The organism is Streptomyces capillispiralis, from assembly GCF_007829875.1.
Taxonomy (GTDB): Bacteria; Actinomycetota; Actinomycetes; order Streptomycetales; family Streptomycetaceae; genus Streptomyces; species Streptomyces capillispiralis.
Genome location: NZ_VIWV01000001.1, coordinates 7,511,533 through 7,738,190 on the forward strand (window position 1 = coordinate 7,511,533; position 226,658 = coordinate 7,738,190).

General features: G+C 74.1%; 208 protein-coding genes, 1 tRNA gene and 5 pseudogenes (2 of these 214 only partly in view). 96 read left to right on the forward strand and 118 right to left on the reverse strand.

Annotated elements, in window-relative coordinates:
* From FHX78_RS36945 to FHX78_RS32800, 3 genes are all read left to right on the forward strand, one after another.
* A protein-coding gene (locus FHX78_RS36945) for an SDR family NAD(P)-dependent oxidoreductase (RefSeq protein ID WP_167531917.1) crosses the window boundary here: on the forward strand, window positions 1–5,154 show its 3' end. Its footprint begins 9,141 nt before the window's first position; 5,154 of the gene's 14,295 nt are visible here — the last part of the coding sequence; its start codon lies beyond the left edge, outside the window; its stop codon occupies window positions 5,152–5,154.
* 8 nt (window positions 5,155–5,162) lie between these two features.
* Window positions 5,163–6,281 carry a MupA/Atu3671 family FMN-dependent luciferase-like monooxygenase gene (locus tag FHX78_RS32795; protein WP_145870966.1) on the forward strand — a complete coding sequence of 373 codons (1,119 nt, stop codon included), beginning with the start codon at window positions 5,163–5,165 and terminating at the stop codon, window positions 6,279–6,281.
* Window positions 6,282–6,357: 76 nt separating this feature from the next.
* Entirely contained in the window at window positions 6,358–7,170 is an 813-nt protein-coding gene (locus FHX78_RS32800) for a class I SAM-dependent methyltransferase (protein ID WP_145870967.1), read from the forward strand.
* 13 nt (window positions 7,171–7,183) lie between these two features.
* Here the strand turns inward: FHX78_RS32800 and FHX78_RS32805 are convergent, their stop codons facing one another.
* The 3 genes from FHX78_RS32805 to FHX78_RS32815 are packed head-to-tail and all read right to left on the reverse strand — an operon-like array spanning window position 7,184 to window position 9,737.
* Window positions 7,184–7,996 carry a thioesterase II family protein gene (locus tag FHX78_RS32805; protein WP_145870968.1) on the reverse strand — a complete coding sequence of 271 codons (813 nt, stop codon included), beginning with the start codon at window positions 7,994–7,996 and terminating at the stop codon, window positions 7,184–7,186.
* Window positions 7,993–9,048, reverse strand: a complete 1,056-nt coding sequence (locus FHX78_RS32810; RefSeq protein ID WP_145870969.1) for a ketoacyl-ACP synthase III family protein — start codon at window positions 9,046–9,048, stop codon at window positions 7,993–7,995. Before FHX78_RS32810 ends, FHX78_RS32805 begins: the two co-directional genes overlap by 4 nt.
* Before the next feature lie 5 nt (window positions 9,049–9,053).
* A complete protein-coding gene (locus tag FHX78_RS32815) occupies window positions 9,054–9,737 on the reverse strand; it encodes a YczE/YyaS/YitT family protein (RefSeq protein ID WP_208766196.1) in 684 nt (227 codons plus the stop codon).
* Window positions 9,738–9,936: 199 nt separating this feature from the next.
* On the opposite strand from FHX78_RS32815, the gene FHX78_RS32820 reads away from it, so the two are divergent.
* The 4 genes and pseudogenes from FHX78_RS32820 to FHX78_RS32835 form a co-directional block, all read left to right on the forward strand.
* On the forward strand, window positions 9,937–10,161 hold the full coding sequence (locus FHX78_RS32820) for an acyl-CoA carboxylase subunit epsilon (RefSeq protein ID WP_145870971.1): 225 nt from the start codon (window positions 9,937–9,939) through the stop codon (window positions 10,159–10,161).
* Between the two features lie 140 nt (window positions 10,162–10,301).
* The gene (locus FHX78_RS32825; RefSeq protein ID WP_145870972.1) at window positions 10,302–12,140 is read left to right on the forward strand and encodes a thiamine pyrophosphate-requiring protein; all 1,839 of its coding nucleotides are present in this window, start codon (window positions 10,302–10,304) and stop codon (window positions 12,138–12,140) included.
* 120 nt (window positions 12,141–12,260) lie between these two features.
* Window positions 12,261–13,628: an L-seryl-tRNA(Sec) selenium transferase gene (gene selA / locus FHX78_RS32830; RefSeq protein ID WP_145870973.1), complete on the forward strand. Its 1,368-nt coding sequence runs from the start codon at window positions 12,261–12,263 to the stop codon at window positions 13,626–13,628.
* Window positions 13,629–13,634: 6 nt separating this feature from the next.
* Window positions 13,635–15,389, forward strand: a pseudogene (locus FHX78_RS32835) (SelB domain-containing protein); the annotation flags it as partial.
* 35 nt (window positions 15,390–15,424) lie between these two features.
* Here FHX78_RS32835 and FHX78_RS36950 read toward each other — a convergent pair.
* A tRNA-Sec gene (locus FHX78_RS36950) sits at window positions 15,425–15,517 on the reverse strand.
* A 69-nt stretch (window positions 15,518–15,586) separates the two neighbouring features.
* Here FHX78_RS36950 and selD point away from each other — a divergent pair.
* A complete protein-coding gene (selD, locus tag FHX78_RS32840) occupies window positions 15,587–16,606 on the forward strand; it encodes a selenide, water dikinase SelD (protein ID WP_145870975.1) in 1,020 nt (339 codons plus the stop codon).
* Window positions 16,607–16,625: 19 nt separating this feature from the next.
* Here the strand turns inward: selD and fdh are convergent, their stop codons facing one another.
* The 4 genes from fdh to FHX78_RS32865 form a co-directional block, all read right to left on the reverse strand.
* Window positions 16,626–19,871, reverse strand: a complete 3,246-nt coding sequence (gene fdh / locus FHX78_RS32845; protein WP_208766197.1) for a formate dehydrogenase — start codon at window positions 19,869–19,871, stop codon at window positions 16,626–16,628.
* Window positions 19,872–19,947: 76 nt separating this feature from the next.
* Entirely contained in the window at window positions 19,948–20,871 is a 924-nt protein-coding gene (gene nrfD / locus FHX78_RS32855; protein WP_145872269.1) for an NrfD/PsrC family molybdoenzyme membrane anchor subunit, read from the reverse strand.
* A gap of 71 nt (window positions 20,872–20,942) precedes the next feature.
* Window positions 20,943–21,821 carry a 4Fe-4S dicluster domain-containing protein gene (locus FHX78_RS32860; RefSeq protein ID WP_145870978.1) on the reverse strand — a complete coding sequence of 293 codons (879 nt, stop codon included), beginning with the start codon at window positions 21,819–21,821 and terminating at the stop codon, window positions 20,943–20,945.
* Window positions 21,822–21,879: 58 nt separating this feature from the next.
* Window positions 21,880–22,992, reverse strand: coding sequence for a CapA family protein (locus FHX78_RS32865; RefSeq protein ID WP_145870979.1), 1,113 nt, complete (start codon window positions 22,990–22,992; stop codon window positions 21,880–21,882).
* Between the two features lie 222 nt (window positions 22,993–23,214).
* Here FHX78_RS32865 and FHX78_RS32870 point away from each other — a divergent pair, with 222 nt between their 5' ends.
* The gene (locus tag FHX78_RS32870; protein WP_229924033.1) at window positions 23,215–23,730 is read left to right on the forward strand and encodes an AAA family ATPase; all 516 of its coding nucleotides are present in this window, start codon (window positions 23,215–23,217) and stop codon (window positions 23,728–23,730) included.
* A 4-nt stretch (window positions 23,731–23,734) separates the two neighbouring features.
* Here FHX78_RS32870 and FHX78_RS32875 read toward each other — a convergent pair whose 3' ends face one another.
* The 8 genes from FHX78_RS32875 to FHX78_RS32910 form a co-directional block, all read right to left on the reverse strand.
* The gene (locus FHX78_RS32875; RefSeq protein ID WP_145870980.1) at window positions 23,735–25,168 is read right to left on the reverse strand and encodes an FAD-dependent oxidoreductase; all 1,434 of its coding nucleotides are present in this window, start codon (window positions 25,166–25,168) and stop codon (window positions 23,735–23,737) included.
* 35 nt (window positions 25,169–25,203) lie between these two features.
* Window positions 25,204–26,445, reverse strand: a complete 1,242-nt coding sequence (locus FHX78_RS32880; RefSeq protein WP_145870981.1) for a polysaccharide pyruvyl transferase family protein — start codon at window positions 26,443–26,445, stop codon at window positions 25,204–25,206.
* Between the two features lie 79 nt (window positions 26,446–26,524).
* Entirely contained in the window at window positions 26,525–27,799 is a 1,275-nt protein-coding gene (locus FHX78_RS32885; protein ID WP_145870982.1) for a hypothetical protein, read from the reverse strand.
* Window positions 27,796–29,094 (reverse strand): bifunctional glycosyltransferase family 2/GtrA family protein, encoded by a 1,299-nt coding sequence (locus FHX78_RS32890; protein ID WP_145870983.1) that lies wholly within the window; start codon window positions 29,092–29,094, stop codon window positions 27,796–27,798. Before FHX78_RS32890 ends, FHX78_RS32885 begins: the two co-directional genes overlap by 4 nt.
* 135 nt (window positions 29,095–29,229) lie before the next feature.
* Window positions 29,230–29,727 (reverse strand): cellulase, encoded by a 498-nt coding sequence (locus tag FHX78_RS32895; protein ID WP_145870984.1) that lies wholly within the window; start codon window positions 29,725–29,727, stop codon window positions 29,230–29,232.
* An 11-nt stretch (window positions 29,728–29,738) separates the two neighbouring features.
* Window positions 29,739–30,245, reverse strand: a complete 507-nt coding sequence (locus tag FHX78_RS32900) for a SigE family RNA polymerase sigma factor (RefSeq protein WP_145870985.1) — start codon at window positions 30,243–30,245, stop codon at window positions 29,739–29,741.
* 190 nt (window positions 30,246–30,435) lie between these two features.
* Complete coding sequence (locus tag FHX78_RS32905; protein WP_145870986.1) at window positions 30,436–30,786, reverse strand: DUF8129 domain-containing protein; 351 nt, start codon at window positions 30,784–30,786, stop codon at window positions 30,436–30,438.
* A 132-nt stretch (window positions 30,787–30,918) separates the two neighbouring features.
* Window positions 30,919–31,296 (reverse strand): DUF6479 family protein, encoded by a 378-nt coding sequence (locus FHX78_RS32910; protein WP_167532013.1) that lies wholly within the window; start codon window positions 31,294–31,296, stop codon window positions 30,919–30,921.
* Window positions 31,297–31,416: 120 nt separating this feature from the next.
* Between FHX78_RS32910 and FHX78_RS32915 the strand changes: the two genes are divergently transcribed.
* From FHX78_RS32915 to FHX78_RS32945, 5 genes are all read left to right on the forward strand, one after another.
* Window positions 31,417–31,788 carry a four-helix bundle copper-binding protein gene (locus FHX78_RS32915; protein ID WP_145870988.1) on the forward strand — a complete coding sequence of 124 codons (372 nt, stop codon included), beginning with the start codon at window positions 31,417–31,419 and terminating at the stop codon, window positions 31,786–31,788.
* Between the two features lie 129 nt (window positions 31,789–31,917).
* Complete coding sequence (locus FHX78_RS32920) at window positions 31,918–32,379, forward strand: pyridoxamine 5'-phosphate oxidase family protein (RefSeq protein WP_145870989.1); 462 nt, start codon at window positions 31,918–31,920, stop codon at window positions 32,377–32,379.
* A 547-nt stretch (window positions 32,380–32,926) separates the two neighbouring features.
* A complete protein-coding gene (locus FHX78_RS32930) occupies window positions 32,927–33,367 on the forward strand; it encodes a VOC family protein (protein WP_229924032.1) in 441 nt (146 codons plus the stop codon).
* A gap of 163 nt (window positions 33,368–33,530) precedes the next feature.
* Complete coding sequence (locus tag FHX78_RS32940) at window positions 33,531–35,828, forward strand: serine/threonine-protein kinase (protein WP_145870990.1); 2,298 nt, start codon at window positions 33,531–33,533, stop codon at window positions 35,826–35,828.
* Between the two features lie 49 nt (window positions 35,829–35,877).
* On the forward strand, window positions 35,878–37,449 hold the full coding sequence (locus FHX78_RS32945) for a phytoene desaturase family protein (protein WP_189908642.1): 1,572 nt from the start codon (window positions 35,878–35,880) through the stop codon (window positions 37,447–37,449).
* Between the two features lie 34 nt (window positions 37,450–37,483).
* Here the strand turns inward: FHX78_RS32945 and FHX78_RS32950 are convergent, their stop codons facing one another.
* The 3 genes from FHX78_RS32950 to FHX78_RS32960 form a co-directional block, all read right to left on the reverse strand.
* On the reverse strand, window positions 37,484–39,262 hold the full coding sequence (locus FHX78_RS32950; RefSeq protein ID WP_145870992.1) for a serine hydrolase domain-containing protein: 1,779 nt from the start codon (window positions 39,260–39,262) through the stop codon (window positions 37,484–37,486).
* A gap of 264 nt (window positions 39,263–39,526) precedes the next feature.
* Complete coding sequence (gene paaK, locus FHX78_RS32955; RefSeq protein WP_145870993.1) at window positions 39,527–40,828, reverse strand: phenylacetate--CoA ligase PaaK; 1,302 nt, start codon at window positions 40,826–40,828, stop codon at window positions 39,527–39,529.
* 150 nt (window positions 40,829–40,978) lie between these two features.
* Window positions 40,979–42,763: an alkaline phosphatase family protein gene (locus FHX78_RS32960; RefSeq protein WP_229924031.1), complete on the reverse strand. Its 1,785-nt coding sequence runs from the start codon at window positions 42,761–42,763 to the stop codon at window positions 40,979–40,981.
* 215 nt (window positions 42,764–42,978) lie between these two features.
* Here FHX78_RS32960 and FHX78_RS32965 point away from each other — a divergent pair, with 215 nt between their 5' ends.
* From FHX78_RS32965 to FHX78_RS32980, 3 genes are all read left to right on the forward strand, one after another.
* Window positions 42,979–43,221 (forward strand): DUF397 domain-containing protein, encoded by a 243-nt coding sequence (locus tag FHX78_RS32965; RefSeq protein ID WP_145870994.1) that lies wholly within the window; start codon window positions 42,979–42,981, stop codon window positions 43,219–43,221.
* A gap of 137 nt (window positions 43,222–43,358) precedes the next feature.
* Window positions 43,359–44,297, forward strand: a complete 939-nt coding sequence (locus tag FHX78_RS32970) for a universal stress protein (protein ID WP_145870995.1) — start codon at window positions 43,359–43,361, stop codon at window positions 44,295–44,297.
* A gap of 680 nt (window positions 44,298–44,977) precedes the next feature.
* The gene (locus tag FHX78_RS32980) at window positions 44,978–45,475 is read left to right on the forward strand and encodes a hypothetical protein (RefSeq protein ID WP_145872273.1); all 498 of its coding nucleotides are present in this window, start codon (window positions 44,978–44,980) and stop codon (window positions 45,473–45,475) included.
* A gap of 84 nt (window positions 45,476–45,559) precedes the next feature.
* Here FHX78_RS32980 and FHX78_RS32985 read toward each other — a convergent pair whose 3' ends face one another.
* A complete protein-coding gene (locus tag FHX78_RS32985; protein WP_145870996.1) occupies window positions 45,560–47,527 on the reverse strand; it encodes an N-acetylmuramoyl-L-alanine amidase in 1,968 nt (655 codons plus the stop codon).
* 271 nt (window positions 47,528–47,798) lie between these two features.
* Window positions 47,799–48,929, reverse strand: coding sequence for an aminoglycoside phosphotransferase family protein (locus tag FHX78_RS32990; RefSeq protein WP_145870997.1), 1,131 nt, complete (start codon window positions 48,927–48,929; stop codon window positions 47,799–47,801).
* A 234-nt stretch (window positions 48,930–49,163) separates the two neighbouring features.
* Between FHX78_RS32990 and FHX78_RS32995 the strand changes: the two genes are divergently transcribed.
* Window positions 49,164–50,657, forward strand: a complete 1,494-nt coding sequence (locus FHX78_RS32995; RefSeq protein WP_145870998.1) for a DNA-binding protein NsdB — start codon at window positions 49,164–49,166, stop codon at window positions 50,655–50,657.
* A 26-nt stretch (window positions 50,658–50,683) separates the two neighbouring features.
* Here FHX78_RS32995 and FHX78_RS33000 read toward each other — a convergent pair whose 3' ends face one another.
* Together FHX78_RS33000 and FHX78_RS33005 are read right to left on the reverse strand one after the other, a co-directional pair.
* Window positions 50,684–52,108, reverse strand: coding sequence for a PP2C family protein-serine/threonine phosphatase (locus FHX78_RS33000; RefSeq protein WP_145870999.1), 1,425 nt, complete (start codon window positions 52,106–52,108; stop codon window positions 50,684–50,686).
* Window positions 52,109–52,407: 299 nt separating this feature from the next.
* On the reverse strand, window positions 52,408–53,502 hold the full coding sequence (locus FHX78_RS33005) for a baeRF3 domain-containing protein (RefSeq protein WP_145871000.1): 1,095 nt from the start codon (window positions 53,500–53,502) through the stop codon (window positions 52,408–52,410).
* A gap of 127 nt (window positions 53,503–53,629) precedes the next feature.
* Between FHX78_RS33005 and FHX78_RS33010 the strand changes: the two genes are divergently transcribed.
* Window positions 53,630–54,022, forward strand: coding sequence for a hypothetical protein (locus tag FHX78_RS33010; RefSeq protein WP_167531918.1), 393 nt, complete (start codon window positions 53,630–53,632; stop codon window positions 54,020–54,022).
* A 26-nt stretch (window positions 54,023–54,048) separates the two neighbouring features.
* On the opposite strand, the gene FHX78_RS33015 is transcribed toward FHX78_RS33010, so the two are convergent.
* The 3 genes and pseudogenes from FHX78_RS33015 to FHX78_RS33025 form a co-directional block, all read right to left on the reverse strand.
* Window positions 54,049–55,653 (reverse strand): alpha/beta hydrolase, encoded by a 1,605-nt coding sequence (locus tag FHX78_RS33015; RefSeq protein WP_145871001.1) that lies wholly within the window; start codon window positions 55,651–55,653, stop codon window positions 54,049–54,051.
* Between the two features lie 735 nt (window positions 55,654–56,388).
* A pseudogene (locus FHX78_RS38300) lies at window positions 56,389–56,582 on the reverse strand (short-chain dehydrogenase); the annotation flags it as partial.
* An 80-nt stretch (window positions 56,583–56,662) separates the two neighbouring features.
* Window positions 56,663–57,589 (reverse strand): alpha/beta hydrolase, encoded by a 927-nt coding sequence (locus tag FHX78_RS33025; RefSeq protein WP_145871002.1) that lies wholly within the window; start codon window positions 57,587–57,589, stop codon window positions 56,663–56,665.
* Window positions 57,590–57,719: 130 nt separating this feature from the next.
* Between FHX78_RS33025 and FHX78_RS33030 the strand changes: the two genes are divergently transcribed.
* On the forward strand, window positions 57,720–58,598 hold the full coding sequence (locus FHX78_RS33030) for a helix-turn-helix domain-containing protein (protein WP_145871003.1): 879 nt from the start codon (window positions 57,720–57,722) through the stop codon (window positions 58,596–58,598).
* Between the two features lie 123 nt (window positions 58,599–58,721).
* Complete coding sequence (locus FHX78_RS33035) at window positions 58,722–58,934, forward strand: hypothetical protein (RefSeq protein ID WP_229924030.1); 213 nt, start codon at window positions 58,722–58,724, stop codon at window positions 58,932–58,934.
* Window positions 58,935–59,011: 77 nt separating this feature from the next.
* Here FHX78_RS33035 and FHX78_RS33040 read toward each other — a convergent pair whose 3' ends face one another.
* On the reverse strand, window positions 59,012–59,647 hold the full coding sequence (locus tag FHX78_RS33040) for a TetR/AcrR family transcriptional regulator (RefSeq protein ID WP_145871004.1): 636 nt from the start codon (window positions 59,645–59,647) through the stop codon (window positions 59,012–59,014).
* A gap of 149 nt (window positions 59,648–59,796) precedes the next feature.
* On the opposite strand from FHX78_RS33040, the gene FHX78_RS33045 reads away from it, so the two are divergent.
* Complete coding sequence (locus FHX78_RS33045; RefSeq protein WP_145871005.1) at window positions 59,797–60,555, forward strand: SDR family NAD(P)-dependent oxidoreductase; 759 nt, start codon at window positions 59,797–59,799, stop codon at window positions 60,553–60,555.
* A gap of 163 nt (window positions 60,556–60,718) precedes the next feature.
* Here FHX78_RS33045 and FHX78_RS33050 read toward each other — a convergent pair whose 3' ends face one another.
* Complete coding sequence (locus tag FHX78_RS33050; protein ID WP_145871006.1) at window positions 60,719–61,204, reverse strand: nucleoside deaminase; 486 nt, start codon at window positions 61,202–61,204, stop codon at window positions 60,719–60,721.
* 91 nt (window positions 61,205–61,295) lie between these two features.
* Here FHX78_RS33050 and FHX78_RS33055 point away from each other — a divergent pair, with 91 nt between their 5' ends.
* Both FHX78_RS33055 and FHX78_RS33060 read left to right on the forward strand, forming a co-directional pair.
* Entirely contained in the window at window positions 61,296–62,078 is a 783-nt protein-coding gene (locus FHX78_RS33055) for a GNAT family N-acetyltransferase (RefSeq protein WP_145871007.1), read from the forward strand.
* 164 nt (window positions 62,079–62,242) lie between these two features.
* Complete coding sequence (locus FHX78_RS33060) at window positions 62,243–63,202, forward strand: NAD-dependent epimerase/dehydratase family protein (protein ID WP_145871008.1); 960 nt, start codon at window positions 62,243–62,245, stop codon at window positions 63,200–63,202.
* Between the two features lie 94 nt (window positions 63,203–63,296).
* On the opposite strand, the gene FHX78_RS33065 is transcribed toward FHX78_RS33060, so the two are convergent.
* Window positions 63,297–63,737 carry an SPW repeat protein gene (locus FHX78_RS33065; protein WP_145871009.1) on the reverse strand — a complete coding sequence of 147 codons (441 nt, stop codon included), beginning with the start codon at window positions 63,735–63,737 and terminating at the stop codon, window positions 63,297–63,299.
* A gap of 91 nt (window positions 63,738–63,828) precedes the next feature.
* On the reverse strand, window positions 63,829–65,361 hold the full coding sequence (locus FHX78_RS33070; RefSeq protein WP_145871010.1) for an SDR family oxidoreductase: 1,533 nt from the start codon (window positions 65,359–65,361) through the stop codon (window positions 63,829–63,831).
* A 152-nt stretch (window positions 65,362–65,513) separates the two neighbouring features.
* Between FHX78_RS33070 and FHX78_RS33075 the strand changes: the two genes are divergently transcribed.
* The 5 genes from FHX78_RS33075 (at window position 65,514) to FHX78_RS33095 (ending at window position 70,265) form a co-directional block, all read left to right on the forward strand.
* Window positions 65,514–65,693, forward strand: coding sequence for a hypothetical protein (locus tag FHX78_RS33075; RefSeq protein WP_145871011.1), 180 nt, complete (start codon window positions 65,514–65,516; stop codon window positions 65,691–65,693).
* 396 nt (window positions 65,694–66,089) lie between these two features.
* The gene (locus FHX78_RS33080; RefSeq protein ID WP_145871012.1) at window positions 66,090–67,001 is read left to right on the forward strand and encodes a glycoside hydrolase family 19 protein; all 912 of its coding nucleotides are present in this window, start codon (window positions 66,090–66,092) and stop codon (window positions 66,999–67,001) included.
* Between the two features lie 106 nt (window positions 67,002–67,107).
* Window positions 67,108–68,487 (forward strand): phosphoinositide-specific phospholipase C-related protein, encoded by a 1,380-nt coding sequence (locus tag FHX78_RS33085; RefSeq protein ID WP_145871013.1) that lies wholly within the window; start codon window positions 67,108–67,110, stop codon window positions 68,485–68,487.
* Between the two features lie 240 nt (window positions 68,488–68,727).
* Complete coding sequence (locus FHX78_RS33090) at window positions 68,728–69,120, forward strand: VOC family protein (RefSeq protein WP_145871014.1); 393 nt, start codon at window positions 68,728–68,730, stop codon at window positions 69,118–69,120.
* 47 nt (window positions 69,121–69,167) lie between these two features.
* On the forward strand, window positions 69,168–70,265 hold the full coding sequence (locus FHX78_RS33095) for an adenosine deaminase (RefSeq protein WP_145871015.1): 1,098 nt from the start codon (window positions 69,168–69,170) through the stop codon (window positions 70,263–70,265).
* Here the strand turns inward: FHX78_RS33095 and FHX78_RS33100 are convergent.
* Window positions 70,229–70,744, reverse strand: coding sequence for a mycothiol transferase (locus FHX78_RS33100; protein WP_145871016.1), 516 nt, complete (start codon window positions 70,742–70,744; stop codon window positions 70,229–70,231). The two genes, FHX78_RS33095 and FHX78_RS33100, sit on opposite strands and share 37 nt — an antisense overlap.
* A 27-nt stretch (window positions 70,745–70,771) precedes the next feature.
* On the reverse strand, window positions 70,772–71,656 hold the full coding sequence (locus FHX78_RS33105; RefSeq protein ID WP_145871017.1) for a LysR family transcriptional regulator: 885 nt from the start codon (window positions 71,654–71,656) through the stop codon (window positions 70,772–70,774).
* A gap of 125 nt (window positions 71,657–71,781) precedes the next feature.
* On the opposite strand from FHX78_RS33105, the gene mgrA reads away from it, so the two are divergent.
* Window positions 71,782–72,774: an L-glyceraldehyde 3-phosphate reductase gene (gene mgrA, locus FHX78_RS33110; protein ID WP_145871018.1), complete on the forward strand. Its 993-nt coding sequence runs from the start codon at window positions 71,782–71,784 to the stop codon at window positions 72,772–72,774.
* 344 nt (window positions 72,775–73,118) lie between these two features.
* A complete protein-coding gene (locus FHX78_RS33115; protein WP_145871019.1) occupies window positions 73,119–73,529 on the forward strand; it encodes a hypothetical protein in 411 nt (136 codons plus the stop codon).
* Window positions 73,530–73,545: 16 nt separating this feature from the next.
* Here the strand turns inward: FHX78_RS33115 and FHX78_RS33120 are convergent, their stop codons facing one another.
* From FHX78_RS33120 to FHX78_RS33130, 3 genes are read right to left on the reverse strand one after another with little or no spacing between them, the layout of a single operon-like run.
* Window positions 73,546–74,850, reverse strand: a complete 1,305-nt coding sequence (locus FHX78_RS33120; protein ID WP_145871020.1) for a streptophobe family protein — start codon at window positions 74,848–74,850, stop codon at window positions 73,546–73,548.
* Between the two features lie 58 nt (window positions 74,851–74,908).
* Complete coding sequence (locus FHX78_RS33125; RefSeq protein WP_145872274.1) at window positions 74,909–75,340, reverse strand: PRC-barrel domain-containing protein; 432 nt, start codon at window positions 75,338–75,340, stop codon at window positions 74,909–74,911.
* On the reverse strand, window positions 75,340–75,921 hold the full coding sequence (locus tag FHX78_RS33130) for a PRC-barrel domain-containing protein (protein ID WP_145871021.1): 582 nt from the start codon (window positions 75,919–75,921) through the stop codon (window positions 75,340–75,342). The genes FHX78_RS33125 and FHX78_RS33130 overlap by 1 nt, the downstream gene beginning before the upstream one ends.
* Window positions 75,922–76,065: 144 nt before the next feature.
* Here FHX78_RS33130 and FHX78_RS33135 point away from each other — a divergent pair, with 144 nt between their 5' ends.
* The gene (locus tag FHX78_RS33135; protein WP_145871022.1) at window positions 76,066–76,521 is read left to right on the forward strand and encodes an ATP-binding protein; all 456 of its coding nucleotides are present in this window, start codon (window positions 76,066–76,068) and stop codon (window positions 76,519–76,521) included.
* Between the two features lie 24 nt (window positions 76,522–76,545).
* Here the strand turns inward: FHX78_RS33135 and FHX78_RS33140 are convergent, their stop codons facing one another.
* Complete coding sequence (locus tag FHX78_RS33140) at window positions 76,546–77,427, reverse strand: RNA polymerase sigma factor SigF (RefSeq protein WP_145871023.1); 882 nt, start codon at window positions 77,425–77,427, stop codon at window positions 76,546–76,548.
* 297 nt (window positions 77,428–77,724) lie between these two features.
* Here FHX78_RS33140 and FHX78_RS33145 point away from each other — a divergent pair, with 297 nt between their 5' ends.
* Entirely contained in the window at window positions 77,725–78,159 is a 435-nt protein-coding gene (locus tag FHX78_RS33145) for a helix-turn-helix domain-containing protein (RefSeq protein ID WP_145871024.1), read from the forward strand.
* Window positions 78,160–78,187: 28 nt separating this feature from the next.
* On the opposite strand, the gene FHX78_RS33150 is transcribed toward FHX78_RS33145, so the two are convergent.
* The 3 genes from FHX78_RS33150 to FHX78_RS37995 form a co-directional block, all read right to left on the reverse strand.
* Window positions 78,188–78,790, reverse strand: a complete 603-nt coding sequence (locus FHX78_RS33150; protein WP_145871025.1) for a ClpP family protease — start codon at window positions 78,788–78,790, stop codon at window positions 78,188–78,190.
* Window positions 78,790–79,446, reverse strand: a complete 657-nt coding sequence (locus FHX78_RS33155) for an ATP-dependent Clp protease proteolytic subunit (protein ID WP_145871026.1) — start codon at window positions 79,444–79,446, stop codon at window positions 78,790–78,792. The genes FHX78_RS33150 and FHX78_RS33155 overlap by 1 nt, the downstream gene beginning before the upstream one ends.
* A 125-nt stretch (window positions 79,447–79,571) precedes the next feature.
* Window positions 79,572–79,700 (reverse strand): hypothetical protein, encoded by a 129-nt coding sequence (locus FHX78_RS37995; RefSeq protein ID WP_268257213.1) that lies wholly within the window; start codon window positions 79,698–79,700, stop codon window positions 79,572–79,574.
* A 97-nt stretch (window positions 79,701–79,797) separates the two neighbouring features.
* Between FHX78_RS37995 and FHX78_RS33160 the strand changes: the two genes are divergently transcribed.
* The 5 genes from FHX78_RS33160 to FHX78_RS33180 all read left to right on the forward strand — a co-directional run bounded on the left by FHX78_RS33160 (window position 79,798) and on the right by FHX78_RS33180 (window position 83,621).
* A complete protein-coding gene (locus FHX78_RS33160) occupies window positions 79,798–80,280 on the forward strand; it encodes a VOC family protein (RefSeq protein WP_145871027.1) in 483 nt (160 codons plus the stop codon).
* Between the two features lie 136 nt (window positions 80,281–80,416).
* A complete protein-coding gene (locus tag FHX78_RS33165; protein WP_145871028.1) occupies window positions 80,417–81,211 on the forward strand; it encodes a VOC family protein in 795 nt (264 codons plus the stop codon).
* Between the two features lie 40 nt (window positions 81,212–81,251).
* A complete protein-coding gene (locus FHX78_RS33170) occupies window positions 81,252–81,977 on the forward strand; it encodes a ribonuclease H family protein (RefSeq protein WP_145871029.1) in 726 nt (241 codons plus the stop codon).
* Between the two features lie 73 nt (window positions 81,978–82,050).
* Entirely contained in the window at window positions 82,051–83,034 is a 984-nt protein-coding gene (locus FHX78_RS33175) for an aldo/keto reductase (protein WP_145871030.1), read from the forward strand.
* 89 nt (window positions 83,035–83,123) lie between these two features.
* Window positions 83,124–83,621 (forward strand): DUF6328 family protein, encoded by a 498-nt coding sequence (locus FHX78_RS33180; protein WP_145871031.1) that lies wholly within the window; start codon window positions 83,124–83,126, stop codon window positions 83,619–83,621.
* Window positions 83,622–83,659: 38 nt separating this feature from the next.
* On the opposite strand, the gene FHX78_RS33185 is transcribed toward FHX78_RS33180, so the two are convergent.
* Both FHX78_RS33185 and FHX78_RS33190 read right to left on the reverse strand, forming a co-directional pair.
* Complete coding sequence (locus FHX78_RS33185) at window positions 83,660–84,085, reverse strand: SsgA family sporulation/cell division regulator (protein ID WP_145871032.1); 426 nt, start codon at window positions 84,083–84,085, stop codon at window positions 83,660–83,662.
* 106 nt (window positions 84,086–84,191) lie between these two features.
* Window positions 84,192–85,163, reverse strand: coding sequence for an LLM class F420-dependent oxidoreductase (locus tag FHX78_RS33190; RefSeq protein ID WP_145871033.1), 972 nt, complete (start codon window positions 85,161–85,163; stop codon window positions 84,192–84,194).
* A gap of 73 nt (window positions 85,164–85,236) precedes the next feature.
* Here FHX78_RS33190 and FHX78_RS33195 point away from each other — a divergent pair, with 73 nt between their 5' ends.
* Window positions 85,237–86,775: a serine hydrolase domain-containing protein gene (locus FHX78_RS33195; RefSeq protein WP_145871034.1), complete on the forward strand. Its 1,539-nt coding sequence runs from the start codon at window positions 85,237–85,239 to the stop codon at window positions 86,773–86,775.
* Here FHX78_RS33195 and FHX78_RS33200 read toward each other — a convergent pair.
* The 4 genes from FHX78_RS33200 to FHX78_RS33215 form a co-directional block, all read right to left on the reverse strand.
* Entirely contained in the window at window positions 86,677–88,269 is a 1,593-nt protein-coding gene (locus FHX78_RS33200; RefSeq protein WP_145871035.1) for a serine/threonine-protein kinase, read from the reverse strand. The two genes, FHX78_RS33195 and FHX78_RS33200, sit on opposite strands and share 99 nt — an antisense overlap.
* A gap of 121 nt (window positions 88,270–88,390) precedes the next feature.
* The gene (locus FHX78_RS33205) at window positions 88,391–89,350 is read right to left on the reverse strand and encodes a threonine/serine dehydratase family protein (protein WP_145871036.1); all 960 of its coding nucleotides are present in this window, start codon (window positions 89,348–89,350) and stop codon (window positions 88,391–88,393) included.
* Between the two features lie 111 nt (window positions 89,351–89,461).
* On the reverse strand, window positions 89,462–90,139 hold the full coding sequence (locus tag FHX78_RS33210; RefSeq protein ID WP_145871037.1) for an AIM24 family protein: 678 nt from the start codon (window positions 90,137–90,139) through the stop codon (window positions 89,462–89,464).
* Between the two features lie 95 nt (window positions 90,140–90,234).
* Complete coding sequence (locus tag FHX78_RS33215; RefSeq protein ID WP_145871038.1) at window positions 90,235–91,803, reverse strand: CAP domain-containing protein; 1,569 nt, start codon at window positions 91,801–91,803, stop codon at window positions 90,235–90,237.
* Window positions 91,804–91,973: 170 nt separating this feature from the next.
* On the opposite strand from FHX78_RS33215, the gene FHX78_RS33220 reads away from it, so the two are divergent.
* The gene (locus tag FHX78_RS33220) at window positions 91,974–92,855 is read left to right on the forward strand and encodes a universal stress protein (RefSeq protein WP_145871039.1); all 882 of its coding nucleotides are present in this window, start codon (window positions 91,974–91,976) and stop codon (window positions 92,853–92,855) included.
* 13 nt (window positions 92,856–92,868) lie between these two features.
* Here FHX78_RS33220 and FHX78_RS33225 read toward each other — a convergent pair whose 3' ends face one another.
* The 3 genes from FHX78_RS33225 to FHX78_RS33235 form a co-directional block, all read right to left on the reverse strand.
* Window positions 92,869–94,101, reverse strand: coding sequence for a DUF4032 domain-containing protein (locus FHX78_RS33225; RefSeq protein ID WP_145871040.1), 1,233 nt, complete (start codon window positions 94,099–94,101; stop codon window positions 92,869–92,871).
* Window positions 94,102–94,142: 41 nt separating this feature from the next.
* Window positions 94,143–94,889, reverse strand: coding sequence for an MBL fold metallo-hydrolase (locus FHX78_RS33230; RefSeq protein WP_145871041.1), 747 nt, complete (start codon window positions 94,887–94,889; stop codon window positions 94,143–94,145).
* A gap of 142 nt (window positions 94,890–95,031) precedes the next feature.
* On the reverse strand, window positions 95,032–95,670 hold the full coding sequence (locus FHX78_RS33235; RefSeq protein ID WP_145871042.1) for an alpha-ketoglutarate-dependent dioxygenase AlkB: 639 nt from the start codon (window positions 95,668–95,670) through the stop codon (window positions 95,032–95,034).
* Between the two features lie 127 nt (window positions 95,671–95,797).
* Here FHX78_RS33235 and FHX78_RS33240 point away from each other — a divergent pair, with 127 nt between their 5' ends.
* Together FHX78_RS33240 and FHX78_RS33245 are read left to right on the forward strand one after the other, a co-directional pair.
* Window positions 95,798–96,400, forward strand: coding sequence for a TetR/AcrR family transcriptional regulator (locus FHX78_RS33240; RefSeq protein ID WP_145871043.1), 603 nt, complete (start codon window positions 95,798–95,800; stop codon window positions 96,398–96,400).
* A 17-nt stretch (window positions 96,401–96,417) separates the two neighbouring features.
* Window positions 96,418–98,091 (forward strand): FAD-binding dehydrogenase, encoded by a 1,674-nt coding sequence (locus tag FHX78_RS33245; RefSeq protein ID WP_145871044.1) that lies wholly within the window; start codon window positions 96,418–96,420, stop codon window positions 98,089–98,091.
* A 26-nt stretch (window positions 98,092–98,117) separates the two neighbouring features.
* Here the strand turns inward: FHX78_RS33245 and FHX78_RS33250 are convergent, their stop codons facing one another.
* Window positions 98,118–98,468: a DUF488 domain-containing protein gene (locus FHX78_RS33250; RefSeq protein WP_145871045.1), complete on the reverse strand. Its 351-nt coding sequence runs from the start codon at window positions 98,466–98,468 to the stop codon at window positions 98,118–98,120.
* Between the two features lie 162 nt (window positions 98,469–98,630).
* On the opposite strand from FHX78_RS33250, the gene FHX78_RS33255 reads away from it, so the two are divergent.
* Window positions 98,631–99,080: a DUF6098 family protein gene (locus FHX78_RS33255; protein WP_145871046.1), complete on the forward strand. Its 450-nt coding sequence runs from the start codon at window positions 98,631–98,633 to the stop codon at window positions 99,078–99,080.
* Window positions 99,081–99,089: 9 nt separating this feature from the next.
* On the opposite strand, the gene FHX78_RS33260 is transcribed toward FHX78_RS33255, so the two are convergent.
* Both FHX78_RS33260 and FHX78_RS33265 read right to left on the reverse strand, forming a co-directional pair.
* Window positions 99,090–99,347 carry a WhiB family transcriptional regulator gene (locus tag FHX78_RS33260; protein WP_145871047.1) on the reverse strand — a complete coding sequence of 86 codons (258 nt, stop codon included), beginning with the start codon at window positions 99,345–99,347 and terminating at the stop codon, window positions 99,090–99,092.
* A gap of 186 nt (window positions 99,348–99,533) precedes the next feature.
* Complete coding sequence (locus tag FHX78_RS33265; RefSeq protein ID WP_145871048.1) at window positions 99,534–100,430, reverse strand: LysR family transcriptional regulator ArgP; 897 nt, start codon at window positions 100,428–100,430, stop codon at window positions 99,534–99,536.
* A 70-nt stretch (window positions 100,431–100,500) separates the two neighbouring features.
* Between FHX78_RS33265 and FHX78_RS33270 the strand changes: the two genes are divergently transcribed.
* Window positions 100,501–101,118, forward strand: coding sequence for a LysE/ArgO family amino acid transporter (locus tag FHX78_RS33270; RefSeq protein ID WP_145871049.1), 618 nt, complete (start codon window positions 100,501–100,503; stop codon window positions 101,116–101,118).
* Window positions 101,119–101,143: 25 nt separating this feature from the next.
* On the opposite strand, the gene FHX78_RS33275 is transcribed toward FHX78_RS33270, so the two are convergent.
* The 3 genes from FHX78_RS33275 to FHX78_RS33285 form a co-directional block, all read right to left on the reverse strand.
* Entirely contained in the window at window positions 101,144–101,602 is a 459-nt protein-coding gene (locus FHX78_RS33275; RefSeq protein WP_145871050.1) for a cyclic nucleotide-binding domain-containing protein, read from the reverse strand.
* A 268-nt stretch (window positions 101,603–101,870) separates the two neighbouring features.
* A complete protein-coding gene (locus tag FHX78_RS33280; protein ID WP_145871051.1) occupies window positions 101,871–103,349 on the reverse strand; it encodes an aminotransferase class I/II-fold pyridoxal phosphate-dependent enzyme in 1,479 nt (492 codons plus the stop codon).
* Between the two features lie 60 nt (window positions 103,350–103,409).
* Entirely contained in the window at window positions 103,410–103,649 is a 240-nt protein-coding gene (locus tag FHX78_RS33285) for a hypothetical protein (protein WP_145871052.1), read from the reverse strand.
* A gap of 146 nt (window positions 103,650–103,795) precedes the next feature.
* Between FHX78_RS33285 and FHX78_RS33290 the strand changes: the two genes are divergently transcribed.
* From FHX78_RS33290 to FHX78_RS33310, 5 genes are all read left to right on the forward strand, one after another.
* On the forward strand, window positions 103,796–104,239 hold the full coding sequence (locus tag FHX78_RS33290; RefSeq protein WP_145871053.1) for an ATP-binding protein: 444 nt from the start codon (window positions 103,796–103,798) through the stop codon (window positions 104,237–104,239).
* Window positions 104,240–104,433: 194 nt separating this feature from the next.
* Window positions 104,434–105,297: a SigB/SigF/SigG family RNA polymerase sigma factor gene (locus FHX78_RS33295; RefSeq protein ID WP_145871054.1), complete on the forward strand. Its 864-nt coding sequence runs from the start codon at window positions 104,434–104,436 to the stop codon at window positions 105,295–105,297.
* 32 nt (window positions 105,298–105,329) lie between these two features.
* Window positions 105,330–105,635, forward strand: a complete 306-nt coding sequence (locus FHX78_RS33300) for a DUF5133 domain-containing protein (protein ID WP_145871055.1) — start codon at window positions 105,330–105,332, stop codon at window positions 105,633–105,635.
* 112 nt (window positions 105,636–105,747) lie between these two features.
* A complete protein-coding gene (locus FHX78_RS33305; RefSeq protein ID WP_145871056.1) occupies window positions 105,748–106,569 on the forward strand; it encodes a DUF1206 domain-containing protein in 822 nt (273 codons plus the stop codon).
* A gap of 50 nt (window positions 106,570–106,619) precedes the next feature.
* Complete coding sequence (locus FHX78_RS33310; protein WP_145871057.1) at window positions 106,620–107,048, forward strand: hypothetical protein; 429 nt, start codon at window positions 106,620–106,622, stop codon at window positions 107,046–107,048.
* A 92-nt stretch (window positions 107,049–107,140) separates the two neighbouring features.
* Here FHX78_RS33310 and FHX78_RS33315 read toward each other — a convergent pair whose 3' ends face one another.
* From FHX78_RS33315 to FHX78_RS33360, 10 genes are all read right to left on the reverse strand, one after another.
* Window positions 107,141–109,372, reverse strand: coding sequence for an FUSC family protein (locus FHX78_RS33315; protein WP_145871058.1), 2,232 nt, complete (start codon window positions 109,370–109,372; stop codon window positions 107,141–107,143).
* Window positions 109,373–109,483: 111 nt separating this feature from the next.
* Complete coding sequence (locus FHX78_RS33320) at window positions 109,484–110,857, reverse strand: NAD(P)/FAD-dependent oxidoreductase (RefSeq protein ID WP_167532015.1); 1,374 nt, start codon at window positions 110,855–110,857, stop codon at window positions 109,484–109,486.
* Between the two features lie 129 nt (window positions 110,858–110,986).
* A complete protein-coding gene (locus FHX78_RS33325) occupies window positions 110,987–112,702 on the reverse strand; it encodes a PP2C family protein-serine/threonine phosphatase (RefSeq protein ID WP_145871060.1) in 1,716 nt (571 codons plus the stop codon).
* Window positions 112,699–113,784, reverse strand: coding sequence for an ATP-binding SpoIIE family protein phosphatase (locus FHX78_RS33330; RefSeq protein WP_145872275.1), 1,086 nt, complete (start codon window positions 113,782–113,784; stop codon window positions 112,699–112,701). The genes FHX78_RS33325 and FHX78_RS33330 overlap by 4 nt, the downstream gene beginning before the upstream one ends.
* Entirely contained in the window at window positions 113,784–114,227 is a 444-nt protein-coding gene (locus FHX78_RS33335) for an anti-sigma regulatory factor (protein WP_145871061.1), read from the reverse strand. Before FHX78_RS33335 ends, FHX78_RS33330 begins: the two co-directional genes overlap by 1 nt.
* Window positions 114,227–114,646, reverse strand: a complete 420-nt coding sequence (locus FHX78_RS33340) for an STAS domain-containing protein (RefSeq protein WP_145871062.1) — start codon at window positions 114,644–114,646, stop codon at window positions 114,227–114,229. Before FHX78_RS33340 ends, FHX78_RS33335 begins: the two co-directional genes overlap by 1 nt.
* The gene (locus FHX78_RS33345; protein ID WP_145871063.1) at window positions 114,643–115,542 is read right to left on the reverse strand and encodes an STAS domain-containing protein; all 900 of its coding nucleotides are present in this window, start codon (window positions 115,540–115,542) and stop codon (window positions 114,643–114,645) included. The genes FHX78_RS33340 and FHX78_RS33345 overlap by 4 nt, the downstream gene beginning before the upstream one ends.
* Before the next feature lie 66 nt (window positions 115,543–115,608).
* A complete protein-coding gene (locus FHX78_RS33350) occupies window positions 115,609–116,001 on the reverse strand; it encodes an STAS domain-containing protein (RefSeq protein WP_145871064.1) in 393 nt (130 codons plus the stop codon).
* 101 nt (window positions 116,002–116,102) lie between these two features.
* Window positions 116,103–118,517 carry a SpoIIE family protein phosphatase gene (locus FHX78_RS33355; RefSeq protein ID WP_145871065.1) on the reverse strand — a complete coding sequence of 805 codons (2,415 nt, stop codon included), beginning with the start codon at window positions 118,515–118,517 and terminating at the stop codon, window positions 116,103–116,105.
* The gene (locus tag FHX78_RS33360; RefSeq protein WP_145871066.1) at window positions 118,514–122,518 is read right to left on the reverse strand and encodes a HAMP domain-containing protein; all 4,005 of its coding nucleotides are present in this window, start codon (window positions 122,516–122,518) and stop codon (window positions 118,514–118,516) included. Before FHX78_RS33360 ends, FHX78_RS33355 begins: the two co-directional genes overlap by 4 nt.
* Window positions 122,519–122,746: 228 nt before the next feature.
* On the opposite strand from FHX78_RS33360, the gene FHX78_RS33365 reads away from it, so the two are divergent.
* Together FHX78_RS33365 and FHX78_RS33370 are read left to right on the forward strand one after the other, a co-directional pair.
* Window positions 122,747–123,121, forward strand: a complete 375-nt coding sequence (locus FHX78_RS33365; protein WP_145871067.1) for a PRC-barrel domain-containing protein — start codon at window positions 122,747–122,749, stop codon at window positions 123,119–123,121.
* Complete coding sequence (locus FHX78_RS33370) at window positions 123,118–123,564, forward strand: ATP-binding protein (RefSeq protein ID WP_145871068.1); 447 nt, start codon at window positions 123,118–123,120, stop codon at window positions 123,562–123,564. Before FHX78_RS33365 ends, FHX78_RS33370 begins: the two co-directional genes overlap by 4 nt.
* A 4-nt stretch (window positions 123,565–123,568) precedes the next feature.
* On the opposite strand, the gene FHX78_RS33375 is transcribed toward FHX78_RS33370, so the two are convergent.
* The gene (locus tag FHX78_RS33375) at window positions 123,569–124,003 is read right to left on the reverse strand and encodes an ATP-binding protein (protein WP_145871069.1); all 435 of its coding nucleotides are present in this window, start codon (window positions 124,001–124,003) and stop codon (window positions 123,569–123,571) included.
* 151 nt (window positions 124,004–124,154) lie between these two features.
* Window positions 124,155–126,059 carry an AMP-dependent synthetase/ligase gene (locus tag FHX78_RS33380; RefSeq protein ID WP_145871070.1) on the reverse strand — a complete coding sequence of 635 codons (1,905 nt, stop codon included), beginning with the start codon at window positions 126,057–126,059 and terminating at the stop codon, window positions 124,155–124,157.
* Window positions 126,060–126,210: 151 nt separating this feature from the next.
* Here FHX78_RS33380 and FHX78_RS33385 point away from each other — a divergent pair, with 151 nt between their 5' ends.
* Window positions 126,211–126,444, forward strand: coding sequence for a DUF6480 family protein (locus FHX78_RS33385; RefSeq protein WP_145871071.1), 234 nt, complete (start codon window positions 126,211–126,213; stop codon window positions 126,442–126,444).
* Between the two features lie 14 nt (window positions 126,445–126,458).
* Here the strand turns inward: FHX78_RS33385 and FHX78_RS33390 are convergent, their stop codons facing one another.
* From FHX78_RS33390 to FHX78_RS33415, 6 genes are all read right to left on the reverse strand, one after another.
* On the reverse strand, window positions 126,459–127,547 hold the full coding sequence (locus FHX78_RS33390; RefSeq protein WP_145871072.1) for a glutamate--cysteine ligase 2: 1,089 nt from the start codon (window positions 127,545–127,547) through the stop codon (window positions 126,459–126,461).
* 108 nt (window positions 127,548–127,655) lie between these two features.
* Complete coding sequence (gene glgB / locus FHX78_RS33395; RefSeq protein ID WP_145871073.1) at window positions 127,656–129,887, reverse strand: 1,4-alpha-glucan branching enzyme; 2,232 nt, start codon at window positions 129,885–129,887, stop codon at window positions 127,656–127,658.
* 4 nt (window positions 129,888–129,891) lie between these two features.
* Entirely contained in the window at window positions 129,892–131,250 is a 1,359-nt protein-coding gene (locus tag FHX78_RS33400) for a maltokinase N-terminal cap-like domain-containing protein (protein ID WP_145871074.1), read from the reverse strand.
* Between the two features lie 28 nt (window positions 131,251–131,278).
* On the reverse strand, window positions 131,279–132,997 hold the full coding sequence (gene treS, locus FHX78_RS33405; RefSeq protein ID WP_145871075.1) for a maltose alpha-D-glucosyltransferase: 1,719 nt from the start codon (window positions 132,995–132,997) through the stop codon (window positions 131,279–131,281).
* Entirely contained in the window at window positions 132,994–134,991 is a 1,998-nt protein-coding gene (locus tag FHX78_RS33410; protein ID WP_145871076.1) for an alpha-1,4-glucan--maltose-1-phosphate maltosyltransferase, read from the reverse strand. The genes treS and FHX78_RS33410 overlap by 4 nt, the downstream gene beginning before the upstream one ends.
* 77 nt (window positions 134,992–135,068) lie before the next feature.
* Window positions 135,069–135,368: a DUF5133 domain-containing protein gene (locus FHX78_RS33415; protein WP_145871077.1), complete on the reverse strand. Its 300-nt coding sequence runs from the start codon at window positions 135,366–135,368 to the stop codon at window positions 135,069–135,071.
* Between the two features lie 361 nt (window positions 135,369–135,729).
* Between FHX78_RS33415 and FHX78_RS33420 the strand changes: the two genes are divergently transcribed.
* Window positions 135,730–136,242 carry a pep a2 gene (locus FHX78_RS33420; RefSeq protein WP_145871078.1) on the forward strand — a complete coding sequence of 171 codons (513 nt, stop codon included), beginning with the start codon at window positions 135,730–135,732 and terminating at the stop codon, window positions 136,240–136,242.
* The gene (gene glgX, locus FHX78_RS33425) at window positions 136,239–138,389 is read left to right on the forward strand and encodes a glycogen debranching protein GlgX (RefSeq protein WP_145871079.1); all 2,151 of its coding nucleotides are present in this window, start codon (window positions 136,239–136,241) and stop codon (window positions 138,387–138,389) included. The genes FHX78_RS33420 and glgX overlap by 4 nt, the downstream gene beginning before the upstream one ends.
* Window positions 138,390–138,415: 26 nt before the next feature.
* Here glgX and FHX78_RS33430 read toward each other — a convergent pair whose 3' ends face one another.
* Window positions 138,416–139,219 (reverse strand): VOC family protein, encoded by an 804-nt coding sequence (locus tag FHX78_RS33430; protein ID WP_145871080.1) that lies wholly within the window; start codon window positions 139,217–139,219, stop codon window positions 138,416–138,418.
* Window positions 139,220–139,467: 248 nt separating this feature from the next.
* Between FHX78_RS33430 and FHX78_RS33435 the strand changes: the two genes are divergently transcribed.
* Complete coding sequence (locus FHX78_RS33435) at window positions 139,468–139,788, forward strand: ANTAR domain-containing protein (RefSeq protein ID WP_189908749.1); 321 nt, start codon at window positions 139,468–139,470, stop codon at window positions 139,786–139,788.
* A gap of 25 nt (window positions 139,789–139,813) precedes the next feature.
* Here the strand turns inward: FHX78_RS33435 and FHX78_RS33440 are convergent, their stop codons facing one another.
* Window positions 139,814–140,605, reverse strand: coding sequence for an RNA polymerase sigma factor SigF (locus FHX78_RS33440; RefSeq protein WP_145871081.1), 792 nt, complete (start codon window positions 140,603–140,605; stop codon window positions 139,814–139,816).
* Between the two features lie 495 nt (window positions 140,606–141,100).
* On the opposite strand from FHX78_RS33440, the gene FHX78_RS33445 reads away from it, so the two are divergent.
* Entirely contained in the window at window positions 141,101–141,622 is a 522-nt protein-coding gene (locus FHX78_RS33445) for a hypothetical protein (RefSeq protein WP_145871082.1), read from the forward strand.
* Window positions 141,623–141,629: 7 nt separating this feature from the next.
* Here the strand turns inward: FHX78_RS33445 and hemC are convergent, their stop codons facing one another.
* The 3 genes from hemC to FHX78_RS33460 all read right to left on the reverse strand — a co-directional run bounded on the left by hemC (window position 141,630) and on the right by FHX78_RS33460 (window position 144,546).
* Window positions 141,630–142,565: a hydroxymethylbilane synthase gene (gene hemC, locus FHX78_RS33450; RefSeq protein WP_145871083.1), complete on the reverse strand. Its 936-nt coding sequence runs from the start codon at window positions 142,563–142,565 to the stop codon at window positions 141,630–141,632.
* A 79-nt stretch (window positions 142,566–142,644) separates the two neighbouring features.
* Window positions 142,645–143,421: an NPP1 family protein gene (locus FHX78_RS33455; protein ID WP_145871084.1), complete on the reverse strand. Its 777-nt coding sequence runs from the start codon at window positions 143,419–143,421 to the stop codon at window positions 142,645–142,647.
* Between the two features lie 144 nt (window positions 143,422–143,565).
* Complete coding sequence (locus tag FHX78_RS33460; protein WP_145871085.1) at window positions 143,566–144,546, reverse strand: ATP-dependent DNA ligase; 981 nt, start codon at window positions 144,544–144,546, stop codon at window positions 143,566–143,568.
* 115 nt (window positions 144,547–144,661) lie between these two features.
* Between FHX78_RS33460 and FHX78_RS33465 the strand changes: the two genes are divergently transcribed.
* The 4 genes from FHX78_RS33465 to FHX78_RS33480 all read left to right on the forward strand — a co-directional run bounded on the left by FHX78_RS33465 (window position 144,662) and on the right by FHX78_RS33480 (window position 148,534).
* Window positions 144,662–145,168 (forward strand): MarR family winged helix-turn-helix transcriptional regulator, encoded by a 507-nt coding sequence (locus FHX78_RS33465; RefSeq protein ID WP_145871086.1) that lies wholly within the window; start codon window positions 144,662–144,664, stop codon window positions 145,166–145,168.
* Window positions 145,169–145,278: 110 nt separating this feature from the next.
* Window positions 145,279–145,659: a DoxX family protein gene (locus tag FHX78_RS33470; protein ID WP_145871087.1), complete on the forward strand. Its 381-nt coding sequence runs from the start codon at window positions 145,279–145,281 to the stop codon at window positions 145,657–145,659.
* Window positions 145,656–146,123: a peroxiredoxin gene (locus FHX78_RS33475; RefSeq protein WP_145871088.1), complete on the forward strand. Its 468-nt coding sequence runs from the start codon at window positions 145,656–145,658 to the stop codon at window positions 146,121–146,123. Before FHX78_RS33470 ends, FHX78_RS33475 begins: the two co-directional genes overlap by 4 nt.
* 59 nt (window positions 146,124–146,182) lie before the next feature.
* Window positions 146,183–148,534, forward strand: a complete 2,352-nt coding sequence (locus FHX78_RS33480; RefSeq protein WP_145871089.1) for a SpoIIE family protein phosphatase — start codon at window positions 146,183–146,185, stop codon at window positions 148,532–148,534.
* A gap of 270 nt (window positions 148,535–148,804) precedes the next feature.
* Here FHX78_RS33480 and FHX78_RS33485 read toward each other — a convergent pair whose 3' ends face one another.
* Both FHX78_RS33485 and FHX78_RS33490 read right to left on the reverse strand, forming a co-directional pair.
* Complete coding sequence (locus tag FHX78_RS33485) at window positions 148,805–149,407, reverse strand: DNA polymerase ligase N-terminal domain-containing protein (protein ID WP_145871090.1); 603 nt, start codon at window positions 149,405–149,407, stop codon at window positions 148,805–148,807.
* Between the two features lie 54 nt (window positions 149,408–149,461).
* Window positions 149,462–150,292: an aldo/keto reductase gene (locus FHX78_RS33490; protein ID WP_145871091.1), complete on the reverse strand. Its 831-nt coding sequence runs from the start codon at window positions 150,290–150,292 to the stop codon at window positions 149,462–149,464.
* 181 nt (window positions 150,293–150,473) lie between these two features.
* Here FHX78_RS33490 and FHX78_RS33495 point away from each other — a divergent pair, with 181 nt between their 5' ends.
* Entirely contained in the window at window positions 150,474–151,448 is a 975-nt protein-coding gene (locus tag FHX78_RS33495; protein WP_145871092.1) for a TauD/TfdA dioxygenase family protein, read from the forward strand.
* A gap of 61 nt (window positions 151,449–151,509) precedes the next feature.
* On the opposite strand, the pseudogene FHX78_RS33500 reads toward FHX78_RS33495, so the two are convergent.
* Window positions 151,510–151,955: pseudogene (locus FHX78_RS33500) on the reverse strand (dienelactone hydrolase family protein); the annotation flags it as partial.
* 7 nt (window positions 151,956–151,962) lie between these two features.
* A complete protein-coding gene (locus FHX78_RS33505; protein WP_167531920.1) occupies window positions 151,963–152,583 on the reverse strand; it encodes an L-threonylcarbamoyladenylate synthase in 621 nt (206 codons plus the stop codon).
* A 143-nt stretch (window positions 152,584–152,726) separates the two neighbouring features.
* On the opposite strand from FHX78_RS33505, the gene FHX78_RS33510 reads away from it, so the two are divergent.
* The 3 genes from FHX78_RS33510 (at window position 152,727) to FHX78_RS33520 (ending at window position 156,673) form a co-directional block, all read left to right on the forward strand.
* Window positions 152,727–154,214 carry a helix-turn-helix domain-containing protein gene (locus FHX78_RS33510; RefSeq protein ID WP_229924215.1) on the forward strand — a complete coding sequence of 496 codons (1,488 nt, stop codon included), beginning with the start codon at window positions 152,727–152,729 and terminating at the stop codon, window positions 154,212–154,214.
* Window positions 154,215–154,485: 271 nt separating this feature from the next.
* Window positions 154,486–154,722, forward strand: a complete 237-nt coding sequence (locus FHX78_RS33515) for a hypothetical protein (RefSeq protein ID WP_145871094.1) — start codon at window positions 154,486–154,488, stop codon at window positions 154,720–154,722.
* 292 nt (window positions 154,723–155,014) lie between these two features.
* Window positions 155,015–156,673, forward strand: coding sequence for a catalase (locus FHX78_RS33520; protein WP_145871095.1), 1,659 nt, complete (start codon window positions 155,015–155,017; stop codon window positions 156,671–156,673).
* A gap of 4 nt (window positions 156,674–156,677) precedes the next feature.
* On the opposite strand, the gene FHX78_RS33525 is transcribed toward FHX78_RS33520, so the two are convergent.
* Window positions 156,678–157,565 (reverse strand): fructosamine kinase family protein, encoded by an 888-nt coding sequence (locus tag FHX78_RS33525; RefSeq protein WP_145871096.1) that lies wholly within the window; start codon window positions 157,563–157,565, stop codon window positions 156,678–156,680.
* A gap of 189 nt (window positions 157,566–157,754) precedes the next feature.
* Here FHX78_RS33525 and FHX78_RS33530 point away from each other — a divergent pair, with 189 nt between their 5' ends.
* From FHX78_RS33530 to FHX78_RS33545, 4 genes are all read left to right on the forward strand, one after another.
* Entirely contained in the window at window positions 157,755–158,078 is a 324-nt protein-coding gene (locus tag FHX78_RS33530; RefSeq protein ID WP_145871097.1) for a hypothetical protein, read from the forward strand.
* Window positions 158,079–158,151: 73 nt separating this feature from the next.
* Window positions 158,152–158,685 (forward strand): DoxX family protein, encoded by a 534-nt coding sequence (locus FHX78_RS33535; protein ID WP_145871098.1) that lies wholly within the window; start codon window positions 158,152–158,154, stop codon window positions 158,683–158,685.
* Window positions 158,686–158,779: 94 nt separating this feature from the next.
* A complete protein-coding gene (locus FHX78_RS33540) occupies window positions 158,780–159,343 on the forward strand; it encodes a hemerythrin domain-containing protein (protein ID WP_145871099.1) in 564 nt (187 codons plus the stop codon).
* 354 nt (window positions 159,344–159,697) lie between these two features.
* A complete protein-coding gene (locus tag FHX78_RS33545) occupies window positions 159,698–160,939 on the forward strand; it encodes an MFS transporter (protein WP_229924216.1) in 1,242 nt (413 codons plus the stop codon).
* A gap of 211 nt (window positions 160,940–161,150) precedes the next feature.
* Here FHX78_RS33545 and rfaE2 read toward each other — a convergent pair whose 3' ends face one another.
* The 8 genes from rfaE2 to FHX78_RS33585 form a co-directional block, all read right to left on the reverse strand.
* Window positions 161,151–162,587, reverse strand: a complete 1,437-nt coding sequence (rfaE2, locus tag FHX78_RS33550) for a D-glycero-beta-D-manno-heptose 1-phosphate adenylyltransferase (protein WP_145871101.1) — start codon at window positions 162,585–162,587, stop codon at window positions 161,151–161,153.
* Window positions 162,584–163,207 (reverse strand): D-sedoheptulose-7-phosphate isomerase, encoded by a 624-nt coding sequence (locus FHX78_RS33555; protein ID WP_145871102.1) that lies wholly within the window; start codon window positions 163,205–163,207, stop codon window positions 162,584–162,586. Before FHX78_RS33555 ends, rfaE2 begins: the two co-directional genes overlap by 4 nt.
* A 91-nt stretch (window positions 163,208–163,298) precedes the next feature.
* Window positions 163,299–164,576, reverse strand: a complete 1,278-nt coding sequence (locus FHX78_RS33560; RefSeq protein ID WP_145871103.1) for a glycosyltransferase — start codon at window positions 164,574–164,576, stop codon at window positions 163,299–163,301.
* The gene (locus FHX78_RS33565; RefSeq protein WP_145871104.1) at window positions 164,573–165,538 is read right to left on the reverse strand and encodes a glycosyltransferase; all 966 of its coding nucleotides are present in this window, start codon (window positions 165,536–165,538) and stop codon (window positions 164,573–164,575) included. The genes FHX78_RS33560 and FHX78_RS33565 overlap by 4 nt, the downstream gene beginning before the upstream one ends.
* Window positions 165,535–166,617 carry a glycosyltransferase family 2 protein gene (locus FHX78_RS33570; protein WP_145871105.1) on the reverse strand — a complete coding sequence of 361 codons (1,083 nt, stop codon included), beginning with the start codon at window positions 166,615–166,617 and terminating at the stop codon, window positions 165,535–165,537. The genes FHX78_RS33565 and FHX78_RS33570 overlap by 4 nt, the downstream gene beginning before the upstream one ends.
* Window positions 166,614–168,281, reverse strand: a complete 1,668-nt coding sequence (locus FHX78_RS33575; RefSeq protein ID WP_145871106.1) for a carbamoyltransferase family protein — start codon at window positions 168,279–168,281, stop codon at window positions 166,614–166,616. Before FHX78_RS33575 ends, FHX78_RS33570 begins: the two co-directional genes overlap by 4 nt.
* 75 nt (window positions 168,282–168,356) lie before the next feature.
* Window positions 168,357–169,319, reverse strand: a complete 963-nt coding sequence (locus FHX78_RS33580; RefSeq protein WP_145871107.1) for an NAD-dependent epimerase/dehydratase family protein — start codon at window positions 169,317–169,319, stop codon at window positions 168,357–168,359.
* Between the two features lie 242 nt (window positions 169,320–169,561).
* Window positions 169,562–170,068 carry a hypothetical protein gene (locus FHX78_RS33585; protein ID WP_145871108.1) on the reverse strand — a complete coding sequence of 169 codons (507 nt, stop codon included), beginning with the start codon at window positions 170,066–170,068 and terminating at the stop codon, window positions 169,562–169,564.
* Window positions 170,069–170,241: 173 nt separating this feature from the next.
* Between FHX78_RS33585 and FHX78_RS33590 the strand changes: the two are divergent.
* Window positions 170,242–170,388, forward strand: a pseudogene (locus tag FHX78_RS33590) (cytochrome P450); the annotation flags it as partial.
* 124 nt (window positions 170,389–170,512) lie between these two features.
* Here the strand turns inward: FHX78_RS33590 and FHX78_RS33595 are convergent.
* From FHX78_RS33595 to FHX78_RS33610, 4 genes are all read right to left on the reverse strand, one after another.
* The gene (locus tag FHX78_RS33595; RefSeq protein ID WP_145871109.1) at window positions 170,513–170,776 is read right to left on the reverse strand and encodes a hypothetical protein; all 264 of its coding nucleotides are present in this window, start codon (window positions 170,774–170,776) and stop codon (window positions 170,513–170,515) included.
* A gap of 117 nt (window positions 170,777–170,893) precedes the next feature.
* Window positions 170,894–172,171, reverse strand: a complete 1,278-nt coding sequence (locus FHX78_RS33600) for a diacylglycerol/lipid kinase family protein (protein WP_229924219.1) — start codon at window positions 172,169–172,171, stop codon at window positions 170,894–170,896.
* A gap of 112 nt (window positions 172,172–172,283) precedes the next feature.
* On the reverse strand, window positions 172,284–172,730 hold the full coding sequence (locus FHX78_RS33605) for a DUF7144 family membrane protein (protein ID WP_145871111.1): 447 nt from the start codon (window positions 172,728–172,730) through the stop codon (window positions 172,284–172,286).
* Window positions 172,731–172,761: 31 nt separating this feature from the next.
* Complete coding sequence (locus FHX78_RS33610) at window positions 172,762–173,226, reverse strand: SHOCT domain-containing protein (protein ID WP_145871112.1); 465 nt, start codon at window positions 173,224–173,226, stop codon at window positions 172,762–172,764.
* 331 nt (window positions 173,227–173,557) lie between these two features.
* On the opposite strand from FHX78_RS33610, the gene FHX78_RS33615 reads away from it, so the two are divergent.
* Both FHX78_RS33615 and FHX78_RS33620 read left to right on the forward strand, forming a co-directional pair.
* Entirely contained in the window at window positions 173,558–174,190 is a 633-nt protein-coding gene (locus FHX78_RS33615) for a potassium channel family protein (protein WP_145871113.1), read from the forward strand.
* The gene (locus FHX78_RS33620) at window positions 174,187–175,596 is read left to right on the forward strand and encodes a DUF2252 domain-containing protein (RefSeq protein ID WP_145871114.1); all 1,410 of its coding nucleotides are present in this window, start codon (window positions 174,187–174,189) and stop codon (window positions 175,594–175,596) included. The genes FHX78_RS33615 and FHX78_RS33620 overlap by 4 nt, the downstream gene beginning before the upstream one ends.
* Before the next feature lie 49 nt (window positions 175,597–175,645).
* Here the strand turns inward: FHX78_RS33620 and FHX78_RS33625 are convergent, their stop codons facing one another.
* The 5 genes from FHX78_RS33625 to FHX78_RS33645 all read right to left on the reverse strand — a co-directional run bounded on the left by FHX78_RS33625 (window position 175,646) and on the right by FHX78_RS33645 (window position 181,850).
* The gene (locus tag FHX78_RS33625; protein ID WP_145871115.1) at window positions 175,646–175,843 is read right to left on the reverse strand and encodes a hypothetical protein; all 198 of its coding nucleotides are present in this window, start codon (window positions 175,841–175,843) and stop codon (window positions 175,646–175,648) included.
* A 140-nt stretch (window positions 175,844–175,983) separates the two neighbouring features.
* Window positions 175,984–176,517 carry a hypothetical protein gene (locus tag FHX78_RS33630; protein ID WP_145871116.1) on the reverse strand — a complete coding sequence of 178 codons (534 nt, stop codon included), beginning with the start codon at window positions 176,515–176,517 and terminating at the stop codon, window positions 175,984–175,986.
* A 17-nt stretch (window positions 176,518–176,534) separates the two neighbouring features.
* Window positions 176,535–178,214 carry an MFS transporter gene (locus FHX78_RS33635; RefSeq protein ID WP_145871117.1) on the reverse strand — a complete coding sequence of 560 codons (1,680 nt, stop codon included), beginning with the start codon at window positions 178,212–178,214 and terminating at the stop codon, window positions 176,535–176,537.
* Between the two features lie 97 nt (window positions 178,215–178,311).
* Entirely contained in the window at window positions 178,312–180,984 is a 2,673-nt protein-coding gene (locus tag FHX78_RS33640; RefSeq protein WP_145871118.1) for a winged helix-turn-helix domain-containing protein, read from the reverse strand.
* Between the two features lie 5 nt (window positions 180,985–180,989).
* Complete coding sequence (locus FHX78_RS33645; protein ID WP_145871119.1) at window positions 180,990–181,850, reverse strand: class II glutamine amidotransferase; 861 nt, start codon at window positions 181,848–181,850, stop codon at window positions 180,990–180,992.
* Window positions 181,851–182,174: 324 nt separating this feature from the next.
* On the opposite strand from FHX78_RS33645, the pseudogene FHX78_RS33650 reads away from it, so the two are divergent.
* From FHX78_RS33650 to FHX78_RS37790, 6 genes and pseudogenes are all read left to right on the forward strand, one after another.
* Window positions 182,175–182,659 (forward strand): annotated as a pseudogene (locus tag FHX78_RS33650) (cytochrome P450 family protein); the annotation flags it as partial.
* Between the two features lie 198 nt (window positions 182,660–182,857).
* Window positions 182,858–183,037 carry a hypothetical protein gene (locus FHX78_RS33655; RefSeq protein WP_145871120.1) on the forward strand — a complete coding sequence of 60 codons (180 nt, stop codon included), beginning with the start codon at window positions 182,858–182,860 and terminating at the stop codon, window positions 183,035–183,037.
* 22 nt (window positions 183,038–183,059) lie between these two features.
* Window positions 183,060–183,752: a hypothetical protein gene (locus FHX78_RS33660; RefSeq protein ID WP_145871121.1), complete on the forward strand. Its 693-nt coding sequence runs from the start codon at window positions 183,060–183,062 to the stop codon at window positions 183,750–183,752.
* Window positions 183,749–184,747, forward strand: coding sequence for a DUF6895 family protein (locus FHX78_RS33665; protein WP_145871122.1), 999 nt, complete (start codon window positions 183,749–183,751; stop codon window positions 184,745–184,747). The genes FHX78_RS33660 and FHX78_RS33665 overlap by 4 nt, the downstream gene beginning before the upstream one ends.
* Window positions 184,744–185,661 (forward strand): DUF6895 family protein, encoded by a 918-nt coding sequence (locus FHX78_RS37785; RefSeq protein ID WP_229924217.1) that lies wholly within the window; start codon window positions 184,744–184,746, stop codon window positions 185,659–185,661. The genes FHX78_RS33665 and FHX78_RS37785 overlap by 4 nt, the downstream gene beginning before the upstream one ends.
* Window positions 185,658–186,764, forward strand: a complete 1,107-nt coding sequence (locus FHX78_RS37790; RefSeq protein WP_229924218.1) for a serine hydrolase domain-containing protein — start codon at window positions 185,658–185,660, stop codon at window positions 186,762–186,764. The genes FHX78_RS37785 and FHX78_RS37790 overlap by 4 nt, the downstream gene beginning before the upstream one ends.
* 76 nt (window positions 186,765–186,840) lie before the next feature.
* Here the strand turns inward: FHX78_RS37790 and FHX78_RS33675 are convergent, their stop codons facing one another.
* The 6 genes from FHX78_RS33675 to FHX78_RS33700 all read right to left on the reverse strand — a co-directional run bounded on the left by FHX78_RS33675 (window position 186,841) and on the right by FHX78_RS33700 (window position 192,682).
* Entirely contained in the window at window positions 186,841–188,211 is a 1,371-nt protein-coding gene (locus FHX78_RS33675; protein ID WP_145871123.1) for a trypsin-like serine protease, read from the reverse strand.
* A gap of 159 nt (window positions 188,212–188,370) precedes the next feature.
* Window positions 188,371–190,035 (reverse strand): alkaline phosphatase D family protein, encoded by a 1,665-nt coding sequence (locus FHX78_RS33680; protein WP_145871124.1) that lies wholly within the window; start codon window positions 190,033–190,035, stop codon window positions 188,371–188,373.
* Between the two features lie 260 nt (window positions 190,036–190,295).
* The gene (locus FHX78_RS33685; protein ID WP_145871125.1) at window positions 190,296–191,066 is read right to left on the reverse strand and encodes a metallophosphoesterase family protein; all 771 of its coding nucleotides are present in this window, start codon (window positions 191,064–191,066) and stop codon (window positions 190,296–190,298) included.
* Entirely contained in the window at window positions 191,063–191,350 is a 288-nt protein-coding gene (locus FHX78_RS33690; protein WP_145871126.1) for a BON domain-containing protein, read from the reverse strand. The genes FHX78_RS33685 and FHX78_RS33690 overlap by 4 nt, the downstream gene beginning before the upstream one ends.
* 21 nt (window positions 191,351–191,371) lie before the next feature.
* Window positions 191,372–192,061, reverse strand: a complete 690-nt coding sequence (locus FHX78_RS33695) for a nucleotidyltransferase family protein (RefSeq protein WP_145871127.1) — start codon at window positions 192,059–192,061, stop codon at window positions 191,372–191,374.
* A gap of 150 nt (window positions 192,062–192,211) precedes the next feature.
* The gene (locus tag FHX78_RS33700) at window positions 192,212–192,682 is read right to left on the reverse strand and encodes a MarR family winged helix-turn-helix transcriptional regulator (RefSeq protein ID WP_189908668.1); all 471 of its coding nucleotides are present in this window, start codon (window positions 192,680–192,682) and stop codon (window positions 192,212–192,214) included.
* 187 nt (window positions 192,683–192,869) lie between these two features.
* On the opposite strand from FHX78_RS33700, the gene FHX78_RS33705 reads away from it, so the two are divergent.
* The 5 genes from FHX78_RS33705 (at window position 192,870) to FHX78_RS33720 (ending at window position 200,856) form a co-directional block, all read left to right on the forward strand.
* Window positions 192,870–193,838, forward strand: coding sequence for an alpha/beta hydrolase (locus FHX78_RS33705; protein WP_145871128.1), 969 nt, complete (start codon window positions 192,870–192,872; stop codon window positions 193,836–193,838).
* A 124-nt stretch (window positions 193,839–193,962) separates the two neighbouring features.
* Window positions 193,963–194,538, forward strand: coding sequence for a hypothetical protein (locus FHX78_RS37205; protein ID WP_189908669.1), 576 nt, complete (start codon window positions 193,963–193,965; stop codon window positions 194,536–194,538).
* Between the two features lie 24 nt (window positions 194,539–194,562).
* Entirely contained in the window at window positions 194,563–198,906 is a 4,344-nt protein-coding gene (locus FHX78_RS33710) for a cation-translocating P-type ATPase (RefSeq protein WP_145871129.1), read from the forward strand.
* A gap of 148 nt (window positions 198,907–199,054) precedes the next feature.
* Window positions 199,055–200,128 carry a zinc-dependent alcohol dehydrogenase family protein gene (locus tag FHX78_RS33715; RefSeq protein ID WP_145871130.1) on the forward strand — a complete coding sequence of 358 codons (1,074 nt, stop codon included), beginning with the start codon at window positions 199,055–199,057 and terminating at the stop codon, window positions 200,126–200,128.
* 128 nt (window positions 200,129–200,256) lie between these two features.
* Window positions 200,257–200,856, forward strand: a complete 600-nt coding sequence (locus FHX78_RS33720) for an Rv1733c family protein (protein ID WP_145871131.1) — start codon at window positions 200,257–200,259, stop codon at window positions 200,854–200,856.
* A gap of 82 nt (window positions 200,857–200,938) precedes the next feature.
* On the opposite strand, the gene FHX78_RS33725 is transcribed toward FHX78_RS33720, so the two are convergent.
* Together FHX78_RS33725 and FHX78_RS33730 are read right to left on the reverse strand one after the other, a co-directional pair.
* Window positions 200,939–201,388: an SRPBCC family protein gene (locus tag FHX78_RS33725; protein ID WP_145871132.1), complete on the reverse strand. Its 450-nt coding sequence runs from the start codon at window positions 201,386–201,388 to the stop codon at window positions 200,939–200,941.
* A 136-nt stretch (window positions 201,389–201,524) separates the two neighbouring features.
* Complete coding sequence (locus tag FHX78_RS33730; RefSeq protein ID WP_145871133.1) at window positions 201,525–202,178, reverse strand: class I SAM-dependent methyltransferase; 654 nt, start codon at window positions 202,176–202,178, stop codon at window positions 201,525–201,527.
* 136 nt (window positions 202,179–202,314) lie between these two features.
* On the opposite strand from FHX78_RS33730, the gene FHX78_RS33735 reads away from it, so the two are divergent.
* Window positions 202,315–202,770, forward strand: coding sequence for a flavodoxin family protein (locus tag FHX78_RS33735; protein WP_145871134.1), 456 nt, complete (start codon window positions 202,315–202,317; stop codon window positions 202,768–202,770).
* Window positions 202,771–202,788: 18 nt separating this feature from the next.
* On the opposite strand, the gene FHX78_RS33740 is transcribed toward FHX78_RS33735, so the two are convergent.
* A complete protein-coding gene (locus tag FHX78_RS33740) occupies window positions 202,789–203,871 on the reverse strand; it encodes a YihY/virulence factor BrkB family protein (protein WP_145871135.1) in 1,083 nt (360 codons plus the stop codon).
* Between the two features lie 106 nt (window positions 203,872–203,977).
* Here FHX78_RS33740 and FHX78_RS33745 point away from each other — a divergent pair, with 106 nt between their 5' ends.
* The 3 genes from FHX78_RS33745 to FHX78_RS33755 all read left to right on the forward strand — a co-directional run bounded on the left by FHX78_RS33745 (window position 203,978) and on the right by FHX78_RS33755 (window position 207,936).
* The gene (locus FHX78_RS33745; protein ID WP_145871136.1) at window positions 203,978–204,610 is read left to right on the forward strand and encodes a GNAT family N-acetyltransferase; all 633 of its coding nucleotides are present in this window, start codon (window positions 203,978–203,980) and stop codon (window positions 204,608–204,610) included.
* A gap of 261 nt (window positions 204,611–204,871) precedes the next feature.
* On the forward strand, window positions 204,872–205,549 hold the full coding sequence (locus FHX78_RS33750; protein ID WP_145871137.1) for a lytic polysaccharide monooxygenase auxiliary activity family 9 protein: 678 nt from the start codon (window positions 204,872–204,874) through the stop codon (window positions 205,547–205,549).
* 320 nt (window positions 205,550–205,869) lie between these two features.
* The gene (locus FHX78_RS33755) at window positions 205,870–207,936 is read left to right on the forward strand and encodes a DUF1996 domain-containing protein (protein WP_145872280.1); all 2,067 of its coding nucleotides are present in this window, start codon (window positions 205,870–205,872) and stop codon (window positions 207,934–207,936) included.
* Between the two features lie 85 nt (window positions 207,937–208,021).
* Here the strand turns inward: FHX78_RS33755 and FHX78_RS33760 are convergent, their stop codons facing one another.
* Window positions 208,022–208,990, reverse strand: coding sequence for a DMT family transporter (locus FHX78_RS33760; RefSeq protein WP_145871138.1), 969 nt, complete (start codon window positions 208,988–208,990; stop codon window positions 208,022–208,024).
* Between the two features lie 74 nt (window positions 208,991–209,064).
* Window positions 209,065–209,988, reverse strand: a complete 924-nt coding sequence (locus FHX78_RS33765; protein WP_145871139.1) for a DUF4232 domain-containing protein — start codon at window positions 209,986–209,988, stop codon at window positions 209,065–209,067.
* A 134-nt stretch (window positions 209,989–210,122) separates the two neighbouring features.
* Here FHX78_RS33765 and FHX78_RS33770 point away from each other — a divergent pair, with 134 nt between their 5' ends.
* Entirely contained in the window at window positions 210,123–210,311 is a 189-nt protein-coding gene (locus FHX78_RS33770) for a hypothetical protein (protein ID WP_145871140.1), read from the forward strand.
* 33 nt (window positions 210,312–210,344) lie between these two features.
* Here the strand turns inward: FHX78_RS33770 and FHX78_RS33775 are convergent, their stop codons facing one another.
* Complete coding sequence (locus FHX78_RS33775; RefSeq protein ID WP_145871141.1) at window positions 210,345–212,933, reverse strand: SpoIIE family protein phosphatase; 2,589 nt, start codon at window positions 212,931–212,933, stop codon at window positions 210,345–210,347.
* Between the two features lie 161 nt (window positions 212,934–213,094).
* Here FHX78_RS33775 and FHX78_RS33780 point away from each other — a divergent pair, with 161 nt between their 5' ends.
* Window positions 213,095–213,676: an AMIN-like domain-containing (lipo)protein gene (locus FHX78_RS33780; RefSeq protein WP_145871142.1), complete on the forward strand. Its 582-nt coding sequence runs from the start codon at window positions 213,095–213,097 to the stop codon at window positions 213,674–213,676.
* 30 nt (window positions 213,677–213,706) lie between these two features.
* Here FHX78_RS33780 and FHX78_RS33785 read toward each other — a convergent pair whose 3' ends face one another.
* Window positions 213,707–214,399 carry a GAF and ANTAR domain-containing protein gene (locus FHX78_RS33785; protein ID WP_167531921.1) on the reverse strand — a complete coding sequence of 231 codons (693 nt, stop codon included), beginning with the start codon at window positions 214,397–214,399 and terminating at the stop codon, window positions 213,707–213,709.
* 171 nt (window positions 214,400–214,570) lie between these two features.
* Between FHX78_RS33785 and FHX78_RS33790 the strand changes: the two genes are divergently transcribed.
* The 8 genes from FHX78_RS33790 to FHX78_RS33825 all read left to right on the forward strand — a co-directional run bounded on the left by FHX78_RS33790 (window position 214,571) and on the right by FHX78_RS33825 (window position 221,648).
* Entirely contained in the window at window positions 214,571–215,341 is a 771-nt protein-coding gene (locus FHX78_RS33790; protein ID WP_167531922.1) for a restriction endonuclease, read from the forward strand.
* Window positions 215,342–215,379: 38 nt separating this feature from the next.
* The gene (locus tag FHX78_RS33795) at window positions 215,380–215,646 is read left to right on the forward strand and encodes a hypothetical protein (RefSeq protein WP_145871143.1); all 267 of its coding nucleotides are present in this window, start codon (window positions 215,380–215,382) and stop codon (window positions 215,644–215,646) included.
* Between the two features lie 104 nt (window positions 215,647–215,750).
* Entirely contained in the window at window positions 215,751–216,623 is an 873-nt protein-coding gene (locus FHX78_RS33800) for an oxygenase MpaB family protein (protein ID WP_145871144.1), read from the forward strand.
* 89 nt (window positions 216,624–216,712) lie between these two features.
* On the forward strand, window positions 216,713–217,219 hold the full coding sequence (locus tag FHX78_RS33805; protein WP_145871145.1) for an SRPBCC family protein: 507 nt from the start codon (window positions 216,713–216,715) through the stop codon (window positions 217,217–217,219).
* Window positions 217,212–218,861: a phytoene desaturase family protein gene (locus tag FHX78_RS33810; protein ID WP_145871146.1), complete on the forward strand. Its 1,650-nt coding sequence runs from the start codon at window positions 217,212–217,214 to the stop codon at window positions 218,859–218,861. The genes FHX78_RS33805 and FHX78_RS33810 overlap by 8 nt, the downstream gene beginning before the upstream one ends.
* A gap of 82 nt (window positions 218,862–218,943) precedes the next feature.
* A complete protein-coding gene (locus FHX78_RS33815; RefSeq protein WP_145871147.1) occupies window positions 218,944–219,414 on the forward strand; it encodes a hypothetical protein in 471 nt (156 codons plus the stop codon).
* 20 nt (window positions 219,415–219,434) lie between these two features.
* Window positions 219,435–220,316, forward strand: a complete 882-nt coding sequence (locus FHX78_RS33820; RefSeq protein WP_145871148.1) for an SDR family oxidoreductase — start codon at window positions 219,435–219,437, stop codon at window positions 220,314–220,316.
* A gap of 600 nt (window positions 220,317–220,916) precedes the next feature.
* Window positions 220,917–221,648, forward strand: coding sequence for a class I SAM-dependent methyltransferase (locus FHX78_RS33825; protein ID WP_145871149.1), 732 nt, complete (start codon window positions 220,917–220,919; stop codon window positions 221,646–221,648).
* A 48-nt stretch (window positions 221,649–221,696) separates the two neighbouring features.
* Here the strand turns inward: FHX78_RS33825 and FHX78_RS33830 are convergent, their stop codons facing one another.
* The 6 genes from FHX78_RS33830 to FHX78_RS33850 all read right to left on the reverse strand — a co-directional run.
* Entirely contained in the window at window positions 221,697–222,782 is a 1,086-nt protein-coding gene (locus tag FHX78_RS33830; protein ID WP_145871150.1) for a cobalamin B12-binding domain-containing protein, read from the reverse strand.
* Window positions 222,779–224,509 (reverse strand): PP2C family protein-serine/threonine phosphatase, encoded by a 1,731-nt coding sequence (locus FHX78_RS33835; protein WP_145871151.1) that lies wholly within the window; start codon window positions 224,507–224,509, stop codon window positions 222,779–222,781. Before FHX78_RS33835 ends, FHX78_RS33830 begins: the two co-directional genes overlap by 4 nt.
* Before the next feature lie 202 nt (window positions 224,510–224,711).
* Window positions 224,712–225,128: an ATP-binding protein gene (locus FHX78_RS33840; RefSeq protein WP_145871152.1), complete on the reverse strand. Its 417-nt coding sequence runs from the start codon at window positions 225,126–225,128 to the stop codon at window positions 224,712–224,714.
* 75 nt (window positions 225,129–225,203) lie between these two features.
* Window positions 225,204–225,353: a hypothetical protein gene (locus FHX78_RS36960; protein ID WP_167531923.1), complete on the reverse strand. Its 150-nt coding sequence runs from the start codon at window positions 225,351–225,353 to the stop codon at window positions 225,204–225,206.
* Window positions 225,354–225,445: 92 nt separating this feature from the next.
* On the reverse strand, window positions 225,446–226,522 hold the full coding sequence (locus tag FHX78_RS33845; RefSeq protein ID WP_189908664.1) for a DUF6745 domain-containing protein: 1,077 nt from the start codon (window positions 226,520–226,522) through the stop codon (window positions 225,446–225,448).
* 57 nt (window positions 226,523–226,579) lie between these two features.
* Window positions 226,580–226,658: the end of a hypothetical protein gene (locus FHX78_RS33850; RefSeq protein WP_145871153.1), read on the reverse strand. 248 nt of this gene lie beyond the right edge of the window; 79 of the gene's 327 nt are visible here — the last part of the coding sequence; the start codon falls outside the window, past its right edge; its stop codon occupies window positions 226,580–226,582.

The following is a 226,658-nucleotide window of genomic DNA, read 5'->3' on the forward strand; positions in this document are numbered from 1 at the left end:
TCGGCCCGGCGGCCGGCCGCGCTGCGCACCCACGCCGGACGGCTCGCCGGCTTCCTCCGCGGGCCGGGTGCCGGCCTGAGCGTGGCGGACGTGACGCACACCCTGTGCGTGGGACGCGAACCGCTGCCCGCGCGCCTGGGCGCCGTCGTCCACACCCTCGCCGACGTCGTCGCGGTGCTCGACGCCTACGCCGCACAGCGCCCGCACGACCGGCTGGTGACCGCCCGTCAGGACGACGCGGACCGGGAGGGCACGCGGCCGGTCCCGCCACCGCACGAGGCGGAGCTGTGGGGGCGGCTCGTGGAATGGGTGGACGGCGGCACGCCGGACCTGTCCCGGCCCGGCCGTCCCGGCGCGCGGATCGTCTCCCTGCCGCACTACCCCTTCGCCGAGGGCCGCTACTGGATCCGCACCGCATCCGCCCGTGCGGCCGCCCCGCCGACCGGTTCCGACGCCCCACCGTCCGTTCCCGCCGACTCCGCCGCCTCCGACCGCAGCGCCGACGGCGAAGAATCGACAGGCCCCGCGTCCCCGTCCGTGCCCCCGGGCACCGAGCCCGGTCCGCCCGCCGCCGCGGGCCCCATCTCTCCCGAGGAGCCCTCCGTGACCTCCACGCACCCGACAGCCGACCGCGCGGGCGGCGCGCCCCCCGCCGTCCACGGGATGCGGCAGACCGTCACCGACGCCATCTGCGCGCTGGTCGGAGTGACCCCCGACGACATCGACCCGGCCGACCACCTCAGCGACTTCGGACTCGACTCGGTGACGATGGTGCAGCTCGCCGACCGTCTCGCCACCACCACCGGCGTCGACCTCACCCCCGATGTCCTGTACGGCTGCCGGGACATGGCCGCCGTGGTCGAGTACCTGGTCACCGCGACCACGACCGCGGACCGGTCGCCCGCCCCGGCCCCCGCCGCCCCACCGGCCGCCCCCGCCACCGCCGCCCCGCGCGAGGAGCTGCCCCACGTCGCACCGGCCCCTCCCGCCCCGGACGGCGCGCCGTACGCCGCCGTCGGGGAACCGTACGCCGCCGTCGGGGAACCGTACGCCGCCGTCGGCGAGCCGGTCGCCGTCGTCGGCATGGCCGGGGCGTTCCCCGGCTCCCCGGACCTGGACACCTTCTGGAGCAACCTGGTCCAGGGCCGTGACCTGGTCTCCGAGGCACCGCCCGGACGGTTCACCGACGCCCCGGACACGGCTCCCGTCCGCGGTGGCTTCCTCGACGGAGTGGACCGCTTCGACGCCGGGTTCTTCCAGATCACCCCGCGCGAGGCACGCGTCATGGACCCGCAGCACCGTCTCTTCCTGCAGACCGTCTGGTCGGCGGTCGAAGAGGCGGGGTACGACCCGGCGGACCTCGCGGGCACCGCCTGCGGCGTCTTCGTGGGCGTGGCCTCCTCCGAGTACGGCGAACTCGCCCGGGAACGCGGCGTGGACGTGGACGGTCAGCTGATGACCGGCAACGACCACAGCGTGCTGGCCAACCGGATCTCCTTCCTGCTCGACCTGCGCGGCCCCAGCGAACCCGTGGACACGGCCTGTTCCAGCTCCCTGGTCGCCGTGCACCGGGCCGTGCGCGCCCTGCAGACCGGCGAGTGCGACCTGGCCGTCGCGGGCGGTGTGAACGTCATCGTGGCGCCGACCGCGTTCGAGGCCTTCGGACGCTCGGGCATGCTGGCGCCGGACGGCCGCTGCAAGTCCTTCGACCACCGGGCCGACGGCTATGTGCGCGGCGAGGGCGTGGGCGCGGTCCTGCTCAAGCCCCTGAGCCGGGCCCTGGCGGACGGTGACCACGTGCACGGAGTGATCACCGGGTCGGCGACGAACCACGGCGGACGCTCCGCCTCCCTCACCGCCCCCAACCCGGCCGCCCAGGCCGAGGTGATCACCCGGGCCCAACAGCGGGCGGGAGCAGGGCCGGAGACGATCGGCTACGTGGAGGCGCACGGCACCGGGACCGCGCTGGGCGACCCCATCGAAGTGACGGGGCTGCGCACCGCCTTCGAGCGCGGCACGGACACCGCGCGGGCCTCGGCAGCGCCGCAGCACTGCGGTCTGGGCAGCGTGAAGACGAACATCGGACACCTGGAGACCGCGGCGGGCATGGCCGGACTGTTCAAGGTCCTCCTCTCGCTGCGCCACGGCATGCTGCCGCCCACGCTCCACGTCGAACGCGTCAACCCCCTGATCAGGCTCGCCGACTCGCCCTTCCACCTCGTCACCTCCGCCCGCCCCTGGACCCCGTTCACCGACCCCGGCACCGGCGACCGGCTGCCCCGGCGGGCCGGTGTCAGTTCGTTCGGGTTCGGCGGCATGAACGCGCACCTGGTCGTCGAGGAGGCACCCGCCGCCCCGGCCGGCCGGCCGTCGCCCGGCACCGCGGACGGCGACCAGCTGTTCGTCCTCAGCGCACGCGACGACGAACGCCTCCTGGTGGCGGCCCGCCGGCTGCTGGAACGCCTGGAGCGCTGGGAGCGGGACGGCCTGCTGCACGCGGTGTCGCCGGCCGACGTCGCCCACACCCTCCAGGTGGGACGGCGGCCCCTCGCCGCGCGGCTCGCGGTCACGGCCCCCACCCTCGCGCACGCGGCGGACGCGCTGCGCACCCATCTCGACGGCGGCGACGCACCGAGGCTGACGACGAGGGAGGACACCGGGACCCCGCGCACCGTGGACGACGACGACCTGCGCGAAGCCCTGCGCCGGGCCGCCACCGGCGACCTCGCCAGGCTGGCGACGCTCTGGGTGGCGGGGGCGGACGTCGACTGGTCCGCGCTGCACGCGGGAACCACCCGCACCAGGGTCTCCCTGCCCACCTACCCCTTCGCTCCCGAGCGGCACTGGCTCCCGGCCGCCCCCCGCACACCCGAGCCCCCCACCACCCCGACCCGCCGTGCCACGCCCATCCCCACCGCCGCACCCGCCCCGGCGCCCACTCCGGCCCCTGTCCCCGTACCCGCCCCGGCATCACCTCCCGCCCCCGCCCCCACCGATCCCGTCCCGGCGGCCACGGCCCCGGTCACAGCCGCATCAGGCGCATCCGCGGCCCCGACTCCCCCCGAACCCGCCGCGCCCACGGACCGGCTGGCCGCGCTGCGCCGCCACGTCCGCGAGGCGGTCGCCGACGGCATCGGCATCCCCCCGCGGGAGGTCGACCCGGCACGCGACTTCGCCGCCTACGGCGTCGACTCCATCGGCGCCATGCGGATCATGCAGAACGTCCAGGAACGCTACGGCGACCACATCCCGATGTCCGCCATCCTCGAACACCCCAGCGTCGACCGGCTGGTCACCCACCTCGACCGCGGCTACGTCCTGCCCGACGCGGTGCCGGTGACCCTGGACACGGGCCACGAGGCCCCGCCCCGGAAAGCGCGGGCGCCCCGGCCCCCGGCCCGGCCGGTGCCACTGGTGGAGAACCGCCCGGGAGATCCGGTGTACTGCCTCTTCGGCGACACGGGCGAACTCACCTGGGTGATGCACCTGTGCCGGCACCTCGCCGAGCACGGCCCGGTCACCGGCATCGAGGCCCCCGGCTTCCGGGAGGGCGAGCCCCCGGCCGAGGACATCGGCCGCCTCGCGCGCGCCTGCGCCGACGCCGTCACGGCCGTACAGACGGAGGGATCCTGCCGTCTCGCCGGACACGGACTGGCGGGCCTGGTCGCCGTCGAGACCGCCCGCATCCTCCAGGACCGCGGTCTGCACGTGGCCGAGCTGCTGCTCGTCCAGATCCCGGACGCCGGGGAGGCGCCGTCGGGGGAAAGCCCCGCCGAGTCGCTGGCCGCGGTGGCAGCGACCCTCGCCGGTGTGTGGGGGGCCGGCCCGTTGCCCGCCGCGGCCGGTCCGGGCCCGGACGCGCGGCTGGAGGACGTCACGGCCTCCCTGGCACCGTCCGCCCCGATGGACGCCGGCACCCTGCGGGCCCGGCTCGCACGGGCGGCCGCGTGGCGCGCCGCGCTGGCCGCCGCGGCGGCGCAGCACCCCCTGCGCCCCCTCAGCGGCCCGGAGCGGACCGTCGTCGTACGGGCCGCGTCGTCCGGGGACTCCGACGGGGAGTACCACCGCTGGATCGCACCACCCCCCGAGGTCGTCGAACTCGACGTCGAGCCGTGGCTGCTGCTCTCGGCCGCGCACGCCGCCCGGGTGTGCCCGCCGCCCGCCGCCCCCGAATCCGCGGCGCAGCCCCCGCGGCAGGCGTCCCCGGTCGTGGCGATCAACCGGCACGGTGACAGCCGGCGGTCCATCTGGGCCCACAACCTGTACGGCGAAGTGAGCTACGCGATCTACCTCTCCCGTCATCTGGGCCTGCACAAGCCCGTCATCGGTCTGGAGCAGATCGGCGCGGCCGCCGCCGGCGGCACGCCCCGCACCTACGGCTCCGTCGAGGAGATGGCGGCGCACTACGTCGACGAACTGCGGGACCGCTTCCCGGGCGAGCCGTACCTCCTCGGCGGCTGCTCCTTCGGCGGCGTACTCGCCTTCGAGATGGCCCGGCGGCTCCAACTGGCGGGGGAGGAGGTGACCCATCTGATCGCGATCGACCCCATCATGCCCGGCACGGAGGCCTGGGACAGCGTGGACTGGGGCACCGTCACGGACGTCGAGGCGGAGGCGTTCTCCCTGGTCATGCTCGGCAACGCCATGTGCCAGCGCTGGGGTGTGGGCGAGCAGGTCAAACTGGCCTCGCTCAGCGGACTGGACCTCCAGGGGCAGCTGGACCTCGTCGCCGGGCACATCCACGAGCGCTCGGCCGCGCGCCCCGACCCGGAGACGATCAAACAGCAGATCCTGGTCCGTCACGAACTGATGCTGCACAACGGCGACCTGCTCCAGGCCTACCGTCCCGAACCCCTGCGCACCCCCGTGCCGACCACCCTCTTCCACGCCACCCAGGGCTTCCTCGCCCCCGGCAACAGCAACGACCTCCCGGCGGTGCCGCGCACCAGCGGCGACAAGTCGAACGGGCTCGCCGCGTTCGTCGGCCCGCACCTCACCGTCCACGAGATGCACGCCGACCACCACACCATCGCCCACGACGAGAACCTCGCCCGCATCGCCCGGATGCTGTCCCCGCTGCTGACCGCCCCGACCCATCCGACCAGCCTCTTCCCCGCCTCGCTGAACCCGGCGGGCCCCGACGGCACCAGGTGAGGAGCCTGATGGACTTCAGCGTCTACTTCTTCTCCGCGAACGACCGCAACGACTTCGGCGCCCGCTACCGCTTCATCCTGGACGTCGCCCGCTTCATCGACCGCCACGGCTTCACCGCGATCTGGACCCCGGAACGCCACTTCCAGGAGTTCGGCGGCAGCTTCCCCAGCCCGGCCGTGCTGTCCGCGGCGCTCGCCGTGGCCACGGAGAACCTGCAACTCCGCGCCGGCAGCGTGGTGCTGCCGCACCACCACCCCGTGCGCATGGTGGAGGAGTGGTCCCTCGTGGACCAGCTCTCCCGGGGCCGGGTCGGGGTGTGCCTGGCCACCGGCTGGCACCGGGGCGACTTCGTCTTCTACCCCGGCCACTACGAGCAGCGCCGGCAGTACACCCTGGACAACGTGGAGACGGTGGCCGCGCTCTGGCGCGGGGAGACCCGCACCTTCCCCGGCCCGGACGGACAGGACCTGGACGTCCGCACCTATCCCCGCCCCTGCCGGCCGGAACTGCCGATGTGGCTGGTGCACACCTCCAACCCGCGGACCTGGGTGGACGCGGCCGAACGCGGACTCAACGTCCTCACCCTGCTGACCAGTTGGGAGAAGCTGGAGGAGGACGTCGGCCGCTACCGGGCCGCCCGCGAGCGGGCCGGCCACGATCCGGCGGCCGGCACGGTCACCGTGGGCATGCACACCTACATCGGCGACGACGAGCAGCGGGTCCGGGAACTGGTGCGCGAGCCGGTGAAGCGCTACCTCGCCTCCTTCATGACCCAGAAGCGCAACGACGACAAGGTCAGCGGCCACTCCCGCGGCACCGACGCCGCGGAGCAGGACCGGCTCGCCACGCTGATGGCCGACGACTACTACGACCGCCGCTCCCTGCTGGGCACCGAGGACAAGTGCGCCGCCACGGTGGAGCGACTGCGCGCGGTGGGGGTGGACGAGGTCGCCTGCCTCGTCGACTTCGGTCTGCCCTTCGACACCGTGACCCGCGCGCTGCCCGCGCTCGACGCCCTGCGTCGCCGCTGCGCGGCGCCCCGCCCCAACCCCGCACCCGCGCCCGCACCCGCACCCGCTTCGACGCCCGCCGGGGCGGAGCCGATGAGCTGGTACTACACCACCTGACCGCACCGTGCGGCGCCGCCGGAGAGCCGCCCGCCCCGCGGCGCCGCACCACGACACATGGGGCAAGAGGCACCGGATGACCTCACCGCACCGGTCCAACACCGACGCCGTCGCGGAACTCTACGACTCCCTCGGTGCGTTGCACGACCAGGACCACGACGGCAATCTGCACCTCGGCTACTGGACGGACGCCGAGGACCACTCCTCGTTCCAGGCCGCCACCGAACACCTGACCGCGCTCATGGTGGAACGCCTCGCGCCGCGGACCGGCCAGCGGGTCCTGGACATCGGATGCGGCACCGGCCGGCCCGCGTTCCACCTCGCGGCCGGCCACGTGGTGGAGGTCCTCGGCGTCTCCGTCAGCCGCCGCCAGATCGAACACGCCAGCGGCCGGGCCCGCTTCCTGCGCCTCGCCGACCGGGTCCACTTCGAGCTGGCCGACGCCCAGCACCTGCCCTACCCCGACGGCTCGTTCGACGCCGGCTGGTTCCTGGAGTCGCTCATCCACATGCCGGACAAGGCGCGGGCCGTCCGCGAGGCGGCACGCGTCCTGCGGCCGGGGGCCCGGCTGGCCGTCGCCGACATGTTCCACGAGCCGGGCCGCGACTGGTCCGCACCGCACCCGCTGGTCACGGCCGTACCGCTGGACGCCTACGAACCGCTGCTCACCGACGGGGGTTTCGAGGTACTGGACCTCACCGACGTCACCCCGCACGTCCGCGTCCCCGAACCGGTACGGCACCGGCTGCGTTCGCTGATGCTCGAACACCGGGCCGCATGGGAGGGCAGCGCGGGCGGGGAGGCGGTGGAGGCCCTGCTCGCCCAGGGAACCGACGTGTTCCGCACACCCGGCCTCGGCTACGTCCTCATCACGGCACGGCGGCGCTGAACCGGCCGGGGGCTCACGGCACGAGGGCCCGCAGCAGTTCGTCCGTCAGATGCGCGAGCAGCGGCTCCCGCGAGGGTGCCAGGAAGAAGTGGCCGCCCGGCAGGACGGCCGTGGTGCATCCGGCGCCCGTCACCTCCGCCCAGGCGCCCAGCGTCGCCGCCGTCGTCTCGGGGTCCTCGGCACCGCCGTAGGCGAGGACGGGACAGCCGAGAGGAGGCCCCGGCACATAGCGGTACGTCTCCAGCATGGTGGTGTCCGCGCGCAGGATCGGCAGGTACAGGGCGCGCATCTGCGCGTCCTCCCGCAGCAGCGGGGGAATCGCGCCGTAGCGCCGGTCCAGCACGTCGAGGTACTCGTCGTCCGGGAGGCGGTGGACGGAACCCGTGTAGGTGCGCTGCTGCGGCGGGTTGCGCGCCGAGACGGCCAGCAGGACCGGTTCCCGCACGCCCCGCCGCCGCAGCGCGCGCACGGTCTCGAACGCCAGGAAGGCGCCGAGGCTGTGGCCGAAGAAGGCGTAGGGCTCCGTCAGCGACGGGGCCAGGGCGTCGGCCAGTTCACCCGCCGTAGCCACCAGGTCGGTGCGCGGCGGTTCGTGCAGTCGGGCGTCCCGGCCGGGCATGCGGACCGCCCAGGGCTCGACCGCCCCCGGCAGACGCTCCGCCCAGCCGTGGTAGACGGCGGCGCCGCCTCCCGCGTAGGGGACGCACACCAGCCGCAGCAGCGGGTCGGGCGGCCCGGAGGCATGCCGCATGCGCAGCACCCACCGGTCCGCCGGCCGGGCGGGGCCGCCGGAGCCGGCGTGCGCGTCACCGGTGGCGACGGTCACGCGGTCGCGTCCGTCGTCGCCGCCCACGCGGGGACGTCCAGCATCTCCACCACGGCGCAGGAGAAGGAGATGCCCGCCCCGGCGCCCAGCAGCATCACGCGGTCCCCGCGCCGCAGCCGACCGCTCGCCACGAGATGGTGCAGCGCGCTCGTCTGGTCACTGGCGCCCGTGTGCCCCACCGAACGCCCGAAGTCCCACACGCCCTTGGACACACCGGCGTTCTCACCGAACGGCTCCAGCAGCCGGTGCAGCACACCGAGGTCGCCCACGAACTGATGGGCGACCCGGGTGATGTCGTCCGGGCCGAGTCCCGCCTCGTCCAGCGTCCGACGGATCAGGGCGCGCTGCGTCTCGCCCATCAGGCGCCCGGCGTCCACCAGGTCCTGCCCGCCCTTGTACGTGGCCGCGCGCCCGCGCAGGTCCACCCGGACGCCCGTGGTGCAGCCCGGCGGGAAGAGCGGCTCACCGCCCCGGTTGAGTTCCTCCAGTTCCGGCAGGGACACCGCGCGGACGTTGACGAGACGCGCGAAGCCGCCGCGCCGGGACAGCACACAGGCCGTGGCCGCGTCACCGAAGAGCCCGCCCGGGGTGGCCCGCCACCGGTCGACCAGCGGAGCCCCCCAGTTGTCGGCCGACGTGATCAGCACGGCCGTACGGTCCGCCGCCGCGGCGAGGTAGGCGCCCGCGAGTTCCATCGCGGCGAGGAAGCCGTTGCAGCCCTGGCGGATCTCCAGGGCGGGGATGTTCCCGCCCACGGTGTGCCGCAGGATGTAGTGCTGCGGCGACCACAGGTCGGGGCCCTGGTGGTTGCAGGAGACGTGCATCAGCAGGTCGATGTCGTCGCGGGTGTGGTCCGACCCCTCCAGGGCGCGGTGTGCCGCCTCGACGGCCAGGTCCGGGGCGGGTACGTCACCCGCGACGGCCACCGACTCCCAACCGAGGGCCTCCGCCTCCGCCGCGTCGTACCACCCGGCGGCGACCGCCTCCTTCGTGGTGACGCGCTCGGGGATGCGGGCACCGAGTCCCGCGATGTACAGGTCGGGCAGGAGCATGGTCGTCAGCCTTTCGCTCGGGCGGGGCGGGAACCGCGGGCGGGTGCCGGCGCCGGCCGGTCCAGGCCGTGGTCGGGCAGGGAGAACAGACGGGTGTGCAGCCGTATGCAGGGCTGGATCAGCGTGTCGACGCACACCAGGAAGCAGACGGTGCCGGCGCCCACCGGCCCGCCCAGGACGTGACCGCACGCCAGCAGGACGAGTTCGAGACTTCCCTTGGCGGCCCAGAACGGCCAGCGCCAGCGGTGCGTCATGGAGATGGCCACCAGGTCCATCGCCCGGATCCCCACCCCGCTCATGATGATCAGCGCGGATCCGTGGGTGCACAGCGCGACGCCGACGAGCATCAGGACACCGGGCGGGACCGGCAGGTGCCCGGCGGCCCCGACCGCCAGCAGGAGGTCGATCAGACTGCCGCAGAGGAAGAAGGTGACGAACGGCGAGAGCGGTGGCCGGCGCCGGTTCCACGACGCCCAGACGGCGAGGCACACCACGGCCACCAGCGCCTGGACGACGCCGATCGTCAGCGGAGCGTGCTCGAGCACACCCAGCGCGAAGACGTCGAGGGGATCGGTCCCCAGGTCCGCGTCGATGAAGCAGGCCGCCCCGCCCGAGAACAGCAGGCAGCCGGCGAGATGGACGAGGTACCGCCGCGGGTGCGCGGCCTCGCCTCGGGTCGGGTCACTCACGGGCACTCCAGGGTCCGGCAGCCGGCGCAAGGTCATCCGGACGAACAGCCTGGCCCATCGGCGGAGACGGCCGCCCCGGTACCCGCCCCAGCATCGCCCCCAGTTCCGCGGACGACCGCTGCCCGGGACCGCGGGCCGGGCCTAGGGTCCGGTGCGTCGGCCGTCCGACCCCCATCCGCCCCGACGACGGGAGACGCCCGTGTCCGTGCCGGAAACGTCCGTCCACCGCTTCCGCGTGGAGCGCGGCCGTCCGAGCGGCGTGGACATCGCCGCCCTCGTCGTCGCCCTGGCCTACCTGCGGCGCCGCGCCGACGAAGCGGCCGGCGGCGGACCGGCCGGACCGCCCCGCCGGACCTCACGGGCCACCTGGCGGCGCCTGGAACGCCTGCGCCACTACAGCGCCCCGACCAGCTGGTGCGACTGAGGCACGCCCGCGGTGGTACCACCGGCGATCCGCACGCGACGCCCCGCGTTTGTGCCGGGCGCCGCACGGAACCCGTCACCTCCCCTGGCAGCGTGATGCGCGGCCGACCGACGGACGCGTGTCAGCGGAACGGAAGGTCGATGGCCGGCATGAAGGTTTCCGATTACGTCCTTCAGCGCTTGCGCGAGTGGGAGGTGGACCACGTCTTCGCCTACGCGGGCGACGGCATCAACGGACTGCTGGCCGCCTGGGGACGGGCCGACGACCACCCGCGGTTCGTCCAGTCCCGGCACGAGGAGATGTCCGCGTTCCAGGCCGTCGGCTACGCGAAGTTCTCCGGGAAGGTCGGCGTCTGCGCGGCCACCTCGGGGCCCGGCGCGATCCACCTGCTCAACGGCCTGTACGACGCCAAGCTCGACCACGTGCCCGTCGTCGCGCTGGTCGGGCAGACCAACCGCAGCGCGATGGGCGGCTCGTACCAGCAGGAAGTCGACCTCCAGAACCTCTACAAGGACGTCGCCTCCGACTTCTGCGAGACGGCCATGGTGCCCGAGCAGCTCCCGAACCTCATCGACCGCGCCATCCGCACCGCCTACGCACGGCGCACGGTCACCGCCGTCATCCTCCCCGCCGACGTGCAGGAACTCGACTACAGCCCGCCCACGCACGCCTTCAAGATGGTGCCGTCCAGCATGGGACTCGGACGCTACGCCCCGGTCCCCGCCGACGCCGACATCGCACGGGCGGCCGAGGTGCTCAACGCCGGTGACAAGGTCGCCGTCCTCATCGGACAGGGCGCCCGCGGCGCCCGCCCCGAAGTGGAGGAGCTGGCGGACGTCCTCGGCGCGGGCGTCGCCAAGGCACTGCTCGGCAAGGACGTCCTCCCCGACGACCTGCCCTACGTCACCGGAGCCATCGGACTGCTCGGCACCCGGCCCTCCTACGAGCTGATGCGGGACTGCGACACCCTGCTGATGATCGGCTCCAGCTTCCCCTACACCCAGTTCATGCCGGAACTGGACCAGGCGCGCGGCGTGCAGATCGACATCGACCCGCACATGATCGGCCTGCGCTACCCCTTCGAGGTGAACCTCGTCGGCGACGCGGCCGAGACGCTGCGCCGGCTCCTGCCGCACCTGCGGCGCAAGAAGAAGCGGGCCTGGCGCGAGAAGATCGAGAAGGACGTCGCCCGCTGGTGGGAGGTCATGCGGCGGCGCGCCGCCGTGGACGCCGATCCCGTCAACCCGGAGTACGTGGTGCACGCCCTCGACGGCCGGCTCCCCGACGACGCGATCGTCACGGCCGACTCCGGCTCCGCCGCCAACTGGTACGCCCGTCACCTGCGCCTGCGCGGCCGGATGCGCGGCTCCCTGTCGGGCACCCTCGCCACCATGGGACCCGGTGTGCCGTACGCCATCGGCGCGAAGTTCGCGCACCCCGACCGTCCCGCGATCGCCCTCGTCGGCGACGGCGCCATGCAGATGAACGGCATGATGGAGATGGTCACGGCCGCCAAGTACTGGCCGGACTGGGCCGATCCGCGCCTGGTCGTGGCCGTCCTCAACAACCACGACCTCAACCAGGTCACCTGGGAGATGCGCGCCATGTCGGGGGCGCCGCAGTTCGAGGAGTCGCAGCACCTCCCCGACCTGCCGTACGCCGAGATCGCCCAGCGGATCGGACTGGAGGGGGTGCGCGTGGAGAAGCCGGAGCACGTCGAGGCGGCCTGGGACCGGGCACTGGCGGCCGACCGGCCCTTCGTCATCGACTTCCGCACCGACCCGGCCGTGCCGCCGATCCCCCCGCACGCAGAACTGGACCAGATCGAAGCCGCCGCCTCCGCCGTGCTCCGGGGCGACAGCGACCGCGCCTCCGTGGTCAAACAGGGCCTCAAGGCCAAGGTGCAGGAGATGCTGCCCGGCACCCGGCACCGTGCCGGCCGCCCCGGCGCGGGAGCCGGCGACAGCGCCGGCGGGTGAGGCCGCCGCCCTCCGGTCGGGTACGTCCCGATGGCCCGGCGTGTCGTGTTCGCCGCCGGGGCCGCTGGTGGACGATGAAGGCCCGGCCGGCCGGCGACCGGGCCTGAACGGAGGAGTCGGGTGGAACAGTGGGCCGCACCTGGACCGGGCGTCGACGGCGCGCCGCACGGAGCCGGCGCGGACCCGCGGCGGCGGATCCCGCGCACCGACGCCGTCCTGCGCGACCCCCGGCTGCTGAACGCGGCGCACCGGCTCGGACCGGGGCCGGTCAAGTCGGCCGTCCACCGGGCACAGCAGCGGGCGCGGGAGGGTGCCGTACCGCCGGACGCCGTGGCCGACACCGCCGTGGCCCTGCTGCCCCCGTCGGCGAGCGGGCTGCGGCCGGTGATCAACGCCACCGGCGTGGTCCTGCACACCAACCTCGGCCGGGCCCCGCTCTCGGCGGCGGCCCGCCGGGCCGTGCAGGACGCGGCGGGCCCCACCGACGTCGAACTGGACCTGCGCACCGGCGTCCGGGCGCGCCGGGGCCGCACCGCCCTGGCCGCCCTGCGCGCCGCGGTGCCCGCCGCCGCTGCCGCGCACCTCGTCAACAACGGCGCGGCGGCGCTGGTCCTGGCCGCCACCGCCCTCGCCGCCGGCCGGGAGATCGTGATCGGCCGGGGCGAACTGGTCGAGATCGGCGACGGCTTCCGCCTGCCCGACCTGCTGGTCTCCACCGGCGCCCGGCTGCGCGAAGTGGGCACCACCAACCGCACCACGGCCGCCGACTACGCCGACGCCATCGGACCGGCGACGGCCTTCGTGCTGAAGGTGCACCCCTCCAACTTCCGGATCACCGGGTTCACCCACGCCCCCGGCGTCGGCGACCTCACGGCACTGGGCGTCCCCGTCGTCGTCGACATCGGGTCCGGGCTGCTCGCCCCGCACCCGCTGCTGCCCGACGAACCCGACGCCCGCACGCAGCTCACGGCGGGCGCGGCACTCGTCACGGCGAGCGGCGACAAACTCCTCGGCGGACCGCAGTGCGGACTGCTCCTGGGACGCGAGGACCTGATCGGCACCCTGTCCCGGCACCCGCTCGCCCGCGCCCTGCGCGTGGACAAGCTGACCCTGGCCGCCCTGGAGGCCACCCTGACCGGCCCCGCGACCCCGACCGGTGAAGCACTCGACGCCGACCCGGCCCACCTGAGGCACCGCGCCGAACGCCTCGCCGCCCGGCTGGCGGCCGACGGCATCGACGTACGCGCCGTGGCCAGTTCGGCGACGGTGGGCGGCGGGGGAGCCCCCGGAGTGACGCTCGCCGGTGCCGCGCTGTCCCTGCCCGAGCGGTACGCCGCCGCCCTGCGCACCGGGTCGGTCCCCGTGGTGGGACGCCTGGAGGCCGGGCGCTGCCTGCTCGACCTGCGGGCGGTGCCGGCGGCCGACGACGAGCGGCTCGCCGGGGCGGTCCGGTCGGCCGGGGCGGTCCGGTCGGCCGGGGAGAGGTAGGCCGCCATGCGGGTGCTGGCCACCGCCGGGCACGTCGACCACGGGAAGTCCGCCCTGGCCCGGGCACTGACCGGAATGGAACCCGACCGGTTCGAGGAGGAACGGCGCCGCGGCCTGACCCTGGACCTCGGCTTCGTGTGGACCCGGCTCGGCCCGCCGGACGGCGAACACCTGGCCCTGGTCGACGTGCCGGGCCACGAGCGGTTCGTCGCCACCATGCTGGCCGGCGTGGGACCCGTACCGGCCGTGCTGTTCGTGGTGGCCGCCGACCAGGGCTGGCAGGAACAGTCGCAGGAACACCTGGAGATCCTGCACGCCCTCGGCGTGCGCCACGCCGTGCTCGCCGTGACCCGCAGCGACCTCGCCGACCCCGGGCCCGTGTGCGCCGACGCCGCCGCCCGCCTGGCCGCCACCCGTCTCGGCACCGTCCCGTCCGTCGCCGTGAGCGCCGTGACGGGCGCCGGACTGGAGGAGCTGCGCGGCGCCCTGGCCGGCCTGGTCCGCGCCCTGCCCGTCCCGCCCGCCGACGCCGACGTACGGCTGTGGCTCGACCGGGCGTTCACCGTGCGCGGCCACGGCACGGTCGTCACCGGCACCCTCGGCGCGGGCACCCTGCGCGTCGGCGACCGGCTGGCGACGGGCGACGGCACGACCGGGGTGCGGGTGCGGGGACTGCAGTGCCTGGGGGAGGACCGGCCCGCCGTCGCCGGCGTGTCGCGCGTGGCGGTCAACGTCCACGGCGCGCCCGACGCCGTGCTCGGCCGCGGACAGGCGCTGTGGACACCGGAGCGCTGGCTGCTCACCGGCACCCTCGACGTCCGTGTCGCCGGGACGCCCGTCGACGGCCTGCCCCGCGAGGCCGTCCTGCACATCGGCACCGCCGCCGTGCCGGTGACCGTCCGGCCGCTCGGCGAGGACACCGCCCGACTGACGGCGGCCCGCGCGCTCCCCCTGCGGATCGGCGACCGGGCGGTACTCAGGGAACCGGGCGGGCGCCGGCGCCCGCCCTGCGGGGTCACCGTCCTGGACGTCCGGCCGCCGGAACTCACCCGGCGCGGAGCGGCCCGGGCCAGGGCGGCCGAACTGGCCGGCCTGACCGGCCGCCCGGACGGCGCGGCGGAACTGCGACGGCGCCGGCTCGTGCGCCGCCGCGACCTGGAGGCCATGGGAGCCCCCGCCCCCGCGCCGCCCGTCGCCGGGGACTGGCTGGCCGACCCCGCGCACTGGGCGGCGCTGCGGCACCGCCTGGGCGCCGAGGTGGAACGGCACGCGGCCCGGAACCCGCTGGACCCCGGACTGCCGGCCGAGGCGGCCCGGCGGCTGCTCGGACTGCCCGACCGGGCCCTGGTCGACGCCCTCGCCGACGCCCCGGGCACGGTGCCGCTGCGCCGCGGCCGGGGACGGCTGCACGGCCCCGGCCCGGCGGGCCCCGTCCTTCCGCCGCCGGTCCGGGCCGCCGTCGACACCCTGCGGGAAGAGCTCCGGTGCTCGCCCTTCCGCGCCCCGGAGGCGGGCCGCCTCACCGAACTGGGCCTCGACCGGCGCGAACTGGCCGCCGCCGTCACGGCGGGCGCGCTGCTGCGGATCGCCGACGGCCTCGTCCTGCTGCCCGGAGCGGACGCCCGCGCCGCCGCCGTCCTGCGCGCACTGCCCCAGCCGTTCACCACGAGCGAGGCCCGTCGGGCCCTGGACACCACGCGCCGGGTGGCCGTACCGCTGCTGGAGTTCCTGGACGAGCGGGGCCTCACCGAGCGGGTGGACGACCTCCACCGGCGCTGCCCGGGCGAGGCGGAGAGCGGAGGCGGACGGGAATCGAACCCGCCTGCCCGAGATCCCCGGGCACCTCGGTTTTGAAGACCGGGAGGGCCACCAGGCACCCACACGCCTCCACCGCCCGGCCAGGCTACCGGCTGCCCCGCCGGGAAACCCGCGACCCGACCCACCCCCAGGAGCCATCCGTGCACGTTTCGACCGACCCGCCCGTCCGCCTCACCCGGTTCGCGCACGGCGGCGGCTGCGCCTGCAAGATCCCGCCCGGAGAACTGGAGGACGTACTGGCCGGACTCACCCCTGCCCGGCCGGCCCCCGGCGACACCCCGCTGCTGGTCGGCACGGCCACCGGGGACGACGCGGCCGTGGTCACCCTGCCGGCGGGCGCCGCAGCCCGGGCCGTGGTCGCCACCGCCGACTTCTTCACACCCGTCGTCGACGACCCCTACGACTGGGGGCGCGTCGCCGCCGCCAACGCCCTGTCCGACGTGTACGCCATGGGCGGGCGGCCGGTCGTCGCCGTCAACCTCCTGGCCTGGCCGCGTGACGTCCTGCCCTTCGAGCTGGCGCGCGAAGTGCTGCGCGGCGGACTGGACATCGCCACCGAGGCGGGCTGCCACGTCGGCGGCGGGCACAGCGTGGACGACCCCGAACCCAAGTACGGCATGGCCGTCACCGGCCTCGCGGATCCGGACCGGCTGCTGCGCAACGACACCGGCCGCCCGGGCCTGCCGCTGTCGCTGACCAAGCCCCTCGGGCTGGGCGTGCTGAACAACCGTCACAAGGCCACCGGCGAACGCTTCGAGCAGGCGGTGGCCACGATGGTGACGCTCAACCGGGACGCCTCGGCCGCGGCCCTGGCCGCCGGGGCGGTCTGCGCCACCGACGTCACCGGCTTCGGCCTGCTCGGCCATCTGCACAAGCTCGCCCGCGCCTCGGGCGTCACCGCGGTCGTCGACACCGCGGCCGTGCCCTACCTGGACGGGGCCCGGCAGGCGGTGCGGGACGGCTACGTCAGCGGCGGCACCCGGCGGAACCTGGAATGGGTGGCGCCGTTCACCGACTTCGGGTCGGCGGACGCCGGCACCCGTCTGCTCCTGGCCGATGCCCAGACCTCGGGCGGGCTGCTGGTGGCGGGCGAGGTGCCGGGCGCCCCGGTCGTCGGGGAACTGGTGCCGAAGGGCGCCCACTCCGTCGTCCTGAAGTGAACCGGCCGCCCGTCGCCGCTCACGGCTCGGTGCCGGTGTGCTCGTCGATGCCCGCCCGCCGCCGGTAGGCGCGCACCAGCTCCGGCGCGGCCGGGCCCCTCGGACGGCGGCCCGGCCGGATGTCCACGGCGAACGCCTTCGCCTCCTGGATGTGCGTGTTGGGGTCGAGCGACAGGTGCAGCAGCTCGTTGGCCGCGTCCCCCGTGCTGTAGCCGTTCGGGCCCCAGTGGTAGGGGAGCCCCACCTGGTGCAGGGTGCGGCCGTGCACGGTCAGCGGTGGCACGCGGTCCGTGACGAGCACCCGGGCCTCGATGACGGCGCGGGCGCTGACGATCGTCGCCCAGCCGGTGTGCTCCAGCCCCCGCTCGGCGGCGAGCCCCGGTGACACCTCGCAGAAGAACTCCGGCTGCAACTCCGCCAGGTAGGGCTGCCAGCGGGACATGCCGCCCGCCGTGTGGTGCTCGGTGAGCCGGTAGGTCGTGGCCACGTAGGGGAACACCTCGGTGCCCGGCTCGCCTCCGCTCGGCTGGTAGCGGTTGTCCGGGTGCGGCGGCGGCAGATGCCGTACCGGGTTGCGCTGCCTGCCGTACAGCAGGTTGGGGAAGGGCGAGTCCTGCGGCTCGTAGTGCGCCGGCAGCGGCCCGTCGGTGAGGCCGGACGGCACGTACAGCCAGGCCTTGCCGTCCTCCTGCATGATGAACGGGTCGGTGCCCGACAGTGCCTGCGGCCCGGTCGCGCCCGGGGGCGGCCGGTGGTCCGGGGCCTTGTCCTTCTGGAAGTCGGGCACGTCGTGGCCGGTCCACTCGCCCCGCTCCGCGTCCCACCACACCAGCGCCTTGCGCGCGCTCCACGGCCTGCCGTCCGGGTCGGCCGAGGCCCGGTTGTAGAGCACCCGTCGGTTGGCGGGCCAGGCCCAGCCCCACTCGGCGGCGACCCAGTCCTGCTGCCCGCCCGGCGTGCGGCGGTCGGCCTGGTTGACGCCGTCGGCGCGGACACCGCAGTAGATCCAGCAGCCGCACGCGGTGGAGCCGTCGTCCTTCAGCTGCTCGGAGCCGGTGAGCGGGGCGCCCTCGGCGTCACGGCCGTTGATCTCGGCGAGGACCGCCTCGGCGTCCGGTTCGGCGAGCGCGCCCACCGTGGGGTAGTCCCAGGTCAGGTCGAGCAGCGGCCGGTCCATCGGGTCGGTGGACCCGGCGAGCCTGCGCCGGATGAGCCGCCCGAGGTGGAAGGTGAACCACAGGTCGCTGCGCGCCTCGCCGGGAGGCTCGACGGCCCGGTGGTGCCACTGCAACAGCCGCTGGGTGTTGGTGAAGCTGCCGTCCTTCTCGGTGTGCGCGGCGGCCGGCAGGAAGAACACCTCCGTGCCGATGTCCTCGGTGCGCAGCTCGCCCGTCTCGATCTCCGGCCCGTCCTGCCACCAGGTGGCCGACTCGATCAGGGAGAAGTCCCGGACGACCAGCCAGTCGAGATGGGCCATGCCCAGGCGTTGCAGCTTGGCGTTGGCGGAGCCGACCGCGGGGTTCTCGCCCATGAGGAAGTAGCCCTTGCAGGTGCCCTCCAGCTGGGCCATGACCGTCTCGTACGTGGAGTGCGAGCCGGTCAGCCGCGGCAGGTAGTCGAAGCAGAAGTCGTTCTCCTCGGTCGCCGCGTCACCCCAGTACGCCTTGAGCAGACTCACCAGGTAGGCGCGCATGTTGCCCCAGTAGCCCTTGCGCGCCGCGTCCGCCCGGACGAAGGAGTCCAGGTCCTGCCGGTGGTGGGCGTGGGGCATCGGGATGTACCCGGGCAGCAGGTTGAACAGGGTGGGGATGTCCGTCGAGCCCTGGATGGAGGCGTGCCCGCGCAGCGCGAGGATGCCGCCGCCGGGCCGGCCGATGTTGCCGAGCAGGCTCTGCAGCACGGAGGCCGCCCGGATGTACTGCACGCCCACGGTGTGCTGGGTCCAGCCGACCGCGTAGGCGAAGGCCGTGGTGCGGTCCCGTCCGGAGTTCTCGGTGACCAGGTCGCACACCGTGCGGAACAGGTCCTGGGGGACACCGCAGATCCGTTCGACCATCTCGGGCGTGTAGCGGGCGTAGTGCCGCTTGAGGACTTGCAGGACGCAGCGGGGGTGGGTCATCGTCTCGTCGCGTTCCGGCTCGCCCGCCGGGGTCGTGGGGCCGCCGGCGCCGTGGGACTCACCGCGCGCGGCCTCCGCGACGGCCCGCTCCTCGTGGCGCGGGTCGCGTTGGCCGGAGGCGGCCCGCACCTCGGTGCCCCGGTACTGCCAGGTGCCCGGATCGTAGCCGCGGCCGTCGGCGTCGAACCCGGAGAAGACCCCGTCGAGATCCTCGGTGTCGCGGAAGTCGTCCCGCAGCAGCACCGGCCCGTTGGTGTACGCCACCACGTACTCCCGGAAGTACGACTCCGTGCGCAGGACGTGGTTGATGATCCCGCCGAGGAAGGCGATGTCCGAGCCGGCCCGCAGCGGTACGTGCACGTCCGCCAGCGCGCTGGTCCGGGTGAACCGGGGGTCGACGTGCACCACCTTCGCGCCCCGGGCCTTGGCCTCCATCACCCACTGGAACCCGACCGGATGGCACTCGGCCATGTTCGAGCCCTGGATGACGACGCAGTCGGAGTTCTGCAGGTCCTGCTGGAAGGTGGTCGCGCCGCCGCGGCCGAACGAGGTTCCCAGACCGGGAACGGTGGAGGAGTGTCAAATACGCGCCTGGTTCTCGATCTGCACGGCTCCGAGCGCGGTGAAGAGCTTCTTGATCAGGTAGTTCTCCTCGTTGTCGAGCGTCGCCCCGCCCAGGCTCGCGATGCCGAGGGTGCGCCGGGTGCGGGTCTGCTCGACCTCCCACTGCCAGCCCGCCCGGCGGGCCTCGATCACCCGGTCGGCGATCATGTCCATCGCCGTGTCGAGGTCCAGGCGCTGCCAGGCGGTGCCGTACGGGCGGCGGTACAGCACGTGGTGTTCGCGCGCGCCGCCGGTGGTCAGTTGCAGGCTGGCGGAGCCCTTGGGGCACAGCCGGCCGCGGGAGACGGGGGAGTCGGGGTCGCCCTCGATCTGGGTGACGCGGCCGTCCTCGACGTAGACGTTCTGACCGCAGCCGACGGCGCAGTACGGGCAGACCGACTTCACCACCCGGTCCGCCGTGGCGATCCGGGGCGTCAGGCGTGCGCTCGCCCCGCTCCTGGCGGCGGCGCCGCGGCCCAGCGGGTCGGTGCCCGTGAGCTGACGGTAGACCGGCCAGGAGTCGATCCATGTGCGTACGCCCATGACGTCTGCCCTTTCCCCGAACACCGGCCGCCGTGGCGGAGTACCCCGCCGCCCACGGCGCCTTCCTGATCACCCGTCACGATCCGCCGTCCCCGTCCCCGTCCCGTGCCCGCGCCGCCAGCCGCTCGCGCTGCGGCACGACCGTGTATTTGGGGTCCTCGGCCGAGGCGACACCGGCGTGGAACACGGCCAGCCGCAGGGCCGCTGAGCCGGCCACCAGGGCCGTACCGGCCAGGGCGGCGGGCGCCCGGCCGCGGCGGCCCGTGGAGGCCGCGAGTGCGGCGCCGCCGGCCGTGAGCACCTCGGCGGCGCGCAGCAGCGCGCGCGGCCGTCCCCGCCCGTACGGTTCCGCCGCCAGTCCCAGGCGCCGCCTCATCAGGTGGAAGGCGCCCAGTTCGAGGGCCGCGCCCAGTACGGCCATCCGGCGTGCCGGACCGGTCTGGCCGGCCGGCGCCGCGGCCAGCGCCAGACCGCCGGCGGCGCTGGCGCCGGAGCCGGCGAAGACGAAGGGGAGTTCGCGGTGACCCCCGTGCCACGTCGGCACGGCGGTGTCGGCGATGAGCACGGCGGTGTACGTCGCCACCGCCGGACCGAGCGCGGCGGCGGACGCCGTCGCGGCGGCACCCAGGGCCCGGTGCCGGCCCGTGACGTCGGTGGCGGCCGCGGCCATCGTGAGCGGCGCGTAGCCCGCCAGCAGCCACGACCCGAGGCTCATCGGGGACGTCGGCTTGACGACGCGGAGCATGTTGAGGAAGCGGGAGGGGCGGCCCAGGTCGTGCACGAGCGCCGCCAGCGACAGGGAGACCGCCCCCGCCGCCCCCAGTTTCGCCGTGCGGGCCAGCGCGGGCCGGGCGGTGGCGTGCGCCCCGGCGGCCAGCAGCGACGACGCCCCGGCGAGCCCGCCGAGGGCGAGGTAGCCCGCGATGTCCAGGGCCTTCCAGCGGGGCCTCTTGAGGATCGGCCGGCCGTAGTAGGAGGCGAACTCGGCGTCGGGGACCATGGCCCGCTCGCCGCGTCCCCCGCGGCGGCGGCGCCGCCCGGCGCCCGCCACCGCGTCGCGGGGTGCCCCGCTCATCGGGGCCTCCCGGCGAAACTGACGGCGGCCAGCGCGGCGAGTGAGGCGGCGGCCGCCGCCGCGTGCCGCCACATGGCGGGCAGGTCCCGGGTGGGGACGACCGGATCGGGCGGCAGCCCGTACACCTCCGGCTCGTCCAGCAGCAGGAAGAACGCGCCGTCGCCGCCGACCCCGTCCTCGGGGTCCTCGCCGTACAGCCGGGCCTCGCCGACGCCGGCCGCGTGCAGCCGCGCCACCCGGTCGGCGGCACGGTCGCGCAGCTCGTCCAGGGGGCCGAACTGGATGGAATCGGTCGGGCAGGCCTTCGCGCAGGCCGGTTCCATGCCGACGCCGAGCCGGTCGTAGCACAGGGTGCACTTCCAGGCGCGTCCGTCGCCGGGCCGCTGGTCGATGACGCCGTAGGGGCAGGCGGTCACGCAGTAGCCGCACCCGTTGCAGATGTCCTCCTGCACCACCACCGTGCCGAACTCGGTGCGGAACAGCGAGCCGGTCGGGCACACGTCGAGGCAGCCGGCCCGGGTGCAGTGCTTGCACACGTCGGAGGACATCAGCCAGCGCAGTTCGCCGTTCCCGGCCGGGGTGTCGAGGGCGCGGGCCGCGTCGAAGACGTCCACGTCGCCGGCCCCGGGCACCGCGCCGCCCCGCGGCCCGCGTTGCTCGACGAAGGCGACGTGCCGCCAGGTACTGGCGCCGAGGCCCTGGGTGTTGTCGTACGACATGCCGGTCAGTTCGAGGCCGTCCTCGGGGACGGCGTTCCACTCCTTGCACGCCACCTCGCAGGCCTTGCAGCCGATGCACACCGAGGTGTCCGTGAAGAAGCCCACGCGGGGCGGGGGATCGGTGTGCCCGGCCGCGCGCGCGATGTCGTCCGTCATACGGGGACCTCCCGCCTCAGCGTCGCACGGGTGCCCCCGGCCCGCACGGCGGAAGCGGTCACGGAGGGCCGGAGGGAGGGCAGGACGCAGGGGCGAGGGCGAGCGTGCCGCCGGGTTCCACGGCGACGCCCAGGCCGCTGATCCGGGCGAGCGTCTCCCGCAGCCACGCCCGGTCGTCGTCCCCGGCGGCTTCGAGCCGCATCCGCCGCGCCCGCAGCGGCACCATCCGCAGCCCGGCGGGCCGTTCGGCGTCCGCGGTGACCGACAGGAGGTGGGCGAGGCGGAGGTCGTCGCGGTACTCCTCGTGGCCGGAGATGCCCTCGTAGTCGTCCACGAAGTCGCCGCAGCCGTACAGGATCACCCGGCCGCGGTACACCTCGACCGGGCGGGGGTGGTGCGAGGAGTGGCCGTGGACGACGTCGACACCGCCGTCGACCAGCGCGCGGGCGAAGCGGACCTCGCTCCGCGGCACGTGGTAGCCCCAGTTCGGGCCCCAGTGCACGGAGACCACCGCGAGGTCACCCGGGCGCTTCGCCCGCCGCACCCGCCCGACGACGGCGGCGGCCGCGGCGGCCGACGGCTCGGGCAGGTACGCCACGCCGGACCGCCCGTCCGTCGCCGCCCAGCTCGGCGGGATGCCGCTCGACAGCGCCCCCAGGGCGAACACCAGCACCCGGCCGCCCTCGACGGGGACGACGGCCGGCGCGTACGCCGCGTCGGCGTTCTCTCCCGCGCCCGCCGTCCGCAGGCCCGCGCCCCGCAACGCCGCCAGCGTCTCCTCCAGACCCGGGCGGCCGAAGTCCAGCACGTGGTTGTTGGCCAGCACGCACACATCGGGCCGGACGGCCGCCACGGCGGGCACGTTGTCCGGGTGCATCCGGTAGTGCACGGCCTTCCCCGGCGCGAACGCGTCACCGCGGGTCACGGAGGTCTCCAGATTGATGATCCGCACATCGGGAGCCGCGTCCTCCAACACGGGCAGCGCCTCGCCCCACGGCCACGAGAACGGCACCGGGCGGGGAATCGGGCCGCTCACCGCCTCCGCCAGCTCCACGTAGTCACGGGCGTCCCGGATCCAGCCCTCCCGCAGCGCGGGATCGCTCGGGTGCGGAAGGATCTGGTCGACGCCACGCCCCAGCATCACGTCGCCGCACAGGAACAGCCTCACCATGACGGCCACCCGCCTCCCCGGGGGTCAGCCCGCCCGCACGGCGCGACGGTTCCCCCGCGCGCCCGCTGTCGAAGCCGCTGACCTGGGAGACATCCCGCGTTCCTCCCTCGACCCCCTGGGGGACCCCCGGGTACCCGGGGCGGCCCGCGCGAACCCGCGAACCCGCGGACCGGACCGACGGCGGTCACGCCTGTCCCGGGCCCGGCCGGGTACGCGATCACCGTGACATCCGGCCCGGCGGACCGGCGCCCCGCGGCGCCGGCCGACGACGCACCGGACGTGGCCGTCCTCGTGGGGCTCCAGGCGTCCGGCAAGTCCACGTTCTACGCACAGTTCCTGTCCGGCCGCTACGAGCCGGTCGGCAAGGACCTGATGCCCCGGTCGGCCCGGCGCAAGCAGGAGCGTCAGATGCGGCTGGTGGACGAGGCGCTGCGCTCCGGGAGGTCGGTGGCCGTCGACAACACCAACCCCTCCCCGGAGGAGTGGCGGCCCCTCATCGCCGCCGGGCACGCCCACGGAGCGACCGTCACCGCCTACTGGTTCCCGCCGGACCTGCCGGGCTCCCTGGCGCGCAACGCCCTGCGGCCGGGCCGCCACCGGGTCCCCGACGTCGGGATCCACGCCACCGTCAAGCGGCTGCGCCGCCCCACGCGGGCCGACGGGTTCGACGCCGTCCGCGAAGTGCGGTTCGACGGCCGCGGCGGATTCCGGGTGCGGTCCCCGGCACCGGACGACTGACCGCTCAGCCGGCAGCGCCCGTCCGCACGCGGGCGCCCTGCCGCAGCAGCTCCTGCTGCACGAGCCCGTACGGCAGCTCCCGCGGGAGGCGCCCGAGACGCACCGCCAGCGCCGCGCAGACACCCGCCGCCTGGCCCGTGGCCATCGCGATCGGCATCACCCGGTACGAGGAGTGCGCCACGTGCGTGCCCGAGATGCAGCGCCCGGCCACCAGCATCCGCTCCGTCTCCCGGGGGAGCAGACAGCGCAGCGGGATGTCGTAGAACCGCCCGCGGGGCACGCGCTTGAGGACGGTGCCCGTGCCCCTGGGGTTGTGGATGTCGACCGGGTAGGCGCCGTGCGCGACGGCGTCCGGGAAGGAGCGGGCGGCCAGGATGTCGTGCCCGGTCAGCTGGTACTCGCCCAGGACGCGGCGTGTCTCGCGGACTCCGATGTGGGTGCCGCTCTGCACCACGTAGGAGTCCTCGAAGCCCGGCACGTGGTGGCGCAGGAAGCGGTCGATCTGCTGGAGCTGGCGGCGGGCGGTGTACTCGGCACGGCTCAGGTCCCACACGTCGGTGCCGAGCGCCCGGGTGACCCGGGTGCTGTTGACGCTGACCTCGCCCGGGTGCGGGGTGCCGAAGAACAGCACGTCCTCGCGCGGGAGCCGCAGCTCACCGTCGGCGGTGGCGCGCTCCACGAGGTCCCACAGACCGTGCACGCCGCGCCACTGGTCCGGGTGGGCGCGGACGTACGCGGCGAACCGCGGCCGGAGGAAGTCGGCGACCCGGAACATGAGCGTCATCGGCTGCACCAGCCCGTCCTCCGGCCGCCCGATCTCGTACGGCGCCCCGCAGGCGGCCGCGACGTCGCCGTCGCCGGTGGCGTCCACCACCACGCCCGCGTCGATCACCACCGGCCCCGACTTCGTCTCGAACACCACCCGCCAGCCGTCGTCGGCCGGCAGACAGGCGGAGGCGAAGGAGTGGAACAGCATCCGCACCCCGGCCTCGTCGAGCAGGTCCAGCAGGACCAGTTTGAAGACCTCCGGGTCGAACGGCACGGTGTAGCCGGTCTCCAGGGACGGCGGGACGCAGCCGCCGTGCTCGGTGAGCCGGTCCAGCAGCCGCCACAGCACCCCGGCGACCACGGGCTCGCCCTCGCCGTGGTCGGTGGGCAGCAGCCGGGTGCCGTCGCCGGCCCCGTCGAACGCGGCCTGCCGGTGCTCGTTGTGGAACGACATCAGCGGCATGACCAGGGCCACCGTCGCGTTGCCGCCGAGGAACCCGTAGCGCTCCACGAGCACCACGTCGGCCCCGGCGTCGGCGGCGGCGAGCGCGGCGCCGCACCCGGCGGGGCCGCCCCCCACCACCAGCACGCCGGTGCGGCCCGCGTGCCGTGCGGGCCGCGGCGGCAGCGTGACGGTACGGGACCGGTCGGGCGCTTCCAGGATGGGCATCGTCTCTCTCCCGTCGGCTCGCTCGGGCCGTGCGGCTACGGCGGTTCCCCGACGGCGCGCAGCGGCCCTCCGGTGCCGTCGGCGGCGCCGTCCGGGCCGGGCAGGCCGGTGTGCGCGGGGCCGGTGCCGATGCGGTCGAGCAGACCGCCGCAGCGCTCACAGGTCTGCAGCGCCAGCTCGCGCAGCTCCCGCACCCGTACGCGCAGTTCCGTGCGCCGCTGCGGGTACTCGTCCCAGAGCCGGTCCACTTCGGCCAGCAGCAGCCCGGTCTGCTCCCGCGCCACCCCCACCAGCGCGGGCGCGCCGATGCGCCGGGCGAAGTCGAACACCTTGCCCGAGTAGGGGAGCGGGAGCACCGGCAGGCCGGACAGCGCCGCGAACATCACGAAGTGCAGCCGCATGCCGACGGCCAGGTCCAGATGGCGCATGAACCCGAGGACCTGCCCGGGAGTGTAGGAGCCGTTGAGGATCCGCCCCCGGTCCGGCGCGGTCATGTGCGAGAGCACCGCGTGCGCGTGCCGCACGTCGTGACGCTCCATCGGCAGGAACACCACATAGGAGTCCAGGCGCCGGACCAGGAAGTCCGCCACCTCGGCGAGCAGCGCGTGGTAGTCGCTCTCGTCGAGCTTCTCGGCCGCCCGCCCCGGCTCCCGCACCGACATGCCCACCAGCCGGGTGTCCGTGGGCACGGCCTCGTCCCGCATCATCCGGCCGGTGAAGGGCTCGGCGCGCAGCCGCAGCGCCGGGTCGGCGGTGACCCTGACCTCGCGCTCGACGCCCACCTCCTCCAGCACCAGCCGCGACTCCTCGTCGCGCACCACCACGTCGTCCATCCCCGGCAGCACCGTGCGCACCGCCTCGCGGTCGTCGGGCTCCCGCAGCGGGCCCGCGCCGACCGCGTACGCGAACGTGGCCACCCCGCGGTGCTGCGCCGCACGGACCAGCCGGAGGTAGCGGCGCGCCTCACCGTCGTAGAGGATGCCGCCGCCGCCCAGGACCAGCAGGTCGAGGCCGGACAGCACCTCCAGGACCGGGCCCTGGGCGACGCCCTCCCAGCCCACCACCTCGCCGGCGTCGCGGTGGTGGACCCGGGTGTGTCCGGGCTCCCGGCTGAAGACGACGAGCCGGGCGTCCGGGCGGTGCGCCCGCAGACACCCCAGCACGCAGTCGAGGATGGCCTCGTCCCCGATGTTGAACCCGCCGTAGGAACCGAGGACGCCGATCCGCGGCCCCGGCGGGCCGGGGAACGGGCGGGGGTGCGGGCCGGGGGTGGACATCCACGCACTCCCCTCGCTCGGAGTCGGGGCGAGGACCCGGGTAACCCCCGGCGCCCCTCTTCACACCGGGGGCCGCGTCCTACGGCACACCGAGTTCGAACAGGACGTACCCCGCGTACGACCCGGAGGCCAGCGCCGCCGTGCCCAGCACCGCGAGCAGCGAGGGCCACTTCAGCCGGCGCATGGCCAGCGCGAGCGGGACGAACAGCGGGAACAGCGGGAGCAGATAGCGGGAGACGTTGCCGAAGTACTGCTGCGTGGCCATCACCATCAGGTACGACAGCACCGTGTAGACGACGAGCACGACCGGTGGGCGCAGCCGCATCAGCAGCACGGTCAGCACCGGCACCAGCAGTACCACCCCGACCCCGATGGTGTCCTCCAGCGGCATGGCGAACAGGTAGTCGAAGTGGCCCACGGGCACGGAGGTGAGCACGTCGAGGGTGTGCCGCCCGTAGTCGAACTTGTGGGCCCAGGCGCCGTCCTGGAGCTTGTTGTAGCCGCCCCAGTCGCCCATGCGGTAGCCGACCCAGCCCAGGTACCCGACCGCGCCCAGCGGCGCGATCAGCACCGCGACCAGCGGACGGCGGATGCCCTCGCGGTGCCGCCACACCGCCACCAGCCCGGCGACCGCCAGGGCGGCGACCAGGGTGACCGCGGTGGGCCGGGCCAGTCCCGCGGTGAAGGTCAGCACCCCGGCGGTGAGCCAGCGGCGGGTCATCACGGCGTAGCAGGCCCAGGCGGCCAGCGCCGTGTACACGGACTCGGAGTACACCGCCCACTCGGCGCCGGAACCGGGCCACACCGCCCACAGGCCGACGGCGACGATTCCGGCCCGGTGCCCGCCCAGCCGGGACGTGACGGCGTGGATGCCGAGCGCGGCGACGAACGAGAACACGACCGACACGGTCATCCCGGCGCCGTACGGGCCGAGCCCGGTGACCTCCGAGACCAGCCGCATCAGCGCCGGGTACAGCGGGAAGAAGGCCGCCGAGTTGCCCTTGAGGGTGATCAGCCCGGTGGCGCCGGGCACCGGTTCGAGCGCCGGGTCGTAGCCGTGCAGGGCGATCTGCTGGTACCACCAGCCGTCCCAGCTGCCCAGCACGTCCCAGGTGTGGGCGCCGCCGCCGAAGCGCGGATGCTTCTCGCGGAAGTCGCCCGCCGAGTCCAGCAGGTACATGAACACGGCGAAGCCCACGAACTTCAGCCCGCCGTACACCGCCAGGACGGGACCGTAGTGCGTGGCGGCGCGGCGCAGCCGCTCGCGCGGGGACGGGGAGGTCTGCGGGGAGGGGTCGGGCGCGGGCACGGCGGCCGGGGCCGGGCCGGCCTGGCTGGTCCCAACGGTGGTCATGAGGCGGAGGATCCTGTCGTACGGCGGGAGCGCTGGCCGGGGAACACCCAGGCCCGCAGGAGGAGGAAGCGCAGCAGGGTCGCGGCCAGGTTGGCGGCGATCAGCGTCAGCAGCTCCACGCGGGGGCCGGCGCCGGGCGCCGTGCTGTGCAGGACCGCCAGCGAGCCGCTGGTGAGGGCGAGACCGACCAGGAAGGCGACCAGTCCCTTGAGCTGGTGCCGCAGCACGCCGCCGCGGCCCCGCACCCCGAAGGTGAGCCGCCGGTTCGCGGCGGTGTTGGCGACGGCGCTCGCCAGCAGGGCGAGCGCGTTGGCCGCCTGGGCGCCCGCCGCGGGCCGGAGCATGCTGTAGAGCAGCAGGTAGAACAGGGTGCTGGCGACGCCGACGGCGGCGAAGCGGAGCAGCTGCGGGACCAGGGCGGGCGGCAGTCCCGCGGCCTCGTCGACCTCCTCGGGGCGGCGCAGCACGGCCAGCGGCAGCCGGCCGCCGGCCAGCGCACGCCCCAGCCGGGCCATGCCGCGCAGGTCCGCCAGCGCCGTCGCCAGGATGTCGACCCGGCTGTCGGGATCGTCCACCCAGTCCACCGGGACCTCGTGGATGCGCAGCCCGGCGCGCTCGGCGATCACCAGCATCTCGGTGTCGAAGAACCACTCCTGGTCCTCCACCAGCGGCAGCAGCCGTTCGGCCACGTCCCGCCGCACCGCCTTGAAGCCGCACTGCGCGTCGGAGAACCCCACCGCGAGGGTGCCGCGCAGCAGCCCGTTGTAGCAGCGGGAGATGAACTCCCGCTTCGGCCCGCGCACCACCCGCGAGCCGCGGGCCAGCCGGGTGCCGATCGCGATGTCCGAGTGCCCGGAGATCAGCGGGGCCACCAGCGGCAGCAGGGCCGCCAGGTCGGTGGACAGGTCCACGTCCAGGTAGGCGAGCACCGGGGCGGACGACCGCGACCAGGCGGAGTGCAGGGCACGGCCGCGCCCCTTCTCGGCCAGCCGTATCCAGTCCGTCCCGGGCAGTTCCGCGGCCAGGCGCTCGGCGATCTCCGGGGTGCGGTCCGTACTGGCGTTGTCGGCGATGGTGATGCGGAAGGAGTAGGGAAAGGTTTCCGCGAGGTGTGCGTGGAGCCGGCGGACACAGGGCTCCAGGTCGTTCTCCTCGTTGTGCACGGGCACGACCACGTCCAGGACGGGCGCCGGGTGGCGGGCCGGCAGCGGCGCCCGGCGCGGCAGCGCCAGCAGGGCCGCGGACGTGGCGGAGGTGCGGCGGTCGATCGGTGTCGACCGCCTCGCGGTTGTCATGACGGGATCACGGTCTCTTTCCGGCTACGGCACGGCGGGGGCCCGGGTGGGGGCATGCCTCAGGCGCTCGAGGTGGGTGGTGGGGTGGAACGGCCGGGGCGGAGGCCGCCTCGGGGCGGGACGGCGGTGCGGTCGCTAGCCGCTGCCGGACGTCGTGCCGTCGGCGGGGACGGAGGGCCCCCGGGCCGTCGACGGGGGCGTGGCCGGCGGCACGGAGGTGACCGGCGGGGCGGCCGGCGTCGTCGTCCCGCCGGCGCCGCCGGACGGGGTGGACGTCGGGGGAGGGACCGAGGTGGCGGCGGACCCGGGAGCCGTGGTGCCGGGCGTGCTCGTCGGCGGGTGGGACGTGCTCGGGGCGTGCGTCGTCGGCGCCGGGGACGACGCGGGCGCCGACGGACTGGTCGCCGGCAGGGGCCGGTGGTCGGCCGGCCGGGAGCCGGCGGCCGACAGCAGCGCCAGCCCCACCCCGAGCCCCGTCACCGCGAGCGCCGAGCCGCCGGCCCGCCACAGCAGCCGCGACCGGCGGCGGGCCCGGATGCCCTGGTACAGGCGCCGCCGGTGCTCGGGCGCGAAGGGGGCCCGCTGCCCGGAGTCGCGCATCATGCGCGTCAGCTCCTGCTCGAAGTCGTCCATCGCTTCTCCCCTCATCCCACGGGACTGACGGAGTCGGACAGGATCTGCCGCAGCCGCGCCACGCCGCGCGAGGCGTGGGAGCGGGCGGTGCCCACCGGGCAGCCGAGGGTCTGCGCCACCTGGCTCTCCGGCAGGTCCTCGTAGTAGCGCAGCACCACGGCCGCCCGCTGCCGGGGCGGCAGCAGGGCCAGCGCGGCCTCCAGCCGGGAGCGTTCGGCGACGGCCGAGGAGACGTCGCCGGGTCCCGGCCGGTCCGGCAGTTCACCCACCGGACGCTCCCCCCACCAGCGTCGCCGGGCCGAACGGGCCGCCAGCCGCACCAGGATCTGGCGCACATACGCGTCGGGCGCCTGCTCGGCGACCTTCGGCCAGGCGAACCACAGCTTCACCAGGGCCTCCTGGACGAGGTCCTCGGCGCGCTGCCGGTCACCGCCGGTGAGCAGCCGCGCGACATGGAGCAGCGCCGACCAGCGGGCGGCCACGAACTCGTCGAAGCCGTCTGCCCGAAACCGCTCCATTCCCACCGCCCCGCATTCGAACAACCCCTTGCACCTCAGACAAAGACTCTTGGCCCCGCGAAACGATGCACCGAAGCGCTGTGATCCACCTCACCTCGCACACGCGAAGGGGCGGGTCGTGTGCTGCTCGCCCGCACGCATGCGGTCGAGCAGCACACGACCCGCCCCTGGTGGACGGGCGGTGGCCCTCCTAGGTACGGTCGCCCTTCGGCTTGCCCCGCTGGTCGGGGGTGCCGTGCGGCGGCGGGCCGAACGGCTGCGGCGAGGTCGCCGGCGTGACCGGCGACCCGGCACGGCCGCCGCCCCGCTCGGGCCGGAGCGCGTCCGGGTCGCCGGACGTCGGCTCGGCACCCTGGCGCAGCTGCTCCAGCCGGGCCGTCAGCACTTCGGTCACCGGGACCCGGTCGGCGTGCGCCCGCTCGTAGGCCAGCAGTTCCTCGACCTCACCCGCGGACAGCGAGCGGACCCGGCTCTCCAGCCCGCCGAGGGGCAGATGGTCGTAATCCGGCAGCGGCAGGCCGGTGCGGGCGGGATCTGCCATGGTTCTCACTTCCCTGTGTGCGACGTGTTCGACGGGTACGACGTGACGTCGTGTTCGACCGGTACGACGTGTTCTTCGCGAACGGCTGACGAGGGGCCGTCGTGGACGGCGGTCCGCAGTGCGGGCGGGCGGTCAGTGGCGGCCCGGTCCTCCGCTGCCGAACCCCCCGCTGCCGCCCTCCTCCCAGCGCGGCCGCTCCTGCGACGCGCTCGGGCGGGTGCCGGCGTTGCCGTGGTCCTTGAGTTCGTGGGGCGTCAGGCGCTCGTCGCTTCTGGGCACCTCGTCCGGGTCCCGGCGCTCCCGTACCTCGTGGACCGGGCCGCCCTCCGGCATCCGGGGCTGTTCCTCAGGGCGGGGCCGGCGCACCGTGCTCTTCCTGACCCGGCGGCTGCCGAAGACGAACATGCCGATCAGCAGGGCGAGCACCACCACGCCCGCCACCACGAGTCCGGCACCGAGGGCACCGCGGCCCGCCGCGAGGTCGGCCGCTTCCATCCAAGAGGTGTTCATCATGGCTCGCGAGTACCCCCGGTCCTGGTCACGAACCCGCTCACCTCACCGCGGGAACGCGCCCGCGCCGTCCCTGCGGGCGCCGGGTTTGACGGCCGTGGCGGCGGCTACCCGCGCGGTGTGACGACGACATCTCAGAAGGAGCTGTTCCGGTTCCTGGAGGACCGCTTCGCCTGCGCCCAGGCGTGCACGGAGTGCGCCCGGGCGTGTGCGATGCGGGCGAGTCTGGTGGACCCGGACGGCACCGAGAACCAGGAACTCGTACGACGCAAGGGCATCATGTGCGCGGAGGTGTGCGACGCGACGTGCCGGGTGCTGTCCGAGCAGAACCAGGTGGACGAGGCGACCATCCGGATCCAGGTGGAGTGGTGCCGCCAGGTGTGCCTGGAGAGCGCGCAGGTGTTCGACGGCCACCCCGAGGCGGAGCGGGCCGCCCAGGCGTGCCGCGACTGCGCACGCGCGTGCACGGAATTCCTCGTCACCCTGAACTGACGCGAGCGTGCCGAGGAACCGGCGTGAATGGGCCGACGGCGGCGTGCCGGGCGGAGGGCTCATCGGTCGCGGGGAGTAGGTCCCGCGCCCCAGGCGCGCCGCTCCCCTGCCTGGCTAGGGTCGGTGCCCATGAAGACCACGGAGACCGTCCCACGCCGGACGGCGGAGCGCAGGCGCGACGTCCTCGAACGCCTCGGCACGGAGCGGGACGTATGGCTGTCGACGGCCCACCCCGATCACGGTCCGCACCAGGTGCCCCTGTGGTTCTCGTGGGACGGGCGGGCGCTGTGGATGTGCACCGGCGCCACCTCCGTCACCGCGCGCAACGTCCGCGCGGAGCCGCGCGTGCGCCTGTCGCTGCCGGACACCTTCGACGTGGTGCTGCTCCAGGGTGAGGCGGAGTGCTTCCCGGACCAGGAGGTGCCCGACGGCGCGGCGCGGGCGTTCGCCGACAAGTTCGGGTGGGATCCCCGCGGAGAAGAGGGCTCCTTCGTGTACGTACGCGTGGTCCCGCGGACCGTGCGCGCCTGGCGTGGCGTGCCGGAACTGCGCGGGAGGGTCGTCATGCGCGACGGGACGTGGCTGGAGTAGCGCCCGGCCGGCTCGACCGGTCCGCGGGCCAGGCACATCGCCGGGCCCGCTGATGGGGTGGCCGGCATGACCGACCTCGCCCCCGTCGCCCGGCCGCCTGCCCCCGTCGAGACCGAGCGGCTCGTGCTCCGGGAGCCCGAGGCCCGGGACCGTGCGGCGTTCGTCGACTGCCGGCGTCACCGGCGTCGCGCTCGACGGGGCGATGATCGGCCAGATCCTCCTCAGGAGGCCCCGGCTTCGCCGCGAGGCGCACCGAGCCGGTGTTCGCGGTCCGGGTGGCGAGCACCACGGGCTCGCCGGGGGCGACGGAGCACCGTCGCCCCCGGCCGCTGTAAGCAAGGTCGACCCCGGCTACCTGTGCCTGCCGCGGGCGTGGGGACGCGGGAGTGCACCGAGGTGGAGCGGTTCCGGGCCTGGGGCGCCGAGCGGTGGTTCGGCCTGCGGGCGGCGACACGTCCGGGTGCCGGGAACGCGATACCGGCTCCGTCCCGGGGCGGCGCGGGTAACAGTGGTCGGAGCGGACTGCGCGACGAACAAGGAGCACCCCGTGGCGATCCAGCGGATGGACAACGTGGCCGTCGTCGTCGACGACCTGGAGGCGGCCGTCGCCTTCTTCACCGAGCTCGGGATGGAGCTGGAGGGCGAGGCGCGGATCGAGGGGGTCTGGGCGGACCGCACGGTCGGCCTCGACGGGGTCCGCAGCGCCATCGCGATGATGCGCACCCCCGACGGCCACGGCAGGCTGGAGCTGACGAAGTTCCACACCCCCGCGGCCGTCGCGGCCGGACCGCCCCACCCGCCCCCCAACACGCTGGGCCTGCACCGGGTCATGTTCGCCGTCGACGACATCGACGACACCATCGCCCGCCTGCGCCGCCATGGCGCCGAACTCCTCGGCGAGGTCGCGCAGTACGAGAACGCCTACCGGCTCTGCAACCTCCGCGGCCCCGCGGGCATCATCGTCGCCCTGGCCGAACGGATCGGCTAGCTTCCGCCCCCGGTCGAACCTTCTGGTCACCGGGGCGGCCAGGGCGGGGGACGGGCCGAAGGGTGCGGGAGCGCCCGGCACCGTACAAACTCGGGCGAGTTGTCGCCATACTGGACGAGCCAGGGGAGGGCGCTGCGGACTGCGACGGGGGCGGGCTGGGGAGATGGGGGACAGCAGGCTGATCCACGGCCGGTACCGGCTGCTGGACCGGATCGGGCGCGGCGGCATGGGGGAGGTGTGGCGGGCGCGGGACGAGTCGCTGGGGCGGCAGGTCGCCGTCAAGTGCCTCAACCCCCTCGTCCCGCAGCACGATCAGTCGTCCGGCCGGGTGCTGCGCGAGCGGTTCCGCCGCGAGGCGCGGGTGGCGGCGGCCCTGCAGCACCGCGGGATCACGGTCGTGCACGACTTCGGGGAGTCCGAGGGCGTGCTGTACCTGGTCATGGAGCTGCTCCAGGGCCGCAACCTCAGTCAGCTCCTGGAGGACAACAAGCAGCACCCGCTGCCGGTCGACGAGGTGGTGGAGATCGCCGAGCAGGTCGCCGCCGCGCTCGCCTACACCCACGACCAGGGCATCGTGCACCGGGACCTCAAGCCCGCCAACATCGTGCGGCTGGACGACGGCACGGTGAAGATCTGCGACTTCGGCATCGCCCGGCTCGGCCACGACATCGGGTTCACCTCCCGGCTGACCGGCACCGGCGTCGCCATGGGCACCCCGCACTACATGTCCCCGGAGCAGATCAGCGGCGCGGAGGTCGACCGGCGCAGCGATCTGTACTCCTTCGGATGTGTGTTGTACGAGATCGCCACCGGCGTACCGCCGTTCGACCTCGACGACGCCTGGGCGATCCTCGTCGGCCACCGCGACACCCCGCCCAGCCCGCCGCGCGTCCACCGCGCCGAACTGCCCGAGCGGCTGGAGGACATCATCCTGGACCTGCTGGCCAAGGAGCCCGGCGGGCGACCGGACAGCGCCCGCGAACTGGGCCGCCGGATCGGCGCGCTGCGGGCCGCGCCGGCCGGGGTGCCTGCCGCGGTGCCGGCCGCGGTGGCGGCCCGCCCGGAACCGCCGGGCCCGTCCGGGGCGACCGGGGGCGCCGTCCGCGCGCGACGCGCCGGTGAGCCGGGCCCCGCGGGGCGCCCGGCCCGGCTGCCGTCCTGGACCCGCGGCATGACCACCGGGCACAAGGCGGCCGGCACCGGACTGCGCGGCACACCCCCGGACCCGGCGTCCGGCCTGTCCGGCGAGTGGATCGCCCGCCCCGGGACCGCCTCCGGGGCGCAGCCCGCGCCGCAGGAGCGGCCCACCCCGTCACCGGAGGCGCTGACCGCCCTGGCCGGGCGGTACAACGCGGGCCTGAGCCTGGGACGCCTCGGCCGCTGGACGGAGGCGGGGGAGGTGCACCGCGCGGTCGCCGCCGAGCGCGAGCACATCCTCGGCCCGGACCACCCGGACACCCTCGCCAGCCGCTACGAGGTCGCGTTCACCCTGAGCCGCACCGGCCGCGCCGCCGAGGCGCTGCGCGGGTACAAGCACGTGGCGGAGGCCCGCATCCGCGCGCTCGGCGCCGACCACCCCGACACCCTCGCAGTCCGCCAGGAAATGGCGTACGTCCTCGCCCAGTCGGGGCGTCCCTTCGACGCCCACCAGGTGTACCTGTCCGTGCTCGCCGACCGCGAGCGGACCATGGGGCCCGACCACCCGGACACCCTGCGCTGCCGGCACAACCTCGCGTTCAACCTCGGCCGGCTCGGCCGCCTGGAGGACTCGTACGGCATGGCCCGCGACGTGGCCGCCGCCCGCGCCCGGGTGCTCGGACCCGAGCACCCGGACACCCTCGTCACCCGGTACGACATCGCCTACACGCTCGGCCGGCTGGGCCGCTGGACGGAGGCGCTCCGGACCTACCGCGAGGTCGCCGAGGCCCGCGCCAGGGCGCTGGGCCCCGACCACCCCGACACCCTCGCCGCCCGCCACGAGATCGGCATCGGCCTGGGCCGCCTCGGCCAGGTCGCGCAGGCCCTCGACCACTACCGGGACCTGGTCGAGGACCGCACCCGCGTCCAGGGACCCACCCACCCCGAGACCCTGCGCGCCCGGCACGGCATCGGCGTCAACCTCGGCCGGCTCGGCCGCTGGGCGGAGGCCCTCGCCGAGTCCCGCGACGTGTGCGCCCTGCGGGAGCACGTCCTCGGCCCGGACCACGCCGACACCCTGGTCAGCCGCCGCGAGGTCGCCGTGGGGCTGGGCTGGCTGGGCCGCTGGGCACAGGCGCTGACCGAGTACCGGCGGGTCGCCGAGGCCCGCGAGCGCGTCCTCGGCGCGGACCACCCCGACACCCTCGCCGCCCGCGACGACGAGGCGCACTGCCTGGACCGGCTGGGCCGCGGCGGGGAGGCGGCCGAGCTGCACCGCCGGGTGGCGGCACTGCGGCAGCGGCGGGCGGCCGGCGGCAGCTGATCCCCCACCACGTCTGGCCGGTCCGGATCACCGCGTGTTACGAAGGACCATGACCGCAGCCCCGGCATCCCGGACGTACGACGCCGTCATCGTCGGCGGAGGCCACAACGGCCTCGTCGCCGCCGCCTACCTCGCCCGCGCCGGCCGTTCCGTGCTGGTGCTGGAACGGCTGGACCACACCGGCGGGGCAGCGGTGTCCACCCGCCCCTTCACCGGTGTCGACGCCCGGCTGTCCCGGTACTCGTACCTGGTCAGCCTGCTGCCCGCGAAGATCGTCCGGGACCTGGGGCTGGACTTCCGGCTCCGCACCCGCACCATCTCCTCCTACACGCCCACCGAACGCGACGGACGGCCCACCGGGCTGCTCGTCGGCGGCGGCGAGCGGCGCACCCGCGAGGCGTTCGCCCGGCTCACCGGCTCCGAACGCGAGTACCGCTCCTGGCAGCGCTTCTACGCCATGACCGGCCGCGTCGCCCGGCGCGTCTTCCCGACCCTCACCGAGCCGCTGCCCACCCGTGACGCCCTGCGCCGCACCGTCGACGACGAGGAGGCATGGCGGACCCTCTTCGAGGAACCCATCGGCGTCGCCGTCGAGAAGCACTTCACCGACGACCTCGTGCGCGGCGTCGTCCTCACCGACGCCCTCATCGGCACCTTCGCCGACGCCCACGACCCCTCACTGCGACAGAACCGCTGCTTCCTCTACCACGTCATCGGCGGCGGCACCGGCGCCTGGGACGTGCCGGTCGGTGGCATGGGAGCCCTCACCGACGCGCTGGCCGACGCCGCACGCGCCGCCGGCGCGGTCGTCGCCACCGGCCACGAGGCGGTGCGCATCGACACCGACGGCCGCACGGCCGAGGTCACCCACCGCACGGCCGACGGCGAGGCCGTCGCCGCCGCCCGGCACGTCCTGGTGAACGCCTCACCGCACGCACTGGCGGCGCTCACCGGCGACACGCCCCCGCCGCCCGCCGAGGGCGCCCAGCTGAAGGTGAACATGCTGCTCAAGCGGCTGCCCAGGCTGCGCGACACCTCCGTCGACCCGCGCGAGGCCTTCGCCGGCACCTTCCACATCGCCGAGGGGTACGGCCAACTGGCCGACGCGTACCGGCGTGCCGCCGCCGGTGAACCGCCCACCGCACCGCCCTCGGAGATCTACTGCCACTCGCTCACCGACCCGTCGATCCTCGGCCCGGACCTGGCCTCCCGGGGCTACCACACCCTCACCCTGTTCGGACTGCACACCCCGGCACGGCTGTTCGCGCGGGACAACGACGCCGTGCGCGAGGAACTGCTGACGTCGACGCTCGCCCAGCTCGACGCACACCTCGCCGAACCCCTCGCGGACTGCCTGGCCACCGACGCCGACGGCCGCCCGTGCCTGGAGGCCCGCTCCCCGCTGGACCTGGAACGCGACCTCGAACTGCCCGGCGGCAACATCTTCCACCGCGAACTCTCCTGGCCCCACGCCCAGGACGGCACCGGCCGCTGGGGCGTGGAGACCCGGCACGCCAACGTCCTCCTCTGCGGCGCGGGCGCCGTGCGCGGCGGCGGGGTGAGCGGCGTACCGGGGCACAACGCGGCCATGGCGGTGCTGGAGACCACGGGAAAGACCTGACCGGGCGTCAGGTCCCCGCAGCGCGCCCCGCCGGTCAGTTCGTCGACGGCGTCCAGCCGGTCGCCTCGACTCGCGCCGCGTCCGCCGGCCGTGCCTCGTCGAACAGCACGCCGTCGCCGGTCTCGACGCGCAACGCGTCGACGTAGGCGCCGCGTCCCACGTACAGCCGGTCGGTGGTGTACCGCCAGCGCAGGGCGAGGCCGGGCGCGGGCGGCAGGTCGGCGGAGAGGGTGTGCCAGACGCGGCCGGACCAGCCGGTGACCGTGCCCGTCGGACGGGGCTCCGGCTCCCCGCCCGGGCGCGCGGTGGTGAACGGCACCGGCTGCCAGGACGTCCCCCCGTCCGTGGACGCCTCCAGGGCGAGGACGTCGGCGCGCGGCTCCGTGTCCCACCACAGCGCGCAGCGCAGCCGCGCCCGGCCGGACGAGGTGTCCAGCGCGGGGAGGGCGAGGGTCGCCGTCGACGAGCCCGCCATCCCGGAGAACCATGCCGTACGCCCGCGCGCCGGCCGTACCGGCACCGCGCGCGCCAGCCGGTTCGCCGCGGCCACACGGGGAGCGGACCCGGAGCGCCAACTGCGCACCGGGTGCACGGAGTTGCCCAGTACCACCAGGAAGGAGTCGGTGGTCGGGTCGAGCACCAGGGAGGTCCCGGTGAAGCCGGTGTGGCCCGCCGTGCGCGGGGTGGCCATCGCGCCCATGTACCAGTGCTGGTGGAGCTCGAAGCCGAGGCCGTGTTCGTCGCCGGGGAAGGCCGTGTTGAAGTCGGTGAACATCAGCTCCACCGACTCGGGGGCGAGGATCCGCTCCCGGCCGTAGGCGCCGCCGTTGAGCAGGGTCCGCCCCAGGACCGCCAGGTCCCAGGCGTCGGAGAACACGCCCGCGTGGCCCGCGACGCCGCCCAGGCTGTGGGCGTTCTCGTCGTGCACCTCGCCCCACACCAGCCCCCGGTCGAGACCGGACCACGGTCTGCGGGCGTCCTCCGTGGCCGCGATCCGGGGCTTCCAGGAGGCGGGCGGGTTGTAGCGGGTGCGGTGCATGCCCAACGGGGCGGTGATCTCGTCGTGCAGCAGGACGTCGAGCGTACGGCCGGTGACCGCCTCCAGGACCAGCTGGAGCGAGATCAGGTTCAGGTCCGAGTAGAGATAGGCGGTCCCGGGCGGACCGGCCGGCTTCTCGTCGAGGATCAGCCGGACCTTCTCCTCGTACGTGGGCGCGTTGTAGAGCGGGATCCAGGCGCGGAAACCCGAGGTGTGCGTCAGCAGATGACGGATCGTCATGTCCTGCTTGCCCGCACGCCCGAAGTCCGGCAGGTAGGAGGCGACGGCGGCTTCCAGCTCCAGCGCACCGCGTTCGATCTGCTGCACGGCCAGGATCGAGGTGAACAGCTTGGAGACCGACGCCAGGTCGAAGACGGTGTCCTCGGCCATGGGGATCTGCTGGTCCGCCGGGAACTCGACGCCGGTGTCGGTCACTTCGTCGTACGCCCGGTAGCGCACCGCCATGCCGATGGGCCGGTGCAGTGCCACGGTGCCGCCGCGTCCGGCGAGCAGTACGGCGCCCGCGTACCAGGGGTGCGCGGGGGAGGGGGCGAGGAACGCCTCGGCGTCGGTGACGAGGTGCCGCAGGGGTGCGGCGAGCAGTCCGGCGTCCCGGGCGGACCCGTGCCGCAGGGTCGGCCGGCCCCCGCGCGCGGGTGCGGCCGCCGCGGCCGGGTCGGCCGGCAGGGCGGCGAAGGCCAGGGCACCGCCCAGGGCCAGCGCCCCTCCCGTCAGCCGGCGCCGGGTGATGCCTCTCGCCCCTTCGTCCGCCATGAGGTTCCTCCCGTGTCGTGGCCCTCGGCCGGGCTGAAAGATTTTTTCGGGGGTCGCCTTGCGGAGTGAAACTTTCCTGTCAGGTGCGTGATGTGTCAATGGGGCGTGCGCGGTTGCCGGGAAAAGCACGGCCGCGCATCCCGCCGAGTGGGGGCCCCGCGCGGCCGTCAGGCCCTGTCCCTGTCGTCGGACTCCCGTCCGCCGCGCACCCCGCGGGCGCACGACGGGGCCCGCGGGCGCACGGCGGGAGGTCGGGTACAGGCGCTAACCGCGCGGCTCGCGCAGATCCACGATCCGCCGGATCTTGCCCACCGACCGCTCCAGCGTCTCCGGGTCGACGATCTCCACCCCGGCCGACACCCCGATGCCGTCCTTCACCGCCGCCGCGATGGACCGCGCGGCCGCGTCCCGCGCCGCCGCGTCCGCGTCGGGACGGGCCTCCGCGCGGACGGTGAGGCAGTCCAGGCGGCCCTGCGTGGTGAGCCGGAGCTGGAAATGGGGTGCCACGCCCGGTGTGCGCAGCACGATCTCCTCGATCTGGGTGGGGAAGAGGTTCACCCCGCGCAGGATCACCATGTCGTCGCTGCGGCCGGTGACCTTCTCCATCCGCCGGAACACCCGCGCGGTGCCCGGCAGCAGCCGGGTCAGGTCCCGCGTCCGGTACCGGACGATCGGCATCGCCTCCTTGGTGAGCGAGGTGAAGACCAGCTCGCCCCGCTCGCCCTCCGGCAGGACCTCCCCGGTGAGGGGGTCGACGACCTCCGGGAAGAAGTGGTCCTCCCAGATGTGCAGACCGTCCTTGGTCTCCACGCACTCCTGTGCGACACCCGGGCCGATCACCTCCGACAGCCCGTATATGTCGACCGCGTCGATCGCGAACCGCTCCTCGATCTCCTGCCGCATCCGCTCCGTCCACGGCTCCGCGCCGAAGATGCCCACGCGCAGCGAGGTGCCGCGCGGGTCGACGCCCTGCCGCTCGAACTCGTCGAGCAGCGTGAGCATGTAGGAGGGGGTCACCATGATGATCGAGGGCTTCAGGTCCTGGATCAGCCGCACCTGACGGGACGTCATGCCGCCGGACGCGGGGATCACCGTGCAGCCGAGCCGTTCGGCGCCGTAGTGGGCGCCCAGGCCGCCGGTGAACAGGCCGTAGCCGTACGCCACATGGGCCGTGTCCCCGGGCCTGCCGCCCGCCGCGCGGATCGACCGGGCCACCATGTCGGCCCACATGGACAGATCGCCCTCGGTGTAGCCGACCACCGTGGGCAGTCCGGTGGTGCCGCTGGAGGCGTGGATGCGGCGGACGCGGTCACGCGGCACGGCGAACATGCCGTACGGGTAGTTGTCCCGCAGGTCCGCCTTGGTGGTGAAGGGGAACCGGGACAGGTCGGACAGGGAGCGGCAGTCGTCCGGGTGGACGCCCGCCTGGTCGAAGGACCGCCGGTAGAACGGCACGTTGTCGTAGGCGTGCCGCAGCGAGGTCCGCAACCGCTCCAGCTGGAGGGCCCGCAGTCCCTCGGTGTCGAGCCGCTCCGCCGGGTCCAGCAGGTCCGCCGCCTCCGTCATCGGGACCGTCCCCTCACCTGTCGAGCCAATCGCAACAATCCGGACGACCGATCATTCGGTCGATCGTCCGGCACCAGTAAGTCAGGCACCGGCTCCCAGGGCAAGAGCCCGGCCTGCACTTTTTCCCGCGTCGGGCCCGGCCCGGCGCCGTCACCGCTGGACGGCCGGACCCCGGGACGCCCCACCGTCCGGGCCGTACGCCGTCATGAAGCGGTCACGGAACTCGTCCATGCCCCAGCGCGGCGCGTCCGGCGCCGGCTTGAGCCCGTCGGTCCAGTTCCAGCCGGCCACCCTCTCCAGCACCTTCTCGTCCTTGGCGACGATCGTGACCGGCACGTCCCTGCCGGTGCTCCCGGCGGTCACGGTGGGCACCGGCTGGTGGTCGCCGAGGAAGACCAGGACCGTGTCCTCGTCGCCGTACCGCTCGACCCACTCGGTGAGGCTGCGCAGCGAGTACTCGATGGCGCGCCGGTACTCGGTGCGCACCTTCTCCGGATCCTTCCAGACCTCCTTGGGGTCCGTGCCCTCCTTCTTGATCCGGTGGAACACCGACCCGTCGCCGAGGTCGTCCCAGTCGACCATGCGCGCGAGGGGCGACCAGGGGTTGTGGCTGGAGGCGAGGATGATCTCCGCCATGATCGGTTCGCGGTCCTCCTTCCCGTGCTCCAGGCGCTCGAAGGCCTCCAGGCTGAACTGGTCGGGCACGGGCGTCCAGCTGAAGTACGGGCCGTGGTAGCCGAGGTGCTCGGAGTCGTAGATGTGGTCCAGGCCGAAGAACTCACCCTCCGGCCAGGCCCGCCGCACGCCGGGCACGATGCCGACGGTGCGCCAGTCGCCGGTCCTGCGGAAGTAGCTGGTGAGGGTCATGCGGTCACTGGTGGTCAGGCTGCGGTAGCGCTGCTGGTTCTTGATCCACAGGCCGGACAGGAAGGTCGAGTGGGCCAGCCAGCTCCCGGCGCCGGTCACCGGGGACCTCAGCCAGCCGCTGCGCGAGGCGAACCCGGCGTCCGCCAGCCGCCGGGTGCCGTCCTTCAGCGCCGCGTCGACCGGCCCCGCCATCGCCGGGTCGTCGATCGCGACCCGGCCGTAGCTCTCGATGAAGGTGAACAGGACGTCCTTGCCGCGCAGCCCCGTCAGCAGCCGGTCGGGCGGCGTCTTCGCGAAGGCGTCGACCGCCGCCTCCTCCTCGAACACCCGCGCGTCGCGCAACCCCGCGCGCACCTGCTCGACGCGGTTGCCCAGCATCTCCGCGGTGCCCTTGGTCGCCACGGGAACACCGGTGATCTGCACACCGAGCGTCACACACGTGATCCACGCGACCCCGAGCACCAGCGTGGTCCGGGCGGCGGCCGGACGGTGGCGGACCATCACCCCGGTCAGCCGCACCGTCGCCAGCGTCATCAGCACCAGCACACCGAGGAACAGCACGATCACCCCGGCCACGGCGAGCACCTGCCCGCCCCGGCCGAACGACTCCCGGACGAACTCCGCCGCGTCGTCGAGCAGGATCCAGTCGAGCACCAGGTCGAACGGCCGGGCCAGCACCTGGTGGAACCCCATGTCCACGAACTTCAGGACGGTGAGCAGGCCGAGCAGGACGCCCGCGACCACCGCCGCGACCCGCCGGAACCTCGGCGGCAGCGTCAGCAGCAGCGTCGCCAGCAGGATCCCCTCGGCGGGCAGCCGCAGGAAGGCGGCCGGGTTCACCCGTTCCACCTGGTTCGGCACCAGCAGCGCGAACAGCACCAGCGCTCCGGCGAGCGCGGTCGTGCCGACCGTGACACCGCGCGCCAGCCGGGGCCGGCGGCGCCGCCAGCCGAACCAGCCCGGCGGCGCCGGGTCCGGTGCGCCCTCGGCGGCGGCCGGCGCGCCGTCCCGGTCCGCTCCGCCCCCGGTGGTGTCCGACGGCTGACGGGAGCGAATGAAGAGCGACACCCGGAGGGTCCTTCCGTGCGGTCCTGCGGTGGCATGGCGAACGGGGCCCGGTGACGGGCCCGCCCCCCACCAGTACGTCGGCACGCCGCCGTCCGTTCACAGCACGCCCGCCCGTCCCGCCGCGCCCCGCGAAAAGGTACTCACCGCGCGGCCTGTCCGGGGCAGGAACCGATCGCTAGGCTGACCGCGGACGACGAATCGGGAGGAGCACGGACGTGGCCGAGAGCACCACCCAGCAGCGCCCGCTCACGGGCTGGGACAAGCCGGACCTTGACCTCAGCAACGCGCAGTGGCAGTCCAGCAGCCGAGGCAGGGGCGATGTGCAGATCGCCTTCGTGGAGGGCTTCATCGCCATGCGCAACAGTGGCCGCCCGGAGAGCCCCTCCCTGATCTTCACCCCCGCGGAGTGGGGCGCCTTCGTGTCGGGAGCCCGGGAAGGGGAGTTCGACCTCACCTGAGCGGTGGGCCGTCGCGGACCGCCGGGAGGTGTGCTCCGCGTAATTCCGGACACGCGGCCTGAAGCGCCGTTCCCGGGCCACGCCTGCGTCAGGCTGGCCCGGGGGAGGCCGAGGTCGTACTCCGGAGGCGAGGAACCATGAGCACCCAGCCGGTCGTCGCAGCGGTCGACGGTTCGGACGACAGCCTGCGCGCCCTGGAGTGGGCCCTCGACGCCGCCCGCCGGCGCGAGGCCCCGCTGCGCATCGTGCACGTACGGCAGTACGCCCCCTGGGCGCAGCCCGAGGTCCTGGCGGCCGGGCCGCCCGACCCCGACGCGGACCCGGTCCTCGACCGGGTCCGCGCGCACCTGGCGGGACGGACCGGGCCGCCGGCCGTCGAGTACGCCGCCCTGGAGGGCGCGCCCGGTGTGCTGCTGCCCGAAGCGGGGGCCACCGCCCGGCTGCTGGTGCTCGGCTCCCGGGGCCGCGGCGGCTTCGCCAGCCTGCTGCTCGGCTCCAATTCCCTGGCCGCCGCCCGTGACGCCGAATGCCCCGTCGTCGTGGTCCCCCGGCCCGGACGCGGGACCGACGCCGCCCCGCCGGACCGGCCCGGACGCGGGACCGACGCCGCCCCGCCGGACCGGCCCGGCCGGCCCGTGGTGGCCGGCCTGCACGCCGACAGCCCCGACGAGGCCACGCTCGCCTTCGCCTTCGCCGAGGCCGCCCTGCGCGGCGCCCCGCTGCGGATCGTCGCCGCCTACCCGTGGCCCCTGCAGACCTGGATGCTGCCCGGGGAGATGCCCCCGCCCGCGATCGACCAGGATGCCGTCGAGCACGAGACGCGCGCCCTCGCCGACGGCTTCCTCGCCCCGCACCGCGAGCGCCACCCCGAGGTCACCGCTCGGACCGACGTACTGCCCGGAGACGCCGCGGGGCAGCTGGTCGAGGCCTCCCGGGACGCCGAGCTGGTCGTCGTGGGCCGTCACCGCCGCCGTCTGCTGGTGCCCGCCCGCATGATGGGGTCGGTGACCCAGGCCGTCCTCCTCCACGCGGCGAGTCCGGTGGCGGTCGTCCCGCCGGCCCCTCCGGAGGAGTAGCCCCGCGCCGGCCCGGTCCGGCAGCGGCCGGCCGTACGGCACGGGCGCCCGGAGCGCGGGCACCCCCGCGCCGGCGCGCGGCCGAGGGACGGCGGCGCCCCTGCCATCACCCCCGTGCAGGACTCGACCGCAGGGGCGCCCGTCTCGCCCTCGCCCTGACCCGTCCGGTACGACGGCGACGGCGGGGTCGGCGACGACCCGGGCGAGCCCGGCGGGCCCACCGCCTGGGTGCGGGCCCACCCGGACGCGGTGCACCACCGCGCCGACGCCGATGCGCTCACCGCGGTCCGCGACCTGCGCGCCGCCGTCCGCTCCCTCTCCCCCTCCGCGCGCACGCGGTGCGTGCACCCCCACCATGCCGGTCCGGGAGGGGGCCGACGGAGCCGGGCCGTGGTGCGGAGACCGGCAGCCGCGTGCGGCGACGACCCGGCCGCCGTGCTCGCACGGGCCGCGACCGGGTTCCTCGCGGGCCGCCGCCCGGCGGCGGCCCGCGCGCCTGCCACGCACCGCGCCGCGTGCGCCACTTCCAGGAGGAACACCCGCGCGAGGAGGACTGCGAGCCGTCCCGCGGCAACCGCGCCCGGGTGGCCCGCCACCGCGAGCGGCACGGGCGCCCCGGGCAGCCGCGGACGCCGCCGCCCGACCGTCCGCCGGAGGGCCCGGGCACGTACCATGGCGGCATGTCGTTCCTCCGCCGCCGCAGCGCCACCCCCGCCGGGCCCGACTTCGACGTACTGGCCATGGACCCGGGCGACTGGCCCGGCAATCTGGGTGCCGGGCTGCTGCCCGCCCCCGACGGAAGCTGCCAGGGCGTCTTCCTGCGTTACGACCTCTTCGGCGGGCGTGGCCCCGCGATGGTCATCGGCAACCTGCCCGAGGGCTCCCCGGCCCGCGACGTCCCCGAGGGAGAGATCCCCTTCGAGGTCGGGCAGCTGCTGCTGGCGCTGGAGAACGACGAGGAGGTGACCGTCGTCGGCACCGAGGACGTGCCGGTGATGCAGGGCGACAACCTGCTGATCGTGCGCCGGGTCAAGCTCTCCGAGGGACGCATCTCCTGCGTGCAGTTCGACCGCAGCGACAACGTCCTGGTGACCATCGCCGCCTGGGACCGCCCCATCACCGACGACCTGTACGCCCTCCTCAAGCCGCTGCCCGCGGAACTGTTCCAGCAGGGCTGACACCCCCGTACGGCACGGGCGCCCGCAGCGCGCGAGAGGGCAGGGTCCCCGTGGGAACCCGGCCCTCTCCGCGTCCCGGCGGTGCTACGACGACGTCACCGTCACGTCCGCCGCCCGCACGAAGCCGACCCGGTGGCCGAACTGGATCTCGTAGTACAGGTCCTCGCCGGTCACCACCCGGTGCGAGGCCTCGTCGAAGGTCACCGCGTAGTAGTACTCACCGGGCACCTTGCCGCCGGTGACGTACTTCTGGCCCTTGGGCAGGGTGTACGGCAGCGGCGTCACCGGCTGCGCCGGGACCCCCGCCGGGTAGGCCTCCTTCTCCGGGTAGGCGCGCCCGTACACCGGAACCGAGTCGACCCCCTCCCGCGGGGTCACGACCAATCCCTTCGAGGGCACCGCGGCCGGCTGCCGCGCCGGGTTCCTGAACCACGCCTTCTGGCCCAGGTACCAGATGGCGGTCCAGTCGCCCCAGCGGTCGGCGACCGCGTACCGCTGGCCGGTGGACACCCGCGAGGACAGGTCGTTCACCCCCGTGGTCGGGGCCCTGCCGAGGCCGATGTCCCTGATCAGGGGCGCGCTCTCGTCGTGGTCGGAGTACAGGCGCACCGCGCTCGACCCGTGCGTCGTGCAGGGCTCGCCGGCGCCCTCGCAGCCGGTGAAGACCGGCCGGTTGGCGGAGTAGTCCGGCCGGATCGTCACGACGCCGGAGTGCTTGCCGGCCGTGGCCTCGAAGGGGCGGCCCAGCAGTTCGAAGTAGTGCGCCCAGTCCCAGTAGGGGCCCGGGTCGGTGTGCATCCCGGGGATGGTCCCCGAGGTCGGGCCGGGCACCGTGTCGTGGCCGAGGACGTGCTGCCGGTCCAGCGGAATGCCGTGCTTCTTGGCGAGGTACTTCACCAGCCGCGCCGACGAGCGGTACATGGCCTCCGTGTACCAGGCGTCGGGCTCGGCCAGGAAACCCTCGTGCTCCAGGCCGATCGACCCGGCGTTGACGTACCAGTTGCCCGCGTGCCAGGCCACGTCCTTCGCCTTCACGTGCTGGGCGATGTGACCGTCCGTGGAGCGCAGGCTGTACTGCCAGGACACGTAGGTGGGGTCCTGGACCATGTCGAGCACGCCCTCCCAGGCGCCCTCCGTGTCGTGGACGACGATGTACCGGATGGGTTGCGAGGCCGGCCGGTCGCCCAGGTCGTGGTTGCCGTAGTCGCCGTCCCCGAACTCCTCGTACGGCGCGGGGATCCATTCGCAGGACACCGTCCTCGGGCACTCCGTCCCCGCGGCGGAGCCGGTGCGCAGCCCGGCGCGGTCCAACGCCGCGACGTCGGGCGCGAGGTCCGGGCGGGGAGCCAGGGCGACCTGCTGCCCGGCGTCCGTGACCCGTGCCCCGCCGGAGCGGATCACCTCGAACACCTCGTCGGCGTACGCGGCGGCCGAGGCCGTGTCGTCGGCGCCGGAGAACAGCGCCACCGCCCCGTACCAGTCCGCCGGGTCGTCGCTCGGCGGCCCGCCCAGCCGCCGCTGCGCCTCGGCCAGCAGCGCGGCGCCGCCCGCCAGGTTCGCCGCCGGGTCCTCGCGCAGGCGCTCGGGGCTCAGCCCGGTCAGCCGGGCCGCCCTCGGCAAGGTGGTCAGCCGCGCCGGGAGTTCGCCGGTGCGCGGCGCCCCCGCCCCGGGACGCAGCGGCGGGCGGGCGTCGTCACCGCGGGGGTCCTCGGTGCCCTCCGCGTGGTGCTCCGACGCGGCGAGCGCGGCCTCGGCGTCCGTCAGGTGCATCGGGCCGTAGCCGCCGGTCACACTCGGGGCGCCGCCGTGCGCGTCCCAGCGGGACTGCAGGTAGGAGACGCCCAGCAGCACGCTGCGCGGCACGTCGTACTCGGCGGCCGCCGCGGTGAACGCATTCTGGAGCCCGGCGGTGTCCGGCAGTCCGGCCTCGGACGGAGCCACGCCCAGCAGCGGAAGCGTCAGCGCGGCCGCGGCCAGGGCGCGGACGGCACCCCGGCGGGCGCGTCGAGACGACCCGGCCGCACGGCCGGGTTCGGTGGCGGGTTCTCGCAATGCAGCCTCCTGGGACGGTCGGGCACGGTGCGCCGTACGGAGCCGAGCGGTCCGTCAGTGGTACCGGTCAGCAGATAATCCGTCAATCATGCCCAGGCAGGCGAGATTTCCCTTGTCAATCGGGGTGTGCGGGTCTTTCGTGGCGACGGCCGCGGGGCCTGCGGCGCGTCAGTGGAGTACACCAATGGTCCCCTCCCGGACGTCCGGACGGGGACCACGACGAAGGTCCGCGGTGCGCCTCCGTCAAGCGCACCGCGGACCTTCGCCGCCGTCAGCGGGTGCCGACCGCCGCGCGCACGGCCCGGCGGGCCAGCTGGCAGTCGTCGTGCAGCCGCCGCAGCAGCAGCCGCTGTTCCTCACCGGACGCGGTGCCGCCCGGGTGGGCCGCCGCCGGGGCCGCGTCCTGCATCGACCGCTGCACGGCCGTCTCGTAGGTGCGGATCTCCCGGGTCAGCACCAGCATCAGGTTCACCAGGAACGCGTCCCGCGAGGCGGGACCGGCCGACTGGGCGATCTGGCTGATCTGCCGCCGGGCCGCCGGCGCCTCCCCGAGGACCGACCACAGGGTCGCCAGGTCGTACCCCGGCAGGTACCAGCCCGCGTGCTCCCAGTCCACCAGCACGGGACCGGCCGGCGAGATCAGGATGTTCGACAGCAGGGCGTCGCCGTGGCAGAACTGGCCCATGCCCTGCCGCCCGGCCGCCTGCGCGATGCCGTGCAGCAGCTTCTGCAGGTCACCCAGGTCCCGGTCGGTGAGCAGCCCCAGCTCGTGGTAGCGGGAGATGCGGGCCGCGTAGTCCAGCGGCGCGTCGAACGTCCCGGCCGGCGGCCGCCAGGAGTTCAACCGGCAGATCGCGCCGAGTGCCGCCCTGATGTCCGCCCGCGGGGGTGCCTCGACCGGGTGCCGCTGGAGGGCCGCCACCCGGCCGGGCAGCCGCTCGATCACCAGCGTGCAGTTGTCCGGGTCCGCTGCGATCAGCCGGGGCGCCCGCACGGGCGGGCGGTGCCGGACGAACGAGCGGTAGGCCGCTATTTCATGGCGGATCCGCTCGCTCCACGCCGGGGAGTGGTCCAGTAAGCACTTGGCGACCGCGGTGTTCCGGCCGGCGGAACCGACCAGGAGGACGGACCGGCCGGTGCGGCGCAGCACCTGCACCGGGGTGAACTCCGGACAGATGCGGTGCACCGACGCGATCGCCGTGCGCAGCTGGGCGCCCTGGGGGCCGGACAGGTCGAGCCTTCCGCTGAGCGGCTGGGTGCCCGGTCCCGCGGTGCGCCGTACGTTGCCCGCGCCGAGCACGGGGGGCGCCGGGCGGGCGGGGGCGAGGTAGGGGCCGTTGTCCGACGGACGCGGACGCAGCGGCCGGGGCGGGGCGGACACGGAGGACGATGCTGCGTACATGGGTGATACAGATCCCTTCGTGTGCCTGCGACGTCAGTGCACCACCCGGCCCGGCCGCCCGGGCGCACCCTGGGGAATGTCCCTGCGGCGACGGGGTCGTGGTGGCGCGTTCCTACTCGACACCCGATGCCCCCTGGCACACCATCTGGCGCACCCTGGCGAACCCTGGCGAATAGTCGCCCGGCAACCGGCACCGGGCTACTGTCAACTCAGCCGAGAACCTGGGGGCTTGACGTGAGCGGACAACCCAACACCCGGCTCGCGGACCTGTTCGGCCTGGCCGGCTGGTCCAAGGGCGAACTCGCGAGGCTGGTCAACCGGCAGGCGGCGGCCATGGGCCACCCCCAGCTGGCGACCGACACCTCCCGGGTGCGGCGGTGGATCGACATGGGAGAGATCCCGCGCGATCCCGTGCCGCGGGTGCTGGCGGCCCTGTTCACCGAGCGTCTCGGCCGTGTCGTGACCATCGAGGATCTCGGTCTGGTCCGGCACGGGCGTACGGGGAAACGGCAGCGCGACGGGAGTACGCACCATCCCGACGGAGTGCCGTGGGCGCCCGAGCGGACAGCCGAGGTCCTCACCGAATTCACGGGAATGGACCTCATGCTCAACCGACGCGGCTTGGTGGGCGCGGGCGCCGCGCTCACCGCGGGATCCGCACTCAGCAGCGCCATGCACGAGTGGCTGCACACCGATCCGGCCCTCACCGCCGACGCTCCCCGACTCGACAACCCCCTGCACGCCGACCCCGCCGGGTTCGACCGCTACGAGGCCGCCCCCATCGGGTCGCAGGAGATCGAGGAACTGGAGCGCTCCGTGGAGGTGTTCCGCGCCTGGGACGCCGCCCGGGGCGGCGGCCTCCAGCGCAAGGCGGTGGTCGGCCAGCTCAACGAGGTGGGCGGCATGCTCTCCTACCACCATCCACCCCATCTCCAGCGGCGCCTGTGGGGCGTCGCCGCCAATCTCGCCGTCCTCGCCGGCTGGATGTCGCACGACGTGGGCATGGAGCCCACGGCGCAGAAGTACTTCGTGATCGCCGCCCACGCGGCCCGGGAGGGCGGCGACCGGCCGCGCGCCGGTGAGGCGCTGTCCCGGGCGGCCCGTCAGATGGTGCACCTCGGCCGGCCGGACGAGGCGCTGGACCTGATGAAGCTCGCCCAGTCCGGCTCGGGCGAGGAGGTCCTGCCGCGCACCCGGGCGATGTTCCACACCATCGAGGCCTGGGCGCAGGCGTCGATGGGCAAGGGGCAGGCGATGCGCCGCACGCTGGGCCGCGCCGAGGACCTGTTCGTCTCGGACAAGTCCGATCTGGAACCGCCGGACTGGATGCAGACCTTCAAGGACGAGGATCTGTACGGGATGACGGCCCTGGCCTACCGCACGCTGGCCGAGTTCGAGCCCGGCGCCGCCGCGCACGCCCAGCACTACGCGGAGAAGGCGCTGTCCCTGCGCGTCGACGGGCGCGAGCGGTCGAAGATCTTCGACCATCTGTCCATGGCGTCCGCCTGCTTCATCGCGGACGATCCCGAACAGGCCGACCGGTACGCGCGCCTGGCGCTGATGTCGATGGGTTCCAACTCCTCGCGCCGCACCTGGGACCGGCTGCGCCAGATGTACCGGCTCACCGCCGAGTACGCCTCCTACCCGAAGATCCAGGAGCTCAGGGAGGAGATCAAACTGGCGCTGCCCAAGCCGAGGGGCAAGGGCGGTTCCGCCGCCCAGGCCTGACGGTCCCGGTCCGCACGAGCCGTCGGTTACGAGGCGACCCGGGCCACGAGCACACAGGCGTCGTCCTGGCGCTCCCCTTCTCCGAACTCCCGTACGACCGCCCGGACGCAGTCCTGTGCGGTGGCGGCCCCGGCGAACCGGGGTGCCAGGCGGAGGAGCCGGTGCACGGCGCTTCTTCCGGCGTGCCCGGGCACCAGCCCGTCGGTGTGCAGCAGCAGCAGGTCACCGGCTTCGAGGGTCTCCTCGGCCTGCCCGTAGGAGGCTCCCGAGGTGGCCCCGAGCAGCACGCCGTCCGGCGCGTCCAGCGCACGCCCCGTCCCGCCGCGGAACAGCAGCGGGGCGGGGTGTCCCGCCTGCGCCCACACCAGTGAGCGGGTCCCGGGCCGGTAGCGCAGACAGACGGCGCTGCCCAGGGCCGGCTGCGGCGCGGTGTCCAGCAGGCGGTTGAGGCAGGCCAGCAGCGGGCCGGGCGCGGTGCCGGTCATCGCCATGCCGCGCACGGCGCCGAGCAGCATCGCCATGCCCGTGGCCGCGCCGACGCCGTGGCCGGTCAGCTCGCCGACGCTGAGCAGCGTCGAACCGTCGGCCAGGTCGAGGGCGTCGTACCAGTCGCCGCCGACCGGCGCGTCGGCCGACGGCGGCAGATGGGCGGCGGCCAGGTCCAGGGTCCGCGATCCGCCGTGCGGGAGCCGCAGGGGGCCGCGCCGTGGTGCCAGCACGGCCTCCTGCAGCTCGACCGCGAGCCGGTGCTCGGTCCGCGCGGCGGCGTGCCGCTGGTGGTGCAGCGAGTCACGGGTCTCGCTCACCGCCCGCCGGCAGCGGCGCAGTTCGCTGACGTCGCGCAGTACGGCCCACATCGAGGCGGTACTGCCGTCGGCGCCGAGCACCGGTTCGCCCATCATGTGCACGGTCCGTACGCCCTCGCCCGGGCGTACGACGCGGAACTCCCCGTCGATGGGCCGGGCGTCGACCAGGCAGCCCGTGACCATCGCGGTCAGCCCCGGCCGGTCCTCGTCGAGCACCAGCGAGGGCAGTTCGTCCAGGGTGAGCGGGGGAGCGGCCGGGTCGCGGCCCAGGATGCGGTACAGCTCCGCGGACCAGCTGACCTCGTCCGTCAGCAGGTTCCACTCGGCGCTGCCGACCCGGCTGACCAGGGAGCCGTGCCGGGGCGCGGGGGGTGCGGCGGTGTCGTGTCCGGTCGGGCCGGGGACGGCGCGCGGGTCGTCGCGCAGTTGCGCCAGGTGCTGGTCCAGGTCGTCGAGCTGGTGCAGCGCCAGGTCGTACAGGGCGCGCCGCCAGCGTTCGCCCGGGTCGGTCGCGTCGGCGGGCGTGTCCCGCCGTACGGCGTCCACCTCGCCCTTGAGCCGCCGGGTCTGCGAGATGAGCGCGTCGACCGGGCCGCGTCCTGGCGGCTGCGCGGCGGGGCGGTCCGCGGAGAGGTGGGGCGGCATGACGCACTCCGATGCGGGGACGATACGGCGGCCTTCGGGCGGAGCGAGGGGCCGGTTACGACTGTCGCACAGCCCGCGACGCCCTGTAAGGGATTTGGCAACACACGATAAGGCGGTGCCTACGGCATATGCCACCGTCTTCGAGCGGTTACCCCGGGATATACGCCAGAGGTCCGATCGCCGCATCAACTCCCATGATACGCAAGTGATATGACGACCCGTCGGCCCAACCGCCGCCGTTCACTCACCCGTTCGACGGCCGGTTCTCCGTTCACCCGGTGACCGGGGGGGTCGCCCCGCTAGTAGCGCAGTACGGCCGCCATCCCGTCCGCGTCCCCGAGGGTGCCGTCCGGAACGAAGCGGACCTCGGCGCCGGTCTCCAGGCACTGCTCGACGATCTCGTCCACGATGTCCTCGCGGGCGTCGAGGTCGCCGTCCTCGGCGATGACGAGGTGGTCGCCGGCGTCACGGACCGCGATCCGGTAGTTCTCCTCGACGGCCAGCAGCCGGACGCGCCCCTCCCGGGCGCTCTGCCACAGCTCGTCCACCCCGGCCGCGAACTCCTTGCGCCCCCGCGCCGATTCCAGGGACCGGGCCACGTCCTCGGTGCTCTTGCGGGCCTCCTCCTCGAGCACCGGCCGCACGGCCTGCCACACCGCCTCGTGGGTGCCGTGCGCCAGCCCGCCGTGCGGGACGTGCACCGCGTCCCTGGCCACACTGCCGGCCTCGCACAGCAGGGACAGGGCGGCGGGCTCACCGGTGACGTACAGCGGCCGCGGGTGGTCGCGCAGGAGCTTGCCCATCGCGATGTCCGCGTCGCGCAGGAACCGGCGGGTGCCCTCGTCCCGGAAGGCGCTCGGCTGGTCGCCGATCCGCTCCTGCCGCTCGGGGTCGAAGTTCGGTGCCTGACGGGTGAGCGGGAAGCCGCCGGCGCGTTCCTCGGTGACCCGGTCCGCGCCTCCGCTCCACAGGGTGACCCGGTCGGCGGAGACGGACAGCACCCAGAAGGGCCGTTCCGCCGTGTGGGCCGACACCAGGTTGCGGGTCAGGAAGGTGTCGGAGAGGACCACCCGCTCGGGCACGGGACGGGCGAGCGACCACACCTGGTGCTCGCCGGGGGCGGCGAAGATGACCAGGCCGTCCTCGGAGTGCGCGAGGTCCACCTCGGCCAGGGCCCGGTCGAGCTGCCGGGCCACGTCGGTGCGCCGGTCCCGGGTGACCGCCGGATCGGCCTCCAGCTTCTTCTTGGCCTCGGCCACCACGTTGCGCAGCCGGACCGCGTCCTGGGTGCTGAGGGGCTCGCGCCGGTGTGTCGGCGTCAGCACGGACACCGCGGGGTAGGGGCGCGGGCGGCGAAGCTCGGCAAGGGTCGTGGGACTCAGATCGTGCTCCATGACAGCACCATAGGGCGAATCACGCGGCAGGGCATTCGGTGCGAATCGCCCGCACGTGCGGGGGCGGGCGGGCCCGGGTGGGGGCCGGGCGGTTCTGGGTGCAGCCTGGTGGGGGAGGTGGCCGCCGATGGCACAGCTGGTCGTGGAAGGACGGGCCGACGCGCGGACGCTGGTGGTCCGGCTGGTGTGGTGGGAGGCGCTGGTGGCGCGCCGCCGGGTGGTGCGCGTCCCCGTGTCCGAGGTGCGGGCGGCCGGCGTGGAACCGGGTTGGCGCGCGATGCGCGGCACGCCGGTCACCGGCCGCTGCCGCCCGGGACGGTTCTGCGTGGGGGAGCGGAGGCATCCCGCGGGCCGGGACTTCGTGGCCGTACGGGCGGGTGTGCCGGCGGTGGTGGTGGAGCTGCGGCACCCGGAGCCGTTCGTCCGCCTCGCCGTCTCGGTGCCCGGCGCCGGGGAGGCCGCGAGGGCGCTGCGGCGGTACGCCGGTGCCGGCCAGGCCGGTACCGCCGGGTCCCGGTAACCGGTAGCCGGTAGCTGGTCAGCCGGTCAGATGCGGTCGTCGCCCTCGGTGCCGCAGGAACTGCCGCTGCGCGGCAGCGAGCCGTAGAGCAGGAAGTCGTCGATCTTGCGGTGGACGCAGTCGGACGACCCGTAGCCGGTGTGGCCCTCGCCCCGGTTGTCCAGCACCACGGCCGACGGGCCGAGCCGCTCGGCCGTCTCCACGGTCCAGCGGTACGGCGTGGCCGGGTCGCCCCGTGTGCCGACCAGCAGCATCCTCGGCGTGTCCAGGTCCTTGACCCGCTCGCGGATGTAGTCGGTCCCCTTGGGGCGGCCGTAGCAGAGCACGACCTGGGCGAGCCGGTACCGGCCGAAGACCGGCGAGGCCTTCTCGTAGGCGGTGCGCAGCCGTTCCAGGTCCCGGGTGAGCCGCCCGGCGGCGGGACGGTCGGGATCGTCCGCGCAGTTCACCGCCATCAGCGCCGCCGGGAGGTTGTCCAGGGGCACGTCCTCCTCCTCGACGAGGGGGTCGTCGGCCCGGTGCGGCGCGGGCAGCGTCATCCCCCCGGTCGCGAGGGCCTCCACACCGCGCGTGTCCCCGTCCTCCATCAGCTGGGCGAGCGCCCGCTGGAGCATCGGCCACAACTCCTTGGTGTAGAGGCCCTGCCCGATGGCGCCGGCCAGGTCCTGACCGGTGAACTCGTAACCGAAGTCGGTCGGTACCGGGTTCTCGTCGAGCGAGTCGACCAGTTCGACGACCTGGTCGCGGGCCTCGCGCGCATCCTGCCCGAACGGGCAGGTGAGTTCGGAGGTGCACCAGGTGAGGAAGTTCTCCAGCGCCGTCTGCTGTCCCCGGGCACTGGCCAGTCCCTGCTCGGCCAGCGGTGCCGTCAGCGTGTCCACGCCGTCCAGCGCCATGCGGCCCACCTTGTCGGGGAACTGGGCGGCGTAGACCGCGCCGAGCCGGGTTCCGTAGGAGAACCCGAGGTAGTTGAGCTTGCTGTCGCCCAGCACATGGCGCATCACGTCGAGGTCGCGCGCGACGTTCACGGTCCCGATGTGGGCGAGTACGGGCCCCGAGTTCTCGGCGCACTCGGCGGCGACCTCGCGCAACTGCCGGAGCGTCTCGCGCGGATCGGACATCTCCTCCCCGTCCGTGGCCTCCAGCGCCTCGTTGGTGGCGTCGGCGCCGCAGCTGACCGGGGAGGAGCGGCCGACGCCACGGGGGTCGAAGGAGACCACGTCGTAGTCGTCGGTCAGGTCCAGGAAGTCCTTGCGGCCGTGGGCGAGTCCGAGCACTCCCGAGCTGCCCGGGCCGCCGAAGTTCACCAGCACCGAACCGCGGGGGTCGTCGGACGCCCGGTAGCGGGCGAGGGCCAGTGCGAGGGCGCCCTTCTCGGGCCGCGCGTAGTCGAGGGGCACGGTGATGCTGCCGCACTGCAGGTCCCTGGGCAGTTCCGAGGCCGTCCCGCACGCCGCCCACTTGATCTTCTGGTCGTAGAACCGGTCGAGGTCCGCGTCCGCGCGGCCGGTGGCCGCCAGCCCCGTGCCGAGCAGGGCCAGCCCGACCGCCCCGGTGGCCGCGCAGCGCCGGACCGAGGGGCGCACCGCGCGGTGCCGGGCCGACGGTCGCACGGACAGCTTGGCCAGCATCGATGCCTCCAGGGACGTCCCACAGCGGACCGGGAACCGGCGCCCTCGCTCACCATAAAGGCGCCCCGCGGCCCCCGCCTGTCGGCCCGGCGGCGGCAGCCGGGGCGCCCCGGCCGCCGTGTGTTCGCGGCTGAGGTCGCGAGGCGCCCGGCGACACGGTCCCCCCCTGGGAGTGACAGCGGCCGCGGCCTACGGAGGAGGCGCGACCGGGACGCAGTCGTCGCGGTCCGTACGCGGCCGGCGCGGGCGGGCGTCCGCGTGTGGGACGGGTGACCCCGCAGCGGTGTGCTCGCCGTCCCCGCGGCGGCGGGCGCGACGGCCGCGGTGACACCGGTGTGGGCGAGTACCGGTGCGCAGGATGCCGGTCTCGGGGAACATCGGTACAGCCGTTGGCGCTGAGAACGATCACGACTCCGTCGGCGTGAGGATGCTGACGCGGTTCTCGTACTCGCGGCGGGCCCTGCGTGCCGGCCCTGTTCTCGTATAGCTACCGCCAGGTGGCGTGTAGCACTGAGTAACTTCCGTAGCCCTCGTTTCCCCGCCTGGGTCGCCTCGTCGAGTGAACGGGTGACGGCGAAGGATGGGGCGCATGCGGCAGGACTGGGAGCCGGAAGACCTGATCGAGGTCTGGACGCTGCTCGCCGCCGGTGCAGGAGGTTTTGGCCGATCCGAAATGGGCGGACAAGCTCACCGACGCGGACCGGCGGGCCCTGTCGCCGCTGTTCTGCATCCACGGTTGGCGAGCTTGGCCTGCCCGTAGGCGGCGACGCGGTTGCAGGAACGGTCGAACTGCAGGTCGTCGAAGTGGATGTCGGCTGGACGCGGTGGCCGAAGTCGCTGACGGTCACCACCCGCGAGCCGCGCACAGGCAGCAGTACCTCCAGCAGGAGGCCGGTGAGCGCGAAGTGTCCGTGGTTGACGCCGAACTGCTTCCCTTTCATGGCGAACGGGAGCGGTTGCGTGGCCGCGAATGTCGCCCGGGCCACACGACCGCTTCCGCCGGGGGGTGTCAGACCGTCGCGTGCGCGGTCTGCGCCGCGAGGTTCTGGGTGAAGAACGGGAGGAGTTCGGTGGTGACCTGAGGTACGTAGCGGTCGTAGAGGTCGACGTGACTGGCTCCTTCGATCCAGTGCAGCCGCTTGGGCTCGTTCGCCTTCTTGACCGCTTCCTCGGACATCCAGGCGGTGGCCGCTTCGTTGCCGGCGACCATCAGAAGCGGACGCGGGGCGAGCAGACCGATGAGGTGGAAGGCGTCGAAGTTCACGATCTTGTCGACGCTGGAGAAGGTGAACTCGTCGGCCTGGCGAGGGTGCCGGCCGCGGTCGGTGCTGTAGTACTCCCAGGCTTCGTAGGAATAGCGGCCGCCGGCGCGTGCCTCTTCCTCAGTTGGGCGCACGGACATCGTCGGGAGCGGCTCGCCGGCCGCCTCGGTGGTGCGTGCCGCGGCCGCCGCGTCGAGCAGCGCCTGGAGGGCGGCGGGGTCCTGGGTGCCGTCGGGGCCGACCCGGAAGTACAGTCCGAGGTCGACGGCGCTGACCGTCGCGACCGCGCGGATGCGGTGGTCGGTGACCGCGGCGGGAATGACGTAGCCGCCGGAGGCACAGATGCCCAGGGCGCCGATCCGGTCGGAGTCGATCTCCGGGCGGTTGGTGAGGTAGGAGACGGCGTTTTTGATGTCCTCGACACGCTGGGCGGGGTCCTCGGTGCCTCGGGGAGTGCCGCCGCTCTCGCCCTGGTAGGCGGCGTCGTAGGTGAGCGCGACGAATCCGGCGTCGGCAAGTCGCTGGGCGTAGGCGCCGGCGGTCTGCTCCTTGACGCCGGCGCCGGGGTGAGCGACGACCACGGCGGCGAGCGGGCTGTCGGCAGCGGTGTCGGGGGTGTACAGGTGGCCGGCGAGGGTGATCCCGGCGCTGGTGAAGGTCACATCGGTTCGCATGACCCCACCGTGCCCGCTGTGACCCGTGTGCGGGAGAGGAAGGTTCCTGCCTGGGGAAAGGCGTGCCGGGGAAGATTCTTTCCCCCCTTGACGGCCCGAGTCCGCGGCACAGTGGACGCATAGTGGTGTCATGACCGATTCGCGTTCATCCCGATCCGAGTTCGGTGCGTTCCTCAAGGCTCGCCGGGCCGAGCTGACGCCCGCGCAGGTGGGTCTCGCCGATGACGGGACCCTGCGGCGTGTCCCGGGGCTGCGCCGCGACGAGGTCGCCCGCCTTGCCACGATGAGCACCGATTACTACACCCGCATCGAGCAGGGGCGCGTGCGGGCCTCCGCGACCGTCCTTGCCTCCCTGGTGCGGGCGCTGCGGCTCGACGAGGCACAGCAGGCTTACCTGTACGAGCTGGCGGGCAAGACCCCCGCCCCGCGCCGCCGCGCTGGGCATCGGGTGCGGCCGTCGGTGCAGTGGATGCTCGACGCCCTCGGCCACTTTCCGGCGATGGTGCTGGGCCGCTACAACGACATTCTCGCCTGGAACACGGCCGCAGCGGCCCTCTACCAGGACTTCGGCAAGCTGACGCCATCCGAGCGCAACTACACCAGACTGCTGTTCCTCGACCCGGCCATGCGCAGCCTCTTCACCGACTGGGAGGACGCGGGCCGGCTCAGCGCGGCACTGCTGCGGATGGAGACGGCCAGCAACTCCGACGACCCGCGCCTGGCCACGCTGGTCGGCGAGCTGTCGGTACGCAGCCCCGAATTCCGCGAGTGGTGGAACGGACGGATCGTCTCCGACACCACCTACGGCCCCAAACGCTTTCGGCACCCCCTCGTCGGCCCCCTCACACTCGACTGCGACACCTGGACCAGGCCGAACGACCCCGACGTCATGTTCATGGTCCTCACCGCCGAACCTGACACCCCTGAAGACCACGCACTGCGGATCCTCAGCTCCTGGCAGACCGCCCCGGCCCCGATTGCACATCCGGCCGACACCCCCCACGACTGACCCGGAGGTCCGACGCGTCCGGACCCGCCACCCCATCGCCTTGGCGCTCAGGCACGCGGGACAGGTGGTCCCCGAAACGACCCTTTCCCGGAGCAAGATCAAGGGAGGTCGGCGGAAGCGGCCGTGCTCCGTCGCCGGGCGATCGGCGAGACCGTCGAGCAGATCCAACCGGACCTGATCATCCCCACCGGCCGCCGCAAGGGATGCGGCCCCAGCCTGTCCAGTATCTATCGGGCGCTCTCCGAGCACGACAAGCGACAGGCGTACCCCGAGGCCGTCCAGGCCGCACACGCCGACTTCGCCGCCCTCCATCAGCGCGACCGCAGCCCCAAGTAGTTACTCGGCGCTACACGCCATCTGGCGGTAGCTATACGAGAACAGGGCCGTGTCGGTGTCGAAGTTCCGGCTTCGGGTCAGGCCGGCGGGTTGGGGGTGTATCTGGCGAGCATGGTCTGGACGGCCTCTTCGACGGCGTTGTGGATGTCGGAGGCTGTGGGTTTCCAGCCGGTCAGCAGCATGCGGGGCCACAGGACGTAGTTGGCGATCATGCCGAGGAACTGGTTCGCGGCGCTCTCGGCGTCGGGCACATCAGCGTTGCCCGCCTCATGCTCGGATTCCAAGTACTGCTGGACGGAGGCGAAGTAGGGCAGTTTGCCGAGCTGGAACTGCATCCGTCCCAGCTCGGGGAACCGAGGCAGTTCGGCGATGACGATCCGGAACAGGCCTGTCATGCGGGGCTGGCCGATCAGGTCGGCGTAGCGGTGGCCGATGGCTGTCAGCCCGGAGCGCAGATCTCCCGCCTGTGGCCGCGCGGCGGTATCACCGGCGTCGCGCTGCCAGGACTCGGTGACGATGGCCTCGAAGAGGGCCGCCTTGGTGGGGAACTGCTTGAACAGTGTGGACTTCGAGACCCCGGCCGCTTCGGCGATCCGTGCGAGCGAGGTGCCGTCGTAGCCGCGGTCCAGGAACAGTTCTGTGGCCGCGGAGGTGATCGCCTCGCGCTTCTGCTGGGCGAGCCTGCGGTGATGCGCGGTGAGTTCTGCTGCCATGCGCAAAGTATGCCGCAGCCCCGAGGCGAGTCACTTGACTCGCCTCGGAGGGTCCGCTTACGGTGCACCAACAAGACGAGTCGAGTGACTCGCCTCGGGTCTGTGGCACCTAGGCGCATTCCGGGGTTCTCGCACGGTGGAGGAAGTTCATGACAATCGACAAGGTCGCTTTGGTGACCGGTGCGAATCGCGGCCTCGGGCGCAGCGCGGCCATCGCCCTGGCCACACGTGGGGTGCGGGTCGTGGTCACCCACCGCGGCGATGCGGCCGGGGCTGAGAAGACGGTGGAACAGGTGCAGGCCGTGGGTGGGACTGCCGCAGTTCTCCGGCTCGACATCAGCGACGTCTCCTCCTTCGCCTACTTCACCTCAGAACTGGGCGCGCAGCTGGAGCGCTGGGGTGCTTCGCGGCTCGACATCCTGGTCAACAACGCGGGAGTGGGAGTCTTCGGGCCGCTGGAGACTGTCACGATCGACGACTTCGACACGATGATGGGCACCAACGTCCGGGGCACGTTCTTCCTCATCCAGTCGCTGGTGCCGCTGCTGGCCCAGGGCGGCCAGGTCATCAACGTCTCGACGTCACTGACCCGCCACACCAGCCCCGCCACCTCGGCCTACTCCGCATCGAAGGCCGCCGTCGAAGCTCTGAGCCGCACCCTCGCCGCAGAACTCGGACCTCGCGGCATCCGGGTCAACTCCATCGCCCCGGGGCCGACCGCCACCGACTTCAACGGCGGAGCGATGCGGGACGACGCCGGAATGCGCCAGGTCCTGGCCGGGCAGACCGCGCTCGGCCGCGTCGGCGAAGCTGAGGAGATCGGCGACGCCATCGCTACGCTGGCCTCCGAGGGAATGCGCTGGGTCACCGCCCAGCGCATCGAGGTCTCCGGCGGCGCCCTCCTGTGACGCCGGGCGACGGCCGGTGGGGAAGCGGGCAGTGACCCTGGGCAGTGCTGCCGGGCTGCTCCCGGGCGGAGTGGCCCCGGGCCGACGTGCCCGCCCGCGGAAGGATGAGCCCCGGGGGAGGTGATCGGGGGCCGTGATCCCACGGGGCGGCGGGGCCGCCGGGTCAGCCGCGTCCGCGGTGGAACCGCCGGTGCAGCTCCCCGACCTCTTCGGCCAGTTCGGGCACGGGCCCGGCCACCGTCACTCCGGGGGCGATCTCGGTGACGGGCAGCGTGCGCACCGGCGGGGCGGGCACCCCCAGCTCGGCGAGCCAGGACGCCAACTGCTCGGAGGACGCGACGTACACGATGCGTCCCAGGCCCACCCAGGCGTGCGCGGCGGCGCACATCGGGCAGTGCTCGCCCGAGGTGTACACCGTGGCGGCGGCCCGTTCGGCGGGGGTCATGTGCGCCGCCGACCAGCGCGCCAGCTCGAACTCGGGGTGCCGGGTGCGGTCCCCGGACGCCACGCGGTTGCGGTCCTCGGCGAGCACGGTCCCGTCCCCGGCGACGAGGACGGAACCGAACGGCTCGTCGCCGGACTCCAGCGCCTCGGCCGCCAGTTCCACGCAGCGGCGCAGATACGGCAGTTCCTCGTCCCGTACGACCATGGTCCGGCCCTCCTCGCGACGCCCCGGTCGACGGCCACCCTAGGCCAAAACCCGTTGCCGGCGCCGTCGGCCTCGTGCTGGAGTCGGCCGCATGGACCACGCCGCCGTACTCGCCCTGTTCGACCGTCACCTGCGCGAGGGGGCCCGGCCCGACGGCCCCGGCGCGCGCGTCGAGCGCGTCGGCGCGGTGGTGCGCCAGACCGCTCCCGCGCACGGCTGGAACGGCGTCGTGTGGTCCGCCCCGGAGATGCCGGACGCGGACGCGGTGATCGCGGAGCAGATCGCGTACTTCACCGGGCTCGGCCGCGCGTTCGAGTGGAAGCTGTACGGACACGACCTGCCGGCCGGTCTCGGGCAGCGGCTCGCGGCGGCCGGGTTCGTGCCGGAACCGGACGAAACGCTGATGATCGGCGACACCGCCGGGCTGGCCCTCGGCACCGAGCCGCCCGCAGGCATCCGCGTCGTGCCCGTCACCGATCGGGCGGGCGTCGGCCTGGTCGCCGACGTGCACGAGAAGGCGTTCGACGCCGACGCCGCCTGGCTCCGCCGGCAGCTGCTCGAACGGCTCGACCACGACCCCGACACCGTCGTCGCCGTGGTGGCCCTGGCCGGTGACACCCCGGTGAGCGCGGCCCGCATGGAACTCGTGCCGGGCACCGGTTTCGCCGGACTGTGGGGCGGCGGCACCGTACGGGAATGGCGCGGCCGGGGCATCTACCGCGCGCTGGTGGCTTACCGGGGCCGGGTCGCCGTGGACCGCGGCTACCGCTACCTCCAGGTCGACGCCTCCGCCCAGAGCCGCCCCGTCCTCGAACGCCTCGGCTTCGCCGCCCTGACCTCGACCACCCCGTACGTGTACCGGCCGGCGCGGTAGGGCGCTCCCCGCTTTCCCCGGCCGCTCCCCGCTTTCCCCGGCCGCTCCCCCCTTTCCCCGGCCCGGCGGGCCGACTCTTGCTAGTTGCTATCCCGCGAGTTAGAGTCTCTAACAGTTGCGAAGGTCGATAAGTGATCCGTCGCGCCCCTGCCCAGGAGACCGTCATGCCCGCAGCCGCCCCCGACGCCCGCCCCCTGCACGCCGTCCTCGGTTCGGGTCCCGCCGGAACCGCCCTCGCCCCGGAACTCGCCCGCCGCGGCCACCCCGTGCGGCTCGTCGACCGCAAGGGGGAGGGGCCCGCGCCCGACGGCGTCCGGCGCCTGGCCGCCGACGTCGGTACCGCCGACGGCGCGCGGGCGGCCGTCGCGGGCGCCGCCGTGGTGTACCACTGCGTCAACGTCGCCTATCACCTCCAGGTCGAGGTGATGCCCCGCGTCCAGGAGGCCGTGCTCGCGGCCGTCGAGGCGTCCGGTGCCCGGCTCGTCGTCCTCGACACGCTGTATCCGTACGGCAGGACCGGGGGAGCGGTGATGACCGAGGACACCCCCTGGCGGGCGACCGGCCGCAAGGGCCGGATGCGCGCCGACCTGGACGAGGGGTATCTCGCCGCGCACCGCGAGGGCCGCGCCCGGGTGGTGCTGGCCCGCTCCGCCGACTTCGTCGGCCCCGGCGTGCTCAACTCCTCCCTCGGCGCCGCCGTGTTCCCGGGCGCGCTCACCGGGGGCGAGGTGCTGGCACTGGGTGACATCGGTCTGCCGCACAGCTGCACCGCCATCGGCGACGTCGCCGCCGGCCTGGCCACCCTGGGCGAACGGCCCGACGGCGACGGCCGGGTCTGGCACCTGCCGACCGCGCCCGCGGTCGCGACCCGCGACCTCCACGCCCTGATCGAGAAGCGGACCGGCCGGCCCCTGAACGTCGTCGTGCTCGAGGAGATGCGTCCCTTCGGCCCGTTCGACGAGCGGTTCGTCGCCGAGTACGCCGAGATGTTCTACCAGCACACCGAGCCGCAGATCATGGACTCCTCGGCCTTCGAGCAGGCCTTCGGTGTCCGTCCGGCGCCGCTGGAGGAGACCGTCGACGCGACGGTGACCTGGTACGAGCAGTGGCTGTCCCGCGTCTGAGGGGCCCTCGTCCGCCGGGCGGATCCGGCCCCGGACGCGAAAGGGCCGGTCCGCGGTGGGTGCGGACCGGCGCTGGGCTCCTCGTGTGGCCTGCCTACGGCCGGGGAGCGCTCTTGGCTGCCGTGGCCGCGCAGACCGCGCCCAGGATCACGGCGAGGGCGCCGATGATGATGTTGTTCCAGATCACGCCGGCGTCGGGTCCGTCGCCGACGATCCACGGCGAGATGATCATCCACACGCCCAGTGCGCACATGGCCCAGCTCAGGCCGTACATGCGCGCCGGGGCCGCGGTGAACCCCAGGGCGAGCAGACCGATCGCGATGCCCACGATCAGGTTGTGGGTCACGAGCGCGGGCTGGCTCGTCGTGTAGTGGAGTATCCACGGGGACACCGCGCAGTACAGACCGAGCAGGAAGACCGGTCCGTCCACGAGGGCCACGTCACGACCGCCGAGCACGCGGTCGTACCGTGCCCGCATCTCGTGGGTGTCGGGGTGGGTCGTGATGTCACCGCGCGGGTGCGAGACGTTGGCCATGGGTCGTCTCCTTTGACTAGCAGGCCTGACCGCGTCTGGTGCGGTATGCGGTGAAGCGCCGCGTACATCTCATTCTGCGCTTATTTCCCCTTTATGTGTAGGGCGGGGGAGGAGTCCGGTGCGGGCCCGTCCGCGCCGCGGTCCGCGCGATGTTGCGGGCCATGCCGCCGAACACGACGGCGTGGAAGGGGGAGACGGCCCACCAGTACAGGTGGCCGAGCAGCCCGTGCGGATGGAACAGGGCCCGCTGGCGGTACCGGGTGCGGCCGGCGCCGTCGGTCTCGGCGTACATCTCCAGCCAGGCCAGACCCGGCAGCCGCATCTCGGCCCGCAGCCGGAGCAGCCGGTTCGGCTCGATCTCCTCCACCCGCCAGAAGTCCAGGGAGTCACCGGCCCGCAGCCGGGCCGCGTCCCGCCGCCCCCGGCGCAGTCCCACGCCGCCGACCATCCGGTCCAGCAGGCCGCGCGCGGTCCAGGCGAGCGGGAAGGAGTACCAGCCGTTGTCCCCGCCGATGCCCTCGATCACCCGCCACAGGGACGCGCGGGGGGCGTCCACGGTCCGTTCCCGCACGTCCGTGTAGAGGCTGCCGCCCGCCCAGTCGGGGTCGGTGGGCAGCGGGTCGCTGGGGGCGCCGGGCACCGAGGCCGACGACCAGCGGGTCGCCACATCGGCCTCCCGTACGCGCTTCAGCGCCAGCCGCACCGCCTCGTCGAAGCCGATCGGGTGGCCGGGCGGATCGGGCACGTACCGCGCGATGTCGTGCTCCCGGCAGACCACCTCGTGCCGCAGCGACTCGGTGAGCGGCCGGGCGATGCCCGCCGGCACCGGGGTGACCAGGCCCACCCAGTGACTGGACAGGCCCGGCGTGAGCACCGGCACCGGCACGATCACACGCCGCGCGAGCCCGGCGACGGCCGCGTACCGCACCATCATGTCCCGGTAGGTGAGCACGTCGGGACCGCCGATGTCGAAGGCGCGGCTGACGTCCCGCGGCATGCCCGCGCTCCCGACCAGGGCGCGCAGCACGTCGCGCACCGCGACCGGCTGGATCCGGGTGTGCACCCACCGGGGGGTGATCATCACCGGCAGCCGCTCGGTGAGGTGCCGCAGCATCTCGAACGAGGCCGACCCCGACCCGATCACCACCGCCGCGCGCAGCACGGTGGTGGGCACGCCCGAGTCCAGCAGGATCCGGCCCACCTCGGCCCGCGAGCGCAGATGCGGGGAGAGCTCCCGCTCCGGGACGCCCGCGGGGGTGAGTCCACCGAGGTACACGACGCGCCGTACGCCCGCCGCGCGCGCCCGCTCCCCGAAGGCGTGCGCCGCCCGGCGGTCCGTCTCCTCGAAGTCGCGGCCCGTGCCCAGCGCGTGCACCAGGTAGTACGCCACGTCCACCCCGTCCAGCGCCGCCGCCACCGACGCGGGATCGGTGACGTCGCCGCGCACCACCTCCGCGCGGCCCGCCCACGGGTGGTCGCGCAGCCGGTCGGGTGAGCGCGCCAGGCAGCGCACCCGGTACCCGGCGTCGAGCAGCTCGGGCACGAGCCGCCCGCCGATGTAGCCCGTCGCTCCGGTCACCAGGCACAGCGGTGCCGGTCCGGTGCCGTCGTCCGGTGTCGTCACGGGGGCCTCCTCGCGTCGCGTGCGCCTGCTCACTCACTCACCTCCTTCCCCACTTTTCCGGTACGTCCCGGAAACGACGGTCCCGCACATGTCCGCGCCCGGCCGGGGCAGGCGGAACCTACGCAACGCGACGACCGGAGGTGTCCGCCCCCATGAGTACCGTGACCGGAGCGAAGGTGCTGAAGCGGTTCCCCGCGGGTTCCCCGCGCGGATCGTGGCCGGCGGAGGAGTACGCGGCCCGGCGCCGCGCCGAGGGCGAGCCCGCGACGGTCGTCATGGACCTGAGGTCGGACGCCTTCCTGGTGATCGTCACGCCCCGGGACGCCGACTGACGCACCGCCCGGCGGCACCGACGGCACGGGTGGGCATGACCCCCGAAGCCCGGCGGCACCGACGCGCACCGAGTGGACCGTACCCCTGAAGTCCGGCGGCGACGTCACCCCCGGCCCCTCGGCGCGCGGACGGTGTCACCTCGCCCGAACGCGGCACGGCCGACGGCTCGGTGACCTTCCCGGGCCCTTTCGCGGACCGAACTCCACGGCGGCAAGGCACAGTTGACTGGTCTAAACCCTTGACTGGTACAGACCAAAGCGGTTGAGTGTGCTCGGCACCCCCCACCTCGGCCGCCCCCCACTGCCGTGACCGGTCCCGCCGGCGCGTGCGGGCGAGGCCCCGCCCAGGCGTGTCCTCGCCGGGGAGCGGCCCTGTTCCGCGAAGGAGTCGATCCCTTGTCGAGAAGATCGCCGAGAAGGCGCGTCGCCGCCGTGACCGCCGCCCTCGTCCTCGCCGGCAGCGCCCCCGTGCTGCTCCCCGCGGCCACCGCCTCCGCTGCCTCCGCCGCCGCGTGCTCCAGCTACCCGAACTGGGTGGCCGGGAAGTGGTACAACGCCGGTGACATCGTGCGCTACACCGACGGCAGGGCCTACATCGCCGAGCACGCCAACCCGGGCTACGACCCGATCATCAGCACCTGGTACTGGGAGCCGTACGCCTGCGACAACGGCCCCGGGACGCCGGTCGGGAACTTCGTGGTGACCGAGGCGCAGTTCAACCAGATGTTCCCGAACCGGAACCCCTTCTACACCTACAGCGGCCTGACCGCCGCCCTCAGCGCCTACCCCGCCTTCGCCACCACCGGCGGCGACACGATCAAGAAGCAGGAGGCCGCCGCGTTCCTGGCCAACGTCAGCCACGAGACCGGCGGGCTGGTGCACGTCGTCGAGCAGAACACCGCCAACTACCCGCACTACTGCGACTGGAGTCAGCCCTACGGCTGTCCGGCCGGCCAGGCCGCCTACTACGGGCGCGGGCCGATCCAGCTGAGCTGGAACTTCAACTACAAGGCGGCGGGCGACGCGCTCGGCATCGACCTGCTCAACAACCCCTGGCTCGTGCAGAACGACTCCGCCGTCGCCTGGAAGACCGCCCTGTGGTACTGGAACACCCAGTCCGGCCCCGGCACGATGACCCCGCACAACGCCATGGTCAACCAGGCCGGTTTCGGCCAGACCATCCGCAGCATCAACGGCTCGCTGGAGTGCGACGGCAGGAACCCGGCGCAGGTGCAGAGCCGCGTGACGAAGTACCAGCAGTTCACCCAGATCCTCGGAACGTCACCCGGCGGCAACCTGTACTGCTGACGCCCGACCGCGGGGCATGGTGTCATGCACCTGACTTAAAACTCGTCGGGTCCCGGCCCGCGCACGGCAGGTGCGCGGGCCCTCCTTCGGACGAAGGGCAACCAGCATGCGCACCCCCCACGCCCTGCTCACCACGACCGTCACGGCCGCCGCGCTGGCCGCGACGGTCGTGGCCCCCGCACCCGCGGCAGGGGCCGGCACGGTTCCGGCCCCCGGCACGTACTACGTGCAGAGCGCGACGACCGGGCTGAACGCCGCGGACGCCGCCGGCGCCGTCGAGCAGCACAGACCGCGCGGTGACGAGGACCACCAGCAGTGGACCCTGCGCGCCGACGGCGCGTCGCACCTCCTGGAGAACACCGACAGCCCCGGCACCTGCCTCGGCCGCGCCGGCGACCAGGCCCGCACCGTCGCCTGCACGACCCCGGAGGCGCGCTGGGCGATCACCCCCGCCGGCCCCGACCGGTTCACGCTCGCCGCCCCCGGCACCGACCGCCGCCTCACCGTCGCCCCGAAACCCGCCGGGGCCAACCACCCCGCCCCGCTCGCCGTCGGCACCGGCACGGGCGACCTCGCCACCTGGTACCTCACTCCGGTCGTCCCGGTCACACGGCCCATGCCGCCACAGGACACCCGCACCCTGGACCAGGTCACCTTCCTCACCGCCCACAACGCCTACGCCAACGGCGTCGACGGCGGTTTCGCCCCGCCCTTCGTCAATCTCTTCCCCAACCAGAACCGCGGCATCGAACGCCAACTCGCCGACGGCGTCCGCGGTTTCATGCTCGACATCCACCAGACCCCGGACGGCGCGATCCTCTGCCACAACAGCTGCACCCTGGTCAGCCGGCCCGTCGCCCTGTGGGTCGACCTCCAGCGGATGGTCGACTTCCTGCGGTCCCACCCCGACCAGTTCGTCACCGTCTTCCTCGAGGACTACGTCGACCCGGGCGTCCTGCGCGCCGAACTCGCGCGTGTGCAGGGCCTGTCGGACGTGCTCTACCGCCCCGACCGCAGCGGAGTGCGGGAGAACGGCTGGCCCACCATGGGGCAGCTGGCCGCCGCCGGACAGCGACTGCTGATCTTCACCGACCACAGCCGCGCCGCCGACCAGTCCGCCGGACTGACCCGGGACAGCTTCGGCGTGATGTACCAGCGGGAGTGGACCGTCGAGAACCACTGGTCGATGGGTCCGGGCGTCGGCGCCTCGGACTGGTCCTGCTACAGCCGCTGGTACGACGCGAACACCAACATCCCGCTGACCCGCACCGAGCCCGGGTTCCGCCCGCTGTTCGTCATGAACCACTTCCGGGACACCCCGACCGCCGGCACGGCCGGCACGGACAACGGCAAACTCGCCGACCGCGCCCGCCGCTTCTGCCAGCCCGCCGCCCGCAAGAAGCCCACCTACCTCGCCGTGGACCGCTACGACCTCGGCGACCCGGCGGCCGCCGTGACCGCCCTCAACACCTACACCCTCCCGTAAGGCCCCCGGCCCGGCGGCGGTCGTGCCCGGCCCCCGCGCCGGGGCCGGCACGTCCCCGCCGCCCCCGGTACCGGCGCCCCCCGCCTCATGGGCGACGTGGCCGCCGGCGCCCCGCGCCTCGGCGCCGCCGGACCCGGCCGGCCGGACGGGACGCGCTGAACAGGAGACCGCCGAGCGGGGTTGGCGACCCGGTGGTTTTACGTATAACCTCTCCCGTCAATCCCCCTTCGAGAGGTCACGATGAGCCGTATCGCCCTGGTCACCCTCGTCGTCGACGACTACGACGAGGCGATCCGCTTCTACACCGAGGCCCTCGGCTTCCGGCTCGCCGAGGACGCGCCCCGCCCCGACGGCGGCCGCTGGGTCGTCGTGGAACCGGACGCCGGGCACACCGGGGCGGCCCTGCTGCTCGCCCGTGCCAAGGGGGAGGCGCAGCGCGCCCGCGTCGGCGACCAGACCGGCGGGCGCGTCGGCTTCTTCCTGCACACCGACGACTTCGCTCGCGACCACGCGCGCATGACCGCCGCCGGCGTGACCTTCCTGGAGGAGCCGCGCCACGAGCCGTACGGCTCCGTCGCCGTCTTCCAGGACCTGTACGGCAACCGCTGGGACCTGCTCCAGCCCGCCGACTGACCCCGCACCCCACGATCACGATCCGAGCACCGAGGAACGCACCACCCATGACCGCGCCCCGCATCGACGCCGACACCCTCCGCCGGCTGCCCAAGGCCGTGCTGCACGACCACCTCGACGGCGGACTGCGTCCCGCCACCCTGGTGGAACTCGCGGACACGGTCGGCCACACCCTGCCCACCACCGACCCCGACGCGCTCGCCGCCTGGTACGTCGAGGCGGCCGGCTCCGGCGACCTGGTCCGCTACATAGGCACCTTCGAGCACACCCTCGCCGTGATGCAGACCCGCGAGGGCCTGCTGCGCACCGCCGAGGAGTACGTGCTCGACCTGGCCGCCGACGGAGTCGTCTACGGCGAGGTCCGCTACGCGCCGGAACTGATGACCCGGGGCGGGCTGACCCTCCCCGAGGTCGTCGAGGCCGTGCAGGAGGGGCTCGCGGCCGGCATGGCCAAGGCGGCCGCCGCCGGGACTCCGGTGCGGGTCGGGACGCTGCTCTGCGGCATGCGCATGTTCGACCGGACGCGGGAGATCGCCGACCTGGTCGTGGCGTTCCGGGACGCCGGTGTCGTCGGCTTCGACATCGCCGGCGCCGAGGACGGCTTCCCGCCCGCCGACCACCTGGCCGCCTTCACGTACCTGCGCGGCGAGAACGTGCCCTTCACCATCCACGCCGGTGAGGCGCACGGGCTGCCCAGCATCCACCAGGCCCTCCAGGTGTGCGGCGCCCAGCGCATCGGCCACGGCGTGCGCATCACCGACGACATCCCCGACCTCGGGGCCGGCAAGCTCGGCCGGCTCGCCGGCTGGGTCCGCGACCGCCGGATCGCCCTGGAGATGTGCCCCACCTCCAACCTCCAGACCGGCGCCGCCGACTCGATCGCCGGGCACCCGATCACCGCGCTCAAGGACCTCGGCTTCCGCGTCACCCTCAACACCGACAACCGCCTCGTCTCGGGCACCACCATGACCCGGGAGATGTCCCTGCTCGTCGAGCAGGCCGGCTGGACCGTCGAGGACCTGCGCACGGTCACGGTGAACGCGGTGAAGAGCGCCTTCCTGCCGTTCGACGAGCGCAACGCCCTCCTCCGGGACGTCGTGCTGCCGGGCTACACGTCCGTGCTCCGAACCAGCCCCCGCGCATAGGCGGCCTGTCCGACGTGCTGGAGGTCGTCGGACAGGACGCTGACCAGCCGCACGCCCAGCGTCACCGGAGGGTCCCAGCCCTCGTCCACGACGCGCTCCAGGTCCTTCGCGGCCAGGGCGCGCAGGGCGCCGAGGGTCTGGGCATGGACCGCGTCGTGGTAGCCGGTCAGCAGCTCGCCCGCGTCGACCCGCACCTTGGCGACCTTCGCCGAGGTGTGGCCGTACCCGGTGTCGTGGCGGGGCAGGCCGAGACCGAGGCGGCCCGCCCAGCCCTCGGCGAGCCACACCTGGTCGAGTCCGAAGGCGTCGGCGACGTGGTCGTCCTGGACCCGGGTGAGGTGCCAGACCAGCCAGGCGACGGAGTTCGCGGCGGGGCCGGGCCGGGCGTTCAGCCCGTCGGGGCCGAGGCCCTCGACGGCGGCGTGGACCTCTTCCCGGACGCGGCCGAAGCCGTCGATGAGGATGTCCTTGGCATGCATGGTTCCACCCTCGCGCATCCGGGCCCCTCACGCGCCCCCGTGGTCCAGCAGCGCCATCAGCGCCCGGGCCGCCGGACTGATCGCCCGCGGTGACGGCACCAGGGCCACCGTCTCGTACGCCGCGTCGGCCGTGTCCTTCAGGGGCAGCGCGGTGAGCGCCTCGCGCTTGTGCCGGAAGTGCCGCGGCACCACGGCGACGCCCAGGTTCTCGTCGACCAGGTCGAGCAGGCTGTGCACGTCGTTCACCTCCAGCGCCACCGTGCGCCGTACGCCCGCGGCGGCGAAGGCGGCGTCGGTCGCGCGGCGCGGACCCCAGTCGGGGTGGAAGTCGACGAACACCTCCTCGCCCAGGTCACGCGGTGTGACCGGCGCCCCGGCCCGCGCGAGCGGGTGGCCGGGATGGCACAGCACGGTCATCGGCTCGCTGGTGAGCGGCACGCACCGCAGCTGCTCCGGGTCCGCCTCCGTGCGGTAGGCGAAGGCCAGGTCCAGCCGTCCCGCCGCGACCTCCTCGGCCAGCGCCGCCGACCCCCACTGCCGCAGCCGGATCTCCACGTCCGGGTGCCGCCGCCGGAACGCCGCGAGCAGCTCCGCCACGTGCACCCCGGCGATGCACTGCTCCGAGCCGACCGCCAGGGTGCCGCGCAGGACGCCCTGCACCGCCGCCACCGCCTCGTGCGCAGCCCGCACCTGTGCCAGGATGCGCTCGGCCTCCGCCAGCAGCGCCCGCCCGGCCTCGGTGAGGGTCACCCTGCGGGTCGTCCGCACGAACAGCGGCGTCTGCAGCTCGCGCTCCAGGGCCCGGATGGACGCGGACAGGCCCGACTGGGAGACCATCAGCCGTTCCGCCGCGCGGGTGAAGTGCTGGTCCTCGGCGACGGCGACGAAGTGCTGGAGGTGACGCAGTTCCATGATTGAGAAGCGTATCCGCTGAATTCCATCGGATTCTTCTGTTGGACCACTGCCCGCAGGTCACGACAGAGTGGACCAGCGGTTCAACGGAACCGCCAAGACGTGTGCCAACCTCTGGAGTCGCGTTGTACACCGCACACCCCGACCGTTACGCGGACATGCCCTACCGGCGCACCGGACGCAGCGGCCTGAAGCTGCCCGCGCTCTCGCTCGGCCTGTGGCACAACTTCGGTCCCGGCCGTGCGGCCGAGACCCAGCGCGCCATCCTGCGCCGCGCCTTCGACCTCGGCGTCACCCACTTCGACCTCGCCAACAACTACGGACCGCCGCCCGGCGCGGCCGAGACCGCCCTCGGCGAGGCGCTGCGCACCGACTTCGCCCGGTACCGCGACGAGCTGGTCATCTCCACCAAGGCGGGCTATCTGATGTGGCCGGGCCCGTACGGCGAGTGGGGTTCGCGCAAGTACCTGCTGTCCTCCCTGGACCAGAGCCTGACCCGGATGGGCGTCGACTACGTCGACATCTTCTACTCGCACCGCTTCGACCCGGAGACTCCGCTGGAGGAGACGATGGGCGCGCTGCACTCGGCGGTCCAGCAGGGCAAGGCGCTGTACGTCGGCGTGTCCAACTACTCCGCCGAGCAGACCCGCGAGGCCGCCCGCATCCTCGGCGAGCTGGGCACCCCGCTGCTGATCAACCAGCCGCGCTACTCGATGCTCGACCGACGCCCGGAGGACGAGGGCCTGATGGACGCCCTGGACGAGCTCCAGGTCGGCTCGATCGCCTACTCCCCGCTGGAGCAGGGCCTGCTCACGGCCCGCTACCTCGACGGCATCCCCGAGGACTCCCGGGCCGCGAGCGACAGCCCCTTCCTGAACACCGACGCCCTTACCGAGGAGCTGGTGGGCCGGCTGCGCACGCTCAACGAGATCGCCGCGTCGCGCGGCCAGACCCTGGCGCAGATGGCGCTGTCCTGGGTGCTGCGCGGAGGCCGTCTGACCTCGGCCCTGGTCGGCGCGAGCAGCCCCGAGCAGCTGACCGACAGCGTGACCGCCATCCGCAACCTCGACTTCTCCGACGACGAGCTGTCCCGCATCGAGGCGGTCGTCAAGCAGTAGCCCCGCGGACGACGCCGGGGGTCACGCCTCCCTCGGGCACCCGGTCCGGAAGCCGTCCACGGCACGGACCGGGCTCCCGGCGTCGTCCGTGAGCACGTCCGGTCCGGCGGCCGGAGGCGAACCGTCCGCCCCTCGCGCACACCCCGCACCGTTTTCGGCCAGGCCCGGCCGTGAATATGCCAGGAGACTGGCCGGAAACACATGGTGACAGTGTTTCAGCGGTGAACATACTCGACAGCGAGAGCGCTTCACACCGCGCGACGGCGCCCTCACGCACAGCACGCGCGCCACGGACGGGCAGCCGGCCCGTCTCGACAGGCGGGCAACGCAGCGGGGGAGGGAACGTGCACGACGAATTCCTGTGCCACGTCACGGCCTACGGAGTCTGTGACGGCCGGCGCATCGGCGTACCCCTGGGCACCTACCGGGCACCCACGCTCGCCCTCGCCCTGTGGTGGCTGCGCGACCGCGCCTCCTGGATCGCCGAGCGCCTCGACCCCCGGCCCGACGCCGAGCACTTACCGCCGGGCGCGCTCGTTCCCGTCCCCGACGGCGTGCCCGACGTACCCGCCGTGCTGCGCACCTGGTGCGCCGACGCCGCACGGCAGGAGGAGGTGGCCGAGGCGCTCGCCGCCGGACGGATGGTGCGCGTCGCCACCGGCGACGAGACCACGGAGTACGAACTGCTGGCCGAATCCGTGGACGCCCTGCGCATCCAGCGCGCCGCCCGGGTGCTCGGCGTCCCGGTCGCCTGACGGCGCCCGGCCCGGCTCAGCGGCCCGTCGCGCCCCCGCGCCGCGCGGTGTCCGCCCCGCCGGCGTCGCCCCCGCGCCGCACCCGGCGCGCCAGCAACGCCCCCGCGAAGCCGGTGACCAGACCCCACAGCAGGGCCAGCCCCAGCGTGCTCCACGGCCGCGGCCTCAGCAGCACCTGCCCGGAGAACCCCTCGCCCAGGTCACCGATGCCGAGCACCGACAGACCGATCCGCGCGGAGATCCGGGCCATCAGGCAGATCATCAGCACCGTCAGGGCCAGCGCCACCGCCATGTGCACGGCGTGCTGCCAGGCGCGGATCCGCGGCGGGGACAGGGCCGCCGCCACGAACGCGGCGGCCAGCAGCAGCACCGCGACCACCACCAGCAGCCACCACCATTTCCGGCCGTCGTGCTCGACGAGCGTGCCCAGGTTCAGCGTGGAGACGTCCGGTGTGCGCAGCACCTCGTCGAGCACCCGCGGCATGGGCAGCCCGAAGGGCCCCTCCACCCTGCCGTCCCAGGTGGCGCCGAACCCGACCGTCAGGGCGAGCCAGACCACGTTGGGCAGCCCGAGCAGGATCACGGCGAACGTCTCGACCGCGTGGCCCCGGGTGGCCGCGACGAACAGCGCGACGAGGAGGCCGATGACGACGCAGGCGAGCAGCAGCCGCACCATCGCGCGCGCCGCCGGACGCACCGAGGTCTGGAAGCGCAGCAGCCCGGCGGGCAGCGGGGCGCCGCGGGACACCATGAGCGTCACCACCAGGACCCCCGCCAGCCAGACCAGGCCGATGAGCACGCTCACCGGCACGTCGGCGGAGAATCCGACCACGGGCGCCAGCCCGAACAGGTCACCGAGGTCGCCGAGCGGGCCGTCCCCGAGGGAGATCTCGAACGTGTGCCGCGCGGCGAGTGCCAGAGCGAGCAGCGCGAGCAGCCACAGCGCGGCGATCCGCGCGGCCCACCCGGCCAGCTCGGGCGCTCCCGCCACCGCCCGGTGACGCAGCGGGCGCAGGAAGCCCCGGCCGATGACCAGCGCCCCCACGAGGGTGACGGACAGCGGGATCACCGTCAGGCCGCCCTCCGTGCCGGCCAGACCGCCGGCGTCCCCCGACAGCTCGACCCTCCCGCCGACGGCCGTCACCACGGTCGCCGCGACCACCTGCGGGAAGGCACCGCCCGGCAGCTCCGTGGCACCGGCCGCCCACAGCCCCAGCACCGCCACCACGCCCATGGCGATCAGGGCGCCGAGTACCGTGACGAGGGCCTGCGCCCAGCCGTGGCGGGCGACCGGACGGCCGGAAGAGGTGCGTGAGCTCACCTCTGCACGCTAAGCAGCCCCGGCGGCCACCGCCCGCCGGGAGGTCCGTCCGCGTCGCTCAGACCCGGTGGTGCGCATGCCCGGTGCGGATCACCAGCGCGTGGTCGCCGAGCCCCAGCAGACGGCCGGCCGGCAGCTCGCCGGACGTCGTGAGCACCGTCCCGATCCGGGCGGTCAGCGGATCGAACGCGGCGTCGAGCACCGTGCCCCGCTCCTCGCCGCACTCCGTGAGCACCCTGCTGCCGAGCAGGTCACGATGGGGCGGCGCCCCTGCCGGACCGCCGGACGGGCGCACGATCAGCATGTCCGGGCCGACGGCACGCAGGGCGCCCCAGGCCACCACGGCCTCCCTGCGCAGCCGCCCGCGCCCTATCCGGACGTGCGTGACCCTCCCGTGCGCCGCGTCGACCGTCAGGGCCCGCACCACCCCCAGACGCTCCGCGTCGCCCGGCGTCAGCACCGGCAGCCCGCGCACCCGCGAGAACAGCATCACGACGCCACACCCCTCCGGTCGTGCCGGGCGCCGACGCGGGCCACGAACCCCGGCAGGTCGTCGGTGACGTACGTGGTCGCGTGCGCGGGGATCACCAGCGTCCGGCCGGTGACGCTCAGGGCCTCGCCCCGCGGCACGTACACCCGGTGCCGCCGGTGCCGGGAGCCGTGCACCAGCTCCCGGTGCGCGGCGAGCCGGAAGGCGACCAGCCGGCCGCTGGTGCCGCCCTCGACCAGCACGTCCAGGACCGTGCCCACCGCGTCGCCGTCGTCGGTCAGGACCTGCGCCCCGAGCAGCCGCCCGCGCACGGCGTCACGGCGCGCCACCGACAGGGGCAGGTCGAACAGCGCCCCCTCGTCGCGGACCATGACCGCGTGACGCCCCAGGCAGTGCACCGCCGGCCAGGGCAGATCCCGCGGCAGGGGGCCCGACAGCAGGGTCCGGCCGGTCAGGGTGAAACTCGCGATCCGCCGGGCGGACGGGTCGAAGACGGTGTCCTTCACATGCGCCAGGCAGTCCCCGCCCAGCGTCACCACGGGCAGCGTCGTCAGGCTCCGCACCGCCGTCAGTCCGTTCATGGCCCGCCCTTCCGCCGAACCCGGCGGAACCCGGGTTCCCCGCCCCGCGAGGCCGCACACCGATCAGGTGGACTGCGCGGCGGGACTCGGGGTACCAGGACTGGTGCAGATCGTCCGGCCTGCCGGCTTCGCAGAAAGAAACGCATGACCTATCACCTGGACGGGGCAGTGATACCGACTGGTTTCGACGTGCCCGTGGAACCGCTGCGGCGGGCGGCACACTTCACCGGCGAGCCGGGTTGCATCGCCGACGCGCGGGCCTTCGCCGCGCACTTCCTCGAGCAGCTCAGGACCGAGTGGTGCGCCGAGATCGACGAGCGGGCCGACGGCGCCGTGCTCCTGGTGGTGAGCGAGCTGGTGACCAACGCCGACCGGCACAGCGGCGGACCGTACATCCTGGAGCTGGAGGGCACGGCCGCCTCGCTCACGGTGATGGTCTACGACAGCAGCGCCGCCCTGCCCCGCGTCTTCCCCCGCGACCCCCGGCGCGTCGGCCGGCACGGACTGGAGATCGTCCAGGCGCTGGCCCTGCGCGTCGACGTGGAACGGGTGCCCGTCGGCAAGCGCGTGCGGGCGGTCATCGGCCTCGGCGCCGGGTGAGACCGGGGCGGCCGGCCCCGGAGGTCAGGCGCAGCCGAGTTCGCCGAGCATGCCCTCACGCAGGCGGGAGATGATCCGCTTGATCAGACGGGACACGTGCATCTGGGAGCAGCCGAGGCGTTCGCCGATCTCCGCCTGGGTGGCCTCCTCCACGAACCGCATGTGGAGGATCTCCCGGTCACGCTCGCTGAGTTCGGCCATCAGGGGGGCCAGCGCGTGGAAGTCCTCGACGAGCCGCAGCCCCTCCTCCTCGACGCCGATGAAGTCGGCGAGGACGGACTCGCCGCCCTCGGGGCCGTCACCGGTGAGGGCGGCGTCCAGGGACGACGAGTTGTACCCGTTCGCCGCGATCTGCCCCTCGACGACCTGCTGCTCGGTGAGGTTCATCAGCGTGGCCAGCTCGGCGACCGTGGGGTCCCGGTCCAGCCGGCTGGCGAGTTCCTCGCGGGCCTTGGCCAGCTCGACGCGCAGCTCCTGGAGCCGGCGCGGCACGTGCACGGCCCACGTGGTGTCACGGAAGAAGCGCTTGATCTCGCCCACGATGTACGGCAGCGCGAAGGAGGTGAACTCGACCTCGCGGGACAGCTCGAACCGGTCGATCGCCTTGATCAGCCCGATCATGCCGGTCTGCACGATGTCGTCCATGTCGTCGCCCCGGCCGCGGAACCGCCCGGCCGCGAACCGTACGAGGGACATGTTCATCTCGATGAGGGTGTTGCGCGCGTACTGGTACTCGCGCGTGCCCTCCTCCAGCTCCGCCATGCGGCGGAAGAACTGCCGTGACAGCTCCCGGGCGTCGCGCGGGGCCACGGCGCGCGGGTCCACCACGTCCCCCCGGCTTCCGCCGACCGTCCCGGCTTCGGTGTGCTCGTCGTGCGCCTGCGACCGGATCACGGCGGTCTCCATTGCCTCTCCCCACGGACGTCACGGCTGACCTGTGCCTGAGCTGTACCGGCTATCCGGGTACCCAGGTCACGCTGACACATTCGCACCGTGTTCCCACGGCCGGAGGACGCGGTGCGCATCGGTCGTCACTCCTACGACCGATGGTACGGGGCGCAGGCGGGCGTGGCAGCCCGGGCCGGGTCCCGGGCCGTGTCGGCGCGTTGCCGGGCCGCCGGGCGGGCCGTGCCTCACGGGTGCTTCACTCAGGGCGGAACGCCGCTCCCTTCCCCCCGGGACCGGAATTCCTAGGCTGAGGAGGTGACCAGTGAAGCGCCCGACCACGCCCCCGTCATCCCCCTGCGACCCGGCCAGGCCCCGCCGGCCCGGACCCCCGACCCCACGGCCAGAGAGCCCCTGTGGCGGGACCTGGTCGGCGACGTGCTGCGCCGGGAGCGGCTCGCCCAGGAGCGGACGCTGAAGGACGTCGCCGACGCGGCCCGCATCTCCATGCCCTACCTCTCGGAGGTGGAGCGGGGCCGCAAGGAGGCGTCGTCGGAGGTCCTCGCGGCCGCCGCCCAGGCGCTCGGCCTGGGCCTCGGGGACCTGCTGTCACGGGTCCACGGCGAGCTGGTCCGCGTCACCAGCGCCGGGCGCCGGGTGGGCGCGGGCCGGCTCACCGGCTCCGGCCACCGGGCCGCCCCGGGGCGGGGCGTGTCCGGCTCCGCGCACAACGGGCTGTGCCTGGCCGCCTGACCTCCGTCCGCCGACTGGCCCGGCCGCCTCACGTCCCCGTCAGGCGCCGGGCCAGCACCTCGTCCGCCAGGCCGTACACCACGGCCTCTTGGGCGGTGAACACCTTGTCGCGGTCCATGTCCGCGCGCAGGGTCGCCACGTCGTGCCGGGTGTGCCGGGACAGCACCTCCTCCACCTGGGAGCGGATCCGCACCATCTCCTTGGCCTGGAGCGACAGGTCCGACGCGGTGCCCCGTGCCCCGCCCGAGGCCGGCTGCCCGAGCAGCACCCGCGCGTGCTCCAGCACGAACCGCCGCCCCGGGTCGCCGCCCGCCAGCAGCACGGCCGCCGTGGAGGCCGCCTGCCCGACGCAGAACGTCGAGATCGGCGCCCGGACGAACGTCATCGTGTCGTAGATCGCCATCAGCGAGGTGAACGAGCCGCCGGGCGAGTTGATGTAGATCGCGATCTCGCTCTCCGGGGCCTCGGACTCCAGGTGCAGGAGTTGCGCGATGACCACGTTGGCGACCCCGTCGTCGATCTCCGTGCCCAGGAAGATGATCCGCTCCGACAGCAGCCGGCTGAACACGTCGTAGGACCGCTCGCCCCGCGGGGTGCGCTCGACGACGTTCGGAATCGTGTACGTCCCCATCACTGCAGCCCCATCCTGCGTCGTGTCGCCGCCGGGCGGACGTCGTCGAGCGACTCCACCACCCGGTCGACCATCCCGTACTCCCGCGCCTGCTCGGCCGTGAACCAGCGGTCCCGGTCGCCGTCCCGGGAGATGGTCTCCGGGGTCTGTCCGGTGTGCTCGGCGGTGATCCGCTCGATGGTCCGCTTGGTGAAGTCCAGGTTCGCCGCCTGGATCTCGATGTCGGCGGTGGTGCCGCCGATGCCGCCCGACGGCTGGTGCATCATGACGCGCGCGTTCGGCAGCGCGTAGCGCTTGCCCGGCGTGCCGACGCACAGCAGGAACTGGCCCATGCTGGCGGCGAAGCCCATGGCCAGGGTGGAGACGTCATTGGGGATCAGCCGCATCGTGTCGTAGATCGCCAGCCCCGCGTGCACGGATCCGCCGGGACTGTTGATGTACAGGGCGATGTCGGTGCGCGGGTCCTCCGCGGACAGGATCAGCAGCTGCGCGCAGACCCGGTTGGCGGAGACCTCGTCGACCTGGGTGCCCAGCAGCACGATCCGCTGGGCGAGCAGCTGCGCGGCGAGGTGGTCGTCGAACCGGTTCGGCGGGGTCTCGCCCTCCTCGGCCCGGGGCAGTACGGCCGGCCACGGGCCGGCGGTGCGTGGAGACATGGGCGCTCCTGGTGGTCGCTCGTCGGAACGCGGCCGGGACGACCGCGTTCCTCCACTGTCGACGGGCCGGCGGGGCGGGCGGGGAGATCTCTGCCCGTGGCAGATTCGCCACGGGCAGAGCGCGCTCAGCCGGTCCGCTCCTCCCGCGACTGGCGGGAGAACGCCCGGACATCACCCACCACCAGGTTCTCCGTGTGTTGCGCCCGGTGCCGCAGCGGCATCCGGAGTTCGGCGGGGAGGAGCAGGCGCGACACGTGGTGCCGCCATCCGGGTTGTTCCGCCGCCCACCGATGAGTCCCGGGGAGCGGACCGGTCACCACTGTTGACCGCGTTCCCACCCAGGAGGTAGCCATGAGCGCCGACGGATTCACCACATGTCTCTGGTTCGACGGCCGGGCCGAGGAGGCCGCCGACTTCTACGTCTCCGTCTTCAAGAACTCGAGCGTCGGCCGCGTCCTGCGGTACACCGAGTCCGGGTACGGCACCACGGGCTCCGTGCTCACCGTGGAGTTCACGGCCAACGGACAGAGGTTCGTCGCGCTGAACGGTGGGCCCCAGTTCCAGTTCACCGAGGCGATCTCCTTCCAGCTCGACTGCGAGGACCAGGCCGAGGTGGACCACTACTGGGAGAAGCTCGTCGAGGGCGGCGGCGAACACGGCCCCTGCGGCTGGCTCAAGGACCGTTTCGGTGTGTCCTGGCAGGTCAACCCCGTGCGGCTGACCGAGATGATCAGCGACCCGGACACCCGGAAGGCGGACCGCGCCCTGAAGGCCATGATGGCGATGGGCAAGATCGACATCGCCGCCCTGGAGAAGGCGTACGCGGGCGAGTGACGGCCGGGCCGGACGGCGGGGCCCGCGGCGGCCCCGCCCCGGCCCCCCGGGCGGGACGGCCGCTCGGCGCGCGGGCGCGAGTCGGGATGGCTAGCGTGAGGAGACGGACCGATCGCCTGTCCGGAGGGCCGCAGCCATGGCCGTACCACCCGAAGGGGCCCCTTGCTGGGCCGATGCGATGTTCAACGACATCGAGGGAGCCAAGAGCTTCTACGCGGACGTCCTCGGCTGGACCTTCGGCGGGACGTCGTCGGAGTTCGGGGACTACACCGAGGCCTACGCCGACGGCCGACCGGTGGCGGCCGTCGTACCGCCCATGCCCGGCCAGGAGGGCACCTCGCAGTGGTGCCTGTACTTCGCGGCGCGGGACGCCGCGGCGACCGCCGCCCGGATCCGGGACAACGGCGGCGAGCTGCTGATGGAGCCGATGCGGGTGGGCGACCTCGGCACCATGTGCCTGGCGCGCGACCCCGGCGGGGTCCTCTTCGGCCTGTGGCAGGCCGGCACGCACGAGGGCTTCGGCGCGGTCGCCGAGCCGGGCGCGTACTGCTGGGCGGAGGTCTTCACCCGTGAACCGGAGAAGTCCGACGCGTTCTTCCCCGCCGTCTTCTCCTACCGCCCGAGGCGGCTCGAGGGCGTCGAGGACTTCCGCGTCTACGACCTGGGGGAGCGCAGCGTCCTCGGCCGGATGAGGATGACGGACGACTTCCCGCCGGAGATGCCCCCCTACATCAACGTCTACTTCGCCGTGGGGGACTGCGACGAGGCGGTGGCCCGGGCGACCGCGCGGGGCGGGCTGCTGCGGTTCGGCCCGATGGACACGCCGTTCGGGCGGTTCGCCGGGATCAGCGACCCCCAGGGCGCGCACTTCTCGGTGATCGACATCACGAAGCCCGTGGGCGACGTGCCGAGGACGACCGACGCGGACTGAGCGGGGCTTCCCCCGGCCGGACACCCCGCCCGGCCATGGCATGATCGAGCATATGCGTGAACGTGTTGTCGCCGCGTGCGACGGGGCTTCGAAGGGGAACCCCGGGCCCGCCGGCTGGGCCTGGGTGGTCGCCGATGCGTCCGAGACGCCGGTCCGCTGGGAGGCGGGGGCCCTCGGCAGGGCCACCAACAACGTCGCCGAACTCACCGCCCTGGAGCGGCTGCTCGCGGCGACCGACCCCGCCGTACCGCTCGAGGTGCGGATGGACTCGCAGTACGCCATGAAGGCCGTCACCACCTGGCTGCCCGGCTGGAAGCGCAACGGCTGGCGCACGGCGGCCGGCAAGCCCGTCGCCAACCAGGAACTCGTCGTCCGCATCGACGACCTCCTGCAGAACCGCACGGTCGAGTTCCGCTACGTCCCCGCCCACCAGGTCGACGGCGACCGGCTCAACGACTTCGCCGACCGCGCCGCCAGCCAGGCCGCCACCGCGCAGGAGAACGCCGGCAGCGAGCAGGGCTCGCCCGAACCGCCGCCCGCCCCGGACCGCCCGGCCGGCGGCGCGGCGAAGCGCGGACCGAGCGGCGCGGCGAAGCGCGGATCCGGCGGCGCCAAGGCGTCCCGGGCGCGCGGCGGCGCCTCCTCCCGCACGATCAAGGCCAAGTTCCCCGGCCGCTGCCCGTGCGGACGGTCCTACGCGGCCGGTGAGCCCATCGCCAGGAACGACAAGGGCTGGGGCCACCCCGAGTGCGCCCGGGCGGCCTGACCCGCACGTGGGACGCGCCGTCCGGGGGAGGAGCGGCGCGCCGGCCGGTCCCGGCGGATGACAGACTGACGCCATGGACGAGCGCACATTCGACAGGTCTGGTCAGCACGCCTCCGTGGTCGGTCTCGGCACGTGGCAACTCGGGGCGGACTGGGGCGACGTCGACGACAAGGAAGCCCTCGCGGTCCTGGAGACCGCGGCCGAGTCGGGGGTCACCTTCTTCGACACCGCCGACGTCTACGGCGACGGACGCAGCGAGCAGACCATCGCCTCCTTCCTGAGCGGGCGGCCCGACCTGCACGTGCTGGTCGCCACCAAGATGGGCCGCCGGGTCGACCAGATCCCGGAGAACTACGTCCTGGACAACTTCCGCGCCTGGAACGACCGCTCGCGCCGCAACCTCGGCGTCGACCGCCTCGACCTGGTGCAGCTGCACTGCCCGCCGACCCCCGTCTACTCCACCGACGAGGTGTTCGACGCCCTCGACACCCTGGTGGAGGAGGAGCGGATCGCCGCCTACGGCGTCAGCGTGGAGACCTGCGCCGAGGCGCTCACCGCGATCGCCCGGCCGAACGTGGCGAGCGTGCAGATCATCCTCAACCCGTTCCGCATGAAGCCCCTGCGCGAGGTGCTGCCCGCCGCCCGCGCGGCCGGCGTCGGCATCATCGCCCGCGTCCCGCTGGCCTCCGGACTTTTGTCCGGCAAGTACACCAAGGACACCGTCTTCCCGGAGAACGACCACCGCACCTACAACCGGCACGGCGAGTCCTTCGACCAGGGCGAGACCTTCTCCGGCGTCGACTACGCGACCGGCGTCGAGGCCGCCGCCGAGTTCGCCGCGCTCGCCCCCGAGGGGTACACCCCCGCCCAGCTGGCGCTGCGCTGGATCATCCAGCAGCCCGGCGTCACCACCGTCATCCCCGGCGCCCGCTCCCCCGAACAGGCCCGCGCCAACGCGACCGCCGCCCGGCTGCCGGAGCTGTCCGGGGCGACGCTCACGGCGATCGGGGACCTCTACGAGCGGCGGATCAAGGCCCAGGTGGAGAGCCGCTGGTAACGGCCCGGACGCGGCCGGCCGGGGGAGGACGGCGGCTTTCTGGGCACCCGGCGTGGGACGTATGGACGACGCACACCCGGGAGGCACCCGTGTCGGACGCGGAGCGGGGCGAGACCAGGCGCAGGGGACGCAACGAGACGGAGGAGGAGAGAGCGGACCGGATGTGGCAGGAGCTCATCCAGGAGGTCCGCGTCGCCCAGATGGGCGTGCAGATCCTGTTCGGATTCCTGCTGACCGTGGTGTTCACCCCGACGTACGCCACCCTGTCCGACACGGACCAGGCCATCTACATCGTGACGGTGGTGCTGGGCGCCTGCGCCACCGGCGCCCTCATCGGACCGGTGTCACTGCACCGCCTCGTCTCCGGACGGCGCATCAAACCGCAGGCGGTGCGGTGGGCCTCCCGGCTCACCCTGCTCGGCCTGCTGCTGCTGCTCGCCACCACCAGCGCCTCGCTGCTGCTCATCCTGCGCGTGGCCACCGACGACGACTCCGTGCCGTACCTGGTCGCAGGAGTGGTGTGCTGGTACCTGCTGTGCTGGTTCGGGCTGCCGATGTGGACCCGGCACCGTCACACGACCCGGTGACGGCGGGCGGGCCCGGGCCGCCCGCCCGCGGCCCGGCCTCAGCTCCCGGCGAGGACGTCCGCGAGGAAGTCGTCGACCCGGACCTCCTCGCACCCCGGCGCGACCAGCCTGCGGGTCTCGTGCAGGAACTCGCCGACCGTCTCGGCCCAGGCGAACACCACCGCGTGGTGCCGGCCGCCGTCGGCGTGCGCCTCGCCGAGGAACTCCATCCGCAGCTCCCGCCCCACGCCCCGGGACTCCGGACGCAGCCGCACGTCCCCGAGCCCGACCGGGCGGGTGAGCCCCTCGGTGACCATCTCCCGGTCCAGCTGCCAGCGCGCGAGGACGCGGCCGTCGTGGCTGAAGACGATGGTGACGGCGAACGGGTCGGACGGGTCGTAGCTCAGGTGGGCGAGTACGGGAAAGCGGTCCGCGTCGCCCGCCTGGAGCTCCACCACCAGGGTCTTGTGCACGAACGAGTTCACGAGAGGCCTCCGGGAAGTACGGCGTAGAGCCCTCTAGTACCCCGCATCCACGCAAGATGCTCGGCTCTCTGGGTGAATCACTCGCGCCCCGGGCCCGCCCCCGGCGTCAGCCGAACGCCTCCCGCAGCGCCGGCAGCAGCGTCTTCTCCGACCAGTCCAGGTAACGCGGCTGGGACTCGCCGCCGATCTGGACCAGGGCGATCTCGGTGAAGCCGGCCTCGGCGTAAGGGCGTACGGCCTCGACGAAGTCCGCCGGGTCGCTGCCGCACGGGATGGACGCGGCGACGTCGTCGGGCCGCACGAACCGGGTCGCCGCCTCGAAGGAGGCCGGATGCGGCAGCTCGGAATTGACCTTCCAGCCGTTGCCGAACCAGCGGAACTGGGCGTGGGCGCGTTCGACGGCCGCGTCCCGGTCGGGGTCGTAGCAGACCGGCAGCTGCCCCACCCGGGGCTTGCCCCGCCCGCCGTGCCGGTCGAAGGAGTCGAGCAGCTCCGCCTCCGGCTCCGTGGCGATCACCAGGTCGGCGAGCCGGCCCGCGAGGGCGCAGGAACGCTCCCCGGACACCGCGATGCCGATCGGCGGCGGCTGGTCCGGCAGGTCCCACAGCCGGGCCGACTCGACGTCGAAGTGGGTGCCCCGGTGGTTCACATGGCCGCCCTCGAACAGGGCCCGGATGATGCCCACCGCCTCCTCGAGCATCTCGTGCCGCACGTCCACGGACGGCCAGCCGCCGCCCACCACGTGCTCGTTGAGGTTCTCCCCGGAACCGAGCCCCAGCCGGAACCGGCCCTCGGACAGCAACTGAAGGGTCGCCGCCTTCTGCGCCACCACCGCCGGGTGGTAGCGGAACGTCGGACACGTCACATACGTCATCAGCGGAATCCGCGAGGTGGCCTGCGCGGCGGCGCCGAGCACGCTCCAGGCGTACGGCGAGTGCCCCTGCGACCCCAGCCACGGGAAGTAGTGGTCGGAGGTCACCGAGAAGTCGAAGCCCGCCTCCTCCGCCCGCACCACATGGTCGACCAGCTCACGGGGCCCGGCCTGCTCGGTCATCATCGTGTATCCGATACGCGCCATGAAGCCCGGGTCCCCGCACGGGGACGGGGAAAACGACGGATCACCCGCCCGGCCCACGGGGCAGGATGCCCCCATGACCACCCGCCCGCTCCCCACCGCCGCCCCCGCCGACCAGGGTGTGGACGCCGCCGGTGTCCACGCCTTCCTCGACGCCCTCGAAGCCGACCCGGACATCGAGCCGCACAGCCTGATGATCCTGCGCCACGGCCGGGTCGTGGCCTCCGGCTGGTGGGCGCCGTACACCGCCGCGCGCCCGCACCTGCTGTACTCGCTCAGCAAGAGCTTCACCGCCACCGCCGCGGCGCTCGCCGAGGCGGAGGGGCTGATCGACTTCGACGCCCCGGTGCTCTCGTACTTCCCGGAGTTCGAGGCCGGCATCACCGACCCGCGCAGCCGGGCGATGCTGGTCCGGCACGTGGCGTCCATGGCCAGCGGGCACGAGAGCGAGACCGTCGACGCCGCGTTCGGCACCGACCCCGCCGAACCCGTGCGCGGTTTCCTCCTCCAGCCGCCGCAGCGCGACCCGGGCACCGTCTTCGCCTACAACCAGCCCTGCACGTACACGCTCGGCGCGATCGTGCAGCGGGTCACCGGGCAGTCGCTCACCGCCTACCTGCGGCCCCGGATCCTCGACCCGCTGGGCATCGGCGAGGCGCTGTGGCTGCGGGACCGCGCCGGACGGGAGATCGGCTTCAGCGGACTGCACGCCGCCACCGACGCCGTCGCGCGGTTCGGCCTGCTGTACCTGAACGACGGGGTGTGGCGGGGCGAGCGGCTGCTGCCCGCGGGGTGGGCGGCCCGCGCCGCCCGCCCGCGCGTGGCGACCGCCGGCGCCATGGGGGCGGACGACCGGCCGGACTGGGACCTCGGCTACGGCTACCAGTTCTGGGCGTCCCGCCACGGATTCCGGGGCGACGGCGCGTACGGGCAGTACTGCCTGGTGCTGCCCGAGCACGACGCGGTGATCGCCGCGACGACGGCGACCGAGCGGATGCAGGAGTACCTGGATTTGGTGTGGCGGCACCTCCTGCCCGCCTTCCGGCCCGGTCCGCTGTCCGGCCGGAAGGCCGAGGACAGCGCCCTGGGCGAGCGCCTGGAACGGCTCTCCCTGTCACCGGCCGCGGGCAGCCCCGCACCGCCGGAGCGGGCCGGCGACTGGTCCGGCGCCGCGTTCGCCCCGTCCGGCGGGATCCGCGCGGACCAGCCGGAACTGACGGGGGCCCGGGTCACGGCGGACACCGACGGCGGCTGGACGCTGAGCCTGACCGACGGCGGCCACCGGCTCGACGTGCGGCCGGGCGGGCCGGCCTGGACCGTCTCCGAACAGCCCTTCCCCACGGCCGTGAGCGGCGGCTGGACCGATGCCGACACCCTCGCCGTCGACGTCCTGTTCCTGGAGACGCCCCACCGCCTGCGCGTCACCTGCTCCCTCGGCGCCCGTACCGTCACCGCCCGCTGGCTCACCCGGCCGCTGCACGGTCCGCGCCTGCGCGCGCTGCGCGCCCCGCGCGACTCAGTCCGTACCGGGCCGGAACGTCCGCAGGAAGGTGCGCAGCGCCTCCCGGCCGGCGGGTTCCTCCCAGCCGTCGGCCGGGGTGGTCCAGCGCAGTGAGAAGCCGCGCCCGCCGCCCAGCAGGAACCCGCGGCCGAAGGTGCGCACGCGGGTGCCGTCGGCCGTGGCGTACCACTCCATGTCGGCGGCCTCGTGCCCCAGGTACGTGGTCGCCCGGATCCCGCCGATCCGCTCGTAGCCGCCGGACCGTTCCAGAGCGGGCTCCACGTCGTCCCGCCACACGGCCACGGCGTCCGCTCCCACCCGCTCGCTGTAGGTGACGGCGAGGGTGCGCGGATCCCCGTCGGCGCCGAAGGTGACGCGGTACGCCAGGCCGGCCACGCGCGAGGTGTCCCGCCGCTCCCAGCCCGCGGGCAGCGCGACGGAGAAGCCCTCCGGTGCGCGCACCGTGCGGTAGCCGGGCGGGAGGCCGCCCCCGCCCGACGGGGGCGGAGCGGACGGCGGGGCCGTGCCCCGGTCGCCCGGCTCGTCCCGCCCGTCGCCCGCCGGGCCGGAACCGGCCGGTGCGGAGGCCGACGCCGGCGGCGCGTCGGCGGCGGCACCGGCCCCGGTACCGGGCAGCCCCCGTGACGCGCCGAGCACGGCGACCGCGACGGTCACGACGGCCAGCGCGGTGCCGAGCGCCACGGCCCGCCGGCCGGGCCCCGTTCCCGCGCTCCGCACGCCCGCGAGGTGGCCGCCGCGCAGCCGGGGGCCCGGCATCCCCGCCGGGGCGGCACCGGGATCCCCGCTCAGCACCCGGACGAGGACCCCGCGGACCACCTGGCGGGTGAGCCGCTCCCGCGGGTCCTTGCGCAACAGCCCCTGGACGACCCGGGTCAGCGGACCGGAGCGCACGGGGGCGCGCGGCGGCAGCCGGTCCACGCCCTTCAGTGTGGCCCGGGGCCGGCCGCGCTCCCGGAACGGCGGACGACCCTCGAGCATCGTGTAGAGGATCGCGCCGAGCGCCCACAGGTCCGCCGCCGGTCCGGCCCGCTCGCCGCGCGCCTGCTCCGGAGCGGCGTACGACGGCGCCGTGAGCCGGGGTGCCTCCGTGGCGCCGGCCAGGCCGTACCCCGTGACGACGACGGGGCCGTCCGGGCGCACGAACACCTGGCCGGGGCTGAGTTCGCCGTGCGGGAGACCGCCGGCGTGCCCGGCGTCCAGGACGTCGAGCAGCTCCAGCGCGATGCGCGCGGCCCGCACGCAGTCGAAGGTGCCCTGCTCCGCGAGGAGTTCGTCGAGCGGTGTGCCGTCGATCCAGGCGGTGACCGTCCACAGGAAGCCGTCCTCGACGACACTGTCGACGACGGTGGCGGTCCGGCCGGGGCACAGCCGGGACATGTCCTCGGCCGCCCGCAGGACGCGGGAGGGCGCGCGGCGGACGGCGTCACCGGCGTCCGGCGGCAGCCAGGTGCGGGTGGCCAGGCAGGGGCGGCCCGTCCACCCGTCGTCGGCGTACCAGCGGATGCGGTGGGTCTCGCGTTGGACGATCTCCACCAGCCGGTACCGTCCGGCGACCGACCGGTCTGTGGAGACGCGCGTCCTGCCCATGGCCATCCCTCGTCGCACCGCTGGTTCCCGCTCTTCCCTTGAGGTACGGGAAACCGGGCGGGGTCCGTTCAACGAGACGGCCGGCGGATGCGCCGACGGGAAGCGTTCCGGCCACGGGCGCTCAGCGCAGCGCGAAGTGCTCCGCCCAGGCGATCATGTCGCGGGTGGTGGCGTTGCCGCCGCACACCACCAGCCCGATCCTGGCCTCCTCACCGACCCGCTCCCGGACCCGCCGCGCGGCGGGCAGCAGACAGCCGGCGGCCGGCTCGGCCCACACCTTGGCGTGGTCCGCGAGGTCGAGCGAGCCCTGCACCGCCTCCCGGTCCGGCACCACCAGCACCTCGTGGACCAGCGCCGAGACGTGCTCGTACGTCAGCTGCGACACGGCGGGGGCGCTCAGCGTGGAGACGATCGACGTCAGCTTCACCGGCACCGGGCCGCCCGCCGCCAGCGCCTCGGACATCGCCTGGGCGCCCTCCGTCTCCACGCCCCAGATCCGCACCCCGGGCCGCAGCGCCCGCAGCGCGGCCGCGACACCGGCGATCAGCCCGCCACCCCCGATGCTCACCAGGACGTCGGTCAGTTCACCGGCGTCCGCGGCGAACTCCAGGCCCACGGTGCCCTGTCCGGCGATCACCACCGGGTCGTCGAAGGGGTGGACCAGGGTCAGCCCCTCCTGCTGGAGCCGGGTCGTCATCGCGAAGGCGCCGTCCATGTCGTCGGTCAGCCGCACCGACGCGCCGGCGGACTCCGCGATCTCCACGGCCCGGACGGGCGCCGAGCGGGGCATCACCACCGTCGCCTTGACGTCGAGGGAGGCGGCCATGACCGCGAGCGCGATGCCGTGGTTGCCGCCGCTCACCGCCACCACCCCGGCGGCCCGCTCGGCCTCGCTCAGCGACAGCAGCTTCGCCGCCGCACCGCGCACCTTGAACGAGCCGGTGCGCTGCAACAGCTCCAGCTTCGCCGTGACCGGGACACCGAGCAGCGCCGACAGTCCGGGGCTCGGCACGGTCGGGGTCCGCACCACATGTCCGGCGATCCGCTCGGCCGCGGTTTCGATGCCGGCGATCTCGATCACGATCGTCACCTCTCCGGTCCGGGCGCGGTGAGGTGGTCCGCGCCTGGAGCCACCCTGACCCGGTGGAGCGGCCAAGGTCAACACGGGCCCCGGCCGGCGGGCCGGGGCCGGTCAGTGCTGCTGGGGCTTCTGCGGTGCCGCCTCGCTGGGCCGTACGACGACATGGCCCTCACCCTGCAGCTTCAGCTGCACCGCCTCGCCCGATCCGCCGCGCAGCATCGAGCCCAGCGACTGCGAACGGTGCAGCGAGGTGGCCAGGCCCGCGGTCCAGCCGACGATCGCGTCCGTGTCCACGAACACCGGCGACTGCGACGACACCGGGATGACCAGAGGATTCCCCTCGCACACCAGCCCCAGCCGGCCGTGCCCGCTGAACACGCTGTTGAACAGGCCGCCCCCGGTGACGCCGGCGCCCTTCACGGTCGCTATCCGGTACGACAGCGAGGAGTCGAAGCACAGCACGTTGCGGCCGTTGACGGTGAACTCGTCGCCGGGGTCGATCTCGACGACGAAGCAGTTCTGAGCCTCGTGCGCGAACCAGGCCTCGCCCTGTCCGCGCACCGCCATCAGCGGCAGTCCCTCGCCGGTCACCGCGCGTTTGAGCATGCCGCCCACGCCCTGCCCCTTGCGCTCGAACTGGAGACTGCCGCGGTAGGCGACCATCGCGCCCTGCCGGGCGAGCATCTCGCCGTCGACCGTGTAACGGAGGCACTTGGCGTTCTCGACCGTCATGCCCGGCGCCGTGGCGGGCTGCACCATGTGCCGACTGGAAAACAGATCACCCTTCATACGGGCATCCTCGCCCGGACTCCCGGGCTCCGCCAGGATCTTTCCGGGACTGCCCCGGATCGCGTCGCCGCCCGGGTGCCGGGCGGCGGCCGCGCTCAGGCACCGAAGAGCTGGGTCCAGTACGTGCCCGCCCGGCCGCCGCCCGCGAAGCCGACGCCGAGGTGGGTGAAGCCGGGCTTGAGGATGTTGGCGCGGTGACCGGGGCTGTTCATCCATCCCCGTACGACCTCGGCGGCCGAGCGCTGGCCGCAGGCGATGTTCTCGCCGATCGTCCGTCGCGCGGAGCCCGCGGCCGCGGCCCGGTCCCAGGGCCGGCTCCCGTCGGGCGCGGTGTGGGAGTAGAAGTCGCGGGCCACCATGTCGGCGCTGTGCGCCTGCGCGGCCGCGGTGAGCAGGGGATCGCGGGACAGGGGCGGCAGTCCGGCGCGGGCGCGCTCCCGGTTGGTGAGGTCGACGACCTCACCGGCCGTGCGGTCGAGGCCGTCCGGGGTGAGCGGACCGGCCCACAGCGCGGTCCAGTAGGTGTCACCGAACCCGCCGCCGCCGGCGCCCGCCAGGGCGGCGTGGGTGAAGGCGGGGTCGCACACGGTACGCCGGGCCGCGTCGTGACGCAGACAGTGGTCGACGAACGCGGCGACGGTGAGGGGGCCGGAGACCAGGTGTTCGCCGACGGCGAGGTAGGCGTATCCGGCGGCGGTGACGCGCTGGTGCACGGAGATACCGTCCACGCCCTCGACGCCGAGGCGTCCGCCCCGCGACATCATGCCGGCGTGCTCCCGGGCGGCGGCGGCCAGCCGCGCGTCATGGGTGACGGGCGGGGAACCGGCCGCGGCGCGGGCGGAGTTGACCAGGTCGAGGAAGCCGTCCAAGCCGTCCCCGGCGGGCGGTGGGGACACGGGCGGAGGCGGTGCCAGGGGGCGCGGCGGGACGGCCGGACGCGGCGGGGGGACGGTGCGCGCGGGCGGGACGGCCGGGCGCGCGGGCGGGGCCACGGCGCCCGGTACGGGCACCCCGCCCGGCGGGTTCGGCGTGCCGGGTGGTGCCGCCGTGCCTCGCGGGATCCCCGAGCCGGGCGGGACCGTCGCACCTCGTGGCCCCACCGCGCCCGGAGGTGCAACGGCGCCCGGCGGGACCGTCGCGCCCGCCGGTGCCACCGCACCCGGTGCCGCCCCCGCGGGAGCCGCGCCGTCGTCCTCCACGTCCACGCCGAAGTCCCGGGCGAGTCCGGCCAGGCCGTCGGCGTACCCCTGGCCCAGTGCGCGCACTTTCCAGCCGTCGCCGCGCCGGTAGATCTCCGCGAGGAGCAGGACGGTCTCCCGCCCGGGACGGGGCGGGGAGAACCGGGCCAGCGGGCGCCCGCCGGAGGCGACCTGGAGCACCGGGGCGGGCAGGGCGCCCAGCGGGGTGCCCGGGTCGGCGGGGCTGACGGCGACCGTGACCCGGGTGGCGCCGGGGCGCAGGGCGGGCGGGTCGACGGTGAGCGTGTCACCGCCGAGCCGGGCGCCCGGGGCGGACGGCTGGTTGTAGAACACGAAGTCGCCGTCGTCCCGGACCTTCCCGCCGTCGTCCGTGATCAGTGCGGACAGGTCGAACGGCCCGGCCACCCGGACGGTCACCGCACCGCCCGGCAGGGGCAGGTTGCCGCCGGGGACCAACTCGCTCATCGCGCCGCCCTGATGTCGTCGTGCACGGATCGGTGGGGGTGTCCGGACAACGACGTGCGGCGGGCGGGGGTTCCCGCGGCGGGCCCACCGGGGCACTCGGCGGCGCGGTGTCCGCGCCCCATGGGGAACACTGGACCCCGCGGAGCTGACACGACACCGGGAGGAACCGCATGACGCGCCCGATCACGGCAGGGATCGACGGAACCGGGGAGAGCCTCGCCGCGCTGGCCTGGGCGGCGAGGGAGGCGGTCCGCCGGGGGCTGCCGCTGAGGGTGGTGCACGCCTGGCGGTTCGAGGCGCACGACGCCGTGGACGGGGTGGACACGGGGGACAGGGCCACGCAGGAGCGCTGGGTGCGCGAGGCGGCCGGTGAGGCGGTCCGCGCCGTGCGCGAACGGCACCCGGACCTGCCGGTGGCCGTGGACGTCCTGGAGGGCGACGCCGTGGACACCCTGACCGGTGTCGCCGCGGAGGCGGAGATGCTGGTGCTCGGCTCGCGCGGACACGGGCGGATCCTGGGCTTCCTGGTCGGTTCGGTCGGCCAGCAGGTGATCGTCGACGCGGAGCGGCCGGTGGTGTTCGTGCGGGCCGGGGACCGGCCGTCGCACGAGGTCGCCGGGCACGAGATCGTGGTCGGGCAGCAGGGCGGACCGCAGGACAGCGCCGCCGCGCTCGGCTTCGCCTTCGAGACCGCGGCACGGCGCGGAGCCACCGTGCGCGCCGTGCGGGCCTGGACCCTGCCCCCGGTGTTCGCCTACAGCCCCGCGTCGCTCCAGCTCCTCGACGAGGCGGGGGGCCTGGAGCCGTACGAGCGCAAGGGGCTGGCGGCCGCGCTCGCGCCCTGGCGGGAGCGCTACCCGGACGTGCACGTCGTCGAGCACGTGGAGATGGGCAGCGCCGGCCAGGTGCTGCTGTCGGTGGCGGGCACAGCCCAGCTGATGGTGGTCGGCCGCCGCGCCCACCGCACGGCCGTCGGCGCCCGGATCGGCTCGGTGGCGCACGGCGTCCTGCACCACGCGGACTGCCCGGTGGCGGTCGTGCCGCCCGCCTGAGCGAACCGCCGGCTCAGTCGTCGGTCGGCCGCAGGGTGGTCCGCGCCTTCGGGAGGATGTTCCTGATGTAGTCCTCGACGGCCGTGTCGAGGCCGATGTCGTGCTGCGCCCGCTCGGACAGGTACCAGCGGTGCTCCAGGAGTTCGTGGTAGATCTCCGCGGGGTCCATCGGGCCGCGCAGCTCCGGCGGCACCGACCGCACGGTGGGCCGGAACACCTCGCGCACCCAGCGGTGCGCGAGGACCTCGGGACGGGCGCCGAGGGGGTCGCCCGGGGCGTAGTCGTCCTGGGTGGCCATCCAGCTCTCCAGGTCGTTCAGCAGCCGCCTGGCCTGGTTCTCCTCGGTGTCCAGGCCGGTCAGGCGCAGCAGTTGCCGCTGGTGGTGGCCGGCGTCGACGACCTTGGGCACGAAGGTGACCGTGTCACCGTTGGAGGCGTGCTCGATCTGCATCTCGGCCACGTCGAAGCCGAGGTCGTTGAGGCGGCGGATGCGGCGCTCGATGTAGTGGTACTTGCCCGCCGGGTAGACGGAGGTGCGGGTCAGCTCCTGCCACAGGCCCTGGTAGCGGGCGCAGATCTCGGTGCCGAAGTCGACCGGGTCGACGGAGGGGTGCAGCGCCCCGGACGCCTCCAGGTCGAGCAGTTCGCCGCTGATGTTGACGCGGGCCAGATCGAGGTCGTACTCCCGCTGTCCGACGCTCAGTTCGGGGTGCAGGTCGCCGGTCTCGGCGTCCACGAGGTAGGCGGCGTAGGCGCCCGCGTCCCGCCGGAACAGGGTGTTGGACAGCGAGCAGTCGCCCCACGCGAACCCGGCGAGGTGCAGCCGGACCAGGAGCACGGCCAGCGCGTCCATCAGCCGGTGCATCGTCGCCGGGCGCATCGTCGTCTCGAACATCGACCGGTACGGCATCGAGCCGCCCAGGTGCCGGGTGATCAGCACGCTCTCCAGGGGCTCCCCGGCGGTGTCGGTGCGGCCGGTGACCACGGCGAGCGGGTCCACTGCCGGGATGCCGATGCGGTCCAGGTCGCGCAGCAGTTCGTACTCGCGCAGCGCGGGCCGCTGGGCGAGCTCCTTCACCGCGATCACCTCGTCGCCGGCGCGCGCGTAGCGCACCACGTGCCGGGAGATGCCGCGCGGCAGCGGCACCAGGTACCGCTCCGGCCACTCCTCCAGCGGCAGGTGCCACGGCAGTTCCAACAGGAGCGCGGGGTGCTCCGGGTTGGTGGCGTTGATCTGCAGTGCCATGGCTGGGGTGTCCTCGTCTCGTGGGCGGTCCTCACCTCACCCTATTGCGCCCGCTCCCGCGCCAGCCGTGCCGCGTCCTCCACGGAGCCCTCGTGCAGCGGGCCGTGGCCGGGCAGCAGCAGGTCGCCGTCCAGCTTCGCCAGCACGTCCAGCGCGTCCACGGCGGCCGCCCGCTCGTGGTGGAACATGTCCGGCAGGAGCTGCGGCCCCCGGACGCGGGAGGTGGGGTGACCGCTCACCAGGGCGTCGCCCGAGACGACCGCGCCGACGCCGGGGAGGTGGAAGGCGCAGTGTCCGTCGGTGTGCCCGGGGGTGGGCACCGGCACCGGCCGGCCGGGCAGGTCCAGCGGACCCGGCGCCGGGAACGGCTCGGGACCGGTGACCGCCGCATCGGCCGTCCCGCCGGCGCGCAGGGCGTGCACCGCCCAGGGCACCACACCGGGGCGCCAGGCGTTGCGCAGCACCCGGCCGACACCCACCTGGTGCAGGAAGTCGCGCCGCGCGTGCGGCACTTCGGCCTCGTGGGTGTAGACGGGGGTGCCGTGCGCCGCACGCAGGTACTGGGCGGAGCCCAGGTGGTCGTTGTGCGCGTGGGTGATCAGCACGGCCGTCACCGCCTCCGGTGAACTCCCCACCTGCGCCAGCGAGTCGAGCAGCCGCTCGCGGTCGCCGGGGTAACCGGTGTCGATGAGCGTGACGGCGTCCCCCTCGGTGAGGATCACCCAGTTGGTGCTCGGGCCCCGCACCAGATGGGTGCCGTCCGCGACCTGGCGCACTGCTGCTCGCATGATCGTCCCGCGTTCCGTCGTTCCGTCGTCGTCCTGGTCCGGCGGGAAAAGGAAAGCAGATCACCGCGCGGGCGCGCACGGCGGGCCGGTACGCGCGTTCGTCCGTGCGGCCGGGGCGCGGGACGGCGGTTCGGTCCCCGTCTCAGTTCACGTCGTGCGGGCGGAACTGGACGCTGATCCGGGGGCCGGTGGCGCGGCTGCTCTTGGGCACGGCGTGCTCCCAGGTGCGCTGGCAGGAGCCGCCCATCACGATGAGGTCGCCGTGGCCCAGCGGCCGGCGCACGGTGTCTCCGCCGCCCACGGGCCGCAGCAGCAGATCACGGGGCGCCCCCACGGAGAGGATGGCGACCATGGTGTCCTCGCGCGCGCCCCGACCGATCCGGTCGCCGTGCCAGGCGACGCTGTCGCGGCCGTCGCGGTAGTAGCACAGCCCTGCCGTGGCGAACGGCTCGCCCAGTTCGCCGGCGTAGTGCGCGCTGAGCGCCGCCCGGGCCTCGGCCAGCACCGGGTGCGGCAGCGGGTCGTCGGCGCGGTAGTACGACAGCAGCCGGGGCACGTCCACGAGCTGGTCGTACATCTGGCGCCGCTCCGCCCGCCACGGGACCCGCGCGGCCAGGTGCGCGAAGAGCGCGTCGGACCCGTGGAGCCAGCCCGGCAGGACGTCGATCCAGGCGCCGCGGCCGAGCCCGGTGCGGCGCACCCCGTCGAGCGGGCCGAGCCGCAGCTCGTCGTCCTGGTCGAAGAGGGATCCCTGGAGCGCCGGCGGGTGGTGCGTGGTCATGCAACCAGCGTACCCCTCATTCGAAAATATGTTCTAGACCGGTGCGGCGGGCGACTGCCCGCCGCACGGCCCTATCCGATACACCGGTGTATCGGATACGTTCCCGTATCGAACGAGGGAGCGGACCTTGACGGTGGGCGGTACGGCCGGGCGCGTCACCAGGCGCCGGGCGCACACGCGCGCGAACCTCCTGCGAGCGGCGTTCGGGGTCTTCGCCGCCAAGGGCTTCGGGCACGTCTCGATCGAGGAGATCTGCGAGGCCGCCGGCTACACCCGGGGTGCCTTCTACTCCAACTTCGCCGGCCTGGACGAGCTGTTCTTCGCCCTGTACGCGGAGCGCGCCGAACTCATCGCGGACCAGGTCACCGCCGCGCTCGCCCAGGACGGGCCGGGCCTCGACGTGCCCGCCGCCGTCGACCGCGTCACCGAGGTGCTGCTGCTCGACCGTGACTGGCTGCTGGTCAAGACCGACTTCCTGGTGCACGCCGCCCGCGACCCGGACGTGGCGCGCGGCCTGCTGGAACACCGGGCGCGGCTGCGGGGCGCCATCGCCGACCGGCTGGCCCGCGCCCACACCGCACTGCCCGCCGTGCTCGGCGACGCCGAGGGCGCCGCGCACGCCGTGGTCGCCGCCTACGACGGCGTCACCACCCAACTCCTGCTGGACCGGGACGTCGTACGCGCCCGGGCCTGGCTGAAACAACTGCTGACCGCGCTGCTCACCGGATGAAGGAAGGGACGGTCGCCATGGATGCCGACGTCATCGTCGTCGGAGCGGGCCTCGCGGGCCTGGTCGCGGCCCACGAACTGACCAGCAGGGGCCGCAGGGTCGCCCTGGTCGACCAGGAGAACGCCGCCAACCTCGGCGGCCAGGCCTTCTGGTCCTTCGGCGGGCTGTTCCTGGTGGGCTCACCGGAACAGCGGCGCCTGGGCATCAAGGACTCCTTCGACCTCGCCTGGAGCGACTGGCGGGGCAGTGCGGGCTTCGACCGGCTCGACGACGAGGACTCCTGGGCGGTGAAATGGGCGCGCGCCTACGTCGCCTGGGCGGCGGGGGAGAAGCGCTCCTGGCTGACCGGCCACGGCATCACCTTTCTGCCCACCGTCGGCTGGGCCGAGCGCGGCGACCTGCGCGCGGACGGCCACGGCAACACCGTGCCCCGCTTCCACATCGCCTGGGGCACCGGGACCGGCGTCGTCGACCCCTTCGTCCGGTACGCCCGGCAGGCCTCGCGCGACGGACTGCTCACCTTCCACCACCGCCACCGCGTCGACGAACTGGTCGTCGAGGGCGGCACCGCGCGCGGTGTCCGGGGCACCGTGCTCGGCCCCGACGACTCACCGCGCGGGGTCGCCTCCCACCGCGAGGCGATCGGCGCGTTCGAACTCACCGCCCAGGCCGTGATCGTCACCAGCGGCGGCATCGGCGCCGACCACGACATCGTCCGCCGGTACTGGCCCGAGCGGCTGGGCACCCCGCCGCGCCAGATGGTCACCGGGGTCCCGGCCTACGTCGACGGCCGGATGCTGGACATCAGCGCCCGCGCGGGCGCGCGGCTGGTCAACCGGGACCGCATGTGGCACTACACCGAGGGCCTGCGCAACTGGGACCCGGTCTGGCCGGGGCACGGCATCCGCATCCTGCCCGGACCGTCCCCGATGTGGTTCGACGCCCTCGGCCGCCGGCTGCCCGAGCCCTGTCTGCCCGGCTACGACACCCTCGGCACGCTGCGGCACCTGCGCACCACCGAGGACCTCGCCGGGCACGACCACTCCTGGTTCGTCCTCACCCAGAGGATCATCGAGAAGGAGTTCGCGCTGTCGGGCTCCGAGCAGAACCCCGACATCACCGCCAAGGACCGGGGCGCGTTCCTGCGCGAACGCGTGCTGGGCAAGGGCGCCCCCGGGCCGGTGGAGGCGTTCCTGCGCAAGGGCGCGGACTTCGTGACCGCCCCCACCGTGGAACAGCTCGTCGACAGGATGAACGGCCTCACCGACGAGCCCCTGCTCGACGCGGCCGTCGTACGGCGCCAGATCGAGGCCCGTGACCGGCAGCTGGCCCACTCCTTCAGCAAGGACGCCCAGGTGCAGGGAATCCGCAACGCCCGCCGCTACCTCGGCGACCGCCTCAGCCGCGTCGCCACCCCGCACCGCCTCCTCGACCCGGCGGCCGGCCCGCTGATCGGCGTCAAACTGCACATCCTCACCCGCAAGACGCTCGGCGGCATCCAGACCGACCTCGACTCCCGGGCGCTGGGCACCGACGGGCAGCCGGTCGAGGGGCTGTACGCGGCGGGCGAGGTCGCGGGCTTCGGCGGCGGCGGTGTCCACGGCTACAACGCCCTGGAAGGCACCTTCCTCGGCGGCTGCCTCTTCTCGGGCCGGGCGGCGGGCCGGGCGGCGGCGGAACAGACGGGCTGAGAACACCCGGGAGGCAGCGGCCCGTCTCAGTCCCGGAGGAGGCGGGCCAGCACGTGGGCGTGGCTGTGCTCCGGGTCCTTGGACGCGGTCAGCAGCGTCACCGGGCCCTGCTCCGCCAACGCGCGTACCCGTTCCAGGAGTTCGGCGGCCCCGGGCGCGGCCAGCTCCGCCTCGTAGCGGGCGCGGAACTCCTCGTACGGCCGCTCCTCGGCGTGGTACCAGCGGCGCAGCCCGGTCGACGGCGTCAGGCCCTTGGGCCATTCGTCCACCCGCGCCGCGTCCTTCGCCAGACCGCGCGGCCACAACCGGTCGACCAGGACCCGGACACCGTCGTCCGGCTCGGGCGGTTCATGGACACGGCGCACCCGCACGCTCATGATCGACCCCTTCCGGCGCTGTCCCGCGAGCCTACTGCGGCGCACGGGACCGGGCACGGCGAGCGCCGCGCGGCGGCACACCGGGCCCCGGCAGGGTCCCCGATTCCGTCACCGCCGGACGGGTACTCCGTCCGCCTGACGTGCCGAGGAGGGAGGCCGCACATGGACGCACCGGACGAACTGCCGGTCGTCGGCACACTCGCCGAGCTCACCGCCCTGGTCGAGCGGGACCGGGGACTGTACGTCCGCTGGTCCCGCGGCCCGGCGACCGATCTGACGGCGGCGTCCAGCGTCGACGACCTGACGGGCGTGCCCATGCCGGGGCTGTCCGCCAACCCCCTCGACGTCGAGCGGTGGTGGCAGGAGCGGCCGGTGGCGCTGTGGGTGGCCCGCCGGCTGTACGACTACGAGCACCTGCCGCGCGAGAAGGGGCCCGGCATCCGGTGCTGGGTGCTCAGGGGCCGCGAGAACGGGCGCGGGCCCGACAACGAGCCGCTGGTCGTGGACGTGCGTCCGCTGTGCTGGATCGACCCCGCCGTGATCGACGAGGCGCGGGCGGAAGTGGCCCGCCAGAACGGTCCCTGGGGGCCACTGCGCAGGACGGGCGGCTGAGGCGCCGGCTCAGGAGCCCCCGGCCGCCCGCCGCGCACCCGCGCGACGCTTCAGCGCGCGCCGTTCCGTCTCGCTCGTGCCGCCCCACACTCCGATGGACTGCCCCGTGTCCAGTGCCCACTCCAGGCACGGCTCCCGCACGGGGCAGCGCCGGCACACCGCCTTGGCCTGTTCCGTCTGCACCAGGGCCGGCCCGGTGGTGCCGATCGGGAAGAAGAGATCGGGATCCTCGGTCCTGCAGGCAGCAATGTTCCGCCAGTTGTCCATCAGAAAGTCACCTGTGATCGGATTCGATACGCACCGCGTGGGATGCCTGACTTCCTGTCGGGTCACCTCTCGGCAGGCGCTGAAACAGCGGGACCGTACGCGCACCACCGTGCGCGCCTCCCGGGACGGGCCGCGGGCCGTCGTCAGTCCGGCGAACGTCCCCGCGGCCGGCCGGCCGGACCGGCCTCAGCGGCGCAGCGACTCCCGCGCCGTCCGCGCGACCGCGTCGGCCACCTCCGCCAGGGCGGGGGAGTCCAGCCTCCACTGCTGCCAGTACAGGGAGACGTCGGTGGCGCGGTCCGGGGCGAACACCGTGAGGCGGCCGCCGCGGAGCAGGGGGGCCGCCTGGACCTCCGGGACCATGCCCCAGCCCAGGCCGCTCGCGACCGCCTCGACGAAGCCCTCCGAGGTCGGCACGTAGTGACGCCACACGCCCGCCTCGGCGCCCCCGCGCGTGAGCCGCCGTACGAAGCCGTCCTGGAAGTCGTCCCGCCGGTCGAACACCACCACGGGCGCCTCGGGCAGCGACCGGCGCAGCGGTCCCGCGAGATGCCGCGCGGCGAACTCCGGGTTCGCCACCGGGAGATAGCGCATCCGGCCCAGCTGCCGCACCGAGCAGCCCGGCACGGGATCGGGGGAGGAGGTCACCGCCGCCATCACCGTGCCCTCCCGCAGCAGCGCCGCCGTGTGGGCCTCGTCCTCGCGGCGCAGCTCGAAACAGAGCCGTGCCGCCGGCGGCAGCCGGGTCAGCGCGCCGAGGAACCAGGTCGCCAGCGAGTCCGCGTTCACCGCCACCGACACCCGGGTCGGCTCCCCGGCCCCGCTCAGGCCCAGCTCGGCCCGCGCGTCCCGTTCCAGCCGGGCCACCTGGCGGGCCAGCCGCACCAGCACCTCGCCCGACTCGGTCGGCCGCACCGGTTTGGTGCGCAGCAGCAGCACCCGCCCGGTGCGCTGCTCCAGCGCCTTCACCCGCTGGCTCACCGCCGAGGGCGTGACGTGCAGAGCGGCGGCCGCCGCGTCGAACGTCCCCTCGTCCACCACCGCGAGCAGCGTCCGCACCTGGTCCAGCGGAAGATCCGTCATCACAATGGCTAAGGCTACGTAAGAATCCTTAGCTGTACTGCACGGGCGGCCGGGCCGTAGCGTCCTCGGCATGACCAGCGCCCTGACCACCGCCGCCGCCGGATTCGGCACCGGACTCTCCCTCATCGTCGCCATCGGCGCCCAGAACGCCTTCGTGCTCCGCCAGGGCGTCCGCCGGGACGCCGTCCTCGCCGTCGTCGGCATCTGCGCCCTGTCCGACGCGGCCCTCATCGCGCTGGGCGTCGGCGGTGTCGGCGCGGTGGTCGTGGCGTGGCCGGGCGCGCTGACGGCGGTCGGCTGGATCGGCGGCGCCTTCCTGCTCGGCTACGGGGCCCTGGCCGCCCGCCGCGTGTTCCGGCCGGCCGGCGCCGGCCTGGTGACGGAGGGCGAGGCGGCCGGCTCCCGCCGCCGGGCCGTGCTCACCTGCCTGGCGATGACCTGGCTCAACCCGCACGTCTACCTCGACACGGTGTTCCTGCTGGGCTCGGTCGCCGCCGACCACGGCCCGCTGCGCTGGACCTTCGGCCTCGGCGCGATCCTGGCCAGCCTCTGCTGGTTCGCGGCGCTGGGCTTCGGCGCCCGGCTGCTGAGCCGCTTCCTGGCCCGCCCCGCCGCCTGGCGCGTACTGGACGGGCTGGTCGCCGCCACCATGGTCGTCCTCGGCCTCACGCTGATCGCCGGTGGCTGACGCGCGCCACCCGGTGCGCGCCGGTCTACAGCGCCCCGCCGCGCCGGTGCATCGTGTACTGCTCCATCAGCTTGCCGCGTGTCATCTCCAGCCGGTGGGCGAGGACCTCGGCGACGGTGCGCACCAGGGTCAGCCCGAGCTGCGGATCCTCCTGGCAGAGCCGGAGCACGGCCGCCGCGTCGAACTCGTAGGCGCGCACCGGGCTGAACGCCACGGCGCCGAAGTCCCACTGGTGCGGCGGGAACAGCCAGGACCAGCCCAGCAGATCGCCCGCGCCGAGGCCGGCGACCGTCACCCGGTGCAGGGCGTTCACCCGCTGGTCCAGCGAGACCGCGCCGGAGCGGATCACCCAGAAGCGGTCGGCGGTGCCGCCCGCCTCGAAGATCCGGGCGTCCTCGGGGAAGGACACCTCCCGGGCCAGGGTCATCAGCCGCTCGCGCTGCGCAGGGGGGAGGGCCGTCAGCAGTTTGATCGCTTTGGTCATGGGGCGGGGCTCCTCGCCGGGCCTTCGGTTCCGGGGCTTTCCCTACGTTCATTTCAGCCGCTGCCGCCGTCCTGGGCACCTCGGCGGAGCGGACGTTCCCAGGACATGAAGAAGCCCTGGCTGGACGGGGGAAGCCAGCCAGGGCCGTAAGCGGTGGTGTCCGGAGGACGAACGTCGACTCCGCCACCACGTATGAGTGAACGATAAAGCACTCGGCTGGGGTTCCGGTAACCGGGACCGGGCGGGCGTGACTCGTTTCACCATGCGGTCAGGAGGCGCTCCCGTCGACGACCCGGACCGTCTCCAGAGCGGGGTCCGACGGGTCGGGCAGGTGCATGCCCGCCTCCAGCCCCGTGCGCAGATACCGGAGCACGGGCTCGGTGAGCCGTTCACCCGGCAGGACGGCCGGGATGCCGGGCGGATACGGCGTGATCATCTCCGCCGCGATCCGTCCCGCGGCCCGGGACACCGGCACGTCCTCGGCCGGGCCGAAGAACGCGTCCCGCGGCAGCACCGCCTGCTCCATCCGCAGCTCGCCCGGCGAGGGCACCTCCACCCGCGGCCCCCGGGGCAGGTTCCGCGCCGCCCGCCCCAGCTCCCGCAGCGCCGACAGCAGCTCGCCGGTGGTCTCCCGGTCGTCGCCATGGGTGATCTGCGCGCCGATGCGCCGGTGATCGACCAGGTGCGCGTCGATGTTCCGGTGCTCGCGCAGCCAGTCCGACGCCCGGTACCCCGTGATGCCGAGTCCGCCGATGTCGATGACGACGGGCAGCGGGTCGAAGTCGTCCGCCAGCTCCGGGCCGCAGAAGTCGTCCCGGTCGTTGACGTGCATGCCGTCGATCTCCTCGATCGCGGCCCTGACCTCCGCGGCGAGCGCCAGCGCCGACCCCATCAGCTCCTTGCCGTGCAGGGCCATCTGCCGCCGCCAGCCGTCCAGGCCCGCGAAGATCAGCACCGACGGGCTGGTGGTCCCCAGCAGGTCCGCGCGCATGCCCAGCAGCGCCGGCGGCACCAGGTCGCCCCGCAGGTGGAAGACGGAGCCCTGCTCCAGGCCGCTGCCCATCTTGTGGATGCTGGTCACGCAGATGTCGGCGCCCGCGTCCATCGCCCAGGACGGCAGATCGGGGTGGAACGGCAGATGGGCGCCCCACGCCTCGTCCACGATCAGCGGACGCGAGCGCCGGTGGCACACCTCGGCGACCGCCCGCAGATCCGCGCACGCCCCGTACGGCGTCGGACTGGTCACCAGCGCCCCCCGGGCGTCCGGATGGGCGTCGAAGGCCCGGTCGAAGTCGTCGGCCGAAGGCGGATGCGCGATGCCGCGCCCGGCGTCCCACCGCGGCTCCACCCACACCGGTTCGATCCCGGACAGGATCAGGCCCGACACCACCGACTTGTGGGCGTCCCGTCCGATCAGCAGCTTCTCGTGCGGCCCCGCCACCGACAGCATCGCGGCCTTGACCGACAGGGAGCTGCCGCAGGTGCTGAAGAAGGTGTGGTCGGCGTGGACCGCGTCCGCCATCAGTTCCTGGGCCCGCTGGAGCACCCGGCCCCGGGTGAGCCGGTCGTCCAGGCCCCCCGACGCCAGTACGTCGCCCAGGAACACCGAGTCCCCGAGCACCTCGCGCACCGCCGGGTCCGCCCCGCGGGCCTGTTTGTGCCCCGGCGGCGTGAAGCCCAGTCGTCCGTTGCGGTGGTAGTCCTCCAGCGCTTCCAGCACCGGTGCTTGGGTGTGATCGACCGTCATGCGGCCCGGGTGCCCGGCACCCGCCCCCGTCAATCCGCGCGGCCCGCACCGCCGGCCCGGTCAGCCCCGCGCCGCGTGCTTCCCCGGCGTCAGGATCTCGTCCAGCACCCGCAGCACCACCCCGTAGGCCACCCGGCGCACCTCGGCGTCACGCGCCGCACCGGGATCACCCGGATCACCGGGGTCCGTACGCCCGAGCTCCTCGCCCCGGGCCCGCCACGCCCGCTCCTCCTGCGCCGCGCAGGCCCGCGCCCGCTGGATGCGCCGCATCAGTTCGTCCGAATCCACCACATCCGTCATGCCGTCCGCGTACCCCCGGTGCGCCGTTCGCATGACAGGTGTTCAGAAGACGGCCGAGAGGTTTGCCTGAACCGGGACAGGTGAGCCGAAAAGGGAGGTCCGAGGCATTCTCCTTCCGCCGTTGTCATCGAAAAGGGAGCCGCAGGATGTGTGAGGAGTACACGACCCGATCCGACATCGAACCGCCGGGCGCCCGCCCGGCCGGGGCATCGTGCCCGTGCCGCCCGGCCGAGGTGCGCGAGGCCGTGGCGCGGGCGGTGTCCGAACGCTGCCGGGCCCTGCACCGGCCCTGCGACACCGACGCCCTGGAGGACGCCCTGCTGGTCGCCTCCGAACTCACCACCAACGCCATCCTGCACGGCGGCGGCGTCACCGACTTCCAGGTCGACGTCAGCGGCCCCGGGGTGCGTCTGTCGGTGAGCGACCGCAGCGACGACCTGCCCGTCGCCCTGCCGCCGACCGACCGGCAGGGACGCCGCCGCCCGGGCGGTCACGGCTGGCCCATCGTGTGCCGGCTGTCCCGCGACATCCGGGTGTCCGATCTGCCCGCCGGCGGCAAGTGCATCACCGCCGTGGTCCCGCTGGTCTGACCCCGGCGAGGGCTCCCGGCAGATTCCGCGAAGAAGCGGAGTTTGTTCCACCGGGGGTGGGGCAATCGGAGTTTCGTGCTTCGGACCGGAGGCGCGCCAGCGGGAGTGGTACGGCCGCTGAGGACCCTCCGGGTGTCCCGGCGGCGACCGCCCCGCGGTAGATACCGAAAACCACCGTTCGGGAGCGAAACCGTATGCTCATTGACACGCCCACCTCTCGTCCCGACTCCTCCGACACGACCGCCGCCCCGCACCGCAGGCGGCACGACGACGCCCCCGACACCGTGGCCCTCTTCACCCGGCTGGCGTCCCTGGACGACGGCCCCGAGCGGGACGCGGTCCGCGACGAGCTCGTCACCGCGTGGCTGCCCATGGCCCACCGCATCGCCGGACGGTTCCGCGACCGCGGGGAGTCCGTCGAGGACCTGCGCCAGGTGGCCGCCCTGGGGCTGGTGAAGGCCATCGACCGGTTCGACCCGAGCCGGGGAGCCTTCGAGAGCTACGCCGTGCCCACCATCACCGGTGAGGTCAAGCGGCACTTCCGCGACCGGATGTGGGCCCTGCGGGTGCCCCGCCGGGTGCAGGAACTGCGCAACAAGGTGCGGGTGGCCCGGCGCGAACTCACTCAGAACCCCGGCAGCCCCGAGCCGTCCGTGGCGGACATCGCCGCCCACACCGGGCTGACCGAGGAGGAGGTCGGCGCCGGGATGGAGGCCCTGGAGAGCTTCAGCACCCTCTCGCTCGACGCCGAGCTGTCGTCCGACGACGACGGCTACAGCCTCGCCGACACTCTCGGCGCCTCGGACACCTCCTACGACGTGGTGGTGGACCGGGAGTCCGCCAAGGAGGGACTGCGCAGGCTGCCGGAGCGCGAGCGCGCCATTCTCTACATGCGTTTCTTCGAGGACATGACCCAGAGCCGCATCGCCGACCGGCTGGGAATCTCCCAGATGCACGTCTCCCGCCTCATCAGCCGCAGCTGCGCCCGGGTGCGCGACGAGGCGATGGGACAGCGGGCGGGCCGGCGCGGCACCGGCGGACACTCGGCGACGGCGTGAACGACGCCCGCCCGGAACAGGAAGCGAGACACATGCTGAAGCCCCACCCCACCGTGCTGCGCCGGCTCGTCGACGAGTACGAGGCCCTGGCGGCGGCCGGAACCGGGACCGCCGGCAAACCGGCCGCCCGGGACGCGCGCATCCGCGACCTGGCGTACACCCTGTGCGTGTCGACCGGCACCCGGGACGTACGGCACGCCCTGGCCACCGCGCACCGCTGGCTGGCGGGCTCCGAGACCGCGACGGTACCCGCCCCGCCCGCCGGGCCGGACGCGGTCCTGCCGGTAACCGGGACCGACCGGTGGGACACCACCGCGAGCGCGCCCGCCCCCGCGTAGGGGCGACCCGCCCGGACCCCGGACCTTCCCGCACCTTCCCCCACCGCGCCGCGTGTGCGGGGGCGAAGCCGGGGCATCCGGAGCCCGGGAGGTTGATGTGAACTCACGTGCGATGACATGGAGGGGGCGGGCCGGCGCCCGACGGGCGGCCAACGGCTCGATGGCGGAGGGGGCCGCACGGGCGGGACTCACCGCCCGGGGCGTGATCTACCTGCTGGTCGGGGTGCTCGCCCTGCGGATCGCGTTCGGTGACGGACAACGGCAGGCGGACCGCGGCGGCGCCCTCGCGGAACTCGCCGACAAACCGTTCGGCGCGGTCCTGCTCTGGGCGCTGGGCCTGGGACTGGTCGGCATGGCCCTGTGGCGGCTGTCCGAGGCGGTGTTCGGCGCGGCCGGGAAGGACGGGCGCGGCGCGCGCAAGCGCCTGGCGTCGGCGGCGCGGTGCGGCTTCTACGCGTTCGTCGCCTGGTCGGTCCTGGCCTTCGCGGTGAACCGGAACAACGGGAGCGGGTCGAGCGACCGGCAGTCCCGGGACCTCACCGCCCGGGCCCTGGAGATACCCGCCGGACAGTGGCTGGTGGGCCTGGCCGGAGCCGCCGTCGTCGTCGTGGGCGGATGGATCGGCGTACGGGCGGCGATGCGCAAGTACCACGACAAGCTCAAGCTCGGCGAGCTCACCCCGCGCACCCGCAGGCTGGTCGACGTGACCGGCGTGGGCGGCGGGGTGGCCCGCGGCCTGGTGTTCGCCGCGGCCGGTGTCTTCGCCGTGCGCGCCGCGGTCGACTACGAGCCGGGCAGGGCCAAGGGCCTGGACGACACCCTCCGCAGCTTTGCCGGCACCCCGCTGGGCCCGTGGCTGCTGGTGTGCGTCTCCGTGGGACTGGTGCTGTTCGGGGTGTTCTCCTTCGCCCTGGCCCGCTGGCGCCGGGTGTGATCGTCGTACGGCGTCCGTGTGGCCGGCCGGGGAGGGGGCACCCGCAGGAGATGAGCGAATCCGAGCTTCCCCCGGAAGGCCGGCCCGTGGACGTCTACCTCGACCTCCTGCGCGTCCGGATGGACACCGAGGACTACCGGCTTCTGCTCCGTGTGGTGGAGCCGGTGCTGCGGGCGATCGACGAACACCGTGTGCAGGGTCTCGACCTCGCGCTGGACGGCGGGGACGAGGAACTGCCGCAGGAGGTCCGCGACGAGGCCGCCCTCGTCATCGCCACCGCCGTCACCGGCCGCCTGGACAACGAGGTGGTCGAGCTGGAGGTCGACGACAGCGGACCGGTCAGGGTGGTCACCGACGCGGCGACCGCCGCCGATCCGTCCCGTCTGGACGAGATCGCCGACTTCATCAGGGACCGGCACCGGCAGAACGAGGAACTGCGTGGCATCGCGAAGGCCAGCGGCCTGCCGACCGACTTCTGACCCCGGCACGCACGAGCCCGACGGGACCCCAGGGGTCCCGGAGCCCATGAGCGGGGCCGCACCCTCCGACACGGGGGAGGGTGCGGCCCCGCTCAGTGCTCCGGGGACTCGACCGGTACGCCGAGCGGGCGGGCGAGGCCCACCACGGCCTCGTCCAGACGCTCCAGGTGGCGCAGCACCCGGTCGGTGATGCGCCCGTAGCGGGCCGTGCCGCCGTCGCCCAGGAGCGAGGCGATGCTCGGCCCCGTCTCGACCGGCACGGCGCGGTCCTCGTCCGCGACACGGGCCGCGATGGTCCCGATGTTGCGCACCGTGCGCCCCGCCGCCCCGCGCAGCCGGGGATCCGCCGCGATCGAGGGATGCGTCGGCAGCAGCTCGGCCGTCGCCGCCAGCGAGCGCGCGTGGTACGCGCAGGTCTCCAGCAGCGCCACCACGTACCGGGCGGTGGTGCGCCGGGCCCGCAACGGGGTGACCGGATGGGTCAGCGGCTGGGTGGCGGCACGCAGATCGCCCAGCGCCTGGTCCAGCTCCCGCGCCCGGTCCAACAGGTCGTCGGCGGCGCCGCCGCTGAGCTGTCCGACGGCCGCGTCGGTGACCTCGGCGAGCCGCTCCAGCACGGTGACCAGCAGTTCGTTGGTGCGCCGGTCGGTGTTCACCGGCAGCACCAGCGCCGCCGCGACCACCCCGCAGGCCGCGCCCAGCGCCGTCTCCTCCACCCGCAGCACCAGCACCTCCCAGCTGTAGGTGTGCAGCAGCGTGTAGAGCAGGCCGAGCATCGCGGTCACGAAGAACGACATCAGCGTGTAGGACAGCGGCGCCGTGTAGAACATGGCGAAGATCAGCACCAGCACCAGCACGAACGCCGTCAGGGTGTGCCCGCCCACCAGACCGGCCAGCACGATGCCGGCGACGACCCCGAACACCGTGCCGAGCAGCCGCCGGTAGCCCTTGACCAGGATCTCGCCGGTGGACGCCGTGTTGATGAACACGATCCAGCAGGTCAGCACCGCCCAGTACCAGCGGTCCGCGGACAGCAGCTCACCGCCGACGATGGCCAGCGTCGACCCCACCGCGACCTGAACGGCCGCCCGCGTCGTGGGCCGCCGCAGCCCCCTCGGCTCCTCCGGGCCGTCCTCCTCGCCCGCGTCGATGGCGGCGTCCTCGGCATCCAGCTCCTCCCGGGAACGCGTCGTCGCCGGACTGTCGTCCGACTCGTCCTGCGGACCGTCCAGGGCGACGCGCAGCCCCATCACGGCACGGGCGGCCTCACCGACGGCCCGGAACACGTCCCGCACCGCCGGCGAGGCGGGCGGCAGATTCTCCTCGTCCCGGTAGCCGAGCAGCCGGTTGCGCATCTGGGCCACGGCCGTCCCCGCCACCCCGGTCCGCAGCACCAGCGCGCGCAGGGCGAGCAGATCCCGGCGCAGTACGGCGGTGGCCTCCCGCGGGCCGGGCAGCCGGCCGATCCGCGGGGCGGGCGCCCCGGGCAGGTGCAGGGTGAGGGTGTCGGCCCGTTCGGCGCTGCGCGCGGAGAGCAGCAGCAGACCGAGCCGCTCGGCGGCGATCTCGGCGTCCGCGACCCGGCGCTGCACCAGCCGCGCCGTCGATTGGTCCGGCGTGCCCTCCTCCAGCCGGGTCTGGATCATCAGGGCCGTCTCGTGCAGCCGGGCGTTGCCCTCCCGCACGTCCTCCAGCGCCTTGTCGACCTCGTCCGGCCCGGCGTCGAGCAGCGCCAGCTGGGCGGAGACGAGCTGGGCCAGCCGGGCCCGGAACGCCTGGCGAAGCCGCTCCAGCACACCCGCCGGCGTCACCGGGACAACGGCGAACCGCACCAGGGCGCTGCCGGCGAACGCGACGGCCAGGGCGGCCCACAGGCCCGGCAGGTCCGCGGCGGAGGCACCGACGAACAGGGCCAGGAAGTAGACCTGGAAGCCGATCAGGCCGAGCGCGGTCCCGCGGTCACCGAACCGGCGGCCGTAGACCGCGCAGAAGATGAGCACGACGAAGAAGACGTCCCCGGCGACCAGCCGCTCGCTGAGCACCGCGCCCAGCGACACCGACACCAGCGCCACCGGCAGGCCGAGGGCCAGCGTGACCGCCTGGGCGGCGCGCTGCCGCTCCCGGATGGCGAAGGTGGCGACCATCGCCGCCATCGCGCCCGCGACCAGATGGGTGACATCGGAGCCCAGGGAGGCGAGGACGGCCAGCGTCAGCGCGATGGCCCCCACCGTCCGCAGCCCGGCCGTCAGCCGCAGCAGCCCGGGATCGGACGCCGCAAGGCGGTCCCGCAGCCGTGCCCGCACCGAGCGTCCCGCCGCTTTCACCCCGCCGCACTCTCTCCCGTCGCACGCGTTGACCCGGACCCCAGCATCGCACGCCCCCTCCCGCCCGGGCCCGGCCGGTCCGCACGGGGCGTCCCGGCCGGGCCCGGCAGGTCACCGCGCGGCCCGGCCCGCCTCCGCGACGTGCGTCCGTACCTGCTCCGGCGTCAGATACACGTCACTGAAGTCGAAGTCCCGCAGGTTGCCCGGCTTGTGCGCCTGGAACCCGGTCCGCACGAAGTCGTCGCCGGCGACCGCGTTCAGCAGCCAGTTGGTCATCACCCGCGTCTTGGCGACGCCGGTGCGCAGCGCCGACCAGTGGTAGCCGCGGGCCACCGCCTGCGCGGGCAGACCGTGCAGTTCCACACCGAGCGGCTTGGACACCGCGTCGGTGCCGCCGAGGTCCACCACCAGACCGAGGTCCTGGTGGACGTACGGCCGCATCGGCAGGCCGCGCAGCGTCGCGATGACGTTCTCGGCGACGTGCCGGCCCTGCCGCAGCGCGTGCTGCGCGGTCGGCGGGCACACCGCGCCGTCGCCCTTCGCCTCGTCCGGCACCGCCGCCGCGTCACCGAGCGCGAACACCCCGTCGTGGCCCGGCAGGCACATGTTCGCGGTGACCGCCAGCCGTCCCCGTACGGTCTCCGCGCCGAGCGTGGCGATGAGCGGACTGGCGACGACGCCCGCGGTCCAGATCAGGGTGCGGGTGGGCACCACCCTCCCGTCGGTGAAGGTGACCTCCTCGGGCCCCGCCTTGGCGATGGAGACGCCCAGCGAGATCTCGATGCCGCGCCGGGTCAGGATCTCCTGCGCGCTGCGCCCGAGCCGCTCGCCCAGCTCGGGCATGAGCTTCGGCGCGATGTCGATCAGATGCCACTTGATCAGGCCCGGGTCCAGCCGCGGATACCGCTTGACGGCGGCGTGCGTCAGCCGCTGGAGACAGGCCGCGGTCTCGGTGCCCGCGTAACCGCCGCCCACCACCACGAACTGCAGCCGCGACGCCCGCTCCGCCGGGTCGTGGCTCGCGTCGGCCAGGTCGAGCTGCGAGATGACGTGGTCCCGCAGATAGGCGGCCTCGGCCAGTGACTTCATCCCGAAGGCGTGGTCCGTCAGCCCCGGGATGTCGAAGGTGCGGGTGACACTGCCGGGGGCCAGCACGATGTAGTCGTACGGCTCGTTGACGGTCTCGCCGTTGACGGTGCGTACGACGCAGATCTTGGACCGCAGGTCCACGCCGATGGCCCCGCCCGGGATGATCCGGGTCCGGTACTTCTCGCTGCGCCGCAGGGAGAGCGCGACCGACTGCGGGGTCAGCACCCCGGAGGCCACCTGGGGCAGCAGCGGCAGATAGAGCTGGTAGGAGAACGGCGTCACCAGCGTGAGGTCGGCCTCGTTCGGGGCGAGTCTGCGCTCCAGCCGCCGCACGCACTCCACACCGGCGAAACCTGCGCCCACCACCAGGATCCTTGGTCGTGTCACGGTGTCCATCCCTTCCTGCGGCTCCAGGCGGTCCGCCTCGAACATCGACGCCTGACGCGTGCCCATGTTCAGCTCCACGATGCCCGCACCGGCGCGGGAACGCACCGGGAAGCCGCGGCGCGCGGCGCGCGGGGCCGGTCAGGCGTGCAGGTGGGACAGCAGCAGGCAGACGTCGTCATCGCGTTCGGAGTCGCTCAGCAGCGGATGGAGGATCCGGTCCGCCGCGTCCTCCAGATCCGCGCCCAGCTCCGCCGAACCGAACGACCCCAGGGCCGCAGCGAGCCGCTCGATGCCGGGGTCGATCCCCTGGGCCCGCCGCTCGACCAGCCCGTCCGTGTAGAGCGCGAGCGTCGACCCGGGCGTCAGCCGCTCGGTGTGGTCGGCAATCTCCTGGTGCAGCGGGATGCCGAGCATCGCGCCCGGCTTGGCGTCCAGGACGCGCACCCGCCCGTCGGGCAGCCGCAGCACCGGCGGCGGATGCCCCGCCGCGGCCCACGTCAGCGTGTGCTCGTCCGGATGGAACCGGGCGATGACGGCGGTGGCGAACAGGTCCGGCTGGAGATGGTGCAGGAACTCGTGCAGCCGGGTCAGCAGCCGTCCGGGGCCGCCGCCGTCGACGGCGTAGGCGCGCAGCGCGGTGCGCAGCTGGCTCATCATCATCGCGGCGTGCAGCCCGTGCCCCGTCACGTCGCCGACCACGGTGATCAGGCTGCCGTCCCGCTGCCGGAACGCGTCGTACCAGTCGCCGCCGATGTTCAGCCCGTGCGTGGCCGGCAGATAGCGCGCGGCCAGACTCAGGCCCGGCCGCGTCGGCAGGTCCGTGAGCAGGGCGCGTTGCAGCGTCTCGGCGATGTCCCGGTTGTGCTCGAACCGGCGGGCGTTGTCCAGGGCGATACCGGCCCGCCGGGCCAGCTCGACCAGCATGACCGCGTCGTCCGGGTCCCACCGCTCGCCCGGCGGCGACAGCGTCAGCACCCCCAGCGGCGCACGGCGGGTCACCAGCGGGACGCAGAGCAGCGGCCGGTGCGGGTCCAGGGCGGACGGCGGCCGGTCGTCGACGCCCGGCAGGCCGCCGGGGTGGTCGGCGGCGTACTGCGGCCGGCCGGTGCGGGCCGCGCGGACCGCCGCGGCCGGGTGGGTCGTGGGCGGGTGCCGGTCGCCGTCCTGGTCGAACAGCCACACGTCGACACCGCGGGCGTACCGCGGCACCAGCAGCTCCGGCAGCCGGCGCGCGATCTCGTCGTGGTTCAGCGAGGCGTTCAGCGCGGCGCTCGCGTCCGCGAGGAACGTCAGCCTGCGGCGCGCGTTCTCCGCCTCCTTGCGGGCCCGGCGCTCGGCGGCGAACGCCTCCCGCTGCGCACGGCCCGCCGCGTCCAGCTCCGCGTGCAGGGCCAGCACGCCCTGGTTGGTCTGGTGCAGCTCCTCCCGGTGGAAGGCGACCAGCTCCTGCTGCTCGGCCAGCTTGTCCAGCACCACGGCCGTGTCCTCGTCGGCGCCCAGCAGCGCCTCGGACAGCCCGGCCGGATCCTCCGGCACCGTGGCGGGGGCGGCCTTCCGGTCCGGCTCGGGGCACGGGACGGTCACCGTCCACGGGGTGCCGTCGGCGGCGCCCGCCCCGGGGGAGGGCGTCAGCACGGCGTGCAGCGCCGTGTCCCCGCCGGACGGACCGGGCCCGTCCAGGGTGAGCACCCAGGTGCCGCCCTTGGTGAGGCACTGCCGCAGCCGGCCGCTGAGCGCCGTGGCCAGCCGGGCGCGTTCGACCGTGGGCACCCCGTACTCGGCGGCCAGCCGCGCGACGGCGATCCGGGCGCGCGCCGCGTCCGTCACCGTCCGGATTCGCCAGGTGCGCGTCATCGGCGGTCCGGGGGGACGGGGGCCAGCACGACCACGGCGGTGTCGTCCCGCACCGGGCGCGCGGGACTGCCCGCGTCCCGGACGGTCACGGCCGCCGTCACGGCCGGGTCGGCCGGGGGCAGTCCCGTGTCGGCCGGCGGCGTCCAGCGGCCGGGCAGACCGTCGGTGTGCAGGATCAGCAGGCTCTCCGCCGACCAGGCGACCTCGTCCTCCCGCACGGTGTGCGGCCGGTGCACCCCGACGATGCCGGGCCGGGACAGCAGCGACCGCCAACGGCCGTCCTCCCGCAGCCGGGCGGTCACATTGCCGATGCCCGCGAAACGCAGCCGGCCGGCCCAGGTGTCGAGCTGGGCCACGGCCACGGCCGCGCCCCGGGTGCCCGACAGCGCCGAGTGGAGCCGGCGCAGCGCCTCGGCGGGCGGCAGGTGGCCCGCGTGGCGCAGCGCCTCGACGGCGGCGGTCGAGGCGCGGGCCGCCTCGCTCCCGTGGCCCAGACCGTCGGCCAGCATCAGCGTCAGCCGGTCACCGGACCTGACCCACGCCCAGGCGTCCCCCGAGAAGTCCGCACCGGCGAACGGCACGTTGACGCCGCCGGCCCGCACCTCGGACGCCGTCGACGGGCCGCCGTCCCCCTCACCGCTGGGCCCGTGGACCGCCGGGTCGGAAGCGGGGCCGACGCGGGCCACCGCCACGGTGCCCCGGCCGGGCACACTGTGCACGTCGAAGTCGTCGGCGAGACGCCGGCACGTGCCGAGGCCCGCGCCGAGCGAGCCCGTCGTGGAGAACCCGTCCCGCAGCGCACCGACCACGTCGGTGAGCCCCGGCCCGTGGTCGAGCGCGGTGATCTGCACGGCCCGCTCCGGCCGCCCCTCCCGGGCCGAGGGCGGGTCGACCACGTCGACCAGCACCTCACCGGCCTGGGCGTACTTGAGGAGGTTGGTGGCGAGCTCGGTCGCCACCAGGGACACGGCGGCGGTGCGGCGCTCGTCCAGCCCGGCCAGCGCCGCGGCGTCCTCCGCCGCGACCCGGACGTCACGCACCCGGGTCGAGTCCTGCACCGGCACCTCCCACACCCGGGGCATCAGACGCCCCCGCGCGGGCGCGGCGGCCGGCACGTCCACGACGTCACCCGCACCGTGGTCCCGGCCCCCGGCGCGCTCTCGACCGCGAAGTCGTGCACCAGGCGCCGCGCCCCGGGCAGCCCCATCCCCAGCCCGTCCCCCGAGGTGTAGCCGTCGCTGAGCGCACGGTCGAGGTCGGGGATGCCGGGTCCCGAGTCGCTGAAGGTCAGCCGCAGACCGTCGACGCCGTCGGCGGTGGTGACGTGTGTGGCCTCCATCAGACCACCGCCGCCGTGCACCAGGGTGTTGCGGGCCAGCTCGCTGGCCGCGGTCACCAGCTTCGTCTGGTCCACCAGGCCGAAACCGAGCTGGGCGGCGGCCTGCCGCACGTGCTGACGCACCCACGCGAGGTCCATGTCCGACCGGATGGGCAGGCGGGCCTCGACGCCCGCGCCGGTGTGCATCACTGCCTCTCCTCGTGCATGCCGCCGGAACGGGACGACACGACGGGCTGTGCGAGCAGCTCCAGCGCCGCCTCGGTGGTCAGCGCCGTACGCAGACCCGGCAGCGTCAGACCCAGCTCCACCAGGGTGATCGCGACCGCCGGGCGCATGCCGGCCACCACGGTCCGCGCGGCCAGCAGTTCGGTCTGCGCCGCGGTCTCGGCCAGCACCCGCCCGAGGAAGGAGTCGACGATCTCCACTGCGGAGATGTCGATGACCACCCCCGCGACCCCGCTGCGGGCGATGGTTTCCGACAGGTCCTGCTGGAGCTGGTGCGCCGTGCTGTCGTGCAGGTCCCCCTGGAGGGTGACGAGCAGCACGTCGCCGAGCTTGAGCACCGGCACATGTCCCGCGACCGGGCGGGAGAACCCCTCGTTCACCGGCGGCCCGCACCCTCGGGCGCCGCGTTCACGATGTTCGCCCCCAGCTCGTGCAGGCAGTACCCGAGGGCGTCGGCCAGGCTCGCGCGGGTCTTCACCGTGCCGAGGTCCAGGCCCAGGTGCACGATGGTCTGCGCGATCGCCGGACGGATACCGGACACCACGCACTCCGCGCCCATCAGCCGGGCCGCGGCGACCGTCTTCATCAGGTGCTGCGCCACCAGCGAGTCGACGGTCGGCACACCGGTGATGTCGAGGATCGCGAACCGGGCGTGCTGGTCGACCACCGCGTTCAGCAGCGTCTCCATCACGACCTGGCTGCGGGCGCTGTCCAGCGTCCCGATCAGCGGGACCGCCACGATGCCGTCCCACAGCTTGATGACCGGCGTCGCCACCTCCAGCAGTTGCAGCCGCTGCCGGTCGATGAGGGCCTGCCCCTCGCTCAGCGCCGTCTGCATGGCCACCAGACGCAGCGTCCCCAGCAGCACGCTGAGCGCCGTCGAGCACTCCCGCTGCCGCTCGGGCGGCTCCTGCTCCAGATCGGCGACCAGCAGGTTCTCCACCGGGGGCAGCAGCGCGGCCAGCTCGCTCGACACCTGGGTGGTGGACAGGCCCGCGCGGGAGCGGGCCGCCCCCATCCGCGCCAGCTGCTCGCGCACCCCGGTGAATCCCGCGGCGTCCGGGTCCTCGACCCGCTCCGCGTCGGCCACCTGGGCCAGCGCGTCGACGACCACCTTGCCCGCCTCCACCGCCTCGTCCCGCGAGACCGTGAACACCGTACGGAACAGCGGCTCGTCCGCCCACCGCTGGGCGATCTGCTCGCGCCGGCGCCGCAGGAAGTCCCTGACCGCGTGCGCGGGCGTGGCGAGTGATCCGGCCGCTTCGTGCTCCGGCACCTTCTGTTCTCCTGTCGTCGTTGCGTCGCACCGGGTCCGCCCCGGGCTCGGGAGTGCGCGTCGTGTTCAGGAGCCGGGCTCCGCCGGGGTGTCCGGCAGCCCGTCGACGCGCTCCAGCGCCTCGTCGACGCTCTCCGAGACGGGGACGGTGATGCTCACGCCCGTCAGGTCCAGGATGCGGCGCACCGCGGGGGTGGGGGAGATGATGTGCACGCTCCCCGGCAGCTCCCGCGCCTCCTGGTAGACCCGCAGGATGATGTTCATCCCGGACGAGTCCATGAAGGGGACCGCCGACAGGTCGAGCAGGAAGTGCCGGCGGCCGTGATGGAGCTGGTTGGCCAGGTGGTGCTGGAACTCGGTCGCCGTGTCGACGTCCAAGTACCCCTCCACCGTGAGCAGGGCCACGTCCTCACGGGGCAGCGTCACTTCGACGGACAACGGGTCCTGGGCTATGGGCACGGTACCTCCAACAAGGTGATCAAGCTTTTCGTCGCGCAGCCGCGCGTACCCCCGAATCGCCCGGTCATGCCTCGGCCCCGCCCAGGCCCCGCCATTCCTCCTCAGCCGACCCTGATGCCCACGATGCAGGTGTCGTCGTCCGTGTCCGACCTGCTGTACGTCAACAGCCGGTCCAGCCGCTGGTCGAGTGTGCCCGGGACGGTGGCGGCGGTGGTGAGCAGATGGGTCAGGGACTCCTCCACCGAGCGGTCCCGGCGCTCGATCAGACCGTCCGTGTACATCAGCAGGTTGTCCTCGGCCGCCAGCCGCACCTCCGCCTCCTCGTACGACGCCTCCGGTACGGCACCGAGCAGCAGCCCGCTCACCAGCGGCAGCGGAGCGGCCTCGGAGCCCCGCACCAGCACCGGCGGCAGATGACCCGCCCGCGCCCACCGCAGCGTGCGCGAGGCGGGGTCGTACACGCCGCAGACCGCGGTGGCGGTGACGCCGCCCGTCAGGTGGTGCGCCACGATGTTCAGCCACGACAGCAGCTGTCCGGGGCCCGCCCCGGTGACGGCGAGACCGCGCAGCGCGTTGCGCAGGACCACCATGCTGGTCGCCGCCTCTATGCCGTGGCCCGCGACGTCGCCCACGCACAGCAGCACCAGCCCGGAGGGCAGCACCACCGCGTCGTACCAGTCGCCGCCCACCAGCTGCTCGGCCTCCGCCGGCCGGTAGCGGACGGCCACGTCGAGGTCGGGCACCTGCAGCGGCGCCTGGGCGGGCGGCATGATGGCGCGCTGCAGTTGCAGCGTCAGCCGGTCGCGTTCGCTGGCGTGCTGCTCGGTGTGGGCGAGCTGGTCGCGGGTGGCCGCCAGCGCCACCTCCGTCCAGTGCTGGGCCGAGATGTCCTGGTAGGCGCCCCGGGTGGTGAGCAGCCGGCCGTCGGTGTCCAGGACCGGTTCGGCGACCACCCGGATGTGCCGGGTCACCCCGTCCGGCCGCTGGAGCCGGAACGCGGCCGACGCCGGACGCCGGTGGTGCAGCAGCGTCCGCAGGAAGCGGCCGATGGTGACCGCGTCGTCGGGATGGGCGTGCGCGGTCAGCTCCTCCAACGGCACCGGGGGGCTCGTGGGCGGGCGGCCGTACAGGTCGTACAGCTGTCCGTTCCAGGTGATCTCCCCGGTCAGCAGGTTCTCCTCGAAACCGCCGATCCGGCCGAGCCGCTGGGCGTGCTGGAGCAGGCTCGCCAGGCGGGCCGTCTCGTCCTCGATGCGCCAGATGAACAGGATGCCCGCGCCGTGCCGGCTGACGCTGATGTCCGCCACCGACGCCAGCGGCACCTGGTCGACGAGGGCGGTCAGGTTCATGCGCCGGGCCCGGAACGGCTCACCCGTGGCGTACACCCGCTCGATCCGCTGGAACAGCTCGCTGTTCCCGGCGGCCATCGGGTACGCCTCCAGCAGCAGCGCTCCGCTGACCATGCCGCGCGGACGGCCCGCCGGGTCCAGGAAGCGGCTGTTGACGTGCTGGATGCGGAAGTCCACCAGGTTCCCGGAGTCGTCCAGGTGGGGCACCAGGACGAGGGCCGGGTCGTACAGCCCGTCGGCCAGGTCCATCAGCTCCGCGGCGTCCGGCAGCACCCGCGGCCGGTGGGTCGGGTCGCCCGGCACCTCGAACGTCTCCAGGGTGTGGGCGCACAGCTCGGCCAGCGCCTCCACCTGACGGACGATCTGCGGCGGCTGCGGGGGCAGCGGCCCGGGCCAGACGATCTCCAGTACGCCGTAGACGCGTCCCCCGGTACCGGCGGGCACGGCCGCCCGGCCGCCGTCCGGGTGGTGGTGCCGCCCGACACTGGGCAGGCCCCGGTCGGCCGGCGACGTGAGCCACAGGCCCTCGCGCTGTTCGAGGCCGCACCGGGCCACCGTCGCCACGTCCGGCGGCACGTAGTACCAGCGGGCCGCCTCGGCGGGGGAGAACCCGGCGCTGCCCGCCAGGGTGAGCGAGCCGTCCGCGCCGGCCGCCCAGATCGCCACGGCCACCGCGCCCAGCGGGCGCAGCGCCTGGTCGAGCAGCGACTCGGCCACGGCCTGGGTGTCGCCGGCCGCCAGTGCCCCGCTCTCGGCCGCGCGCAACCTTACGGCGGCCGGTTCCGGACCGGCCTCCTCGGCGGCCCGGGTGGCGGCCAGGAAGGCGTCCGTCACCTCCGACATCTCGTCCCGGGCGGCCTGGTTGATGACCTCGACCGCGAACTCCAGGAGGGTGGTCCCGGCCTGCTCGGTCAGCTCGGCGAGCTGCCGCGCGGCCTGCGCGGGACCGCACCCCAGGCGTTCGACCAGGATGCCCTTGGCGAGTTCGATCAGCGCCCGCCCCTCGGCCTCGGCCTGCGCGGCCCGCACCTCACGGCTGAGCCGGTCCACGGTGGCCGCCAGCCTGCCCACGGGCGAGTCGGCGGACACCCCGGCGGGCCCGGCCGGGGGACGTTCGAGCCCTGTCTCACCGGCCGGCGGCCCGGTGCGGTGCTCCCCGGCGCTCATGCCGGCAGCCAGCGGCGGACACAGGCGATCAGGTCCTGGGCGTCGACCGGCTTGGTGACGTAGTCGCTGGCGCCCGAGGCGAGGCTCTTCTCCCGGTCCCCGGGCATCGCCTTCGCGGTGACGGCGATGATCGGCAGTTCGGCGTAGCGGGGCATCGAGCGGATCTCGGCCGTGGCGGCGTAGCCGTCCAGCTCGGGCATCATCACGTCCATCAGCACGAGCGCCACGTCGGGGTTGTCGACGAGTCTCTCGATGCCCTTGCGGCCGTTCTCCGCGTGCAGCACGCGGAAGCCGTGCAGCTCCAGGATGCCGCTGAGCGCGAAGAGGTTGCGCGCGTCGTCGTCGACGACCAGGACGGTACGGCCGTCGTACGAGCCGTCCACCACCGGCTGCGGAGCCGGCCGCTGCGCCTCGTCCGGGCGCACCAGCGACAGCACGTCGCCGGGCTCCTCCGCGGCCAGGTGCAGGGCGATGCGCTCGCGCAGCTCGTCCAGGCTGGACAGGAACTCCAGCGCCGTGCCCGCGGCACGGGAACGCAGCGCCTCCTCCAGCGCGGCGTCGGCCCGGTGCCCGCTGTGCACCAGCACCGGCACGCTCGCCAGGGCGGAGTCGCCCCGCACCGCCTCCAGGAACCGGGTGACCTCCTCCTGGGCCATGCCGAGCTCCAGCACCACGCAGTGGCAGGGGTCGGCGGCCAGCGCACCGGCCGCCTCCTGGGCGCCGACGGCGGTGATGATGTCGACCGGCGGCCGGGAGGTGCCGTCGCCCCGGCCGCCGGCGACGTCCTGGACCACGCTCTCCGCGACCAGGGTCAGCAGCCCACGGGGCCGCTCCTCCACGACCAGCAGGCGCCGCGGACGCCGCCCCGACCCGGTCCCCGCCTCGATCGCCGGCGGCTGCCCCGACGGCGCCTCCACGACGGTCCCGGCGACGGTGCGGTCCGAGACCGCGGCGGGACGCAGCAGCGACTCGAACTCCGGCCGGGCCACCGGCAGGAACAGCGTGAACGTGCTGCCCTGACCCGCGACGCTGTCCACCGTGACCGCCCCGCCGAGCAGATGCGCGATCTCCCGGGTGATCGACAGACCGAGGCCCGTGCCCCCGTACTTGCGGCTCGTCGTGCCGTCCGCCTGCTGGAAGGCGCCGAAGATCGACTCCAGGTGCTGTTCGGGGATGCCGACACCGGTGTCCTGCACCCGGAAGGCCACCACGGGCCCGCCGCGCAGCACCCCGGCGGGCACCTCGTCGTCCGGCGCGGGTTCGACCCGCAGTTCCACCCGGCCCCGCTCGGTGAACTTGACCGCGTTGGACAGCAGGTTGCGCAGCACCTGCCGCAGCCGGGAGTCGTCGGTGAGCAGGTCCGCCGGCGCGCCCGGCGCCGTCGTCACCGCGAAGTCCAGGCTCTTCTGCATCGTCATGGGCCGGAAGGTGGCCTCGACGTACTCGATGAGCCGGCGCAGCTCCACCCGCTCCGGGCTGACGTCCATCTTCCCGGCCTCGACCTTGGACAGGTCGAGGATGTCGTTGATCAGCTGGAGCAGGTCCGAGCCCGCCGAGTGGATGATCTGCGCGTACTCGACCTGCTTGGGGCTGAGGTTGCGCGAGGGGTTCTGGGCGAGCAGCTGGGCCAGGATCAGCAGGCTGTTCAGCGGGGTGCGCAGCTCGTGGCTCATGTTGGCCAGGAACTCCGACTTGTACTTCGAGGCCAGCGACAACTGCTGGGCGCGTGCCTCCAGTTCCTGCCGGGCCTGCTCGATCTGGAGGTTCTTGGCCTCGATGTCCCGGTTCTGCGCCGCCAGCAGCGCCGCCTTGTCCTCCAGCTCGGCGTTGGAGTGCTGCAGTTCCTCCTGCTGGGACTGCAACTCCGCGGAGCGCTCCTGCAGTTCGGCGGTGAGCCGCTGCGACTCGGTCAGCAGCTCGTCGGTACGGGCGTTGGCCACGATGGTGTTGACGTTGACGCCGACGGTCTCCATCAGCTGCGCCAGGAAGTCGTGGTGGATCTGCGTGAACGGTGTCACCGACGCCAGCTCGATGACCCCGAGCACCTGGCCCTCGACCACGATGGGCAGCAGCACCAGCGCGGTCGGCACCACCCGGCCGAGCCCGGAGGAGATGATCACGTAGTCCGGCGGCAGCTCGTCCACCGTGATGGTGCGGCGGCTGCGCGCGGCCTGCCCGACCAGGGTGCGGCCGAACGGGATGCGGGTGGGCCGGGCCTCGTCGTCGGGGTAGCCGTAGGAGCCGACGAGCCGCAGCTCGGGACCGCTCTCGCCGTCCTCCGCCAGGTAGAAGGCGCCGTACTGGGCCGACACCAGCGGCACCAGCTCGTCCATGATCAGCTCGGCGACCACGGACAGGTCGCGGTGCCCCTGCATCAGCCCGGAGACCCGGGCGAGGTTGCTCTTGAGCCAGTCCTGCTCCTGGTTGGCCCGGGTGGTCTCGCGCAGGGACTCCACCATCGCGTTGATGTTGTCCTTGAGCTCGGCGACCTCGCCGGAGGCCTCCACGTTCACGGAGCGGGTCAGGTCGCCCTCGGCGACGGCGCTCGTGACCTCGGCGATCGCCCGGACCTGCCGGGTGAGGTTGCCGGCCAGCTCGTTGACGTTCTCGGTGAGCCGCTTCCAGGTGCCGGAGACGCCCTCGACCTCGGCCTGTCCGCCGAGGCGGCCCTCGGTGCCGACCTCGCGGGCGACGCGGGTGACCTCCTGGGCGAAGGCGGAGAGCTGGTCGACCATCGTGTTGATGGTCGTCTTCAGCTCCAGGATCTCGCCGCGCGCGTCGACGTCGATCTTCTTCGACAGGTCGCCCCGGGCCACCGCGGTCGTCACCAGCGCGATGTTGCGCACCTGCCCGGTGAGGTTGTTGGCCATGGAGTTGACGTTGTCGGTGAGGTCCTTCCAGGTGCCCGCGACGTGCGGCACGTGCGCCTGTCCGCCGAGCCGGCCCTCGGTGCCGACCTCGCGGGCGACGCGGGTCACCTCGTCGGCGAAGGCCGACAGCGTGTCGACCATGGTGTTGATGACGTCCGCCAGCGCGGCCACCTCGCCGGCGGCCTCGACCCTGATCCGCTGCGACAGGTCGCCGCGCCCCACGGCGGACGCGACCTGGGCGATGGAGCGGACCTGACCGGTCAGGTTGGACGCCATCACGTTGACGTTGTCGGTGAGGTCCTTCCAGGTGCCCGAGACACCCCGGACCTGGGCCTGTCCGCCGAGGCGGCCCTCGGTGCCGACCTCGCGGGCGACGCGGGTGACCTCGTCGGCGAAGGCGGAGAGCTGGTCGACCATCGTGTTGATGGTGTTCTTGAGTTCGAGGATCTCGCCGCGGGCGTCCACGGTGATCTTCTGCGACAGGTCGCCCTTGGCGACCGCCGTCGCCACCAGGGCGATGTTGCGGACCTGGCCGGTGAGGTTGCCGGCCATGAAGTTCACCGAGTGGGTGAGATCGCGCCAGGTGCCCTTCACGCCCTGCACGTCGGCCTGTCCGCCGAGGCGGCCCTCGGTGCCGACCTCGCGGGCGACGCGGGTGACCTCGTCGGCGAAGGCGGAGAGCTGGTCGACCATCGTGTTGATGGTGTTCTTGAGTTCGAGGATCTCGCCGCGGGCGTCCACGGTGATCTTCTGCGACAGATCGCCCTTGGCGACCGCCGTCGTGACCTGGGCCACGTTGCGGACCTGGGCGGTCAGATTGCCCGCCATGGCGTTCACCGAGTCCGTCAGATCGGCCCAGGTGCCCGAGACCCCCGGCACCTCGGCCTGCCCGCCGAGCGCCCCCTCGGTGCCCACCTCGCGGGCCACGCGCGTCACCTCGGAGGTGAACACGGAAAGCTGGTCCACCATGCCGTTGAAGACCTTGGCGATGTCCCCCATGAGACCGTCCGCGCCGTCCGGCAGCCTGGTCCCGAAGTCGCCGTCCCGTACGGCCGTCAGCCCCGCCAGGAGCTGTCGCAGCTCCTGATCCCCCGGTGCCGCATCGGCCGCCACGGCGCTCTTGCTGGTCATGCGCACCCTCGTTCCGGCAGAGTCAGTGTGCATTTCCGCAGTTCACGGATCTGCGCGATGAGAAAATACGTCGAAGGCTAACCCAGGTCACCGGTGCGCAACAAAAGCGTGGCGCCGCCCGGCCCACGGCGGGCGGACACCGTCCGGCGCGATGTGGTCCATTCCTTTCGAATGCACCAGCGCCCGACGGGTATCTGCTGCTGTGGAGGCGGGAGGAGGCAAGGAGCAGTGCCCATAGAAAGCATCTGGTCGTACGCGCCGGCCCTGGGCCACGTCGTACAGGACCAGGACCTGACGGGATTCACCGTCGTCGCGCGGGACGGCACCATCGGCCACGTCGACCGGCAGGCCGACCACCACGGCATGCGGCACCTCGTCGTGGACACCGGAGTGTGGGTGTTCGGCCGCAGTCTGCTGGTGCCGGTCGGCGTCGTCGCGGACATCGACCCCGGGCAGCGGAAACTGACGGTGTCCTGCGACAGGGCCGAGGTGAAGGCGGCGCCCCGGTTCCGGACCGACAGCGAGACCATGGACCCCGCCTATCTCAGCGCGGTCGGTGACTACTACCACCGGCTGCCGCCGCGCGAGAGTACCACCGGGTGAGCACGGTCCCGGCCCGGCGGGCGCCGGACACCGGGGTGGACAGCGCCGCCGGCGCCCGCGCGCACGCCGAGGCGGTCGTGCGCGCGCACTGGGCGTCCGAGGGCCGCACCCCGCACCACCAGGACATGATCGACCTCTCGCTCGTCGTCTCGGAACTCGTCACCAACGCCATCCGGCACGGCGCCGGACTGGCCGGCTTCGACGCCCGGACGACGGACGAGGGCGTACGGATCGCCGTCCACGACCACAGCGACGTCATCCCCGAGGCCGCCGGCGGAACCGGCGCCCTTCCGGCCCCGCACCGGGGCAGCGGCTACGGCTGGCCCCTGGTGATCAGGCTGGCGCGGGAGATCGACGTCCGCAGGCGCCCCGGGGGCGGCAAGACGGTCAGCGTGCTGGTCCCCCTGCGCGACGCGCCCGCTCCCGGTGCCGCCGCGGACTGACGGGTCACCAGGGCAGGAAGACGTGGATGTCCTTGCCGTCGGCGTTGGCGACGACGCTGACCTGATCGCACAGCGTGTGGATCAGGTGCCAGCCGATGCCGCCGGCGCCGTGGTGCGGATGGAAGGGCCGCGGCGCGGGCTCGGTGGGGCTGGTGTCGTGCATCACCACGTGCACCCCGTCGAAGGTTCTGCGCAGACGCAGCTGGAAGGGGCCGGGTGCGTACTGGACCGCGTTGGCGGCCAGTTCGGTGACCACCAGGAGTATGTCGTCCCAGTGCTCCGGCGCCGACGGCGCCGACACCCGGGCCAGTTCGAAGAGGAACTCCTCCGCGACCAGGCGTGCGTCCGTCACGTCGTGCAGCTCCCCGGGGAAGCTGGCGACGCGGGTCGTGATCTCCTCGGCAGCCAGTGTCCTGTCCCTACGCGACTCGGGTGCCATCTCGCCTTCCGGGCCCCGCCGACGCGGGGCAGTAGTGCCGTTCTTCGCATCCTCTCGGTCTGTGGGTTCCCGCGCGGCCGGAGCCTACGCGCCCGCATGCCCGTGCCCGGTCGGTGACAAACCCGTCACGGACCGGAAGCCGTCCGGGCGGTCAGCGGAACACGTTGTCCACGTCCTCCCAGCCCGACGACTCCTCCAGCGGCCGCGTGCGCCCCGGACGCGTCCGCGACCGGTACATGGCGTCGATCTCCAGCGCGTAGTGCTCCACGATCGCGTCCCGGCGCAGCTTCATCGACGGCGTCAGCAGACCGTTGGTCACGTCGAAGGGCTGGGGCAGCACCCGGAACACCCGGATCGACTCCGAGCGCGACACACTGCTGTTGGCCGCGGCGACCGCCCGTGCGATCTCCTCCCGCAGCGCGTTCTCCTCCCGCGCCTCCCGGGCCGGCGCGTCACCGGGCAGCGTCAGCGCCGCCCGCCAGTCCGCCAGGAACTCCGGGTCCAGGGTGATCAGGGCACCCACACAGGGCCGGTTGTCGCCCACGACCACGGCCTGGTGGACCAGCGGATGCATCCGCAGCCGCTGCTCCAGGGCCGCCGGGGCGACGCTCTTGCCGCTGCTGGTGATGATGACGTCCTTCTTGCGGCCGGTGATCGTCAGGTAGCCCTCGGAGTCCAGCCGCCCGAGGTCCCCCGTCGCCAGCCAGCCGCCGTTCAGCGCGGCCCGGGTGGCGGCCTCGTCACCCACGTATCCGTGGAACACCGACGGGCCGCGCACCAGGATCTCCCCGTCGTCGGCCACCCGGATCCCGGTCCCCGGCAGCGGCTGTCCGACGGTGCCGGACTTCTCCCGCCCATACGGCTGCATCGTCACGCCGCCGCTGGTCTCGGTGAGTCCGTAGCCGTCGTGCACGTAGATGCCGATGCCCTCGTAGAAGAGGCACAGGTCGCGGTTGAGCGGCGAGCCGCCCGACGTGGCACGGCGGACCCGGCCGCCCAGCGCCGCCCGCAGCTTCCGGTAGACGGTGCGCTCGTACAGGGCGTGCTGCAGCCGCAGGTCGAAGCCGGGGCCGGGACCGCGGCTCAGCCGCTGCCGCTCCACGGCCGCGGCGAAGTCCCGGGCCGTACCGGCGGCCCGCTCGAACAGGGCACCGCGGCCCGCCTGCTGCGCCGCGCGCAGGAAGTTCTTGTAGATCTTCTCCAGCAGCGAGGGCACGGCGTACAGATAGGTGGGCCGGAAGGTGCGCAGGGCCGCGGACAGGGCCTCACCGCTGATGTCGGGTTCGTGTCCCATCAGCAGCCCGCCCCGTACGCACAGACCCTGGATCATCAGTCCGTACACGTGGGAGAAGGGGAGGAACGCCAGGACCGCCCCCTGCTCTCCCGGCGCCGCCGCCGTGTGCCCCCAGCCCGCCAGCAGGGTGTCGCAGATGAAGGCCAGGCCGCGGTGGCTCAGGACGCAGCCCATCGGACGGCCCGAGGTGCCGGAGGTGTAGGCGATGACCGCCGTGGAGTCCGGCAGCACGATCCGCCGCATCGAGTCGACCGTCGCCGGCGGGAGGTACCGGCCGCGGGCCACCAGCTGGTCGAGCGCGCCCGCGTCCAGCTGCCAGACGTGCCGCAGCAGCGGCAGCCCCGCGCACACGGACCCGACGGTCATCACGCCCTGCTCGTCCTCCACCAGCACGGCCACACAGCCGGAGTCCCGCAGGATCCACTCCACCTGGTCGCGCGAGGACGTCGGATGGACCGGGACGACCTCGGCGCCCACCGTCCACAGCGCGTGGCACAGGACGGTCCACTCGTAACGGGTGCGCGCCATGATCGCCACCCGCCGGCCCGGCGCAATCCCGGCCGCTATCAGCCCCTTGGCCAGGTCGACGACCTCGTCGCGGAACTCCACCGCGGTGATCTCCTCCCAGACGGAGGAGGCCGGGCCGGTGCGGCGGGCGATCATCGGCAGGGCGGGGGTCCGGGCCGCCGTCTCGAAGAGGCTGTCGGCGAGACCGCCGGTCAGGTGCGGGGCGGACGGGGGAGCGAGGGCGTGGTCGCGCATGCACTGCTCCTGACATGTACGGGCTGTGACTCGGCCGACGAGCAGGGTCACCGGCGGTGCCTGAATGTAGCCGAGCAGGAGCGCCACCGCGCCGGGATCGTCAAAGTGTGTCCGCACTGATGATCTCGGCACTTTCGGGGACCCGGACGGCATGAACCACATCAGTCCAGATCCCGAACCGGAACGCAGCACCGGCCTCGAACCGGGCGGCGGCGTCCCCCCGGGCGAGACCCCGCCCGCGGAGAGCAGCCTGCCCGAGGCCGGCCCGCGGGAGACCCACAACCCGTCCAAGGGGTGGGCCAGGGGCCCGCTGGCCGTGATCCTCGCCCTCGCGGTGCTGATCGCGGCGTTCTTCCTGGTCTACGCCCTCATCCTGATCCTCTGACCCACAACCGCGGACTACGCCTGGGTGTGCCGCACGCACTCCGTGACGACATCGCGCAGGCTCCCCGTGCGCTCCAGCAGGTCCCGCTGCACCTGGGCCCCGTTGCCCTCGCGCAGCAGCCGCGCGCAGCCCTCGCGGGCCCGCTCCAGGTCGCCGTTGGCCTCCAGCGCCTCGCCGACGTGGTCGAGCAGGGCGCGGACGACCGCCTCGGCGGGCATCCGGCGCATGGTCTCGGGGTGGAGCAGTTCGCCCGTCAGACCGGAGCGGGCCGCCTGCCAGGCGGCCAGCCGCAGCAGGCTCACGCCCGCGTCCAGCGGCTTGCGGCCGTCCTTCCACTCGCGCGCCGCGGTGTCCACCAGCGCGCGGGCGAGGGTGGCGATCAGCCCCGCCGTCTCCGCGTGCAGACAGACGTCGGAGACCCGGATCTCCACCGTCGGGTACCGCTCGGACAGGCGCGCGTCGAAGTACACCATCGCCTCGTCCAGGATGACGCCGGTGGCCACCATGTCCGCGACCCGCCGGTGGTACTGCTCGGCCGAGCCGAAGAGCTCCGTCGGACCGGCCGACGGCCAGCGCTGCCAGACCCGGCTGCGGTAGCTGCTGTACCCCGTCTCCTTGCCCTGCCAGAACGGCGAGTTGGCGCTGAGCGCCGCCAGCACCGACAGCCAGGGCCGCAGCCGGTCCACGACGCCGACGCCCTCCTCGTCGGACTCCACGGAGACGTGGACGTGGCAGCCCAGGACCAGCTGTTCCCGGGTGGCTATGCCGTACTGCTCCTCCATCCACTGGTAGCGCCGGTTGATACCGATGGCGGGACTGACCGGCAGCGGGGAGGTCGCGAGCGCGGCGACCGTGCAGCCGATCTTCCCGGCATGGCCGGCGGCCTCCTCGCGGCAGCGCACGATCTCCGCGTGCAGGCTCTCCATGGACGACTGCGGATGCGTGGCGAACTCCAGCATCTGCTCGTGCAGTTCCTTCTCGAACACGTCCTGGTCCGCGTCGTCCCGGGCGGCCCGCGCGAGCACCGCCGCGGACATCGCCCTGGGTTCACCCGTCTCCGGATCGACCAGGAGGAGTTCTTCCTCCACACCGACAGTGCGCACGTACTGCCGCCCTTCTGTGACTTGCCGCGACGACGCCGAGGGGTCCTCGGTCGTACGACCCCGAATGCCCCGCCCGGGGCGTCGGACACCTGACGGCGTCGTCGGGCCTCACAGATCGACCGGCGTGAGCCACACCGTGGCGAGCGGCGGCAGCGTGAGCCGGACGCGGCCGTCCTCGGGCTTGACCGGATCCGGGTGCGTGACGTCCCCGCCGCCGTAGTGCGCGGCGTCGGTGTTGAGGACCTCCTGCCAGGCGGTCACGTCGTCCCCGGCGTCGAGCTCGTAGTCGTGCCGGACCACGGGGGAGAAGTTCGACACCGACAGCAGCGGGCGGCCCCGGACGTCGTACCGCAGGAACGCGAAGACGTTGTCGTCGGCGGCGTCGACCGACACCCACCGGAAACCGGACGGGTCGGTGTCGCGCTGCCACAGGGCCGGTGTCGCCCGGTAGCGGGTGTTGAGATCGCGGACCAGGTCCCGCACCCCGCGGTGGTCGCCCGCGGAGTGGTACCCGTCGTCGAGCAGCCACCACTCCGGGCCCTGCTGCTCGGACCACTCGGCGCCCTGCGCGAACTCCTGTCCCATGAAGAGGAGTTGCTTGCCCGGGTGGGCCCACATGAAGCCGAGGTAGGCGCGGACGTTGGCGCGCCGCTGCCACCAGTCGCCGGGCATCTTCGACACCAGCGCCTGCTTGCCGTGCACCACCTCGTCGTGCGAGATCGGCAGCACGTAGTTCTCGCTGTAGGCGTACACCATCGCGAAGGTCATCTCGTGGTGGTGGTACTTGCGGTGCACCGGCTCGTGGGAGACGTACTCCAGCGAGTCGTGCATCCAGCCCATGTTCCACTTGAAGCCGAACCCGAGGCCGCCGGTGTCGGTGGGCCGGGTCACCCCGCCCCACGCCGTCGACTCCTCGGCGATCGTCACCACCCCGGGGCAGCGCCGGTACACGGTGGCGTTCATCTCCTGGAGGAACGCCATCGCCGCCAGGTCCTCCCGGCCGCCGTACGCGTTGGGCTCCCACTGGCCGTCCTCGCGCGAGTAGTCGAGGTAGAGCATGGAGGCGACCGCGTCCACCCGCAGGCCGTCGATGTGGAACTCCTGGCACCAGTACACGGCGTTCGCGACCAGGAAGTTGCGCACCTCGGTGCGCGCGAAGTCGAAGGTGTACGTCCCCCAGTCGGGGTGCTCCGCGCGCCGGGAGTCCCCGGGCTCGTACAGCGGGTCACCGTCGAACCGGGCCAGCGCCCAGTCGTCCTTGGGGAAGTGCGCCGGCACCCAGTCCATGATCACGCCGATCCCGGCCCGGTGCAGGGCGTCGACCAGGTACCGGAAGTCGTCGGGGGTGCCGAGGCGGGCCGTGGGCGCGTAGAACCCGGTGACCTGGTAGCCCCAGGACGGGCCGAAGGGGTGCTCGGCGACCGGCATCAGCTCGACGTGGGTGAAGCCGAGGTCCTTGACGTACGCGGGCAGCTGCTCGGCCAGCTGACGGTACGTCAGGCCCGGTCGCCAGGACGGCAGGTGCACCTCGTACACCGAGAACGGCGCCTCGTGCAGGGGCGTCGCGGCCCGCCGCGCCATCCACTCCCCGTCGCCCCACGCGTACCGCGAGGAGGTGACGACGGACGCCGTGTTCGGCGGTTCCTCCGTGCGGCGGGCCATCGGGTCGGCCTTGAGGAACCGGTGGCCGTAGCGGGAGTGGATCTCGAACTTGTAGCAGGTGCCCTCGCCGACGCCCGGCAGGAACAGCTCCCACACCCCGGACGAGCCGAGCGAGCGCATCGGGAACGCCGTGCCGTCCCAGTGGGTGAAGTCCGCGGCGACCCGCACCCCCTGCGCGTTGGGCGCCCACACCGTGAAGCGGGTGCCGGTGACGCCCTGGTGCGTCATGGGGTGGGCGCCGAGCGCCGTCCACAGTTCCTCGTGCCGGCCCTCGCCGATCAGGTGCAGGTCCAGCTCGCCGAGCGCGGGCAGGAAGCGGTACGGGTCGTGCGTCTCCACGGCCTCGTCGTCCCCGTAGGCCACCGCCAGGGTGTACGCGGGGATCGCGTCCAGCGGGAGCACGGCGGAGAAGAGGCCGTCGCCCTCCGAGACGAGCGGGGTGCGCTCGCCGTCGACGACCACGCCCACCTCGCGCGCGAAGGGGCGCAGCGCCCGGAACGCGATGCCGCCGGGCACCGGATGGGCGCCGAGCAGCGCGTGCGGATCGTGGTGGGCGCCCGCCAGCAGGCGCCCCCGGTCGGCCGGGTCGAGGGGCGGCGCGGTCCCGTGGACCGGGCCGTCGGGGGCGGACGGGGCGGGCCCGGCCGATTCGGGAAGCGGGGTGTCACGCAGGGCCACGGCTTCAGTCTCCTCTCACGGCGAGGCGCTCGATCGCCGCCATGGGTACGGGCAGCCAGTCGGGTCGGTGCCGGGCCTCGTACAGCACCTCGTACACGGCACGGTCGGTCTCGTAGGCGCGGAGCAGACCGTGCTTCTTGCGCGGGTCCCAGCCGGCGCGGGCGGCGTAGCCCGCGCAGTAGGCCTCGCGGCAGCGCCGCGCCCACTCCGGGCGCCAGGGGCGGCGCTGCCGGGCGGCGTAGTCGAAGGAGCGCAGCATCCCGGCGATGTCCCGCACGGGCGAGTGGGCGCTGCGCCGTTCGGACAGCGGCCGGGACGGCTCGCCCTCGAAGTCGATGACGAACCACTCGCGCCCCGCCCGCAGCACCTGCCCGAGGTGCAGGTCGCCGTGGATGCGCTGGGCGGGCGGCCCGGCGTCGCAGGTGGCCAGCGCCGCGAAGGCGGACCGCAGCCCCGGCACGAACGGCTGGAGCGCGGGGACGGCGTGCGCGGCGGCGGTCAGCCGCTCGGTCATCGCCGCCGCCGTCCGCCCGTTCTCGCCGGGCTCGCCGACGGGGAAGGCCGAGGACAGCGCCAGGTGGACGTCCGCCGTGGCCCGGCCCAGGGCGTGCGCCTGCGCGGTGAAGTCGTCACCGGAGGCCAGCGCGTCGAGGGCGAGGGTCCAGCCGTCGGAGGCGTCGCGCAGATACGGCTGGAGCACGCCGAGCGTCGCCTTGAACGGATGCGTGGTGCGGAACCAGGCCACGGGGGCGGGCACGCGGTGGCAGCCCTGGCGGGCCAGCGCGCCCGGCACCTCCAGGTCCGGGTTGACTCCGGGCTGGATGCGCCGGAACAGCTTCAGGATGTACTCGTCGCCGTACACCAGCGAGGAGTTGGACTGCTCGGCGGTCATCAGCCGCGGCACGAGCCCGGCGGGCACCGGCTGGGACGCGTCGCACCCGAACCGCAGGGGGCCCGCCGTGCCGGGGCGGCGCAGCCGCTCCAGGAGCAGTTGGGCGGCGCGCGGGTCGTGCAGGGCGTCGTAGACCGCCAGACCGGCCAGCTGTCCGTCCCGCACCCTGCCGATCAGCGCCTTGCCCAGACGCGGCGAGGGGTGTTCCCGTACGCCGAGGAGGAGCTGGTAGCAGTCACCGGCCGGGGCCGTGCCCCCGGGGACGGGCACGCCGCCGTGACCCGCGTGGACCAGCAGGTGCAGACAGCCCGGGAACAGCTCCGTCATCGACAGCACGCCGAGGTCGGTGACGGGCCGGTCCTTGCCGGCGAACCAGCGCTGGAGCGGCAGCCACTCGCGCAGCAGCCCGGCGAGCGATTCCATGGGCTCGGCGGGCGCGCTCCGTGGGCGCAGGAATGCGGTCTTCGTCATGGTGACGCCTCCTTACGCCGGCACACGCTCACAGTCGTCGGCCGATGCGGGATGCGACTCGGGTGAGCCGGAACCAGTAGAAGCCGTGGCCCCCGAGGGTCAGCAGATACGGCAGTTCTCCGATGGCGGGGAAGCGCACTCCGCCGAACAGCTCGACCGGATGGCGTCCGTCGAACTCGCGCAGGTCGAGCTCGGTGGGTTGTGCGAAGCGTGAGAAGTTGTTGACGCAGAGCACGAGGTCGTCCTCGTATTCGCGGAGAAAGGCGAGGACGGCGGGGTTGGAGGAGGGCAGTTCGGTGTAGGTGCCGAGTCCGAAGGCGGGGTTCTGCTTGCGGATCTCGATCATGCGGCGGGTCCAGTGGAGCAGGGAGGAGGGGGAGGCCATGGAGGCTTCGACGTTGGTGACCTGGTAGCCGTAGACGGGGTCCATGATCGTGGGCAGGAAGAGGCGTCCGGGGTCGCTGGAGGAGAATCCGGCGTTGCGGTCGGGGGTCCACTGCATGGGGGTGCGGACGGCGTCGCGGTCGCCGAGCCAGATGTTGTCGCCCATGCCGATCTCGTCGCCGTAGTAGATGATCGGCGAGCCGGGCAGGGAGAGCAGCAGGGCGGTGAAGAGTTCGATCTGGTTGCGGTCGTTGTCCAGGAGCGGGGCGAGGCGGCGGCGGATGCCGATGTTGGCGCGCATGCGGGGGTCCTTGGCGTATTCGGCCCACATGTAGTCGCGTTCTTCGTCGGTGACCATTTCGAGGGTGAGCTCGTCGTGGTTGCGCAGGAAGATGCCCCATTGGCAGCCCGAGGGGATGGCGGGGGTCTTGGCGAGGATCTCGGAGACGGGGTAGCGGGATTCGCGGCGGACGGCCATGAAGATGCGGGGCATGACGGGGAAGTGGAAGGCCATGTGGCATTCGTCGCCGCCGGCGCGGTAGTCGCCGAAGTAGTCGACGACGTCCTCGGGCCACTGGTTGGCCTCGGCGAGCAGGACCGTGTCGGGGTACTGGGTGTCGATCTCCTTGCGGACCCGCTTGAGGAAGGCGTGCGTGGCGGGCAGGTTCTCGCAGTTGGTGCCCTCGGCCGCGTACAGGTACGGCACGGCGTCCAGCCGGAACCCGTCGATGCCCAGGTCGAGCCAGAACTTCAGGGCCGCCAGGATCTCCTCCTGCACGCGCGGGTTCTCGTAGTTGAGGTCCGGCTGGTGCGAGAAGAAGCGGTGGAAGTAGTACTGCCCGCGCACCGGGTCGTACGTCCAGTTCGACGCCTCGGTGTCGACGAAGATGATCCGGGCGTCGGGGTAGCCCTTGTCGTCGTCGGCCCACACGTAGAAGTCGCCGTAGGGTCCGGTGGGGTCCTTCCTGGACTCCTGGAACCACGGGTGTTCGTCGCTGGTGTGGTTCATGACGAAGTCGATGATCACGCGCATGCCGCGCTGGTGCGCCGCGTCCGCGAACTCGACGAAGTCGGCGAGGTCGCCGAAGTCGGGGAGGACGGCGGTGTAGTCGGAGACGTCGTAACCGCCGTCGCGCAGGGGGGACTTGAAGAAGGGCGGCAGCCAGAGGCAGTCGACGCCGAGCCACTGCAGGTAGTCCAGTTTGGCGGTCAGGCCCTTGAGGTCGCCGACGCCGTCGCCGTTGCTGTCCTGGAAGGAGCGGACGAGCACCTCGTAGAAGACGGCGCGTTTGAACCACTCCGGGTCCCGGTCCTTGGCGGGGGTGTCCTCGAAGGTGTCCGGCACTGGCTCGTTGACGGTCATCGCGTTCCTGACCCTCCGTTTCGCGGTGCGGCGGGCGGTCGCTGGACGTGCAGGACATGCGCGGGAGCCCGCCCCGGCTCCAGCCGCACGTAGTTGGCGCCGCCCCATCGGTAGGTCTCGCCGGTGAGCTCGTCGCGCACTGGTACCGGCTCGTGCCGGTCCAGGCCGAGCTGCGGCATGTCGAGGGAGACCGTGGCCTCCTGCGTGTGGTGGGGGTCGAGGTTGGCGACCACGAGCACCACGTCGGAGCCGCTGCGCTTGCTGTACGCGATGACGGAGTCGTTGTCGGTGTGGTGGAAGCGGAGGTTCCTGAGGTGGTGGAGCGCGGGGTGTTCCCGGCGGATGGTGTTGAGCCGGGTGATGAGGGGGGCGATGGTGCGGCCCTCGCGTTCGGCGGTGTCCCAGTCGCGGGGGGTGAGCTGGTACTTCTCGCTGTCGAGGTACTCCTCGCCGCCTTCGCGCAGGGGGGTGTTCTCGCAGAGTTCGTAGCCGCTGTAGATGCCCCAGGAGGGGGAGAGGGTGGCGGCGAGGACGGCGCGGACCTCGAAGGCGGGCCGGCCGCCGTGCTGGAGGTAGGCGTGCAGGATGTCGGGGGTGTTGGCGAAGAAGTTGGGCCGCATGTAGGAGGCGGCCTCCCCCGAGAGTTCGGTGAGGTACTCGGTCAGTTCCTGCTTGGTGGTGCGCCAGGTGAAGTAGGTGTAGGACTGCTGGAAGCCGATCTGGGCGAGGGTGTGCATCATCGCGGGGCGGGTGAAGGCCTCCGCGAGGAAGATCACGTCGGGGTCGGCGCGGTTGATCTCGCCGATCACCCGTTCCCAGAAGACGACCGGTTTGGTGTGGGGGTTGTCGACGCGGAAGATCCGTACGCCGTGGCCCATCCAGAACCTCAGGACGCGGACGGTCTCGGTGATGAGGCCGTCCATGTCGGCGTCGAAGGCGATGGGGTAGATGTCCTGGTACTTCTTCGGGGGGTTCTCGGCGTGGGCGATGGAGCCGTCGGGGCGGTGGTGGAACCACTCGGGGTGTTTGTGGACCCAGGGGTGGTCGGGGGAGCACTGGAGGGCGAAGTCGAGGGCGACCTCCAGGCCGAGGGCGCCGGCGCGGGTCACGAAGCGGGTGAAGTCCTCGATGGTGCCCAGGGCGGGGTGGACGGCGTCGTGGCCGCCCTCGGGGGAGCCGATGGCCCAGGGCACGCCGACGTCGTCGGGGCCGGCGTCGAGGGTGTTGTTGGGGCCTTTGCGGTAGGTGGTGCCGATGGGGTGGATGGGCGGGAGGTAGACGACGTCGAAGCCCATCGCGGCGATCGCGGGAAGGCGGCGGGCGGCGGTGTCGAAGGTGCCGTGGGGCTGCTCGGGGGTGCCCTCGGAGCGGGGGAAGAACTCGTACCAGGAGCCGTACAGGGCCCGTTCGCGTTCCACCAGCAGGGGCAGCGGGTCGCTGCTGGTGACCAGCTCCCGCAGCGGGTGGCGGGCCAGCACCGCGTCCACGTCCGGCGTCAGCGCCGCCGCCAGCCGGGTGGCACACGGCAGACCGTCGTCGCGCAGGGTCTCCGCCACCGCGCGCAGCACGTCCTGCCCGTCGTCCTTCGGCACCCCGGCGGCCGCGCGGTCGAAGAGGTCGGCGCCCTCCTCCAGCACCAGCCCGGTGTCGATGCCCGCCGGCACCTTGATCGTGGCGGTCCGGCGCCAGGTGGCGACCGGGTCGCCCCACGCCTCGACGCGGTACGTCCACCGGCCCGGCGCGTGGGCGGCGACCTCCGCGCCCCACCGGTCGGAACCCGGCGCCAGCTCCCGCATCGGCGTGAACGGCCCCGGACGCCCCTCGGGATCCTTCAGGACGACATTGGCGGCCACCGCGTCGTGCCCCTCACGGAAGAGGGTCGCGGTGACCTCGAACGCCTCGCCCACGACGGCCTTCGCCGGCCGCCTGCCGCAGTCGACGGACGGCCGGACGTCCCGTACCGGGACACGGCCGATGGTCCGGGTCGTCTTCATGGGGCTGTGCACCTCCGCCGTGCTCGGCGCCCGGGCCGTTGCGCCGGACGTGGGACCGCATGGAGGCGGGAAGGTCCTCACCTTCCCGCCGGGGAGCGCCGCTCGACGGCGGGCGGACCCCGCCTGACCGCCGCGGCCGGACGGGGCCTGTCGTTCTGCTCCTGCAGATAGGTGCCGAGGGTGCTGCGCAGGTACCGCTCGGCGGCGTCCGCCGCCTCCCGCGCGCAGCGCTTGCCCATCAGCACGCAGAGCGTGTAGCCGGAGTCCTCGAAGGTGGCCCGGACCGTGTGGTCGGTGGGGGCCGCCAGCATCACGCGTTCCCAGGCCCGGTAGCGGCGCAACTGCCGGGCGACTTCGGCTTTGGCGGGTAGCAGCATGGCGCCGTTCACCTTTCCGGGGCTCGATGGGGGCGCGTTGTCCCGACGGTCGGGCGGCGGCCGTGCGCACGGATGCACGGACCCGTAACGGCGATCGAGGTCTTCACACATGGTGCACGCGCGATGACCCACCGTCTTGTTGGAATTTCAATCACCAGGGGTGGGGTCCGCGGCCGGTCACGGCCGTACGCCGCCCGGGTGCCGTCACGGGGACCCCACGGGCCGCTCGTGTTGCACGAATGGACCAACCCCCTCACCCTGAAGGTGACTCAGAAGCGATGCCCGCTCACGTTCCGTGGCCGGGGGCCCGCCCCGCGGGGGCGAGGAGGAACGAGAGCTTCGCGGTGAGGAGCCGACGACCATGAAGACCGCAGTGCCCTGCTACTACCACCTCGACGTGGAAGTCAGCCCGGAGAAGGTGGGACAGGTCAGCCGCATACTGGCCGCCCACCTGCGGTTCTGGGACCTGGAGAACCTGATGGAACCCGTCTGCGGCGGCGCCGAGATGCTGCTGAGGGCCATCGACGAGCACGCCACCGACAAGAACACGTCGATCGAGATGTGGTGGAACGGCCAGCACCTCATCACAGCCATCGGGGACCACGACCGCGCCCTGCGCCCCGACCAGGAGCTGCGCGGCTGTCTGGAGCACATCGCGGCGAGCAGCGACGGCTGGGGCTGCTGCGCCACCGAGACCGGCAGCAAGGTCATCTGGTTCTCGCAGCGCGCCCGCGCCGGCGAGCGCGTCCCGCTGGTGCCGACCGGCCCCGACCCGCGCGAGAGCGAGGGCCTGGACCTGCCCCGCGAGGTCAGCGTCGCACAGCTGACCGGCCGGGTCCGAACACCGGGCGGCCTCCTGGAGGAGGCCCGGTGACCCGGCGACAGAACCGGAAAGGGGCGCCCGCGTGGAGCGGGCGCCCCTACCCGCTGGGTGCGGCCTTCGACGGCGAGGGCACCAACTTCGCGCTCTTCAGCGAGGTCGCCGAACGCGTCGACCTGGTCCTGGTGGACGACGACGGCCGGCACGGCACCGTACGGCTCACCGAGGTCGACGGCTTCGTCTGGCACGGCTACCTCCCCGGCGTGGGCCCCGGACAGCGCTACGGCTACCGGGTGCACGGACCGTGGGCCCCGGCCGCCGGCCACCGCTGCAACCCGGCGAAACTGCTCCTCGACCCCTACGCCACAGCGGTGGACGGGGAGATCGACAACCACCCCTCGCTGTACGAGCGCAACCCGCACGGACCCGATCCGGCCGACAGCGCCGGGCACACCGTGCTCGGCGTGGTGACCGACCCGGCCTTCGACTGGGGCGACGACACCCGACCCTCCCGCCCCTACGCCGACACCGTGATCTACGAGGCCCACGTCAAGGGCCTCACCCGCACCCACCCCGACGTCCCCGACGAACTGCGCGGCACCTACGCGGGACTGGCGCACCCGGCCGTGGTGGAGCACCTGACCTCGCTCGGCGTCACCGCCGTCGAGCTGATGCCGGTGCACCAGTTCGTCCACGACGGCGTGCTGCAGGGCCGCGGCCTCACCAACTACTGGGGCTACAACACCATCGGCTTCTTCGCCCCGCACCACGCCTACGCCGCCCGCGGCACCCGCGGACAGCAGGTCACCGAGTTCAAGGAGATGGTGAAGACCCTGCACGCCGCCGGGCTCGAGGTGATCCTCGACGTCGTCTACAACCACACCGCCGAGGGCAACGAGAAGGGCCCCACCCTCTCCTTCCGGGGCATCGACAACTCCTCGTACTACCGCCTGGTCGACGGCGACTGGTCGCACTACTACGACACCACCGGCACCGGCAACAGCCTGCTGATGCGCCACCCCTACGTACTCCAGCTGATCATGGACTCGCTGCGGTACTGGGTCACCGAGATGCACGTCGACGGCTTCCGCTTCGACCTCGCGGCCACCCTCGCCCGCCAGTTCCACGAGGTGGACCGGCTGTCGGCGTTCTTCGACCTCATCCAGCAGGACCCGGTGATCAGCCGCGTCAAACTGATCGCCGAACCCTGGGACGTCGGCGAGGGCGGCTACCAGGTGGGCAACTTCCCGCCCCTGTGGTCGGAGTGGAACGGCAAGTACCGTGACGCCGTACGGGACTTCTGGCGCGCCGAGGACCACACCCTCGGCGAGTTCGCCTCCCGGCTGACCGGCTCCTCCGACCTCTACGCGCACAGCAGGCGCCGGCCGCGCGCCAGCGTCAACTTCGTCACCGCCCACGACGGCTTCACCCTGCGCGACCTCGTCTCGTACAACGACAAGCACAACGAGGCCAACGGCGAGGACAACCAGGACGGCGAGAGCACCAACCGGTCCTGGAACTGCGGAGCCGAGGGCCCCACCCGCGACCCCGCCGTGCTCCGACTGCGCGCCCGCCAGCAGCGCAACCTCCTCGCCACGCTGCTGCTCTCCCAGGGCATCCCGATGCTCTCCCACGGCGACGAACTGGGCCGCACCCAGCGCGGCAACAACAACGCCTACTGCCAGGACAACGAGATCAGCTGGATCGACTGGCGGCTCACCGACGAGCAGCGCGGCCTGCTGGAGTTCACGCGGACGCTCATCCGCCTGCGGGTCACCCACCCCGTGCTGCGCCGCCGCCGCTTCTTCCGCGGCGAGACCGCGCGCCACGCGGACCAGCCGCTGCCCGATCTGGTGTGGCTGCTGCCCGACGCGCGGGAGATGACCGACGACGCCTGGCAGCGCTCCGACGCCCACTCGGTCGGCGTGTTCCTCAACGGCGACGCCATCGCCGAACCCGACGCGCGCGGCCGGCCCCTGGTCGACGACTCCTTCCTGCTGCTGCTCAACAGCCACTGGGAGCCGGTGGACTTCCGCCTGCCGGACGCCGCCTACGGCGAACGCTGGACGGTACTGGTCGACACCGCGGACCCGGACGGCGCCCCCGACGAGGCGGAGTACAAGTGGGGCACCGTCCTCACCGTCGACGCCCGCAGTCTGGTGCTGCTGTCCCGTCCGTCCCGCACCCGCACCTCACCGTGAGCGGGCCGCCCCGGCCCCGGGCGGTGTCACCGCTCGGGGCGGGAGGTCACCGTGAACTGGGCGCCCTCGTTGTCGCGCAGCACGGCCTCGTCATCGCTCTCGGACAGGACGCTGCCGCCGTGCCGCTCGGCGGCGCGTGCGCAGGCCGCCACGTCCTTCACGGTGAAGTGAACCTGCCAGTGCGGGCGGATCGCCGGGTCGGGAGCCGACTCCGCCGCCCCCGACTCGATCCGCGCCACCACCTGCCCGCCGCTGCGCAGCACCACTTCCTCGCCCTCGTACTGCACCTCGCAGCAGCCGGGCTGGTCGGACGCCCAGTCGAAGACCTCGCCGTAGAAGATCGCGGCGTCGAAGGCGTCCCGGGTGTGCAGCCGGATGAACGCCGGCTGCGCGCGGCGCCAGGTGGGCCAGTCGGTGAACAGCTCGCCCTCCCAGATCCCGAACGTCGCCCCGTCCCGGTCGGCCAGCAGCGCCGCCCGCCCGGGCGGCAGGGAGATCGGGCCGACCGCCGAGGTGCCGCCGCGCTCCTGCACCCGCGCCGCGGCCTCGTCCGCGCTGCGCACCGCGAAGTACGGCGTCCACGCCACCGCCATCTGCCACATGGTGGCGACCCCGGCGATCCCGGCCACCGGCGCTCCGTCGGCCAGCGCGATGCGGAACCGGTCGCCGAGCCGGACCGGACGCCACTGCCAGCCCAGGACGGCCCCGTAGAACTCCTCGGTCGTCTTCACGTCGCGGCTGGTCAGGCTGACCCAGCAGGGTGCCCCGAACACGGAGTGCGTCGAGAAGACGTCGGTCGTGGCGGCGGGGGAGGGCGTGTCGTGGTTCATGGCAGTCGCGTCCTGATCTCGTCGGCCTGGCAGCCACCCGGATGTCACCAGTGTCCGCCGGATACCGGTCCGGGCGCCTGCCGAGTACCCCGGCGGTGGCACCGAAACGGTGACCCCGGCCACCCGGCCCACCCCGGTGGCACGGGACGGTCCGAGTGGTGACGATGGAGGGATCGGACACTGGGTGAAGGCACTCAAGCACTATGCGAAGGCACGATGAGAGCGGCACACCGGACCCGGAGGTGACCATGACCACGGACGGGGGCGCGGACCGGATCCTCCAGCTGGAGGAAGAGGTGCAGCAGCTGAAGGAAGCGGTCGCTTCGCACGCGGTGGTGGACCAGGCGATCGGCATGATCGTCGCCCTCGGCAGGGTCTCGCCCGACCAGGGCTGGACGGTGCTGAAGGAGGTCTCCCAGCGGACCAACATCAAGCTCCGCCACGTGGCCGACCTGATCCTCGTCTGGGGGCGCACCGGCCTGCTGCCCGCGGAGGTGCGGACGGTGCTGGAGGAGGTCCTGGACCGGCTCGGCCCCACCCAGGTCCCGGGCGCGCCGCCGGAGCGCTGAGCGCGCCCGCGCGGCGCGGGCCCGCTCAGCCGGTCTCGGCCAGCAGCTCCTCGCGCAGATGGGCGAAGCAGCTGCTGAGCAGCCGGGAGACGTGCATCTGCGAGATGCCGAGCTGCTCGGCGATGGAGCTCTGCGTCATCCCGCCGAAGAACCGCAGGTAGAGGATGAGCCGTTCGCGCTCCGGCAGCGCCTCCAGACAGGGGCGCACCGCCACCCGGTCGACGACGGTGTCGTAGGCCGGGTCCGGGCCGCCGATCGCGTCCCCGAGGGCGTATCCGTCGGTGCCCGGCATCTCCGCCTCCAGCGACAGCGCGGAGAAGCACTCCAGCGCCTCCATGCCGGTGCGCACCTCGGCCTCGGTCAGCTGGGCGTGCGCGGCGATCTCCGCGACCGTGGGCGGCCGGCCGGGGGTCGTCTGCGCCAGCTCCTTGGCCGCGTGCCGCACGCGGTTGCGCAGGTCCTGGACCCGGCGCGGCACGTGCAGGGTCCACATGTGGTCGCGGAAGTGGCGCTTGATCTCGCCGGTGATGGTCGGCACGGCGTACGCCTCGAAGGCGTTCCCGCGTGCCGGGTCGTAGTGGTCGACGGCCTTCACCAGACCGAGGGCCGCCACCTGGTACAGGTCCTCCAGGGCCTCACCGCGTCCGCGGAACCGGACGGCGATCCGTTCCGCCATGGGCAGCCAGGCCGTGACCAGTTCGTCGCGCAGCACGCTGCGCTCGGGTCCTTCGGGCAGGTCGGCCAGACGCGCGAAGTCCCCGGCGGTGTCCGGGGAGTCGTCGTGGGGGTGCGGCTTCCTGGGGCTGACGGTACGCATCACGCGCACCTCCCTGAGCGGGGTGCCGGATGGACAGAACCCGTGGGGAGCGGTGGCTCGGACCCCGGCGGCGCGGGGCCGGTGAGCGGTTCCCACGGAGGTGCCTCCGGTCCGAAGCACTGTGCATTCCATTCCCCGTGCGCCGCCCTCTCAAAACGGTTCCGGGCATTCCGTGGGAACCCTTCGCGGATAATGCACGGTGCGAAATCGAGGGAATTCAGGGAGTGAAACGCGCGGCACCCGGCGGGCCCGCCCGGCGCCGTCCGCGCCCCGCGGGCGCGGTCCGTCCCCCGGTCCGGCGGCGGTCACCCGGCCGGACGTGATGTGCGGCACGCCGCCGCCGTGCCCCGGACCGCCGGCCGGGGAGTTCCTCCAGCGCAGCGCTTGATCACCGATCAGATGGGGCGAACCGCCTGACCACAGCGCATTCTGCTCATTTGACAGTGCGCTGAGCCCACAGATAGGAAGCAGCGGACAGAAGTCGAGAGGTGCACTGTGTACGAGCCGAACGTGGTCGGGGACTGGCAGGAGTACGACGAGCATGCCGGTCTGCGGGTCCGCGTCCACCGTCTGGAAGCGGGCGAGCCGCCGCGCGGACGGGACGACGCAGCCGAGGGACTGGCGTACTTCAGTGTCCGCGTGACCGTCGAGAATCGCGGTGAGCGGCCTTTCTGCATTCATCTCGAGGACGGCCAGATCGATGTGCGGACCGGTCCCGAGGGCGAAAGCGCCTTCATCGACTGGCGCAACTCGCAGTTCATCGAGGGATTCGACGTCTACCCGCTGCGCCGCGCCACCGCCGTGCTCTACGCGGCCGCTCCCGAGGCGTCGCTGAGTCATGTCGACGTGCAGGTGCAGCTGCGCGCCGACGAGGAGTGGGCCGGCCGGCGGCTGTGGGCGGGCGGCATCGGTGTGCACGAGGCGTCCGCCGGGGCGCCGACGGGCGCCGGCCGGGAGAGCCTCGCGCAGCAGGTGAGCGTCTTCCTCCAGGAGCAGGCGGAGGAGGGCACCGCCTGACCCGGTGTCAGTGCGGGATGCCGTCGATGATCTCGCGGGCGCCCTGACGCAGCAGGGCCACGGCGACCGAGGTGCCGAGCGTCGCCGGATCGAGCCGCCCCGCCCACTCGTGCGCGTTCAGCCGGGTCTTGCCGTCCGGGGTGAAGACACAGGCCCGCAGGGACAGGTCACCGGTGCGGTGCACCTTCGCGGTCCCCGCGATCGGGCTGTTGCAGTGCCCCTGCAGCACATGCAGGAACATCCGTTCGGCGTCGGCCTCGCGGTGGGTGTCCGGGTCGCCGAGGGGGCCGACGGCCTCGATGAGCGCGGTGTCGCCCTCGCGGCACTGCAGGGCGAGGATGCCCGCGCCGATGGGCGGCATCATCGCCTCGGGGGAGAGGACCTCACTGATCACGTCGGCGCGGCCGATGCGTTCCAGTCCGGAGACCGCCAGCAGCAGGGCGTCCGCCTCCCCGGCCGCCAGCTTCTCCAGCCGCCGGTTGGCGTTGCCGCGGAACGGCACGCACCGCAGGTGCGGATGGGTGGCGGCCAGTTGCGCGACCCGGCGCACCGAGGAGGTGCCGATCCGGGTCCCGGGCGGAAGCTCGTCCAGGGTGAGGCCGTCCGGGTGCACCAGGGCGTCGCGGACGTCGTCCCGCTTCAGGAACGCGGCGAACACCGTGCCCGCCGGGAGCGGCCGGTCGGCGGGCACGTCCTTGACGCAGTGCACGGCGAGATCCGCCTCGCCGGCGAGCAGTGCCGCGTCCACCTCCTTGGTGAACGCGCCCTTGCCCTCCACCTGCGACAGATCACCCAGCCACTTGTCCCCGGTCGTCTTCACCGGTACGACCTCGGTGCGCACGCCGGGCCGGGCGGCGGCCAGCTCCGCCCGGACGCGCTCCACCTGGGCGAGTGCCATGGGCGAGTCGCGGGAGACGATACGGATCAGTTCGGGGGAGGGCATGCCGACACGATAGACCCTGCGGGCCCACGGCCGGGCCGGGACGCCGTACGGCGCCCCGGCCCCAACAGGCCCGCCCCGCTCAGGCGTTCGGGTCGAACGGGATGCCCGAGGGCTTGGCCGCCGCGAGGTGGGAGGCGAAGCTCGAGTCCTTCAGGCCGAAGGTGGCGCTGCCGAAGTCGTACGAGGTGAGCTTGTCGCGCAGCCCCGCCGGGTAGCCGTTCCAGCCGACCAGCGCCGGGTACTGCCAGCTGCCCTTGTGGTTCTCCGGCGGTTCGTCGCCCGAGCCCGCGAGGCGGAAGCAGTGGGTGCTGATGCCGTCCTTGTGGTAGACGATCTTCGGGTGCGTGCCGTCGAAGCGGACCGCGGAGCGGGCGTGGATCGAGAACGAGCCGTGGTTGGACGTCGAGACGTACTGCACGGTGTCGTTCTGCACCCACACCACGACGTGCTCCCAGTCGTGGCGGTGGCCCCCGAGGCTGCTGCCCGGCAGGGCCTGGTCCTTCTCGAAGTAGAGGCCGTAGACGACGGCGCACCAGCCGTTGTTGCACTTGGAGCGGGAATAGCTGTTGGTGCTGTCCAGGTCCGGGGCGTCACGGCAGTTGCCGTTGAGCGCGCCGGTCGGGTTGAGGCCGGTGTTGACGGAGCCGTCCGGGCCGATGGCCGGAGTGGGGTAGCAGCCGTCGGTGTCGTAGTCGAAGGCGGGCTGGAAGGTGCGGTCCAGTCCGTCCGCGTTGGCCGGCAGGGCGGGGGGCGGTGCGGCGAAGGCGGTGGCGGGGAAGGCGATGATGAGGGCGACCGCGCCGGCCAGGCCGGTCAGCCATCTCCTGCGGTGCGTTCGGGACGTGCTCGACGACACTGCGTCCTCCTCTTGTGCGGGCGCAGCCCAACCACTGTGGGGGGCAAGAGCGTTCAGGATCTCCGCTGGACGCATACATGCCAAGAGGGCGCAGGCGTACCGCCGGTGAAGCGCGGCCCAACACTGGCGGCACCGGCTACCGGATCACACCAGGTCATCCGGAATGTCTGCCGCCGCCTCCTCGGGTGCGAGGTCCGGCCGGAGCCGCAGCCAGGACGGCTGGCGCAGCATCCCGTCCCGGGTGCGGGTGCTGTAGCGCACCTCGCCGACCAGCCGGGGCACCACCCAGCGCGCGCCCGGCGCCGCCGGGACGGGGTCGAAGGGGCAGACGTCGGTCGCCGCCGCCCGCAACAGCGCCGCCAGTTCAACGCGTTCGGCCTCGCTCCAGCCGGTGCCCACTCCGCCGACGTACCGCAGCCGCCCCGCCGCCCGCTGTCCGACCAGCACCGCGCCCGGCAGACCGGTCAGCCGTCCCCTGCCGGGCAACCAGCCGCCGACCAGGACGTCCTCGCTGCGCATGTTGCGGATCTTGATCCAGGCGCGGGAGCGCACGCCCGGTTCGTACACCGAGTCCAGCCGCTTGCAGACCAGCCCTTCGAGGCCGTGTTCGAGGGTCGCCCGCAGCGCCTGGGCGCCGTGGCCGACGATCGCGGCCGGAGTGGACCAGGCCGGCCCGTCGAGGGCGAGGTCCAGCAGCGCCTCGCGGCGGGCGGTGTAGGGCAGCCGGAGCAGCGGCCGTCCGGCCAGGTGCATGACGTCGAACAGCACCAGGTGGACGGGGACCGCCGCGGCCCGCCGGGCGGCCCGCCCGGGGGCGTGCGCCAGGCCCATCCGGGACTGCAGCAACTGGAAGCTCGCGCGGCCGTGTTCGTCCAGCGCGAGCACCTCGCCGTCCAGGACCGCGGGCGTGGTCCCGAGGGCGGTGGCCAGTGGCCGGAGCTCGGGGTAGGCGGCCGTGATGTCCTGCCCGGAGCGGGCGCGCAGCGCGACGGTGCCGTCCCCGGGGAGGTAGACCACCGCCCGCTGGCCGTCCTGCTTGGTCTCGTAGGCGAAGCGGGCGTCCGCCACCGGGGACGGCAGGGCGCCGGGGGTGGCGAGCATGGGCGCGATCAGGGGCAGGGTCACGGGTGAGGTGTGGACGCCCGCGGGGACCGCCACGCCCCGGCGGCCGTGGTTTCGCCCGAACGGTGGGGGCGTCGGCGGTTGATTGAGTTACGCAATGAGATGGTAAAGTCGGCGCATGCCCACACCCCCGCTCCCCGACGTCCCCGCCTCGCCGGAAGTGGCCGAGATCGAGCGCGCGCTCAGCCGCATCACCTACCTGAGCACGCGCGCCCGGCAGCACGAACGGCTGATGGCCCTGGCGGGCGTGCCGCTGGACCGGGCCGCCGTGGCGCTGCTGCGCCAGATGGCGGACGCCGAGCCGATGCGGCCGGGGGAGCTGGCCGCCCGGCTGGGCGTGGAGGCCTCGCACGTCACGCGCACGGTGCAGCAGCTGGAGCGGTCCGGCCACGCCGTCCGGGTCCCGGACCCCGACGACCGCCGCGCCCAGCGCATCGAGCTCACCGACGCCGGCCGGGAGGCGATCGCCCGGATCCGCGAGACCGGGGTGCGGGGGATGCGGGTGGCCCTGGCCCACTGGTCGCCGGAGGACCTGCGGCAGCTCGCGACCCTCTTCCACCGCATGGTCGACGACTTCCTCGCCCACGCCGCCGACGAGGAGACGGAACCGGCCGCGACCGCCTGACCCGGCGCCTCCGCCGGCCGGCGGCGCCCGGTGACGGCGTCCGGACCCGGCGCGCCACGCGCTACTTACTGTCCGGTAATATCGCGCGGCAGGTCATCAGAGGAGGAACCGTGTCCCGGTCCGAACGCTCGCCCCTGCTGCTCGCCGGCCTGCTGGCCGCCGCCGGCACCGCCCATTTCGCCGCCCCGCGCCAGTTCGACCACACCGTGCCGCGCTCCCTGCCCGGCTCGCCCCGGACCTGGACCTACGCGAGCGGCGCCGTCGAGCTCGCGCTGGCCGCCGGTGTGGCACTGCCCCGCACCCGCAGGGTCGCCGCGCTGGCCACGGCCGCCTTCTTCGTCGGCGTGTTCCCCGCCAACATCAAGATGGCCGTCGACTGGCGCCACCGCCCCGCCCCGCAGAAGGCGGCGGCGCTCGGCCGGCTGCCCCTGCAACTGCCGCTGGTGCTGTGGGCGCGCGGCGTCGCCAAGGGCGCGGAGGGCCGGTCGTGAGCGGGCGCCCGGAGAAGGGCGACACGGTCGAGGACTTCGCGCTGCCGGACGAGACCGGCACCGTCCGCCGGCTCTCGGACCTGCTCACCGAAGGGCCGGTGGTGCTGTTCTTCTACCCCGCCGCCCTCAGCCCCGGCTGCACCGCGCAGGCCTGCCACTTCCGCGACCTCGCCGCCGAGTTCGCCGCGGCCGGCGCCCGGCCGGTGGGCATCAGCTCGGACGCCGTCGAACGGCAGGCGGAGTTCGCGGGACGGCACGGCCTCGGCATGCCCCTGCTGTCCGACGCGGACGGCACGGTCCGTGAGCGGTTCGGTGTGAAGCGGGGCATCGCCCTCGCGCCGACCCGGCGCGCCACCTTCGTCATAGACCGGGACCGGACCGTCCTGGAGGTCGTCCGCAGCGAGGTGCGCATGAACGTCCACGCCGACCGGGCCCTCGCCGCGCTCCGCGACCACCGGCCCTGACACCACCCGGACGCCCAGTCGCGGTTGATACCGGTCGGCAACGGGATGATCCTGGACGAATGGAGGACGCCTCCGCCGCGGTCGTCGTCGATGCCCGCGGCCTTGTGACGGGGTGGAGCGAGGGCGCCCGGCGGCTGACCGGACACCCGGCCGAGGAGGCCGTGGGACGGGCCGTACGGGAGCTCCTCGCCCCGGACACCCCGCCGTCCGGCACACCCATGCCGTCGGGCCGGGCCGTGCTGCGCCACCGCGACGGCCACCCCGTGCCGGCCCGGCTCACCGTACGGCCCCTGCTGGGCGCCGACGGCACCCCGGCCGGACACGTGATCACCGCCGAGCCGCCCGACACGGCGGAGGCCCCGCTGACCGCGCGCGCGTTCCAGCAGGCCTCCGTGGCGATGTCGATCTTCGACTCCGAGCAGCGCTTCCTGGGGCTCAACGACGTCGCCTTCCGGATCATGGGCGGCCATGTGCAGGAACTCCTCGGGCAGCCGTACCTGGACACCGTCGACGAGGGCGCGGACACCCTCGACATCCACCGGCACCTGCGCCGCGTCGTCGAGACGGGCGAGCCCCTGCACTACGAGACCGTCACCCGGGCTCCCTCCGAGGTCCGCTCGCGCGCCTGGAACATCGAGATGTGGCCGGTCCGCGAGGCGTCCGGAGAGGTGATCGGCACCGCCATCGCGGCGTTCGACAACACCGAGCAGCACCGGGCCCGGCGGCGCCTGGCCCTGCTCAACGAGGCCGCCACCGGCATCGGCACCACCCTGGACGTCGTCCGCACCGCCGAGGAACTCGTGGAGGTCCTGGCACCCGCGTTCGCCGACTTCGTCGCCGTCGACCTGCTCGACTGGGTGCTCGGAGCCGACGAGCCCCCCGCCGCCCTCCCGGAGAGCGGGATCGTGCTGCGCCGCGTCGCGCACGGCTCCGGCTCCCACGAGAGCCACGGGGCGGCCGTCCACCTCGGCCGGACGGACGTCTACCCGGCGTACTCCCCGCCCGCGCGGGCGCTGCGGGAGTGCAGAGCGGTACTCGCCCGCGCGGGCGAGCCCGACTTCGACCGGTGGATCGCGGAGCGCGTCGCGCCCGCCCCGGCCGCCCGCCCACCCATCGCCGCCGTCCATTCCCTGCTGGCCGTACCGCTGCGCGCCCGCGGCACCACGCTCGGTGTCGCGGTCGCCGTGCGCACCGTCCACCCCGACGGGTACGTCGCCGAGGACGCCGTACTCGCGGAGGAACTCGCCAGCCGCGCCGCCGTCTGCGTCGACAACGCCCGCCGCTTCGCCCGCGAACGCACCACCGCGCTCACCCTCCAGCACAGCCTGCTGCCCAGGGGACTGCCCGGTCAGGCCGCCGTCGAGGTCGCCCACCGCTATCTGCCCTCCGGTTCGGCGGCCGGCATCGGCGGCGACTGGTTCGACGTCATCCCGCTGGCCGGCAGCCGGGTCGCCCTGGTCGTCGGTGACGTCGTCGGCCACGGCATCCCCTCGGCGGCGACCATGGGCCGGCTGTGCATGGCCGTGCGCACCCTCGCCGACGTGGACCTCCCGCCCGACGAACTCCTCACCCACCTCGACGACCTGGTCACCCATCTCGCCGCCGGCGACCGCGACGACATCGGCGAACTCGGCGCCACCTGCCTGTACGCCGTCTACGACCCGGTCTCGCGCCATCTGAGCGTGGCCGCGGCCGGCCACCCCGCGCCCGCCCTCGTCCTGCCCGACGGCACCTGCCGGCTCATCCCCGTGAACGCGGGCCCGCCGCTGGGCGTGGGAGGGCTGCCGTTCGAGGCGACGGAGCTCCAGCTGCCCGAGGGCTCCGTCGTCGCCCTCTACACCGACGGACTGGTCGAGGACCGCGACCGCGACATCGACCGCGCCACGGACGAGCTGCGCCGCGCCCTGTCGGTGCCCGCGGACTCGCTGGACGCCCTGTGCGACGGGGTGCTCAAGCACGTGCTGCCGGAGGAGCCCGGTGACGACGTGGCCCTGCTGCTGGCCCGCACCCGGGCCCTCGGCGCCGACCACGTCGCCACCCGGGACGTGCCCTCGGACCCCGAGGAGGTGGGCGCCGCCCGGCAGTGGGCCACCGCCATGCTCACCGCGTGGGGACTGGACGAGATCGCCTTCATCACCGAACTCGTCGTCAGCGAACTGGTCACCAACGCCATCCGGTACGGGGTGCCCCCCGTCAAACTGCGGCTGATCCGCGACCGCACGCTCATCTGCGAGGTCGCCGACGCCAGCTCCACCTCACCGCATCTGCGCCGCGCCCACGCCTTCGACGAGGGCGGGCGCGGACTGCTGCTGGTGGCCCAGCTCACCCAGCGCTGGGGCAGCCGGCAGACGGGCGGCGGCAAGACCATCTGGGCGGAACAACCACTGCCGGCCCCCGCGTCTCCCGCGTGATCCTTGGGCGGGGCGGGCCGGGCGGCGGCCGGTGCACCTGGTCTCGCGTGGTCGCTCGGGCGGTCGGCCTTCCGTGGTGATACCGGGCGCTGGTCTCGCGTGGTCGCTCGGGCGGCCGGCCTTCCGTGGTGATGCCGGGCGCTGGTCTCGCGTGGTCGCTCGGGCGGCCGGCCTTCCGTGGTCATGCCGGGCGCCGGTCCCGCGTGGTCGCTCGGGCGGTCGGCCTTCCGTGGTGATGCCGGGCGCCGGTCCCGCGTGGTCGGCCGGGCGTCAGCCCTCCGCGGCGACCTGGGCGAGGGTGCGGCCGGAGCGTACCGATCGTGCCCGTCGCGGATCGGGGGCGCCCCGGCCGCCCGCCCCGCCCTTGGCCGCCCGGACCAGGAGCCACGCCTCCTCACCGCCGTCGTTCCCGTCGCGGAAGCGGGTGAGGGCGTACTCGCCGTGCAGCTTCGCCCCGCGCAGCCGGAACGTGGCGTGCCCGCGCGCCAGCGACTCCGCGAAGTCGACGGGCCGGCCCCGGCGGTCGTGGCTCAGCGGCTCGTAGGTGCCGTGGTCCCAGACGATCACGGTGCCGCCCCCGTACTCACCGCGCGGGATCACCCCCTCGAACTCCTCGTACTCCAGCGGATGGTCCTCCGTGGGCACGGCGAGCCGCTTGTCCCGCGGGTCGGCGGACGGGCCCTTGGGGACCGACCAGGACCTCAGCACCTCGCCCACCTGGAGCCGGAAGTCGAAGTGCATCCGGCGCGCGTCGTGGATCTGCACCACGAAGCGGGGCTCCGCGCCCGGCGCCGCCCCCGCTCCCCGGGGCTCGCGCGTCCGGTCGAAGTCCCGCTTGCCGTGGTAGTCCCGCAGCCGGTCCCGTCCGCCCACCGTGGTGCTCCTTCCCGTGCGTCACCGTCGCCCGTGCCGGCCCCGGGTACCCGGTCAGAACTCCTCGTGCACCTGGGGGTCCCCGCCGATCCGGCGGTGGGCGCGGTCGGCGACGGCCCGCATCTGGCCGGCGTCCAGTTCGAATCCGAAGACGTCGAGGTTGGTGAGCTGCCGCTCAGGGTCGGACGACTTGGGGACGGGCAGCGCGCCCAGCTGGATGTGCCAGCGCAGCACCGCCTGCGCCGGGGTCACCCCGTGCGCCTCGGCGACGGCGGCCACGGCCGGATCGTCCAGGAGCCGCGAGCCACGGCCGAGCGGGCTCCAGCTCTCCACGAGCACGCCCTTGTCCGCGTGGTGGGCGCGCAGCTCCTCCTGCGGGAAGAGGGGGTGCAGTTCGACCTGGTTGACGGAGGGCAGCACCCCGGTTTCCTTCTCCAGCCGCTCGATGTGGGCGGGCGTGAAGTTGGAGACGCCGATCGACCGGACCAGGCCGTCCTCGCGCAGCTTGATCATGGCCTTCCAGGAGTCGACGTACTTGTCGACGCGGGGGAGCGGCCAGTGGATCAGATAGAGGTCGACGTACTCCAGGCCGAGCCGGGCCCGGGACTCCTCGAAGGAGGTGAGGGTCTCCTCGTAGCCGTGGTGCCGGCCCGGGAGCTTCGTCGTCACGACGATCTCCTCGCGCGGCACGCCGGAGCCCGCGACGGCACGGCCGACCCCGGTTTCGTTGCGGTAGTTGGTCGCGGTGTCGACGAGGCGGTAACCCGCCTCCAGGGCCGTGGTCACCGCCCGCTGCGCCTCGGCGTCGTCCATCGGCCAGGTGCCCAGGCCCAGGGCGGGGATCGTGGTGCCGTCGTTCAGGGTGTGGCGCGGGATGCTGATCACGAGGGGGACCTTCCCGTTGGCGGTGTGGTCCTCCCAGCGTCGGGGACGGTGGGGGCGGTGATCAACCGGACGGGCGGGCCGGTGCCGGGCCGGGCCCTGTCGCCAGGCCCGCCCGACGCTGCCACGATCTTCCCGGAACCCGGTCCGCACGGGACCGGCGGGAGCGACGGAGTGGGGACGCATGACGACGGACAGGGACGGCACGGCGGACGGCGGGCGGAGCGCGGCGGTGGAGGTGCGCCCCGTCGCCGGGCACATCGGGGCCGAGGTCACCGGGGTCGACCTCGCCGGTGACCTCGACGACGCGGTGATCGCCGGGATCAGGGCGGCGGTGCTGCGCTGGAAGGTGGTGTTCTTCCGCGGCCAGCGCCTTGACCACGCCGGACACGTGGCACTGGCCCGCCGGTTCGGCGAACCCGTCGTGCTGCCGCGGCGCGGGAGGGCCTCGCCGCCGGACTTCCCCGAGGTCGAGACGACCGCCGACCGGCTGGAGCTGGGCGGCCGGTTCGGCATGGAGCACGACGAGTGGCTGTGGCGTCGCCGCCACAGCCTGCTGCGGGGCTGGCACTGCGACCACGGCGCCCGCGTCGACCCGCCGGCCGCCACGATCCTGCGCGCCGAGACCGTCCCGCCGTACGGCGGCGACACCACCTGGTCGAACCTGGCCGCCGCCTACGCCGGGCTCTCGGCGCCGGTGCGCGAGTTCGCCGACCGGCTGCGGGCGGAGCACCGCCTCGGGGTCGGCTACCAGCCCCGGCCCGGCGACGACGCGTACGTGCGTCACCTGCTGGACCACCAGACCGCCTCCGAGCACCCGCTGGTGCGGGTCCACCCGGAGACCGGGGAGCGGGTGCTGTTCGTCAACGGCTACTACGTCGAGCGGATCACCGGCCTGTCCCGCCCCGAGAGCCGGGCCGTGCTGGAGATGCTGCTGGAGCAGGCGACCCGGCCCGAGTACACCGTGCGGTTCCGCTGGGAGCCGGGCAGCGTCGCGTTCTGGGACAACCGGGCCACCGTCCACCTGGCGCCGGGCGACACCGCCCACCTCGACCACCCGCGGATCATGCACCGGGTGATGCTCGCCGGTGACGTCCCGGTCGGCGTGGACGGCCGGCCGTCCAGGGCCCTGACCGGTACCGCGCCCGGACGCTGGTAGGCGGACCGGCGCCCGGCGACACCGCCGCCGCAGGAGGGGCGGCCTCCGGCCGGCGGCCGGGTCAGAAGGCGCGGCGCAACAGGCCGAGCAGCGCCGCCCAGTGGCGCTCGTCCGCCGCCTCGTCGTACGCGGCCGTGTCGGACTGGGTGCAACCGTGTCCGGCACCGGCGTACACCTCGCAGCGGTGCCGGACCCCGGCCTCCGTCAGGGCCCGCTCCAGCCGCTCGATCTGTTCCGCGGGCAGCGCGTGGTCGCGGTCGGCGTGGCCGAAGTACACCTCGGCGGTGATCCGGCCGGCCAGCAGGTGGGGACCGTCCGGCGCGTCCGTCGCCAGCCCGCCGCCGTGGAACCCGGCCGCGGGGCCACCCGCTCCGGGTAGGTGCCGGCCGTGCGCAGGGAGAGCGCCGCGCCCAGGCAGTAGCCGGTCACCGCCACCGGACCGTCGGCCGCCGCGGGGCACTCGGCGAGCCACCGCAGACAGGCCCCGGCGTCCCGCATCGCCCGCTCGGCGCCCTCACTCGAACCGCGAGACGTCGCCCGCGCCCCGCCGCACGATCTCCGGCTCACCGCCCGAGAAGTCGATCACCGTGGTCGGCTCGGTGCCGCACTCGCCGGAGTCGATCACCGCGTCCAGCACGTGGTCGAGCCGGTCCTTGATCTCCCAGCCCTGCGTCATCGGCTCGTCCTCGCCGGGCATCAGCAGGGTGCTGGACAGCAGGGGCTCGCCGAGCTCCGCGAGCAGCGCCTGGGTGACGACGTGGTCGGGGATGCGCACGCCCACCGTCTTCTTCTTGGGGTGCTGCAGCATGCGCGGCACCTCCTTCGTCGCGGGCAGAATGAACGTGTAGCTGCCCGGGGTCGACGCCTTGACCGCGCGGAACACGTCGTTGTCGATCCGTACGAACTGGCCGAGCTGCGCGAAGTCCCGGCACACCAGCGTGAAGTGGTGCCGGTCGTCCAGCTTGCGGATCGTGCGGATCCGGTCGATGCCGTCCCGGCTGCCCAGACGGCAGCCGAGGGCGTAGCAGGAGTCCGTGGGATACGCGATCAGGGAGTCGGAGCGGATGCTGTCGGCTACCTGGGAAATGGTGCGCGACTGGGGGTTGTCGGGGTGCACGTCGAAGTACTTCGCCATTCACCGAGCTTATGCCGCCCGCGCGCGCCCGTGCCGCCGCGGCCGTTCCGGTGCGCCGTCGCGCCGGGATGAGCCGCGCGCGTGAGTGGGGTAACGTCCCCCAACCGGGCCCGGGACGGCGAGCGGACGAGGGGAAGGCCGAGGTGACAGGCCGCAACGACGGAAAACGGCGGCCGCCGACGGCGGCCGGGGAGCACCCGGCGTGGGCGCGCGAACTGCTGGACCACCTGCGGCCGGGCGGGCGTGACGTCCGCAGGGTCGTCGACTGGCTGGCCGGCGCCGCGCACGCCGAGGTGTCGCTCCAGGACGACGCCGGCACGCTCCTCGCCGGAACCCGGCTGCCGCTGGACGAGTCCCTCGTGGCCGGCCTCCGCTCCGGCAGGATCGCCTCCGCCGCCTGGGAGGGGGAGGGGCACCACCTGCGCCTGGTGCGGGTGGGGCATCCCGCGCGGGCCTGCGTGCTGGCCGTCTCCCGCGAGGCCCCCTTCGACCGGCACACCGCCGACGTCGTCACGCACACCGCCCAGGTGATCGAACTCCTGCTGTCCGCCCATGAGACCGCCGCCGCCGGACACCGGCTGCGGCGGGCCACCGCCGATCTGCGGCTGGCCATCCTGCAACTGCTGATGGTCGAGGACACCGTCGCCGCCCGCCGGGTCGCCGCGGGCCTCTGGCCGGGCCTGCTGGACGCCGACACCGCGTGCGTCTACGTGGTCGAGTCCACGCCGGGCCGGCGCGAACAACTCCTGGAGGACTGCCTGGACACCACGCGGGAGGAGGCCCTCGTCGTACGGTGCCCGGCCATGGACGGCCACGTGATCGTCGTCAGCCCCCGCGAGGCCACCGCCGACCACCTGCGGTCCCTGGTCGAGCGGCACCCGGACACCTACCTCGGCGGCAGCGTCTGGCAGAGCCTCGCGCGCACCGCCACCGCCTACGGGCAGGCCGTCAGCGCCCTGGCGGTGGCCCGGTTCCGGGCGGACAAGACGGCCGTGTACGCCGAGCGCACCCACCCCGAGCGGCTGATGGACCCGGCGGCCCTGCGCGGCTGGACGGCCATGGTGCTGCGCCCGCTCGACGCGCTGCCGCACCACACCCGCGCCGAACTCCTCGCCACCACCCGCCTCGGTCTGGAGTTCACCGCCGTCAACTCCGCCAAGATCCTCGGCGTCAGCCGCAACACCGTGCGCGCCCGCATGGAACGCGTCGAGACCATGCTCGGCGTCGACTTCGGCGACGTCACCGCCCGCGCCGTCGTGCACCTGGCGCTCCACACCCAGATCAACCTGCTGGACGGCCGGGCGGGCACCGCTCCGGGGGCGCCCGCCCGCCTCGCCGACCTGCTGGCCGGCCCCGCCGTCGGCGCGTGGGCGCGGGAACTGCTGGGCCGCCTGGACGGGGACCCCCGCAACGTGCGCCGCACGGTGCGCACCTGGATCGCCGCCGGCGGCAACGCCGAGCGGGCCGCGCAGAGCCTGGGCGTCCACCCCCAGACCGTGCGCGAGCACGTGCGCGGTGCCGAACCGGTGCTCGAACGCCAGCTGCTGGCCGCCGGGACCGACCTGTACGAGGTCGTCCTGGCGCACCTGGCGGTGGGCGACCTGGAGCAGCCGCTGCTCGCGGGCGGGTAAACCGGGCCTTTCGGACTCAGTTGTGCACGGATGAGCCCCGACCGGCCCGCAGCGGGCACCGATGCGATACACAGACCCGCCTCCCGCCGCATAGTTTCGAACTCATGACGGGGGCACGACCGGAACGGGGGACCGGTCGCGCCCCCGCTCCGTCGCCGCTGTGTGCCTCCGGCGAGGACGGGTACCCGGTCGCCGCTGTGGAGGCCCGCCGGACGCACCGGTGAACCGGTGCGGGCGGGCCCGGAACGAGCACCGCGAAAAGGAGACCCGGATGACCAGCGACACGGAGACCGGCGGCGTCACCGGCACGCAGGACAAGGACTACAACCTCATCTGGTACGTCGAGGCGTGCCTGAGCAACGCACTGCGCCTGGAGAGCTACATCCAGGACGCCGAGCGCGCCAAGGACACCGAGGTCGCCGACCTGTTCCGCAAGGCCCAGGCGGACAGCCGCAAGGGTGCGGAACTGGGCAAGGGACTGCTGAAGGCGCGTCTGAACGGCGGCTGAACAAGCCGCTCGGGAGGCCCGGCCGCCGTGGGACGCGACGGCCGGGCCTCGCCCGACCCCCGGCCCGGCGGGTGACGCCCAGGAGGGTGATCGCCCACCGGGCGGTATCCGGACTCCCGGTGGAGTGACCCGCGCAACGCACCGCCGCCCACGGCCGCGCCTCGCCCGGCCACCGGCCCCACGCGGGCGCGGTGCGCCGCTCCGAGTCGCCGCCCGCGGCGATGGCGGGCAGCATGGCCTTGCGTACGCACGCCATCGGGGGGACGCCGAACAGCGCGAGGAGCCCACGATCATGACGGACGTTTCGAGCCGGGGCCCCGCTCCGGGCGACGACCGCAAGGTACTCACCAACCGACAGGGCCACCCGGTCTACGACAACCAGAACCAGCGCACCGTCGGCGCCCGGGGCCCGGCCACGCTGGAGAACTACCAGTTCCTGGAGAAGATCAGCCACTTCGACCGGGAGCGCATCCCCGAGCGCGTGGTGCACGCCCGCGGCGTCACCGCGTACGGCTACTTCGAGGCGTACGGGAAGTGGGGCGACGAGCCGATCTCGCGCTACACCCGCGCCAAGCTCTTCCAGGAGCGGGGCAAGCGCACCGACCTGGCCGTCCGCTTCTCCACCGTCATCGGCGGACGCGACTCCTCCGAGGCCGCCCGCGACCCCCGCGGTTTCGCCGTGAAGTTCTACACCGAGGACGGCAACTGGGACCTCGTCGGCAACAACCTGGGCGTCTTCTTCATCCGGGACGCGATCAAGTTCCCGGACGTCATCCACGCCCTCAAGCCCGACCCGGTCACCTTCGAACAGCAGCCGCGCCGCATCTTCGACTTCATGTCGCAGACCCCCGAGTCGATGCACATGCTGGTCAACCTGTTCAGCCCGCGCGGCATCCCGGCGGACTACCGCCACATGCAGGGCTTCGGCGTGAACACCTACAAGTGGGTCAACGCCGAGGGCGACACCAAGCTGGTCAAGTACCACTGGATGCCCAAGCAGGGCGTGCGCAGCATGACCGAGGAGGACGCGGCCAACGTCCAGGCCCAGGGGCTCGGCCACGCCACCAAGGACCTCTACGAGGCGGTGGCGCGCGGCGAGTACCCGGAGTGGGAACTGCTGGTCCAGATGATGGACGACCACGACCACCCGGAGCTGGACTTCGACCCGCTGGACGACACCAAGACCTGGCCCGAGCAGGACTTCCCGCCGCAGCCGGTGGGCCGCATGGTGCTCGACCGAATGCCGGACAACTTCTTCGCCGAGAACGAGCAGATCTCCTTCGGCACCGGCGTCCTCGTCGACGGACTGGACTTCTCCGACGACAAGATGCTCGTCGGCCGGACCTTCTCCTACAGCGACACCCAGCGCCACCGGGTCGGCCCGAACTACCTGCAACTGCCCGTCAACCGGGCCAAGCACGCGGACGTGCGCACCAACCAGCGCGACGGCCAGATGACGTACCACGTCGACGCCGCCGGCGAGAACCCGGCGGTGAACTACGAGCCGTCGATCACCGGCGGTCTGCGCGAGGGCCAGTACCCGACGCACGACGAGCAGGGCCCGGAGATCAGGGGCCGGCTGACCCGCAAGCGCATCCCGCGGACCAACGACTACCTCCAGGCCGGCCAGCGCTACCTGCTGATGGAGGACTGGGAGCGCGACGACCTGGTGAAGAACTTCGTCGGCCTGATCTCCCAGTGCGACCGGGCGGTCCAGGAGCGCATGGTGTGGCACTTCCTGCTGGTCGAGAACGACCTCGGCCGCCGGGTCGGCGAAGGCCTCGGCATCATGCCGGAGGACGTCGCCCACCTCGATCCCCTCGCCGGGCAGGACCTCACGGACGAGGACCGCAAGCGGCTGGCCAACCTCGGCGACAACCCGCCGCGCGACGTGGAGGGACTCACCATGACCCACTGCGTCCCCGACGAACGGCACGTGGTGACCCGGTGAGCGGTCACCCGGCCGCGGCCGACCGCGCCACCGCGAGGGCCTGCTCGGCGTAACCGCGCCCGAACAGTACGGCGTGCACCAGCAGCGGAAACAGCTGGTGCACGCCGACGCGTTCCTGCCACCCGTCGGCGAGCGGCGCCACCTGCCGGTAGCCGTCCAGCACCGCGTCCGGATGGGGACAGCCGAAGAGGGCGAGCATCGCGAGGTCGGTCTCCCGGTGCCCGCCGTGCGCCGCCGGGTCGATCAGCCGGACGTGCCCGTCGGCGCCCCACAGCACATTGCCGTTCCACAGGTCGCCGTGCAGCCGCGCGGGCGGCTCGGCCGGCCCCGCCAGCTCCGGCAGCCGCTCGCAGACCCGCTCCACGACGCCCGCCTCACCGGCCCGTACGGTGCCGTCGTCGACGGCCCGGCGCAGATACGGCAGCACCCGGTGCTCGGCGTACCAGCCGGGCCAGTCGTCGCCGGTGACGTTGCGCATCGGGGCGAGCCCGATGTACGCCTCCACCGGACCGCCCGGCGGCGGCGCCCCGAAGGCGGGCGCGCCGGCCGCGTGCAGGGCGGCCAGGTCACGGCCGAACCGGACGGCGGCGTCCCGCCCCGGCGGGCCCTGCGCCACCCGGTCGACGACCAGCCGCCGCGCGTCGTGTCCGTGCACCGCCGGTACCCGCACCGTCCCCGCCGCGGCCAGCCAGCGCAGCCCGGCCGCCTCGGCGCGGGCCGCCTCCACGCCCTCGGTCCGCTTCACGACCACCACCCGGCCGTCGTCGAGGGTCACCTCGGCGAGCGAACCGGACAGCGGGCGCACCCCGGCGACCGTACGTCCGGTGAACCGGGCGGCCACGGCCTCCGGCCCGTCACCGTCCGGCGCCGCCGGACCGGGCGGAAAGGTCATGGGGGCTCCTCCCTCACACGGGCGGTGCGGCACGGTCCGCGCGCCGCACCGCCCCTCGGCACACGGTCCGCCCCAGCGTACGAACCCGGCGTACGGACCCGCCCGCATCCGCCACCGCCCATCACGCGGGACGGTGAAATACGTCCGCCCACCGATCCGGCGCCGGCGTGCCGGGGGACCACTGGGTTCATGACGAGTTCATCGTTCCAGCGCACCCTCACCCTGCCCGCCTCGCTCTGCGAACAGGCCGCACAGCACCTGGAGCAGGCCGCCAGGCGGACCGTCGACGGGGCCGGCATCCCGCTGAAGGCGTTCCGCGCGGCCGCCGACAGCGACTACACCCTCCCGGTCTCCGTGGTGGAACAGGCGGCGGGCTGTCTGCTGGTCCTGGCCACGGAGACCGCCCAGTCCGTCCGGCCCTCGGTGCTGCGCACCACCATCGGCGTCGCCCTCTGCCTGCGCGACGCCGTCCAGGCCGTCCACGAGCCCGCCCTCACCACCCGGTTCTGGTGAGGGCGCGCCGAATGCTCCCCGCAGCGGGGGGAACCCGGCCCAGCCCCACCACCCACACCCCCAGGAGAAGGCCATGAGTCTGTTGCGCGTCCTCGGCCGTCCGATGCTCGCCTCGATGTTCGTCGCGGGCGGCCTCGATTCCTTCCGCAACCCCGAGGCCGTCGCGCCCGTCGCCGAGCCCGTCGTCAAGCCCGTCACCGAGCGGGTCGCGGCGCTGCCGGACCGCACCGAGGACGCCGTACGCCTCAGCGGCGCCGTCCAGCTCGTCGGCGGTCTGCTGCTGGCCACCGGACGGCTGTCCCGCCCGGCCGCGCTCGCGATCGCCGCCACCCTGGTGCCCACCACGCTGGCCGCGCACCGCTTCTGGGAGGAGGAGGACCCCGACCAGCGCACCCAGCAGCGCATCCACTTCCTGAAGAACCTCTCCATGCTCGGCGGCCTGCTGATCGCCGCCGACGACACCGGCGCCGCGCCGTCGCTGCTGTGGCGGAGCCGGCACGCCGCCCACGACCTCAAGCGCGACGCCCACCTCGTCCACCAGTCCGTGCGGGCCGGTGCCCGCCCCGCCGCCGCGGCCGGCCGCATCCGGGGCGTGCTGCCCGGGTGACACCTCCCGCCACCGCGTTAGCTCCACGGGGGCCAGGGGACCCGTGGGGCGGGGTGGACCCGGCCGGGTGCCACCACGAACCGGAGGTGAGGACATGGGACACGGAGGCAACGTCATCGACGAGCTGGTGACCGATCACCGGGAAGTCGAGGAACTCTTCGGCAAGATCGAGGCACTGCCGCCCGGCCACAAGGACCGCAAGGTGTACGCCGACCAGGCCACCATCGAACTGGTCCGGCACTCGGTGGCCGAGGAGGCCTACCTGTACCCGGCCGTGCGCGAGCACGTGCGGGAGGGGGACGCCCTGGCCGACCATGAGCTCGAGGACCACGCACGGGCCGAGCGGACGATGAAGGACCTCGAACGCTGTGACGCGGGCGACCCCGAGTTCGACCGGCTCGTCGGCTCGCTGATGAGCGAGATCCGCGAGCACATCGCCGACGAGGAGCAGAACCTGTTCCCGCTGCTGCGCGCGTCCTGCTCCACGGACACGCTCGACCAGCTCGGCGACAAGGTCCGGCAGGCGAAGAAGACGGCCCCCACCCGGCCGCACCCGGCAGCCCCGGACAAGCCCCCGGCGAACAAGCTGCTGGCCCCGGGCGCCGGGATGGTCGACCGGCTCCGTGACGCGCTGAGCGGGCGCGGCAAGCTCGGCTGAGACCACGGTGAAGGGGCCCGTCGCGTCGGCGACGGGCCCCTTCACCGTGCCCGCCCCGGCCCCGGCCGCTGTGATCAACCACACTCACCGCTTCAACTCCCCCGCACCACGGCGCCCTTGACGCGCGCGGCCGCCGTGCCGCCCCGCTGCTCGCACCGACTCGGCGGTCCCTTCTGCCACGATGGTCCGCGCCCTGGTGGCGACGGGGGCCGCCGCGCAGCGCAGCCGGCGTTTCGTTCCCCGCGCCCCTCCCCGCTGAGCCCCCGGCTCGTCTCCGAGTAGCGCCCTGTGTCTTCTTCCACCCCTGCCCCGTCCGTCTCCCGTGCGCCCTGGCGGTCCCTGAGGCACCGCAGCATGCGCTGGTGGTCCGTAGCGAACTTCGTGTCCAACGCCGGCACGTGGATGCAGCTCACCGTGCAGAACCTGCTGGTGTTGCAGATCACCGGGTCCGCCGCCGCCACCGGTCTGTCCATGTCGGTGCAGGCCGCCCCGGCCCTGCTCATGAGCGTCCTCGGCGGCGCGGCGGTCGACCGCTGGCCGCGGAAGGTGACGGCCGCCGTCAGCCAGGCACTGCTGGCCGCGATCGCGTTCACCACGGCCGTCCTGGTGGCACTGGACCGGCTCGACCTGACGTCGCTGATGGTGCTGGCCGCCGTGACCGGTGTCGTGGCCACCGTCGACAACCCGGCCTGCGCGCTGCTGGGCAACGACCTCGTCCCCGCCGAGGACGTGCCCTCCGCCATCGGCGTGGGCGCGCTGGTGTTCAACGCGGGCCGGCTCGCGGGCGCCGCGCTCGCCGGGGTGACGGTCGGCTTCCTCGGCACCTCCGCGGCCTACTTCGCCAACGGGTTCTCCTTCCTCTTCGTGACCGCGGTCATCCCGTTCCTGCGCCCGGCCGCGGGCGCGGTCCGCCACGTCACCGGCGGCGGCGAGCGCCCGGCGCGCGACATGAGCGTCCGCGAGGGACTGGCCTTCTTCGCCCGCCGGCCCCGGCTGCTCGCACTCGCCGGGGTCACCGGCATCAGCGCCGTCTTCGGCCGCAACTACGGGCTCACCCTCGCGGTGCTGGTCACCGGGCCGCTCGCGGGCGGCGCGGGCGCGTTCGGCACGGTGTCCACCGTCCTCGCCGTCGGGGGGATCCTCGGCGCGGTGCTCGGCGCGCGGCTGCGCAGGCCGTCCGTACGGCTCGTCGGCGCCCTCGCGGCGGCGGGTGCCCTGCTGCAGGTGGTGGCGGGGATGTCGCCGTCGCTGGCCGTGCTGCTGGTGCTGGTCCTGCCCATGGCCGTCGTCGAGTCCGTCTCCGACACCGCCGGAACGGCCGTCCTGCAGACCGACCCGCCCGCCCACCTGCGCGGACGCGTGCTCGGCGTCTGGGGCAGCATCGGCACCGTGTGGGGCCTCGGCGGCCCGCCCGCCCTCGGCCTCCTGATGGAGCTGGCCGGACCGCGCGGCGCCCTGATCACCGGCGGTCTGATCATCGCCGGCTCGATCGGCGCGGGCCACCTCCTGCGCTCCCGCCGGACCCCGGCCCCGGTGCTCCTGCGCACCCCGGACGCCGACCCGACCGGCCACCCCGCCCTGGAGACAGCGGCCTGACACTCCCCGTCAGCACCGGCCCGTCCGGCGTGCGAGGACGAGGCCCGTCCAGGGCCGAAGGGCCGAAGGGGGTCCGGGCGCGGCCCGGGGACGGGAAGGGGCGGCGGGGGCGCAGAACCCTCTCAGGCCCCTCAGGCCACGGCGCCCGGCGTCGCCCGGCGTCGCTCCCGACGTGTGGGCCGCCCGCCCCACCCCGCCGGGAGGACACCGCTCACCCCTCCGGCGACTTCAGGGCGACCGCCGCCGCCCGAGCCGCCCGCCGCGCCAGCAGCGTCGTGGAGCGGCCGTCCAGGTACGGCAGGACCACCGCCTGACCGCCCCACGTCCGCAGCACCTCCGCCTCCGGCAGCGCCTGCACGGAGTAGTCGCCGCCCTTGACCCACACATCGGGCCGCAGCCGGCCCAGCACCGCCTCGGGCGTGTCCTCCTCGAAGACCACGACCGCGTCCACGCTGCCCAGCGCGGCCAGCACCCTGGCCCGGTCCGCCGCCGGGGTGAGCGGGCGGCCCGGGCCCTTGCGGCGGGTGACGGAGGCGTCGGAGTTGAGGCACACGATCAGACAGTCGCCGATCCGCCGGGCGCTCTCCAGCAGACCGACGTGCCCGGCGTGCACCAGGTCGAAGCAGCCGCCGGTGGCGACCACCGTGCCGCCGCGGGCCCGCACGGCCTCCGCCAGCTCGAACGCGTCGGCCGCCGGGCTCCGCGCGGGGCCGGGAACGGCCGGCGTGTGCCACAGGTCCGGGTTCCCCGCCCCGCCCGCCGCGACGAACGCGGCGGCCTCGGCGACCGCCCGCTGCAGGGCCTCCTCCGGCAGCAGCCCGTCGGCCAGCGCCGCGACGGTCGTCGCGGCGAAGCAGTCCCCGGCGCCGCACGGATCGCCGTCCGCCCGGAACGGCGCCGGGATCAGCATCGGCGTACCCCCTCCCGGCCGGGTCAGCAGCACCCCGCGCTCGCCGAGCGTCACGGCGACGCCCGCCGCCCGCCAGCGCTCCGCCAGCCGGGCGCCGCGCACGGCGAAGGCGCCCAGCGAGGAGCCCTCCGGCGCGGAACCGTCCGGCGGGGCCCCCGGCGCACCGGCGCACAGGGCGACCGCCTCGGCGGCGTTGGGCGTGACGATGCGCGCCCCCGGCACCGGCGGGTCGCCCTTGGGGTGCGGGTCCCACACCAGCGGGGTGTGGCGCGCCGCGTCCTCCAGAGGGGCGCGGACGGCCCCGGCCGTGTGCCGCCCGTAGTCCGCGACCAGGACGGCGTGCGCGCCCGCGAGCGCCTCGCGCACCGCGTCGTCCGGTTCGCCGGGCGTCCCGCCGCCCCGGTCGATGCGCACCACCGGCCGCCCGCCCGCCAGCACCCGCGTCTTCACCGGCAGCGTGCCGTGCAGCGGCAGCTCCAGCAGCCGGATCCGGCCGCTGAGCTCCCTGCGCACGGCCTCACTGGCCGGGTCGTCGCCGAGCGCGGTCACCAGGACCACGTCCCGGCCGCCGCGGGCCGCGAGCGCCGCGGCCAGCCCGGCCCCGCCCGGGTGCCGGCGGTCACCGGTGACGTCGACGACCGGGGCGGGCGCGTCCGGCGCCAGCCGCGTGGCCACCCCCTCGATGTCCTCGTCGAGCAGTACGTCGCCCACCACCACGAGCGGCTTCGGTCCGGTCATGTCACCCTCCCGGGTACGGCCGCCGCACGCCCCGCGACGGGAGCCACGGCGGCGTCGAAACACTCGCAGAGCAGGTGCACGGCGACGAGGTGCGTCTCCTGGACGGTCGCGGTGCTGCCCGCCTCCACGCACAGCGCCTCGTGGGCGGCTTCCGCCAGCGGGTTCGGGCCGGGGCCGGTCAGCGCCCACACCCTCAGCCCCGACCGTCTGGCCGCCACCGCCGCCGCGATCAGATTGGCGCTGCGGCCCGAGGTGGACAGCAGCATCAGGACGTCCCCGGCGCGCCCGTGGGCGTCCACCTGGCGGGCGTAGACGTGGTCGAATCCGTAGTCGTTGCCGATGGCGGTGACGCTGGAGGTCTCCGCGTGCAGGGCGAGCGCCGAATAGGCGCGCCGCTCCCGGCGGTAGCGGCCGACCAGTTCGGCGGTCAGGTGCTGGGCCTGGGCGGCGCTGCCGCCGTTCCCGGCGGCCAGCAGCCGTCCGCCGTCGGAGAGCACGGAGGCCAGCCGGTCGCCCCAGTCGGCGATCCGGGGCAGTCCGTGCCGGCGGAACCGGTCGAGGGCCTCCTGGAGGGACCGGCAGTGCAGCTGCGCGGCGTCGAGCGCGGGGTGTTCGTTCATCCTGTTCGGGCGCACCGCCTCGGTGAGGACGACGGCGGGACCCGCACCTCCTTCCCACATCGGTGGTCGGCGGCCGGTCACGGCCGGCGGGTCAGCCGGTCCCGGTCGCGGCGGGCGCCGCGTCGAGGACCTCGCAGTAGGCCGCCTCGGTGGCCGCGGCGATCCGCGGCCAGCCGTAGCGGCTGAGCACGCGGCGGCGGCCGGCCGCCCCGCACGCCCGGCGGGCCGCCGGATCGGCGAGCAGTCCGGCCACCGCCCGGGCCAGCGCCTCCGGGTCGCCCGGCGGCACCAGCCGGCCCGTGCCCGGGTCGGCGACCGTGTCGAGCTGGCCGCCGACCGCGCTGGCCACCACCGGACGGCCGCAGGCCATGGCCTCCAGCGGGACGATCCCGAAGGGCTCGTAGTCGGCGGGGCACAGCACCACGTCGGCGGAGCGCAGCAGCGCCGGCACCCGGCCGACGCCCACCCCGCCGGTGAACCGGACCCGGTCGGCGACCCCGGCGTCCCGCGCGACACCGCGCAGCCGACGCACCTCCGGGTCGTCGTCGAGGCGGTCGGCGGGCGGCCCGCCGACCAGCACCAGCTCGGTGCCGGGCAGCCGGGCCAGCGCGGCCACCGACACCGCGGCGCCCTTGCGCGGCACCAGCCGCCCCAGCTGCACCAGCCGGTGCCGGTACGGGCCGCCCGGCGCGACAGGTCCCACCGGCGTGAACCGCTCCGTGTCCACACCGCACGGCACGACACCGATCCGGTACGCCGGCACCCCCATCCGGGCCAGCTCTGCGACCTCGTCCCGGCAGGTGGCGATGACACGGTCGCAGCACCGCCCCACCTCGGTCTCGCAGCCGATCCGCTCCGGCGGACTGGTGTCGGCGAGCCGCTGGTGCCGGCGCTTCACCGTGCCCAGCGCGTGGAAGGTGTGCAGCAGCGGCAGCCCCAGCTCCCGGGCCGCCGACAGCGAGGCCAGGCCCGACATCCAGTAGTGCGAGTGGACCACGTCCGGGGTGCGCGCCCGCCACGCCCGGGCCAGCCCGCGCCCGAACTCGTCCATGTACGGCAGCAGCAGGTCCTTCGGTACCGGTTCCGGCGGACCCGCCGGCACGTGGTGCACCTCCACCCCTTCGCGCAGGACCACCCGGTCGGGCAGGTCGGGCGCGTCGCGGCGGGTGTGCACGGTGACGCGGTGGCCGCGGTCGGCGAGCGCCCCGGCCAGGGCGGCGACGTGGACGTTCTGACCGCCGGCGTCCACCCCGCCGAGTGCGGCGAGCGGGCTCGCGTGCTCGGAGACCAGCGCGATGTCCAGCACGCCCGGGGCGGCGCCGTCGCCGCCGAGCGGGCCGGCGGGCAGGGGACCGAGGCTCGGGGTCATGAGCACACCTCCGTGATCAGGCGTTCCCAGTCGTCCAGGAACCGTTTGAGCCCGTACCGTTCGAGGGCGGCCTGCCGGGCCCGTGCGCCGTCCGCGGCGGCCGCCGCGGGATCCGCCCGGTAGCGGCGGGCGGCCCGGGCGAGGACGTCCGGCCGGTTGGACACGGTGCCCGCACCGCCCGGCACCGCCTCCACCACCTCCGTGGTCGCCAGGGCCAGCACCGGCATGCCCAGGTGCATCGCCTCCAGCAGGGACAGCCCGAGGGAGGTCCACCGCACCGGGTGCAGGTACATCCGCCGGTCGGCCAGGGCGGCGTGCAGCTCGCGCTGCGGCAGGTCGGCCGTGCGGCACCGGTCCGGCGGCAGCCCCAGCCGGGCGGCCAGGCCGTCGGTGCCCATCCCGAACACGTCCAGCGGCACCGCCCCGGCGAGCGCGGGCAGCAGGTCCGTACCGGTGTACCGGCCGCGCCGCAGCGGCTCGTTGACGACGACGGCGGCCCGGTCCAGCCGGCCGGTGTACCGGTGGCCCGGGTCGACGATGCCGTGCTCGATCACCTCGGTACGGGTGCCGCCGCAGTCCCAGAACAGCCGGTTGAAGTGGGTGACGTGCACGATCGTCAGATCGGCGCGGTCGGCGAACGGGTGCCGGGTGTCCGGTACGTCGCCGTCCGGCGCGTTGTGTTCGAGGTACACGGCCGGTACGTCCCGGCCGGGGCGACGGCCGCCGAGCCAGCGCTCCGCGAGGGCGGCCTCGTGCGGCCGCTGCAGGACGACCAGGTCGACCGGTGTCCGCCGCAGCTGCTCCGGCGTCGCCTCGCGCACCGACGCGGGCCAGGAGAAGGTGCGGGCGCGTCCGAGGCCGTCCGGGCCGCGGTCCGGGGTCACGGGGACGACGTAGGTGTGCGGGCCCTGGACGAACGCCGTCGTCCAGGAGCCGTGCACGTGCCACAGCAGGATGTTCATACGGCCGCTCCTCGGTCCGTCCGCTTCCCCTGCCCCCGGCGCCGCCGCTCCGGCGCCGGACCGCCGGAGCGGCGCGCGGAGCGCGGCGGTGCGGCGCGGTGGACGAGCTGCCCGCGCAGCCAGTGCCAGGCGGCGGCCGGCGGGATGAGCGCGCTGGTCAGGGCCATCGTGACGACCTCGTCCCGGGTGCGCGGACCCGGCAGGATCCGGGCGAGGGCGAACTCCGTGGTTCCCGCCAGCCAGCCGACGGCACCGGCCGCCGCGACGGCCGGCCGGCCCGACAGCGCGCCGGCCACGGCCGCCAGACCGGCGGCCGTCACCGCGAGGTGCGCCGGCAGGCGTCCCCGGGGCGCCCCGGCCCGCCGCCACCAGCCGCGTCCGTGCAGCCGGGTCATCAGTACGTCGTCGGCGTTGCCCGCCTGGAGCCGTACCGAGACCCAGCGGCCGGCCTGCCGTACCGGGTGGGCGGTGGTGCGGCGGCCCTCGGACAGCGTCCAGCCCGCGTCGAGCACCCGCAGCGCCAGGTCCGCGTCCTCCCGGAAGGCCCTGCGGAACCGTTCGTCGAAGCCGCCGACGGCCTCCAGGGCCCGGCGGCGGTACGCCATGTCGGCGGTGATCCAGCGGGCGGCGGCCAGACCGGCGGTGGTGCGCTCCCAGTCGGTGGGCGGGCGGTCGGCGGGCAGGGGCACCTCGATCCGGGCGGTGATCCCGGCGGTGGCGACACCGGCCCCGGCGAGGTCGAGGGCGAGGTCGTCGGCCCAGGTGGGGCCCGGGACCACGTCGTCGTCGAGGAAGACGATCCACGGCACGTCCCCGGCGGCCCGCCACCCGGCGTTGCGCGCGGCGGCCGGTCCCCGCGCGCCGCCCGGTACGACGAGGGTGCGCGTGCGCAGGGACGGCGGGACGGCGGCGGTCAGCGGCGCCCCGGCGGGGTCCGGGCGGTCGTCGACCACCACGACCCTCGCCGGGCCGGGCCCGTCCGCCTCGGCCAGCGCCCGCAGGCACACGCCCAGAGTGGGCCGGCCGAGCGTCGGCACCACCACCGCGTACTCCCCGCCCGGGGCGGCGGGCCCGGTCACCGCAGGTCCTCGCCGTCGGCGTCGGAGCGCAAGAGCCCGCCGCGCCGGATCGCGTACGGGCCGATGGCCAGCAGGTCGACGGGGGACGAGCCGAAGCACTCCAGGGCGTCGCGCGGGTCGTCCACCATGGGCCGGCCCGCCGTGTTGAGGCTGGTGTTGACGACGACGGGCAGCCCGGTCAGCCGTTCGAACTCGCTGAGCATCCGCGCCACCAGGGGCTCGCGCGCCGGGTCGACCGTCTGGATGCGGGCGGTGCCGTCGACGTGCACCACGGCCGGGATCCGCTCCCGCCAGGCCGGGGCTACGTCGTGCACGAACAGCATGTACGGGCTGGGCAGCGGCCCGTCGAAGATCTCGGCGGCCCGGCCGGCGAGCACCATCGGCGCGACCGGCCGGAACTGCTCGCGGCCCTTGACGTCGTTGAGCCGCTCCAGATTGCCCGCGTGCCCGGGATGGGCCAGCAGCGAGCGGTGGCCGAGCGCCCGGGGACCGTACTCGCTGCGCCCCTGGAACCAGGCGACGATGCCGTTGTCTGCCAGGGCCCCGGCCACGGTGGCGGCGATGTCCGCCGGCCGTTCGAAGGGGACGGCGGCGGTCTTCAGCCACGCGCCCAGTTCCGCGTCGGACCAGTCCCGGCCGAGGTCGGCGCCGGTCATCGGCTCCGGTGCGTCGCCGGCGCCGGCGGACAGCAGCAGCGCGCCGCCCAGCGCGGTGCCCGCGTCACCGGCGGCCGGCTGCACCCACACCCGGGAGAACGGGCCCTCGCGGGCGATGCGGGAGTTGGCGACGCAGTTCAGGGCGACGCCCCCGGCGAGGGTGAGCACCCGGTCGTGGGTGCGGCCGTGCAGCCAGCGCACCAGGTCCAGTAGCGTCTCCTCCAGCACGGCCTGGGCGGCGGCGGCGACATCGGCGTGGTCCTGGGTCCACGGTTCGTCCGGTCCGCGCGGTGGGCACAGCTCCTGCCAGGGCACCCCGGTGGCGTGGAAGCCGCCGTCGCCCGTCGGGTACACGTACCGGCGCAGTTCGGGCAGCATCCGCGGGGTGCCGTGGGAGGCGAGGGCCATCACCTTGAACTCGTCGGAGGAGCGCAGGAAGCCGAGGTGCTCGGTGAGTTCCTCGTAGACCAGGCCGAGCGAGTGCGGGAGGTCCTGCGCGTACAGGGGTTCGAGCCGGTCGCGGACGCGGCGGGCGGCGAGGTGGGAGGCCCGCTCGCCCCGGCCGTCCAGCACGAGGACGGAGGAGTCGCCGGCGTCCGGTGCGGCGAAGGCACCGGAGGCGGCGTGCGCCATGTGGTGCGGTACGAAGCGGACGACGGCGGGGTCGAGACCGGGCAGCGCGGTGCGCAGGAAGCCGGGCGCCTCGCGCGCGTAGGTGAGCCGCAGGTGGTCCCAGGGGTCGTCCAGGCCCATCGCGTCGGCGGGGAGGGCGAGCGCCGGGTCGAAGGAGTAGGCGACCGCGTCGAGGTCCTGGGGACGCAGCCCGGCCCGCTTCAGACACCAGGCGGCGGCCCGCTCGGGCAGTTCCCAGGCGGAGAACGGCAGTGGCCGCTTTCCGTGCTTGCGCCGGGAGAAGCGTTCCTCCTCGGCGGCGGCGACGGTCCGCCCGTCGATCACCAGGGCGGCGGCGGGGTCGTGGAAGAGGGCGTTGATACCGAGGATGCGCATGGGCGGACGGGCCTTTCGCGGATCGGGGCGGCCGGCGGGGCCGCGGTGTCCTGGGCCGGAGGGGGAGGGCCGCGCTCAGTTTCCGGACGTGGCGCGGAACCAGGCGATCGTGCGGCGCAGTCCCTCCTCGGCGCCCACCCGGGGCTCCCAGCCGAGCTTGTCGCGGGCCAGCGTGATGTCCGGGCAGCGCACCGCCGGGTCGTCCACGGGGCGTTCGATGTAGCGGATCTCCGAGGCGGAACCGGTGAGTTCGACGACGAGCCGGGCCAGGTCCAGCATGGTGATCTCACCGGGGTTGCCGATGTTGACGGGGCCGCGCATGCCGTGGGCGGCCGCCGCGAGGATGCCGGTCACCGTGTCGTCGACGTAGCACAGCGACCGGGTCTGGCGGCCGTCCCCGGTCACGGTGAGCGGCTCGCCGGCCAGGGCCTGCCGGACGAAGGTCGGCACGGCGCGGCCGTCGTGGCCGCGCATCCGGGGGCCGTAGGTGTTGAACAGCCGCACGATGCAGGTGTCCGTGCCGTGGGCCTGCGCGTGGGCGGTGGTCAGCGCCTCGCCGAAGCGCTTGGCCTCGTCGTAGACGCTGCGCGGGCCGATCGGGTTGACGTTGCCCCAGTAGCGCTCGTCCTGCGGGTTCTGCTGGGGATCGCCGTACACCTCCGAGGTGGAGGCGAGGACGAAGCGGGCCTCGGCGGCCTGGGCGAGCCGCAGGGCGTTGCGGGTGCCGAGGCTGCCCGTCTCCATGGTGTGCAGCGGCAGCCGCAGGTAGTCGGCGGGGGAGGCGGGGGAGGCGAAGTGCAGCACGAGGTCGCAGGGCCGGTGGACCGGGAGCTCCTCGGCCACGTCGGCCTGGACGAGCGTGAATCCGGGCCGGTCGAGCAGTGCGGTGATGTTCTCCGGACGGCCGGTGCTGAAGTCGTCCACGCAGGTGACGGCGGCGCCCGCGTCCAGCAGGGCGGCGCACAGATGGGAGCCGACGAATCCCGCGCCGCCGGTGACGACGGCGTGCTCCCAGGTCCGGGATATGGCACTGGTCATGTCGCTCAGCCCTCCGTCGGAGGTGTCGGTAGGCGGGTCGGCACCCGGTCCTCGGCGCCGGGCCGAGGCCGTCGACCCCTCGATCAGCCTGGGCCGCGTCGGCGTACGGGGCACGGTCGCCTACTGCAAACCGGTGAATGACGGAGTGTGACATCGGTGCCGTGCACGCCGTTCGCGCAGGTCACAGGCGTGAGCGGACGGCACCTCGGCGCCGCGCGGGAACCACCGCGGGAGCCGGGCGGTCAGGGGACGAGCGTGGAGTCCGGGTCCAGGCGGGCGCGGAGGGCCGCGTGGTGGAGGGCGGCCACGGGGGCGAGGAGGTCGGGGTGGCGCAGCAGGGCCCCGGCGTGCCGGTCGAAGGGGCCGGGGGAGAGGAGGCGGCGGAACTCGGCGGGCGCGTGCCCGGTGAGCGCGGTCACCGCGGCGGACGCCAGCGCGGGATCGGTGAGCAGACAGGCGGCCCAGCTGGCCACGACCTCGTCGACCCAGGTGCGCCAGGGCTGCGCCTCGGCGTCCTCACCCGCGTCGGCGCCGGTGACCCAGTCCAGCCGCGCCGAACCGCCCGGGCCCGCGAGCCCCACCAGCGCGGCGTCCATCGCCGTCGGATACCGCAGCCGGGCCGCGGCCGTCACCGCCTGCCGCGCCTGCGCCTCGCACAGGGCCGCGGCCAGCGCCCCGCCGGGCGCGGGGAAGGACCGGGTCAGCCACTGCGCGGTCGCCGTGATGACCGGGGAGAGATCTGCTTGCACTGCGGGCCGTCCGAGCCGAGGGGGTGAGGGGACCGCACGGAACGGTAGTCCCCCGCGCGCCCGTCCCGGCGTGATCCGAACCTCCTTCGGCACGTGGTCTCGGACACACCCGGACGGGTACGGCGTCCGCTGCCCGGCGTGTCCCCGGGGGACCTCGGGGGCACCCGGCGGCCATGGACGTACTCAGCCGCCCCCTGATCGACCGCACCCTGCCGCTGCTGGCCGAGGGCTACGCCTGGCTGCCCAACCGGATGCGCGACCCGCCCGGGCCCGTGGTCCGCACCCGGATCCTCGGCCGCCCCGCGCTCGCCCTGGGGCCCCGCCGCTCAATCCCCCACGCACACCCGCCTGTTGTCGAGCAACCGGCCGCCACAGCGCTCGACCGGCGGGCGAACGCGTGCCGATGGGTGCTGAACCCGTGCTGCCCGGGCATGGGCCGAGGCGTCACCCATGTCGTCGTGCGTGCCGGTTCGACCGTCGTCGCACGGTGAAGACGCAGGCGAGGATGCCGAGGGCCCAGGCGATCAGGAGGGCACCCCACAGCGGCATGGTCACCATGGGAATGAGAAGGCGGATCTCGACACTCGAACGATTCTCGAAGATGAAGATCAGAGCGACCGCGGTAATCAGGACGAAGGGTATGAGGCGGCGCACGGCGGGGTGGGAAAGGAACGACCTGTGCGCCTTGTCTGTGCTTGCCTGGGTCATGAGGTGTCTCTCCATTTCATCGCCCCCCACGTCCAACGTCCCCTCGGGGTACGGTTCGCGCCGCTGAGGGGGCCGAACCCGCCGGGCGGCGCATACGTCCCGCTGCTCTCGCCGCCCCTACCCGGGGGCCCGTTCCTCCTGACGGGGCAGCGCCCGGCCCAGCGCCAGCCGGGCCACGCGCGGCCAGTCGGCCGCCGGCCCCCGAGCCCTCGATCTCCCGGGCCGGTGGTGTGGCACGCGGACCCGCAGGGCTCCGGGTGCGCTGCGGCACACCACGGGACAGGGCAGCTCGACGTACTCCCCGTCGATGCCGACCGGCGTGGTGGCGGTGCCGGTCTCGACGACGACCTCGTCGGCGGTGAGCCGGACGAGGCCGCCGGAGTGCGGTCGGCTCGCCAGCCGCGCCGCCTCCGCGGTGCTGCCGACCCGGACGCCCGCCACCCCCAGGAGTCCCCTGTCCAGCCGCTCCCTGCGTCCCGGGCGCGACACGTCAACGGCGCGTCCGTAGGGGTTGTTGCTGACGAGCAGTGCCCGGATACCGGCGAGGCGCTGTCCGTCGGCCGTCATGCGCAAGGCGGGTGCGTCGTCGCCGGTGAGCAGTCCGGGGAGGGTTTTCCAGGCCGTACGGGTTTTCGCGTCCCGGTAGGCGGGCTGATGGACGACGGACGCGTACGTGCCGAACGAGGCGTTGTTGACGAAGACGCGGTCCGCGGCATACCCCAGGTCGACGCGGAACTCCCTCCCTCCGGTCAGGGCTTCCAACGCCGCCACCGGATCGTCGCGGTCGAGGCCGAGGTCGAGGGCGAAGTGGTTGCGGGTGCCGGCCGGGATCACCGCGAACGGCACGTCGTGGTGGGCGGCGACGTCGGCGACCAGGGCCTGGGTGCCGTCGCCGCCCGCCACCCCCAGCAGGTCCGCTCCGTCGGCAACGGCCTGGCGGGCCAGCGCGGTGACGTCCTGGCCGGGACCGAGCACGTGCACACGGCAGCCCGCGGCCCGTGCCCTGTCCACCAGGCGGAACCGGTCCACCTTGCCGCCACCGGACCGGCGGTTCATGAGCACCCAGGGGTGGTGGGGCGCTGCGGCGGCCTCTTCCGAGGTGGTGGGAGCGGGGGCCAACGCCCAGCGTGCGGCGACGACGGCCAGTACCAGGAGGCCGAACGACAGCAGGGCGGGACCCAGCAGCTCGGTCGCGGCGTAGAGCGCGAGGACGGTGACCGGCGCGGCCACGGAAAGAGCTGTTCCGACGATGCGGGCGACACCGGTGTGTGCCAGTGCCCACCACACGCCGACGGCGGTGAGCGCGAGTCCCGCGACGCCGACCAGGACCCACAGCACGCTGCGCAGACCGGCTGCGGCGAGTGGCGTCAGCACGCCGCCCAGCAGGAGCACCATGGCGACGCGGGCGTACGCGGCACCGTGGCCGCCCCGCCCGCCCGCCGCTCGCGGTGCGCTCGGCTCGTCGCCTCGTGATCCCACCCGTCGGCCCATCGTCTCTGCCTCGCCCCTACCGCGACTGGCGTTCCCCCGACAGGTCGTACAGGTCGCCGTCGCGCTGCACCACGCACAGGGCCCAGATGATGAAGCCCGAAATGGTGATCATGACGACGGACCACACCGGGTAGTACGGCAGGGAGAGGAAGTTGGCGATGATCACCAGACCGGCGATGGCGACCCCGGTGACACGCGCCCATACCGCGGTCTTGAGCAGCCCGGCGCTGACGGCCATGGCGAGTGCGCCCAGAACGAGGTGGATCCAGCCCCAGCTGGTGAGGTCGAACTCGAAGACGTAGCTGGGCGTGGTGACGAAGACGTCGTCCTCGGCGATGGCCATGATGCCCCGGAAGAGGGTGAGCAGACCGGCGAGGAAGAGCATCACCGCCGCGAAGGCGGTCAGACCGGTCGCCCATTCCTGCCTCGCGGTGGGTACCGGGCGGGTGTGTGTCGCGGTCATCTCGGACCTCATTTCGTGGGATGCGGGTGTTTCAGCGAGCGGAGACGCCGGTGCCTGCGGTGTCCGCGCGTCCTGCGGGGCCGTGACCGGACAGGACCAGGTCCTTGGCCCTGCGGAACTCCTCGTCCGTGATGGCACCCCGGTCCCGGATCTCGGAGAGCCGGGCCAGCTCGTCGACGCTGCTGGACCCGCCGGCCGCGGCTTTCCTGATGTAGGCGTTGAACTCCTCCTGCTGCGCACGGGCCTGGGCCCGCTCCCGGTGCCCCATGTTCCTGCCGCGGGCGATCACGTAGACGAACACGCCGAGGAAGGGCAGGAGGACGCAGAACACCAGCCAGCCGGCCTTCGCCCAGCCGCTCAGTCCGTCGTCCCGGAAGATGTCGGTGACGATGCGGAAGAGCAGGACGATCCACATGATCCACAAGAAGATCATCAACATGGTCCAGAAGGCGCCCAGCAGCGGATAGTCGTACGCCAGGTAGGTCCGTGCGCTCATGTCCGTCCTCCGTCCCGGGCGTGCCCGGCCGTCGTCGCGTACTGACCTCAGGGTGGTCACGGGGCTCACCGTCCGGCATCACCCGGCACGGGTGAGTGTGGCGCCGCGGCCGGTCGGCGGTCAGGCCGTGGCGGCGGACGTGCCTGCTTCCGGGGGCGTGCCCCGCGCACCGTGGACCGCCGGCCCAGGGCGACCACCACCTCGGGCGGCCCGAGTGGGTACCGAGGGCCGGGGTCACCCGTCAGGGGTGATCCCGGCCTTCCGGCGGGGCAGTGAGGTGGGATCCGGGAACACTCGCCCACCGGGCCCGGATGAGACGAAGAGACGTGAGATGAGCGAAACGACCTCGGGAGGCGGCACGGGCCGCACCTCGTCAGGAGCGCCCCCACCTGCCGGGCTCCGTTCTCGCCGCGGCGCCGCGGCGGTCGCCGTCGCGCGTGCTCTGTCCGTCGCCGTCGGGCTCGTCACCGCCTACTACCTGTTGCCCCTGGACGAGCGGCTCTCGGCCGGCACGTCGGTGCTGTTGGTGTGCGGCCTGCTCGCGGTCCTCCTGGTGTTCCGCTGGGAAGTGCGGGCCGTTGCGCGTTCCCCTCATCCGCGTCTGAGGGCCGTCGAGGGCCTGGCCGCGACGCTGGTGCTCTTCCTGGTCCTCTTCGCCGGCTCCTACTACCTGCTGGACCGCTCCGCGCCCGGCTCCTTCAGCGAGTCGCTGGACAGGACGGACGCGCTGTACTTCGCCCTGACCACGTTCTGCACCGTCGGCTTCGGCGACATCGCGGCCCGCTCCCAGACGGGGCGGGTGCTCACGATGGTGCAGATGGCGGGAGGGCTGCTGCTCGTCGGTGTCGCCGCCCGGGTGCTGGCGAGCGCGGTGCAGGCAGGGCTGGACCGACAGCGCCGGGAGCCGACGGCTCCGCCGCGCTCCGGTGCCGGGCCAGGGGAAGAACCGGAGGCCGGACCATGACGACACCCACTGCCTTCACCGCCTCGCTGCCGCCCGCGGAGCGGGCCGCGTACGGCAGGAAGGCCCGCGAGCGGGCCCCCCGTTCGTGCCACGGCTGGTACGAGGCGGGGCAACGGCGGGACGACCCGGTAGGCCTGCTGGAGCGCCAGTCCGGCGAGCGCGTACCGGCACTGGTGCCGATCCGCTACGGCCGCATGCTGGAGTCGCCGTTCCGTTTCTACCGCGGCGCGGCAGCGGTCATGGCGGCCGACCTGGCTCCTCTGCCCAGCAGCGGACTCCAGGTACAGCTGTGCGGGGACGCGCATCCGATGAACTTCCGGCTCCTGGCCTCACCGGAGCGCCGCCTGGTCTTCGACATCAACGACTTCGACGAGACCCTGCCCGGCCCCTTCGAGTGGGACGTCAAACGGCTGGCGGCCGGTTTCGTGATCGCGGCCCGGGCGAACGGCTTCTCGGCCAAGGAGCAGAACCGCACCGTACGGGCTTGCGTGCGGGCCTACCGGGAGCGTATGCGGGAGTTCGCCGGCATGCCGGCCCTGGACATCTGGTACGCCCAGGACGACGCGGACCACGTGGGGCAACTCCTGGCGGCGGAGGCCGAGGAGGAGGCCGGGCACCGGCTCAGGGACGCGGCCGCGAAAGCCCGTACACGGACGCACTCGCGGGCGTTCGCCAAACTCACCCGTGTCACGGCCGAGGGCCGGCGTATCGCACCGGACCCGCCGCTGATCACCCCGCTCGGTGACCTGCTGGCCGACCCGTCCGAGGCACGCCGGGAGGAGGAACTGCGGTCCCTCGTGAACGGCTACGCGAGGACCCTGCAGCCCGAGCGCCGGCACCTGCTGCGCCACTACCGGCTCGTGGACATGGCCCGCAAGGTGGTCGGCGTGGGCAGCGTGGGCACCCGCTGCTGGGTACTGCTCCTGCTCGGCAGGGACGACGACGACCCGCTGCTGCTCCAGGCCAAGGAAGCCTCGGAATCGGTGCTGGCCCCCCACACGGGCGGCGAACGCCACGACAACCAGGGCCGCAGGGTCGTGACCGGCCAGCGGCTGATCCAGACCACCAGCGACATCTTCCTGGGCTGGACGCACGTCACAGGTCTCGACGGAAAGGGCCGGGATTTCTACGTGCGCCAGTTGTGGGACTGGAAGGGCATCGCACGGCCGGAGACCATGGGCCCCGGCCTGCTCTCCCTCTTCGCCCGGCTGTGCGGGGCCTGCCTGGCGAGGGCCCACGCCCGCTCCGGCGACCCCGTCGCGCTCGCCGCGTACCTGGGTGGCGGCGACCGCTTCGACCGCGCGCTCGCCGAGTTCGCCCAGTCCTACGCCGACCAGAACGAACGCGACCACGAAGCCCTGGCGGCGGCCTGCCGCTCCGACCGGATCACGGCCGCCCGGCTCTGAGGCAGGCCCGGGAGCGAGGAGCCGGCCGGCGCACACCGTCGCGTCGGCGTCATTCCGGAAGCTGCCGCATCTCCATGACGCGCAGGCCAAGGGACTGGCAGCGTGTGAGCAGCCCGAAGAGCTGGGCCTCGTCGATCACCGTTCCGAACAGGACGGTCTGGCCGGACATGACGACGTGCTTCAGCTCCGGGAACGCGTTGGCCAGCGTCTCCGACAGATGTCCCTCGATTCGGATCTCGTAGCGCACGAGCGGTCCTTCCACGGGACGGGCTCGGGACACCGTCCGGGGCTCCGGGGGCGGACGGTGCTCCCTGCGACGATACTGCGCCGCTTCGCCGGCCGGCGCCCTCACCCGGTACAGGTGACTCCGGTTCGCGCTGCCGGTGCTCAGTGCGTCAATGCGATCTTGACGAGGACGATCGCCAGACCGAGCAGTACGTTGACGGTCGCGGTGGTGCATACCAGTCGGCGTGAGGCGCCCGCGCGGTGTGCCGCCGCGACGGACCAGCCCACCTGTCCGGCGACGGCCACGGACAGCGCCAGCCACAGGGCGCCTTGGACCTCCAGCCCCAGCACCGGGCTGACGGCGATCGCCGCGGCCGGAGGTGCGGCGGCCTTGACGATCGGCCACTCGTCGCGGCACACACGCAGGATCACCCGCCGGTCCGGAGTGCGCCGCGCGAGGCGCGCTCCGAACAACTCGGCGTGCACGTGGGCGGCCCAGAACACCAGGCTGGTGAGCAACAGCAGCAGAACCAGTTCGGCGCGGGGGAACGATCCCAGGGTGCCGGCGCCGATCACGACGGAGGCCGCGAGCATGGAGCCGTAGACACCGCCGGTGTAGTCCGTGCGGGCCCGGTGTGTGGCCCGCCGCTCCCGCCGGTCCGTGGACCGTCCCGTCCCGGTCTCGCCTGCGGTCATCTGTGTCTCCTCCGCGCTCAGCCTGTCCGCCCGGTCGGTCCGGTTGTCCGGTGCCCGGCGCCGGGCCCGGCACGGGGCTCGGGTTCGGGCGCGGCACGGGGCTCGGGTTCCGGTTCGGACGGGCGCCCTGTCCGGTCGGTCGGAAGACGCGCGGTGAGGAGAAAACTCGCGAGCGCGACGCCGCCCGTGGCCAGGATCGCCGCCTTCAGCCCGTCCAGTTGGGCGGTGGCATAGGAGTCCGCCACGGCGTCGACCTCGGACGGCGGCAGCCCGGCCTCCTCGGCCGCGGCACGCACCTGCTCGGTCGGGACGAAGGTGACGCCGGCCTCCAGACGGACCCCGACCTGCTCGCGAGCGGCCCGGGACAGCCGCGGGTCGTCCTCGACCTGGGTGGTGAAGGCACCTGCCAGCGCCCCGACCAGGATCGAGCCGATGAGCGCGGTGCCCAGCGCCGAGCCCAGATTCTGGGCCGTGAACTGCAGCCCTCCGGCCTCACCGCGCTCGGCCTCGCCGACACCGGACTGCACGACGTTGCCGAGCTGCGAGGCGAGCAGACCGACGCCCACGCCCAGCACGGCCATCGCCCCGGCGAACTGGGCGTCGTCGATGACCGGGTCGATCGTGGCCAGCAGCCACACCACGGCCGCCGCCAGAATCACCAGGGCCAGCCGCACCACCCGGCGCGGTCCCATCCTGTGCCCCAGCGCGGACCCGCACAGGGAGGTCACCAGCATGGCGGCCGAAACCGGCAGCAGGCGCAGCCCCGTCTGGAAGGCGTCGAAGCCCTGCACCACCTGGAGGTAGAGCGGAATGGCGAAGAACAGGCCAAGGAGGATGAGGTTCTGGCTCAGCAGCGTCGTCAGGCCGGCCCGCAGCACGGGCCTGCCCAGCAGGGCCAGGTGCACCAGGGGGTCGGAGCCCCGGGCCTCCCGCCGCCGTTCCCAGCCCCTGAACAGGGTCAGCACGGCGACTCCTGCCCCGACGATGAAGAGGGTGGGGGAGAAGCCCAGGACGGTGAAGGGAGGGGTGCGGGGCTCGACCCAGCCCCAGGTGCTGCTCTGCAGCACCCCGAGCACGCCCAGCCCCAGCCCGGTGGCGGAGAGCACCGCGCCGCCCCCGTCCAGCCGGGGGCGCTGCGCGGCCGGGGCGGGCGTCGCGATCACCCGCCGGCACAGCAGCACGGCCACGACGACGAGTACCTCACCGGCGAAGACCAGCCGCCAGGTGAGGTAGGTCGTCATCCAGCCGCCCAGCAGTGGGCCGACCGCGATCCCGGCGCCGGCGAGCCCGCCGATGACCGCGTAGGCGACGGCCCGGTCCCGTCCGCGGTACGACTGCGCGACCAGCGCCGCCATGGCCGGCAGCACCATGGCGGCCCCGAGCCCCTCGACGACGGACCAGCCCAGGGTGAGGACCCACAGCGTGGGCGCCAGAGCGGTCACGGCCGAGCCGACCCCGTACACGGTCAGTCCCGCGAGGAACAAGCGGCGCCGGCCAAGGATGTCCCCGAGCCTGCCGCCGATGAGCATGAAAGCGGCCATGACCAGCGCGTACAGGGTGATGACGGCCTGGATGGCGGTGACCTCCGTGTCGAAGTCCTCGACCAACTGGCTGATCGACACGTTCATCACGGAGGTGTCCAGCACCATCAGGAACTGGGCCGTACCGAGGACTGCCAGGGCCCGCCACTGCTTCACGTCGTCCCACCTCGCCGAGTCGGACCGTGCGCCGCGGCACGGTCCTCCCATCGCACCCCGGCGGTGGCGCCGCGTGCCTCACCCCTCGCGGGGGAGGTCACAGGAGGCCGAGGTCGGACGCCCGGCGTACCGCGTCACCGCGCCGGTTCACCGCCAGCTTCCGGTAGGCGCTCTTGAGATGGGTCTTCACGGTGTTGACCGACACGTACAGGTCGGCGGCGATCTCCTCCGTGGACATCATGCGGGCCAGCCGGCGCAGCACATCACGTTCGCGTCCGCTCAGCTCCACCGGCACCAGGAGCGCGGGCTCGGGCCGCACGGGCTCGCCGTGCGCTCCTGGCCGGCCGGACAGGAGCCAGCCCGCGGCGAGTTCGTGCAGTGGGGCCGTGGCCAGCAGTGGCTTGATCCAGTCTCCCGCCTGGCGGAAAGGGCGCCGCAGACGCTCGCGCCGGGCGTCGAGAAGGGCACGCGCGACGAGCCTGCGGGCGGTGACCGTGTCGCCCGACTCCTGCGCCGCCCGGGCCTGCACCAGCGCCGCCCCCACGCTCACCGCGGGGCCGGTGCGTCCCTCGGCGCGCACGGCGCCGAGCAGTTCGGCCGCCGCACGGGGACGCCCCGCGGCGGCCTGGATCGCCGCCGCTTCCACGGCGCACGGCGGTTGGCCGGCGGAGACGCCGTGGAGGAGTCGCACGGCTTCGTCCGGCCGTCCGTCGACGAGGCAGGCGGCAGAGCGGACGACCGCCGTGTGACTCTCCGCCCAGGGGGACGGCACCGCCGCGGACACGGCCGGCTCCGCCGCCTCGGCAGCGGCGTGTGTCTCACCGTCGTCGAGGAGAAGGCGTGAGACGGCGAGGGCCCGCCCCGCCGTCGGCACCGGATCGTGCTCTCGCGCCGGGAACCGGGCCGTCTCGGCGAGCAGGACCCGGGCTCGGCCCAGTTCCTGTCGGTCCACGGCCACCGCAGCCAGGACCAGGCGGCCGAGGCCCGCGCCGGGAGGCCGGCGCAGACCCGCCCGCTCTGCCTCGGACACCGCGGCCAGAGCCCTGCGTTCCGCCCGGCCGAGCCAGCCGTTCAGGTAGTCGAGCAGGGCCAGGTGCCCCATCGACTCCACCCGGGGCAGGACGGTGGCGGATCCCCCCGGGGCACCGGCCACACGGGTCAGCACGGCACGCGCGTCGTCGAAGCGTCCTTCCCACAGACGGGCCGAGCCCACATGTGTCAGCAGCAAGGCGGTCAGTTCCGGATGCTCGTCCAGCAGATGGTCCGGCAGGTCCCGACGCAGTTCCTCGGCCGTCGCGGCGGCCTGCTCGGCCCGTGGCGGGCATCCGGTGAGCCGGGCCGCGAGCGTCTCCAACAGCGTGCAGCTCAGCCGGGCCGCCGCCAGGCGGGGAGAATCCTCGGTTCCGGAAAGCTGTTCCTGGGCCCGTCGCAGCCTGCCCAGACCGTGATCGAGGTCGCTTCGGTCCAATGCCCTGGCCGCCCGCACGAGGTCGCTCGCCGGGCTCCTTGTTTCGGGCCCCATGCCGGCGAAGAGCTGGGTCAGGGCGTCCGAGTGGAGGCCCGTGAAGAGCTGCCCGATCGCGAGGTCGTCGACGAGCGCGCCGGCGGCCAGATCGAAGTCGCCGCCCGCGACTCCATGGGCGAGCGTCTCCGGGAGGAAGCCGGAACGGCGCAGCCATCGCGCGGCTCGCAGGTGCAGCTCCGCTTCCGCACCGGGCATGCGTTCGCGCAGGTGGGCCCGGAGTATCTCCCGGAAGAGCGGGTGCAGCCGGTACCAGGAGTGTCCCAGCCGCTCGATGAACGCGTTCTCCCGGTGCAGCCCGGCGAGGAGGCGTTCGGCGTCCGTCCGCAGCGTCAGGGCGTCGGCCAAGTCCGGGCAGAAGCGGTCCAGGACGCTGACCCGCAGCAGCAGGTCCTGCATCTCCTCTGTCCTTCCCTTCAGGACCTCCGCGATCAGGAAGTCCGCGACCGTGCTGTGGCCCGCCTCGAACTCCTTCAGGTACTGCTCGGGGTCGGTGGCCTCCCGGGCCGCCAGGGCGGACAGCCGCAGCCCGGCGGCCCAGCCCCGGGTGCGGTCCACCAGAGCGGAAGCGGCGTGCGCGGAAAGGCGCAGTCCGTGCAGCCGCAGCAGCGCGTCGGCTTCTTCCGGGGTGAAGGACAGCTCGGCGCCGCGGATCTCGGTCAGTTCGTCGGCGGCCCGGTAGCGGTGCAGCGGGAGCAGCGGCTCGGTCCGGGTGACGAGCACAAGGCGCAGCCCCTGTCCGGCGTGGCGCAGGACGAACTCCAGTTGCTCCGCGACCTCGGCGGCGGTCATCCGGTCGTACTCGTCGAGCACGAGGACCACAGGACAGTCGCGGGCGTTCAGCTCGGTGGCGAGCGAGGCCAGCAGCCCGCGTCCCACGCCGCTCGCGTCCGCAGGCGCCCCGGCGGCGCCGTCCACCCGCGCCCCGCACACGCGCAGGGACTCGAAGACGTACGCCCAGAAGACACCGGGCCGGTGATCTTCGGCCTCGACGGTCAACCAGGCGACCGGCAGCCGCAGTCCCGCGGCCCAGTCGGCCGTCAGCAGTGTCTTGCCGGCACCGGCCGAACCGTTGACCAGCGTCAGCGGTGTGCGCAGAGCCTGATCCAGATGCACGACGAGCCGCTGCCGCCGCAAGAAGGTGGCAGGCCGGGAGGGAAGGGTGAACCGCGTCCGCAGGTACGGATCGCCCAGCGGGTCGGTGCCTCCGTCAGCCGGTGCCCGGGCCGTGCCGTCGGCCGTGCCCACGCCCCTCACCCCCGCGGGCCCGGACCGTCGGCGTACTCGGGCCTGAAGCGGTGGAGTGCGCCCCCGTCCGGCTGGACGACGCCGTAGCTGCTCTCGGACACCTCGTTCCACGCCCCCGGCAGGTCCCCCAGGGGCTCCGACACGACCAGACGGGTCTCGTCGGACAGCTCACGCAGGAACGACACATCGGGGTGGAGCGCGCGCAGGGCATCCACCTTGGTGCTGACGTACAGCGATCGCGAGCGGCCCTCACTGGAGTAACGGAAGGCCCACACGCGTTCGCCGTCGGTCACCGCGACGGTCATCTGCAGCGGGTGCGGGATGCCGTGCGCCTCCGCGGTCGTCTCCACGAAACCGGCCATGCGGGCCACCGCACCGGGCGGGTCGTCGGCCAGACCGAAGGTCAGGGCGAGGAAGAACATGATCTCGGAGTCGGTGGAGCCCTCCATGTCGGCGTACAGGTCAGGGGCGACGGCCAAGGCGAGATCACGCCGGATCCGACGGAACCCACTGATCATCCCGTTGTGCATCCACAGCCACCGACCGCTGCGGAAGGGGTGGCAGTTGCTCTGCTGCACCGCCGTTCCCGTCGAAGCCCTGATGTGCCCGAAGAACAGCCCCGAGCGCGTGTGATGGGCGACTTCCCGCAGATTGCGGTCGTTCCAGGCCGGGCCGACATCCCGCAGGACCGCCGGATCGGCCGTTTCCGTTTCTCGCGGGTACCAGCCGATACCGAAGCCGTCGCCATTGGTCGTCTCCACCCCCATACGGGAGTGCAGACTCTGGTCGATCAGGGAGTGCTCCGGCTGGAACAGAACCTGGCTGAGGAGGACGGGTGTACCCGAGTAGGCGATCCAGCGGCACATCGTGACGCCCCTTCCGGCGGCGGCGAAGGCGCCACCGCGGTGACCCGCCGCGGGATTCCCCGCAGCCCCGGCGCCTGGCAGGCGCCGCCCCGCGGCTGCTACCAGTATCGCTTCCGGCAGCCATCCGGGCATGCGGACGGGCAGTGCGCGCGAGCCCGCCCCGGGCGGGCCGGCGCCGGGCGGCCGGGCATGCCGAACACCAGCTCCGTCCTGGGGACCGAGGCGCTGTGCTTCTGCCGCCTGAACAACGGACGCACGCCCGGCGCGAGGAAGCCTCCGCTGCCCGACGGGGCACGTCGCCCGACCTGAAGAGCCTGCGCACTCTTCCTGCCGGGCGGGCCGCGTCACCTGCGGGCCCGGCGCGCCCGCGCCCGGCAGGAGGAACGGCCGGCCGGGCTGGTGCGCGAGGTGCGCTCCGGCGCGGCCGCCGCCCCCGCCGGCTCGGTGCCCGACCTGGTGTGCCGGCACCGCGACGCGGACGGGGAGCCGCTCGACGCGAAGACGGCCGCGGTGGAACTGTGTACGGACAGAACCACGACGAGTCGCTGTGGGGCGATCCGTACGCGTTCCGGCCGGGGCGGTTCCTCGAACGGCCCGTCGAGCGCGACGAACTGATCCCGCAGGGCGGCGGCGACCCCGCCACCGGGCACCGCTGCCCCGGCGAGGGCGTCACCGTCGGCGGGCTGGAGGCGCTGGCGGTGCGGCTCGCCCGAATGGAGTACACGGTGCCCGAGCAGAACCTCACCATCTCCCCGCACCGTGTGCCGACCCGCCCGCACAGCGGTGTCCTGCTCGCCGGGATCCGCTGAGCAGGGGTCAGGGGCGGTGTTCCCGCGGCCTCCACCGTCCGCCCGCCGTGCCGTCGCCGGCGCCCTTCTCCCCGCCCGCCCGGCCCGGGCATGTTGAAGAAGTGACGAAAGCAAGTCATGGGAAAAGTGGCATGGTTTGTCCGATTCGGGTGATTCTGGGGAGTGAAGGTACTCGCTACACCTCAGGGAGATGGTGTCATGCGTCCCGAAGAAACACTCACCAAGGAACTGACCGGAATCGACATCGAGGCCGCCCTCGACCCGGTCGAGGCCGACGGTGTGTACCGCGACAGCCGCCAGTGCGCCGCCCTGGCTCTCCTCTCCGGCTCGACGAAGCTGCTGCTGTCGCCCCCGACCCCGCGTCCGAAGAAGGGCTGAACGGATCGACGGGAGTAGTCAGATGGAGCAGTCGGGCACTTCGACCCTCTTGCAGGGCGCGGTGCAGGACATCGCTTCCGGCGTGGTCTCCGCCCTTCGGGGCGGAGACCACGCGCGATCGGTCCCCCCGGCGGGGACCGACGGGGAAGCGGATGAACTCGCCCTCGCCGCCGTACGCGTACTGGGATCCGACGCACTGCTGCCGGCCCTCCTGCTGCGCACCCCGCCCGACCCGGCGGAGGTGGCCGTGTTCCGGAAGGCGGTCGAGGCGTACCCGCCCCGCGCGGACGCCGCGCCCACCGTCCGCTGGAGCCACTGGGGCATGGCCCGCACGCTGCGGCACGCCGACCCCTCCTTCACGGGACCGCCGGAGGAGCCCGGCACCGGCTGGCTCGACGAGGCGGACTGGCAGTTCCTCACCCACCAACTCGCCGTGCTGGCCCCGCTCGCGCTGCCCGGTGAGGACTGCGCGCTCGGCCGCCTGGCCGGACGCCGGCCCGTGGACGTCGCCCGCGGCTTCGTCCGCGCGGTGCGCCGCAGGGACTGGCGGCAGGCCGCCGGCGCCGGACGCTGGCTGACCCTGTTGTCCGGCGTACCGGACACCGTGGGCCTCGAAGCGGGCCTGGACTTCGTGGAACTGATGGGCGGACAGGACCCGCTCGTCGCCCTGCACGTGCAGGCGGCGCGGCAGATGCGGGCCGGAGCCCCGGTGTGACCGCGCCCGACGACACCGCCCCCATCCGGCGGATCGCCGAGGACGCGCTCGCCTGGGTGGACACGTGCCGCGCCGACTTCGCCCTCGGCGAGGACGCCCTGGCCGTCGACGGCGAGGTCGACAACAGCTGGAAACCCCTGGGCGAACTGGCCCAGGTCTGCGCGACCGTCGCCCACCACACCGCCCCACCCGACCCGCTGCACGCACGGGCCCGCGCCCTGCTGGACTTCGCCTGGCGGGAGACGGACGGCGGCGAACTCTTCCGCCGCCTCCAGCAGTTGGAGCCCTTCGCCACCTACCCCCTGGAGGTGTACGCGGCCCTGGCCTCCGCCGGGTTCCGCCACCCCGCCTTCGAGGAGGCGGCCGCCGTGGTGGCCCGCACCCGGGGATGGCGGCTCACCGAACAGGATCCGACCCGGCGGCTCGGCGTCCTGCGCGCCGAGGAACGCTGCGGCATCCACCGCCCCGCGTGGGCCCCGCACGAGCTGCCCCGCACCTGGCTCGGCGGACTGCCCGAACCGTGGACCTTCGAACGCGACGCCGGATACGCCCTCACCCACGTGGTCTTCCACCTCACCGACTGGGGACGGGACCCCGACGGCCTGCCGCCGGACCTCGTCGGCTACCTCGCCGACTGGCTGCCGCCCTGGCTCGACACCTGCCTGGAGGCCGGGATGTGGGACCTGAGCGGCGAACTGCTGGCCGTGGCCGCCGTCGTCGCCCGCCGCACCGGCGATCCGGCACCGCGGGACGCCTGGCAGGCGCTCCGCGCCGCCCGGGGCCCCCACGGCGAACTCCCGCTGAAGCACCAGGACCCCGCGCCGGCGGACCCCGGGGACGCCGGACTCCCCGACGACCGGGCCCACTTCCTGCGCCACTACCACTCCACCCTCATGGCCGCCTTCGCGGCCGTCCTGACCACAGCACGCCCCGCCCGCCCGCCCGTCGGCACCGGGACGCGGCACCGGCACGGCGGACAAGGAGCGCCGGAATGACCGACACCCGCCTCATCCACACCGTCGGAGTCGGCGCCCTGGAATGGCTCTGGGCCCACCGCGACGGCTTCCGCCTGGAACCCGACGCGGACCCCGAGACCGGCTTCCTGGAACGCTTCAAACCCGTCGGCGAACTCGCCCTGGTCTGCAAGGTGCTGTTCCGCGAGGGCGTCGCGGGCTCCCGCCAGGCGCAGCTCGCCCGCCAGCTCCTCGACCACGTCTGGCGCGAGACCCTGGACGGCGGCACCATGCTGGTGCGCGGGCAGCGGACCGAACCGGCCTCCCCGATCCCGTTCGAGGTGTACCTGCCGTTCCGCGAACTCGGCTACAGCCAGCCCGAGGTGGAGCGCGCCGTCGTGCTGAACCACCGGCTGGACAACTGGCCGGCCTTCGAGGTGACCCCCACCCGGCGGCTCGGCCTCTCCGCGTTCCAGCGCCGCTTCGGACTCACCCCCCGGCCCCCCGAGTCCGAGGCCCTGCGCAGCACCTGGCTGGCCCACACCCCCGAACCCTGGACCGTCGAGGGCCACATCGCCTACGACATCACCCACTGCGTCTTCCACCTGACCGACTGGGGGGAGAACCCCCGGGGTCTGCCCCCGGACATCGCCGACTACCTCGCCACCTGGCTGCCGGCGTGGATCGACGACTGGCTGGACCTGCGGCGCTGGGACCTGCTCGGCGAACTCCTCGTGGTCGACGCCTGCCTGCCCCGGCCCACCCTGGACGAGCCCGCCTGGCGGGCGTTCGCCGCCGCACAGGAGCCGGACGGCGCCATGCCCGCGATCCGCACGATGCCCGAGGGAGACCCGGAAGCGGTGTTCGACGTCGTCTACCACTCGACGCTGGTCGCCGCCTTCGCCTCCGTCCTGGCCACCTCCCGCGCCCTGACCGAGCTGGCCCGGGCCTCGTGACCACGGCGTACCGCACGCCCTGGCCGGGCCGGCCCTCGGACCGGCGGGACGAACCGCCGGCCCGCCCGGACCCGCACTCCGCCGAGGACGACGGGGACGACCAGCGCTGGGGCGAACGGCTCCAGGACGCCGTCGCGGCGGCCGACGCCCCCGACGCCGTCTTCGCCCTCTCCCACCGGGGCCGGCGCACCGTACGCAGCGGCGGGACCGCCGCGCCCCCCGCGCACCCCCGCGACACCCTGCGCTACGAGATCGGCTCGGCCACCAAGACGTTCACCGGGCTGCTGCTGGCCGGGCTGACCGACAGCGGCCGGGTGTCCGCCGGGGACCCGGCCGCCGCGCTCCTCGACGGCGGCCGGCCGGCCGGCCCGGCACCGGCCACCCTCGCCCACCTCGTCACCCACACCGCCGGACTGCCCGCACTCCCGGCCGGCTTCCACCGCCGGGCCCTGCCCGCCTGGCGCAGCAACCCCTACGGCCGCTACCCCGACGCGCTCGTGATCGACGCGTTCCTGCGCCACCGCCCCCGCCACCGGCCCGGCACCCGCTGGCGCTACTCCAACTTCGGTGTCGCCGTGCTCGGCCACGCCCTCGCCGCCGCCACCGGCACCCCCTGGGAGGACCTGGTCACCGGCCGGCTGCTGCGCCCCCTCGCGCTGCGCGGCACGGCCCTGCGCGCGGACGGCCCCGGACTCGACGCCACCGGGCACACCAAGGACGGCACCAGGACCGTGCCCGCCTTCGACGCGGGCGGCTTCCAGGCGGCCGGCGCCGTCCGGGCCACGCCGCACGACCTGCTCACCTTCCTCGAGGCCCATCTCGACCCCGCCCGGTCACCGGAGCTGTCCGGCGCGCTGGAGGCCGTACGCGTCCCCGTGCTCCGCCGCGGTCACGGGCACCGGCACGTGCACACGGTCGCCTGGTTCCGGCATCCGACGGACGCCGGCCCGCTGTACTTCCACAGCGGGGCGACCCTCGGCCAGCAGGCCTTCCTCGGCTTCCGGCCGGACACCGGCACCGCCCTGGCCGCGGTGTGCACCCGCCGCTTCCGCGCCCGCGACCCGTTCCTGGCCACCGCCTACGCCCTGCTCGCGGGGGAGTGACCGGCCCCGCGAGAACGCCTCGGCGCCGACGGCGGCACCAGGCCGCCGTCGGCGCCGAGGCGTCCGGGTCAGGCGGTCACAGCCGCTGCCACAGCGCCGGAGTGCCGGCCGGCGCCCACGCGCCCTGCGCCTGGTGGGTCTGCAGGCACTGGTACCGCACGCCGTCGCGGGTCACCGTGGCCCCGGTCTCGTAGACCCGGCCCTCCGTCCACGCCTGCGCGCCGTCGTCCTGCTGGTCCGGCGTCGTCTGCGCGGCGGAGGTGGTCAGCGTGAGCCCGAAGTCGCTCAGCATCGGGTTGACGGGCTGGTAGAACGTCGTACCGCCGCTGGTGCAGTCCCCGGAACCCCCGGAGGTGACGCCCTGTGCCTGGGCGCCCGTGACGAACGGACCGCCCGAGTCGCCCGGCTCCGCGCACACTGTCGTCCGGGTCAGCCCGTCGACCGTGCCCTGCGCGTAACTGACGCTGGTGTCGTGCTGCTCGATGGTCCCGCAGTGCCATCCGGTGGTCGAGCCGGAACGGCACACCGACGCCCCGACGAGCGCCTGCGCCGAACCGGTCACCTGGACCTCCTGGCCGTCCTGCGCCTTGACGTCGGGCGTGGGCTTCCACTGGTCGTTGACCGCCACCCACGCCATGTCCTTGCCGGGGAAGGTGGAGGCCTGGAAGGTGCCCTGCGCGGTGCGGTCGTACCCGGTCGTCGTCGCGCCGCTCCGGCCGCAGTGGCCGGCGGTGACGAAGCCCGCCTGCGCGCCCTTGGTGACGGAGAAGCCGACGGAGCAGCGCGCGGTGCCGTCGATGTAGAACGCGTCACCGCCGGTGATGTCCTGGAGCAGCCGCGGCCGCACCGCCGTCATGCGGATGCCGACGTCCTCGCCCTGGAGCCCCGCGGCCTCGACGAAGGCGGTGCCCGCGGCCTGGCTGGTCGCCTGCACCATGATGCGGTTCTTCGGTACGTCGACGTACCAGACCGGCGTGTCGAGCGTCTTGACCTGGGTGGCCGCCGCGTCGAGCTTCCGCTTGGCCGCCTGGAGGTCGGCGAGGGTGCGCTGGACCACCCTGGCCGTGGCGCCCTGGGCCTCGATGGCCGGCACGTCCTTGTCGTCGGTGGTCGCGACCGTGAGCTCCTCGGAGGTCTCGCCGCCCACCCAGGCCCCCGCGAACCGGTCGCCCAGGGAGTTGCGCAGCCGGCCCGCGCGGGTGCCCGCCTCCGCCTCGTTGACCAGCCGTTCGGAGGCCTGCTGGGAGTTCAGGCCCAGGTCGCGCTGGAGTGCGGCGAGCAGGTGGGGCGAGGGCCGGTCGGCGCCGAGGGTCTGGGCGGCGCCGGGCACCGGCCCGGCCGCGGGCGTGGCGTCGGCCGCCGCGGCGGCGGGGAGCCCGGCGAGGACGAGGGCGCCGAGCGCCGTGAGGGCCGACCGGCGCACGGTCCGGGCATGGCTGGGGAGCATGCGGTGTGTCTCCTTCGTTCCGGGGTGGGGCTGCCGAGCAGCCTCAGGCCTAGCCCGTGGCGCCCGGCACGATGCCGCGACGCGCGGCAATTCGCGCTTTGGTGACACGAACGGACGCCATGTGCAGTACGCGGCCGGGACATCGGGCGCCCCGCGCCGTCAGGCGGGCGTCAGACCGGGCGAGCCCACCTCGGTGACGAAGGAGGCGGCCGTGGAGACCGGGGCGCCGGGCGTCGTCACGGCCGGGACGATCCGGAAGTCGGCCCGCGCGTTCTCCCGGCCCAGCTCGACCCGTACGTAACCGCGCCGGCCGTCGTAGAACCTCAGGTGGGGGTTGGCCCGCATGTAGGTGTCCCAGTTCGCCGGCCGCTCGGCCCCGTTCCTGCCGCTGGCGACGGAGGTGCAGGTCAGTTCCGTGCCCAGGGTGGCGGAGTCCGGGTCGTCGAAGTCGTCCTTGATGTCGAAGGCGTACCCGACGTGGACGTCACCGGTGAGGACCATCCAGTTGGCGACACCGGCCGCCTTCGCGCCCGCGACGACCCGGCCGCGGTTGGCGCGGTAGCCGTCCCAGGCGTCCATGGAGACCTTGGCCTGCGCGTTCAGGTCCATCTTCCGCTGGGAGAAGCACACCTGCTGGGCCGTCACGTTCCACAGCGCCGTCGAGGTGCCCCACCCGTCGGTCAGCCAGCGCTCCTGGGCGTCCCCGGTCAGGCTGCGCGCCGGGTCGTCCGACTCGGGCCCGGGGACGTGCGGAACGTCGCCGTACGCCTGGTCGTCGCGGTACTGACGGGTGTCCAGGACGTCGAACTGGGCGAGCGTGCCCCAGCGCAGCCGGCGGAACAGCTGGGCGTCGGGGCCCTCGGGGAGCTGGTCGGCGCGCAGCGGCTGGTTCTCCCAGTAGGCGCGGTAGGCGGCGGCGCGGCGGGTGAGGAACTGCGCCGGGTCGCTGCCGTTCTCGTCGATGGCGCCCGCGTAGTTGTTCTCGGTCTCGTGGTCGTCCCAGGTGACGACGAACGGGTGGGCGGCGTGGACGGCGCGCAGGTCGGGGTCGCTCTTGTAGAGCGCGTAGCGCATCCGGTAGTCCGCCAGGGTCGCCGTCTCGCGGTTGAACACGGACGGCAGCACGACGTCGGTGTAGGCGCGCGCCCCGCCCGCGGAGTCGACGGCGTACTCGTAGAGGTAGTCGCCGAGGTGGAACACCACGTCGACGTCCTCCCGCGCGAGGTGCCCGTGCGCCGTGTAGTAGCCGTCGTGGTACGCCTGGCAGGCCACCGCGGCCAGTCTGAGGCTCGCGGTGTCGTCGCCGTCGGCGGGAGCGGTGCGGGTGCGGCCGACGGGGCTGATCCAGGCGCCGGTGCGGAACCGGTAGTAGTAGTGGCTGTCCGGATCCAGGCCCTGCACGTCGACGCGGACGCTGTGCCCGTACTCGGGATGGGCGGCCGCGGTGCCCTGCCGCACGACCAGGACGAAGGCCTCGTCGAGGGCGACCTCCCAGGAGACGTCGACCCGTTGCTGTCCCAGACCCCCGTCCGGGGCGAAGGGGACCGGGGCGAGCCGGGTCCAGATCAGCACCGAGCCGGGCAGCGGGTCGCCGGAGGCGATGCCGAGGGTGAAGGGGTCCTCGGTGATCCGGGCCGCGTCGAGCCGGGGCGCGGCGAAGGCGCCGCGCGTGGGCAGGTTGGTGCTGAAGGCGAGGGCGGCGGCCGCGGCGGTCACGGTCAGGAAGCGACGGCGGGCCAGATGCCGTGCCGCGGCGCGCAGTTCGGTGTCGTGCGGGGTGGGGGCGAGCTGGGACGGTGGTCCGGAACGGCCCGACAGCGCCATCTGGTGTCCTCTCGTACGGGTCCGGCGGATCGACGGGCGCAGGCCGGCGGCGGGCGCGGGCAGGCGAGCGCGGCCCGCGCCCCGGGCGGGTGCGTGGCGACGTCGGCCACGGGGCGCGGAGCCTGCATGCTAAGCAGACAAATGGGGTAAAACCTGCGCGCCTTGCGGGGTGTTCACACAGGAGGCGGTACGCGGACCGGTCCCGGACACGACGAAGCGCCGCCGGTGCGGACCGACGGCGCTGCGGGACGGGGGACGGGTCAGGCGGTCGTCGTCGCCTCCGAGCCGGAGCGGGCGCTGACGCGCTCGCGCACCGGCAGGTGGTAGACGTGGAAGGCGCGGCCGATGACCGGCTGGGCGACGTTGCGCACCTTGACGCCGCCGGTGGTCATGCCGTGCTCGCTGCCGGCGTGCGCGTGGCCGTGCACGGCGAGGTCGGCGCCGGCCGTGTCGATGGCCTCGGCCAGCAGATAGCTACCCAGGAACGGGTAGATCTCCAGCGGCTCACCGGCCAGGGTCTCCGGCACGGGGGAGTAGTGGGTGAGGGCGATCCGGGCGTCGCAGCCCTCCTCGTCCAGGTGTTCCAGGGAGGCGCGCAGGCCGTCGGCGCACCGGCGGGAGACCCGGACGAACTCCTTCATCACCGGCTCGCCGAACTCACCGGCGCTCGCCCCGACGAACCCGCCGCCGAACCCCTTGGTGCCGGCCACCCCGACGCGCAGGTCCCCGGCCCGCACGATGGCCGCCTCTCCCTCCAGGACATGGGCGCCGGCGTCCCGCAGCACGGCCGAGACCTCGTCCGGCCGGTCGTCGTGGTGGTCGTGGTTGCCGAGCACGGCGACCACCGGCACGCCCAGGCCCCGGATCTCGTCGGCCACCACCCGGGCCTCCGCGACGGTGCCGTGCCGGGTGAGGTCGCCGGCCAGCAGCAGCAGGTCGGCGCACTCGGGCAGGGTGTCGAACGCGGGGCGGAGCACGCCCCGTGTGTCGGGTCCCATGTGGATGTCGCCGACGGCGGCGATGCGGATCATGACAGCTCCTCCGCGTGGTCGGGCGACGAGGGTTCGCTGACCACGATGTCGCAGTGCACCTCGAGACCGGCGAGTTCCTCCCGCACGGTCCCCAGGACCTCCTCGCGGCACCTGGCCGAGGGGACCGTCCCGGTGACCAGTACGGCCCCGCCGCGGACCTCGACCCGCACGCCGAGTTCGCCCAGCTCCCCGGAGGCGAGCCGGTCCTGGAGGTGGGCGACGCGGTACTCCGCGCTCTGTCCGGCCGCCGTGCCGCCGACCGGTCCGGCGTCGTGGGTGTTCATGGGCGTTCCTTCCGCGGACGGTCAGATGACGTTCAGGCGTTCCAGGAGGAAGAAGAAGGCCGCGGGCATGGGCTCGTCCCCGCAGTCGCGCCGTACCCGGTCCCAGTCGACCTTCTCGCGCAGGGCGCGGGCGATGGGCAGGACCGCGCCGAAGTCGCAGTGGTGCTCGGAGAAGGCGGCGATGAGGCCGCACAGCAGATCGGTGGGGGCCAGGACCGGCATGCGCACCGACTCCACCGGCAGTTCCTGCGCGCGGTGGAGCATCTCGGTGGAGACCGGCCGGTGCGCCAGCTCGAAGATGAGGTCGACGTCCTGGCCGAAGCAGGTGGCCTTGAGCAGCCAGTCCTCCGGCGGGGTGTAGACGGTCAGTCCGGCCTCGCGCAGGGTGGCGGCCACCGGCTCGGCGTCCTCGGGCCGGACGCAGAAGTCGACGTCGTGCTGGAGGTTGCCGCTGCCGCCGTGGGCGTGGACGGCGACGCTGCCGGCGAGCGCGAAGAGGTGCCCGCCCCGCTTCAGGACCGCGCCGACCTGCTTGGCCGCCTCCAGGATCGCCTGGTTGCGGTCGCGGGGCAGCTCCGCCTCGCTCTCGTCGGGGCTCGGCCCGCACCGCACGTCCAGGGGTGGCGCCTGTCCCGGGGCGTCCGGGGCCAGACGGAGGTCCGGGCTTCCCGGGCGCCGTACGAGCGTGGCGTCCTCGCCGTTCTCCGTCATGACCGCTCCTTCCGCCATCGTGCGGGCCCTGTGCCCGCCGCCCGTTCCCGCCGTCCGGGACGGGTCCGTGTGCCTGCTGCCAGCACCTAGTACCCGGCGCGTCCGTTCCGACACGGACGAGGGTGAATGGCGTGCGGAGTCCGCTGCGGCTCAGCGCCGGGTGACGTTGGCGACGAGCAGGCGCAGCAGCTGTTTGGCCGTGGCGTCCTGTTCGGGTGTGAGGCCCATGGCGTCGCCGATGGCCGACGGGACGGCGCGGGCGCGTTCACGGAGCCCGGCGCCCTCGTCGGTCAGGCGGATGGCGACCGACCGCTCGTCGTCGCTGCGGCGCTCGCGGCGCAGCAGTCCGTTCGCCTCCAGGCGCTTCAGCAGCGGGGAGAGGGTGCTGGACTCCAGCTGGAGCGCGGCCCCCAGCTCCCGTACGGAGATCGAGTCCCGCTCCCAGAGCACCAGCAGGACCAGGTACTGGGGGTAGGTCAGGTCCAGCTCCTCCAGCAGGGGCCGGTACCGGGCGGTGACCGCCCGGGAGGCCGCGTACAGGGCGAAGCAGAGCTGGTCGTCGAGGAGCAGCGACCTCTCGTCCGGTGCGGGGGCGGGGCTGCCGTCCGTCGTGCCGTCCATGGTGATCACCCACGTTCCGTATTGCGGTCCCGTCGATTCTATCGGGAGCGAGTAAGTCGTGGGCGAACGAATCGGCCTCTAATTAGTTGCGCACGACTTATTCGGGCGCTACTTTCCTGGTGTGCCGCCGATCCCGCCGGACCCCGGCCCGGGGCCCGGCGGCGGCACCCGATCCGAGGAGCGCGCCATGACCGGCACCACCGCCCACCGTCCCGTCCTCGAGCCCGCAGCCCAGGCGTTCGCCGAGGCCACCGCCAACCCGCCCTACCTCTTCGACCTGGGCCCCGCGGAAGGCCGCAAGACCGTCGACGAGGTCCAGTCCGGCGACATCGACAAGCCCGCCGTCGACGAGGAGTGGGTGACCGTCCAGGGCGGCCCCACCGGCCAGGTGCGGGCCCGCGTCGTCCGCCCCGCGGGCGCCACCGGGCAGCTTCCCGTCATCCTCTACATCCACGGCGCCGGCTGGGTCTTCGGCAACGCCCACACCCACGACCGCCTGGTCCGCGAACTCGCCGTCGGCACCGGCGCGGCGGTGGTCTTCCCCGAGTACGACCTCTCGCCCGAGGCCCGCTACCCGGTCGCCATCGAGCAGAACTACGCCGTCGCCCGCTGGATCGTCACCGACGGCGCCGGCAAGGACCTGGACGCCACCCGGATCGCCGTGGCGGGCGACTCGGTCGGCGGCAACATGAGCGCCGCCCTCACCCTGATGGCCAAGGAGCGCGGCGACGTCCCCCTCGTCCAGCAGGTGCTCTTCTACCCGGTCACCGACGCGAACTTCGACACCGGCTCCTACCACCAGTTCGCCGAGGGGTACTTCCTGCGGCGCGACGCCATGCGGTGGTTCTGGGACCAGTACACGACCGACGCCTCGCAGCGCGCCGAGATCACCGCCTCCCCGCTGCGCGCCACCACCGAGCAGCTGACCGGCCTGCCCCCGGCCCTGGTCGTCACCGGCGAGGCCGACGTGCTGCGCGACGAGGGCGAGGCGTACGCCGACAAGCTCCGCCAGGCCGGCGTCCCCGTCACCGCCGTCCGCTACCAGGGCATCATCCACGACTTCGTGATGCTCAACGCCCTGCGCGGGACGCACGCCGCCGAGGCCGCCATCGCCCAGGCGGTCGCCGTCCTGCGCGGAGCGCTCGGCACCGCCTGACCCGGAGGGCCGGAGACCGGCTCGGGCGTACAAGAAAAGCGCCCGGGCCGGTCAAGGCTGAATATGGGGCAAAAGGTAGGGAAGCCGATGAGTGCACCCCAGGGATGCGCTCGTGGAGGTCGTCATGGACCAGGACACGACTCGTTCGCCGGATCTTCCGCAGCCCCTGCGGGCCGTCGTCTCGGGACTGCGGCATCTGCCGGGCGCGCAGCAGGTGGGCCGGGTGGCCGGCGGCACCCTCGACGCCATCGGCGCGGTGTCCCCGCGCGGACGCCGGATCGCCGTCTACACCGGAGCCGGAGTCCTCGGAGTGGCCGGCATCGTCGAATGGCCGGTGGCACTGACCGGCGCCGCCGTCGCCTGGCTCACCCAGCCACGCCCCGGACAGCGGGAGGACGGCGAGCCGGGCCCGCCCCCACCGGCCGCAGCGGACGGGCGGGCCGGGGCCGGCATCCGCGACGACCACGCCCCCGCCGAGCCGCCCCCCGGCCCCGGCGACCGGCTCACCCCCTCCCGCCACCGGCCCGGCCAGGCGGAACACCCCGTACGCGAACAGCCCGCCAAAGTGGGCGACACCGCCACCGCCTCCGCGCTGAAACAGGTCGCCGAGGCCACCACGCACCACGGCTCCCACCCCGGCCCCCACCCGGACCGGAACGGCGCCCCAGAACAGCCGCGCGACAGCCGGCCCACCCGCTGAGCCACGATCACGGGACACCCTCCGATGCTCACACGCTTCGATGTCGCCCCCCTCGCCGGGGCCGTGGCGGGCGCCGCCGTCGGCGCCGCCCGCGGCACCGCACAGGGCATGACGTCCGTCCACGACACGACGCGCCGCCTCGGCCACGTCGCCCGCAACGCCCTCGGCGGCGGCCGGCACTGGCGGGCCGGACACCGCGTCCACCTCGCCCTGCGCCATCCGGAAGGCGCCGTCGGGCCGCTCGCCCGCAAGGCCGCCGCCCAACTCCTCGACCACCCGGACGTGCTGGCGGCCTACTGGGACGAAGGGCTGTCCCGGCTCGTCGTGACCGCCGTCGCGGACGCGGCCGGCGACCGCGTGACCGAACACGCCGTCGCCGTCGCCGCCCGCCTCGGACTGACCGAGGACGCCGGCCCGGAGGACGAGACCAGCACCGCCCACCCCGGCGACCCCCGCGAGGTCCGGGTCGCCGCCACCGCCCTGCTGCTGGACGCCGCCGGCACCGCCGGCGCCCTCACCGCCAGGTCACTGCGCCTGCCCCGGAGCCCCAAGGCGGTCACCGCCGGAGTCACCCTGCTGCGCGAGAACCCCCGCTTCCGGGCGCTGCTGCGGCAGCGGTTCGGCCGGAGCGGCATGGAACTCCTGCTCGCCGCCGCCAACGCCGCCGCGCACGGCGCCGGACAGTCCCCGGTCGCCCTCGTCCTCGACGGACTGCTGCGCACCGGCCAGCTCACCGAGGCGGCGGCCCGCGCGGCGGCCTTCGAGGCCCTGCACGACGACATCTGCCTCGAACAGCGCCCCAGCATCCCCTGCCCCGCCGACACCCGCCCGCCCCTGCGGGTGACGCCCGCCCAGGCGTACGCCGCCCACGCCGGCACCGGCAGCATCGCGGGCGCCGCCGCCACCCTCCTCGTCACCCACGACACCCGGGAGGCGGCCGAGGCCGCCCTGGCGGGGTCCCCGAAGGCGGCCCGCTACGGTCCCGCCGCCTTCGACGCGGTCCTCGGCACCCACCTCGCCCGGTCCGGCGTCCTGGTCCGCAGCGCCGAACGGCTGCGCCAGCTGGAGATCGCCGACTCCCTCGTCCTGCACGCCGACGCCCTGCGCACCCCCGCCCGGACCGGCTCCGGCCACGACGGCGCGCCCGCCCTGTTCGAGGACCCCGTCGACCCCAGCGCCGAAGCGGTCCTCGACGCCGCCCGCCGCGCCGGCCTCCACGTCGTGATCACCCGGGGCGCGGATCTGAAGGACATCACCCGCCTCGCCGACGAGGTCGCCCCCGCCGACCTCCCCTTCGGCGACGTCGTCAGGGCACTGCAGAACGACGGCCACATCGTGGTGAGCGTCGCCCGGGTCGCGGAGCACGGGGACGACGACGTGGCGCGGGGGTTGCCCGCCGGAGACGTCGCCATCGCCCTCACCGACACCCGCACGGCGGTCCCCTGGGGCGCCGACGCCCTCGCCCCGGGCGGACTCGGGGACGTGTGGCGCCTGCTGACGGCCATTCCGGCCGCCCGCCGGGTCGGCCGCCGCTCGCAGACCATGGCCCGCGCGGGCGCCGCCCTGTCGGGACTCATGGTGGCCCGCGGCGGCACACCCGGCGGCCGGCTCTGGCGCCGGCTCACCCGGCACGCCCCCGTGAACATCGCCGCGGCGGGCGCCCTGCTCACCGGCTGGACCGAGGCCGTACGCGTGGCCCGGGCCACCCCGCCCGAACCCCGGCTGCACGTGCCCTGGCACGCCCTCGAACCGCACGAGGCACGCGAACTGCTGCGCGACACCCGCACCGAGGAGGAGCCGAGCGGACTCGCCCAGTTCGCCGAGCGGTCCCGGCAGCGGGCGGCCCGGATCACCCGTACGCCCGCGGCCGCCCCCGTCCGCTGGACCTGGCAGGCGGCGGGCGCCGTCCGGCGCGAACTCGACGACCCGCTCACCCCCGTCCTGGCCACGGGGGCGGTCGCCTCGGCGCTGCTCGGCTCCCTCGTCGACGCCCTGCTCGTCGTCGGCGCCATGGACATCAACGCGGTGGCCGGCGGCCTCCAGCGGCTGCGCGCCGAACGGGCCCTCGCCCGGCTCGCGGCCCGGCAGCAGCCCAAGGCACGCCGGCAGGTCGGCCGCGAGCGCACCGTCACCGTCGACGCCGCACGGCTGCGGCCGGGGGACCGGATCAGCCTCGGCGCCGGCGACGTCGTACCGGCGGACGCGCGACTGCTGGAGGTGGACGGGCTCGAGGTCGACGAATCCGCGCTGACCGGCGAGTCCCTGCCGGTGACCAAGGCCCTGGAGCCGACGCCCGGCGCGCCGGTCGGCCGGCGCACCTGCATGGTCTTCGAGGGCACCACCGTGGTGGCCGGCCGGGCGGACGCGCTCGTGGTGGACACCGGCGACCGCACCGAGGCCGGCCGGGCCGTCGCCCTGGCCGCCCGCACCCCGCCGCCCGCCGGCGTCCAGGCACGGCTGCAGGAACTGACCCGCAAGGCCCTGCCGGTCACGCTCACCGGCGGAGCCCTGGTGACCGGGCTGTCCCTGCTGCGCGGCAGCCCGATTCGACGGGCCGTCAGCGGCGGTGTGGCCGTGGCCGTCGCCGCCGTCCCCGAGGGCCTGCCGCTGGTCGCGACCGTCGCCCAGATGGCGGCCGCCCGCCGGCTCTCCCGGCGCGGCGTCCTGGTCCGCACCCCGCGCACCCTGGAGGCGCTCGGCCGGGTCGACACCGTCTGCTTCGACAAGACCGGCACCCTCACCGAGAACCGCCTGCGCCTGGTACGGGCCGCCACCGCCGACGGCACCGTCCTCGCCCCGGACGCCGAACAAGCCGTGCCCGTCGTGCGGCTGGCCGCCCGCGCCTGCCCGCAGGAGGAGACCGGTGAGGGACGCCGGGTCGCGCACGCCACCGACGAGGCCGTCCTCGACGTCGCCCCGCCCGACCCCGCCTGGACCGCCGACGGCGAACTCGCCTTCGAGGCCAGCCGCGGCTACGCGGCGGCCGTCGGCCGGGACGGCGACGCGGAGGACACCGGCGCGCTCCTCGTCGTCAAGGGCGCCCCCGAGACGGTGCTCCCCGCCTGCCGGGACCTTCCCGACGACGCGGCCGCCACCGCCCACACCCTCGCGGGACAGGGCCTGCGCGTCCTCGCCGTCGCCCGGCGCCCGTGCCGCGGCTCCGACGCCGCCGCCGAACTCGACGCCGACCTCACGGACCTGGAGTTCGCCGGACTGATCGCCCTGGCGGACGTGCCGCGCGACACCTCGCAGGAACTGCTCACGGAACTGCGCCGGGCCGGCATCCTGCCCGTCATGCTCACCGGCGACCACCCGGAGACCGCCCGGGCCATCGCCCTGCAACTGGGCTGGCCGGAGGAGACCGACGTCGTCACCGGCGACGAACTCGTCGCCATGAGCCGCAGCGAGCGGGTCCGCGCCCTGCACGGCGCCGCCGTCGTCGCCAGGGTCGCCCCCGAGCAGAAACTCCACGTCGTGGAGGCCCTGCAGCAGACCGGCCGGGTGGTGGCGATGGCGGGCGACGGCGCCAACGACGCCGCCGCCATCCGCGCCGCCGACGTGGGCGTCGGCATCGAGTCCCGCGGCTCGGCCGCCGCCCGCAACGCCGCCGACCTCGTGCTCACCACCGGCGACCTGTCCGTCCTGGTGGACGCCGTCGGCGAGGGCCGCGCGCTGTGGCGCAGCGTCGCCGACGCGGTGAGCATCCTCATCGGCGGCAACGCGGGAGAGGTCGGATTCAGCGTGCTCGGCACCCTGCTCGCCGGTTCCTCCCCGCTGTCGACCCGCCAGCTGCTCCTGGTCAACCTGCTCACCGACATGTTCCCCGCGATGGCGGTGGCGGTGACCCCGAGCGACGACCCGTCGACGGCCGCGCACGCCGCGACCGGCCCGATGGGCCTCGACGTCCTCGGCGCGCCCCTGCTGCGCGCCATCCGGCGCCGCGGCGTGACGACCTGCCTCGGCGCGGTCACGGCGTACCTGATCGGCCGGTTCACCCCCGGCACCGAACGCCGCTCCACCACGATGGCCCTGTGCGGCGTGGTCGGCGCGCAGCTCGTGCAGACCCTGTCCGGCCGCCGCCACAGCCCCCTGGTGTGGGCGACGGCCCTGGGCTCCGCCGCGGTGCTCGCCGCCCTGGTCCAGACGCCCGGCGTCAGCCACTTCTTCGGCTGCACCCCGCTCGGCCCGGTCGCCTGGCTGGGCATCGCCCTGGCCATCACCCTGTCCGCCCTCGCCCCCCGCCTGGAACGCATGGAGCCGGTCCGCCACCTCTACGACGGCGCGACCCGGCTCGCCGAGCGGCTCGGCGAGTCCGCCCGGCGCACCCGCCCCTTCGTGCACGGCGGCATCGCCCGGCCGGTGGCGTGACCGCACGCCCCGGGGGCGGCCGTCGCCGGACGGCCCCCGGGGCCGTCCGTGGTCGGCAGAACCGCCGCTGTGCGCACAGACTGGAAGAGCAGGGTGGCCCCGGCACCCACCCGGGGCCCGCCGCACAGCGAGAGGGGTGAGGATCGGCATGAAGGGCTACGTCTTCCACGGACCCGGGCACGCCGCCTGGGAGGAGGTCCCCGACCCGGCCGTCAAGGAACCCGACGACGCCATCGTGCGCGTCGAGGCCGTCACCATCTGCGGGACGGACCTGCACATCCTCAAGGGCGACGTGCCCGACGTCCGCCCCGGCACCGTGCTGGGCCACGAGGCGGTCGGCGAAATCGTCGAGACCGGCGGCGACGTGCGCACGGTACGCCCGGGGGACCGGGTCCTGGTCTCCTGCGTCAGCGCCTGCGGGCGCTGCGGCTACTGCCGCGAGGGCATGTACGGCCAGTGCCGGGGCGGCGGGGGCTGGATCCTCGGCCACCGCGTCGACGGCACCCAGGCCGAGTACGTCCGGGTCCCGTACGCCGACCTCTCGGTGTATCCGCTGCCCGGCGCGCTCGCGGACGAGGACGCCGTGCTGCTGTCCGACATCTTCCCCACCGCCTACGAGGTGGGCGTGCTCAACGGGCGGGTACGCCCCGGCGACACCGTCGTCGTGGTCGGCGCCGGACCCGTCGGGCTGGCGGCGATCGCCACCGCCCGGCTGTTCGCGCCCGAGCGCGTCGTCGCCGTGGACCTGGCCGCCGCCCGGCTCCAGGCGGCCAAGGAGTTCGGCGCCGACGCCGTCGCCGACGCGAACGAGGCCCCCGAGCAGCTGATCGCCGACCTCACCGGCGGGCTCGGCGCGGACGTGGCCATCGAGGCGGTGGGCGTGCCGGAGACCTTCGAGCTGTGCACCCGCATGGTGCGGCCGGGCGGCCACATCGCCAACGTCGGTGTGCACGCCGCTCCCGCCACCCTGCACCTCGAGGACCTGTGGATCAGGAACGTCACCATCACCACCGGACTCGTCGACACCCACTCCACCCCCACCCTGCTGCGGATGGCCGCCGCCGGCCGGCTCCCCACCCGCCGCATGGTCACCCACACCTTCCCGCTCGACCGGATGCAGGAGGCGTACGACGTGTTCGGCAACGCCGCCGAGACCGGGGCGCTCAAGGTCGTCCTCGGTGTCCCGCAGCACGAGGTGGTCGCCGTCCACCCGACGGCCTGACCGGTCGCCCGCGCCCGAGGGGGCCGGAGGCGGCGGAACGGGGCGTCCGGCCCGTGCCGGACCGGGGTACGAGGGTCCACCCTGGAGGTGTGGCGCCGCCCGGCACCCGCGTGAGGAGGTGACCTCCCATGGCCAGGACGCATGGTGCGCGGCCCCGCAGGGTGCGGCTGTGGCGGTGGCGGCGGAACCCGCTGCGCCGCCGCGGTGATCTGGCCGAGGCCTGGCTGCTGCTCGCCACTCTCGTCCTCGCCCTGCTGCTCGGGGCGTTCTGCGGGCTGCGGGCGGCCGGCGCCGTGGACGGGTCGCTCACCGAGCGGCGGGAGCGCAGCCACCCCGTCCGGGCCGTGGTCGCCGAGGACACCGCCCGCACGCCGTCCGCGCCCGTGACGGAGGACGGCGACGGCGGAGTCTGGGCGAAGGTGCGGTGGACCGCCCCGGACGGCACCGGTCGCACGGGCCGCGCCCGGGTCGAACCGGGCAGCGCGGCGGGCACCTCGGTCACCGTGTGGACGGACTCCTCGGGGCGGCTGGTGGCCGCACCGGCCGAGGGCGCCGAGGCGGGCTTCCAGATCGTCATGACCGGCGTGACCGTCGCCGGTGCCGCCGGGGGCCTGGTCCTGCTCGGCGGACGGCTCGTCCGGGCCCGGATGGAGCGGCGCCGCCTGGCGGAGTGGGAGGCCGAGTGGCGGCAGGTCGAGCCGGCGTGGCGGAGGCGGATGACGGGCTGAGGCGGAGCGGTGGCCGCTCCGCCTCGGTGTCGGTGTCGGATGCCGGTGGGGCGCCGGCCGGACACGCCGGCCGGCGCCGCGGTCAGACCTCGCCGCGCCAGGAGCCCGTCTCCAGACCGCGCTGCTCGATGAACTGCTTGAACCGCTTCAGATCGCCGTCGACCTGCCGCTTGACGAAGCCGAGCTTGTCACCCACGGTCTCGGCGAGACCCTCGGGGTCGAAGTCCATCTGCAGCATGACCTTGGTGGTCGTGTCCCGCAGACGGTGGAAGGTGACCACACCCGCCTGCTTCGCCTCGCCGCCCACGGTGGTCCACGCGACGCGCTCGTCCGGGATCTGCTCCGTGATCTCGGCGTCGAACTCCCGCTCCACGCCGCCGACCTTCGTCACCCAGTGGGTGAGCGTGTCGGTGCGCTGCTCGATGCGCTCGACACCGTCCATGAACTCGGGGAAGCTCTCGAACTGCGTCCACTGGTTGTAGGCGGTGCGGACGGGGACGTCGACCTCGATCGATTCCTCTACCTGCGACATGGATCAGGTACCTCGCTTTCCGAGCTTTTCCGTGCTTTTCCGTTGGAGAACGCGGTACGGGTACCTGATTGCGCGCCGGGCAATCCTGCGGATCGGCACCGGGCGGTCGGTGCCGGGCGGTCGGTGCGGGCGGGCGTCAGCCGGCAGGTTCCGTCTCCTCGCGGCGGCAGTGCAGGAACAACTGCGGCTCCGGCATGGCGTCGGCGTGGGTCGGGGTGAACATCACGCTCTCCTGCGACTGCACCGTCAGGCCCGCCGCGCGGACGACGGCGACGACGTCCTCGGCCGCGAAACCGGTCACCCGCACGGGCTGCCCCATGAACACCCCGTCGAACTCCTCGACGTCCAGCGGCACGGTGGCCAGCGCGAACAGACCGCCCGGCCGCAGCGCCCGGGCCAGCCGGGCCACGAGCTCCGCCTGCTCCGTACGGGTCATCTGCAGCAGCGAGAAGTACACGCAGACCGCGTCGAACGAAGCGTCCTCGAGCGGCGTGCGGCGCACGTCGGCGCAGCGGAACTCGGCCTCGGGCACCTGCCGGGAGGCGATCTCCACCATCACCGGGGACACGTCGAGACCCAGCACCCGGTGGCCGGCCGCGGCGAGCACGGCGGCCGTGGGTCGTCCGGTGCCGCTGCCCACGTCCAGCACCCGGCTGCCGGGCGCCAGTCGCGCGAGCAGCCAGTCCAGTGACGCGCGGTGGGCCGAGGAGGAGGCGAACGCCTTCTCGTACTCGATGCCCAGCGCGTCGAACACCTCCGCCGCCGGTGATCCGTGTTCCTCGTCGACCACGACGCACCCCCGTCCTCGCGTACCGCTGCGGGGGCATCGTGTCACTCCCGGCCCGCCGTCACAACGGGACGCCGCCCTGCCGGCGGGGGAGGGGCCCGGCTTGCGGACTCGGGGACCGGCACGGCAGGGTCGGTGCGTGCCGACCCTGCTGATCGTCCACCACACGCCCTCGCCCAACTGCCAGGCGATGTTCGAAGCCGTCCTCTCCGGTGCCACCGCGCCGGAGATCGAGGACGTCCGGGTGGTGCGGCGCGCGGCGCTGTCCGCCACCGCCGCCGACGTCCTGGACGCCGACGGCTACCTCCTCGGCACCCCGGCCAACCTGGGGTACATGTCGGGCGCGCTCAAGCACTTCTTCGACCAGGTCTACTACCCGTGTCTGGACGCCACCCGGGGCCGGCCCTTCGGGTACTACGTGCATGGCGGCAACGACGTCACGGGCGCGGTGCGGGGCATCGAGTCGATCACGACGGGGCTCGGGTGGCGCCGCGCCGCCGACACCGTGACCGTCACCGGCGAGCCGGACAGGTCGGCCGTGGAACGATGCTGGGAGCTGGGCGCCACCCTCGCCGCCGGTCTGATGGAGGACTGAGAGCCGCCCCGGTGCCCGTCACTCCTCGCCCATGCGCCGCCGGTCCTGCTCGTCCCAGGCACGGGTGTCGCGCGGCTGGGTGTACGGCTCCTCCTCCGGCGGATGACCGCCGGCGATGGCCCGCTGCCGGGCGATCTCCGCGTCGAACTCCAGCCCCAGCAGAATGGCCAGGTTGGTGATCCACAGCCAGATCAGGAACACGATGACACCGGCCATGGTGCCGTAGGTCTTGTTGTAGGAGCCGAAGTTGGCGACGTAGAAGGCGAACCCGCCGGAGGCGACCAGCCAGATCACCAGCGCCAGGAAGCTGCCCGGGGTGATCCACCGGAACCCGCGGACCTTGGCGTTCGGCGTCGCCCAGTACAGCAGCGCGATCATGACGACGACCAGGACGACCAGTACCGGCCACTTGGCGATCGACCACACGGTCAGCGCGGTGTCGCCGAGGCCGAGCGCGTCGCCCGCCCGGCGGGCCAGCCCGCCGGTGAAGACCACGATCAGCGCACTGATCACGGCCAGCACCATCAGGACGACCGTCACGCCGAGCCGCACCGGCAGCACCTTCCACACCGGCCGGCCCTCGGGCATGTCGTAGACCGCGTTCGCCGAGCGGATGAACGCGGCCACGTAGCCGGACGCGGACCAGATGGCCAGCACCAGGCCGACGATCGCCATGACGGAGCCGATGCCGGCGTTGCCCTGCAACTGCCGCACCGCCTGGGTGATGATGTCGCGGGCCGCACCGGGGGTGAGCTGTTCCAGGTTGTCCAGCACCTTGTCGGTGGCGGACCTGCCGGTGAGGCCCAGCAGCGACACCAGGGCCAGCAGCGCGGGGAACAGCGACAGCACGCCGTAGTACGTCAGGGCGGCGGCCCGGTCGGTCAGCTCGTCGTCCTTGAACTCGCGCAGACTGCCCTTCAGCGCCGCGCCCCACGCCCCCTTGGGCAGCTTGCCGGGCGTGTCCGGCGCCGCCCGCTCCACGTCGTCGCCCGGCCCCGGCCCGTCCGCCGAGCGCTCCGCCCGGTGGTCGTCAGGACGGTGCCGGTCCGTCGCGCTCTCAGGGTCCTGTCGGCCGTTTCGCCCCGGGATATGCAGCTTCATGGCCGCCGGGTAACCAGGGACCGGCCCGTCAATCCCGGGTGTCCGGGCACCGGCAAGGGCCGGAAACGGGTTGTGGGAGCGCTCCCAAGGTTGCAGGATGCGACGCATGACCGAGTCCCCCACGATCCGCCCGTACCGCCCCGCGGACCGGCCGGCCCTCGACGACATCTGTGTCCGCACCGCGCGCAACGGCCAGGACAGCCGCCCCTTCTACGCCGACCCCGGCATCTTCCCGGACACCTTCGCGGCCCCCTACGCGCACCTGGAGCCGGAGCTGGCCTTCGTGCTGGACGACGGCGCGGGCCGCGCGGTCGGCTACATCCTCGGCACCGCCGACACGGTCCGCTTCGCCGCGGCCTTCCGTGAGGTGTGGCTGCCCCTGGTCGCCCACCGCTACCCCGAGCCGACGGGATCCCCGGACACCCCGGACGGGGCGATCGCCCGGCTGCTGCACCACCCCGAGCGGATGGTCGTCCCGGAGCTGGCCGCCTGGCCGGCCCATCTGCACATCGACCTGCTGCCCGAGTGGCAGGGGCGCGGCTACGGCCGGCGGCTGATGCGGACCTTCCTGGCGGCGCTGCGGGACGGGGGAGTGCCGGCCGTCCACCTCGTCATGGCGACGGCCAACAGGCCCGCCCGGGCCTTCTACGACCGCATGGGTTTCGAGGAGATCGACGCGCCGGTGGACGACTCGGTCGTCTGTCTCGGCCGGACGACGGGGGACCTGGACCGGCTCTGAGCCGGCCGGCTGGGCGGACCGGACGTCCTCGTCCGCCGAGCACCTGGAACGGCGTCGAACGCGGCGCACGCACCGAACGCGTCCCGCACACCGAACACGTCGAACGCATCGAACGCGCCACGGCCCGTGGGGAAGTGGCGCGAATCGACGTTGTCGCTCCGCCGTGAGGAGCGCAGCCTGTGCACTGGGAGCGCTCCCATGCCCCGGCGTGGGCCCGCGCACCCGCACCCCCACAACCCCCACATCGGAAAGAAGGATGGCATGGCTTGGCATGGTCATGATCCTTTCATGTCGCTCAGGTCCCGCCTGACGCTCGCCCTGAGCGTCGTCGCCGCCACGCTGCTCTGTCTGATCCCGTGGAGCGGCACCGCCGTCGCCCACGGCTCCGTGATCGACCCCGCGTCCCGCAACTACGGCTGCTGGCAGCGCTGGGGGAGTGACTTCCAGAACCCGGCGATGGCCCAGCAGGACCCCATGTGCTGGCAGGCGTGGCAGGACGACCCCAACGCCATGTGGAACTGGAACGGCCTCTACCGCAACGGGTCCGCCGGCAACTTCCAGGCCGTCGTCCCCGACGGCCAGCTCTGCAGCGGCGGGCGCACCGAGGGCGGGCGCTACGACTCCCTCGACACGGTGGGCGCCTGGAAGACGACGAACGTGAACGACGACTTCACCGTCCAGCTGTACGACCAGGCCAGCCACGGCGCGGACTACTTCCTCGTCTACGTCACCCGGCAGGGCTTCGACCCCGCCACCCAGGCGCTGGGCTGGGACGACCTCCAGCTGGTGGCCCGCACCGGCAAGTACGCCCCCGGCCAGAACTACTCGATCCCGGTGAGCACGTCCGGTCTCAGCGGCCGCCACGTCGTCTACACCATCTGGCAGGCCTCGCACATGGACCAGACGTACTTCCTTTGCAGTGACGTGAACTTCGGCTGACACCGGGGCACTTCGCCACTCCGTTCCCGAGTCCCCGCCGGACGCGTCCGGTCCGGCGGGGACTTCGCGCTTTCCGGGCGCCGGTGGCTCCCACTCCGCTGACCGCGCTGTCTCCGCTGTTCCCGCTGATTCGGCGAAGAAGTCCCGCGGCCCTTGAACGCCGCGCGGTCCCTCTGCGTATGGGGCGTGGGAATTTCCTGCCGACCCCCGCAGAGAAGCGTAGGAGTACTGCCTTGGCACGCAACACACGCAGACGACCAAGAGGTCCACAGCGCGCGACCTTCGCCGCGGTCGCGCTGATCCTGGGCGGAGGGGGGCTGATGGCGGCCAACGTCTACGCCTCCGCGACGGTGGACGACGCGCCCGCCGAGGGCACGGGTCAGGCGCGGGTGCTGGGCGGCGCCACCATCGACTGCCCGGACGCGGCGACCCGTCTGACGTCGGTCCCCGAGCAGGCGCGGCCCGACGTCGACAAGGAACTCGCCGCCCTGGACGAGCAGATCGCCCAGGCCTACCAGCGCCTCGCGGAGTCGGCCGAGGCCGTGCGGCAGGACTCCGGCTTCGCGGACGACAAGATCGTGGCTCCCCTGGAGGAGGAGCGGTCCGCGACCCTGGAGCGCATCGCCGCCGCCATCGACAAGGTGGGTGACCGTCCGGCGGGCCTCGACGAGCTGGCCGAGTGCGCCGTGCGCGACTCCGGCAACGCCTCCGCCGCGCCGGCCGGCGGCCAGGACGGCGCTCAGGACGGTGACGGCCAGGACGACGGCGGTCAGGACGAGGGCGGCCAGGAGGGCGAGCAGGGCCAGGGCGGCAACGGCGGCCAGGCAGGCAACGGTCCCGTCGCCGCCGACTACGCGGACATCCGGAGCGTGGAGCCCGACGCCGCCGGGCCGAGGGCGACGAAGGACGCCTCGCGCGGCACCTTCACCAGCAGCTGCGGAGTCAACGAGAACGGGCTGTTCAACTCCGACAACGTGATCGCGGCGCCCGGCGTCGCCAACGGTGCCCACCACTTCCACGACTACATCGGCAACCAGGCCACCAACGCCTTCTCCAGCGACGAGGACCTGGCGGAGGCGGACACGACCTGCGAGGACCAGGGGGACAGGTCGGCGTACTACTGGCCCGTGCTGCGGCTGCAGAACGGGACCCAGGAGCAGGACGCCAACTCCCCGGGCGGCGGCATCGAGGGCAACGCCGGTGAGATCGTCACGCCCAAGGAGGTCACGCTGACCTTCGTCGGCAACCCGCGCGGCGAGGTCACCGCCATGCCCCGGCTGCTGCGCATCATCACCGGCGACGCCAAGTCCTTCGTCAACGGTCCGGCCAACGCCAACGCCTCCTGGAGCTGCACCGGTTTCGAGGACCGGCAGCTCAAGGACAAGTACCCGCTGTGCCCCCAGGGCAGTGACGTGGTCCGCACGTTCGACTTCCAGAGCTGCTGGGACGGCCGGAACACCGACAGCGCCAACCACCGTACGCACATGGCGTTCGCGGCCGCCGACGGCAGCTGCCCGTCCGGCTTCCGTCCCGTGCCGCAGCTGGTCCAGCGCATCGTCTACGACGTCGACGCGCCGAGTCTGGAGGACGGCGGGCGCACGACACCGCTGTTCGCGGTGGACTCCTTCCCGGAGCAGCTGCACAAGCCGGTCACGGACCACGGTGACTTCATCAACGTCTTCGACGAGGACCTGATGCGGGAGATGGTCGACTGCATCAACAGCGGCCGCACCTGCGGCGCGGGTACCGGCGGCGGAGAGGCGCCGGGCGGCGAGGCGCCGGGCGGCGAGGCGCCGCAGGAACCGCAGGAGCCCACGGCGTCTCCCGAGGCCCCGGACGACGGCGGCGACGGCGACGGCGGCGAGCAGCCCGGCGACGGCGACGGCACCGAGGAACCCGGCAAGGGTGACGGCACCGAGCAGCCCGGCGATGGTGGCGGGGAACCCGGCGACGGTGCCGAACAGCCCGGCGACGGTGCCGAACAGCCCGGCGACACCGGGCAGGAGAACCCCTCCGAGCCCCCGATCGACGACACGCCCGCCACCGAGGAACCGGCGGACGAGGGCGCCGCGCCCGGCGGCGACGACGAACAGCCCGAGGTCTACGCCTCGCCCTCGGCCGGGGACGACGCGGCCGGGGACGAGACGGGCGACCCGACCGGGGCCAACGGCGCCGGCCAGGGCGCCGACGGCGACGGAGCGGGCCAGGAGACGCCCGGCGCCAACGCCCCGACCAGCGGCGGCGACGCCTCGGCTGCGGACGGGACCGAGCCCCAGGCCGTGACGGGCGGACTGGCCGAGACCGGCGCCCAGCTCTGGCCCGCCGCCGCGGGCGCGGTCCTGGTCGTCGCCGGATTCGTCGTACTGCGTCGCGTGCGGCGCACCTGACCTGACCCCTGCACACCCCGCAGCGCGGCGGCGGGACCCACCCCCGGTCCCGCCGCCGCCCCCTTCCCGCCCGCCCCACCGGCCGTCACGGCACGTCCGCCGCCTGTGGCGTCCCCGCCTCACCCCGCTCCCGCGCCGAGGACGCGGACCGACCCTCCGGCAGGGCGCGGCCCGGGCGTACGACCGTGCCCAGGGCGCCGGAGCCCAGCGCGACCCCGGCGGCGACCAGGGCACTGCCCACCGCCTGGGCCGCACCGTAGGAACCGGTGCCGACCAGCGGCGCGGTGCAGGCGGCCGCCACCGGGATCAGGCCGGAGAACAGGGTGGCGCGCTCGGCGCCGATCCGCTGCATGCCCATGTACCAGCACACGAAGCCGACGACGGTGACCACCACCGCCTGCCACAGCAGCGCCGTCGACTCGACGGCGTCCGGGCGGCGCAGCCAGGCGGAGCCGTCGAGCAGCACCCCGGCCGCCGCCGACTCGGCCGCGGCGACACCGCACACCGCGGCGGACAGCAGACGCGGACCCAGGGGCCGCAGCACGGGCACGGCCAGCACCGCGAATCCGACCTCCCCGACCAGCGCGCACCCGGAGAAGACGATGCCCGCCGCGTCCGCACGCCCCCAGCCCTGCACAGTGAAGGCGCCGACGGCCACCGCCAACGCGCTGTAACCGAGGAGCCGTTGGGGCCGGCGGCCGTCCAGCAGCGGGACCAGGACGGCGACCACCACGGGCGCGCAGCCCACGAAGACGCCGGGCACCGCCGGTTCCGCGGTCCGCTCCGCGGCGAGGACGGCCAGGTTGAACCCGACCATGCCGACCGCGGCGAGCAGCGCGAGCCGGACCCACGCGCGTGGCGGGAGCGACCGCAGCCGGGCGGTCGTGCCCCGCCCGCACAGGGGGAGCAGCAGCAGACAGGCCAGTCCGTACCGCAGGAACTGGCCGCCCGCGTACGGGTAGTCACCGAGGACGCTGTTGGCGGTGAAGGACGCTCCGACGAGGACACAGGCGAGCGCGCAGAGCAGGGCCCCGCGCGTGGTGGCGGTGTTCATGCCCCCGACGCTAGAGAGCGCGGCGGCCCGTTCCGGGGTCCACTTCGCCCCCGCCGTCGGGGACCAATCGCGCGTCAGGGCGACGACGGCCCGCCCTGCGGTCCCGCCTCCCGCTTCTTCCACGGGCCGACCCCGAGCTTCCCCGTCGTGCCGAGGTCCAGTTCCGGGACGAGCGTCACCCAGTCCGCGCCGGACCGCGCCCGCAGCCGTACGTAGGGAGCGTGGACGGGTGTGCCCGCCTGCACCGTGTTGCGCCACACCAGGCCCGCCCAGGCGCCCTCGCCCGGGTCGAGGACGAGCGGCAGGGCCGGGCCGTCCGCCCCCGTGGCGCCGGCGACGGAACTGCCGTCGCGCAGGATCCGTACGCCGTCCACCGGTTGGTGCTCCTCGTCGAAGAGTTCGACGTCGGGGTAGCCGTGCAGCGCGTAGGGCCGGGCGCCGCAGTTCTCCAGGTGGACGGAGACGACCCGCAGGCCCATGGCGGCATCGCCGTCGTCGGCGTGGACCCGCAGGCCGGAGGCCGGGCAGGGACCCCCCTTGTCCGGCGCCTCGTCCACCGGGACGCTGCGCACCCTGGAGATCCGCACCCGGCTCACGTCCTGCGGGCCCGCCGCCGTGTCCAGCGGGATCCGGCCGGAGACGGTCCGGCCGGGCCCGACGCCCGCGACGGTCCGCTCGGCGGTGTCCAGCACGGTCCCCGCCTCCGATATGAGGGCGAACGTGACGGTGTAGGTGTGCGGTTCGGTTCCCGCGTGGGTGACCTCGAACAGGGCGCAGCCCCCGTCGCCGCCCTGGAAGCCGGTGATCCGCACCCCGTCGCGCTCCGGTTCGGCGGGGTCGCCCGGCAGGGGCGCGGCGGACGCGCCGGACGGCTGCCCCGGGCAGGGAGCACCGGACGGCGGCCGGGCGTCCGAACCGCCGTGCTGCCCGGTTCCGCACGCGGTCAGGAGCAGCACGCCGGCGAGGGCGGCGGGGAGGGGGAGGAAGGGGTGGCGCATGCGCGAAGTCGATCAGTACCGCCCGCAGTTGGCTATGACGGAAGCCATGCTTCCGGTCACTGGTGTGTGACACTGGGGCGGAGGCCGCGGTGTTGTCCGAGGGGAGCATCGGCCGGCCGTAGAGGGGAGCAGCCGTGGACAAGGGGACAGTGCGCACGCACGAGGACACGGACGCGGCGGCGACCGCACGCCACGCCCGCTTCGGACACCTCCCGGAGCCGGTCCGGGCGGAGGACATGGTCGAGGAACGGCCGGCCGTCGCGCCGGACCCGGCCCGCCACGCCTACGACCCGGACGAGTGGCTGGTGCGCTACTGCCTGTGAGGCCGCCCGCGGCCGGCCGGCGCGACGCCCGTCTCATCGTGCGCCGGCCCAGTCGTACGCCGTCAGCAGCAGGGCCACGTCGTCCGGCCGGTCCTCGGTGCGGCGGGCAATTCTGATCAGGCGGTCGGCGAGTTGCTCGACCGAGTCGGTGCGGCTGCGCGCCAGACAGCCGCGGACCGCCTCGATGCCCGTCTCGATGTCACCGCCGGGCGTCTCGACCAGCCCGTCCGTGTAGAGCGCCAGGACACTGCCCGGGGCCAGGGTGAGTTCCGTGACGGGGTAGACGGCGTCCGGTTGCACCCCGAGCAGCACACCGCCGGGCAGGTCCAGGCTCTCGGTGCGCCCGTCGGGATGACGCAGCAGGGGCGGGGGGTGACCCGCCCGCACGGCCAGGGCGCGGCCGGTCCCCGGATCGAGCTCGATGTAGCAGCAGGTGGCGAAGACATCGGCCTCCAGCTCGGCCAGCAGCCGGTTCGTGTGGGTGATGACCTCCTGCGGCGGCCGGCCGCTGGCGGCGAAGGCGTGCACCGCGCTGCGCAACTGCCCCATGACGGCCGCGGCACCGACGCTGTGCCCCTCGACGTCACCGATCACCAGCGCCACCCCGCGCCCCGTCCGGATCACGTCGTACCAGTCGCCCCCGATGGCCATGCCCTGGGTGCCGGGCAGATAGCGGCCGGTGGTCAGCATCCGGTCGATGACCGGCAGCCGGTGCGGCAGCAGGCCCTCCTGCAGCCCGCGCGCCACGGCCGACTCCGCGTCGTACAGCCGGGCCCGCTCCATCGCCTGCGCGGTCAGCCCGCCCAGCGCGGTCAGCGCGCTGCGCTCCTCCGGAGTGAACCGGTGCGGTGCGCTCCAGCCGAGGATGCAGGAGCCGACCGGATGCCCCGAGGCGATCAACGGCAGGAACGACCAGGCGCTCATCTGGTCCATCACCAGCCCGGAATAGGTGTCGGCCAGCGCCTCGGGCGACTCGAAGAACAGTGGCAGCCGGGTCGTCAGGGCATGCACACCGGGCAGGTCGGCGTCGAGCGGCACCCCTTCGAAACGGTCGAGGAAGTGCTCCGGATAACCGGACTCCCAGAGCAGGTGCATCCGGTTGTCGCGGATCGTGTAGAGAGCGATCTCCTGCGCGCCGAAGCCGGGCAGCAGTTGTTCGGCGACGGCCCGGCAGACGTCCCTGACGGTGACCGCCTCGGTCAGCACACTGGCCATCTGCACCACGTGGTAGAGGGCGCCCGCGCGGGCCGTCCCGACCAGGCCCGACGGCGGCGCGGCGACGGCCCCGCCGGCCGGCGACAGGGCCCGGCCCGGCTCCGCCCCCGCCGGAGGACTCGTGGGGAAGACACGGCCGGTCAGCCCGTGCACACCCGGGTACAGCACGAACCCGAGCCAGTCGCCCTCGGGATCGTGCACCAGGTACGACACCGGTTCCTGCGACAGCATCGCCGCCCGGTAGCGGTCCTCGTACGCCGGATCGCGCAGCCAGGTGAGCACCTCCCACGGGTAGTGGCCGAGCATCCGGTCCAGCTCGCACCTCAGCAGCTCCTGGCAGCGGAGGTTGGCGTAGACGACCCTGCCGTCCTGGTCCAGCGAGAACACCCCGTCGGGCAGCCGCTCGGCGGCCTCCGCGGCGGTCGCCCCGCCGGCCGCGTCGACGAGGGCGCCCACCAGGAGCCGGGTGGCCCCCTCCGCCCGTACGACATGACCCCACAGCTCGACCGGCCGGTAGCGCATCCGCCCGTCCACCTCGGGCTCGTCCAGCACCCTGAAGTGCCGCCCCCTGACCTGCCCGGTGTCCGCCGCCTCCCGCCGGCTCGCCCGCAGCTCGTACAGGTCGTCGGGGGACACCCGGTCCTCGACCTCCGCGGTGGTGCCGCCGAAATCCGCCCGGGCCACACCCAGCAGGGCCAGCGCGTCGTCGTCCCCGGACCACCGGTCGCTGTCCAGGTCCCACTCGATCATCCCGACCGACACGGCCCGCGCGGGCGGCGTGGGCAGCCGGACGCTCACCGGCTGGTCGTCGTAGTCGATCCCGTACGCGACGGCGTCCGGGTCCGTCCGTCCGGGCACCTGGCGGGCGAACTCGGTCAGTCGCTCCTCCATGTCCCGCCCGGCGCCGCGCAGCACCGCCCGCACCGTCCGCTCGCCCACCGGCTCCCGGTTGGCCGAACGCAGCACGGCCAGCACGCCCACGGGCTCACCGCCGACCCGCACGGGGTGGTAGGCGGAGGCGAACGAGTACGGCAACGCCGCGGTGAACTGGGGGAAGCGCAGCATCGTCGCCGCCTCGTCCGGCAGCCACAGGCTCTCGCCCCCGCGGTACGCCTCCGACATGGGCAGCGCGCCGCCCACGGGCACCCGCCACCAGGACCTCAGCAGCGACCGCGGCACCCCGCACACCACGCAGAGCACCAGCGAGCGCCGGTCGCGCGAACGCAGGTACACCAGTCCGCCGTAACCTTCGAGGTCCTGGACCGCCGCCACCACGGCTTCCGCGAGCGCGTCCTCGATCCGCGCCGCCCCGCCCCGGCCCCCCGCCGCGCCGCCCTCCCCCTCCGCGCCCCCGCCGAGCACGCCTGCCGGCCGCTCCCCGGGCGGTACGGCGGCTGCGTCGTCCATGTCGAGCCCTCCCGCTGCGGACGCACGGGACATTCGTTCGCTCCCCACCAGGATGTGCCATGCCGGACGGTCCGGCGACCGGCCGGAAGCCGGCCGCAACCTTCTGGGCATCCCGCTCGTCTCACTCGATATCGGAAGGATATGAGCCCAGGGGGCCGAAAATGCTTGAAACAAGGACGATCTGCGTGACTCTGGCACTCGTGGGCGCCACGCTGGCCACGGCGGCGGTCCCGGCCGTCGCCACCCCGGCGGCGGCCGTGCGGACCCCGGCCTGTCCGACCGGCTGGGGCAGCACCGCCAAGTCCGACGCCGACACCACGGCCACCCCGGTACGGAACATCAGGACCGGCCGGCACGCCTGCTACGACCGGATGGTCGTCGACCTCCCGGGCACCGCGCGCAGCGGCCTCGGCTACTCCGTGCGGTACGTCGACCGCCTGCACCAGGACGGATCGGGCCGGCACATCCCCGTCGCCGGCGGCGCCGTCCTCGAAGTGCGGGTGGCCGCACCCTCGTACGACCCCGCGACCGGCGAGCCCGCCTACCCGGCCCGCGCCGGACGCCCGCTGCCGGGCGTCGACCTCACCGGATACCGCACCTTCAGGGACGCGCGGTTCGCCGGCAGCTTCGAGGGCGAGACCCAGGTCGGCCTCGGACTGCGCGCACGGCTGCCGTTCCGGGTGCTTCAGGTCCAGGACCACATCGTGATCGACGTCGCCCACACCTGGACGGGCGCGCGCTGAACCCCTCGCGGGGCGCCCGCCGCCGGCGGCTCACCGCTCCGCGGCGCCCGTCTCGCAGACCCGGCGCGCCACCTCACGCAGCTTGGTGTTGGTGCGCTGGGACTGCGTGCGCAGGATCTCGAAGGCCTGCTCCTCGGTGATCCGGTGGCGGCCCATCAGGATGCCCATCGCCTCGCCGATCATGTGCCGGGTGGTGATGGCCTCCTGCATCTGGGCGTCGGTCAGGGCGCTGGAGAAGGCGACCGCCGCGTGGGAGGCCAGCAGCCAGCCCGCCGTCTCGCTGTCCTCGGTGAACACGCCGGGCTTGCGGGAGTACATGTTGAGGGCGCCCAGTTCCTCCTCGCGCGTGTACAGCAGGAACCCCATCATGCTGCCCACCCCCAGCTGCCGGCAGCGGGGCACGAAGTGCGGCCAGCGCTCGGGGTCCTCGGTGAAGTCGGGGATGCGGAAGACGCGTTCGGCCGTGTCGGGCCGGGCCGCATCGAAGCAGGGGCCCTCGCGCAGGCTCTCCTGGAGGCGGTCGCTGTCGGTCACCAGCTGCTCGGTGGGCGCCAGGGAACTCACCCGGTCCCCGCGCAGCACGAGGATGCCGGAGGCGTCGCAGCCGTCGACGAGGTCCACCGCCGAGCGCGTGATCTGTTCGAGCGTGGCGTCGAGCGTGTGCTCGGCCAGGAGGTCACGGGCCATGGCAGCCATCTGCCGCGCGAAACCCTGCCAGTCCACCGTCCGCCTCCATGGTCGCCCGCCGCCAGCACACACCGCGTGTACCCCGCGCGGATGTGCGGCACGCCGGTGAACGGCCCGAACCCGGGCAGACGGCCTACGTGATCTTCGGTGGTCCGAGTGACCCCGGGGGACACGTCCCGCCGGCCGCCAGAGAGAGGAACCACCACGGTGACCATGCCCCAGCGCCGTCCGCGTCCCAGGTACCGCGGGCGGCGCTTCGACCTGCGCGCGACGGCCATGTCCTTCGGCCTGCTCGCCACGGCCCTGATCATCACCGGCTCCGCGGTACGGGCACTGGCCGGGGTCGCGCAGCGGCGCCCGGTGTGGGCCGTCGTCCTGCTGTGCGTGGTCGTCGCGCTCCTCCTGGCCCACGGGCGCAGACGGCGGCGGCTGTCCGCGGCACGGATCGCCCGCACGGCGGGCGAGGCCCTGGAACAGGCCACGACGACGGCGCTCGACGCCCTGGAGGCGCCCGCCCCCGCCCCCGCGCCGGCGCGGACAGCGGATCCGGTCCGGGCGACGCTGCGCGCCGACGACTACGACGCGCTCACCCCCGAGGAGTTCGAGGAGGCCATAGCGGCCCTGTGCATACGCGACGGCTGCTCACAGGTGCGGGTCGTCGGGGGAGCCGGCGACCTGGGGGCCGACGTGCTGGCCGTGGCCCCCGACGGCCGCCGTCTGGTCATCCAGTGCAAGCGCTACGGCGACGACAACAAGGTCGGCTCCCAGGACATGCAGCGCTTCGGCGGCACCTGCTTCGCCGTCCACGAGGCGGACGTGGCCCTCGTCGTCACCACCGGCGAGTTCACCACGCCGGCCGAGGAGTACGCCGAGCAGTGCGGCATAGTGTGCGTCGCCCGCGACACCCTCACCGCCTGGAGCGAAGGCCTGGGACCGCGGCCCTGGGCGGCGGACACCCGGGCCCCCGGCACCCCCTGAAGCGGCCCGTTGTCAGTGCCGGATGCCACCCTGCCGGTATGGACGAGCTGGAGTTCATGCGCGGCAGGGTCTACGGGGCGGACCACGACGACCCCGGCCCGCGCGCCGGACGGTCGTACGTGGAGCTGGCCGGCGGGCCGCTGGACGGACTGCTGCTGGACATCACCGGCCGCAGCGGGACGGAGCTGAGGGAAGGCGTCGGCCTGCGCACCGAGATAGGACGGTACGGCGCGGGCGGCCGCGCGGTCTACGCGCCCCGCGGCGACGGCGTCCCGGTGTACGACTGGCGGGGCGACGTCCCCTGAGCCCCGGTCGGTCCGCGCCCCCGGGGTTCCGGGCGGGGCGGTGGGGCAGACGTGGCGTAGGGCGTCCACCGGTCGCCGGGGGCGCGAGGAGGGCGGAGCGAGCCATGGGACTGCTCACGGACGGCGGCTCGGCGCTGCGCGACCGGATCGGTCACGCGATCTTCTCCCGGGTGGCCGGACCGGACGGCCCCGACAACCGCGCACGCATCCACGGCACGCCCGGCCCGCGCTGGTTCGGCCCCGAGCGGCCGGTCAGGAGGGTGCACGGGGACGCCTCCATGTTCATCGGCGGACTGTCGGCCCTGCTGCTCCAGTCCCTCCACCCGCTGGCCATGGCCGCCGTCGCCGGACACTCCGGGTTCCGCGGCGACCCCTGGGGGCGGCTCCAGCGGACCAGCACCTTCCTCGCCGTCACCACCTACGGCACCGCCGACAGCGCCCAGCAGGCCGTCGACCGGGTCCGGGCCGTCCACGAGACGGTGCGCGGCACCACCGCCGACGGCGCGCGGTACTGGGCCGCCGACCCCCACCTGCTGTGCTGGGTGCACATCGCCGAGGTCGACAGCTTCCTGCGCGCCCACCAGCAGTACGGCGCCCGTCCCCTGGACGACGCCGGCTGCGACGCCTACGTCGCCGACATGGCGCGCATCGCCACCGCCCTCGGCGTACCCGACCCGCCGACCGACCGCGCCGGACTCGCCGAGCGGCTGGCCGCCTACCGAGGGGAGCTGCGCGCCACCCCCGAAGCACGCAGCACCGCCCGCTTCCTGCTGCTCAACCCTCCCGTCCCGCTGCTCGCCCGGCTGCCGTACGGAGTCCTCGCCGCCAACGCCGTGTCGCTGCTGCCGGCGTGGGCCTCGCGCGCGCTGTGGCTGCCCCGCCTGCCCCCGGCCGAGGGCGTGTGCGTGCGCCCGCTCGGCACCGCCGTCACCGCGGGCATCCGTTGGGCCCTGGCCCCGACCCGCGACGCCGCCTGACACCGGCACACGCCATTCGCGCCGGTTGACGGGTGCCAGAGGGGGCACTCAGTGCTCACTGGTGTCGAGCAGGGACCCGGGAGGTAGCAGTGGCGGTTCGCCATCGTCTGATCCGTACGAGCCCACGGGACGTCTGGGCCGTCCTCGCCGACGGCACCCGGTACGCGGAGTGGGTGGTGGGCACGTCGTCGTCGGAACCGGTGCGCGGGCAGTGGCCGCAGCTCGGCTCGGCGATCGGCTTCGAGGTGCGCTTCGGCCCCCTGTGCCTGACCAACGAGACCGTGGTCCGGCGCTGCGTCCCCGGCGAGGCCCTGGAACTCGAGGCCCTCGCCGGGCCGCTGGGCACGGCCCGGATCGCCATCGAGGTGCGCCCCTGGGGCGACCACTGCCTGGTGATCGTGGACGAGCACCCGTTGCGGGGAGCCGGGGGCCTGGTGCACAACGTGGGCGTGGAGGCCCTGATCCAGATCCGCCACCGGGCCATGCTCGCCCGGCTGGCGAAGATCTGCGAACGCGAGGCGGCCGAGGAGGAGCGGCGCCGACCGCTCGGCCAGGTCGTGTCACCGGCGTCAGACACGGGAGACGCCCGTGCCTGACGCCGTGGTGATCGGGGCCGGCCCCAACGGACTGGTCGCGGCGAACCTGCTCGCCGACGCCGGCTGGAGCGTGGAGGTACTGGAGGAGCAGCCGGAGCCCGGCGGCGCCGTACGCCACGACCGGGGCGCGGACCCCGACTTCGTCAGCGACGTGTGCAGCTCCTTCTACCCGCTCGCCGCCGCCTCCCCGGTCATCGCCGGGCTGCGGCTGGACCAGCACGGGCTGCGCTGGAGCCACGCCCCGAACGTCCTCGCCCACCCCCTGTCCGACGGCAGGTGCGCGGTCCTCGACCGCCGCATCGACGTCACCGCCGACTCGCTGGATGCCTTCGCCCCGGGCGACGGAGCCGCCTGGCGGCGGCTGCACGACGTGTGGGAGACCCTCCGCCCCGACCTCCTGGACGCCCTGTTCACGCCGTTCCCGCCCGTCCGCTCCACGGCCCGGCTGGCCGTCCGGCTGCGCGGCACGGGCGGGCTGCGCATGGCGCGCACCCTGATCCTGCCGGTGCGCCGTCTCGCACAGGAGGAGTTCCGCGGCGAGGGCGGCGGGCTGCTGCTCGCGGGCAACGCGCTCCACGCCGACCTGGCGCCGGAGGCCGCGGGCAGCGGCGGCTACGGCTGGCTGATGTCCATGCTCGGACAGACGTACGGCTTCCCCGTGCCGGCCGGCGGCGCCGGAGCCCTCACCCGGGCCCTGGCCCTGCGCCTGGAGTCACGCGGCGGAGTGCTGCGCTGCGGGCAACGCGTCGACCGGATCATCGTCCGCGGCGGCCGGGCGGCCGGCGTGCGCACGGCCGGCGGCGAGACCGTCCGGGCCGCCCGCGCCGTCCTCGCCGACGTGGCCGTGCCCGCCCTGTACGGCGAACTCCTCGACCCCGCGCACGTCCCCGCCCAGCTCCTGTCCGACCTGCGGCGCTTCCAGTGGGACTTCGCCACCTTCAAGGTCGACTGGGCGCTCGACGGCCCGGTGCCCTGGCGGTGCGAGCGGGCGGCGGGCGCCGGAACCGTCCACCTCGCGGACGGCCTCGACGAGCTGACCCGCTTCGCCGCCCAGCTCGCCACCGGCACCGTCCCCGACCGCCCCTTCTGCCTCTTCGGCCAGATGACGACCTCCGACCCCTCCCGCTCCCCCCGGGGCACCGAGTCCGCCTGGGCCTACACGCACGTCCCGCACGACATCTCCGGCGACGCGGGGGAGGAGTCCCTCACCGGCGTCTGGGACGCCAGGGAGCAGGAGATCATGGCCGACCGCGTCGAACGGCAGGTGGAGCGCTTCGCGCCCGGCTTCCGGGCCGCCGTCCGCTCCCGCCGCATCCTCGCCCCGCCCACCCTTCAGTCCCTCGACCGGAACCTGCACGGCGGCGCCATCAACGGCGGCACCGCGGCCCTGCACCAGCAGCTGTTCTTCCGCCCGGCGCCCGGCACCGGGCGTCCCGAGACACCCGTCAAGGGCCTGTACCTGGCGTCCGCGGGCGCCCACCCGGGCGGCGGCGTGCACGGCGCGCCGGGCGCCAACGCCGCACGCGCCGCGCTGCGCCGGCCGCTGGCCCCCGGCCTGGCCCGGGCCCAGCGGCTGCTGACCCACCGGGACCGCACCGGCCGCAGGCAGCCGGACACGGGCCGCGGGACCGGCGGCGGATGACCGGCGCACACCCGACCGGCCGCCCCCGCCCCGGTGGCGGCGGGGCCCGGCACCACCATCGGCCACCGGCGGAGGCGAGACGATGACCGCACACGACGACGGCCCCGACCGCGCCCACCGGCGCCCCGAAGGCGTCAGCGACGAGATCGTGGAGGCCCTCGGATCGCTGTCGAAGGCACTGGAGACGACCGAGCGCGCCCGGGGCCACCTCTACAGCTTCCACCAGCTCACCGGCACCGCCGACCTCGAACTGGACCGGGCGGTCGACCTGCTGCACAAGGCCGGGCACCCGGACTGGGCCGAGACGGTGCGCACCCAGGTGCTGGGCCGCAACGTCATCCCCGGCCACTGGACGTTCCAGATCGTCGAGGCCTACGACGCCACCTACTACCAGCCGTTCAGGGAACTCGAACAGGCCGCCGTCGAGGAACTGGCCGAGGGCCGGGACCACCTGTACGAGGCCGAGATGAAGGAGGCCCGCCGCACCGTCGGTCACCCCGACCACACCGCCCGCCCCGGCACCGCCCCGCGCACCGGCCGGGGCGGGGACTGAGCCCACGAAGGGAACCTCCGATGCACGCCCAACCCCTGCGCGACCGCACCGTCGTGATCACGGGCGCCGCACGTGGGGTCGGCGCGGCCCTGGCCCGTGAGCTGGCCCGGCGCGGTGCCCGGCCGGCGCTGCTCGGCCACGAGAAGGCGGAGCTGGAAGCGGTCGCCGCCGGCCTGCCGACGCAGGCGCTGGTCCACGAGGTCGACATCACCGACGAGGCGGCCCTGGACGACGCCGCGGAGCGGATCAGGGCACACCTCGGTACCCCCTCCGCCGTGGTGGCCAACGCGGGCATCGCCGAGGGCGGCCCGTTCGCCGGCTCCGACCCCGCACGCTGGCGGCGCGTGATCGACGTCAACCTGACCGGCAGCGCGGCCACGGCCCGCGCCTTCCTGCCCGACCTGCTGGCGACCAAGGGCTACTTCCTCCAGGTCGCCTCGCTGGCCTCGATCGGCGCCGCACCGATGATGAGCGCCTACTGTGCCTCCAAAGCGGGCGTGGAGGCCTTCGCCCACTCCCTGCGCGCCGAAGTGGCGCACCACGGCGTCGCCGTCGGCATCGGCTACCTCAACTGGATCGACACCGACATGATCCGCGACGCGGACCGCTACCCCGTCCTGCGCGAACTGCGGGGCCACATGCCGCCGCCGGCCCGGCGCGTGTACCCGGCGGCCCTGGCCGGCGACCGCCTCGCGACGGCCGTGGAGCGCCGCAGCACGGCCGTCTACCTGCCCCGCTGGCTGCGCCTGGCACAGATCGCGCGCGCCGGACTGCCGCCGGTGGTGCTGCGCGTGGCCCGCCGCGAGCTGGCCCGGCTGGAGGCCGAGGACCCCCTGCGGCACACCGGCCCCCTCGGCGACGGCGGCACGGCCGACCTGCTCACCACCCGAACCCGCCGGTGAGCCGGCCCGGCGGGGGCCGGACGACTTGCCGGGCCGGTGAGCACGGGGTGACGCCCTCGTCGTCACGTCCTCGGGCCGGGCGCCGCTCGACGACCGATCACCTGCGTCCTCGGGCGGGCGCCGGGCGCCGCGCGGGACTGGGCACGCGCGTCCTGGGGCCAAGGCCGAGCGGCCCCTCACGGCTTCGGGCGCCGGGCGACGACCGGCCACCCGCGCCCTCACGTCCGGGTGCCGGGCGCCGAGCGGCCCCCCGCGTTATCGGGCTCCGGGCGCCAATCGGGCATCCGCATCCGCATCCGCATCCTTGGGCGCCGGGCGATGACGGGTACCCATGGCGCCGGGTGCCGGGCTGCGACCGGCCCCGCGCGGTCTCGGGTCCGGGTGCCGGGTGCAGAGCGGCCCCCCACGTTCTCGGGTCCGGGCGCCGGGGGAGTACTGGCCACTCACGTCCGCGGGCGCCGGGCGGATCGTGGCGCGTGTGCCGCCCGTTCCCGGGCGTGCCGCCCCGCTTCGCCGACCGGGCTCGTCGGGTCGTACGTCTACGGCCGTGCCGCCCCTCCCTCGACCCGCCCACCGGTCCCCACGCCCTCCGGAGCCCCCATGACCCTCCTGCGCGACGAGCGGCTCGCCGCCGCCTTCGACCATGCCGCCCGCCGTTACGACGCGCTGACCGCCGCCAACCCCGGCTACCACGCCCACCTGCGCCGCTCCGTCCGCCGCCTCGGACTGCCCCGCGCCGGCGAGGGGCTGCGCGTGCTCGACCTCGGCTGCGGCACCGGCGCCTCGACCGCCGCGCTCACCGCCGTACTGCCGGGCGCGCGGATCACCGCGGTCGACGCCTCGGCGGGCATGCTGGAGCGGGCCGCCGCCAAACCCTGGCCGTCCGGCGTCACCTTCACCCGGGCGCCGGTGGAACGGCTCGCGCAGGCCGGCGTGCGCGGCCCGTACGACGCGGTGTTCGCCGCCTACCTCCTGCGCAACGTCACCGACCCGGATGCCGTGCTCACCACGGTGCACGGACTGCTGGCACCCGGCGGGCGCCTCGGTGTGCACGAGTACGCCCTCGGCGGACGCCGCGTGGACCGCGCGGTGTGGAGCCTCGTCTGCCGGGGCATCGTGCGGCCCGCGGCCACCGTGCTGGGGGACGGCGAGCTGTACCGGCACCTGTGGCGCAGCGTCGTCGCGTTCGACACCGCCGACCGTTTCGCGGACCGTCTGCGCGCCGCCGGGTTCGACCGGGTCCGCGTGCTGCCCCTGCCCGGCTGGCAGACGGGCATCACCCACACCTTCACCGCCCGGCGCCCCCTCCAGGGAGCGGAACGCGCACGGTGACCGCCCGGCCGAACGACGCCCGCGCGTGACGCTCCGCGCGAGCGTGTCCTACGCGGACGCGGACGGACCGACGGCCGGCCGGACGGACCGGTCCTCCAGGTGCGCCCTGCCCTCACGGACCAGACGCAGACCGCGGGGGAAGTCGTGCAGCCGCTCGGCCAGCACGTCCAGTCCGGCCACCAGGGAACGCTCCGGGACACCGCGGGCCGACAGCACCCCGGCCGTCCAGGCCAGGAAACCGGTGAACAGCTCCGCGTCGTCCAGGTACAGGGCGGTGGCCAGGAAGTCGACGATGTGGACGAGGTCCTCCGCCGTCCGCTCCCGCTGCGCGTCGCTGTAGCCCCGCGTGGCCGGGAAGCGGCTCTCCAGTCCCGTCAGCACCTCCCTGACCAGCCGGCTGCGCGACTGGACCACCATGGTGTACTCCTGGTCCACCAGGTGCGGCAGATCGTCGACCGCCTGCCTGACCGCCGTCGGCCGCGGCAGCCCGGCCTCCAGCACGGCGGCCGCGCCGCGGGCGTCCGCCGCCCACGCGTCCGCGCCGAGGAGCCGTGCGAACCGGCCGTCCTCCCCGAAGGCGCTGCCCCCGGCCAGCACCGGCACCCCGACGGCCTGGCAGGCGGTGATGGCCGTGTGCGCCGCCGGCAGGTGGGTGGGGATCGAACCGGAGAGCAGGACGGCGTCGGAGTAGGTCTGGTGCTGATGGGCGACCAGATGGGGCGTGGGCGTCTGGGCGCCCAGATAGTCGACCCGCCAGCCGCGCAGCCGCAGGACCTCGGCGACGAGGCGGGCCGGGAAGGCATGCCATTCGCCCGCGACGCAGGCGACCGTCACCCGCCCGCGGGCGGGCGGAGAGGGCCGGCCCGACGCCGGACCGTGGACCAGGGCCGTGATCACCCGCTCGTTGATCGCCGTCGCGGCGTGCTCCTGGGCGACGCCGATGCGGTTGGCGGCCCACTCGGCACCGATCTTCTCCTGCACGGCCGCGACGACGTCGAGCAGCAGGCCCTCCTCGTCCCACCCGGTCCCCAGACCGTCGCGGACCACGTCGACGGCGTCGTACTCGCTGCCTTCGAGCACCGCCTGCCAGAGCCGGTCGCGCAGGGCGGCCGCCGGCGCACGGGTACCGTTCACCCGTCACTCCCCGAGTGTCCGCCGTCCCGCTCCGGACGCCCGTCCTCGCCGCCGTGTCCACCGCCCTGTCCACCGGCGTGTGCGCCGGCACGCGCACCGGCGCGGGCCTGCGGGGCCGTCCTGGGCGCGCCGATGGCGACGGCGGCCATGTCGTCGTGCCCGCCGTCGCCCAGCCACTGCGCCGCCAGCATCTGCACCCGCTCGACGATCGCCTCACCCGGCATCCCCGCGCACTCCGTCAGTGCCTGGCGGAGCCGGTCCTCACCGAACATCTCGTCGCCCAGCGGTCCGCCGCGCGCCTCGGTGATGCCGTCGGTGTAGAGCAGGCACGTCTCCCCGGGGGCGAGCACCGTCTCGGCCGTCCGCACCGTCACGGTGGGCAGGGCACCGACGAGGGTGCCGTGGGTGTCCACCTCCTCCACGCTGCCGTCCGTACGGACGACGAGCGGCGGCATGTGCCCGGCGCTGGTCAGCCGCAGACGCACCTCGTCGCCCCGGCGCCTGACGGAGGCCAGCACCATGGTGGCGAACCGGGTGTGCGGCGAGGTGAGCAGGGCCCCGTTGAGCAGACCGAGGACCCGCTGGTGGTCGGAGGCCAGCGGCAGCAGCGCGTGCAGCGTGTTGCGGATCTTGCCGGTGAGGACCGCCGCGTCCAGGCCCTTGCCGGCCACGTCGCCCAGCACGACGAACGTCTCCTGGGAGGCGTCGGCGCCGGGATGGACGTCGTAGAAGTCCCCGCCGACCCGTTCGTGGTCCAGGGCGGTGCGGTAGCGGCCCGCGTACTCCACCCCGTCCACGCTGGTCAGGGTCGGCGGCAGCAGTTCCCGCATCAGGGTGGCGGTGATCGCGGTCTGCTCGCTGTACAGACGGGCGGCCGACAGCGCGGTGCCCGCGCGTGCGGCGAAGAGCCGGGCGAACATCTCCTCGTCGGGGGTGAACGCCTGCTCCGTGCCGGACCGCAGCAGGATCAGTGCCCCGGCCGGCACCCCGTGGCCGGGAAGGGGGGTGACGATGACGGATCCGACCGGCCCGGCGAAGCCGGCCGGGACCACCCAGTCGGGGAGGGCGCGGGGATCGATCCAGCGGGCCGGCACCGGCGGGAAGCCGCGCAGGGCCTCGGCCAGCCCCGGGACGCCGTGCGGATCGACCTGGTACGTCTCCTGGACCACCGGCCCGCCGCGCCGGGCATGGGTGACGGCGTAACGGCGGCCGACGGGCGGGGTGATGAGCACGGCGGCGTCGGCGAGGTGCTCCGCGGCCATCCGCGCGGCGACCTCGGCGCAGCGCGGCACGTTCAGCGAGGACAGCAGGGTGCTGAACAGCGCGGTGAGGGTGTCCGCCCGCTCCTGGGCGCGGTGCAGTTCCGCTTCGGCCCGGCGGCGGCCGGTGTCGTCGACCAGCCACCACACCGCGCCCCCGGCGGCGGCCGGGGTGGGGCGGGCCTCGTAGAAACGGTCACCGATCGGCCCGGTCGGCGGCCCCGCGGGCACGCCGGGGGTCCCGTCGACGTGACACCGGTGCGCCTCCGCCAGCCAGGCCGGCGGCACGCCGTTGCGCGGCGCACCGTCGCCGGACGGGTCCAGCAGCGTCCGGGCGGCCCGGTTGCGTGCCACGACGGTGCCGTGCGAGTCGAGCACCAGCGCCGGGCACGGCGCGTCGTCCCAGGCGGGGGCGGAGGGGACCTTCCTGTCGTACGGGTCGGCGGACGGGGCGGGGGAAGGAATCACGAGTGGAGGGACGCGCCGTGCGCACCCCACCCCCTCTCTGCCAGAGAAACAGGGTCGGCGAACAACCGTCCCCCATTCGTGTCCGTGAAGCAACCTTCCCCGGTGTCCGCAGGTCCGCCGGGTGCCGGGAGCGTCCATGGCCGCGCCCCCCGACCGTGGCCCGCGCCACGCGTCCGGCGGCCGGCCTCCCGCGGATCACCGGTCAGGTGTCCCGCGCCCCTGGACCCCGGAAACAGGCGGTGACGGTCTTGCCGTGGGGGCACGGCCGGGCCTCCCACGAGTCGGCCAGCGCGTCGACCAGGAACATGCCGCGTCCGCCGACGCGTTCGGTGCTCGGTTCCCGGGGCGCCGGAAGGGTGGCGGAGCTGTCGTGCACCGAGATGTGCAGACAGCGGTCGTCCCACGTCATGGTCAGCTGCGCGTTGCTGCGGGCGTGGACGTGGGCGTTGGTGACCAGCTCCGAGACGGTCAGCAGCACGGCGTTCGCCGTGTCGGGGGCGGTGGTGGTCCAGCCCAGGACGTCGAGGTGCTCGCGTGCCCAGTCGCGGGCCGCCTTCACCCCACGGTCCATCGGCAGTGAGCGTGCCCAGCCCACGGCCCGGACCGACGATTCGTTCACGATGGTCCTTCCCGGTCATGTCCGCGCGGCCCGGGCGTACGGTGCCGGACCGCGCGGAGACGGAAGCGGAGGGAGTCAGCGGTGGCCACCGCGGAGCCTGCCCAGCAGACGCTGTGCCTGGGCCCGGCGCCGGGGGTCGGCGGCGGCCCGCCGCACCTGCTCGGCCGTACGCCGTCCCTGAGGGCTCCTCGCGAACTGCTTGATGCGCTCGATCATGCTCGGCATGACGCGGCTCCTTTCCTGGTGTCCGCTCGCGTCCTTGACACCACACCGCATACCCCCTACGGGCGGACTCAGCCACCGGCGCGGGGGCGGGCTCACGTCTCCTTCAGCGGCTCGTACACCTCCGCGTCCAGACCGAACGTCCACGCCACCCCCTCCCGCGCCGTCCGGGTCGCCGGGGGCACCCGCAGCCAGTACGTGCGGTGGGTGCCGTCCGGTTCGGGGGTGGAGTTGAGGACCTCGACCATGACGACCGGCTCGTCGTCGGGCAGGGCGATCCGCCAGAGCGTGCCCGTCCCGTCCCGGTGCAGCGGCTGCGCCCCGGAGTCGGACAAGTAGCGGTCGTACCCGTAGTACTCGAGCATGACCCGTCGCAGCTCCGCGTTGTCCTCCTGCCGGATGCGCTCCGGTGTGAGGGTGCGCAGCTCGTCCAGGAAGGCGCGCGTCACCGGCATGCCGCGCCAGGCGCACAGGGCGAAGCCGTCGGGGAACTCCAGCGCGGGCCCGTCGCCGTGGTCGAGCCGGCCGGCCTCGTCCCGGTGCAGCGCGACCGGCCGCTCGCACACCACCGCCACCTTCTCGAACGGCCACCACCAGCCGGCGCTGCGGCACACCAGGGCCGGCCCGGCGAGCGGCGAACCGTCGGTGTCCAACGCGGCCAGCCACGGCGCGTCGTGCTGCCCGAGCAGCGCGTCCAGCAGGACCAGCCCGATCTCCGTGCGGGCGGCCGGATCGTCCTCGGCGAGGTCGTCGAGGACTCCGGCGCGGATCCGGTCGACCAGCGCCTGCGTCGCGTCCCACAGGGCGCCGCCCGTCTCCGCCCAGCGCCGGGACCAGCCGGCCGCACCCAACTCCTCGTGCAGACGCCGCCGTTCGGCCGCCCACGGCGCCGTGCGCACCGCCTCGCGCACGCTCGCCCCGAAGTCCGTCCCCCGCCGTATCAGCGTCACGCCCTCGCGGGGCGATCCGGCCCAGACCACGCGCTCGGGTCCGGCCAGTCCGGCGCTCCGGTACGCCAGCCGGATGCCTTCCTCCGCCGCGGCACGGTCGGCGGGCACGGCGGCCACGGCCGACGCGCGCCAGCGCGCCGTCTCCTCCGCGCGGTCCCCGCCCGCCGCGTCCTCGGGGCCCCCGGCCACGGCCGCCGTCCCGTTCTCCTGCGTGATCGTCATCGTCAACGTCCCCTGTTCCCTGCTCGGTGGTGGTCTCTCGTCGGGTCGCGGCGTCCGTCAGTCGGCCACCAGCCGCACCGAGCCGGGGACGTACTCCCGCTGCCGGATCACCCGGAACCAGCCCTTCGGCAGCGCG

Coding starts and splice junctions, on each gene's coding strand:
- FHX78_RS32810 (WP_145870969.1), bottom strand. CDS start 9,048: ATGCTCCTGCCCGACCTGTACATCGCGGGACTCGGTGCCCGCATCCCC.
- FHX78_RS33620 (WP_145871114.1), top strand. CDS start 174,187: ATGACGACACCCACTGCCTTCACCGCCTCGCTGCCGCCCGCGGAGCGG.
- FHX78_RS33155 (WP_145871026.1), bottom strand. CDS start 79,446: ATGTCTCCACGCACCGCCGGCCCGTGGCCGGCCGTACTGCCCCGGGCC.
- FHX78_RS33250 (WP_145871045.1), bottom strand. CDS start 98,468: ATGAGCGTGCGGGTGCGCCGTGTCCATGAACCGCCCGAGCCGGACGAC.
- FHX78_RS33820 (WP_145871148.1), top strand. CDS start 219,435: ATGCACGCCCAACCCCTGCGCGACCGCACCGTCGTGATCACGGGCGCC.
- FHX78_RS33765 (WP_145871139.1), bottom strand. CDS start 209,988: ATGCGCCACCCCTTCCTCCCCCTCCCCGCCGCCCTCGCCGGCGTGCTG.
- FHX78_RS33190 (WP_145871033.1), bottom strand. CDS start 85,163: ATGGCGCGTATCGGATACACGATGATGACCGAGCAGGCCGGGCCCCGT.
- FHX78_RS33555 (WP_145871102.1), bottom strand. CDS start 163,207: ATGAACGAACACCCCGCGCTCGACGCCGCGCAGCTGCACTGCCGGTCC.
- FHX78_RS32920 (WP_145870989.1), top strand. CDS start 31,918: ATGAAGACCACGGAGACCGTCCCACGCCGGACGGCGGAGCGCAGGCGC.
- FHX78_RS33165 (WP_145871028.1), top strand. CDS start 80,417: ATGGCCGTACCACCCGAAGGGGCCCCTTGCTGGGCCGATGCGATGTTC.
- FHX78_RS33600 (WP_229924219.1), bottom strand. CDS start 172,171: ATGGTGCTCCTGCTGGGCGGCGTGCTGACGCCACTCGCCGCAGCCGGT.
- FHX78_RS33675 (WP_145871123.1), bottom strand. CDS start 188,211: ATGCTCCCCAGCCATGCCCGGACCGTGCGCCGGTCGGCCCTCACGGCG.
- FHX78_RS33135 (WP_145871022.1), top strand. CDS start 76,066: ATGACCTATCACCTGGACGGGGCAGTGATACCGACTGGTTTCGACGTG.
- FHX78_RS33225 (WP_145871040.1), bottom strand. CDS start 94,101: ATGGCACTGCAGATCAACGCCACCAACCCGGAGCACCCCGCGCTCCTG.
- FHX78_RS33105 (WP_145871017.1), bottom strand. CDS start 71,656: ATGGAACTGCGTCACCTCCAGCACTTCGTCGCCGTCGCCGAGGACCAG.
- FHX78_RS33575 (WP_145871106.1), bottom strand. CDS start 168,281: ATGCGCATCCTCGGTATCAACGCCCTCTTCCACGACCCCGCCGCCGCC.
- FHX78_RS33815 (WP_145871147.1), top strand. CDS start 218,944: ATGACCGCACACGACGACGGCCCCGACCGCGCCCACCGGCGCCCCGAA.
- FHX78_RS33705 (WP_145871128.1), top strand. CDS start 192,870: ATGACCGGCACCACCGCCCACCGTCCCGTCCTCGAGCCCGCAGCCCAG.
- FHX78_RS33065 (WP_145871009.1), bottom strand. CDS start 63,737: ATGGCCAACGTCTCGCACCCGCGCGGTGACATCACGACCCACCCCGAC.
- FHX78_RS33085 (WP_145871013.1), top strand. CDS start 67,108: ATGCGCACCCCCCACGCCCTGCTCACCACGACCGTCACGGCCGCCGCG.
- FHX78_RS32885 (WP_145870982.1), bottom strand. CDS start 27,799: ATGACCACCGTTGGGACCAGCCAGGCCGGCCCGGCCCCGGCCGCCGTG.
- FHX78_RS33540 (WP_145871099.1), top strand. CDS start 158,780: ATGGGACACGGAGGCAACGTCATCGACGAGCTGGTGACCGATCACCGG.
- FHX78_RS33845 (WP_189908664.1), bottom strand. CDS start 226,522: ATGACGATCACGCAGGAGAACGGGACGGCGGCCGTGGCCGGGGGCCCC.
- FHX78_RS33795 (WP_145871143.1), top strand. CDS start 215,380: ATGGACGAGCTGGAGTTCATGCGCGGCAGGGTCTACGGGGCGGACCAC.
- FHX78_RS33170 (WP_145871029.1), top strand. CDS start 81,252: ATGATCGAGCATATGCGTGAACGTGTTGTCGCCGCGTGCGACGGGGCT.
- FHX78_RS33565 (WP_145871104.1), bottom strand. CDS start 165,538: ATGAACATCCTGCTGTGGCACGTGCACGGCTCCTGGACGACGGCGTTC.
- FHX78_RS33415 (WP_145871077.1), bottom strand. CDS start 135,368: ATGCTGCTACCCGCCAAAGCCGAAGTCGCCCGGCAGTTGCGCCGCTAC.
- FHX78_RS32825 (WP_145870972.1), top strand. CDS start 10,302: ATGGCCGGCATGAAGGTTTCCGATTACGTCCTTCAGCGCTTGCGCGAG.
- FHX78_RS32800 (WP_145870967.1), top strand. CDS start 6,358: ATGACCTCACCGCACCGGTCCAACACCGACGCCGTCGCGGAACTCTAC.
- FHX78_RS33780 (WP_145871142.1), top strand. CDS start 213,095: ATGCTTGAAACAAGGACGATCTGCGTGACTCTGGCACTCGTGGGCGCC.
- FHX78_RS32905 (WP_145870986.1), bottom strand. CDS start 30,786: ATGGCAGATCCCGCCCGCACCGGCCTGCCGCTGCCGGATTACGACCAT.
- FHX78_RS33385 (WP_145871071.1), top strand. CDS start 126,211: ATGAACCACATCAGTCCAGATCCCGAACCGGAACGCAGCACCGGCCTC.
- FHX78_RS33700 (WP_189908668.1), bottom strand. CDS start 192,682: ATGGACGGCACGACGGACGGCAGCCCCGCCCCCGCACCGGACGAGAGG.
- FHX78_RS33320 (WP_167532015.1), bottom strand. CDS start 110,857: ATGGACACCGTGACACGACCAAGGATCCTGGTGGTGGGCGCAGGTTTC.
- FHX78_RS33615 (WP_145871113.1), top strand. CDS start 173,558: ATGAGCGAAACGACCTCGGGAGGCGGCACGGGCCGCACCTCGTCAGGA.
- FHX78_RS33480 (WP_145871089.1), top strand. CDS start 146,183: ATGGAGGACGCCTCCGCCGCGGTCGTCGTCGATGCCCGCGGCCTTGTG.
- FHX78_RS33400 (WP_145871074.1), bottom strand. CDS start 131,250: ATGACGAAGACCGCATTCCTGCGCCCACGGAGCGCGCCCGCCGAGCCC.
- FHX78_RS33520 (WP_145871095.1), top strand. CDS start 155,015: ATGACGGACGTTTCGAGCCGGGGCCCCGCTCCGGGCGACGACCGCAAG.
- FHX78_RS33305 (WP_145871056.1), top strand. CDS start 105,748: ATGACATGGAGGGGGCGGGCCGGCGCCCGACGGGCGGCCAACGGCTCG.
- FHX78_RS33645 (WP_145871119.1), bottom strand. CDS start 181,850: ATGTGCCGCTGGATCGCCTACTCGGGTACACCCGTCCTCCTCAGCCAG.
- FHX78_RS33750 (WP_145871137.1), top strand. CDS start 204,872: ATGGCTTGGCATGGTCATGATCCTTTCATGTCGCTCAGGTCCCGCCTG.
- FHX78_RS33755 (WP_145872280.1), top strand. CDS start 205,870: ATGGCGGCCAACGTCTACGCCTCCGCGACGGTGGACGACGCGCCCGCC.
- FHX78_RS33055 (WP_145871007.1), top strand. CDS start 61,296: ATGGACCACGCCGCCGTACTCGCCCTGTTCGACCGTCACCTGCGCGAG.
- FHX78_RS33335 (WP_145871061.1), bottom strand. CDS start 114,227: ATGCACACCGGCGCGGGCGTCGAGGCCCGCCTGCCCATCCGGTCGGAC.
- FHX78_RS33630 (WP_145871116.1), bottom strand. CDS start 176,517: ATGACCGCAGGCGAGACCGGGACGGGACGGTCCACGGACCGGCGGGAG.
- FHX78_RS33580 (WP_145871107.1), bottom strand. CDS start 169,319: ATGACCAGTGCCATATCCCGGACCTGGGAGCACGCCGTCGTCACCGGC.
- FHX78_RS33175 (WP_145871030.1), top strand. CDS start 82,051: ATGGACGAGCGCACATTCGACAGGTCTGGTCAGCACGCCTCCGTGGTC.
- FHX78_RS33325 (WP_145871060.1), bottom strand. CDS start 112,702: ATGACGCGCACCTGGCGAATCCGGACGGTGACGGACGCGGCGCGCGCC.
- paaK (WP_145870993.1), bottom strand. CDS start 40,828: ATGACGGAGGCGGCGGACCTGCTGGACCCGGCGGAGCGGCTCGACACC.
- FHX78_RS32865 (WP_145870979.1), bottom strand. CDS start 22,992: ATGGTGAGGCTGTTCCTGTGCGGCGACGTGATGCTGGGGCGTGGCGTC.
- FHX78_RS33210 (WP_145871037.1), bottom strand. CDS start 90,139: ATGAAGGGTGATCTGTTTTCCAGTCGGCACATGGTGCAGCCCGCCACG.
- FHX78_RS33200 (WP_145871035.1), bottom strand. CDS start 88,269: ATGGGCAGGACGCGCGTCTCCACAGACCGGTCGGTCGCCGGACGGTAC.
- FHX78_RS33690 (WP_145871126.1), bottom strand. CDS start 191,350: ATGAACACCCACGACGCCGGACCGGTCGGCGGCACGGCGGCCGGACAG.
- FHX78_RS33330 (WP_145872275.1), bottom strand. CDS start 113,784: ATGCCCCGGGTGTGGGAGGTGCCGGTGCAGGACTCGACCCGGGTGCGT.
- FHX78_RS33050 (WP_145871006.1), bottom strand. CDS start 61,204: ATGGTCGTACGGGACGAGGAACTGCCGTATCTGCGCCGCTGCGTGGAA.
- FHX78_RS33255 (WP_145871046.1), top strand. CDS start 98,631: ATGGACGCACCGGACGAACTGCCGGTCGTCGGCACACTCGCCGAGCTC.
- FHX78_RS33515 (WP_145871094.1), top strand. CDS start 154,486: ATGACCAGCGACACGGAGACCGGCGGCGTCACCGGCACGCAGGACAAG.
- FHX78_RS33465 (WP_145871086.1), top strand. CDS start 144,662: ATGCCCACACCCCCGCTCCCCGACGTCCCCGCCTCGCCGGAAGTGGCC.
- FHX78_RS33525 (WP_145871096.1), bottom strand. CDS start 157,565: ATGACCTTTCCGCCCGGTCCGGCGGCGCCGGACGGTGACGGGCCGGAG.
- FHX78_RS33535 (WP_145871098.1), top strand. CDS start 158,152: ATGAGTCTGTTGCGCGTCCTCGGCCGTCCGATGCTCGCCTCGATGTTC.
- FHX78_RS33090 (WP_145871014.1), top strand. CDS start 68,728: ATGAGCCGTATCGCCCTGGTCACCCTCGTCGTCGACGACTACGACGAG.
- FHX78_RS33160 (WP_145871027.1), top strand. CDS start 79,798: ATGAGCGCCGACGGATTCACCACATGTCTCTGGTTCGACGGCCGGGCC.
- FHX78_RS32880 (WP_145870981.1), bottom strand. CDS start 26,445: ATGTCCACCCCCGGCCCGCACCCCCGCCCGTTCCCCGGCCCGCCGGGG.
- FHX78_RS32900 (WP_145870985.1), bottom strand. CDS start 30,245: ATGGAGCGGTTTCGGGCAGACGGCTTCGACGAGTTCGTGGCCGCCCGC.
- FHX78_RS33505 (WP_167531920.1), bottom strand. CDS start 152,583: ATGGCGAAGTACTTCGACGTGCACCCCGACAACCCCCAGTCGCGCACC.
- FHX78_RS33685 (WP_145871125.1), bottom strand. CDS start 191,066: ATGATCCGCATCGCCGCCGTCGGCGACATCCACATGGGACCCGACACA.
- FHX78_RS33195 (WP_145871034.1), top strand. CDS start 85,237: ATGACCACCCGCCCGCTCCCCACCGCCGCCCCCGCCGACCAGGGTGTG.
- FHX78_RS33010 (WP_167531918.1), top strand. CDS start 53,630: ATGGCACAGCTGGTCGTGGAAGGACGGGCCGACGCGCGGACGCTGGTG.
- FHX78_RS32860 (WP_145870978.1), bottom strand. CDS start 21,821: ATGACGGACGACATCGCGCGCGCGGCCGGGCACACCGATCCCCCGCCC.
- FHX78_RS33355 (WP_145871065.1), bottom strand. CDS start 118,517: ATGAGCGCCGGGGAGCACCGCACCGGGCCGCCGGCCGGTGAGACAGGG.
- FHX78_RS33220 (WP_145871039.1), top strand. CDS start 91,974: ATGACGCGCCCGATCACGGCAGGGATCGACGGAACCGGGGAGAGCCTC.
- FHX78_RS33075 (WP_145871011.1), top strand. CDS start 65,514: ATGAGTACCGTGACCGGAGCGAAGGTGCTGAAGCGGTTCCCCGCGGGT.
- FHX78_RS33045 (WP_145871005.1), top strand. CDS start 59,797: ATGACAATCGACAAGGTCGCTTTGGTGACCGGTGCGAATCGCGGCCTC.
- FHX78_RS33375 (WP_145871069.1), bottom strand. CDS start 124,003: ATGGCACCCGAGTCGCGTAGGGACAGGACACTGGCTGCCGAGGAGATC.
- FHX78_RS33660 (WP_145871121.1), top strand. CDS start 183,060: ATGGAGCAGTCGGGCACTTCGACCCTCTTGCAGGGCGCGGTGCAGGAC.
- FHX78_RS33310 (WP_145871057.1), top strand. CDS start 106,620: ATGAGCGAATCCGAGCTTCCCCCGGAAGGCCGGCCCGTGGACGTCTAC.
- FHX78_RS33440 (WP_145871081.1), bottom strand. CDS start 140,605: ATGCGTACCGTCAGCCCCAGGAAGCCGCACCCCCACGACGACTCCCCG.
- FHX78_RS33720 (WP_145871131.1), top strand. CDS start 200,257: ATGGCCAGGACGCATGGTGCGCGGCCCCGCAGGGTGCGGCTGTGGCGG.
- FHX78_RS33260 (WP_145871047.1), bottom strand. CDS start 99,347: ATGGACAACTGGCGGAACATTGCTGCCTGCAGGACCGAGGATCCCGAT.
- FHX78_RS37205 (WP_189908669.1), top strand. CDS start 193,963: ATGGACCAGGACACGACTCGTTCGCCGGATCTTCCGCAGCCCCTGCGG.
- FHX78_RS33100 (WP_145871016.1), bottom strand. CDS start 70,744: ATGCATGCCAAGGACATCCTCATCGACGGCTTCGGCCGCGTCCGGGAA.
- FHX78_RS32970 (WP_145870995.1), top strand. CDS start 43,359: ATGAGCACCCAGCCGGTCGTCGCAGCGGTCGACGGTTCGGACGACAGC.
- nrfD (WP_145872269.1), bottom strand. CDS start 20,871: ATGGTCCCCGACGCCGAGTTCGCCTCCTACTACGGCCGGCCGATCCTC.
- FHX78_RS33015 (WP_145871001.1), bottom strand. CDS start 55,653: ATGCTGGCCAAGCTGTCCGTGCGACCGTCGGCCCGGCACCGCGCGGTG.
- FHX78_RS33775 (WP_145871141.1), bottom strand. CDS start 212,933: ATGGACGACGCAGCCGCCGTACCGCCCGGGGAGCGGCCGGCAGGCGTG.
- FHX78_RS37785 (WP_229924217.1), top strand. CDS start 184,744: ATGACCGACACCCGCCTCATCCACACCGTCGGAGTCGGCGCCCTGGAA.
- FHX78_RS33245 (WP_145871044.1), top strand. CDS start 96,418: ATGGATGCCGACGTCATCGTCGTCGGAGCGGGCCTCGCGGGCCTGGTC.
- FHX78_RS33605 (WP_145871111.1), bottom strand. CDS start 172,730: ATGACCGCGACACACACCCGCCCGGTACCCACCGCGAGGCAGGAATGG.
- FHX78_RS33760 (WP_145871138.1), bottom strand. CDS start 208,990: ATGAACACCGCCACCACGCGCGGGGCCCTGCTCTGCGCGCTCGCCTGT.
- FHX78_RS33275 (WP_145871050.1), bottom strand. CDS start 101,602: ATGACCAAAGCGATCAAACTGCTGACGGCCCTCCCCCCTGCGCAGCGC.
- FHX78_RS33265 (WP_145871048.1), bottom strand. CDS start 100,430: ATGACGGATCTTCCGCTGGACCAGGTGCGGACGCTGCTCGCGGTGGTG.
- FHX78_RS33745 (WP_145871136.1), top strand. CDS start 203,978: ATGACCGAGTCCCCCACGATCCGCCCGTACCGCCCCGCGGACCGGCCG.
- FHX78_RS33530 (WP_145871097.1), top strand. CDS start 157,755: ATGACGAGTTCATCGTTCCAGCGCACCCTCACCCTGCCCGCCTCGCTC.
- FHX78_RS33725 (WP_145871132.1), bottom strand. CDS start 201,388: ATGTCGCAGGTAGAGGAATCGATCGAGGTCGACGTCCCCGTCCGCACC.
- FHX78_RS33610 (WP_145871112.1), bottom strand. CDS start 173,226: ATGAGCGCACGGACCTACCTGGCGTACGACTATCCGCTGCTGGGCGCC.
- FHX78_RS33280 (WP_145871051.1), bottom strand. CDS start 103,349: ATGACGGTCGATCACACCCAAGCACCGGTGCTGGAAGCGCTGGAGGAC.
- FHX78_RS33290 (WP_145871053.1), top strand. CDS start 103,796: ATGTGTGAGGAGTACACGACCCGATCCGACATCGAACCGCCGGGCGCC.
- FHX78_RS32875 (WP_145870980.1), bottom strand. CDS start 25,168: ATGCCCATCCTGGAAGCGCCCGACCGGTCCCGTACCGTCACGCTGCCG.
- FHX78_RS33215 (WP_145871038.1), bottom strand. CDS start 91,803: ATGAGCGAGTTGGTCCCCGGCGGCAACCTGCCCCTGCCGGGCGGTGCG.
- rfaE2 (WP_145871101.1), bottom strand. CDS start 162,587: ATGACCGGACCGAAGCCGCTCGTGGTGGTGGGCGACGTACTGCTCGAC.
- FHX78_RS33025 (WP_145871002.1), bottom strand. CDS start 57,589: ATGCGAACCGATGTGACCTTCACCAGCGCCGGGATCACCCTCGCCGGC.
- FHX78_RS32895 (WP_145870984.1), bottom strand. CDS start 29,727: ATGGACGACTTCGAGCAGGAGCTGACGCGCATGATGCGCGACTCCGGG.
- FHX78_RS33825 (WP_145871149.1), top strand. CDS start 220,917: ATGACCCTCCTGCGCGACGAGCGGCTCGCCGCCGCCTTCGACCATGCC.
- FHX78_RS33710 (WP_145871129.1), top strand. CDS start 194,563: ATGCTCACACGCTTCGATGTCGCCCCCCTCGCCGGGGCCGTGGCGGGC.
- FHX78_RS33410 (WP_145871076.1), bottom strand. CDS start 134,991: ATGAAGACGACCCGGACCATCGGCCGTGTCCCGGTACGGGACGTCCGG.
- FHX78_RS32980 (WP_145872273.1), top strand. CDS start 44,978: ATGTCGTTCCTCCGCCGCCGCAGCGCCACCCCCGCCGGGCCCGACTTC.
- FHX78_RS33095 (WP_145871015.1), top strand. CDS start 69,168: ATGACCGCGCCCCGCATCGACGCCGACACCCTCCGCCGGCTGCCCAAG.
- FHX78_RS33740 (WP_145871135.1), bottom strand. CDS start 203,871: ATGAAGCTGCATATCCCGGGGCGAAACGGCCGACAGGACCCTGAGAGC.
- FHX78_RS32795 (WP_145870966.1), top strand. CDS start 5,163: ATGGACTTCAGCGTCTACTTCTTCTCCGCGAACGACCGCAACGACTTC.
- FHX78_RS33715 (WP_145871130.1), top strand. CDS start 199,055: ATGAAGGGCTACGTCTTCCACGGACCCGGGCACGCCGCCTGGGAGGAG.
- hemC (WP_145871083.1), bottom strand. CDS start 142,565: ATGCCCTCCCCCGAACTGATCCGTATCGTCTCCCGCGACTCGCCCATG.
- FHX78_RS33495 (WP_145871092.1), top strand. CDS start 150,474: ATGACGACGGACAGGGACGGCACGGCGGACGGCGGGCGGAGCGCGGCG.
- FHX78_RS33125 (WP_145872274.1), bottom strand. CDS start 75,340: ATGCTGTTCTCGCGGGTGCGCGGGCTGCCGGTGCTGACGCCGGGCGAC.
- FHX78_RS33040 (WP_145871004.1), bottom strand. CDS start 59,647: ATGGCAGCAGAACTCACCGCGCATCACCGCAGGCTCGCCCAGCAGAAG.
- FHX78_RS33380 (WP_145871070.1), bottom strand. CDS start 126,059: ATGCGCGACCACGCCCTCGCTCCCCCGTCCGCCCCGCACCTGACCGGC.
- FHX78_RS33150 (WP_145871025.1), bottom strand. CDS start 78,790: ATGGGGACGTACACGATTCCGAACGTCGTCGAGCGCACCCCGCGGGGC.
- FHX78_RS33130 (WP_145871021.1), bottom strand. CDS start 75,921: ATGAACGGACTGACGGCGGTGCGGAGCCTGACGACGCTGCCCGTGGTG.
- FHX78_RS32910 (WP_167532013.1), bottom strand. CDS start 31,296: ATGAACACCTCTTGGATGGAAGCGGCCGACCTCGCGGCGGGCCGCGGT.
- FHX78_RS36960 (WP_167531923.1), bottom strand. CDS start 225,353: ATGCCGAGCATGATCGAGCGCATCAAGCAGTTCGCGAGGAGCCCTCAG.
- FHX78_RS33545 (WP_229924216.1), top strand. CDS start 159,698: ATGCGCTGGTGGTCCGTAGCGAACTTCGTGTCCAACGCCGGCACGTGG.
- FHX78_RS33695 (WP_145871127.1), bottom strand. CDS start 192,061: ATGACGGAGAACGGCGAGGACGCCACGCTCGTACGGCGCCCGGGAAGC.
- FHX78_RS33800 (WP_145871144.1), top strand. CDS start 215,751: ATGGGACTGCTCACGGACGGCGGCTCGGCGCTGCGCGACCGGATCGGT.
- FHX78_RS33295 (WP_145871054.1), top strand. CDS start 104,434: ATGCTCATTGACACGCCCACCTCTCGTCCCGACTCCTCCGACACGACC.
- FHX78_RS33655 (WP_145871120.1), top strand. CDS start 182,858: ATGCGTCCCGAAGAAACACTCACCAAGGAACTGACCGGAATCGACATC.
- FHX78_RS32890 (WP_145870983.1), bottom strand. CDS start 29,094: ATGACAACCGCGAGGCGGTCGACACCGATCGACCGCCGCACCTCCGCC.
- FHX78_RS33270 (WP_145871049.1), top strand. CDS start 100,501: ATGACCAGCGCCCTGACCACCGCCGCCGCCGGATTCGGCACCGGACTC.
- FHX78_RS32940 (WP_145870990.1), top strand. CDS start 33,531: ATGGGGGACAGCAGGCTGATCCACGGCCGGTACCGGCTGCTGGACCGG.
- treS (WP_145871075.1), bottom strand. CDS start 132,997: ATGACCGTCAACGAGCCAGTGCCGGACACCTTCGAGGACACCCCCGCC.
- FHX78_RS33680 (WP_145871124.1), bottom strand. CDS start 190,035: ATGGCGCTGTCGGGCCGTTCCGGACCACCGTCCCAGCTCGCCCCCACC.
- FHX78_RS32990 (WP_145870997.1), bottom strand. CDS start 48,929: ATGTACGCAGCATCGTCCTCCGTGTCCGCCCCGCCCCGGCCGCTGCGT.
- FHX78_RS33560 (WP_145871103.1), bottom strand. CDS start 164,576: ATGACCCCGAGCCTCGGTCCCCTGCCCGCCGGCCCGCTCGGCGGCGAC.
- FHX78_RS33030 (WP_145871003.1), top strand. CDS start 57,720: ATGACCGATTCGCGTTCATCCCGATCCGAGTTCGGTGCGTTCCTCAAG.
- FHX78_RS33060 (WP_145871008.1), top strand. CDS start 62,243: ATGCCCGCAGCCGCCCCCGACGCCCGCCCCCTGCACGCCGTCCTCGGT.
- FHX78_RS33235 (WP_145871042.1), bottom strand. CDS start 95,670: ATGACCACGCACCACCCGCCGGCGCTCCAGGGATCCCTCTTCGACCAG.
- FHX78_RS33005 (WP_145871000.1), bottom strand. CDS start 53,502: ATGGAGCACGATCTGAGTCCCACGACCCTTGCCGAGCTTCGCCGCCCG.
- FHX78_RS33000 (WP_145870999.1), bottom strand. CDS start 52,108: ATGCCGCCCCACCTCTCCGCGGACCGCCCCGCCGCGCAGCCGCCAGGA.
- FHX78_RS33360 (WP_145871066.1), bottom strand. CDS start 122,518: ATGACCAGCAAGAGCGCCGTGGCGGCCGATGCGGCACCGGGGGATCAG.
- FHX78_RS33420 (WP_145871078.1), top strand. CDS start 135,730: ATGAAGACCGCAGTGCCCTGCTACTACCACCTCGACGTGGAAGTCAGC.
- FHX78_RS33435 (WP_189908749.1), top strand. CDS start 139,468: ATGACCACGGACGGGGGCGCGGACCGGATCCTCCAGCTGGAGGAAGAG.
- FHX78_RS32950 (WP_145870992.1), bottom strand. CDS start 39,262: ATGGCGGACGAAGGGGCGAGAGGCATCACCCGGCGCCGGCTGACGGGA.
- FHX78_RS33300 (WP_145871055.1), top strand. CDS start 105,330: ATGCTGAAGCCCCACCCCACCGTGCTGCGCCGGCTCGTCGACGAGTAC.
- FHX78_RS33230 (WP_145871041.1), bottom strand. CDS start 94,889: ATGCGAGCAGCAGTGCGCCAGGTCGCGGACGGCACCCATCTGGTGCGG.
- FHX78_RS33140 (WP_145871023.1), bottom strand. CDS start 77,427: ATGGAGACCGCCGTGATCCGGTCGCAGGCGCACGACGAGCACACCGAA.
- FHX78_RS33285 (WP_145871052.1), bottom strand. CDS start 103,649: ATGACGGATGTGGTGGATTCGGACGAACTGATGCGGCGCATCCAGCGG.
- FHX78_RS33430 (WP_145871080.1), bottom strand. CDS start 139,219: ATGAACCACGACACGCCCTCCCCCGCCGCCACGACCGACGTCTTCTCG.
- FHX78_RS32945 (WP_189908642.1), top strand. CDS start 35,878: ATGACCGCAGCCCCGGCATCCCGGACGTACGACGCCGTCATCGTCGGC.
- FHX78_RS33595 (WP_145871109.1), bottom strand. CDS start 170,776: ATGACCCAGGCAAGCACAGACAAGGCGCACAGGTCGTTCCTTTCCCAC.